The organism is Pontibacter ruber (assembly GCF_023630205.1).
Classification (GTDB): domain Bacteria; phylum Bacteroidota; class Bacteroidia; order Cytophagales; family Hymenobacteraceae; genus Pontibacter; species Pontibacter ruber.
The window spans coordinates 863,571-1,094,256 of sequence record NZ_JALPRR010000001.1 but is presented as its reverse complement, the minus strand read 5'-3'; the positions used below and the strand labels follow the sequence as shown (position 1 = coordinate 1,094,256).

Below are 230,686 nucleotides of genomic sequence, written 5' to 3'. Positions count from 1 at the left end.
GAAGTGAAAGTACAGCTCGGGCAGAAAACAAAAGGCGGCGAAACAGTAATTGCCCAGTTGAAGACAGCACCTCCGACCTTGTTCGGGTAAGCTTTTGAAGACGTTAGATATTAGACTGTAAAAACACAAAAGCCGCTGCAAGTATAACCTGCAGCGGCTTTTTGTTTGTCTGAATCAGGATTTTCAGGATTAAATAAGGATGGACAGGATTCAGGACTACTAATTAATTCTGTCCTGCCGCAAGCTATATCATGCCATGTAGGCTGTATAGTATAGCTTTCCGAAAAATGAGCAACGAAATTAATACCAGCTCTCGACCAGCTTCATCAACTGCTCCAGGTATTTCTGGTCCACTTCGTCAAAATCGTTGAGCTTGTCGCTGTCTACGTCCAGCACCAGCTTTACTTCGCCGTCTTTTATTACCGGCACAACGATCTCTGACTTAGAATCGCTGCTGCAGGCAATATGGCCAGGGAACGCTTCTACGTCGGGTACCAGGATGGTTTCCTGGCGGGTATAACAGGCGCCGCATACACCTTTGTGATAAGGGATGCGTGTGCAGGCTACCGGCCCTTGGAAAGGTCCCAGCACCAGCTGCCCCTCTTTGTTGAAGTATACGCCTACCCAGAAAAAGCCCATGCCCTGACGCAAAGCGGCTACCAGGTTGGATATGTTGGCGATAAGGTCTGTTTCGCCTGTAGTTAACGCCTCGATCTGTGGCAGCAGGCTCTTATATTTTTCCTCTTTGCTGAGGCTCTGGTCTACTAAAAGTGATTCGGCCATGGAATTAATTTTGAATGATTGAATTTTGAATGAGTGATTGAGCGAATGCCTGAATAACTTGGCTACGGACATTCACCTGTTAACTGCTTACTGTTAACTGCCTCCTGTTTTTGTAGTGGAACAACTGGTCGGAGCCTATACTTTGGACCTCCTGAAGCTGCCCGTTCAGCATGGCAGGTGCTTTGATGCCTTCGCCTATACGTTGGCTCATGCTTCTAAATACCATGGCTTCGTCCCATAAACCTTCTTGCAAGAGGCTGTCCAGTAAATAAGTGCCACCCTCTACCATCACCGACAGCACCTTGCGTTGATACAGGTCCTGCATGATCTGAGATAGCAGCGGCTCCTCTTCCTGTAGCTGTACAAAGTATAAGTTCTCGTGCTCCTCCTGCTTTTTATAGTTGTACACCACCGTCGGATGGCTTTTGTCAAACAAATGCAGGTGCCCGGGCAGCTGTAATTGCCTGTCAATAACCAATCGTAGCGGGCTTTTACCGCTCCAGTGGCGCGTGTTCAGGCGGGGGTTATCATGCAGTGCCGTTCGGGTTCCGACAAGTATGGCCTGCTCTTCAGCGCGCCACTTGTGCACCAGCCGCTGCGAAAGTTTGCCGCTGATCTGTACTTGTGCACAGTTCGGTCCTGCTACAAAGCCATCAGCAGTTTCAGCCCATTTCAAAAGTATAAACGGGCGCTTTGTAGTATGAAAAGTAAAAAATCGCTTGTTCAGATCGAGGCCCTCTTCCTCCAGCACACCTACTTCTACCTGTGCTCCAACTTCAAGCAATTTCTTTATACCTCGGCCAGCTACCAGCGGGTTTGGGTCGGTGTTGCAGATCACGACATCGCGTACGCCGCTGCTGATGAGCAGGTCTGCGCAGGGAGGGGTTTTGCCAAAATGCGAACACGGCTCCAGCGTGACGTACACCCGGCTACGAGGCAGCAGGCTTTTGTCTGCTACAGCCGCAATGGCATTTACTTCGGCGTGTGGTCCGCCGTAAGCTTTGTGCCAGCCTTCCCCGATGATCCGGCCCTCATGCACCACCACACAGCCTACCATCGGGTTGGGGGAAGTATAGCCGCTGCCGAGCTTTGCCAGCTCCAGCGCGCGTTGCATGTATAGTTTGTCGGCAGGTGTCATGGTTTCTTTATACTTTTGCAAAGGTACCCAATTTTACTATAACCAAAGCAAACGCCTGTGGCCACCGTTCAGCAAACTTTAAACGACCTGCGCAAAGCGCTCTCAGCCATTTACCCAGAGCCGGAAGCCGATGCCATGGCCCGGCAGGTAGTGGAGCATGTGCTGCAGAAATCGAGAGTGGCGCTAAGCCTGGAGCGGGAAGCCGAGGTAAACGAAGCCAAGCGTGAAGTAATGGCGCGCTTGCTGCAAAGGCTGCTGCAACACGAGCCACTGCAGTATGTACTGGGTGTAGCGCACTTTTATGGCTTAGAACTGCAGGTAGACGAGCGGGTGCTGATACCAAGACCGGAAACCGAAGAACTGGTAGACCTGGTGGTAAAAGATCACCGGGTCCAGCAGCACCTGCATGTGTTGGACATTTGTGCCGGCAGCGGCTGCATACCGCTGGCCTTGGCAGCTAACCTAAACACGAGCAAAGTATACGGGCTGGAATTGTCAGAGGGAGCGTTGGAGGTAGCCCGTGCCAATGCCGCTAAGTATAACCTGCCTGTGGAGTGGCTGCACCAGGATGTTTTCGAGGATATACCAGGTATAGCCCCGCATTCGTTAGATATCATCACGAGCAATCCGCCTTATGTGCTGGAGCAGGAAAAAGAGCAGATGCGTGCCAACGTGCTGCAATACGAGCCGCACCTGGCCCTTTTTGTGCCAGACGAAGATGCTTTGAAGTATTACAAGCGCATTACAGACGTTGCCGCAATACTGCTGAAGAGAGGTGGTAAGTTATACTTTGAGATAAACGAGCAGTATGGCGGCGGCGTAAAAGAGCTTTTACAAAAGGCGGGTTTCTCAAACATTAAAGTAGTGCAGGATTTATTTGGTAAAGACAGGATAGTGCGGGCGCTCTTGTAGAATTATACTTTTCCTGTTTAGGCTATAATCTTGTAACTTTGTGTAGCTAAGCTAATTGGAGCTGTGGGCAGATCAGTGATAAAATGCGTCTGAACAAGCGTGTAATCAGGGTTCAGTCCTGAGCACATCTAAATTGCTTGCCATCTGCGGAGTATGTATTAACCAAAAGGTTTGTCTGCAAGTGCAACGCTATAGAAGAAAACAAATGAAAAAAATTTTAGTGACAGGCGGTGCCGGATACATTGGCTCCCACACCGTAGTAGAACTGGTTGAGGCTGGCTACGAGCCGATTATATTGGATAACTTCTCTAACTCGCAGGAAAGTGCGTTGGAGGGTGTGAAAGCTATACTGGGCAGAGACATTACCTGCTACCGCACCGACTGTACGGATGCAGCAGCCCTGCGAGAGGTTTTTGAGAAAGAAGCAGGTATAGCAGGCGTTATTCATTTTGCGGCCTACAAAGCGGTGGGCGAATCAGTAGCTGAGCCGCTGAAATACTATCATAACAACGTCGGCTCTTTGGTGACCCTGCTGCAGGTAATGGAGGAGTTTCAGGTAGATAAGCTCGTTTTCTCCTCTTCCTGCACCGTGTATGGCATACCGGATCAACTGCCGGTAACAGAACAAACGCCGGTACAAAAAGCCAACTCTCCTTATGGCAACACCAAAAAGATGTGCGAGGAGATTCTGACGGATCTGGCAGACAGCGGCAGCAACATGCACTCCATTGCCCTTCGTTATTTCAACCCGATAGGGGCTCATCCTTCTGCTAAAATAGGCGAGCTTCCACTTGGCGTTCCAAACAACCTGGTGCCTTTCATTACGCAGACAGCCGCCGGTATCCGGGAGCAGCTTACTATTTTCGGCAGCGACTACGATACGCCGGACGGTACTTGTATCCGTGACTATGTGCACGTAGTGGACCTGGCAAAGGCGCACGTGGCGGCCATCAATAGGCTGTTATCCGGCAAGGCAGAGAACATCGAATTCTTTAACGTAGGTACCGGCACGGGCAATACTGTGCTGGAGGCAGTGCAGGCATTTGAGCGTGTAACAGGTGTAAAACTCAACTATAAAATTGGTCCGCGCCGACCCGGCGACGTGCCTAAAATATATGCCGATGTAACCAAGGCAACCGAAGTTCTGGGCTTCAGAACCACCAGCACCCTGGAAGAAGCCATGCAGAGCGCCTGGGACTGGCAATTACATTTACAGGAATCAACTACGAAAGCATAAATGAAAATACTGATTACGGGCGGAGCCGGCTTCATTGGCTCGCATGTGGTAAGGCTGTTTGTTAACAAGTATCCGAACTACCAGATCTATAACCTTGACAAACTGACCTATGCCGGTAACCTGGCGAACCTGACAGATATTAAAGACAAGGAAAACTATACATTCCTTAAAGGCGACATCGTAGACGCCGCTTACCTGGAAGGTATTTTTGCAGAGTACCAGTTTGATGCAGTGATTCACCTGGCTGCCGAGTCGCACGTGGACCGCTCTATTACAGACCCGCTGGCATTTGTGCATACCAACGTCATTGGCACAGTAAACCTGCTGAATGTAGCGCGCCAGCACTGGAAGGAGAACATGGACAAGCACCTGTTCTACCACATTTCTACCGACGAAGTATATGGATCGCTGGGTGAAGACGGATTGTTCACAGAAGAGACGGCTTATGACCCGCGCTCGCCATACTCGGCCTCTAAAGCCAGTTCCGATCACTTTGTGCGCGCCTACTACCATACGTACAGTTTGCCGATCAAGCTTTCCAACTGCTCGAACAACTACGGACCTAACCATTTCCCGGAGAAGCTGATTCCGCTGGCCATCAACAACATCAAGAACGAGCGCCCGGTGCCGGTATATGGCAAAGGCGAAAACGTGCGGGACTGGCTGTATGTGCTGGATCATGCCCGTGCTATTGATGACATCTTCCACAGAGGCAAAGTAGGCGATACCTACAACATTGGCGGCGTGAACGAGTGGCGCAATATCGACCTGATTGAGCTGCTTTGCGATCTGATGGATGAGAAACTGGGACGACCACAGGGGCACTCACGCAAGCTGATCACGTTCGTAAAAGACCGTGCCGGACACGACCTGCGCTACGCGATCGACTCGTCTAAGCTGATGAACGAACTTGGCTGGGAGCCATCCGTAACGTTTGAGGAAGGCCTGAGCAAAACCGTAGACTGGTACCTGGAAAATACAGAGTGGCTGGAGAACGTAACCTCCGGCAACTATACTTCCTACTACGAGCAGCAGTACACAGACCGGTAGGTAATTACGAATTAATAATTACAAATTGTAGGGTTCGATTTTCAGCTCCACGCTCTAAAGGAGAAGCGAAAAACGAATAACGATAAACGAAGAACGAGCTTAATGAAAGGAATCATACTTGCCGGAGGTTCTGGCACCAGACTTCACCCGCTTACGCTGGCTGTTAGCAAACAGCTCATGCCGGTGTACGACAAGCCCATGATCTACTACCCGCTGTCTACGCTCATGCTGGCCGGCATCCGCGACATCCTCATCATCTCCACGCCGCACGACCTGCCGATGTTCGAGCGGTTGCTGGGCGATGGCAGCCAGATTGGTTGTAACTTCAGCTATGCCGTGCAGGAAGTGCCTAACGGCCTTGCTCAGGCATTCGTGATCGGGGAGGAGTTTATTGGCCGCGATAAAGCAGCGCTTATACTTGGTGATAACATTTTCTATGGATCAGGGATGAGCAAATTGCTGCAGGCCAACAATGATCCGGAAGGGGGTGTGGTATATGCGTACCACGTGCAGGATCCGGAGCGCTACGGTGTGGTAGAATTCGATGAGCACAACAACGCTATTTCGATAGAAGAGAAGCCGCAGCAGCCGAAATCGCATTACGCAGTGCCGGGTTTATACTTCTACGATAACGATGTAGTAGACATAGCCAAGAACCTGGAGCCAAGCCCGCGCGGCGAGTATGAGATCACCGACGTGAACAGAGAATACCTGCGCCGGGGCAAGCTAAAAGTAGGTATCCTGAACCGTGGTACAGCCTGGCTGGACACCGGAACCATCCAGTCGCTGATGCAGGCCGCTACTTTTGTGCAGGTGATTGAGGAGCGCCAGGGACTGAAGATCGGAGCCATTGAAGAGGTGGCCTACCGCATGGGCTTTATTAATGCCGAACAGCTGCAGCGTGTGGCAGAACCACTGCGCAAGAGCGGCTACGGCGATTACCTATTAAGGATAATGAAAGAGAATTTCTAGCAAAAAGGCCACCGATCAGGTGGCTTTTTTTATGCTTAGCGGTTTGTAAAGTTTTTAGTATAGCGCTAAGGCTATACTTTAAAAATCTGCTATCTTGTAGTGAGAAAACAGTACTACTGGAAGTATAATACCAAGCCACATCCGCCAAGCATGAAAGAAAGAGCAGTACATACTTTGCTGACCTATAGCATTGCTGCTGTCTGGTTGATAAACGGGCTGCTGTGCAAGGTGCTGAACCTGGTGGAGCGGCATGAGCTTATTGTTGCTAAGGTTATGGGGGACGAATTCTCCAGGCCACTCACATTGCTTATCGGTTTAGCTGAGATAGGCATGGCCTTGTGGGTACTGACAGGTATAAAATCGCGGCTCAACGCTGTAATTCAGATCACGGTAGTGGCAGCTATGAACATCCTCGAATTTGTACTGGCGCCTGACCTGCTGCTTTGGGGGCAGCTAAATGCAGGCTTTGCTTTTGTGTTTATACTTATTGTATACTACAACGAGTTCCACCTGAACAAAGCACTAGCCCAGCAATCGTAGCATGTTATCACTCCTGAAGAACCACCCCTTTGCTGTGGAGGCTTTCTTTGAACAGTCGCTGGTTCTGACTTTTGCGGTGCCTAAGGAGCAACTGCAGAGGCTTATTCCGGAGTGCTTGCAGTTAGATACTTTCGATAGCAAATGGGCCTTTCTGGCAGTTGCAATGGTGCAGACAAAAGGGCTTCGTCCAAAGGGGCTGCCATCGTTTCTCGGCAATAATTTTTTCCTGATAGGCTACCGGGTATTTGTCAGGTACACCAACAATGCAGGTAAAAGGCTGCGTGGGCTATATATCCTGAAATCAGAAACAGACAAAAAGAAGATGGAACTCTTGGGTAACATCTTCACCCATTACAATTACACGACAACAGACATCACACAGTCAGGAGAAAGTATAAAGCTGGTAAAGTCGCTGAAGTCTGGTTTTACTGTAGCGTATGATGACGCAGCTACAGAAGTCTTGTTGCCTGCATCTTCGCCGTTCGCAGACTGGAAAGAAGCCCGGCGCTTTGCCGGTCCTCTGCCTTTCACGTTTACTTACAACGCTACTACAAAAGAAGTATTGATCATAGAAGGCGTAAGGCAAAACTGGGTACCTGCGCCAGTCAACGTGATTGATTACAACTCTTCTTTTCTGAATAAGCTCAACGTGGCACATGCTGCCTTGGCGAGTGCTTTTATCATCAGGAATGTGCCATACTACTGGAAGAAAGGCCGGATTGAGAAATGGGAGCAGTAAGAAAGCCACTCCAGGGAGTAGCCAACATTGTTCGCTTTAACTGGCATTTCTATGTTATTGCCTTTGCCGTTATACTACTTTTAGGTTTTTTTGGCAGCCTGGTTAGCAAGTCTCTACAGCCAATTGTGTACCTGCCTTTGACCCTGGTTTCAGGCTCGATTATCATCTCTCTGCTGGTGTCGCTCTACATCTATGATTTATCCGGATTCTACAATTTAGATTGGGTAGAACAACGGCATACAGATAGGCTGCTCGTAAATATCAATGCCGGTTTTGATGAGACAAGCGCATTGCTAAAGGCTAAATTCAGGAATTCAGAGCTGATTGTTCTGGATTTCTATGATCCTGAGGTGCATACCGAAGTATCCATCAAAAGGGCAAGGAAATCGTATCCTCCCTTCCTCAATACTAAACAGGTAAAAGGAAATGAGCTTCCCTTACCATCAAATTCAGCTGATAAAATTCTAGTGATTTTGTCGGCACACGAGATAAGAGACGACGCAGAGCGAATAAGCTTCTTTAAAGAGCTGGCCAGGGTGCTAAAGCCTGCAGGGCAGGTTTATGTAACAGAGCATCTGCGCGATATACCTAACTTCCTGGCGTACAACATCGGCTTTCTGCATTTCTATTCAAGAAGCACTTGGCTAAATACATTCAGAGCATCAGGGCTGCAGGTTAGTAAAGAAACAAAGTTAACGCCTTTTATATCCACATTTATACTTGATAAGCATGGAAGTGCATCTTAAAATAATCGGGGCTTTGTTGGTTGCACTTGCGCTGGTTCATGTCATCTTCCCAAGGTATTTTAATTGGGCTGAAGAATTAAAGCCTTTGAGCTTAGTTAACCGACAGATGATGACGGTGCACACTTTCTTTATTGCCTTAACTGTGTTCCTGATGGGTATACTTTGCCTGACTTCTTCAGGTGAGCTCATCTACACGGAGCTTGGGAAAAAGGTATCACTGGGCTTGGGCTTGTTCTGGGCAGTAAGGTTATACTTCCAGTTCTTTGGCTATTCAGGAGAACTCTGGAAGGGGAAGCGGTTTGAAACAACAGTGCATGTCTTGTTTTCTTTCCTTTGGTTGTATGTAAGCGCTTCCTTTTTGCTGGTATACCTTGGCTGAGAAAAGAGCTTAGAAACACCTACAACACAAACCCCAGCAGCAGACCGGTAAGTACAAGTATGGGAGGCGGAATACGGGTAAAGAGCAACAGGCAGAACGTTGCCGCGACAATACCAAAGTTCAGCGGGGTGTTTTCGATCGGGTGGTAGAGCAGGATGGCTGCGGCTACTACCATGCCGGAACTTACAGCGCTAATGCCTTCCAGCGAGGCGCGCACCACTCTATACTTTTTCAGCTCATCCCAAAACCGGATCACAAAGAAGATCAGGAAGGTACCGGGCAGGAAAATACCTACCGTAGCTACAAAAGAACCCAGGAACTGACCTCCTATACCATACTCGCGCATGGCCAGGTTACCTACGAAAGAGGCAAACGAAAAAGTTGGTCCTGGCAGTGCCTGTGCAATGGCGTACCCGGAGAGGAATTCCTCACCGGTGAGGTATCCTTTAAAATCGACAAATTCGGTGTAGAGCAGCGGCGTGAGCACTTGCCCACCCCCAAAAACAAGGCTGCCGTTACGGTAAAAGTTCTCAAACAACCTGACCGGGAGCGAGGAGGTGGTGGCGCCAATAACGGCAGCAGCGACCAGCACAGCTACGTAAAGTATAAAATTGGCCCACTGGATTTGAAGTTTCTTGTCCTTTTCCTGCGGGTGCTGCCGGAAACGCAACGCTGTTGTGGCTCCTCCTGCGATCAGCAGCAACGGGTATACCCACGGAGAGTGGAAAAAGTAAGCCAGTATACCTGATATCACCATCAGTATCACAGCCGTTTTTGTATTCACTACCTTCGAACTGATGGCATAAGCTGCATAGGCCACAAAGCCAACCGCCATCGGTTGGATAAAGCGCAGAAACTTAAGCGAAATATTATGCTCCTGCAGGTAAGAAATGGTCAGGGCGGCCAGTGCCATGATGGTAGAGGCGGGTAAGAGCCACACCAGCAGCGTGAGGTAAGCCAAGTTCGGGCCGCCAATGCGGAAGCCGATGGCCGTGATGGTTTGGGTGGACGTAGGGCCAGGCAAGATCTGGCAAAGGGCATTCAGTTCGATCAGCTCCTGCTCGGTAAGGTATTTGCGTTTGTCTACCAGCAGTTTAAACATCAGGGCAATATGTGCCTGCGGCCCCCCAAATGCGGTAAGGGCAAGTACCAGAACGTCTTTCAGGAAGATGTAATAGCGCAGACTCATGCCATGGGTCAAAAAAAGAGAGATAACAAATGCTGTTATCTCTCTTCATTAAGATCAAAGGTATTATGCTTTCTTCAGGCCTAGTTCAACCAGGCGCTCGTTCAGGTACTCGCCTGCAGTTGCATCCGGATAAGCTTTCGGGTTTTGCTCATCAATGCAGCTCTCGAGGCAGGTCAGGTCCATTTCAGAACGTGGGTGCATAAAGAACGGGATAGAGTAGCGGGAAGTGTGCATCAGCTCGCGCGGCGGGTTTACCACTCGGTGGATGGTAGACTTCAGCTTGTTGTTTGTCAGGCGGGCCAGCATATCGCCTACGTTCACTACCACCTGCTCTGGCAACGCAGTGATCGGGATCCATTTGCCATCGCGGCGAAGCACCTGTAGGCCATCGGCGCTGGCACCCATCAGCAGCGTGATCAGGTTGATGTCGCCATGCTCTGCGGCACGAACGGCATCGGCTGGTACGCTATCCGGATCTTCGATAGGGAAGTAGTGGATCGGGCGCAGAATGCTGTTGCCATACTTCACTTTCTCGTCGAAGTAGGTTTCTTCCAAGCCCAGGTGCAATGCAATGGCACGCAGTACCTGCTTGCCGGCAGCTTCCAGCTTACGGTAAGCTTCCAGTGTTACCTGCTCAAGCTCCGGCACCTCTGCAGGCCAGATGTTAGCTGGGTACTCTGCTTTAATCGGGTCGTTGTCCGGGATATCGCCGAGCTCCTGGCCAACGTGGTAGAACTCTTTCAGGTCGCCGGTATTGAAGCCCTTTGCTTTTTCTTTTCCCTTGCCTACGTAACCACGCTGTCCGGCAAGTTCCGGGTTTTCATACTTCTGCTTTACCTCGTCTGGCAAGGCAAAGAATTTTTTAACAGCAGCATACAGTCTTTCCGTCAGCTCATCGCTCAGGCCATGGTTTCGAAGGGCAATAAACCCTATGTTTTGGTATGCCTGGCCCAGTTGCCCCACAAAGCGCGCTCTGCGTGCCTCATCTCCCGATGTAAAATCGGCTAAGTCCAATGAAGGCACTTCATCAAACAAAATTTCACTCATATAGTCTTTTCTGTATACTTTTTTGTGTATATCACGTAGTTCGCAATATACAAAGAAATATTTCTATCTTAGGCAGATTGCTTAACCAAACACCAAATACATGAAAAAAACATACGTCCTTCTGGCAGCGGCTTCGCTGCTGGCCTTTTCTTCCTGCGACACCACCCGCCAAACACAGGAAGCTGACACGCAAGTACCCGCTCAAACAACCAGAAGCACCGGAGGCCCGACTCCAAGTGGCGCTATTATGACCCAAGGTGGTCTCCGCGTATTTGCCTTTGATGACTCTCAGAAGTACCCTGAGTCGCAGCTGCGCCTGACCGTGCCGCCAGCTGGTGGTGTAGTGCAACCAGGTCCTGTGGAGTTCGTGTATGAAGTTTCGAACTTCCAGCTTACACGTATGACGCCGCACTCCAACGCCGAGCACCTGGCAAACTCACAGCAGGGGCAGCATATCCATAACATCGTGGATAACGAGCCTTACACAGCACACTACGAAACCACGTTCACGAAAGACCTGCCTGAAGGCGACCACGTGATCTTATCGTTCTTGTCAAGATCATACCACGAGAGCCTGAAACACAAAGGAGCTTATGACCTGCGCATGGTAACAGCCGGCAAACCGGCAGAGCGTATGCAGTTCGATCTGAAGGCGCCACATATGTTCTACAGCCGCCCTAAAGGAGAGTATGTAGGTAAAGACACCAAGCAGGTAATGCTGGACTTTTACCTGGTAAATACCACGCTTTCACCTTCCGGTAACAGAGTGCGTGCTACCATCAACGGCAACGAGTTTATGCTCGACCGCTGGATGCCATACATCATCGAAGGCTTGCCTATGGGTGAAACAACTATAAAGCTGGAACTGATAGACGGTGCCGGCGACGTAGTGCCTGGCCCCTATAACAGCGTAACCCGCACCATTACCTTGAAAGAAGCTTAATCTGATAAAGTATAAAGTTTAAACAGCCCGCTTCTATCATAAAGGAGCGGGCTGTTTTTTTGATATGTAAAAAGTCCCGACAGGATTATATGTTTAATTAGGTTTTCTATATATTTATTTAAATACTTGTGGCACAAAAGTATAGTACACACCTTCTTACCAATGATAGCTTGATAGGTATACTATACAAAACCATAGCCTGTAAAAATGAGAAAGCACCTCCTCTATGTTGTTTTGGCTTTGTTCTTCTTCTCTTGTGAGAAGGAAGAACAGGTGATAGTACCTGTTCCTGAGTTCACTATTCCGGATGAATTCTATACTACAGAGGAGTATGTTACCATCAAGGAAGTAAGCGAAGCGGATAGGTATCACTGGGATTTCGGCAATGGCACAACCTCTACACAGCGGGAGCCTGATTCGTTTATGTATGCTGAGCCAGGTACTTATACTGTTAAGCTAACAACTTATACAGCAGGCATTGCAAAAACAGTTGAGAAGGAAGTGAAAGTGGCACGGTTGTACGCCTACGAAGTACAGTTGCTGAGCTATATCGAAAACTACGCTTTAGAGGGCGGTGATGTCGCTGCTCCTTCAGAAGGTAATCCGGATGTATACTTACAGGTTTCTACCTATGAAAATAACGAAGAAAAGGTGCTATATAAAAGGGAAGTACAAGCCGCGGTTACAAGACAAGATCTACCTTTAACTTTTGCTGTGGATCGGATTGCGCTTGGTGGTAAAGATTTTGCGCAACATACACCTTTCTTTAAGTTTTTTGATCATAACCAGGACGCAGCGGATAGGCTAATTGCGCATAATTTAGTAGCAGGAGGTAGCAGCCGTTTATACCTGGACAAAGCTAAGAAAGAAGGATACTACTCACAGCAGCGTGGTAATACTGACTGGGGTTCTCATGTTGTTGTAAAGTTCAGAGTGGAGCTTCCATGATTTACTGGAGGTAATATAGTTTCTGTCGAAAAACAAAACGGCCACTTCAAAGTATGAAGTGGCCGTTTTGTATCTGGTTATACTTTAACTGTGAGCTGTTACGCTTTTGGAGTGCTTCCGCTCGACTGCCCTGGAGAGGCGATGGAGTTGCGCATATCCGTATCGGACTGGATGTTCTGCATTTTGTAGTAGTCCATAATGCCCAGGTTGCCACTGCGGAAAGCTGCCGAAATGGCCTGCGGAATCTCAACTTCTGCTGCGATAACGGAGGCACGTGCCTCCTGAGCTTTGGCCTTCATTTCCTGTTCTACGGCCACGGCCATGGCGCGGCGCTCTTCGGCTTTGGCTTCGGCAACTTTCAGGTCGGCATTGGCCTGGTCTATCTGCAGCTTGGCACCGATGTTTTCGCCTACGTCCACGTCCGCAATATCAATTGATAAAATCTCGTAGGCAGTACCCGCATCCAGACCCTTCTGCAGCACAAGTTTGGAGATAATATCAGGGTTCTCCAGCACCACTTTATGAGAAGCAGACGATCCGATGGAAGTAACGATACCTTCGCCGACACGGGCAAGTATGGTTTCCTCGCCGGCACCCCCTACCAGCTGCATGATGTTGGCCCGAACCGTAACACGGGCTTTTGCAATCAGCTGGATGCCATCTTGGGCGACAGCGGCCACATTTGGGGTGTTGATCACCTTTGGGTTAACCGAGGTAGTTACGGCCTCAAACACGTTACGGCCTGCCAGGTCGATGGCGGTTGCCTGCTTAAACGAGAGCGGGATGTTGGCTTTATCTGCCGAGATAAGTGCTTTGATCACATTGGGTACGTTGCCACCTGCCAGGTAGTGTGTTTCCAGGTCGTTGGTGGTAACGTCGATGCCGGCTTTGGTGGCGTTGATCATGGAGTTCACAATAAGGCTCGGCGGCACTTTGCGGATGCGCATAAATACCAGCTCCAGCAGGCCTACCCGTACTCCTGAAAACAAGGCCGTAATCCAGAGGCTGATCGGTACGAAGTATAAAAAGATAAGCAGCAGGATGATGCCGCCCGCAATCAAAAAAAGAACTGAGAGATTTTCCATCTGTAGGGTTTAACTTATTGCTTCTACTATAACTTTGTTAGGGGTGATGCTGATGATGCGCACCGGGGTATTGGCATCCACAAATTCTCCTTTTGTCTGTACTTCGTGGTGTTTCTCCCTGAACATGGCCGTACCCTGCGGACGCAGGGCAGATAGTGTAACACCCATTTCGCCGACCTCCAGGTTCTGCTGGTTTTCCTCGTTCATCCGGCTCTCAATGCGTCCTTTTAGGGCAAAACGAGTCCATACATCGGAACGGAAACTGAGAAAAAATGCGACGAACCCGATCAGCACGGAGGCGGCAAGTATCACATGCCCGGTGTTAGTGCCCAGGGCAGCATAGCCAATCCATACGCCAACGGCTACCAGCACAAAACCAAGTATGCCAATAACAGTGGTGCCCGGCACAAAGATCAGCTCCACAATGATGAGGACCAGACCAATGCCGATCAGCAGAATAACCGTTAACCAATCTAATAGCATATGCGTGCGCTGGTGCTTGTCTAGGTAAATATAGCAATTATGAATTATGAATTATGAATTATGAATTATGAATTATGAATTATGAATTATGAATTATGAATTCCATTTCTTTAAACGATAAAATCAGGAGCAGCGTCCTGCGTCTGAAATCCGGGAGCTAACATCTGGCTGAAACAAAAGCGCCTCCACCGAAACCGGCAGAGGCGCTTGAGGTAATTATGTTACAGTATACTTTCGAAAAACGGATAACGAAAAGCGAAAAATGAACTTAATAAGCCTTCGCAAAGTATACGCGCTGCTTCGATGGTTTTCCGGTCAGCATGTCCACACCTTCTTCTTCCGGGGTGTTAAGGGCGATGCAACGGATCGTAGCTTTGGTCTCTTCCTTGATGCGCTCTTCTGTTTCTGAAGTGCCGTCCCAGTGGGCCAGTACAAAGCCGCCTTTCGTTTCGAGCACCTGCTTGAACTCTTCGTAAGTATCCACTTTGGTGGTGTTCTCTTCCCGGAAGTTCAGGGCCTTGCTGTAGATGTTCTCCTGGATCTCGTCGAGCAGGGCAGGGATGTACGTCGCCAGGCTGTCGAATTGCTGCGAGCCTTTCTCTTTGGTGTCGCGACGGGCTACTTCGGCAGTGCCGTTCTCCAGGTCGCGGGCACCGATGGCAATGCGTACCGGCACACCTTTCAGCTCCCACTCGGCAAACTTAAAGCCAGGGCGCTCGGTATCACGGTCGTCATACTTCACGCTGATACCTTTTGCTTCCAGCTCCTTCTTCAGTTGCAGCACTTTCTCGCTGATCTGCGCCAGTTGCTCGTCGCCTTTGTAGATTGGCACGATCACTACCTGGATAGGCGCCAGTTTTGGAGGAAGTACAAGCCCTTCGTCATCAGAATGCGCCATGATCAGGGCACCCATCAAGCGGGTACTCACACCCCAGGAAGTTCCCCATACATACTCCAGGCCACCTTCTTTTGAGGCAAATTTCACATCAAATGCCTTGGCAAAGTTCTGGCCCAGGAAGTGCGATGTACCTGCCTGCAATGCCTTGCCATCCTGCATCAGTCCTTCGATACAATACGTATCCAGAGCGCCGGCAAAACGCTCGTTTGGCGTTTTTACCCCACGCACTACCGGCAGGGCAATGTACTGCTCGGCAAAGGTGGCGTATACTTCCAGCATTTGTTTTGTTTCGGCGATAGCCTCCTCAGCGGTAGCGTGTGCTGTATGGCCTTCCTGCCACAGGAACTCTGCTGTACGCAGGAACAGGCGCGTACGCATTTCCCAGCGCACTACGTTTGCCCACTGGTTTACAAGTATAGGCAGGTCGCGGTAGCTCTGGATCCAGTTTTTGTAGGTGTTCCAGATCACAGCCTCGGAAGTAGGACGCACGATGAGCTCCTCTTCCAGCTTGGCATTTGGGTCCACGCGCAGCTTGCCGGGCTTGTCCGGGTCTGTCTGTAAGCGGTAGTGGGTTACCACAGCACACTCCTTCGCAAAACCTTCGGCATTCTGCTCTTCGGCTTCGAACAGGCTCTTGGGGATGAACAGAGGGAAATAGGCGTTGGAGTGGCCTGTTGCTTTAAACATATCGTCCAGCACGCGCTGCATCTTCTCCCAGATGGCGTAACCATATGGCTTGATCACCATACAACCACGCACCGCTGAGTTTTCCGCCAAGCCTGCCTTCTTTACCAGCTCGTTGTACCACAAGGAGTAGTCTTCGCTTCTTTTAGGTAGCCCTTTGCTCATCTTTTTCTAAAATCTTTTAATTATATCGTCTTTTGTTAATCTTTTTGGAATAGATTTTGCTTTAGCAATAAAGTATGGAAATCATTCCGGCTCAAAATTACGTTAATAAATTATACTATTGACATGCTTTTGTGCGAATGTGCTTATCTTTGATATAGAAGAAGTTTTACCTTCAGGAGGCCATGAAAAAATTATCTATCTTAACTATAGCCCCGGTGCTCGCTTTGATCGGAGTGAGTTGCAGCGGCCCAACGGCCATGCAGGCTACCGAGTACGACGATTTGTACTACAGCTCCGCAGACAGAGCCAGAGATGCTCAGCAGCAGGAGGCACTGGCCTCGACCCGCTCCTACGAAGTGGCGGCCCCTGCCCGATCTAACGAAACCGCACCACCTGCCCGCGAAGAACAGGTGCTGTCAGAGGGCGAGGTGCTGAACCCGGAATACTCGTCTGAGAGTGCGGTATCGACAGAAAATTACGAAGGAGACGAATATTACGACGGCCGCAGGTATAACCCACGCGATAACTGGTACAGGCCAAACTATTCTTACATTGATCCTGCATGGGCCAATGCGGTGTACGATCCATGGTATCCGGGCTATAGCCGCTATGGTGGCTACGGCCGATATTATGATCCGTTCTATGATCCATTCATGTACGATTCTTATTACAGACCTTACCGCCCTTACTACGGCAGTGCGTTCACCATCAGCATAGGGCTTTCTTATGGCTGGGGTAACTGGTATCCGTACAGACCATATGGCTATGGCTGCTGGAGCTGCCATCCATATTATGGCTATGGTTATGGTTATGGCGGTTATGGTGGCTATTACGGCCACAACTACTGGTACGATCGCCCGGTGGTACATTCAAGAAAAGTGCAGTATGGCCCGCGTGAAGACAGAGCCACAGTGCCGACAACCGGTGTAGTTGGCAGACCGAACCGCAGACAGGACCAGTCGGTGCAGCAACAGCAAGATGCTGTTAATCCGGCAAATACAACAAACAGACCTGCACGCCCTGCCCGTGGCAACACCAGAACCGATATAGTGCCTGGCACCAATACCAGAGAGGCATTGCCTGCAACACCTAACCCGACAGGAAGTCCGAATTACCGCCGCAGCGAGCGAAATATTAACAGGCAACGGGTAAATGAGCAACCTGCTATACAGCAGCAGCAGCAGCCAGTACAGCGCCGTGAGGTGAGGCCGGCACAGCCGCAGGAAAGAGCCCCACGCAGAATGCGTGAAAGTGTGCCTAGTCGCGAGAGCAGCCAGCCAATTCGCCAGCAGCGTAACATTGAGAGCCGCCCAAGCTATGAGCAGCCACGCCGTGAGAGCAGCTCACCAAGCTACGAGCCACGCCGCGAAAGCAGCTCACCGGCTCCAAGCAACAACAGTGGCGGTGGTGGTCGCCCACGAAGAGGACAATAACCTACAAACTCAGCTACAGTAAATGAAGAAATATATCATGTTTTCGGCCAGCTTAGCACTTCTGCTAAGCTGGAGCGGAACCGCTTTTGCCCAAAATGAAACGGATGCTTTGCGCTACAGCCGTTTAGGTGTTTCCGGATCTGCACGTATTCAAGGTATAGGCGGGGCTCAGACGGCTTTAGGTGCCGATATCTCCACTATGATCAGTAACCCGGCCGGCTTAGGCCTGTTCCGCAGATCGGAGGTAAGTTTAAGCCCAGGGTTGCAATTACGATCTACAGATGCTAACACAAACGGTTTCTCCTCGTCAGAAGACCATAATGTTTTTACCATACCCAGTGCAGGCGTTGTGATCAGCAACAGTGGCGACAACGAAGACAAAGACTGGAAAGGCATAAACTTTGGCATCAGCTTAAACAGAATCAACAACTTTAACCAGCAGTTTTCTTACAGCAATACCATTCAGCCGCCCAACACCATTGTCGATTACTTTGCCGTACAGGCTACCGGCCGCACCGAGGCCGATCTGGATGCAGAGTATGGCAATTATACCACACTGGCAGGTTTGGCTTACGGCAACTATCTTATCAACTTCTTCGATGAATACGGGCAGGCAACTTCCTATGCAAACCCTCTTTATAGTGTGGGCGACATAAGCCAGCAGGAAGAGGTACAGCGCAGAGGTTCTCAGAACCAGATAGACATTGGCATTGGTACAAACTATAAAGACAAAGTATACCTGGGTGCCTCTGTTGGCATCATAACCACTGATTTTACGCAGGAGAGTATCTTCCGTGAATCAGGGCACTACATTGATCAGTTCGATGAAAATAACGAGCCTATCCTGGAAGGTGACTATAGCCTGGAACTACGCGATGAGTTTACAACAAGGGGCAATGGTATAAACCTGCGGGTTGGTGTTATTGCACGGCCATCTGATGCTGTAAGGATTGGTGCCAGCATCCAAACCCCTACTGCCTATACCCTGACTGACCAGTACCAGCGCACGCTTTACGCTACCACACTGAACCCGGAGACAGAACAGCCGGAAAACACCAGTGCGTCGGAAATACCAGGAGAGTTTAGCTATAACCTGACTACTCCTTTCAGAGCGAACGGCGGTGTTGCGGTATTTATCGGCAAGTATGGGTTTGTAACAGCGGACATAGAGTACGTGGATTACAGCGACAACAAGTTCAGGGAAGATGATGAGTTTGGCTCTACGAACAGCAGCTACTTTACAACTGTTAACAACAATATCTCCAGTCTGTATAAGTCTGCGGTGAACTATAAAATTGGTGCCGAAGGGCGCTACGAGGTATTCAGGTTCCGGGCCGGCTATGCCATTAACTCCAATCCGTACAAGAACAGCAGCTTCGACGGCAAAGTAAACAGCTTTACCCTCGGTGCCGGCTTCAGGCTGCAGAACTTTTACCTGGACGGAGCCTATGTGCACTCTACAGGCGAAAGCCTGTACTCACCCTATACTTTCTCGGATGGTGGGGAGCCCGTAGTAGGTATAAAAGATAAGCAAAGTACAGTGATGTTTACACTAGGCTATAACTTCTAAAGACCTGAAACATTCCTGTTTTCAGTGCAGCGGCGGCTCCGAAAGGGGCTGCCGCTTATTTTTTTAAATGCTATACTATACATTGTGCAACTGCCCAAGTATGGTTTTAGCTACAAACTATGGCAAAACCACATTATTCTGATAAATTAGCATGCTAAACTATAACAACCATTCTACACATGCATATCAACCTTAAAACAAACCTTTTGGCTGCCTTGCTCCTGTGTTTTGCCTTTGTGGCGCAGGCGCAACAGAAAAAGGAGGTCACCCTGGAGGATATCTACCGCAAGGGCACCTTCGCGGCTAAGTCGGTTTACGGCGTAAACTGGATGAACGACGGCCGCTACTACAGCTCCGAAGTAGCCGACGAGAAAAACGGTGTTACCGATATTGTAAAGTATGATGTTACCACAGGCCAGCCTGTTAACACCATCATCGAAGGCGAAGACCTGAAGCCGGAAGGCAGCACAGCTCCAATAAAGTTTGATGATTATACTTTCAGCTCAGACGAGAAGAAAGTACTTTTTGCTACTGACCGGGAGCAGATCTACCGCCGCTCTTCCAAGGCAGAGTTTTATGTGTATGACATTGCTTCTAAAAAGCTGACCAAACTGAGCAGCGGCGGCAAGCAGATGTACGCTACCTTCTCGCCGGATGCCAAGCGCGTGGCGTTTGCCCGCGAAGGCAACATGTTCTTCACAGACCTGAGCAACATGAAGGAAACGCAGATCACCAACACCGGCAAGTTCAACTCCATCATCAACGGTTATGCCGATTGGGTATATGAGGAGGAGTTCAGCTTTGCACAGGGCTTCCACTGGTCACCGGACGGCTCCAAGATTGCTTTTTATACGTTTGACGAGACAAAGGTACCCGAGTATAACATGCAGATGTGGGGAGAGCTGTATCCGAAGGACTACAAGTTCAAGTACCCGAAACCAGGCGAAGCCAACTCTGTTGTGACCGTATCGGTGTACAACGTGGGCAATGGCCAGACCGTAAAGATGGACACCGGCAACGAAACCGACATCTACATTCCGCGCATCAAATGGACAAGCGACGCAAACCTGCTGTCAATCCAGAAAATGAACCGCCTGCAGAATACCCTTGAGATCCTGCACGCCAACGCTACTACCGGCAAAGCCAACGTGGTGCTGAAAGAAACAGACAAAGCTTACATCGATATTACTGATGACCTGACTTACCTGAAAAATGGCAAGCACTTCATCCATTCTTCTGAAAAAGACGGATACAACCACCTGTACCTGTACAAGATGAATGGCAAACTAGAGCGCCAGATCACCAAAGGCAAGTGGGAGGTGAGCAGCTTTGTAGGCTTTGATGAGAAGAACGACGTGCTCTACTACATGTCAACGGAAGTATCGCCGCTGGACCGCCACCTGTACAGCATCAGCAGCAAAGGCAAAAACAAGAAGCGCCTTACTACAGAAGCCGGTACGCACAACATCAACATGAGCAACGACTTCAAGTACTACCTGGATTATGCTTCTGCAGCCAACACACCTACTACGGTTAGCCTGCACACCGCCAAAGATGGTAAGCTGATCAAGGTGCTGGAAGATAACAAAGCGCTTCGCGACCGACTGGCCCAGTACAATATCGCCAAGCAGGAGTTCTTTACCATGAAAACGTCAGACGGCACGCAGCTGAACGGCTGGATGATCAAGCCAACTGATTTTGACCCGAACAAGAAATACCCGGTGCTGATGTTTGTGTACGGCGGCCCGGGCTCGCAGACTGTTACCAATAGCTGGGGCGGCAGCAACTACCTGTGGTACCAGGTGCTGGCCGACAAAGGCGCCATCGTGGTAAGCGTGGATAACCGTGGTACCGGTGCCCGCGGCGCCGAGTTCAAGAAAGTGACTTACGCAAACCTGGGCAAGTATGAGATTGAAGATCAGATCGAAGCAGCCAAGTGGCTGGGCAACCAAGCATACGTGGACAAGAACCGCATCGGTATCTGGGGCCACAGCTTTGGCGGTTACATGACGCTGCTGGGCCTGACCAAAGGCAACGGTGTGTTCCGTGCCGGTGTGTCGGTAGCGCCTGTTACCAACTGGAGATTCTACGACAGCATCTATACCGAGCGCTACCTGAAAACACCACAGGAGAACGCAACCGGCTACGACGACAACTCTCCGCTGTTCTTTGCCGACAAACTGCAGGGCGAGCTGTTGCTCATCCATGGTACCGGCGACGATAACGTACACTTCCAGAACGCGGTGGAAATGCAGGACGCCCTGATCAGCGCCAACAAGCAGTTCGAAAGCTTCTATTACCCGAACCGTAACCACGGCGTGGGTGGCGGCATTACCAGCCTGCACCGCTTCACGATGATGACCGACTTCCTGGAGCGCAACCTGATCAACCCGGCTACAGAGAAGAACAACCAGTAAGTATAAATTCAATGAAAGTATAAAAGCCCGCCTGCACAAGGCGGGCCTTTTATGTTTGCGGGTTTTATGAAACTATACTTTAAGAAGTATAAAAAGAGGCAGAAAGATAAAACTGTATACAACGTATAAGTATACATTTATACTTGCCTTAAATTATTAACTCATAATGGTTTAACGCAAGTATAACCTGTTTGCAACCCATGCTCTAAAACTATGATAAAGCCATTTCTACTTTTTCTGCTGCTCCTGTTCGGGGGCTTTCAAACCAACAATGCTGCCCGCGATAAGGCTCTTGAAAGTATGGCCAACGCCGAGCGCGCTTTCTCCGCTGCTTCTGTTAAAAATGGAATAAAGGCCGCTTTCCTGGAGAACCTGGCAGATGACGCCATCGTGTTTTTGCCCGGGCCAGTGAACGGGAAAGAAGGGTATGGCAAGCAGCCCGAATCTCCTGCGAAACTGAGTTGGTATCCTGCTTACGCCGATATTTCTGCCTCCCCCGACTGGGGCTATACCACCGGGCCCTACGAGCTCCGACCCAAGCCCGAAGACGAGAAACCAACAGGGGCAGGGTTCTATTTATCGGTGTGGAAAAAGCAGGCAGATGGAAAGTGGAAGGTCGCCGTTGATATGGGAAATTCGTTCTCTCCGGACCTGATAAAAAAAGTAGTATACCAGCCAACCCCACCGGCAAAAGGGAAAGCAGCCAAAGGCACCGAAGCGCAGCTTCTGCAGCAGGATACGGCCACCACGCAGGCCTATCATCCTGAAACCATCGTGTACAGGGCTGGCGTTTACCCGTATCACTTCAAAGAAAAAACCACCAAATCGGAAACCGATGTAACCTATACCACCCTCGGCCACGACATTTCGCCGGCAGCCGACATGGCTTTTACTTATGGCAGCTATACCCGTGGCTCAGGCGAGCAGGCAGAAAGCGGTTACTACCTGAAAGTATGGAAAGTGCTTGAGGGGAAGTGGCAGTTGGCAGCGCACAACCTGGTGCCGGGTAAGAAATAGCACAATCATCTGCCTGTCAGCCTGGCCAGGCAGGCGTACAGGTATTGCTTTTCCTGTTCCTCAACGGGCAGCCTGTCTATGTGGCCGTGGAGCTGAGCTACTGTTACTTCCGGCTTTGATTTTGGGCTAAGTTTATACTTTTGCAGTTCTTCTGCGAGCGCCTGTATCTGTATCGCTATCTCATCGGCCCTGGAGGTAAACTGGTTCAGCAGCCAGAGCAGCCTGTTCAACAGTTCATTCGGATTGTGGTCGGGATAGCGGATGCAGTGGTCTATTTCGCTCCAGCCTTCTTCAAAAAGGGTTTTTACCTGCACCTCAACAAAGTATAAGCGCCGGTTCGGGCTTACTTTTATAATGTAGTGCTGGGCCTGGTAACCCCGCTCATTCACAAAGATCCTGTACTTATCGGAGGCGAACTGTTGAGCATAGGATGTCATTTGGCTCTTGACATAGGCATAAGGCTCCCGTTTCAGTTCCCAGACCTGCTGTATGTACTTCCCGATATCGTGGCAGGCTTGTTTGTAGAGGTGCAGGATGCGCACGCCCACCAGGTCGTTTATAAACTCCAGGTAGTTGCCGGTGGTTACGTGTCGGTTCGGGTACTCTTGCTTCTTCCGGATGATCTTTTTAAGCAGGTGCAGCGGTTCTTTTACCCGGTAGCGCACGGCGTGCACATCTTTTTGCCGCTTCAGAGCGTTGGCTACGAGCAAAGCCACGTCCTCGAGTTCATCGAGCCGGGAAGTATAATCGTTGTAGATTGCTACCAGTTCCTGTGCCTCAATGCCCTGCGCATGCAGGTTCTCCTCGCTTTCCTCAAGTATGGAAAGTATAAAACGTAAGCTGGCTTTATCGGTAAAACTGCTTTTGCTCATTGCGTGAGGGCATTACCAAAGCCCTCCTGACAAAGTATATCCGATTTAACGCGAAATGTTACAGACCATCAATGTATTAAGGCTGCCTTTTACTCCTCTACACCCAACTGTGCATTTATAAGCGGTGTTTTTGGTGCCAGGAAAAAGCCTGTAAGGCTGGCAAACATGATTGGTATAAAATGATGAAAGCCGGTTAAGGTTGACAGAAGTATAATCGTGCTGATCGGAGTGCGCGTAACGCAGGCGTTGATGGCAGCCATACAGCTTACCATGATCAGCGGCAGGTTCTGACCCGGAAACAGGTTGTTTACGATCATACCTACGGTAGCACCCACAAAGAACAGCGGAATGATAAAACCACCTCGCCAGCCTGAGGTAACGGTGAGCGCAATGGCGAAGATTTTGGCTATTAAAAGTATAATCAAAAACTCTACAGTAAAGCTCTCTTCCAGCAGTACATTCAATTGGTCGTGGCTGAAGTAGCGGGAGAGGGGCACAAAGTATGCAATGGTACCGATCAGCAGCCCACCCGCCATCATTTTTACATAGATCGGCACTCCAAACTTCTTGAACACACTACGGCACTGTCGTACCACAAAAATGAACAGCCAGCCTGCTGCCGTACCTGCCAGCGCATACAGCATGGCATAGAAAAAGTCGTTGAGCTCGGGCGTGGAATACACCGGGAAATTCCAGGTTGGGCCGATACCGATGTGCGTGATAAGTATAAAGATAACGTAGCTGGAGCAGCTGGCTACAAAGGCAGGTATAAGCGCCTGGTAATACTCCACTACGTGCTTGTGGTGCAGAATTTCGAGAGCAAACAAGGTGCCGCCCAGCGGTGCCCCAAACAAGGCGGTAAAGGCAGCAGCCATACCGGCTATGGTTAATGAGCGCAGGTCCTCGCCGCGAATCTTTAGCTTCTTGGCGATCCAGGTGCCGGTAGAGCCCACCACCTGCACCAGCGGCGCTTCCGGTCCGGCACTGCCGCCACTGGCAATACACAACCACGACGACAGGATCATGGAGGGGTTGTTCTTCGGCTCCAGGTGCCCGCCCTTAAAGCGGATGTTGTTTACGATCAGATCCATCTCGCCGGGGTCGCCAAGTTTATGGATGATGATACCTGCCAGCAAGCCAGCCGCAGCCATCAAAGGTATAACCCACAGTCCCTGAATAGGTGCCAGGAAATGAAGAAAACCTTCGAGCACCGTCCAGTACAACCCTGCAATAACGCCGCCCACTATGCCAATGGCAACCCACAGCAAAAAGATCTTGCTGAACACAAAGGGGTTAAACTGCAAAGGATAATTTATCTGGTTACGGAGCGTAACAGCCAGTCGTCGTCTCTTAAAGTCCATCGAGCAAAGGTACGGATAAATTGGGGAGGGGGTAAGAGGCTGTGGGAGATTAAGGCGGAAGTACAGGTATGGGAAAAAAGGATCAGGTAAGGAAATATAAAGTATAGTTCCCCTGTCAATCTGGAAGAATCTTGGTGGAGGAGAGGTTAGGCTTTTATGGTTCTCTTATGCAAGTTCGCGACAGCAGGAGCCTTTCATTTTGAAGACCGAGTTATAATTATTTACGAAGGAGAACACATGGGCTTATTTCCAATAATAGATTACAACTCTAGAAATGGTGCCGTTTGTTTTAAAGTTATAGGTGCTTTCTTCGCTATCAGAAGAGCTATAATCTCCTAGAAGTTCATCTTCGTCTGAACTCACATAAAAAAGACAAAGTGATTCATAAAAGTATTCATCTGGAACCTGAAATTCATCTGGCACTAAATATTCCTCATCACTAGGTCCATCATAGCCCATTTGAATATTCTTTCCCTTTATTGCTTCTGCTATTGGAATACCTACTCCCAAACCATCCTTTGTCTTAAACTTAGGAGAGTAAATTTCTATATAGCCAGTAATGTCTTCTTGGGTTTTCCGGCCAAAGTAAAACAGCTTCTCATCCTTTAAAGAAACCAGGAAACCGTTTTCAACTTCTTCAACTTTATACTTTCGCTTAGCCAGTTTCAGAGCATCCTTGATTGGCATTCCTAGTGAGATTTCTCCCGCAGATGTGGCTGTGATTAAATCATCATTTCCTGCTTGTGCTATCGATTGAAGGGAGCACAAGAGAAGTATAATGATGGTTGAAAATAAAGTTTTCACGCGCCTCATACCTACAACTTCACACAAACATTCTGCGGCTCGGTAAAGAAGCGTAGTGCTTCAAAGCCGCCTTCTCGGCCAACGCCGGAGTTTTTCATGCCGCCGAAAGGCGTTCTTAAATCCCGCAGGAGCCAGGTGTTTATCCAAATGATGCCGGAGTGTACCTGGTGCGCCACGCGGTGTGCCCGCTGCAGGTTGTTTGTCCAGATGGTGGCGGAGAGGCCGTAGTCGGTGCAGTTGGCGTATTGGATTACTTCTTCTTCGGTGTCGAAAGGGGTGAGCGTTACTACCGGGCCGAAGATCTCTTCGGTGTTGGTGCGGCAGTTGTAAGGGAGTCCTTCGATGATGGTAGGGGCGATGAACCAACCGTTCTGGCACCGTCCTTCTACCTGCACCTGGTGTCCGCCGGTAAGTATAGTTCCGCCTTCCTGTTTAGCCAGCTCGATGTAAGATAACACTTTTTGCATGTGCTGCTCTGATACCACGGCACCTAGTTTGGTACCTTCCTCCATCGGATCACCTACTGTCATGGCCTGTACCTTCTCTACAAAGGCATTCCGAAATTGCTCGTACAGCGGCCGCTCAATGAAAATGCGGGAGCCGCAAAGGCAGATCTGACCCTGGTTGGCAAAAGAGGAGTGGATGGAAGTATGCAGCGCGTTGTTGAAATCGCAATCGGCGAAGATGATGTTCGGGTTCTTGCCTCCCAATTCCAGCGACAGCTTCTTGAACATAGGTGCTGCCGTGGCCGCAATGGTACGGCCGGTAGTGGTGCCGCCTGTAAAGGAGATAACCGGAACCTTCGGGTGCGCCGTAATAGCCGCACCAACCTTATGCCCGTAACCATGCACGATGTTCAGCACGCCTGCCGGCAATCCGGCCTCTATGCATATCTCCGAAAGCAAGTAAGCTGTCATCGGCGTTACTTCAGACGGTTTGGCTACCACGCAATTGCCGGCGGCAAGGGCAGGAGCGATCTTCCAGGTAAACAGGTATAAAGGCAGGTTCCAGGGCGAGATACAGCCGGCTACGCCATGCGGATGGCGCACAGTATAGTTAATGGCTTCGGTGCCCTCCATGTAATGCGCCTCCGAAGCGAAATGCTGAATAGCTGTGCCATAAAAGCGCATGTTGCTGCTGGCTCTAGGTATATCCACCGACTTCGCCAGTTTCAGCGGCTTGCCGTTGTCTACAGACTCAGCCTCGGCCAAACGGTCCAGGTTCTGGTCGATCAGGTCGGCGATCTTCATCAGGATCTGTCCACGTTTCTCGGCAGGCGTGTTAGACCATGCCGGAAAAGCTTTCAGCGCAGCCTGCACTGCCTGCTCCACATCCTGCTCGTCTGAATTGGGAATCAAAGAGTATACTTCGCCGGTAGCCGGGTTATAGTTGTCGATATACTTTCCTGCTACCGGTGCTGCCAATTGGCCGTTTATGTAGTTCTGAAGCTTCACTGCGTTCGCAATTATGAATTACAAATTAGGAATGGGCGATCAATTATCAATCAACAATCACCAATTAACAATCAACAACTCTACAAACACCCCGTCCTGCCACCATCAACCGGCACGTTGATGCCGTTGATGTATGCTGCGGCTGGTGTAGCTAGAAATGCAGCAGCGGCTGCTACTTCTTCCGGCTCAGCAAAGCGGCGGGCTGGTATTTCGGCCATCATTTCTTCTTCTACTTGGTCTATATTGCTGGCAGTTTTGTTGGCCTTGTTTTCGATGATAGACTCCAGGCGGCCGGTACGGGTAGCGCCGGGCAGCACATTGTTCACAGTTATACCAAACTGTCCCAGCTCATTTGCCATCGTTTTAGCCCAGCTCGCCACCGCGCCACGTATGGTGTTGGATACACCTAACCCGTGCAACGGCTGTTTTACCGAGGTGCTGATGATGTTGATGATGCGGCCATACCCTGCTTCTTTCATGCCCGGTATCACAGCTTTCGCCAGCAAGTGGTTCGCGATCAGGTGCTGGTTAAAGGCATTCTGAAATTCATCAGAAATAGCTTCTGTAATCGATCCGCCGGCCGGGCCACCGGTGTTGTTCACCAGTATGTGTATGGTTGCAGCCTGCTGCACATACGCCTGTATGGTCAGGTTCAGTCCGTACGGGTCTGTGAAGTCTGCAACCACGAAATCATGTTGCTGTTCTTTGCTGCTGTCCAGCTGTTTAAGTACATCCTGTAGTTTAGCTTCGTTTCGGGCTACTAAGGTAACATTAGCCCCAAGTTGTGCCAGCTCCACGGCTATTGCTTTACCAATGCCCTGTGTGCTGCCGCAAACGATGGCGCGTTTATTTGTCAGGTCTAAATTCATAAGATAAATGTACGGAAAAGGCTTTAAACTTGTGCAGAAGTACGAAAGCCAGCCAAACAATAGCTACCAATTTCAGTTGGTTTTGCGTACCTTCAACATATCAACCTAATGCTACAAAACTATGGCCATACAACGACCTTTCAACTTTAAGCAGTGGATAGACGAACACCGCCACCTGCTTAAGCCGCCTGTAGGCAACCAGCAGGTATACAAAGGCAACGACGACTTTATTGTGATGGTGGTGGGCGGCCCCAATGCCCGCAAAGATTACCATTACGACGAGAGCGAGGAGTTCTTCTACCAGGTGGAAGGCGACATTGTGCTGAAGATCATAGAAGATGGCAAACCGGTGGATATTCCGATCCGGGAAGGGGAGATATTCCTGCTGCCTCCACGCGTGCCGCACTCGCCGCAACGCCCTGCCAATACCGTAGGCCTTGTGATAGAACGCTACCGACGTGAAGGAGAGAAGGACGGATTTATGTGGTTCTGCGAGAACTGTGGCAACAAACTGCACGAAGACTATACCGAAGTAACCGACATCGTGAAGCAGCTGCCGGTAATCATGGGCAACTTCTGGGACAACGAAGACCTGCGCACCTGCAAGAAGTGTGGGGAAGTGCTGCAACCTCCGGTAAAGCCTGCCGAAGCAGTTAAATAATCTATGTATCCAGATCTTGTTACCGAGCGGCTTATACTATGCCTGATCAAACCTTCCGATGCAGAATTTATACTTCAGGGATTATCAGATAAGCGGGTAACCGAGTATTATGCCGTACATTTTGATACGCTGGAGGCAGTGCAGGAGCAGATGCAGTTTTACGACAGCCTTATACAAAACAATACAGGCGCCTGGTGGGCATTCTCGTTGAAAGGAAGCAATCAGTTGATCGGGGCCTGTGGCCTGAGCAGCCTGGAGGCAGAACACCAAAAGGCCGAGATCGGCTTCTGGCTGCTGCCTGACTACTGGGGAAAAGGCTATGTTCCGGAAGCTGCAAGGGCTGTTCTGAAGTATAGCTTTGAGCAGCTGGCCCTCAACCGCATCGAAGCCATTGTAGAAGGCGGCAACGATCAATCTGAAAAAGTACTGCAAAAGCTTGGCTTTATTAGGGAGGGCAGGCTGCGCGAACGCGAGATCAAGCATGGCCGGTTTATCGACCTGATCTACTACAGCCTTTTAAAAACAGAGTGGCAAGGGCAAGTATAAGCTTTTGCCAGAAACGTGCGTACAAAGTATAAAATGCTTATATTGTTGGATTGCCTGGTTCTGCCGGGCTTCGTATAGCAGCATTTCCGTCCGTTTAGCAGCATGCAAGAGAATACGTCTACTTCACCTATACTTTCCGATCATGATCTGTTAAAGATCGATATCCACACGCATATATTGCCGGCTACCTGGCCTAATTTGCGTGAGCGCTACGGCTATGGAGGCTTTATCCGGCTGGAGCACCACAAGCCCTGCTGCGCCCGTATGATGATGGACGATAAGTTCTTTCGCGAGATTCAGGACAACTGCTGGGACCCAAAGGTGCGCATGCACGAGTGCAGCCAGCACAAAGTAGGCGTACAGGTGCTGAGCACAGTGCCGGTTATGTTCAATTACTGGGCCAAGCCGCAGGATACCCACGACCTCTCCCGTATGCTGAACAACCACATCGCCAGCGTGGTAGCCGATTACCCGGACCGCTTCATTGGCCTTGGCACCATCCCGATGCAGGATACCGATTTGGCCATAAAAGAGCTGGAACGATGCGTTAAGGAACTGGGCATGCCGGGCGTACAGATCGGCTCGAATGTGAATGACTGTAACCTGGATGAACCAAAGCTTTTCCCGATTTTTGAAGCGGCGCAGGACCTGGGAGCAGCCATCTTTGTGCACCCCTGGGATATGCTGGGTAAGGACCGCATGGGCAAATTCTGGATGCCCTGGCTGGTGGGCATGCCCGCCGAAACAACTGTGGCGATCTGTTCCATGATCTTCGGAGGCGTACTGGAGCGACTGCCGAAACTACGGGTTGCTTTTGCTCACGGTGGCGGTTCATTCCCGGCCACGATCGGGCGTATTGCCCACGGCTTTGAAGTACGGCCTGACCTCTGTGCTATTGATAACAACGTAAACCCACGCGAGTACCTGGGCAAGTTCTACTTCGATTCGCTGGTGCACGACCCGATGGCCCTGGACTACCTGGTGAACCTGGTCGGAGCTAACTGCATTGCCCTCGGCACCGACTATCCTTTCCCACTTGGCGAACTCGAGCCCGGCAAACTTATCGAATCCATGCCTTATGATCTGGCTACCAAAGAACGCATGCTCAGTGGTACTGCCCTGGAATGGCTGAACCTGAAAAAGGAGCAATTTGTGAAAGGGGTTGCGCCTATCAGGGATCAGAAAGCGGGAGTAGCGAAGATAATTACTCACTCTTAATTACGAATGGTAGGAGAGGCGAGGGGCTCTGCTGTTCCTCCTCATGCCGCAAGCTTAGCGCCAGCACAACTAGTGGCTTACATTAAGGCCAGTTTGTAACTGGCGGAATAAGTTGCATTCTCATTCTGGCTCATAAATTATTCCCGCGCCTTAGAATAATATCGAGTCTACAATTCGATCGGGTCGAAAGGCCAGGCTATAGTTCGCGTTATGACAGGCAAACCACCCTTGGCTATGGCTATACTTTGAGGTATAACTTTCATAGAAGAAGTATAAACACACCCCTGCACCCCTCTCGAGAGGGGAACTTCTGCCACTGCTATACTTCAGGTATAAGTTTCTTAGCTGCTGCAGGTATAGCACGGCCAGGTCGCGACCTGGCCCTACAAGGGGTTCCAGTTACATAGCCTCCTACTATCGAATTTGTTCCCAGTCCTTGGGTTGAGCGCCTTTGATTTGTTGCGGTGCTCAGCTTGCTGAGCAGCCCGTAGCGGAGCGAGGAGCAGCTTCAAATCAACAGCGCGATGCCCGAGGACGAGGCCCCGCGGCCCTGAGCGCACCAAAAGTAGCTATAAAAGTATAGGCTTATAAAACTAAGGAATAGAAGTAGCTACGAAGTAAGGGCTTGTTGGCGCAAAGTATAAACCTTAACAATAAGTACAGATAGCTCGCTCTTCTCAAAATTTCACAAGACGCAAGTACTCTTAACCTTCTTAACTCCTTCAGGTAATCCGAAATAACAGCGGAAAGAATTCAATTCCTTATCTTAGCAGGATAAAGAACTTACGCTGTAACAACAGCAACAACCATATTACCCGCACCAAAAATGAACTACCAGAATACCCTTGCCTTTGCGCAGGAACAAGACCAGAATGATCCGCTTAAACATTTTAAAGCCCGCTTTTATGCCCCGCAGGTAAACAAGCGCGACGCTATTTACTTCTGTGGCAACTCGTTGGGGCTGCAGCCAAAGTCAGCACAAGCTTACCTCGACCACGAAATGCAGAACTGGGCCGACCTGGCCGTAGAAGGACATTTTAAAGGCGATACCCCTTGGTTTAACTATCATCGATTATTAACTGCCAGCTCGGCACGTGTAGTGGGCGCTCTGGAAAGCGAAGTAGTAGTGATGAACCAGCTCACTGTGAACCTGCACCTCATGCTCGTTTCTTTTTACAGGCCGGAAGGCAAACGCATCAAAGTGATCATGGAAGGCGGCGCTTTTCCATCTGATCAGTACGCGCTGGAAACACAGGTGAAATTCCATGGCTTTGCCCCAGAAGAAGCTATTGTTGAACTGTTCCCGAGAGAAGGCGAGCACACGCTGCGCACTGAAGACATCCTGCAAAGTATAAAAGACTGCGGCGAAGAGCTGGCGCTGGTACTGATGGGCGGCATCAACTACTATACCGGCCAGGTATACGACATGGAAGCCATCACCAAAGCAGGCCATGAGGCAGGCGCTGTCGTAGGCTTCGACCTGGCGCATGCTGCTGGCAACGTGCCGCTGAAGCTGCACGACTGGAATGTAGACTTTGCCGTTTGGTGTACCTACAAGTACCTGAACTCAGGCCCGGGTGGCACATCGGGTGTGTTTGTGCACGAGCGCCACGCCAACAACCCGGACCTGCCGCGCTTTGCCGGCTGGTGGGGGCACGATGCGGGTGTGCGTTTCCAGATGAAGAAAGGTTTTATACCGATGCCGGGTGCCGAAGGCTGGCAGGTAAGCAATGCCCAGATCCTGCCGATGGCCGTCCACCGCGCTTCGCTGGAGCTGTTTGACGAAGCCGGTATGGACAACCTGCGGGCAAAAAGCGAGAAGCTGACAGGCTACCTGGAGTACCTCATTGACGATGTGCATGTGGGCAAAGACGTGCTGGAGGTGATCACGCCGCGCGATCCGAAAGCCCGTGGCTGCCAGATCTCCATGCTGGTGAAGCAAAATGCACGGGAGTTGTTTAACAAGCTGATGGAAGCCGGCATTATCGTCGACTTCCGGGAGCCGAGCGTCATCCGGGTGGCACCTACGCCGCTCTACAACAGCTTTGAGGAAGTATACCGGTTTTCAGAGATCCTCCACGAGTGCCTGGAGGCAGTGAAAAACTAAAGCAGGAAATGCAGGCGTACTAACCTACGCCTGCATTTTTTACTTACAGGCTAACCGATCAGATGTTTTTAAAGTATGCAAGCGTAAACCCGGAGTTATGGCGTTTACCATCGAGGACATATTGCTTGGTATCTCTATCCTGCTGTTTCTGAGTATTCTTATAAGCAAGAGCTTAGGCCGCTTTGGTATACCTGCGCTGATACTGTTCCTGGGGGTGGGAATGCTGGCTGGCTCAGAGGGGGTAGGAGGCATACACTTTGACGATGCCCGCTCTGCTCAGTCGCTGGGAACTGTGGCGCTTACGATCATCCTGTTCTCCGGTGGCCTGGATACGCGCTGGGAAAGTACAAAGCCCATCCTTTGGCGGGGTGTTGTGCTTGCCACTGCAGGGGTTTTTATTACAGCCATACTGCTGGGGCTTTTTGTTTACTGGGTTACCGATTTCACGATCCTGGAAAGCCTGCTGCTGGGCTCTATTGTGTCGTCTACCGATGCAGCAGCGGTGTTCTCCATACTTCGGTACAAGAACATCGGCCTGAAACACAACCTGCGCCCTACGCTGGAGCTGGAATCCGGCAGTAACGACCCGATGGCGTATTTCCTGACCGTCAGCTTTACTTTCCTGATCACGAATGAAGATGCCTCCATCTGGCAGCTGATCCCGATGTTTTTCATGCAGATGAGCCTTGGTGCTGTAATGGGGATCGCAATGGGGCACCTTATGGCTTGGGTCATCAACAAGATCAAACTGGAGCAGGAAGGCTTGTACCCGGCCCTGACCCTGGCGATGGTCGTGTTCACATACGCCTTTACCAGCGAGATCAATGGCAACGGGTTTCTGGCCGTGTACATTTCTGCTGTGATCCTGGGCAACCGTAACTTTATTCATAAGCGCAGCCTTACCCGGTTTTACGATGGCGTGGCCTGGCTCATGCAGATCCTGATGTTCCTTACGCTGGGCCTGCTGGTGTTCCCGTCGCACATGATACCTGTTATTGGGATAGGCCTGCTTATTTCGTTGTTCCTGATTTTTGTGGCCCGCCCGATCAGTGTTTTCCTGAGCATGGCCTTTTTCAGATCAACCCTGGCAGATAAGCTGTACGTGTCGTGGGTGGGGTTGCGGGGAGCTGTGCCTATTGTTTTTGCTACGTACCCGCTGCTGGCCGGAGTACAAAAGTCAGATATGATCTTCAACATCGTGTTCTTTATCGTGCTCACTTCCGTGATGCTGCAGGGCACTACCCTGGCTCCTGTAGCCAAGTGGTTAAAGCTCAACCAAAGGGAAAGGAGGCTTAAAAAGCATCAGTTCGATCTTGAAATGGAGTACGACCTCAAAAATGAGCTGACCGAGATCATGGTGCCTGAGGGCAGCCCGGCAATAGGTAAATCTCTGGTAGAGCTGCACTTCCCGAAAGGCTCTCTGATCGTGCTCATCAACAGAAAAGGCAAATTCCTGACACCAAACGGGGCAACCGTTCTGGAGCCCCTGGATATACTGTACGTGATGACGGATAACGACCAGGAACTGGCAAAAGTAAACGAGATGCTCGGGTACGAGGTGGCTTGAGGCCTTACGCCGGTTTGCTCCTTCGCACACATTTATGCTAATAGGAAGGCTGCAGTTCGTGCGAAAGTATACTTTTACAGCTCCTGAGTTGCCTGAAACCTATTCCTAATCTCTTTTGCGGCTATTTTTTAAAAGCGTTATTTTTGTTTGTTGAAAAACCTGGGAGACATAAAACTTTACCTCAAATACCCGCTGATGTGGGTTATGCTGCTTTGGGCGCTCACGTTGCCCGGGCACGAGGTAGCAGTTTATAGTTTCATCATGAAAGGCACGGTAGCTAAGGCTGCGTCTGTGCTGAAAAAGGTTAAATACCACACTGCACCGGATGCAGTAGAGCAACAGGCGTTGCAGGTCTTTTTAGATGCCCGGGCAGCGCCCCCCGTAGTGCTTACCCCACAGCATGCCGACAGGTATGTGCTGCCATCATTCCTTTTCAACCCGCCTGCTAACGAAGAGCTGCCCGCCTGTGCTGATAACCCGGCAGGTACCAGGCTTCTGGCGCATACCACTCCGGTTGCTGTACTTCCCAACGCCCCGTAGCGCTGCTTTTACCGGGCAATTGCAGGCTGGCTGAGTTGGCTAAGAGCCGAATTCTGCAGAAGCCTTTGCTGCCCGCCGTTTACACTGATTTTCTTATTTTTTTCGTTGTTGCGCGTAATTGCAGCACAGTATAAACAGCTTGCTCGTTAACACAGGTAGCTTGATTCCTGGCTGGTTAATGAAGTAAATTATACTTGGTGGCTGGGTTATAACGCAACGCAGCCAGATTTATACTTTAATTTCCTGAATAGATATATATGACGCACTTACCGCATTTGGTAATGGACCTCGGGCTCATACTTGGAGCAGCGGGCATTGTTACTCTGATCTTTAAAAAGCTTAAGCAGCCGCTTGTGCTGGGCTACATCATTGCCGGCCTGCTGGTCGGGCCCAACATTTCGCTTTTTCCATCCATTGCAGAAACAGAAAACATCCAGATCTGGGCAGAGATCGGCGTGATTTTCCTGTTGTTCAGCCTGGGCCTGGAGTTCAGTTTCAAGAAACTTGTAAAAGTAGGCGGGCCATCCTCCATCATGGCACTGGTGGAGGTCGTCGTAATGCTGCTGCTTGGCTACCTGGCGGGTAAGCTGCTCGGTTGGTCTACCATGGATAGTATCTTCCTGGGAGGTATACTTTCCATTTCTTCTACCACCATCATCATCCGGGCTTTTGATGAGCTGGGCGTAAAGTCGCAGCGCTTTGCCGGGTTGGTGTTCGGGGTGCTGATCGTGGAAGACCTGGTGGCGATTTTGCTGCTGGTGTTGCTCTCGACACTGGCCGTAAGCCAGCAGTTCGCCGGAGCCGAAATGCTGACGGCTGTACTGAAGCTGGCGTTCTTCCTCGTAGTATGGTTTCTGGCAGGCATATTCCTCATCCCAACGTTCCTGCGCAGGGCCAGCAAACTCATGAACGACGAAACCTTGCTGATCGTGTCCATCGCGCTTTGTTTCCTGATGGTAATTCTGGCGGCACAGGTTGGTTTTTCGCCGGCACTGGGCGCGTTCATCATGGGGTCTATACTTGCTGAAACCACCAAAGCCGAGAAGATCGAGCACCTGGTAGCCTCGGTAAAAGACCTTTTCGGCGCCATCTTCTTTGTATCGGTAGGTATACTGATCGACCCGGAAATGATCGTCAATTATGCCGGACCTATTGCTGTGATAACGCTTGTAACGCTGCTGGGCAAAGCGATAAGTATAACAAGCGGCGGACTTGTTGCAGGGCAGGGGCTGAAGACATCCATACAATCAGGTATGAGCGTTTCCCAGATCGGGGAGTTCTCGTTTATCATTGCCACTCTGGGCGTAACCCTGAACGTGACCAGCGACTTCCTGTATCCGGTGGCCGTGGCGGTATCGGCAATTACAACCTTTACCACACCTTACATGATCCGCCTGGCAGAGCCGCTCCACCGGGTAGTTGAATCCGTGCTGCCAGCCAAATGGAAAGCCTCCCTGAACGAGTACAGCTCAGGGGCCCAGACCATCGGTGCAGCCAGCGACTGGAAGATCCTGCTTCGCTCGTATGCCATCAACCTGGTGGTCTACTCGGTCATTATGATCGCACTTGTGCTGCTGTCGGCCCGTTACCTGCGGCCACTTATTACAGAGCACCTGATCGACGGGGGGATGGGGGATCTCATTACGACAGCTATCACGCTGGTGGCGATGGCGCCTTTCCTGTGGGCCATGGCAGTGTACCACCCCCAGAAAGAGGCACAGGGCCGCATTTGGGCAAACAAAAACTACCGCAGCCTGATTATTGTGATGGAGTTTGCACGTATGGGCATTGCTATACTTTTCGTCGGCTTCCTGCTGCATCAGTTCTTCTCGGTGGTGGTGTCTATTGTGGTTGGCCTGGTTATCCTGGTGCTGCTGGCGATCTTCTCCCATCGCATTCAGAACTTCTACATCCGCATCGAGAACCGGTTTATGGCTAACCTGAATGCACGTGAGATAAGTGCTGCCCAGAAGGCGCATCATACCCTGGCTCCCTGGGATGCCCACCTGACCAGCTTCGAAGTGCCGCCGGCATCTGTAGTGGTGGGGAAGAGTTTGTTTGAGCTGCAGACAAGGGAAAAGTTTGGTATAAACGTGGCCGTGATAGAGCGCGGCGACCGTACCATTATGGCCCCAACCCGAAACGAGAAGATTTATCCGGGCGATAAGATCTACGTTTTTGCTACAGATGAGCAGACAGAAGCCTTCAGGCAGTTTGTGGAATCTGAGATAGCGCCTGCCGCAAATGGAGGGTCCGAAAAAGAAGAAATAAGGCTGCAGCAGCTTGTGGTATCCGCCGACTCGATGCTGCTGCATAAAACCATACGCGAATCCGGTATCCGGGAGAAAACAAAGGGCTTGATCGTAGGCATCGAGAAAAACGAAGAACGAATTCTTAACCCGGATTCTGAGCTGATGTTCGAAGAAGGAGACATCCTCTGGATCGTGGGCAGCCCGTGGCGCATCAAACAGCTGGAAGCAGCCCGGCAGCCTGCGCGCGGATAGAAAGAGCAACTAATAAAGCAACTGAAACAGAAAGGCAGCAGTTGGACCACCGTTCGGCTGCTGCCTTTCTTACTCTATACTTAGTAGAAGTATAAATTAAGATGCCCTGTTTTCAGCCGAACGAACAAGTAATGGCGTAACAAACTTTCTGATGCTCGCAATAGTACTACAAATTAGTGCTACACAACTGTTAAGAAAACAAAGGAGAAGCAGGTAGTACAAACTTTTCTTATATCCACCTGTTGCAGCAGGATAAAACAGCGTCTGCTGCTTAAATTATTGCCCCCTGTATGGATAGTTATGTCATAGTGATTACGCTGATCGGGTTGGCGGCGCTGGCCATGGCCTGGATACCACGCCTGTTGGAAGGCAGCTTTCTGTCTTACCCGATCCTGTTTCTGCTGCTGGGCATGGTACTCTATTCCCTGCCTCTCAACCTGCCCATGCCCGACCCCATGTGGCAGGAAGAGTACGTTGTGCACCTGACAGAGCTTAGCGTGATCATATCGCTAATGGGTACCGGGCTTAAGCTGCGGCGCCCCTTTGGCTGGAAGAACTGGCAGATTCCTTTTCGCCTGGTAAGTATAACCATGTTGCTGTGCATTGGGGCACTGGCTTTTTTAGGCTGGTGGGTACTGGGCCTGGCACCGGCAGCAGCCATTCTGCTAGGGGCAGTGCTGGCGCCTACCGACCCAGTGCTGGCAGAGCAAGTGCAGGTGGGGCCCCCGAACGATAAGGAAGAGGACGATGTACGTTTCTCACTCACAGCAGAGGCAGGATTGAACGATGGCATGGCTTTCCCTTTTACCTGGCTGGCGGTAGTTGTAGCCGTGGCGGCTGGTACCGCAGAACCCTGGTTTGGAGAGTGGCTATACCGCGATCTGCTCTACCGGATAGTGGCAGGTGTTGCAATCGGGTATGTGGTGGGCCGGGGTTTGGCTTACCTGATCTTTGAGCTGCCCGATAAAACAAAGTTTCCCAGAACCCGCGATGGTTTTGTGGCACTCTCGGCTACGCTGGTGTCGTACGGATTGACGGAAATGGCCCATGGCTATGGATTTATAGCGGTGTTTATTACAGCTATTACCATGAGTAGTTATGAGGTGGAAGATGAGTACCACACTGAAATGCACGATTTTGTAAACCAGGTGGAGCGTATTCTGATGGTAACGCTCTTGCTGTTGCTGGGCGGAAGTATAGCCCGCGGGTTGCTGGAGCACCTGACATGGCAGGGAGCATTGGTCGGGCTGGGGTTTCTGTTCATCATCAGGCCGCTGTCTGCGCTCGTAGGAATGATCGGCGTGAAAGTGCCTGCAAGGGAAAAACTGGCAATCAGCTTTTTTGGCATACGGGGCATCGGATCCTTCTTTTACCTTTCCTTTGCGCTGGAGAAAATTGCCTTTGCCGATGCCGACCAGTTATGGGCAATAACAGGCTTTATTGTGATGGTCTCCATCATCCTGCACGGTATTACGGCAGCCCGCATCATGGACCACTTAGACACCTGGAGAAAACGTAAAAGGAAGTCGGCAAAGCACGAGGCTACTCCTGATAAAGTTTGAGATGAACAGAAGTTTGATGCAAAACAAAGGCTTGTCACAGGCATTTGTGCAACTGGATATGCCCGATGCCGAAGTATACTATGCACCTGTGTTTTTTACGAAGCAGGAAAGTGATGTATACTTCGAGCAGCTGCAGCAAAGTATAAACTGGCAGCAGGAAGAGATCCGGATGTTTGGCAAGCAACTGCCCCTGCCGCGCTTAACAGCCTGGTACGGCGACAAAGGGTATACTTACTCTGGTTTGTACAACGCTCCTCAACCTTGGCTGCCCGTTTTGCTGCAGCTGAAAGAGCGGGTAGAGCAGGCATCGGGCCACACCTACAACAGTGTGCTCCTGAACTATTACCGCAGCGGACAGGACAGTATGGGTTGGCACTCCGACGATGAAAAGGAACTGGGCCGTAAGCCAGGTATCGCTTCCCTGAGTTTTGGCGGCGAGCGTACGTTCGCTTTCCGGCACCGCTTCCGGAAGGAGATAAAAGCAGTAAAAATAACACTGCAGCACGGTAGCCTGCTGCTGATGCAGGGGCCTACGCAGCACTTCTGGCAGCATCAGATCCCTAAAACCAGCCGAACTACAGAACCACGCATCAACCTCACGTTCCGGAACGTAGTAGCATAGTGTCTGCAGCCTTCTGTTAGGGGTTGCCATTCCCAATCGTAACACGTTACTTTACGGTAGCTTGAAGCTCTGCCCTGATAAACTATGACCGAGAAAAAGAACATCGCCATAATGGGAGCCGGCCTGGTCGGTTCGTTACTGTCTTTGTACCTGGCCAAGCGCGGCCACAAAGTTGATCTGTACGAACGTCGCCCCGACCTCCGCAAATTAGGTGCTTTTGGTGGCCGCTCTATCAATCTGGCCCTCAGCGACCGGGGCTGGCGTGCGTTGCGCGGCATCGGCATAGAAGAGCAGGTGCGCAAAGTGGCAATCCCGATGTATGGCCGCATGATGCACGATGAGCAGGGCAACCTTACCTACCAGCCCTATGGCAAAGAGGGGCAGGCAATTTATTCGGTATCCAGGGCCGGGCTGAATGTAGCCCTGATGGACATTTCGGAGCCGGACCCCAACATTACCTACCACTTCAACCGCCAGCTGCTGAACCTGGACCTGCACACCAACGAGGCAGAAATGCGCAACACCGAAACAGGCGAGGTAGAAAAGTTGCAGAGCCAGCTGCTGTTTGGGGCAGACGGGGCTTTCTCGATGGTGCGCAACGCCATGCAGAAAACCGACCGCTACAACTACTCGCAGTCTTACCTGGAGTATGGCTATAAAGAGCTGACCATTCCGGCGGCTGAAGGAGGTGGCTGGCTGCTGGAAAAGCATGCGTTGCACATCTGGCCTCGCGGCAACTACATGATGATCGCGCTGCCGAACATCGACGGCAGTTTTACCTGCACACTTTTCTTCCCTTACGAGGGAGCCCTTTCTTTCGAATCGATCAAGACAGATACCGAGCTTCTTAACTTCTTCCTGGAGGCTTTCCCGGATGCAGTGCCGCTCATGCCGGATCTGGCAGAAGATTACTTCTCTAACCCGATCGGCTCGCTGGTAACCGTTAAATGCTTTCCGTGGTCGTACCAGGACAAAGCCTTGCTTATTGGGGATGCCTGCCACGCGGTGGTGCCTTTTTACGGGCAGGGTATGAACGCCGGCTTCGAGGACATTACCGTGCTGGACCAGATGCTGGAGAACTTCGACGGCGACTGGGAGAAATTATTCAAGGCATTTGAGCGTAAACGCAAGCCCGACGCCGACGCCATTGCCGACCTGGCCGTGATGAACTTTATCGAGATGCGCGACAAGGTAGCGGACCCGCGCTTCCTGCTGCGCAAAAAGATCGAAGCCAGGATCAACCAGCAGTACCCCGATAAGTGGATCCCGCTCTACACCATGGTTACCTTCACGGACCTGCCGTATTCCTATGCATTGGAAACAGGCCGGCTGCAGGACGAGATCATGAAGAAGGTGATGAAGCACATCCAGACGGTAGAAGACTTCGATAAGCCGGAAGTACAGCAGCTGTTAGAAGAGCAGATCATCTACAAGGAGAAGCTGAAAAAGCATACGGAAGCGCAGGGACGGGGATAAACAAGTAAAGTTTGTTTCTGCGTCAGGAATCCAGAAATTAAGATCGTACCGATTTCTTGTACCTTTAAATGTGGCATTTCGCTACTGCAATTCCTGTTCGTCTTGCTGGCAGCCCTTTATACTAAACTTTGCTTTTTACAAAGGCAAAAAAGCTTTCAAACGATCAACCGGGTTGGAACAATGAAGTATAGCGGCAGGGTTGTTCGGTTATCCGGGTATACTACAAGCCCTCTAGCTGTAGCCCTGTTTCCGAACAAATCCGCTCAAAAGGAAGTATAGTTAAGTTGGCAGCCCTGCACAACTGCCTGTTTCAATCTATCATTTTCACTTCTAAACGCTAATCCGGAATTTTATGAGCTTCAACTATAAAAAAGTAAAAGGAATAATTGTGCCTGCTCTTATACTGGGGCTGGTAAGCTTTGCCGATACCGCCCTGGCGCAGACAAAGACTCCACAAACGCAGCCACCACAGCAGCAACAGCAGGCTACCACCGACATTTCGGATGCCGATATCAAGCAGTTTGTAGATGCCAGCACGCGCTTGCTTGCCGTGCAGAAGGAAGGCGAGAAAGTGATGCTTACGATCCTGCAGGAGGAAAAACTGGAGGTTGAGAAATTTAACCAGCTGGCGCAGGCGCACCAGCAGCAAAAGCTGAACGAGGCCGGTGCAACACCGGAAGAACTTGCGGCCTTTAACAAAGCGGCCGAACGCATCATAGCCCTGCAGCCGGAAATGGAAAAGAACATGGAGCAGGCGATCCAAAAAGACGGCATGACGGTGGATAAGTATGAGCAGATCATGCTTGCTTACCAGCAAAACCCAACCCTGCAGGCCCGCGTGAAGAAAATGATGGGACAACAGTAACCACAAAGTATAAAAAAGAAGCCCTGCCGGAATTTCCGGCAGGGCTTCTTTTTTATGGTACGGTCAGGAAATTACTGCTGCTGTGGCTGTTCCTGTCTGGGTTGATCCTGCGAGAACTCCACAATACGGAACGACCTGGTCTTGCGGTCCAGATAGCCGTAGTGCAGCTTGTCGCCGTAGCGGTAAACAGTCTTGAACTCCGGCTCCGGCTTTAGTTCTGTCTCGTATTCTTCTATCTTGTCCTGCAGCACTACAACCTCATCAGATTTTACTTTCTCCAGGTTCTCGTTATCCAGCACTGCCCTGAAGTAGGTACTGATGCCAGGCCCTGAAGGCAGGTTGTTTCTTCCCTGCCCGTACGGGTCGTAGAAGTAACGGCTGTAGTACGGCGAGTCGAGGTAGTAGCTCGGGATGTTATAGGCCGGTGTCCAGCGGCCGGGTATCATCATCAAACCACGTGAAGTATAGACATAACGGTCCGGGGTGCGCACCAGACGGCTATAGTCGTTACCGCGATCGTTTACTTTTGGCGGTTGGTAAGAGCCGATTGTCAGTTGCAGCGTGCTGTCGCCAAACGAATCGACGGTGATGGCCGGAATACCGTTTGCCAGGTTCTTCATTACCTTCGAGGTCTTCTCGATGGTGGTGTTATCCGGAGAGAACAACGCTTTGATGCCGCGCTGGTGTACCGGCGTCGACTTGATTGCGATCTCCTGGTCGCCTTTGTAGCTATAGTCCTTGATCGGCTTGAGCGTAGCAAAGTCGTAAGCTACCAGGTTCATCTCATCTTTTGCTAACTGCACCCTAAACAGCATGTTGTTGTGCAGGAATGAGTTGAAATTCGGGTCCTTCTCATTCTCAAAAGCTGGCAGCGTGCGGTACTCGGTCTGGCCGCTGTTCCAGTCCAGCGTCAGGATCTCGGTAGTCGTTTTGTTGCCATTGCCTTTGGTATAGAAATCGTCGAAGATCATGTGTACCTTGTCGCCTCGGGTATAGATCTTGCTGCGGTGATGACCTGCAAACACGGTACGCTCCAGGTCCGGATGCACAAAGATGAGCTCCGCCTCACGGTCGTAGCGGCCACGGGTGCGGGGCATCTTATCTGTGGCAAATGTCTTTTTCTCCATCTGCGCATCGCCCGCGTCGCGGTACAAGTGTATGTTCTGCTTCTTATCTGTGTAGAGCATGTATGCGTGGTCTGCATCAACAAAACCACCGATAAACTGCTCGCCTCTTTCTTTCTTCAGGAGCACGTCCTGCAGGCTTCGGAAAGCACCGGTTCTGCGGTTAATGGCAAATGGGCGCACATAATCGCGGCGGCCGTTTGCGTAGCGGCTGTAAAACATAAACTCGTCATCGGTCACACGGGTACCCAGAATCTGGGGCTGCTCGTTCCAGCGCCACGGAATCTCCTGTGAAGAAACCACCTGGCCGGAAGGAGAGAGAAGGTTAAAGTACAATTTGCCGCTTTGGTAAAAATACACGCAGACATTACCTTCGCCATCGGCCACTGTTACCAGATCTTCGGCTCGGCGCATGGGCAACTCCACGTTGGCAAACTCCTGCTGGGCGCTGGCCACAGTGGCAAACAAGCCCAGAAAGAGAACGGTGAAGAGTATCTTTCGCATGGTATAATTTAGTTAAAATAGTCTAAGCTTTAACTGCAAATTTCCAGCCAAAGTATAAATTGTTGTGGTCAAATAACCGAATTTATAAGTAAAAGTTTTTGAGCCGTTTACATTAGCAGTTTTGCTTTACAGCTTCTCTTTAAGAAAGGAGGCTATCTGTATGGTATTGGTGTTTCGGTTAAGAATAACCATAGTGCATTTGCCCCTTGTAAGTATAGGCAAGCAAGACTACAGCCAGAATGATTTCATCACTGTTTGCTGCTCACGCAGTAGGCCAAAGACAATTGAACTACCTGGTTTTTGGCTCCGATAATGTCTGCAAGACCTACCTGGTGGCGAAGGCTTACCGTCAGCTTGCTTTCATTTCCGTAAGAAAGGCCATACACCAGGCCATAGTCTGCCCCTTCCATGTTAGGGCGGCTGTTGTAGGCTTCGTACTCATACCGCTCTTCCAATAGCAGTCCTGCATAACCACCGCCTTGCAGGCTTACTTCAGGCGCTACAAAGAATTTAGCAGTAATGGGAATGTTAAGGTAGTGCAGCAGCAGGTGGCCACGATCGAGCTCTGCCCCCTGGAACGAATACTGCGCTTCTGCCTGTATACCAAGCCTGTCGCTCTCCATTGTTAAATAGTATAGGCCGGCGTGGGCTCCAAACTGCGGGCATAGCCATGGCTCGCCTTTCGGAGATAACGTCGCGAAGCTAGGGCCAACTTTAATACTGGTGTACTTCTTTTTCGCAGCAAGGGGAGTGTTGATTTGCTCTTGTGCTGTGGCGTAGAGCGTGCAAAGCAGGAGTAATCCTGCTAAGAGCGGGTAAAACTTGTTCATAGTAAAGTATAAAGCAATTGGTGCCTTAAAGATAGGATAACCGGAATATATAATGTTAAAGATCAATAAAAAAGCCCGACCAAAGTATAGCCGGGCTTCTGAAGTATAAAGTATAGCCTTTGTTAAAACTCCGCGTTTTGTGGCGTTCTCGGGAAAGGAATCACGTCGCGGATGTTGCCCATGCCGGTTACGAACTGCACCAGGCGCTCAAAGCCCAGGCCAAAACCAGCATGCGGACAGCCACCGAAACGGCGGGTATCCAGGTACCACCACAGGGCCTCCTCCTCAATGCCTACGCCCTTCATGCGCTCTACCAAAAGGTCAAGGCGCTCTTCACGCTGCGAGCCACCCACGATCTCGCCAATGCCCGGTGCCAGGATGTCCATGGCGGCTACGGTTTTGCCGTCGTCGTTGAGGCGCATGTAAAACGCTTTGATATCCTTCGGGTAATCTGTTACAATCACCGGCTTCTTGAAGTGCTTTTCTACCAGGTAGCGCTCGTGCTCGCTCTGCAGGTCAACGCCCCAGCTAACCTCGTACTGGAATTTTTTCTTCTTGTAAGCCGGTGAGTTCACCAGGATGTCGATGGCCTCGGTATAGGTTACGCGCTCGAAGTCGTTGTTGACTACAAACTCCAGCTTTTCCATCAAAGTCATTTCCTGGCGCTCGTTCTGCGGCCTGGTTTTGTCTTCCTCCACCAGGCGCTGTCCCAGGAACTCGATGTCGTCGCGGTTCTTCTCGATCGCTTCGCGGATGATGTACTTGATGAAATCTTCGGCCAGGTCGGCGTTCATTTTCAGGTCATAGAACGCCATCTCCGGCTCGATCATCCAGAACTCGGCCAGGTGGCGCGTGGTATTGGAGTTCTCGGCACGGAACGTAGGTCCGAAAGTATAAATGTCGCTGAAAGCCATGGCCGCCAGCTCGCCCTCCAGCTGTCCCGATACCGTCAGGTTGGTAGCACGACCGAAGAAGTCCTCCTCATAGTTTACCTGCCCGTCTTCGGTGAGTGGCGGGTTGATCGGGTCCAGCGTGGTTACGCGGAACATCTCGCCGGCGCCTTCTGCGTCCGAAGCGGTGATGATCGGCGTGTGCATGTAGACAAAGCCTTTCTCGTTGAAAAACTTGTGCACGGCAAAAGCCAGCGTGTTACGTACCCTGAAAACAGCTCCGAAGGTGTTGGTGCGGAAGCGCAGGTGGGCGATCTCACGCAGGAACTCCAGCGAGTGTGCCTTCTTCTGCAGCGGGTAAGCTTCCGGGTCGGCTTTGCCGATCACCTCGATGGTATTAGCCACCACTTCGTAGGCCTGGCCTTTGCCCTGGGAGGCAACCAGTTCGCCGGTTACGGCCACGCTTGCGCCGGTGGTGATGTCTTTCAGCGTCTCTTCCGGAAACTTCTCGGCATCGGCTACTACCTGCAGGTTATGGATGGTGGAGCCGTCGTTTACGGCGATAAAATTCACAAACTTGTTACCGCGCTTGGTGCGCACCCAACCCTTCAGCAATACTTCCTTGCCTACTTCGGCGCCTGTCAGCAGTTCTTTTACTTTCGTGCGTTGCATATGTATAACTTGTAGCATACAGGGTCAGAAAACCCGTACAGCTAAATTAAAGATTAAAATTGAAAGGTAGCGTAGCTACTCAAAGTAAACGGAAAACGGAAGGTACCATCGAAGCGTCAAAATGCAGTGATACCCAGACGGGTAACGAGAGCATATGCCATACTTCCGGAGTTTTGCAGCGCCCGTTTCCAGCTTTCCCCAAAAATCCCTCAAAGTAACGATAATTTAACCTTTTTTGTAAATGCTAGTAAAATTATCCTAAATTTGGAGGTGCACTTTTTTGCGCAAAAAACCGTTTTTCCACTATGCAGCGACTCGATTTAAGACAACTTTTATCCCAGAAGCTATCGCCGCAGCAGATACAATTTATCAAGCTGCTGCAGATACCTACTGCCGAGTTGGAGATGCGCATCAAAGAAGAACTGGAAGTAAACCCTGCTCTGGAGGAAGGCCGCGAAGATGCTGATGCCGACCAGTACAGCGACTCGGACGGAGAGGAGTATGATGGCGAGGAGGATTACAGCAAAGACGAGATCAACCTCGACGATTACCTGAACGATGACGAGATCAGCGGCTACAAAATGCAGGGCGACCGCGGCGGCGATGACGACGAAGATCGTGAAATGCCGATAGCTGTTACCTCCACCCTTACCGATTCGCTACTCGACCAGCTCGGTTTCCTGGACCTTGACGACAAACAGTATACCATTGGCATGCAGCTGATCGGCAGCATCGACAGCGATGGCTACATCCGTCGGGAGCTAAGCTCCATTGTTAACGACCTGGCTTTTTCGCAGAACATCGAGACCTCGGAAGAGGAGATTGAGCAGGTGCTGCACATGATCCAGACCTTTGACCCGGCCGGTATTGCAGCCCGCGACCTGCCAGAGTGTTTGCTGCTGCAGCTGCACCGTCGCGAGCAGGATGCTACAACAGTGCTGGCGGAACGTATCATTTCCGAAAGCTTCGACGAGTTTACCAAAAAGCATTACCAGAAGATACAGGCCAAATTCGGAGTTAGCGAAGAGGACCTGAAAAAGGCCGTTGACCTGATCATCAAACTGAACCCGAAACCGGGCGGGGCAGGGGCTGGCATGACACGGGTACAGTACATCATACCGGATTTTATACTTACCAACGAGAATGGTCAGTTGCAGCTGTCCCTCAACTCGCGCAATGCCCCGGACCTGCGCATCAGCCGCTCCTACGCCGACATGTTCGATGCCTACGACAAGTCGGATAAGAAGGACAAGAAGCTGAAGGAGACGGTAACGTTTGTGAAGCAGAAGCTCGACGCGGCCAAGTGGTTTATCGATGCCATACGCCAGCGCCAGAACACGCTGCTGCGCACCATGGAAGCCATAATCAAGTACCAGCACGAGTTCTTCCTGGAAGGTGACGAGAGTAAGCTGCGCCCGATGATCCTGAAGGATATTGCCGAAGAGATCGGCATGGACATCTCAACAGTAAGCCGCGTGGCCAACAGCAAAGCCGTGCAGACCGAGTTTGGTATTTACCCGCTCAAGTACTTTTTCTCGGAAGGTATAGCCACCGACTCCGGCGAAGATGCCAGCAGCCGTGAGGTGAAGCACATTCTCAAAGAGATCATCGACAAGGAGAACAAGCGCAAGCCGCTTTCCGACGAGAAGATAGAGCAGATCCTGAACGAGAAAGGCTATAACATTGCCCGCCGTACGGTTGCCAAGTACCGCGAGCAACTTAACATACCGGTAGCCCGCCTCCGCAAAGAGCTTTAACACTAATTATGAATGCTGAATTACAAATTATGAATTTCAGCAAATAATAGTTTTGTAAAAGTATAGCTGACGTATAAATCCAGAACCCAATTCATCATTCTTAATTCGTAATTCATTAATTATAAAAAGTGAACCGCACGCTTGCCAGGTTGCTTTCGGTCGTATTTCACCCACTGCTTGTACCTACTTACCTTTTTGCTTTTATCTTATATTACCTGCCGGTGCCGGTGCTCACGCTCCCTTTGAGCAGCCGCTGGATGGTGCTGGCCATGATCTTTTTCACCACGGTCATCATTCCGGGTTTGGGAGCTTATGCCCTGGTGCGCACCGGCCACATCGACTCCATGGAGATGGACCGGCGGGAGCAACGCCGCCTGCCTTTGCTTTTTACAGGGCTTTGCTATGGCGTTACCTCTTACCTGTTCTACCGCGAGCCTGTTTTTGATCAGCTCTTTTACGTAGTGATGGGCATTATTGCAACCTCCGTTTTCCTGACATGGGTCATATCGCTGTTCTGGAAAGTGAGTGCACATAGTATGGCCATGGGGGGTAGCCTGGGCCTGCTGCTGTTTCTGAACCGGCTGGTACCGGAGGCAGAGTTGCTATCCCCGATCATTTTTGACGTGCTGATAGCAGGCGCTGTGCTGTCAGCAAGGCTGTCGCTGGACGCGCATACGCCAGCGCAGGTATACACCGGGTTTGGCAGTGGATTTCTGCTTGCTTTTACGGCAGCCCTGTTCCTGTAAGCCGTAAAGGGAGTGCATATCCGTTGCACTTGCAGCCTATAATCTATACCTTTGGTTGCCTTACTAACTAAAACAAACGATGACCTACGAGTGCCTTCTATACCAGGTGCAGGATGGTGTTGCCACCATTACCCTGAACAGACCCGACGTATTTAACGCCTTTAACGACCAGCAGAGCTACGACCTGCAGGATGCCCTGAAGCAGGTTACCCGCGACGACAATGTGCGCGTGGTGGTGCTGACAGGTGCCGGCAAAGCTTTCTGCTCCGGCCAGGATCTGAAAGCGATTGCCAACGCCGACAAGCGCGACCTGTCGGAATCGCTGGAGAAACGCTATAACCCGATTATCCGGGCCATACGCAACCTGCCAAAGCCGATCATCTGCAAACTGAACGGGGTGGCTGCCGGAGCCGGCTGCTCACTGGCTCTTGCCTGTGATCTGGTGGTGGCTTCTACGGCAGCAAGTATGATCGAAGTATTCGTGAACGTAGGGCTGGTGCTCGATTCGGGTTCTTCTTTCTTCCTGCCGCGCGTGGTAGGTTCGCTGAAGGCTTTCGAGTTAAGCACGCTGGGCTCTAAAGTATCAGCCGAGGAGGCCTTGCAATTAGGCATGGTAAACCGCGTGGTGGCACCGGAAGAACTGGACGCAGCCGTAGCCGAACTGGCCGCCCGTTATGCCGCAGCGCCAACCAAAGCCATCGGCCTGATGAAGAAAATGCTGAACAAATCCTTCAGCTCTACCCTGGACGAAATGCTGGACTACGAGGCGTACTGCCAGAAAATAGCCGGGAATTCTGAGGATTACAAGGAGGGTGTTAGCGCCTTCAACGAGAAGCGCAAGCCGCAGTTTAAAGGAGCCTAAGCTTTATATTTAACACATAAAAGTAAAAGCCGGAGCTAAAGTATAGCTCCGGCTTTTACTTTTATACTTGGTTGTATCTAGAAAGCGTAGCCCAGGCTTAGCTTTAGCTGTGGCAGAGGCACTATCGCTGCAGCAGTGTTTTCATCGGAGTGCACAATACGGCCAATTATCTTATCTTCCAGCATATCTCCGGCACCGTCTGCTTTTGCCACTTTGGCACGCACCCCTAAGGATGCCGCCACCTCAAAAGTAAATTGTTTGCCCAGCGGAAACTGTCCTCCTGCCTGGTAGCTCAGGTCCAGGGCGTTTACGTACAGCCGGCCCACATACTTGTAGTTAGGGTCGTTAGGAGGTAGTTCCTCCAGGCCAAATACATTCTTCTCGAATGCCAGGAACCTGTAGCCGAGCATCGGCCCATGGAAAAAGCCAAAAGGTGCGTTTTTCTTTTTGGAAGTATAATGGCGCTGGCTCATGCGCACGCCAATACCTATGGTGCTTTTGTCTTCCGGAAACCAGTCGGAGCTCTTCAGGTAGCTGGTATACACGTAGCTGATCCCGAACTCGTTGCTGATGCGGGGGGTACGCAGTTTCTCGTAAGATAAATAGATTTCACCGATCTGCAGGGGGTGCAGCTTCAGGATCTTGTCGTGCTCGGTGTCTATGTTGTGCATCTCTTTTTCCTCTTCGCGCTCTTCCTGCTGGTCTTGTGCCTGTGCAAAGCTGAGCGGCAGTAGCAGGAGTAACAGGCACAGGCCTTTTGTCCAGTTACCTCTTTTTGTTTTTTTCATAGGGGCTGAGCGTGAATGGTGTTTTAACATTTTTCAGAAGTTTGTTTTGTGTATTCCGGGTGATGTGTAATAAGGAAGTAATGTATAAAAAATACCTTTTATCTGCTTTATAAATCATCAAAAAAAGCAGTATAAATCATGGAAGTGCAACAAACAGAACTCCTTAGCGCCAAGGGCGTATAGAATTGTATATTTACTATTCTTTAAAAAATTAAACAACTATAGAACTATGAAAAGAATTGGATTAACAGGTTTAGTAGCGGGTTGCCTTTTGTTTGGCACGATCGCTTGCGAACAGAAAAAGGAGCCCGTAGAAGAGGCCCAGGAAACTAACGAGGAGATGGCTGAAGGCACAGCCATGGAAGACCAGAAGCAAAACTTATCTGACTTTATGACCAAGGCAGCCAGCGGCGGCATGATGGAAGTAGAGCTTGGTAAAATAGCCCAGAAACAAGGCCAGAGCAAGCAGGTGAAAGACTTTGGAGCCATGATGGTGAAGGACCATACCAAAGCCAACGACGAGCTGAAGGCACTTGCTTCTAAAAAGAACATCATGTTGCCAGACAGTATGGGCCAGGACCACATGGATAAGATGAAAGATGTAAGAGATAAAAAAGGAGCGGAGTTTGACGAGGCTTACATGGACCTGATGGTGAGTGACCACGAAGAAGATGTAAACATGTTTGAGGACGCCTCTAATAACCTGGAGGATGCAGAAGCCAAAGCCTTTGCCTCTAAAACGCTGACTACGTTGCGCATGCACCTGAAGCAAGCCCAGCAGATCGACAGCACCATGCAGAAAAAGCAATAAGTATAGCCTTTGTGCTGCCAATTTAAGTATAAAGCATCTGTGAGTTTATCTTACAGATGCTTTATATCTACAACCATACTACAAACTATGACAAGAACTATACTTTCCGGCATGCTGATGGCGGCTCTTTTCCTGAGCACCGGGTGCACCCCTGATGACAGCGTACACCAGGCAATAGAGCAGAGCAAGGCGCAGTTGCAGGAAACAGGAATGCAGAATGCCGGCGTGCAGAGCATGGAAAATGATATCCGGTTTGCCGCTGAGGCTGCCTCTGCCAGCTTGCTACAGGTGCAGTTAGGGGAGATGGCACTGGAGCGGGCCGTTAGCCCAGAAGTGAAAGCACTGGCACAACGCATCGTTTCGGACCACAAGCGGATTGCAGAAGACCTGAAACAAGTGGCCGACCAACGGAGGATCGTGCTGCCCACCGAGCCCGGACAGGATCATAAGGAGATCATCGACCTGGTTAACTCGCAATCCGGCATCGCGTTTGACCTGGCCTACATGAACCAGATGGTAGACCTGCATAAAGATCTGGTAAAACAGTATGAAAATGCTGCGGAAGAGGGGGCCGATATCAACATCAGGACCTTTGCCTCCAAACAATTGCCGTTGCTGCGACAACACCGGCAAATGGCTGAGAGCATGGAAGAAAAAATCAACAACGTGAGATAGCAAAGTATAAAAAAGCCGCTGCTAAACTATAGCAGCGGCTTTTTTATACTTTGGCTTTTTATTTTCAGACCTCGTTGCTCTCCCGGTAATGGCTGGTTCTTAGCTCCTCTTTCAGGAAGCGGGAAGTATAGCCGATACTTGATACAGCAACTTCTTCCGGCGTACCGGCGGCCACAATCGTACCACCGGCTTCGCCACCTTCCGGACCAATATCAATGATATGATCGGCAATTTTGACCAGGTCGAGGTTGTGCTCGATGATGAGTACCGTGTTGCCTTTGTCGGTAAGCTTATGCAGCACTTCTGAAAGGTGCTCAATATCCTGAAAGTGCAGGCCAGTGGTGGGCTCATCCAGAATGTACAACGTCTGGCCGGTATCTTTCTTCGAAAGCTCGGTTGCGAGTTTCACGCGTTGCGCCTCACCACCCGATAAGGTCGTAGCCTGCTGCCCTAGCGTGATGTAACCCAATCCTACCTCGTTCAGCGTCTGTATTTTGCGCAGGATGCGCGGTTGGCTGTCGAAAAACTCAACGGCCTGCTCCACGGTCATGTCCAGCACATCGGTTATACTTTTGCCTTTGAAGCGTACTTCCAGGGTTTCGCGGTTGTAGCGCTTGCCTTTGCAGACTTCACAGGGCACGTACACATCCGGCAGGAAGTTCATCTCGATGGTTCGCATACCGGCTCCCTCACAAGCCTCACAGCGGCCACCCTTCACGTTAAACGAGAAGCGACCCGGCGTATAGCCTCGTATCTTGGCCTCCGGCAATTGCGCAAACAAACTGCGGATATCGGTAAACACACCAGTATAGGTAGCCGGATTAGAGCGTGGCGTGCGGCCAATCGGCGACTGGTCCACCTCAATTACCTTGTCGATCTTATCCAGTCCTTCAATCGCTTTATAAGGCAGCGGTTCGCGCTTGGCCCGGAAGAAGTGCGTGTTCAAAATCGGGTACAGCGTGTCGTGGATCAGCGAGGACTTGCCGCTACCCGACACACCCGTTACACAGATCATCTTGCCCAGCGGCAGCTCCAGCGTTACGTTCTTCAGGTTATTGCCGGTAGCCCCGATCAGGCGCAGCACTTCGCCATTGCCCGGGCGTTTTACGCGCGGCACTTCAATGCCGCGGCGGTTGCTCAGGAAGTCGGCGGTGGTGGTGCCGGCGTTCATCATCTCTTCCGGGGTGCCGGCCGTTACTACCTGCCCACCGTGTATACCTGCGCCAGGGCCAATGTCCACCACGTAATCCGACTGCAGGATCATATCCTTGTCGTGCTCTACTACAATGATGGAGTTACCCAGGTCGCGGAGGTCCTGCAGGGCTTTGATCAGGCGCTCATTGTCGCGCTGATGCAGGCCGATGCTTGGCTCGTCCATGATGTATAAAACACCTACCAGCTGTGTACCGATCTGCGTAGCCAGGCGTATACGCTGACTCTCGCCACCCGAAAGCGTTTTTACCGGGCGGTGCAGGCTCAGGTAATCCAAGCCTACGTCCAGCAAAAAGCCAATGCGCTTGCGAATCTCTTTCAAGAGTTCTTTGGCGATCACGTTCTGGCGCTCGCTCAGGCGGTTTTCCAATCCATCGAACCAAGCCGCCAGTCGGTTAATATCCAGCACCGAAAGCTCGCCTATATTTTTGTTGTCGATTTTAAAGTGCAGCGACTCCTTCTTTAACCTATAGCCGTTACATTCCGGGCAGGTGGTGGTCTGCGTAAAATCCTCTACCCAGGTGCGGATGTTGTCCGAATCAGATTCCATCTGGTTTTTGAGGAAGTTGATGATGCCCTCGAACTCAACAATAAAGTCGCCCTTTTTGGTGGTTACCTCCAGGTCCTCGTCCATACCATAGAGCAGCACCTTCACCACATCGGCCGGCAGGTCTTTGATAGGGGTGGAAACAGACACCTTGAACTGCTTGAACAGCGCTTCGATCTGCTTGAAGATCCAGATGTCGCGGTACTCACCTAGTGGCGCTATACCTCCGCGGCGTATACTCAGGTCCTTATCCGGTATAACCGATTCTTCTGTGATCTCCTGTATCTCACCCAAGCCATTACACACCGGGCAGGCGCCGTAAGGCGAGTTGAAGGAGAAGGAATTCGGAGCCGGATCGTCGTAGGCAATGCCGGTGGCCGGGTCCATGAGGTGGCGCGAGAAGAAGTGTGTCTTGTCAGCGTCAACGTCAAGTATAAGTACCGTGCCTTTGCCGTGTGTCAATGCGTTCTGAATAGAACCGGACAAACGGAAACGGTCTTCTTCCTTCACCACGATCTTGTCGATCACGATCTCGATGTCGTGGATCTTGTAGCGGTCCACCTGCATTTTTGGTGCGATCTCCACCAGTTCGCCATCCACGCGGGCACGGATGAAGCCCATCTTGCGGATCTGCTGAAAGAGCTCACGGTAATGGCCCTTACGGCCTTTTACCACCGGGGCCAGCACCACAATACGCTTGCCGTCGAAGTGCTCCAGGATGTGGTTTACGATCTGCTCATCGCTCTGGCGCACCATCTTTTCGCCGGTCACGTAGCTGAACGCCTCGGACGTACGCGCCCACAGCAGACGCATAAAGTCGTAGATCTCGGTGATGGTACCTACCGTAGAGCGCGGGTTGCGGCTCGTGGTTTTCTGCTCAATCGAGATCACCGGCGACAGGCCTTCGATCTTGTCTACATCCGGTCGTTCAAGGCCGCCCATAAACGAGCGTGCGTAGGCCGAGAAGGTTTCCATGTAGCGGCGCTGCCCTTCAGCGTAAATAGTATCGAACGCCAGCGACGACTTGCCCGAGCCACTGATGCCGGTAAATACGACCAGTTTGTAGCGTGGCAGCTTGATGGAAATGTTCTTGAGGTTATGTTCGCGGGCACCGTATACTTCGATCTGCTGTGCTTCCCCGTTCTGAGAGAAGGCAGTGTCGGTGCCGGTAGTAGTTTCTTGCGCTTGGTTAAAAGCCATTCAGGAATGCTTTATTTTAAATAGCAAAGGTACAAAATTATCAGTGCTTTGCAGTCGCAGCGCACCAACCCTTCTTAACAGAAAAAGAGGGGAATTGGTTTACCCTAAACAACTTTGTTTAGGGTTGTCAACTGCCATCGGGAAACAGGAAAGCTATGAAACCCATAAATCCAGTAATTTTGTACATGCGATCTCTGGAAATACATCAACGCCCTGTTTTTACCTATCTGCTGTACGGAGGGCTGGCCGTGCTCTGGCTCCTCATGCAGTGCGTGCTTTGGTCTATACACGGTGTAACGGTAGCATTTGACAGCCTTCGTTACATAAAACAGGCTAATCTGCTGGCGGCAGGTGACTTTGCTTCTCTCAAGATCAGCTACATCGTGTATACCGGCCTGCTTTCACTCTCTATCTGGCTGGGCTCGCTGAAGTGGATTGTCCTGTTGCAGATAGCAGTATCGGGGTTAGCTGCGATCGCTATGTGTAAAGCGGCTTACCATCTGTCGCATAGCAGGTTGGTAGCTGCGCTCACTACTTTTATGCTGGTTGCCTGGCCCGATTTTCAGTTCTGGAATCTTTATATCCATACCGAGTCGCTCTTTGTAAGTGTTACCATAATAGTTTTCTGGAGAGTAATATCTGCATCGAAGCAGAAACACTACCTGCAGTTACTGCCACTTTTGCTGGTAGTGCTGTTGCTGAGGCCCAACGGCTTTATGGTTGTTCTGGCTATGTTGGTGTATTTCGGGATTGCCTGGTGCAGAAAGCGACAGTATAGTTTATGGAAAGCCACAACCCTGGTGTTTGTACTGGCTGTTGGAGCAATGGTGTTGGTGTCGCAGCTTTTTTTAAAAGATATTTCCAGTGATTTCGCTTTCACCAATTACCTGATGTCAGGCGGTATCATACAGGGGTATGGGCCTTTGTGGGTAGACAACGAAAGCACCATCCAGTTAAAAGGTTCGCCCCTGGAGCAGGCTGTTGATTTTGTGTTGCAGGAGCCGGGGTATTTTCTGAAGAAGTCCTCCTTAAGGTTGCTTTATTATTGGGCGCAGCTACGGCCTTACTATTCTTTGAAACATAACCTGGCCGTTGCCTTTCTGATGTATCCGGTTTATTTCTTGGGCCTTGTAGCCATAGTGCAGAAGAGGGTACCGGTACCTGTGTTAGGGTTTATACTGGCTTTGGCCTTGCAGTTGTCTGCTATGGTAGTAGTAAGCGCAGTAGATTGGGATAATCGTTTCATTTTGCCTCTGCTACCTTTTCTGTTCTTGTTGGGAGCAACAGGCTTTCATGCCGTGTTGGAAAAATTACTGCCCCGTTCTGAAAGTAAAAAATATTAGTCGATGTTGTCGTAACCAGAGGCCTGCTTTTCGTGCAGTTCAGCGTGTTTGTGGCTGGTATTGGTATATTTCTCCCGTTGTTCTTTAATAAGCTTTTGCTTTAGCAGGTATCTGTAGAAGCTGTAAATAGCAAGAAGAACGCCTGCCGGCATAAGTATAAGCCCGATCATCTCCATGTATATATGCTGGGAAAGCTTAATGGCGGCAAAGCCACCTCCTATAATGGCGATTGCTGTGCGCAGGTAAGCCATCAGGGTGCGCTCGTTGGCGAAGATCGTGCGCTGCATGGCCATCAGATCACGAATCTCTGTGTTCTTTTTTTCCTGCTGCTTCAGTTTCTTCTTGAGTTTTTTTATCTCTTCCTGCTCGGGGTCCAGCATAGTTCTGTTTTTGCTAAAATATACGAACAGGTAAGTGAATAGTAAAGGCAAAGGTCAACTTGCCGGAACAGTGTCAGGTACAGGGGAGTGAGGTAAAAGATTTATTTCCTATTCAGGAGGCCAGACCATCGCTTTTGTGCCCTTCTTCTTTGGCATGAGCGCGTTCGTGTTCGTGGCTGGTGGGGCAGTATTCCTGATGATGGCCTTCGATGAGTTTCTGCTTTTGCCTGTACCTGACAAAGCTGTAGATTACCAATATCACCCCAATAGGTATCAGCGTGATTCCGATAATTTTAAGATACATATCGTTTGAGAATTTAAGCGCGGCAAAGCCTCCGATAGCAATAGTCATGGCTGTGCGCAGGTAGGCCATCAGGGTACGCTCATTGGCAAAAATAGTGCGCTGTGCGGCAAGCTGGTCCCGTACTTCCGCATTCTTTTTCTCCTGTATTTTAAGCTTTTTTTTAAGCTTCTTTATCTTTTCTTTGTCCGGATTGAGCATAAGGCCTCCCTCTACAAAGCTATACGTCCGCCAGGAGTAAGGGTGCAGGTATACGTTGCTTTAAGAACATACTTTCAGCTTGCTGTTAACACAAGATTTGTTGCAACCGGCCGACTACAGGCAAACAGAAATCATGGGTTGGCGGTAGGGTCCTTCTTTTCCTGGGCAGCAATTTCAGCGTGTGCCGTGCTGGTAGGGGTATAAGCACTGGTATGGCTTTCGATCTTCTCTCCCTTTTTGGTATACTTGCGGTAGCCGATAAAACCAACTACCAGGCCAATGGGTATAAACATCGCACCTAATCCCTGATAGAACACATCTTCAAAAAATTTGATAAAAGATAGGCCGGCAAGCACAAGCGCCATGGCGGTGCGGCTGTAGGCCAGGAAGGTGCGCTCGTTAGCAAGTTTGGTGCGTTCCATGGCCAGGCTATCCCGTATCTCTACGTTCTGCTTTTCCTGTACCTTCAGCTCTTTTTTGATCTCTTTTTTTGCTTTCCTGTGCAGTATACCCCGTAAGTTCATACCTGATTATACGTATGGAACCACGAAGGGGATAGCAGTTACTGCACCACCTCCAGCCAGCCTTTGTAGGAGCGGCCTGTTCTGCTATGGTGCAGCCTATAATAGTACATGGTGGCAGCGTGGTCTTTAGGTGCCCAATCGTTTTTATAGTTGGCGGTACGGTACACTTGCTTGCCCCACCGGTCGAAAAGGCTCAGTTCCCAGTCGTCTTCTACCAGGCCATGTATAAAGAACACGTCGTTTTTGCCGTCGCCATTGGGGGTAATGATGTTGGGTATATACAGGCCGCCAATGCAGTCTCTGAACCGGATTCGGATCTCGTCGGTGGCCTCACAATGCTGATTGAAGGCCCGCAGCTTATAGATGCCGGGCTTTGTAACAGCATAGGTGGCGCTGGTGCTGCCGTCCTGCCACTCGTAGCGGATGCCACCGGGCAGTTCCTTTCCGATCACCAAGGTATCGCCATAGCAAAGGAGGGTATCATTACCCAACTCAATAGTTGGCCTGGTAAGGTAAGGCACCCAGATCTCGTCGCGCACGGTGCAGCCCAGCTCATTGGTAACTTCTACCCAATACTTACCGGCCTCTTTTACCAGGAAAGTTGGCGATGTAGAGCCGTCCTGCCAGCGGTACGTAGCGTTCGGGAAAGCGGCATTCAGGGATAGTTCCTGGCCGGTGCAAAGGGTAGTATCGCGGCCCAGGTTAACCACAGGTATAGGCAGGTGATGTATACGGATGGTATCGGTGGCGCTGCAGCCTTTATTGTTGGTAAGGGTTACCCAATACTTGCCGGCGGCAGTTACGGTAAATGTAGGGGCTGTGGAGCCGTTTTGCCATTTGTAGGTTACGCCGGGTTGGGTGGCATTAAGGGTAGTGGTAGTGTTGGCGCATATACTTTGGTCCGGCCCCAGGTTAATGGTAGGCAACGGGTTATACCTGATGTTGATCTCATCGGAAACGGTGCAGCCATCTTTGCTCGTCACCTCCACACGATATGTGTCGGGGCCGCTAACGGTAAAGGTAGGGGAGGTGGAGCCATCCTGCCAACGGTAAGTCGCTCCCTGGTTAAAGGCATTCAATACCAGTTTTTCCCCTTCGCAGAGTTCCCGGTCCGCGCCCAGGTTAACGACAGGCAATGGCAGGTGCGTTACTTTAACTTCGTCGCGGGTGGTGCAGGGGCCCAGGGTAACCTCTACCCAATAAGTGCCGGGTGTGGTGGTAGTTATACTTGCCGAAGTGCTGCCGTTGCTCCAGCGGTATGTGGCACCTTGCAGGGTGGCATCCAGGGTAACCGGCGTTCCCGGGCATACTTTACGTTCCGGCCCTAGTTCGACTACAGGAGGTGCCGTGATAACGATGGTAATGCTATAAGTTTCCTGCTTGTTGTTGATGTGGCGGGTAAAGGTAACGGTATACTCGCCGGGAGCGCTGAAGCTATGTTTAGCGCTTAAGGTGTTGGCCGTATTAGCCGCTCCGGAGGCCGGGTCGCCGAAGTCCCATTGCATCAAAGTGGGTTGCTCGGTAGGAGGAGCGTCAAAGGAAAAGAGACTTTCCGAGCCAAAGCAGTTGATGGTATACTTTACGTTGTAGGAGTAGTTGAAAAAGCTTTGAATAAAGCTGGGCAAGCCCACCTGGCTGGTCCTGCCGCCCAGGTAAACAGCATCATCTACCAACTTGCAGGCGATCCCTTTCTCGTTAGGAGCCTCTACCACGGCCAGGTACCGGCTATCAGGTTTGGCTATGTATAGTTTTCCATCAGGGCCTAGCTGCAGGGTGCTTCCTACATAGCGCGTAGAACCTGTCGGCTTAATGGCGCCTATGGTGGTGCGGGTGTTTTGCATGGCAGCAGCACCGGCTGTCACATCAAACTGCACCAGTTGCCTGCCTGCATCTATCGATACATAAAGTTTGGAATTGTCAGGAGAGAACTCGATGCCATAAGGACTGGGGCCGGTGTTAAGTATAAGCGGATTGCTTACCACACCTGTCGTGCTGTTAAAGTCGAACAGCTCGATTTTATCAGAGTTCCAGCCGCTGATGCCAAGTGATATCGCTAATTTTTTACCGTCCGGAGAGACTTTCATGCACCCGATGGCATTTATACCATTTGGCTCTTTGGCGTGTACGGAGCCAACCTTGCTAATAATAGGAGTTGCATTTACGCCAGTAGAAGTGACCAGATGGGCCATAAAGGCATTGGTGCCATACTCATGTGTCAGCACCCAAATGTCCTTTCCGTTGGCATGGCGCACGGCGGTCAGTTTCTCAGAGGTAGGAGTATAAAGTGCTTTGTTCTTTTCGGTTACCTCGCCTAAGCCGCCTTGTTTTGTAAGATCTATAGTGCTGTAGCGCAACCCGTTCGGACGGCCGTTGCTGTCGGTGGTGAAAATGTAGTAGAGGTGTTTTGTTCCGGGGTGAGGCACAATAATGCAGGCCTGAGAAGAGCTGGGGTGGCCCATCAGCTCTGTTCCGTTGGCCATCAGCTGATGTTTTTTGTTCCAGATGGAGGCGCCGTCTGAGTAAAAGAGCAGCTCTCCGTTTTCGTCAGACATGGTGGCGGTGCCTTCAAAAGCATCCATGGCACTGTTGGTAAGGGCCACCAGCGGAGTGCCGTGGTTAAAATCTAGGCCGGCATTCCCGAAGTACCAGGTATTAGCGTGCTTCTGCGCCAGCAACTGCAACGGCAAGCTGCTGAAAAGCAAAGTATAAAGTATAAAAGCTGCTGCTTTGCAGAGCGTGGCAAACGTGCCCCTGTTGGCCATATTATTTTAAAAGCTACAGTTGTCCAAACTGCTGTAAATATAGCTTTTATAGGATGTTACAAGTATAGTTATGCTTAAATATTTAGTAAGAGGAATATACTGTCGGTCGTTAGGGAGAGGAGCATCAGACTTAAAGTATAGCCACAAAAAGGTTCTGTAAGGGGCCGCTTTGCAAAGTATATTACCTGTAAGTACAAGAAGACAGTCTTTTCAAACCACCTGGTAATTCGACATTAATCAATACATTTTCTTTTATTCAGATATAGGCAGCTAAGCTCAAAAGCTCTATTGCGCGTCTATGAAGGTGTTCATGAACCTGACGTTATAGACCGTATACTTTCCCTTTGCTTTCTGACAGGGCTCTACAAGGTAGAGGTTGTATAGGTCGTTGAACTCCAAATCATACTTCTTCAATAGTTTGACCAGATCCTCAAAGCTGATAAATTCTAGCGTTTTGTAAGCAGCGTCTGAAATAACTTTAGCCGGTTCAGATGTGTTTCCTACATCTACATTCGTGTGCCCTGATAAAGAAAGATAGCCAGCAATATGGCAGTTGCATTTTACTGTAATGGTGTTGAGAGTAAATTTATTTTTAGAGTAAGGAGATGTATGGGTAGCAACAGACTTGCTATAGCGAACAGCAGCACTGTCTAATCGAAAATAAATGTTTTGCCTGGCTTCTTCTTGGGCATTGGCAGTCAATCCAAGAAAAAGCAGGAAGGATAGAAGTATAAGTTTTGTAGCTTTCATGTTTTAGTCACTAAAGAAGTAACATAAAATCAGAACCGAAGAGGGTTCTTTAAGATCAATATCAATAAAAAACCGCCCGGGCCAGAGCCACGGGCGGTTGTGTAAAACGAAGCTTTCTTCGGTTAAAAGTTTGGAGAAAGCAGGTATTTGCTGTAGAAGTCGTCGATGATCTTTACGGCTTCGGTGGCATCGTCTACGATGTGTACCAGGTTCAGGTCTTCCGGGCTGATGTTGTTTTCTTCGTTCAGCATCACGTCTTCCACCCACCTAAACAGGCCTTCCCAATACGAACGGCCTACCAGCACGATAGGGAACGCACCGATCTTTTTCGTCTGGATCAGCGTGATCGCTTCAAACAGTTCGTCCAGCGTACCAAAGCCGCCCGGCAACACCACAAAACCCTGTGCATACTTCACGAACATCACTTTGCGCACAAAGAAATAGTCGAAGTTGATGAGCTTGTCCGAGTCGATGTAAATGTTGTTGAATTGTTCGAACGGCAGCTGGATGTTCAGACCTACGGACTTGCCTCCTTCTGAATGCGCGCCTTTGTTACCGGCCTCCATAATGCCGGGGCCGCCGCCCGTAATCACACCATAGCCATGGCGCACGAGCTTGGCAGAAATTTCTTCGGCCATCAGGTAGTACTTGTGGGTTGGCTTGGTACGGGCAGAGCCGAATACGGATACGCATGGCCCAATCTTGGCCAGTTTCTCAAAACCATCCACAAACTCCGCCATCACTTTGAAAATCTGCCAAGAGTCGGCTATCTTGATCTCGTTCCAGTCTTTGTCTACAAAGGCCTGACGAATGCGAATATCTTCTTCGGAGGCAGGCGGTGCCATCACTTCGCCTGCTTCGCGCAGGTCGGTAATGGATTTAGCCTTGTTATCGTTTACATCAGGCTGCAGAATGGTTTGTCCGCTGCCAGTGTTCAGTGCCTCGTCGTGCAGCTTTGTTTTGCTTGTTTTTCTAAGCTTTGTCATAATCTTTTCTTCATCTTCTTCAGGAGCGTACTCCTGTTGCGCCTTTTTTCCTACAGGCGCACGTCATCACATAAATTTAAATTTCTGCCCAGGATTGGGAGCCGGGCAGGGGAGTATCAAGTATATTTTATTTTTATTTGGAGCGGATAGCAACCACAGGGTCTAAGTTGGAGGCCAGTACGGCCGGGATAATACCGGAGAGCATTCCTATCACGGCGGATACGCCAAGCCCTAAAATTATGTTGCCTACCGACAGTGAAATCTTCATCATCTCCTGCGGAATGAGCGTGAGCAGAAACACCAAGAGTATGCCAATGCCGCCCCCAATTATACTTAAAAACACAGATTCAAACAGAAACTGGAACAGGATAAAATAGTTTTTAGCCCCCAGCGATTTCTGTATGCCGATGATGTTGGTGCGCTCTTTTACCGATACAAACATGATGTTGGCAATGCCGAAGCCACCTACTAATATGGCAAAGCCACCAATTACCCAGCCCGCCAGGCCTACCACCTGGAAAAAGCCTGTCACTGCCTGCGTAGCCATTTCGGGACGGTTGATTGCAAAACTGTCTTCGTCGCGGGGGCGCAGACCACGTATGTTGCGCATCATACCCCGCGTTTCATATTCCAGCTCCTGCAAGCCCGGGTCATCGTCGCGCCCCTTTACGGCAAGCGTAGAGCCAATCCCGTTGGGGCCAGTATCGTACATCTTGCTGAAGGAGCCGTACGGTATGACTCCCATCTGGTCGAAGTTAGGCATGCCAAACATGTTCTCCCCCTGCCGCTCGATCACACCAATGATCTTAAACCGCTGTCCTGCCACTTTCAGCTCCTGCCCCACAGCACCACTAAAAGGAAACAGCGTTTCTGCAATTTCTTTGCCGACCACCATTACGTTGCGGGCTGCTTCTACTTCCTGCGGCACAAAGTAACGGCCATCCTCGATCGGAATCTCGCTAACCTTGTTATACTCGTAGCTCACGCCCATCAGGTTGCCGTTCGAGAAGCTGTTGTTCCGGAACTTATAGGTAACGTTGCCTTTGCTCGCGAAAATAGCCACGCCGGCATCGTTGTTCAGGTTACGGTCCAGCAGCCTGAACTCCCGTACGGTAGGCTCCGGGCGCTGAAAATACTTCCACCACGGGTAGCTGCCACCAAAGCTCCAGGGCCATTTCTGTACGTATAGTACTTTGTCGCCGATGAAGCTCATGCTTTCGCGTACGTTACGCTCGAGCGAGTCTACAAGCGTAAATACCGAAATGATAGCAAAAATGCCGATGGTAACGCCCAGCAACGAAAGGATCGTGCGCAGCAGGTTGGCCCGAAGGGCCTGCCATGCAAATCGAAAGCTTTCGGCTATCAGGCGTATATAAATCATAGTTTAGGGCAGGTGCGAAGTAATTTTCTTAAAAGTAAACATATTTCGGGCAAAACTAAGTAAATTTGCAGCTTGATTTTTTGGAATTTAGTAGACCTCTGCAGGGTATTCTTCTCAGGCACTATTTAATACCGTAATATTAGAAAGTATGAAACTATCAGAGTTTAGATTTGAACTTCCACCAGAATTACTGGCAACTCACCCCGCTGAAAACCGCGACGAAGCACGCATGATGGTGCTCCACCGCAGCACCGGTAAGATCGAGCACCGCATCTTCAAAGACATCCTGGAGTATTTTGATGACGGCGATGTGATGGTAGTGAACGACACCAAGGTGTTCCCGGCCCGCCTGTATGGCAACAAGGAAAAAACCGGCGCCAAGATCGAGGTTTTCCTGCTGCGCGAGCTTAACAAAGACATTCACCTGTGGGATGTGCTGGTAGACCCTGCCCGTAAGATCCGTGTGGGTAACAAGCTATACTTTGGCGAAAGTGACTTGGTAGCAGAAGTTATCGATAACACAACTTCCCGTGGCCGTACCATCAAGTTCCTGTTCGATGGGCCGGACGAGGAGTTCTATAAAACAATCAATGACCTGGGCGAAACGCCGCTTCCGAAGTACATCAAGCGCGAAGCTGAGCCGGAAGACCGTGAGCGTTATCAGACGGTGTATGCCAAGAATATTGGAGCCGTTGCTGCGCCAACAGCCGGCCTGCACTTTACCAAAGAGGTGCTCAAGCGCCTGGAGATCAAAGGAGTAGACGTGGCGCCGATCACGCTGCACGTAGGTTTGGGTACTTTCCGCCCTGTGGATGTGGAAGACCTGACCAAGCACAAGATGGACTCTGAGAACTTTATGGTACCGGTTGATACAACAGAGCTGGTTAACAAGGCCCTGGACAACAAGAAGCGTGTGTGTGCGGTAGGTACCACTACCATGCGTGCGCTGGAGTCGTCGGTGTCGGCTAACAACCGCCTGAAGCCAAACGAAGGCTGGACAGACCGTTTCATCTTCCCTCCGTATGATTTTAAAATTGCCAACAGCCTGATCACCAACTTCCACATGCCGGAATCTACGCTGCTGATGATGACGGCCGCCTTTGGTGGTTATGAACTGGTAATGAAAGCGTACGAGGAAGCTGTGAAAGAAAAATACCGTTTCTTCAGCTACGGCGACGTAATGCTGATTCTGTAAGTATACATCATTGAAAGTATAAAGCCCCGGCACCTTAGCCGGGGCTTTTCTTTTTATATTGTTTTCCCGTTTCCATTGTAATTCCTCAAAACTATGACCGGACCAGATCCTAGCACCGTTTTCCCGCTGCCGCACCACCGGAAGCTGGTGTTCCTGAAGAACATTATCCGGAATCCTAATATCATCGTGGGAGATTATACTTACTACGACGATCTGGAGGACCCTTACAACTTCGAAAAGAATGTACTCTACCACTTCGATTTTATAGGCGACAAGCTGCTGATCGGGAAGTTTTGTGCCATTGCCTCAGGCGTGAAGTTCATCATGAACGGGGGCAATCATGAAACAAAGCCAGTTTCAGGTTATCCGTTTCAGATATTCGGGCATGGCTGGGAGCGTATTGCTGAAACGGTTGCTTACCCGATGAAAGGCGACACCGTGGTAGAAAATGATGTATGGATCGGCACAGAAGCGGTGATCATTCCCGGCGTGCGAATAGGCAACGGAGCCATAGTAGCTACAAAAGCTGTTGTGACCAAAGATGTGCCGGACTATGCTGTTGTAGCGGGCAACCCGGCTACGGTGGTAAAAATGCGCTTCCCGGAAGCCGAAATTCAGCAGCTGCTAAGTATAGCCTGGTGGAACTGGGAGGTGGATAAAATCACCCGCAACCTGCACCTGATCCATTCCACCGATGTAGAAGCCTTGGGGAACTGTAAGTGATCTTGTCACTTTCTAACTTTCTAACTTTTTAACTTTCTACCTTTGCCCCATGGCACAACTCCCGGAATATGCAATTATAGTAGCTGGCGGCTCGGGCAGCCGTATGCAGCGCGACATCCCGAAGCAGTTTATCGAAGTGGCAGGCAAACCCGTGCTGATGCACACCATCGAGCGGTTCTACAAGTATAACCCGGAGATTAGATTGATCGTTGTGCTGCCGAAGGAGCAGCTGGATGTATGGCGGGAGCTGTGCCAGAAGTATAAATTCAGCATTTTCCACATGACGGTGCCGGGAGGTGCTACCCGCTTTGGCTCTGTTAAGAACGGTCTTGACGCGGTGACAGGCGATGGACTGGTTGCCGTACACGACGGCGTGCGCCCGTTTGTGGATTTAACAACTATAAAAGCTGCCTTCGAGGCCGCGGCTACGTATGGCAGCGCTGTGGTAGCCGTGTCGCCGAAAGACTCTATCCGGGAGCTTACCGCAGAGGGAAGCCGGGCAGTGCCACGCACAAAGTATAAACTGGTGCAAACGCCACAGGTGTTTCAGGCAGGTATACTTCGCAAAGCATACGAGCAGCCGGAGCAGGAGCATTTTACCGACGATGCCTCGGTCGTGGAAAGTATAGGGGAGACCATCATGCTGGTAGAAGGCAGTTATCGTAACATCAAAATCACCACGCCCGAAGACCTTATACTTGCCGAAGCTTTTGCTAGAGAAGAACTATAAACGTGGTCGGCCGGCTTCCAGAAAGTCCTGGTTCTGCTGTACTGTTTCCGGTGTGATGCGCTCTAGCACCGGGCTTGGTTTAGAAAGGTTAAGGATGTAGCCTTGCATTGGCAGCAGGTTATGGAGGTCGTGTGTTATGCAGAGCACTGTTTTGCCTTGCTGCAGCACCCAGTCCTGCAACAAGCTAAATACCTGCTTTTTGTAGTATACATCCAGTTGCTGGGTAGGCTCGTCGAGTAAGCAGATACCTGCGTCCTGCAGCATGAGCTGCGCCAGCCATACCATCTGCTGCTCACCCCCCGATAGCGTTGTAAAATCCTGGTCAAGCAGGTGAGCGAGGTGAAGCTGCTTCATGATGGTGGCGGCCTGTTCGTAGTCCTGCGCCCCGTAATTTTCGAAGAAGCGTTTTTTGCGGAACAGCCCCATTACCACCAGGTCGTGTACTTTAATGGGGAAAGAAACAATGTTCTTTTGCGGGAGGTAAGAAAGTATGCCCTGTGCGGCCGGGTTGGGGATGGAGTGAAGGTCCTGCTGTAACACCCGTATAGCGCCCTGGTAGGGCACCTGCTGTTGAAAAGCTTTGAAAAGGGTGGTTTTGCCGGCACCGTTATGCCCGATAATGGCTATAAAACCGGGGGCTGGTATACAAAAAGAAAGGTTGCGAATCAGAACACGCTGTTCATAACCCGCAACCAGTTTATCTACTTCAACGATCAAGCTTTGCTTAATTATGAATTATAAATTATGAGTTATGAATTAAGAACGCCTTTTCAGGCCATTCATAATTCATAATTCTAAATTCATAATTGATATTAGTACTCGTCTTCGTTGAACATGAAGTCTTCTTTCGTAGGATAATCCGGCCAGATCTCTTCGATGTTTTCGTAAGGCTGTCCGTCATCCTCCAGTGCCTGCAGGTTTTCTACTACCTCCATAGGTGCTCCTGAACGGATAGAGTAATCAATCAGCTCGTCTTTTGTAGCTGGCCAGGGTGCGTCTTCCAGATATGAGGCTAATTCGAGTGTCCAATACATAGTATGTTTCTCCTTAACTTATTGGCTTAAAAAAAATAGTTTGCAAAAGTATGAATAAAAAAACGAACAAAAATTTTTTGGAATAATAAATTGCTTTTTTGTCTGTTTTTAACAACACAACGCAAATAATCAACAAATGTTCACCAAGTTGCCAATTATTTTAGCGGGGTTGTAACCTGCCATAACAAAGGCTGCAGGTGGTTCGGGTAAATATAAAACGCGCCCGCTGCATAAGCAACAGGCGCGTCTCATATTTATATATTATTTTCTAAATATTTTTATTTACTAATTGTAGTAAGCTGTTCTTTAAAGATCTCAATCAGCTCCTGTTTGGTATTGATCTTTCTGTTAAAGTTGCGGATCTTACCCTGCAGCATGCTACGGAACGTTTCATTGCCAGGCGCATCGCTCAGCTTGCCCAGGTTAGATTCCAGTACTTCCAACTCCTGCTTATCAGACTTGATAAATTCCTTTAGGGCATTGATACGGGCATGTATGCCGTCGGTGTCGCTTGGCTTGTCTGTGCTGGCCTGCTGGCGCTTACGGATGTAATGCTCCAAGCTGCTCATTTCAAACACTTTATCGCAGGCTTTAATAAAGCGCTCCCACACAGCGTCCGAAACATCCGGGCGCACCGGGCCTACTTTCTTCCACTCAGCCTGTAATTCCTTGGCGCGTTTTACCGCATCGCCCAGATTGTGGCGGTCCAGTAGCTGCGAGGCTTCGTCTACCAGTTCCTGCTTCTTGGCCAGGTTTACTTCGTAGTACTTTTCCTTCGATTCTGTTTTCTCGTTGGTGATCTTCACCTTCAGTCGGTCGAAGAAGTGGTTGTGGGCCTTGCGGAAATCGGTCCAGAGCTGGTTGGTAACCTTGCGTGGCAGGTTGCCGCCTACTTCTTTCCACTGGTTCTGCAGCTGTTTTAGTTTGGCGGTGGTGCCTTCCCAGTCTTCAGAGTTCTGCAGTGCTACCGACTGTGCGATCAGGTCTTTATACTTGTCGTAGAAGCGGTTTGTCATTTGCTTCTTATCGGCGAAGAAGGCTTTCTTACGTTCGAAGAATCTTTCAAGGGCTGCTTTAAAGCGCTCTTCGATCTCCTCTGTCAGTTCCTTTTCAACCGGGCCTGTCTTGATCCAGGTGGCGCGCAGCTCTTTCATCTTGTCAGAAGTTTCCTTCCACTCGATGCTTTCCTCCAGCGTCTCCGCCTCCTGTATCAGGCCTATTTTGATCGAGAGGTTCTTCTCCCGGTTCTGCTTTATGGTTTCGTTGATGTTTTCTTCAGCCGTGCTCAGCGTATAGAAGATTTCTTCAAAGTTGCCGAGGGCATCGTAGTTGCCTACCTGCTCTTTCATGTGGAGCACCTTCATCAGAAAGGAGCCTTTGTTTTCTGAGGTTGCGATACGCTCCAGGAGGTTGTTTACCTTCTCGCGGAACATTTCGAAACGCTTGGCAAAGTATAGCAGCGAGTCATCTTCAGATTCTTTCACCTCTCCTACCTGCCGTGCCGGGTAGGTCATAAACTCTTTCAGCCACACCTGCTGGTCCTGAATAAAGCCATATTTCTTGGCTTCTTCCAATAGATTGTTGTTTTCCATTTAAGGGTCGGGTTTTACTTCGGAACAAAGGAAAAAAGGCGCCAAACATTCAGACTAACCATAGCATACGCAAGATAATCAGCTGCGTTTGCCAACTCTCACATCTGAACCTGTAATTGGCGCAGGTAGTAGGTAGTGGCATTCACATCAGCATACAAGGTGCTCAGGCAAGTCAGGACATACTTCTCCCATACTGTTTTTTTACAAGTTTAATGATTCCAATCAATTTTGAGAAGCGTAAATGCATGAATTTTTGCGATATTTGTAATTGTGAGCCAGATAAAAGGGCTAAAATGTAAACGCGACCGCAGGCAGCAGGCCTGTTTAGGCAACCTTACTCAGGGAAGTGCAAGCGAATAACTGATTAATATACTATGAGCAACGAAACCATTATTTTTTCAATGGCCGGGGTAAGCAAGATTTACCCGCCTCAGAAACAAGTGCTTAAAAATATTTACCTGTCGTTTTTCTACGGCGCGAAAATTGGCGTGCTTGGCCTTAACGGTTCCGGTAAGTCTAGCTTGCTGAAGATCATTGCAGGCGTTGACAAGCAGATCCAGGGCGAAGTAGTTTGGTCGCCGGGATACTCTGTGGGATACCTGGAGCAGGAGCCGCAGCTGGACCCAACCAAAACGGTGCGTGAGGTGGTGGAAGAAGGCGTGGCTGAAGTGGTGGCCCTGTTAAAAGAGTTTGACGAGATCAACATGAAGTTCGGCGAGGAAATGACGGACGATGAGATGAACAAGCTTATCGAGCGCCAGGGTACCGTGCAGGAAAAACTGGATCACCATAATGCCTGGGAGCTGGACAACCGCCTGGAGCGCGCCATGGATGCGCTGCGCACACCGCCGGAAGATGCCCTTATCGGAAACCTATCGGGTGGAGAGAAGCGCCGCGTGGCCCTTTGCCGTCTTTTGCTTCAGGAGCCGGATGTGCTCTTGCTGGACGAGCCTACCAACCACCTGGATGCTGAGTCGGTGGATTGGCTGGAACAGCACCTGCAACAGTATAAAGGTACCGTTATTGCCGTTACCCACGACCGTTACTTCCTCGACAACGTGGCAGGCTGGATTCTGGAGCTGGACCGCGGCGAAGGTATTCCGTGGAAAGGAAACTACAGCAGCTGGCTGGAGCAGAAAGCCAATCGCCTGGCTAAAGAAGAGAAAACCGAGAGCAAGCGCCAGAAAACGCTGCAGCGTGAGTTGGAGTGGGTACGAATGGCTCCTAAAGCTCGCCATGCCAAATCCAAGGCGCGTATCAGCCAGTATGATAAACTTGCCGGCGAAGATGCGAAGCAGAAAGAAGAAAAACTGGAGCTTTTCATTCCGGATGGTCCGCGCCTAGGTGCTCAGGTAGTGGAGGCGCACCATGTAAGCAAAGCCTTTGGCGACAAGCTGCTGTTCGAAGACCTGAACTTTGCATTGCCGCAGGGTGGCATTGTGGGTATCATCGGTCCGAACGGTGCCGGTAAAACGACCTTGTTCAAGCTCATCACAGGCCAGGAGAAGCCCGATGCCGGTGATTTCACGGTTGGTTCTACAGTACAGATCTCGTATGTAGACCAGGAGCACGCAAACCTGGACCCGAACAAGTCGGTTTTTGAAGTGATCTCCGGTGGTACCGAGCACATGATGATGGCCGGCCGCCAGGTTAACTCCCGTGCTTATGTAAGCAAGTTCAACTTCTCGGGTGGTGACCAGGAGAAGAAAGTAGACAAGCTGTCGGGTGGTGAGCGCAACCGCGTGCACCTGGCCATGACACTGAAAGAAGGCGGTAACCTGCTTTTACTCGATGAGCCTACTAACGACCTGGACGTGAACGCGATCCGGGCGCTGGAAGATGCGCTGGAGAACTTTGCCGGTTGTGCCGTGATCATTTCGCACGACCGTTGGTTCCTGGACCGTATCTGTACGCACATCCTGGCTTTTGAAGGCGACTCGCAGGTATACTGGTTCGAGGGTAACTACACCGATTACGAAGAGAACAAAAAGAAGCGCATGGGCGACATAGAGCCGAAGCGTATCCGTTACAAGAAGCTGGTTTAGTATAAAAGATGCGTCAGAAATGATGTATTGATTTCTGGCTCTGAAGTATAGCAAAGGCCGCTGCAGTTACTGCAGCGGCCTTTTTGTTACTGTTTGATTCTGCTGATGTTAGCTTTCTTTTTGTGCGAGAGAATAAACCATATGGAAATGTATGATGACCTCATCCTCTACTGCCATCCTGAAGATAGAAGGCCGCTTTACTTTGTATGCTTCCAAACTGATTGGGAAGGAGCCCTCTACGATCATGTTATTGTTTTTGGACTGTTGCGTCGCCCTAAAGGTAACCTCCTGCACAACACCGTGAAAGCTTAATTGCCCGGAAACAGTAATATGCGCGCTATTGCCTGTTATCCTGGCACTGGTAAATTTCACTTCAGGGTATGTGGCGGCTTCTGTTACCTTCAGCATATCCTTGTCTCGTGTTTTATTACCGCTGTCGAAGGATTTAACAGGAGCGGTAACCTGTACAGAAGTGATGACTCTTCGGTCATTGTCGAAGTTGACCTCACTTGTTATTTGCCGGCTTACTCCTCTTACGGTGTGGAAAGGATGCTTTAGAACATAGGTAATGGTACTCTGCGCCTGATTGCTGCTCAAAACGGCCTGATGCTGTGCTCCAGCCAGCGTTGGAACAAACAGTAAAGAGCTGATGGTCCAAAGAACAGTCCAGATAAGTTGCGGCCTCATACTACTGTATACTCCACATAGCTGAGGTCGTTCTTCTGAAGCTATAAAAAGTATGATTTGCTGTTTTTTTCCTGCTAAGCGCTGATGACTATGTATTTGCGTAAGATTTTATAAAAAATTTTTTCAATCGTAAGAATTTGCACTCTTTTTATTAATAATAGTCAAAGTAAGTTGCTGGGTGATAAACGGTTGTATTTTTTCTTTTAACGCCAACAGGTTAAAGTTATAACTTTTATATATTTTATTAAATATGTATATAAATACTTGTATATCAAGTATAACTAATATTTATTTGTCGCGTATTAGCTAATACTAAAGTATAATTCACCTGTTATACTAGTGCAAATTAAACCTAAACTATTGTTCAACCTAAAAACCCTAAAGCCAAAAAAAATCATGAAAAATTTTACTCTAAATGACAAATTTGCTTACGTAGTTGTTGTAGCCTATTTCGTAACTGGAAGTGTGATCAGCAGTTTCCTCGTATAGCACTTCGTCATTTATATAAAGGGCTGTCTCCGGGAGGGGAGCAGCCCTTTTTTTATGTGTAATTTTTTCATGCCTGCCTGTAAATGACCTGCCTTATGTGATTGTAAAAGCTGTTACAGGCAGGCGCTTTATACTTTAAAAAGAAAGCAGTCGGCAGAACAAGTCGCAGGGGCTTGTAAATTGTACTATTTAGTTTGCTATCAACCTATTATTGTGGTGTTCGTAAATTCTAACATCAAGACAGCCAGAGGGTTAAAGTAGTTGTTTTACGTTAAAGGTTGTTAGTTATGAAAAAACTTTACCACAATGATGAGGTTATTGCTTATTGGCTCATCGCCGGTTATTTTGCGATCGCAGTTACCGTAGCCGCAATAGTTTCTTAAACTAAACTCTACCCGCGCTAAAGGCAAAAAAGCCCGCTGTTGTTCAACAGCGGGCTTTTTTATAAAGTATAGCTGGCATGCTCCTAGAGCGACGCGGTAGTTGTGTTTACTTTACTGAATTCCAGTTCATCGAAGTGGAAGTCCGGGTTGTTGGCATCAAGGCGCATCTCTGCAATTTTACCGTCTTCGCCTACGAGGAAGCGTACTTTGGTTGGTGTGAGCAAAGCATACTTATTCTTCCACTCCAGATCGAAAATGTCGTGCTGCCAGTGCTTGAGCGTGCCGCCCAGCAGCGGCGCAGGACCCATTTGTAACACCAGTTTTCCGTCTTTTACCGTAATGGTGGCTTCGCCGTAAAGCGGGCTGTTGTAGGTGCCGGCATAGGCCTGCAGGTCCATGGTTGGCTTGGTTTTGCGTACTTTCTCTTTCGGGGCTTTGGCCTGTGCTTCTTCTTTTGCTTTTTTGGCCTTGGCCATGTTGTCGAGGTAGAACTGGCTCCAGTCGCGGCCTTGCTGCACCTGCATGAACTGGTCTAGGGTATAATTAGCCAGCGGCGTCATGATGCTGCTCATGCTGTTGGTCAGTATCACCACGCCCAGTTTTTCTTCCGGCACCAGCACGGTGCGGCTGTTCATGCCTTCGTGGCCACCGCCATGCGATACTACCTTGCGGCCTTCATAATCGTTCAACATCCAGCCTAAGCCTGCCGCAGAGAAGTGTGTAGAGGGTATGTTTGTCTCGGCCTGCTTTGACACGGGCAGCGCGTTGTGGGCGGTCCACATCTGGCGGCTGGCATCCTCGCTGAAAAGGCGCTTGCCTTTATAGCTACCGCGGTTCAGTTGCAGGCGCATCCATTGAGCATGCTGGTTTACACTGGTAAAAATACCGGCAGCCGGGTTCCAGTTATCCCAGGGGTTAAGAGCAGTAGCGTAAGGTTTGCCGTTCTCATCGTTGCCGTGCGGCGACGCAATGTTGCTCTGGCCGGCCAGCTCGTTTACAGAAGTATAAGAGCGCGACATGCCCAGCGGCGTAAAGAACCGCTCTTTGATAAAGGCTTCCCAGGTTTTGCCGGATACGGCTTCTACCACCTCGCCGGCAGCAATAAACATCAGGTTCGAGTAGCCGTATCCATCTCGGAAGCCATATTCCGGTTTCAGGTGGCGTGCCCGCTCCAGCACTTCGCGGCGGCTGTACCTGGTGTTGTACCAGAGCAGGTCGCCGCTGTAGGTTTTGAACCCAACTCTGTGGCAGAGCAGGTCTTCGATGGTCAGGTTTTCGGTAACGTAGGGGTTGTAAAGCTGCAGGTAAGGCAGGTATTTCTTTACCGGGTCGCTCCACTTGATCTTGCCCTCGTCTACCAGTATGCCCAGGGCGGCGGCAGTATAGGCTTTTGTGTTAGAGGCAATACCAAAAACGGTGTTGGCGTCTACCTTTCCTCCGGTTTTGTTGTTGAGCACGCCGTAGCCTTTTGCAAAGATCACGGAATCGTTTTTTACAATGGCAATGGCCATACCGGGTACATCCCAGGCTTTTAGTGCCTTTTCGTAGTAGGCGTCGAGGCGGGCTAAGTCAACGTTGGTTTTAGCTTGCTGCGCCCAGGCCTGCTGCTGCACCAGAACGGCAAGCACCAGCAAAGCCAACGCACGAAACGAGCGAAGGATATGAGAATGCATCATGAAGTTTAGTGTTTTGTAGAGCAGCAATATAGATATTTTTATGATGAGAGGGAATAACTCCAATGCCTATTTACTGGAGCGGGGCAAACAGCACCGTAAAAGTATAGCAGAGTTTTGTACCTTGCTTTACCTATAACCACACCGCTTATGCGAGAGCAAACAGTAGATCCGGGATTAGGAGAAAAATATACTGGCAGAACCAAAAGGCTGATAAACAAAGACGGTACGTTTAACATCACCAAACGTGGCGGGCACTTCAGCATACACGACACTTTCCAGTTTCTGGCCGGCATGAAAACCTGGAAGCTGATGCTCACGCTTATCGTGCTTTACCTCCTCCTGAACGTAGTGTTTGCCTTGCTATACCTGTGGAGCGGCATCGAGAACCTGCACCGCACTGATCCGGAGTTGTCGCCTTTTCTGAATGCTTTTTTCTTTAGTGTGCAGACGTTTACAACGGTAGGTTATGGAGTACTGGCCCCGCAGGGGCATGTTACAAACCTGCTCGCAACACTGGAGTCGATGCTGGGCTGGATCGGATTTGCCATCATGACGGGATTGATCTACAGGCGTTTTTCGCAGCCGAGAGCCCGCATCCTGTACAGCAATACCGCAATCATTACGCCCTACGGCGAGGGCATGAGCCTGCAGTTCCGGGTTGCCAACATGCGCAGCAATGTGCTGATGGAAATGAAGGCAAAGGTACTGTTGATGCTGCATGAGCCTGAGACGTTTAATCGCCGGTACTTTGAGCTGAAGCTGGAGCGCTCTTCGGTTCAGTTTTTTCCGCTGAACTGGACCATCGTGCACCCCATAGAAGAGAGCAGCCCGCTGCACCAGGTTACGCAGGAAGAATTTGTGCAAAAAGAAGGGGAGATCCTGATCCTGATCAGCGGGTACGACGATACCTTCGGACAACAGATCCACTCCCGGTTTTCCTACCGCTTTCATGAGATCGAATGGGGTGTGCGCTTCCAGATGGCATACGAGGTAAACGAACAGGGTGAAACCATCCTGAACCTGCATCGCCTGCACAGCACCGAGCCTGTTATACCTGCTACCTGATACTGTTTATACGTTGATAAAATACCTGCAACATCCGGAGCTTGACAAGACACAGTGGGACCAGCTGATAGAGCAGTCGCCGCAACGGCAGGTATATGCCCTGTCGTGGTACCTGGATGTGGTGTCGCCGGGTTGGGAGGCTGTGGTGGAACTGGACGCACAGGGCAGGTATAAAACCGTATTGCCCGTGCCGTGTCGCAGCCGCTACGGCATCCGGTTTGTGCAACAGCCGCTCTATTGCCAGCAACTCGGTGTTTATGCTTTAAAAGCAAGTATAGACGATAACGTTTACCAGCAAATGCTGCGCGAAGTATACCATCGTTTCCGGTACGTTATCTCGATGCAGTTCAATACCGCCAATATACTTCCTGAAAGTATGGCACTGCCCGGGGTAGGGGTAAGCCAATCGCAAACCTTATACCTGAACCTTGCCACAGGCTACGAGACCCTTTACCAGCGCTACACCCGCGACCGCAAAATGAACCTGAAGCGCGCGCAACGGGCACAGCTAACAATTGCAGAGAGTGAGGATATCGAGCCATTAATTTCTTTTTTTAAAGCGGAAACGCAGGAGCGGATCTATGGCGGAGTAGATGAATCGGCATACGAGCTGCTGCGGCAACTCTACCAGGCGCTGCGCCAGCGGGGAGTGGCCAGGCTGCTCTATACAGAAGACGAAAGTGGGCGAAAGAATGCCGGCTGCTTGTTTATACTTTGGGGAGGCCGTATCGTGTACATCTTCAATGCCTCGGCAAAGTATGGCCGCAAGCTCAACGGCCGCACGCTGATCCTGGACCATATCATCCGGGAGTATGCCGGGCAAGCGTATGTGCTGGATTTCGAGAGCCCCGACACCGACGAGCCGGATATCTTCCATTTTTACCAAAGCTTTGGCTCCGTGCCGGCACCTATTCCGGTAGTAAAGTATAACAGGTTGCCAAAGGCAGTGAAGTTGTTTAAAAATGCACGCATGCGGTTGATCCGGAGACTCAGAGGTCTGCCAGAGTAGCAAGTATACTTTCGTAATTGCCGGACATAAGTAACTCCAGTACTTATCTTCCTGCAGGCGATCTGCTTTCCCCCTCTTCTCGCAGCGGGTGGGCACCTTTCTCATACTCTTTCTCTTCCATCTTCAGGCGCTCCTGCTCTTCTTTGGATATCTCCCTGGCCAGTGCTTGCAGGTCAGGTTGCCCGGCATCTACCCAGGCCGTGTACCAGTAGCCTGCTACGGTCTGTACTGCCAGGCGCATTTGCCGCTCCACCTGCCCGTTAAGCCGGTCGTGGTACGCCTCTGAAAACTCCCTGGAGTATACTTTGGTGGTCAGGTTGTTGCGCACCTCAAAGCCATACTTCTTTTCTTCGGCATAGGCTTGTGTCAGTTCCCGCTCAAAACGCAGCACCGAGTCCAGGGCCAGGTGTGCGCTTGCTACCAGGTCCCAGGCCTTTAGCTGTGGCTGCTCGATGTAGGCTGCCTGACCCACAAAAAAGTCGTAATTGTCGGAGAGCAGCTCCGGTAGCCGCGACTCCCAGAAACCGTGAATGCCATGCTGCCCTGTTAACTGGCCGTTGTAGTTATGCGTGGTATGCAGCGGCACGCAGGCATCGGCTACATAATGTCCCATGTCGGCAGAGAGGCGCAGGATGCGGTCCAAGTTGCGCTCCTTAAAAGCCTGCGTGAGCTGGTACTTCATCAGGTTGATGTGCCAAGGTACAATGCCATAGGCCATCAGGGTATCTTCGGTATACTTTTCGACGGCCTGCTGCCAGAAGCGGGGCAGCTTGTGCAGAGCACTGTCGCCGTACATGTCGAGGTCGATGTAATGGCGGGGAGCTTCGCCTTTTACAGCATAGCGGCGCTTGTCGGGGTTCACGGCATTTTCGGTGATGTAGCGGATGTGCTTTTTGTAGAAGCCCACCATCTCGGGAGGCAGCGAGAATACGGCTAGCCGGTTGATGCGCTGGTGCGCAAAAAAGCCCCAGCTATAGCCTTGCAGAGGCAGCAGGAGTGTGAGCAGCAGAAGTATAGCTTTCAGTTTTGTAGCCATAATGCCTCATACGAAGACAGCCTGTTTTGGTAAAGCCCTGACAGCTGTCAGGCGGCAGGAAGTATAAGTGGGTTTAGCTGGATTTGTAGCGATCTTCCGGTTTCACCGTAGGAATAAAAGAAACCAGCTATACTTGATGAAAGCCAGATTACTAAAGCGAGTTCGACAGGTATACTCTGACGTGATAAACAGCATTGCTTTTTATCCGGCCATCATCGCCCTCTGCTTTCTGGTGCTGTCTTACGTCTTGCTTTACATCGATTTTTCGCCGCTGGGTAAGGCTATCAAAAGCCGCCTGGACTTTATCAGCCTGCGGGATGCCAGTACGGCCCGTACCATTGCTGCTACCATCGCGGCCGGTATTCTGTCACTTACCGTTTTCAGTTTTTCGATGGTGATGATCCTGCTGAACCAGGCGGCTTCCAACATGAGCAACCGCGTGCTCGACAGCATGATCGGGAATCGTTTCCAGCAGTGGGTGCTGGGTTTTTATATCGGTACTATTGTGTACGCGCTGTTCCTCCTCAGCACCATCCGCGACATTGATACAGGTATAATGGTGCCGGCGCTCAGCGTATACCTGCTCATTCTGCTTACCATCCTGGATATTTTTCTGTTTATCTATTTCCTGCATTATGTCACGCAGTCGGTAAAGTATGAGACCATCATCAGGCGCATTTACCAGAAAACAAAGTATGAGCTCGGGCGGCAGTGTCAGGAGAAGGGAAGTGTGTTGGTGGCGCCCGGTCCATCGGGTAAGGTTTATACTGTAAAAGCAACTGAATCTGGTTATTTTCAGGGGTTCAGTAAGCAGGGGGTGGTACAGTTGTGCAAAGACCGGAACTGGTTATTGCGCTTTAGCCACGCTACGGGCACTTTTGTGCTGCAAGGGACTTCTGTGGCAGAAATAGAGACATTAAAAGGCCTGACCGACGAGCAGCAGGAGCAACTGCATGCGCTGATCGATTTCCATGATGGTGAGCCGATCGAGAAGAGTTCTTTTTATGGTTTTAAGCAGCTGACAGAGGTGGCGCTAAAGGCGCTGAGCCCTGGTATAAACGATCCGGGTACAGCGGTGCTTAGCCTGCATGCCTTAGCCGAGTTGCTGTCGTATCGGCTCAGCCATTTTCCTGTAGTTTCGTTTCAAGACAGCGAAGGTGTAGTGCGGGTGATCACACGCGAGCATTCATTCCAGGATATTTTTGAACAGACAATGTTGCCCATCTGGGACTATGGCCACGACGACCGTACATTAAGGGTGGCACTGCAGCAGGTATTGCAACAGTTGCAGCGCCAGAGCATCTCTCCAAAAGACACAGCCACTATCCGGCAGATGCTGCAGAAAGTAGATACAGCCATTGCTGATAATGTACCCTAAGCGGCTTTAGGTGTAGCCTATACTTGTGCTGCAGCCGCCCCTGAATTTACTACCTATGGACAAACTATTCTTTGACAGTTGGGAAAGTATTCTCCGGACGCTCATTATAGGCGTACTGGCTTACCTGGTGCTCGTGATCCAGTTACGGGTTTCAGGCAAGAGAACACTTTCCAAAATGAACTCCTTTGACTTTATCATCACGGTAGCCTTTGGCTCCACGCTGGCAACTATTCTGCTGAACAAAGATGTCGCACTCCTGGATGGGATAGTGGCCTTTGGTCTGCTGATCTTACTGCAGTTTGTGATCACCTGGGGCTCTGTGCGGTCTAAAAAGCTAAACCGCATGGTAAAAGCTACGCCTGTGCTGCTTTTCTACCAGGGCACTTTTTTGTGGGAGACTATGAAAGCCGAGCGCATAACAAAAGAGCCGAGCGCATAACAAAAGAAGAGATACTGGCCGCTATGCGCAACCAAGGCATAAGCTCGGTAGAAGATGTAGGTGCCGTTATCCTGGAGACCGAAGGCAGCATCAGCGTAATCCGTGACCTGCAAAGCAAAGAAAGCTCGGTGCTGCAAAATGTGGATAAGCCGGAGAGGTGAAGCAGATAAAGGGGATGGATCTTTGCAGGAGCCCTGTTTCCAGCAGAAGTATGGTCCTTGATTTTGTAGCCATACTTGCCGTGTACGAAGAATAGGAAATATTGTATATTAGGACGTAGTTATTTGGCTTATCTGTCGTTTTTGACAGATAAGCCAAATAGACTTCCGTTTAGCAACTAGTTGTGGTAAATAAAAGTTATGATGAGAAGTTTTTATTTCCTATGCTTTATCTGGGTTTTCCTTGGCTGCAACTCAGTAGGAGAAGAAACGCCTGATGAAGAGTGGGAGGAGAAAACTGAGCTGTACAGGCGGCACACTGCAAATGAGGAATATAATAAAGCACTGCCCATTGCAATAGAGCTGGTTCAGATTGCAGAGAAAAAATTTCCTCAAAGCTTTAGTCTTGCTGACGCTTATAATAGGCTTGGGCTTGTCTATTTAAACACAAAGCAATACAGAGAGGCAGAGAGTTACCTAAAGAAGTCATTAGCTTTAGCTAAAAAGCTAAATTCACCAAGTGCCGCCATTCATCAGAACCTTGCTCTTGTCTATCAGGAAACAAACAGGGAAAGTTTAGCCCTCGATTCCATAAAAGAGGCTCTAAGGAGCTATACAGCAGAACCAGAAGTAGACAGTAGTTCTATGTATCAGGCAAAAGTAATCCTTGTAGAACTGCTAACCACGCAGCAAGATTACGAGCAGGCAACAGAGCAGTTAAAAGAGATTGCGGAGTATGGCTTATCCTCTGGCGATTCTTCCTTAATCATGACAGCAACATCTGCCTATGTGTGGCTAAACCTACACCTCGGTCAGTATGAAACAGCTATTCAGGGTGCAGAAAAGCTGTTAAGCTATTATAAGCGAAACAATGACAAGCAAAGGTATACAAACGCTCTTAGTTCTATAGGAGGGGCTTACTTTGGAAAGCAAGATTATGAAAAGGCAATAGAATATTTCAAGAAGTCCGCAGAGTATAAGCTGACCTACTTCAATGATTCTGCATACATAGCAGTACAACTTAAAAATATAGCATTGGCGCATGAAAAGAATAACGATTCAACAACTGCTCAATACTACTATAAACTGTACAACAGATTGAGAAGATAACTTACCACAACCACACCTTTACCGTAGCTACGCCACGGCAAAGCCAAATACGTTGGACAAAATATATAATATGAAATCTCTCTTACTGTTCTTGTCAGTAACTTTACTTTTCCAAGGCTTTAGCACTCAAAAGCTGGAGTCATCATTCAACAGCCTAAAAAGTGCTGATACTAAAGAAAACCAGGTTCTTTACTTCAACCTATTTCCAAGCGACTTTGGGACGTTCAAAAGGACATTTGATTATGTAGGTGATAAACCAGGGCCGCTGTATGAAAAATCGCCTGACTATATTTCTAGATTTTACGCACTTGACAAAATATCAAAGAAAGAGATACTCAAGAAGGCAATAAACATAGGCATAAACGGAGAATGGGAAGCCGACGCAGTTAGTCAACTTCAGCACAACTTGGAGCCTCTTGTTTTGGAGAACGTGGACTTGACTTACCAAATTTTAAAGGTAAGGCAACCAAAGGAGATAGAATCATTTTTCTATTTCCTATTCAGCGGGCCACATCCACAACATTCTATTCCGACTCAGCTGCATAAGTTAAAAGGACTAGACAAGAGCTTTTACAACCATATTTTAAGTGGCCATGAAAAAGCATTGAAGGATAGTGAACATTAAAAATGCTTTGCCGAACATTTTATAAACATCATGCTACGGCCAACGGCCTTGCACGCTGTTAATACGGGTCCGTTATACCTACAACCAACACCTATGTGGCACATCACCAAAATCGCTCTCCTCCTATGCCTGTTATCATGCAAGGCATATGCACAGCAGCGTTGCGATATAAGGAACCTGGCCTTTGAAGGTGCCGGAATTCGGGGGATTGCCTATGCTGGTGTTCTGGATGAGCTAGAGAAACACAAGGTACTAGCGAACATACAAAAGGTAGGGGGTACCTCTGCCGGGGCAATCACGGCCATGATGGTGTCGCTGGGGTATACTTCCGAAGAGATAGGCAATCTGATCTCCTCCACACAGTTCAGGAAGTTTAACGACGGCCGCTTTATGTTTGTGGGTGGCTTTGCGCGGATGAACAAGTACTTCGGCTGGTACCGCGGAGACCGGTTCACGGACTGGACAGCCAAGATCATTGCAGAGAAAACAGGCAACCCCGACATCACCTTTCAGGAGCTCAGCGCCAGCGGGTACAAAGACCTGTACATTACGGCGACATCTTTAAATCAACAGAAGCTGGTAGTCTTCTCAAAAGAGACGTACCCACACATGAAAGTAAAGGATGCTGTCAGGGCTTCCATCTCCATCCCTTTATACTTCAGGGCTGTGCTGATAGACAGTGCCGGTACGGTTTACAAAAAGCCGGACAAAAGCAAAAACCTCGATGTAGTAGTGGATGGAGGTATCATCGGAAACTTCCCGATCATGATGTTTGATAGCATTGCAATAGATGCAGCTAACAAGACGCACAGGGTGCCGAATCCCCAGACCATAGGCGTGAGAATAGATTCGGATCTGCAGATCCGGAACGATGCCTCTTCCAGAGAGTTGGTGCCGCTGGAGATACATAATTTTCGTGATTACATGTCGGCACTATACGTGATTGTAATCGAAAACCTGAACCGCAATGAACTGACCGATGCAGATTGGGCAAGAACGATCTCTGTTTCTTCGGTAGGAATCACTCCCAGGGTACGGAAGATGTCGAAGGAGGAAAAGGAGAACTTAATGCAGAGCGGCAGGGAATACACGGCAAAGTTCCTCTCTGCAAGCTGTAGTGAGCCTGGCTTCAACAAATAACGCAAGCTCTCTTTTAGCCCTCTTATCCCGCAAGGTATAATAGAGGGATATTTCCAGTTTCTCAGTAGCCTGTCTCAAAGTTGCTCCATACTTTACTTCAACTTCCTTACTGTGCGAGAGCTGCATTACATTTCGCGTATGATTTTCAGTAACAGCGTATTAAAATGAACCAAATCAACTTGTATTGTCGTAACTTATTCTAAGTTAGATGCAATTATTTGTTACTTAACCAAAGTATGAAACGCATTCTATCTAGAACCGAAAAGCAAAGAAAATATGAGAAAGCTTCTACTTCCTATCATTGCAATGATGTTTCTGCTGGCTTGCAATAGTCCCGAAAAAACATCAGATCAAACTTCAACAGGTAATCAGGCGCCTGACACCCAGGCGGCAGTGGACACGGCAAAGGCCAGGCAGGATCTGAACGCATTGGCTGACGAACTGCATAGCTTATTCAAGAAGAAGGACATTGCCTTTGTCGACAAGCATATGGCTAAGGATGGCATTTACCTGGGTACTGACCCGAATGAAATATTAACGTTTGACGAGTTAAGAGATTACGAGCAAAAGCTGTTCAACGATTCTGCTACAACTATTCCGGATTATAAAATTTCAAAACGGGAGATAATGATCAACGGACCATCCGCCATAATTATTGATCAATACCTTTTCCCTGATCTTAGCGAGAAGATGATGCTCCGGAACATCAGCCACGCACGGCATGAGAACGGCAAGTGGGTGATCGACATGTTCTCCTGGAATTTCATTCCAAAAAACGATGACATCGAGAAAATAAACAAGGCACTGTAGCTATACATTTGGTAAAACTGCCGCTCTTATTTTGTCGCAAATGCCCCCAAGGTTGTCGCCTTCTACACCCCCTAAATTCATGGGTATCTGGTAATTTGCAGTAACCAAATAACCATACACGCATGAAAGCAAAACAAAAGATCACAACAAACCTCTGGTTTAACAGGCAAGCCGAGGAAGCGGTAGCATTTTATACTTCCATCTTCAAAGATTCGGAAGTTTTACGCAGGACCCGCTATACCAAAGAAGGACAGGAGTTCCATAAGATGCCGGAAGGCGCCGTCATGACCATCGAATTCCGGATAGAAGGGCAGAAGTTCGTGGCGCTGAATGGAGGGCCGGAGTTCAGGTTTACAGAGGCGGTTTCGTTTATTATCGATTGCGACAGCCAGGAAGAAATAGATTACTACTGGGAAAAGCTTTCGGCCGGCGGCGATGAAGAAGCGCAGCAGTGCGGTTGGCTGAAGGACAGGTTCGGCGTATCGTGGCAGGTGGTTCCTTCGGCCCTGACCGATATGCTACAGAGCGATGATACAGCAAAGGCGCAGCGGGTGCTTAAAGCACTGTTTCAGATGAAAAAGATCGATATCAAAACCCTGCAGCAGGCATACGAAGGAGTTGCGCTGCATCAGGTATAAATTGACCAATCACTTTTGAAAGGGCTCCAAAGAAAAAGCCGCCTGCTATACGTACAGCAGGCGGCTTTTATACTTTAGGAGGCGATACTTAGCGTTTCTTGGCCAGTAACGGGAAGCGCATTTTATAGTCTGCGTCTACCTCGCCTTTCGAGATCTTGGTAAGCTTGTTCTTGATCAGGCGCTTTTTCAGTCCGGACAGGTGGTCGGTGAACAGGATGCCTTCAATGTGGTCGTACTCGTGCTGGATCACACGGGCCGTCATGCCGTCGTAGGTATCAGTGTGCTCGTTCCAGTCTTCGTCGAAGTAGCGGATCACGATGCGCTCCGGGCGGTATACTACTTCGCGCACGCCCGGTATGCTCAGGCAGCCTTCTTCAAAGCCCCACTCATCGCCGTCTTCTTCGATTATCTCCGGGTTAATGAAGGCTTTCTTCACGCCTTTGCCCTCGTCCTCGTCGTCCATCATCGGCTCTGAATCGATCACGAACAGGCGGATGCTCTTGCTGATCTGCGGAGCGGCCAGCCCTACGCCGTGCGCGTGGTACATGGTCGTGAACATGTCTTCAATAAGCTCTTTCAGCTCCGGAAAATCCTTCGGGATATCCTGTGCCGGCTCCTTCAGAACCGGATCTCCGTAGGCAGTAATTGGATAAATCATATGCTTCTGCTTTCTAAATACGATTGTAAAATAATGGCCGCACTTACGCGGTCTACGGTGCCTTTGTCCTGGCGGTCTTTCTTTTTAAGTCCGCCGGCCAGCATGGCCTGTTGCGCCATTTTGGAGGTAAAGCGCTCGTCTACGGTGTGCACCGGCATATCCGGAAATTCCTTTTGCAGCTTACGCACAAACCCGATTACGTGTGGCGTGGCGTCGGATGCCTCCCCTGAAAGCCTGCGTGGCATGCCCACTACAAAAGCGTCTACCGGCTCGCGCTGCACATAACTTTTCAGGAAAGACAACACATCTTTGGCATGAACGGTTTCCAGCGGATTGGCAATCATCTGCAGCGTATCCGTTGCGGCAATACCTACCCGTTTGTTCCCGTAATCGATTGCAATAATTCTTCCCATTGGCCTGATGCTTGCCTGTGTTCCCTGTAAAAGAAACAGGCATTTAATACTACTGCAAAGGTAGCGGATTTATTTAAATTAAGCTGACTGCAACAGAGCCTGCTGAGGGTGTATAGCATTTAATTTAGATTATACTTGGCAATAGAACGAATAGAGCCTGCCTGCCTGTTTAGTAAGTGAGTATGGAGCCCCGCAGAAAGCCTCTCACAGGTGCAGGCAACGTATAAAAAGTATAAATTTTTGAGAAGAGGTTATACGAAACAAGCCACTTCCCTTTATCTTTAACCGTATTTATAAAGTGATGAGCGAAGAAGTAAACCACACACCACAAGGGGAAGAGAATAAGCCCCAGGACCAGAAACAGGGAAATTCGCTGTTTCAGGTAAGGCTGCCGCTGTTTATTGCCATGGCACTGACCGTAGGCGTACTGATCGGGGCCAATACATTTTCGCCATCCACCACCAACCCGCAAAGCACCGCCAAAGGTTATCTTAAGTTCCGCGACATCCTCAGCTACATCGACCGCGACTACGTGGATACAGTTAACATAGAAGAGCTATCGGACTACGCCATCACCAAAATGCTCGAGAAGCTGGACCCGCATACTTCTTACATTCCGGCCGATGAACTGGCCATGGCCCGCTCGTACCTCGAAGGCGATTTTGAAGGCATTGGGGTGGAGTTCAATATTTTTAACGATACGATCTATGTGATCACGCCGCTGAGCGGAGGTCCTTCGGAGGCAGCAGGCATACAGGCAGGCGATAAAATACTGAAGGTAGACGGCGAAAATGTTGCCGGTATCAAGATCACGAACGAAGGCGTGTTCAAGCGCCTTCGTGGCCCCAAAGGCACCAAAGTTAACCTGACCATTCAGCGCACAGGCACTAAAAAGCCGCTCAACTTTGCCATTCAGCGCAGCAAGATCCCAACTGTGTCCGTGGATGTGCATTACATGGTCAACCACAACACCGGTTACATCAAAGTGAGCCGTTTTGCGGCCGATACCTTCGAAGAGTTTCACCAGGCGCTGATGGACCTGAAGAAGAAAGGCATGCACCAGCTGATACTGGATCTGCGCGGCAACCCCGGCGGTTACATGGACCACGCCACCCGCATGGCCGATGAATTTATAGCCGGCGATAAGCTTATTGTGTACACCGACGGCAAAGGCAACAAGTATGATTCCAAAACATTTGCCCGCACCCGTGGCGAGTTCGAGAATGGATCGGTGATCGTGCTGGTGGACGAGGGCAGTGCGTCAGCCTCCGAGATTGTGGCAGGCGCCCTGCAGGACAACGACCGTGCCCTGATCGTGGGCCGCCGCTCTTTTGGAAAAGGGCTGGTGCAAATGCCTATTCCGCTGAACGATGGCTCTGAGCTGCGTCTTACCATCTCCCGCTACTATACCCCAAGCGGCCGCTCCATCCAGAAGCCCTACGTAGCCGGTACCGAAGAATACCAGCAGGACATGCTCAAACGGCTCGAGCGGGGCGAGTACTTCCACCCGGACAGCAGCTTGTTTGTAGACTCGCTGAAGTATAAAACCAGCCGTGGCCGCATCGTATATGGCGGTGGCGGCATCATGCCCGATGTGTTCGTAGCCCGCGATACCACTGAGCTTTCCGAATACCTGAGCCAGCTCTACAGCAAGAACGTAATCCGGGAGTACGCCCTGAACTACTACCGCGACCACCGCAAGGAACTGGAAAAAATGTCGTTTGAGCGCTACAACAAGTCTTTCGACGTGACAGACAAGATGCTGAAAGACGTGGTGAAGCTGGCAACAGCAGCAGGCGTAACGCACAACGAAGAGCAGTTCCAGCGTTCCCGCAATCTGCTTCGCAATAACCTGAAAGCCTTTATCGCCCGCAGTGCGTACGGCAACAATGGTTTCTTCCCGGTGCTGCACGAGTCAGACGAGGAGTTCCAGGCAGCCCTGAAGCAGTTTAACAAAGCGCAGAAGCTGGCAAAAGGCGGGGTGTAAGCAAGTATCTTATTTTCTTGTAACTTTATACTGCTCTGTTCGGGGCAGTATCTAACATAAGTATAAGTATAAACTTCAGGAAATGGCATATTACCATAGATTAGGCAATATCCCCCAGAAAAGGCACACGCAGTACAGGCAACCGGACGGCAGCCTGTATGCAGAGCAGCTGGTTGGTACCCTTGGTTTTAGCGGCGTATCGTCGTTGCTGTATCACATCAATCCGCCAACGCGCATCAGCCGCATCGGGGAGCCTGTGCCCTATGCACCCAAAATTGCAGAAGGCGTAAAGCTGGCACCGCACCACCTGCGCACGCTGGATGTGAAAACTTCCGGTACCGATTACCTGAACGCCCGCAAAACGATGATGCTCAACAGCGATGTGACCATCAGCATCTGCAACCCATCTGAGCACCAGATGAATTACTACTACAAAAATGCGCAGGCAGATGAGGTGGTGTTTGTGCACGAAGGCAGCGGGGTGCTGCTGTCGCAGATGGGCCGCCTGGAGTTCCGCGAAGGCGATTACATCGTGATTCCGCGCACCATCATCCACCAGTTTAAATTTAACGACGGCCCGGTCCGTTTGCTGATCACCGAATCGTTCAGCCCGATCGAGACGCCGCGCCGCTACCGCAACCACTTCGGCCAGCTGCTGGAGCATGCGCCGTTCTGCGAGCGCGACATCCGTGCGCCACACGAGCTGATTGAGTACCAGGAAGGCGGCGAGCACCTGGTGCAGATCAAAAAAGACGGCATGCTGCACCAGTATTATTACCAGTTCAGCCCGTTTGATGTGGTAGGCTGGGATGGCTACTTTTATCCGTACGCCTTTTCTATCTATGATTTTGAGCCGATAACAGGCCGCATCCACCAGCCACCTCCGGTGCACCAGACCTTCGAAGGGCATAACTTCGTGATCTGCTCGTTTGTGCCGCGCCTGTTCGATTACCACCCGCTGGCTATTCCGGCACCGTACAACCACTCCAACGTAGATTCGGATGAGGTGCTCTACTATGTAGCCGGTGATTTTATGTCGCGCAAAGGCGTGGACCGCGCTTCCTTTACCGTTCACCCGGGCGGCATTCCGCACGGGCCGCACCCGGGTACCGTGGAGGCAAGTATAGGCAAGGCCGAAACGCACGAGTATGCCGTGATGATCGACACCTTTAAGCCGCTGTACCTGACAGAAGACGCGCTGGGGTATATGGACAAGAATTACCCGATGAGCTGGAACGAGAACAAGCCGGACACCCCGCGCTCGGCAGATATGTTTGATTAAGCAGCCTTATTATCATACCTTTGCAGCTCAAAATGCTGACTGGCAAGGAGGGACCCACAGGTTTCCCTCCTTGTTTAGTTTTAAGAACATCCTTTATACTATACCCTTATTTATGAAAAGTATACTTTTTTCATTGCTGGCCCTGGTGGCTTTCGTTAGCATCTCCTGCGAAAAGATCGACGACCTGCTCACGTTCTACATCGACGAGGAGGAAATGATCAAGATAGATTCTGCCTTTCCGGTAGGTATGTTAGTTCCCCTGACACCGGTAAATGTCACGACCAATTCGGAGGAGACGTTCAAAAACAACAAGACCCGTGCGGAACTGGTAAAAGATGTCAGCCTCAACAAGCTCACGCTCACCATCACCGACCCTGCCGGCGAGAACTTTAATTTTCTGCGTAAGGTCGAGATCTACCTGAGCAACGATAAAGGCGAGGAAACCAGAATCGCGTACCTCGACGAAATACCACAGAACGTGAACACCATCACCCTCAAGTCAACAAACGCAAAGCTGGACAACTACATCAAAGGCGAGAGCTACTCAGTCAGAACAAAAGCCACCATTGGCAAACCGCTTTCCAACGATATATCAATTAAGGCGGCCATGCGTTTTAAAGTAACAGCGGACCCTATTTAATATATGGATACTTTACCGATGAGAGTTTCAGACAAGAACAAGCTGGAGAAGATCATTATAGTTGGTGACCGCGTGCTGATCAAGCCTAAATCATCGCGGGAGCAGACCAAGAGCGGCCTTTACCTGCCACCGGGCGTGCAGGAAAAAGAAAAAGTACAGGAAGGCTACATTATGAAAGTGGGCCCCGGTTACCCGATTCCTGCCGACTATGGCTTTGACGAAGAGCCGTGGGAGCAGGGCGAGGAAGAGGCCGTGCGCTACATTCCGCTTCAGGCAAAAGAAGGCGACCTGGCCATTTACCTGCAGCGCGACGCCATCGAGATCAATTACCTTGGCGAAAAATACTTCATTGTGCCGCAATCGGCAGTGCTGATGCTGGTGCGAGAGGAAGACCTTTAAAATTTATCTGATTTCGAGTTAAACTTGTGTTAAAAAGCCTCCTGCCATAGTTTATGCGGGAGGCTTTTTCTATTTTTGCAGCTGGTAAGGTTGCGATTTTTAAAGCTTCCGGGAAGTGTCTGTCACCTGCTGAAAATTTTTTGTTATACCCAAGCAACCATACTATTGCCTTCACCATCTTTCAACTACAAGCTGCAGCTGCTACTATTCCCATTACCGCTACCAAACTATGAAGAAATCATTACTTACCTCCGTTTACATGTTTTTGTGCCTGCTGTGTTGTTGCTCTTTTGTCAGCAGCAGCGTTCGTGCACAGTCGCAGCCACAACAAAAAGCGCCGGCTGCCCCAAAGCAGTTGGAAGCGCTGCGCATTACTGAACCGCCTAAAGTAGATGGTGTACTGGATGAGGCGATCTGGCAACAGGCGCAGGTGGCTACCAACTTCATTCAGAACAGGCCCAATCCGGGCCCCCCCGAAGTGCACCCAACAGAGGTTCGCATCCTATACGATGATGAAGCCATTTATGTAGGCGCCGTGATGCACGATGTGTCGCAGGATAGTATTTTCAGGCAGTTAGGGCAGCGCGACGATTTAGGTAATACCGATTTCTTCGGTGTTTTCCTGGATACCTACAACGACCAGCTGAATGGTTTCGGTTTTTTTACGACGCCTGCGGGTGTGCAGCTCGATGCGCGTTATTCATCTAACGGAGAAGACTGGAGCTGGAATGCCGTCTGGGAAAGCAACGCCACTATCCAGGGCACCAACTGGGTCGCCGAGTTCAGGATACCGTATTCAGCCATCCGCTTCAGCAGCAAGCCGGAGCAGTTGTGGGGCCTTAACTTTATGCGCAACCGCCAGTCTACCAAGCAAGGCTATTTCTGGAACCACGTTGATCCGGCCAAAGACGGTTTCGCCAACCAGTGGGGCAAGCTCAAAGGACTGAAGAACATAGAAGCTCCTTTGCGTTTGTCTTTCACGCCGTACATCTCGGCCTATGCTGAAAGTATACCCCAGATAAGCGAGAGCAGTGATAATGTTAACTACAGAAGCGACTACAACTTTGGTGGCGGCATGGATGTGAAGTATGGCATTAACGACGCCTTTACGCTGGACATGACGCTGATCCCGGACTTCAGCCAGGTGCAGTCTGATAACCAGGTGCTTAATTTGTCGCCGTTTGAAGTGCAGTACAACGAGAACCGGCCATTTTTTATGGAAGGTACCGAGCTGTTTAACAAAGGAGATTTCTTATACTCCCGCCGGATAGGAGGCCGGCCTGTAAACATGCTCACCGGCGATGACGAAGAGAAGCTTGGCATCAGGATCATCGATAACCCCATAGAAACCAAAATGCTGAACGGTACCAAAGTATCGGGGCGTACTGACTCAGGTCTGGGTGTTGGTGTGTTCAATGCGGTAGTGGGCCGCCAGTATGCAACCGTGGAAGACACTTTGGGCAACAGGTTCAAAATGCAGACGCAGCCACTCACCAACTATAACATCACCGTCTTTGATCAGTCGCTGAAGAACAACTCGTACATTACCTTGCTAAACAACAACGTAATGCGGCAGGGAAGCACCTACGATGCAAACCTCACAGCCATGTTGTTCAGGTTGGTAGATAAAACAAATACCTACGCCATAGAGGGCAAGGCAGCTTTAAGCCAGAAGTACGTAGCCGACAGCGCAGACCTTGGCCATACTTACCGTATCGGCCTTAGCAAAATGAGCGGGAACTTCCAGGTTTATGCTTCGCACACGCTTATCTCCGACACGTATGATCCGAACGACCTGGGCATTAACTTCGTTGATAACTCCATGGAGGAGAACCTGCAGTTCAACTACAACTTCTACCAGCCTTTCTGGAAGTTCCTGAACATGTATACCAGCCTGGGAGCTGTTTATGCCCGCCGTTATAAGCCTGATACCTTTCAGAACTTTGTGGTTTATGGACAGGTGAACGCTACAACCAAGAATTTCCTGAGCTTAGGGCTGAACTTCAATCTGGAGCCGGTTACAACGTATGATTTTTTTGAACCCCGCGTAGATGGATGGTACTATACTTTCCCGACGAACTATAGCGCCGGCGGCTATATCTCCTCTGATTACCGAAAAAAGTTTGCTCTTGACCTGAGAGGCAGTTACCGCTGGTTTGATGAGAACAGCCGTTCTAACTACAGTTATACTATTGCTCCGCGTTATCGGGTAAACGACAAGCTCATGTTTGTCTATAACTTTACCCGCGACCTGCGCCTGGATGATATGGGCTTTGCCAACCAGTTTAAGTTTGACGAGAATGGAGACAAAAAGGAGGAGCAGCTGGTTATATTTGGCCTGCGCGATGTAAACGCAACCTCTAGTTCGCTTACGTCAAGCTATAGTTTTAACAACCGGATGAGCTTGTCGCTGCGCGCGCGTCACTACTGGTCTAAGGCAGAGTATAACCAGTACTACCGCCTGGCTACCGATGGCCACCTGAGCCCGGATTCTTACCCGAACGGCTACAATGGAAAGTATAAAGACAAAAACCACAACATCAACTTCAATGTCTTTAACATTGATATGGTGTACTCGTGGTGGTTTGCGCCGGGCAGCGAGATCAGCATTGTCTGGAAGAACGCCATTCATGAAAGCAAAGATGTCGTGGTGCCGCGTTATCTGGATAACTTCTCCAACACCATTTCTTCGCCACAGAACAACAGCATTTCGGTAAAGCTGCTTTACTATATTGATTACCTGACGCTGAAGAAGCGATTTACAAAAGCTTAACTGACAAATCATTCAACCAAAAAGCCGGAGCAAGTATAGCTCCGGCTTTTGTGTTTATACTTGCCAAGTATAAGCTACAGCGGCTGCGTCAGGTCGAAGTCTGCCCGGAAACGGAGCTGGTTGTCGCGCTTAAGTATATAGCTGAAGGTTTTGCCATCGGGGCTGAAGGCGAGCGTCCACTCGTTGGTGGCAGCCATGGCAATGAGGGCGGCTGTTTCTGCATCTGCCGGAAAGCGCTGCTCCAGCTTATTGTCGGTTGCCAGTGCGGTGCCGCCATAGTTGGTTATTTTATCGGGGGTGCCGTCTTCATGCCGGTGGTCGTGTTTGAGCTGCAGGCCATCCTTTGTCTTCCGGATAACCCAGGTGCGGGATTTATCTTCTCCCACTGCAAACGGTATGCGGATGGTAGAGTCGGAGCAGGCCTGCACATGCATAACAAGCATTTTGCCGGCAAAGGGATTGGTGTCGTCGGTTGGGTAAACGGCTTTGCCGCTGAAGCTTTTGCCGCACAAGGCGTTCAGACTTAGGTAAAACGATTGCTGAGGCTTGCTGAGCGTATATTGCTGCTGGCTTGCCTGTGGCGTTCTGCTGCAGGAGGCAAGGCAGTATAACAGCCCGAATAATAACAGGAAGTTTCTCATGGAGTAAGTTATACTGCTGAAGATAGGCAGCTCAACCTGGATAAACAAAACAGGCCAGTCGGCGCTAAACTCTACCCGCAAAGCAAAGGCAACTGGAGCATGTTCTTATACCACTCTACAGTTACAGGAGTAGCCCTGTTTAAAGCTACCCAAGTAATTGTGTGTCTTTGCTATAATCAAGTATGGATGATCAGTCAGTTAACAGGAACTTGTGTTTTTTAAACCGGCTCTTGCCAGACAAGCTGATAAAGTAGATGCCCTTCGGTAAGTTCATGGTCTGTATAGACGTGGAGCCGGTAAATTTCGAAGTATAAAGTACGTTGCCCATGATGTCTGAAACAAAGATTTCGATTATACCCGGGGTGTTGGTACTGACGGTGATAGCCGCTCCTTTTTTCACCAGCGTAGGGTATACTTTAAGCAAGCCGGTTAGACTATCTTCTCCACCGGAAGTGGCTAGTGTTGTATTTACATTGAACACATCTGTCAGGCAACCGGCATCATCTGTTACCTGATATACAGTTGTACTGGACGGGCTTACGGTAATGCTGCGCGTCGTTTCACCGGTCGACCACCTGTAGGTACCTACCCAGGAGGCCGTAAGCTCTACGGTACCACCAGGTGCAGTTGTCAGATTGGTCGTGCGGTTTACATCCTGCATAATGGTAAACCTGTCGAACACGGTGCCATTCTGACGAATCATTTTGCCATCCAGCCGGTTGTCTTCCACCTCTAAGTATAGCATGCCTCCATCATTTACCGCAAAAGGCAAGGCATTGTGCGGATACCCTGACTGTACGGTGCCAATCGCGCCGGATGATCCTGCTACCACATACACGGTTCCGTGGTTCTTTGCTCCGGATGTAGTTACGTATGGGCAGGAGTTTGCACTGCCGTCATATTTGGCGCTGGAATTGCTTTTGGTGTGGGTCGCAATATTGAAAGAGGCTTCGTTGCCATAGTAGCCGTTTAACAGGTAGGAACGTTCATAGTTGTGGCTGTGGCCGGATACCACCAGATCCACTCCGTACCGATCCAGAATAGGAGCGAGGTTCTGTCGGATTTTTACCAACTCGCTTTCTGTATCTGAATTATGGGTACCCATGGTGTAAGGCGGACGATGAAAGTATGCAATTACCCATTTCTTGTTAGTTGCCTCTAAATCTTGCTTTAGCCATTTTGCCTGCACGCCCGTGGTATCATAAAGCCTGGTATTATCCGATAGCGCTACACCATAAGCGTCCAGGCTTATAAAGTGGATGTTCCCCCAATCAAAGGAATAATATGCTTCCGTACCGGAGGCGACGCCTCCGGATTCGCCTGCAGTAGGCATTGTAAAGATACCGAAATAGGGTGCCGTCGTACCTGATGATGGACTCCCCTGGTACTCGTGATTGCCTGGTGCAGGAAATGCGATGTGATTTTTTAAAAGGCTCTGGCCATAAAAATTGAAGTACTTTTTCTGATAATCATCATCCGTACCATTGGGTTCGGCTAAATCACCGGTTAAGAGTAGAAGTTCTGCTGGGTTACTTCCGGTATAATTCAGGTAAGCATTCAGTGTATTCGTTTGGATCGCAATGTCCTCCGGGTCAGTTCCGGTATCTCCAAAGAAAGCGACTTTAACCTTGGAGGTAGAGTTACCGGCAGGGGCTGTTTTAAAATAATTACTGCTGCCACTTTGTAACACCTGGGAGGAACTGCCAAACTGGTAATAGTATTTTGTGTTCGCTGCTAAGCCTGTAATTCTCACTTCATGCTCGGTCGTAACCGCTGGATTTGTAGCCGATAAAGTATAAGTACCTAAGGTAGTTCCTGCTTCTATTTTCGAATCAGTGGGTATATCGGTTCTCCAGCGCAGCGTTACTGCAGACTGGCTTCCCATCTGTAAATAAGGGCCACGTGTCAGCAGGGCTGCACTGGAACCGGTTTTACCCACCAATTCCAAGTCAAAAGCTATGTCGGAACTGGAAACGCTATACTGGTGAATCTCTACAGCCACTACGTTTGTGCCGCTGGTAAATGCAGTGACAGGTATAGTAAACGGAATAGGAGTCGCTCCGTCATCACCGCCGGAAGAGCCCGAAGCTAAGGTTCTGTAAGTGATGGTGCCGGTAGGCATATTGTTGCGGTATACTTCTGTGCCGTTTACATATACCACCACCCCATCATCTCGCTTTACGTTACCGGCATAAGAAGTAAAGATTGAAGCGTCAGCTATCGTGATGGCTTTTCTGAAGTAGGTGGTGATGTATTTATTGCTGGCATTTGGGCCATAGCTTACAACAGTTGTAGCATCCGGTATGCCATAACCAAGCTTTCCGTTGCCAGTTTTCCAGCCCGCATCATCAAAAGTAGTGGAACGCCAAGCTGTGCCCTGGTCGGTACCATTGTCCAAGTATTTCCAGGAGGACTGGTATGGGATTACGGTAACGGTAGAAGGAGTTCCCTGCTGTATAGTATAGCTCTGTCCACTGGTGTATCCTGTCTGTATGGCGTTACCTACCACATCGGCAATGCCGGTGCCGCTGCTCTTCAGGTCAAGGCGCAGGGTGCCGGTGCCTGTGATGGAGCCAACGGTTATATCGTACGACGTGCCGGTGGTACCTACAGCTGTTGCGCCAGTCACGGTTCCCTTCACGGTGCCTGAGATGGTAGTAGCCGTAAAGTCTGCCGCATCCACGCCTGTTACCTTTTCTGAGAAGGTAGCCCTGTAGATCACGGTGGTGGCCGTTGTGATTTCAGTTGTAGGGCTCTGCCGGTTGATGCTGCTAACGGTCGGAGGGGTTTGATCCAGCTGTGTGAAAGTGGCAGTGATGCTCTTGTTGCTGGTCATGGTCACAGACAGCGGGTTCGTGTTACCCGATGCATCTCCACTCCAACTAGAAAAGGTGTAGCCGGAAGCTGGCGTTGCTGTCAGTGTGACGGTGCTGCCGGATAGATACGTACTCTGATCAGGGCTCTTTGTAACCGTGCCGCTACCTGCTGTGTATATCTGAAGACTGTAGTTCACTGGCGCCGCGGTAATAGTCACATTTATAGCTGAAGATGTAGTTGCAGCTCCTGCTGCGTCTGTTGCTTTGGCGGTAAGGCTATAGGAGCCAGTACTTGTCGGAGCCCAGGAAACACTGTAAAGACTGGTGTTATCTTTGCCCAGGCTAACGCTATTGGCAAAGAACTCCACCTCTGTTAAAGCACCCTCAGGATCACTGGCCGTAGCTGTGATGTTGATGGTTTGGCTCAGAGTAAAGCTGGATCCGTTAGATGGGCTGCTTATACTTACAACTGGCGGTTTGTTGACTGGCGCAGTATTACCCACCAGTTCCAGATCAAAAGCTATATCGGAGCTGGAAACGTTATACTGGTGAATCTCTACAGCCACTACGTTTGTGCCGCTGGTAAATGCAGTGGCAGGAATGGTAAACGGGATAGGAGTTGCGCCGTCGTCACCGCCGGAAGAGCCCGAGGCTAAAGTTCTGTAAGTGATGGTGCCGGTAGGCATGTTGTTGCGGTATACTTCCGTGCCATTAACGTACACCACCACCCCGTCGTCTCTCTTCACACCAGCGGTAAAAGAAGAATAAGCCGATACGTCAGCAATTGTTATACTTTTCCTGAAGTAGGTGGTAATGTATTTCTTCTTAGCATTAGGTCCATAACTGACGATGGTGTTTACCCCACTCAGGCCGTAGCCGAAAAGTCCGTTGCCTGTCTTCCAGCTCGCATCATTAAACGTAGTGGCTCGCCAGGCCGTCCCCTGGTTGGAGCCGTTATCAAGGTATTTCCAGCTCGAGCCAAAAGGTACAAGCGTGGTTTGGGCACTGACCTGCCAGGCCAACAGCAATAAAAAAGGAAAAAGGAAAGTAGTTTTCGGCAAATTGAGGAAGCGTAAATTGCTCATTGTTGCAAAAAGGAATAGAGCACGGGCTAAAGAAAAGCAAAAGGCAGCAACGGGATCGCTGGAACGCGAACTTCTCACGCTAGAACGCTGATCTTATAGATGAGCAGTTACAGGTGAGCGACCAGAACATACTTTTTTTACGGCTGGGTTTATACCTACGTATTAAATTTTTGTACTGTATTGAGTGGTTTTTTGGTAGCTAAAGGATTTGTTTGTGTGAAGATATTGTGGTTGCTAGTCAATACTTCAGAAGGTGGGCGTTCGGGGAAGGGAAGAAGTTGCTGTTTAATGGTTTTGCAACTGCTTTAAGCTTGCGAAATAAAACCTTGTATTCTCGGAAAAAGGGACTAAAAATAGTTTTTTTGGAAAAATAGTATCAGAAATCTGAAGCCAAGTTTTCCTTATTGTACCACTTAGGGTAACTCTGAAAGTTGTATAATCAAAGAGCCCCGGTTGTTGCCGGGGCTCTTTAGGTTAGGTCTTAGTGTTGAAGTACCAGTTTTCGGGTGTGCAGCTCATCGCCGTGCCACAGCCGCAGGATGTATACGCCGGAAGCGTAAGAGGACAAGTCAATTTCCCCATCAAAGTTGCCGTTGTACTGCTCTATTTCATCTTTCAGGATCAGGTTGCCCAGCATATCAGTTACTTCAAAACTGAGTTTTTCCTGCCTGCTCGCTTCCAGCCTTACCCGGAACAAGCCACCACTTGGGTTTGGCGATACCAACTCCCCGTCGTAAGCAGGGTAGAAGAAGTTATACGTGTTCGACATGTCAGAAATACAGCCGTCTTTCAGTACCAACACGCTGTAGTTGCCCGCTTCGGCAGGGGTAAAGGTTTTACCGGTGGCGCCGTTAATCGGTCTGCCATTCAGGTACCACTGATTACCATCCGCTGCCGAAGAAACCAGGTCTTTGCCTACGCGCGATACAGCGGGCGTAGCGATTGGCGTGCCGCTTTGCACCTGCACGGCCACACGCTCGCTCTTGCAACCTAGGGCGCGCAGCTTCATGTCGTAGAAGTAATAGTAGTAGTCTTCAGGACCTACGCCGTTTGATGCGGTGGCAGTGTTGCCGGTAATGGCAAATACATTCGGTATCTCAAAAGGGTATCCTTTCACTCCTTCGTTGTTCCGGAAGATGGTGGCGCTGTCAGCATAGGAGATGGCAATGTTATAGTCGCCTGCCTCCGGAAGCTCCAGCCCCAGGTAGTATACCTGGCCCTGATCGTTCGGGTCGTTTGGCTGCACGCCCGGTGCAGGAGTTGTACGGGTAGCCGTTACGTTCAGTGTTCTGGAAGAAACAGGTGCGCCCTCCGAACTATAAACCGTGAACGTGATCTTGCCTTTGTGGCCAATGTACAGGCGGGCACTCTCGATCAGCATAGGTGCTTTGGCGGTAACAGTTACATCCGGTGTAAACTGGTTGTAGCCACCACCGCTTGCAAACGACTTGCTGCTCGGGCCGACGGTGCCTGTAAAGTCGTTGAGGCCAGCGTAGAGTGTTGTGCCCGCATTTTTGATCGGGGCTACGGTCTGGTTGCCGGCAGCCACCGGTGTCGAGGCGTCAGCAGAGGTATACCAGAAAATGCTGCCTTCGCCGCTGCCCGTCAGGGTATAGTTAGAGCCGGTGCCGCAGCGGAACGCAGCAGCCTGTGGTGCGGCTACGTTGCCGCTGATGGTAAGCGTACGGCTTACACGGTTGTTGCTCTCCACGGCATCATTTTGTAACCCTGATATGGCAATTACTTCGTAAATGGCGCCAGCTTCTGTGGCAAAGCTACCATCCAGCAGCAGGTCGCCTTCAGTAAACGGAGCGAGTTTGCCGGTATACGTACCGCTTAGCTGGGCTATTTCTGTACCGTTTCGGCGCACGCTGATGGTAACAGGGAACAGTGTCTGTGTAGATGAGCCATAGTTGCGGAGTCTTACCATTAAGCTTTGAGCCGGTGTAGCGCAAAGCGAGCCACCTAGTGGCGTTACACTGATAATACCAACATCTTTCTGTGGCTTGTTGATCTGGATCAGGTGCTCCTGCGTTTCGCCTCGGGTATAAGTACCGCAGGCGCTGATGTTGGTAGCACTGCTGGTTTCCTGCAGCACAATACGCAGGCGCACTTTTGTGCCAACCGCCAGAGAGGCTGGGGCAGTAATGGTACCGGTAAAAGTACCCGTGCCGTTCAGGGTTATACTTTCTCCAGCATCGGCAAAATCGCCGTCGCGGTTCCAATCGGCAAATGCTTTGGCTGCTTTGACAGAATTAGCGCCGCACGTGCCTGTCTCCAGCGTAAGGGTTTGCGATTGACCTGGCTCAAAGATGACCGGGGTGCCGGTTAGGTCGCGCAGGGTGGTGCAATCTTCTGCCTGAAGCGCTGGCGCATAGGAGCCTAATGTTATACTTGTAATGCGGGCACCTTCGTCGGAAGTGGCGGAGCTGGTGCAGTAAGCTTTCCCGCCCGCTCCGCTTACCAGCAGTGAGTAAGCCTGCGGACCTTTGCTAAGCGTACCCTTGTGGCCAACCGTGATCCGGTAGGTTTCGCCGGGTACCGCATTGGGTATGGTGATCTGTTCTACGTTGTCCAGGCGGTTATCGCCCCGGGTGGCAGCAGCGTTCGGGCTTGCCGGGTTAAGAACCCAGGGCATGTGCGTGGCAAAGCGGTTTGTAATGCGCAGGTCCAGGTCATTTACCAGGCGCGGGGTACGGTTGTTAAGGGCGTCTTTGTCTAAAGGCAAAGCCGCAGCCTCCGGATCAGTCCAGGAGATGGTAACTACCAGCGGGCCTGCTCCTGAAGCAACTACATCCAGCGTATAATTCTGCCCCTGTGCCAGTGCATTCTCCTGCATCAGGTGCGTTTTATCAGTATTGGAGATCACCCGTGCAGCTTTCTCGGCATTCAGCAGACCCCAGCCATAGATGTAGTCAGGGCCGGGAGCTGTGCCGGCCTCGTCGGCGGTATGGATGGCGAGCCCTTTAAGCGTTGCAGCGCGCATCAGGTTTCCGTTGTTCAGGTTGGCATAGTGCTCCTGCAGCAAAAGCAGTGTGCCGGAAACGTTTGGTGCAGCCATGGAGGTGCCGTTCAGCGTCTTGTAGGCGCGGTCGCTGTCGCTTGTGGAGGAGAGCACCGATACGCCATTACCCACTACGTCCGGCTTGATACGGCCATCATCAGTTGGCCCAAAGCTGCTGAAGATGGAAATAGCCACATCAGACGGTTGGTTGTAACCTCCCTCGATGGGCATCACACCGCCTACCGTCAAAATATTCTTGGCCGTGCCGTAGGTAGAGATCACATCGTACGCTTCGTTGCTGCTGATTTTGGATGGGCGGGCGTTTACCAGCTCAAAGCTGCCGTTCTTGTTACGTTTGTAGTATGGCTCGCCTACCTTCGGACCGGTCTCCGCGCGGTTGTTGCCCGCCGATTTCACGATCAGGTAGTAAGGCGCGTTATAAGCGATCTTGTCCCAGGTAGAGGCGGTGCCGTCATAATAGCCAAACTTGTAGTCTTCTGAGTCGCTGATCTCGCTATCACCCCACCACTCCCAGTACGGGTCTTCCTTGGTGCCTTTGCGGTCGGAGTTGTAGCGCCACCCGGCAATAGAACCATACGAGTGGTTGGATATGATCAGGTTCTGAGCAGCGGCAGCCATTTCGGAGCCATCGTTGTTGAAGTCGTAGGCCATCAGCTTTTTGGTGCCGAAGGCCATGCCTTTTGCGAGGGCATTTACGCCGCTGGCTATCATGGTGCCGGCTACGTGGGTGGCATGCTCGTTCACTTTAGAGGCATTGTCTTTCAGCTCCACGCGGCCCCTAAGCTCCTGGTGCGTTTCCCGGATGCGCCCGCCGTCCCAGATACCCATCTTCTCGGCAACTGAACTGCCGGAGCCACTCAGGTTCAGGCCCAGCGAGCCCCCCGCCCAGAGCTGGTCGGTTTTGGTGGTTGCAGCCGCGCGTGTGTTGTTATAGGTAATGTAGTAGATCGGTAAGCCTTTGGCGTCGAGTCCCTGCAGCGAGATGTGTGTGCCATCCTTGTAAGTTTTCTCTACAACCCAGTTATACTTTTTCGCTAAAGCAAGCGCCTGTGCCCGGTTGGCCTTATAGTCTTTCTCTGCTGCTGCGGAAATGCGCTCCAGCGCCACTGTATTGGTACGGATAGGGGTAGTGCCGCGCTGCGCGTAGCCCGTTGTAGTCGCTGCCATCGCAAAAGCAGCCAACCAAAGGCTTAATCCTCTCATAATATTTGCAAAAGGGTAGATGTATACTTAATAAAGTTAACTAAAAGTGTACTAATGGCAAAGTGGTTTCTGCTGACCTGCGGTAATTAAAAGTTTGAGCTCTTATTCAAGAGGATGACTTATGTTGCCGTTAAGCAGGGCAAGAGAAACGAAAACAAAAAAGCGCATCAGTTCGTGCTGATGCGCTTTCGAAATTTAACAATTGGTTTTGCTATTTCCTTAGGTACTGGGCAAATTCTTTAGCGAAGTAGGAAAGGATGATGTCGGCACCGGCACGTTTTATACTTGTCAGTGTTTCTAGCATGATTTTCTCACCGTCTATCCAGCCTTTTTGAGCAGCGGCTTTCACCATGGCGTACTCTCCGCTTACGTTATAGGCTGCAATTGGCAGGTGCGAGTTCTCGCGCAGTAGTTTGATCACGTCCAGGTACGATAGGGCAGGTTTCACCATCAGGTAATCGGCGCCTTCCAAGGTGTCCAGTTCGGCCTCAATCAAAGCTTCGCGGCTGTTGGCATAGTTCATCTGGTAGGTCTTTTTGTCACCGGCTTTCGGAGCAGAATCCAATGCGTCGCGGAACGGGCCGTAGAACGCGCTGGCATACTTGGCCGTGTACGACATGATGGCCACCTTATGGAAGCCGTTCTCATCCAATACCTTGCGAATATGGCCCACACGGCCGTCCATCATATCAGACGGAGCAACAATGTCAGCTCCGGCTTGTGCCTGCGTCAGGGCCATTTTGCCTAATACCTCCAAGGTCTCATCGTTGATGATCTCACCGTTGATCACAATACCATCGTGGCCATCGGAGCTGTACGGGTCCATGGCTACATCGGTAACCAGGGCTACATCCGGGAAGTTGCGCTTGATCTCGCGGATAAGCGTTGGGAACAGGCCTTCCGGGTTGTGGCTCTCGGTGGCATACTTGTCTTTCAGGCGCTCATTTATACTTGGGAAAGGAGCAAAGGCTTTCACGCCCGACTCCACGCAGGCTGCTACTTCTTCTAGAGCAGTATCGATGGAAAAACGGTTGATGCCCGGCATAGAGCTTACCTCTACACGTTGGTTCTGACCTTCAATAATGAAAAGCGGGTAAATAAAATCGTGGGTGCTCAGGCTTGTTTCCTGCACCATATTTCGGATCGCCTCAGTCTGGCGATTGCGTCTTGGTCTTCTGATCATAAGTATAAATCTTGTTACAGAAATTGTTCAAAATCAAGTTGCTGCAAAGGTACGGTGAAAGGGTGGGAAATAGGAATTAGTTTTAGGTTTTATTCTTCGATAAGCATTGGTTTGATTGATGTTTGCCATTGCTGGAGTTTATACTTGTGGCTGGCAAGCCTTTGCTTCGTAGCTTCTTGTTTTCCTCAGTCTTACTTGCCTATAGTTTCATAGCTACTTTTGGTGCGCTCACGGCCGCGGGGCCTCGTCCTCGGGTTAAGCGCTGGGAGCTTTTCCTTTGCTCCTGCGTCGCAATGCCTTGCAGGCACCGGAAAAACTCGCATAGGCGCCCAACACAAGGACTGGAAACGACACTGCTTAGCTTCTGGCTATGCAACTGGCACCAGTGTAGGGACAGGTCGCGACTTGTCCGCGCTTTACCAGCAGCTATGAAACTTATACTTGACGTATCTCAGTGGCAGAGATTCCCCTCTTGAGAGAGGCAGGGGTGTGTTTATTCTTCTGCCATGAAGCTTATACTTCGAAGTATAGCAAAAGCAAGTTGTTGGTGAGAACACACAATAGCGGCAAACGGGAACGCTTAAACTGACAGCATTGGGGCAGGGGGAAAGCTAACTCACTATCTAAAGTATAAAGTATAGCTTTTCCAATTACAGCATCCAGGTTATAAAACAAAAAAGGGTGAAGCTACTGCCTCACCCTTTTCCTGAAGTATAGCTTATACTTTCTTAAAAGTTCAGAATCACGTTTTCGATAATATCGCAGCACTCGTGCAGCTGTTCTTCGGTGATAACCAACGGCGGAGCGAAGCGGATAATGTCGCCGTGGGTTGGCTTGGCCAGCAGACCGGTTTCCATGAGCCTCACGCACACGTCCCAGGCAGTACGTCCGTCCGGGGTCGGGTTGATGACAATGGCATTCAGCAAGCCTCTGCCCCGAACCAGCGTTACCAGTTCCGGACGCTTGGCCTTCAGGCGCTCCATGCGCTCCCGGAAAACCTCGCCCAGCACGCGGGCGTTCTCCGTCAGGTTCTCTTCCCGGATCACCTCCAGGGCTGCAATGGCTACAGCGGCTGCCATCGGGTTGCCGCCAAACGTAGAGCCGTGCTCACCGGGCTTTATGCACAGCATGATGTCGTCGTTGGCCAGCACACAGGAAACCGGCAGTACACCGCCCGAAAGTGCCTTGCCAAGTATAAGGATGTCGGCTTTTACATCATCATAATACGAAGCCAGCAGCTTGCCGGTACGACCAATACCCGTCTGGATCTCATCGGCCATCAGCAGCACATTGTACTCTTTGCAAAGCGCGTGTGCCCTGGACAGGTATCCCTGGTCTGGGACCATTACGCCCGCCTCGCCCTGAATTGGCTCTACCAGGAAACCGCATACGTTCGGGTTCTCCTTCAGGGCCTGCTCCAGCGCGTTTATATCATTATAAGGAATGACCTTGTAGCCCGGCATGTAAGGGCCAAAGCCTTTGGTAGAATCCGGGTCGGTGGAGAAGGAGATGATGCCGGTGGTGCGGCCATGGAAGTTGTGCTCCACTACTATGATCTCAGCATTATGTGGCGCGATGCCTTTCTTTGTGTAGCCCCACTTGCGCGCCAGTTTGATCGCTGTTTCTACGGCCTCAGCGCCGGAGTTCATGAACAGAGACTTATCGTAGCCGAAGAGCTCGCAAATATACTTCTCTGCAATGCCCAGTTTGTCGTTGTAAAAAGCGCGGGAGGTAAGGGTCAGTTGCTGTGCCTGCTCTATCAGTGCTTCAATAATGCGCGGGTGGCAATGGCCCTGGTTCACGGCGCTGTAAGCCGACAGGAAATCGAAATAATGTTTGCCTTCTACATCCCACAGGTGCACGCCCTCGCCGCGGGTAAGCACTACCGGTAGCGGATGATAGTTGTGGGCGCCATACTGATGCTCGGTGTCGATTGCCTGCTGGCTGGAGGTAATGGATAGCATGCTCATAGTTTTATACGTTAAGCTGTTTCTGATTTAAGGCGAGAGCAGGACAGAAGTGGCCCGTGGCTCTGGCTATATTTTTACAGGAAAAACGGTTTATTGTTGTAAAAATAACGAAATCAGCCTGACTTAAAAATCTGCCGCTTGTTTAAGGGTTGCCTGCTCGTGCTTACGCCCGTCCGGCTCCTGCCTGGTGGCACCGAGCTATAATGGCTGTAAACCCCTGCGGGTCATATGTGGCATACGTGTCGGTCATGATGCCTAGCTCATTGTTTGCTGTGCGGAAACCGTATACTTCCCGCTGCCCTTCCAGTGTGGGTGCCTGCACGGTGTGTTGCTCCAGCAGCGTGAGCTGACCGGGAGAGATGGTTGTATCGAGCTCAGGGCAAAAAATGCGCTGGTGCTGGATCGTAAACGTGTTGACAAAGCCACGGTAGCGCATGGAGCTGATGGCTTCTCTGAAGGTTTGATAGACGGGCATAGGCGCTTCTTGTTTTAGGTGACAGAAATGGGTACAACCTGCCAGAAGTACACAGGGAATTAAATAAAATAATAACGAGGCAGGCGAAAGGTACAGAGCAAGGAGGCGTTCGATTTTTGGTAGAAGGCACTTATTTTCCGTTATTTGTACTTTAAAACATAGTATACGCATTGAGCCGACAGATAAAAGAAGGCGAAGATTATTACCTGAACGAGCAGGGGCTGATGGTTTTTACGGCAAAGTACCACCTGAAAAGGGGCTACTGCTGCCAGAACGGTTGCCGCCATTGCCCTTACGGCTTCAGGAAAAAGCAAAAGGAATATCAGGGCGGGGAAGAGCGCAACCAGTAGTTTAAAACAGCCTGCAGCGGCTATGCAGCGCGTTTTTCTAAAAATATTCTCTATAACTTTGACTTTCTGTATCTTTTTGCAGAGATTTGCACCCCATTGAAATAATTTAGAAGAAAATACAAGATGGCACGAGTTTGCGATTTAACAGGAAAAAGACCACGCGTAGGTAACAACGTATCTCACGCTAACAATAAGACGAAGCGTAAGTTCTATCCAAACCTTCAGAAGAAGCGTTTTTACATCCCGGAGGAAGATGCTTGGGTAACACTTAAAGTTTCTACTTCAGCTATCAGAACTATCAGCAAGAACGGTATTTCTGCAGTGTTGAAGAAAGCAGTAGAGCAAGGCTACATCCTGTACTAATGGCCGCCTTCCGGCTGTGCGTACTGCTGGTATGGGCCACGCTTGTGATAGCCCCTGCCCAGGCTCGCACCAACCCGGACAAGCCATCTGATACTTTAGATAAAAAATTTCATCAGCAACGGAGAGAGCAGCTGCGCAAGCAGTTACCGCCTCGCTCCGTTGCTGCTTTTTTTGCTAACCCTGTACGGAACCGGGCCAATGATGTGGATTATTATTTCCACCAGGACCCGAACTTCTACTATCTGACCGGCTACAAAGAGCCGAACGCCGTGCTGCTGCTCTTTTCAGAACCGCAGCAAATTGGCGGCAAGCAAACCAGCGAGGTGTTGTTCGTTCAGCCGAACGATCCGAAACACGAGCTCTGGAACGGCAAACGCCTCGGAGTAGAAGGCGCCGCCAAAGCGCTGGATATAGTTACACTGCCCAACACTGGTTTTGCCTCTTTCCCGATCGATACGGCCAAGCTACAGTTTATCTTCATAAACGAGCTTCCGCACGATGTGCGTGACGACGCCTCTGACCAGGCGGACCTGTACAGTTTGCTGCAGCAGTTTAAGACCAAAGTCGGATTGGCTGATTCGTTCAATGCTACGCGCGGTATGCTGCATGCGGTAACCCGGGCACAGGGCATGGCGCAGCCTAAAGAAGTAAAGGCCTACCTGCAGGATGCACTGCAGCAGGAGCCTGCGTTGCGCAACGACAAGTATTTAAAAGCATACCTGGAGGCGACAGACGCACGTTCCCGAACCAAAGCCGTGGCTGCCATTCCGCTTCCTAAAATAGATACCTACTCGCTGGGAACGCTGCTGGGCGAAATGCGGGAAGAGAAAACAGAAGAAGAACTGGCGCTGCTGCGAAAGGCTGTAACGATATCTGCGCAAGGGCAGATCGAAGTGATGAAAGTCATGCATCCGGGCATGTCCGAGATGGAAGTGCAGGGTGTGCATGAGTTTGTGCACAAGAAGTATGGCGCGCAGCATGTCGGGTATCCATCTATAGTTGGGGCCGGTAACAACGGTTGTGTGCTGCATTACATCGACAGTTCTAAACCTAAGCTCGGAAATGAGCTGGTGCTGATGGATGTAGGGGCTGAGTACGGAGGCTATACGGCAGACGTAACACGCACCATACCGGCCAACGGAAAATTCACCCCGGAGCAGAAAGCTATTTACGAGCTTGTACTAAAGGCCCAGGAAGCAGGCTTTAAGCAGTGCAGGGTGGGTAATTCTTTCCAGGCGCCCGGCAAAGCGGCACAGGAGGTAATAGCAGAAGGCTTGCAAAAGCTTGGGATCATTAAAGACAAAGCATCAGTGCGCCAATACTTTCCGCACGGTACGTCGCACTACCTCGGGTTGGATGTGCACGATGCAGGAACCTACGGCGCTTTCCGGCCTAATACGGTGATAACCGTGGAGCCGGGGATTTACATACCGGAGGGCAGCCCTTGTGATAAGAAATGGTGGGGTATAGGCGTTCGTATCGAGGATGATATCCTGATCACGGAGAAGGGTTGGGAAAACCTATCGAATCTGGCACCACGCACGGTTACCGAAATTGAGAAGGTAATGGCACAGCCAAGCGCACTGGAAGATTTCACGCTGCCGAAACTGGATTAAGCATTTTGCTGTTCAGTAAAAAACGCTCTCACGGGCCTGAAAAAGTACTTCGCAAGAAAATTTATACTTTGTTTGTAATTAGAGATTTAAGCAATTATATTTGCAGTCCTAAATAAAAAATTACTGTTGAGATGGCTAAAAAAGCAAAAGGTAATAGAATCCAGGTAATTATGGAGTGCACAGAGCATAAGAACTCTGGCATGCCTGGTACTTCAAGGTACATCACTACCAAAAACAGAAAGAACACTCCTGAGCGTATCGAGCTTAAGAAGTATAACCCTGTGTTGAAAAAAGTTACTGTACATAAAGAAATTAAATAACCATGGCTAAGAAGGTAGTTGCGACCCTTAAGACCTCTACAGGTAAAGATTGGGCAAAAGTGATCAAAGCCGTTAAGTCTCCAAAAACTGGTGCTTACAGCTTTAAAGAAGAAATGGTGCCTGTTGACAAAGTACAGGAAGTACTTGCTAGAAAATAATACAGCCTACTCTACTTTTTATAGATAGATTACACGAAGAAGTCCCATTTGCTGGGACTTTTTTAGTATATTACCGTATCACCGCCATAGCTTTCACCCTACATAATTCTTGCAATGGGCATTTTTGACTTTTTCAGTAAAGAAAAGAAACAGGAATCGCTGGATAAGGGGCTGGAGAAAACAAAAACCAGCTTTTTTGGCCAGCTGAACAAGGCCGTTATGGGTAAATCCACGGTAGATGTGGAGGTGCTCGACGAACTGGAAGAAATCCTGGTGCATGCAGATGTGGGGGTGGAAACAACCGTAAAGATCATCGACCGCATCGAAAAGCGTGTGGCCCGCGACAAGTATGTGAATACGTCGGAGCTGGACCGCATTCTGCGTGAGGAAATTGCGGCTTTGCTGGAAGAGAACCGTGCCGGAGACGGCGCCAACTTCGACCTGCCGGCCAATACAAAGCCTTACGTGATCATGGTGGTTGGTGTGAACGGCGTTGGCAAAACCACTACCATTGGTAAACTGGCTGCTCAGTTCCACAAGGCCGGAAAGAAAGTAGTACTGGGTGCTGCCGATACCTTCCGTGCGGCTGCTGTGGATCAGCTCATCATCTGGGGCGACCGCGTAGGCGTGCCGGTGATCTCGCATGGCATGAACACGGACCCTGCCTCGGTAGCGTATGACGCTGTGAAGAAAGGTGTAGAGATGGACGCCGATGTGGTGATTATTGATACTGCCGGCCGACTGCATAACAAGGTGGGTCTGATGAACGAGCTGGCTAAGATTAAACGTGTGATGGAGAAAGTGATTCCGGTTGCTCCGCATGAGGTACTGCTGGTACTGGACGGTAGCACCGGACAGAATGCTCTTATCCAGGCACGTGAGTTTACCAAGGCTACCGATGTTACGGCGCTTGCTATTACCAAATTGGACGGCACGGCCAAAGGTGGTGTGGTGATCGGTATTTCTGACGAATTCAAAATTCCGGTGAAGTATATCGGCGTAGGCGAGAAAATTGAAGACCTGCAGCTGTTCGATAAGCAGCAGTTTGTAGAGTCGTTCTTCTCGCGTAAATAAGTTCTTTTACCCTGCTTTTATGGAAAAGCTGCTGTTCATTAGCCTGTCGCTGCTTCTGACGTTTTGCAACGGTACAAGTAAGTCGCCGCAGCAAAGTATGGAGTCGCCACAGGAGCAGGACCTGAAGGCGCAAGGCACTCAGCAAATGAAAGTAAAGCAGGGAATACAGGGGCGTGTACTATGGGAGTCCGGCAACCGGATGCCCTCGCCAGATGCGCCACAAACCAGTGGAAAACGTGGTGTAGCGCGCACCCTCTACATCTACGAACTAACCAACGGCACACAAGCCACTACACAAGAAGGTGTTTTTCACACCAACATTCAAACTAAATTAGTCACTCAGGTTGTTACAGATGCTAACGGTAACTTTGCAGTTAGCCTGAAGCCCGGCAAGTATAGCCTTTTCACGAAAGAAGAGAAGGGGCTGTATGCGAACCTCTTCGACGGAGAAAACAACGTTTTTCCGGTGGAGGTGAAGGAAGGGCAGGTGACAACGGTGGAGTTTCTGATCAACTACAACGCAAGTTATTAATACGTGAAGGTAAGAACATTAAAGAAGGACAAGGTAAACGTAATCACGCTGGGCTGCTCTAAAAACCTGGTGGATTCCGAAGTGCTGATGGGCCAATTGCGTGCCAACGAATTTGATGTGGCACACGAGTCTGATAAAGACGATTCCAACATCATCATCATTAATACCTGCGGCTTTATCGACAATGCCAAGCAGGAGTCGATTGATACCATACTTCGCTATGCCGAAGCAAAAGAGGCCGGCAGCATCGATAAATTATATGTGACAGGTTGCCTTTCGCAGCGCTACAAAGATTCACTGGAGGTAGAGATACCGCAAGTAGACGCTTACTTTGGTACACTGGAAATGCCGCAGCTCCTCAAAAAGCTGGAAGCGGATTACAAGCACGAGCTGATCGGCGAGCGCCTGATCACGACGCCTTCGCATTTTGCCTACTTTAAAATTGCAGAAGGCTGTAACCGCCCTTGCTCTTTCTGTGCTATTCCACTCATGCGCGGCAAGCACGTGGATCGTCCAATCGAGGACCTGGTGAAGGAAGCAAAGCGCCTGGCAAGTATGGGTACAAAAGAGCTTATCCTTATTGCACAGGATCTTACTTATTATGGCTTGCAGCACTACGGCGAGCGTAAGCTGGCTGATCTTTTAAGAAACCTTTCGGATGTAAATGGCATCGAATGGATTCGCATGCAGTATGCGTACCCGTCGCAGTTCCCGATGGAGGTGTTTGACGTGATGAATGAGCGCGAGAACATCTGCAAGTACCTGGACATGCCGTTGCAGCACGTTTCCGATAACATGCTCAAGACCATGCGCCGCGGCATCAGCAAGCGCCGTACCATTGAACTGGTAGATCAGATCCGTCAGCGCGTGCCGGACATAGCTTTGCGTACTACGCTGATTGCCGGTCACCCGGGCGAAACAGATCAGGATTTCCAGGAGCTGTACGATTGGGTAGAAGAGACCCGCTTCGACCGCTTGGGTATCTTCACCTACTCGCACGAAGAAAATACGCACGCCTTCACTCTGGAGGATAACGTGCCGGATGAAGTGAAGCAGGAGCGTGCTGATGCTATCATGGAGCTTCAGCAGGGTATCTCAGTGGAGCTGAACGAGGAGAAAGTTGGCAAGACGTATAAAGTGCTTTTTGATCGCAAAGAAAGCGGCTACTTTGTGGGCCGTACCCAGTACGACTCACCGGAGGTAGACAACGAAGTGCTAGTGTCAGCCGACAACCAGTACGTACGTCTCGGTGATTTTGCTAATGTAAAGATCACAGACTCGTCTGACTTCGACCTGTATGGGGAAGTGGTTGTTTAAGACATTAGATTATACAGATAAGCCCTGCAAGTATAACTTGCAGGGCTTTTGTTTTACCTCCCCCTAGCCCCCTCCTAAAAACAGGAGGGGGTATTTTTGTGTGTTTGGAACAGGTTGATAGCGGAGTAATGTTAGCCGGCAAAGTATAAATGCATGAGGAGAGATCAGCTACACAGTCTACCAGCTTTGAGGCAGGAACGCTCAATTTTGAGAAAGAACATGACTCCTGCTGAGGAAGAGTTATGGAGATTGCTGCGCAAGCACAAGCTAGGAGGTCGTAAATTCAGGAGGCAGCACAGTATTGGCAACTATATTGTTGACTTCTATTGCGCCTCTGAAAAGCTCGTGTTGGAGGTAGATGGCTCAGTGCATGATACTGCAGAAGCCATAGCAAATGATGAAGTGCGCGACGAAACGCTGGAGCACATGGGCTACAAAGTTCTCCGTGTCAGAAACAGCGAGGTTTTTGAACAACCGGAACTGGTGCTACTAAGTATAGCAGCCTTATTCAATAATAGCTGAATAACCTCCTCCTGTTTTTAGGAGGGGGTTAGGAGGAGGTCATTTCAGCACATATTTGCTCAGCACCAGGTAGGCATCGTTGATGTTGTTGCCTCTCCCGAAATGCTGTTTTATCGTTGGCTCAGACTCGCCGGTCAGCCATATCTTGAGCTCGGCGTCCAGGTCCAGCATGCCGGCGCTTTCTTTGGAAAACATTTTGATGCTGGAGTATGGAATGCTCTGGTAATCGGTTTTAGAGCCGGTAATGCCCTGCTTGTTTACAAGTATGAGCCGCTTGTTCGTGAACACGAGCATATCGCGTATCAGTCGGAAGGCTTTTTCCAGCCGCTCGTCTCCGAGCAGGATCGGTTGAAATTCGCTTGCAATTTTTTCCAGGGACACCTCCGAAGCGTGCCCCATAATGCCATTTAGTATTCCCATAGTTTTCTGTTAGTTCAAGAGTTTGCCGGTACGAGCATAAACGTAAGAAACAGATAGAAGTAACTTAAGTATAAACATATTCGGCAGCTTTAACACTCACCTCAGGTAAACTTACCAGCCGCTGTGAGCGTGGCCTAGCTTGCTGCTTATCCTTTGTCTGCTGCTTTCTATCGGATCATCTGCAAATCAAAAAATAAAACCCGTACTTTGTGGCGTGGCCGGCAAAGTATAAGGCGGCTGCAACTCAAATCACGAAAAGCTGTTTAAAAGGCTAACGTACATCTTCAAACGCACTGCAGATGGAAGTAACAACCATGAAGATCACCAAGATGGATTACGCCGCCACCGGCGCCTTCTCCCAGACTATAACCGACTACCTTTGTTGCAGCGAAAAGCTTCGACCGTTCTATAACCACTTCCCGACTGTAGAGGCGTTCGAGGCCCAGCTGAAAGAGAAAAGCTTCAGCCAGGAACAACGCCAGACACTGCACAAAGCACTACAGGAGCAATATACTTCTCTGACCGGCATTAACCCGAAAGTGCAGCACAACCTGGACCTGCTGCTACAGCCAAATACCTATACTATCACGACTGGCCACCAGCTTAACATCTTCACCGGCCCGCTATACTTTGTGTATAAGATCATCACCGCTATCAACACCTGCAAGCAACTGCAGGAGCGATACCCGAATTACAATTTTGTGCCGGTATACTGGATGGCAACCGAAGACCACGATTTTGCCGAGATCAACCACTTCAACCTGTTCGGGAAAAAGTATACCTGGGAGACAAAGCAAACCGGTGCCGTAGGCCGCTTTTCTACAACTGGCCTGGAGCGTGTTTTGGAGGAGATGCCCGAGCAATACCCGGTTTTTGCAGAAGCCTACCGCAACAGCAAAACCTTAGCCGATGCCACCCACGCCATTACGCACGCACTGTTTGGCGAGTTTGGTCTGGTAAGTATAGACGGCGACCACGAGGAACTGAAAAAGGCGCTGACACCTGTTGTACAAAAAGAGCTGACCGAGCACCTGTCGCACAAGCTGGTATCGGAGACAAGTGCGCAGCTGGAGGAACTGGGTTATAAGCCGCAGGTATATTCGCGCGAGATAAACCTGTTTTACCTGAACGATGGCGTGCGCGAGCGCATTGTAGAGGAAGACGACAGGTTTAAAGTGCTGAATACAGACATCAGCTTTAGCAAAGAAGAAGTGCTGCAACTGGCTAAGGAGCATCCGGAGCAATTTAGCCCGAATGTTATACTTCGCCCGCTGTACGAAGAGCTTATACTTCCGAACCTGGCTTACATTGGCGGCGGGGCAGAAGTTGTGTACTGGTTCCAGCTAAAGGAATTGTTTGAAGCATATCAGGTGGCGTTTCCGGTGCTGATGCTGCGCAACTCGGCGCTGTACATTACCCGTGGCAACGCCAGCCGCATGCACAAACTGGGCCTAAAGCCGGAAGAGCTGTTCCAGCCTTACCTTGACCTGAAAAAGTACCTCTCTGGCCAACTACATGAAGAAGAAATAAGCCTGGAGGCTCAGCGTCAGAGTATAGCCGCTGCTTTTGCTGAGGTTGAAAAGCTGGCTGAAAGTATAGATCCGACACTGGTAAAAGCCGTAGGTGCCGAGTCGCAGAAGGCGGTAAATGCCCTGCAGATGCTGGAGAAAAAAATATCCAAAGCACGCGACAACAAGCACGAGCAAACGTTTAAACAACTGGAAAACCTGAAGGAAAAGCTGTTCCCGGGAAGCAGCCTGCAGGAGCGGCAGGACAACCTGCTTACCTATAAGTCCAACAACCCAGATTTTATACCTGCGCTGGTTGAGGCCTTTGATCCGTTTGACCTGAAATTTACCATACTGGAAGAAGAATAATGCGAAAGGCGGAACTACGGAAAACGATGCTGCAGCGGCGGCGGGCGCTGTCTCCTGAAGAAGTGCAGCAGCGAAGCGAGCACATTGCAGAACTGTTTTTCGACTATTTTCCGCTTAAGCCTGGGCAGACGGTGCATGTGTTCCTGCCCATTGTAAAGAACAACGAGGTAAACACCTGGCCCATTATCGAGCGGATCCGGCTGGAGCACCCCGAAGTACGAGTGGCAGTGCCTGTAACAGATGCAGCGCAGAACGTGCTCACGCACCACCACCTGACCGACGAGGCCGTACTGATTGAAAACCCCTGGGGAATACCGGAACCGCAGGACGCCCATGTTATACTTGCTCCGGAGGTAGATATTGTACTGATTCCGTTGCTTGCTTTCGATAAGAGCGGTCACCGTGTCGGCTATGGCAAAGGCTTCTACGACCGCTTCCTTGCAGACTGCCGCCCGGATGTGCTGAAGATCGGTTTATCGCTGGAGCCACCCGTGGAAAGTATAGCCGATCCCAATCCGTTTGATGTGCCGCTGGATGCCGTGGTAATGCCAGAAGAAGTGTGGCGAAGAAATGACAACGTATAGGTAGAGCTAATCCTTCTTCCTGTCGTCCTTGTTCTTTTTATCCTGCTTATCTTTTTTGTCCTCTTCCTTTTCCTTTTCCTTATTGCCACCGCCTGCTTCATTCTCTATCCCTTTGTTAAAGGCCTTGATAAATGCATGGCGTAGTATGTGCAGGAACGTTTTCCAGGAGTTTGTTTTGGGATCGTTTATACTTCCGGTTATAGGTACCTGGGTCGCAATTTGGTCTCTTTTTTGGTTTTCTGCTGCCTCTGCAACCAAGCCAATTACTGCTTCTTTTGCGGCATGCAGGATGCCGTCTTCTTTCTTATCCTTTTCCCAGTCAAGAATCTTTAGTTCTTCAAAGAATGGTTTCATGTAGCCGTCCAGTTGGCCATCCGTTACTTTAACTTCGCTGTACATGTCCAGGCGGCCTCTTTCCACGTCAAACTTGCCATAGGCTTTGATAATATCATTCAGGCTCGTCAGGTTTACCTGTGTCAGCTGCATTTTTATGTCCATGTCGGGGATCTTCTTCAGAAAGTTGCCTTTCATATCTGCCTTTAACTTTCCGCCACCTACCGATCTGCCTGTAATTGTTACAGGGGAAGGGAGCGCCTGCCTCTCATTCTCAACATTAGCAAGGTTCAGGGCTAACAGATGCATGTCTTCTATATGCAGGTTAACATCCGGTTTGGCGCCGAAGTCGAGGTAGGCCAGGTAGCCATTGTTTACCACAAAACGGTTGATGGTGATGGGCATCAGGTCCTTTAGTACTCTGGTCCAGTCTTCCTGGGAAGTTTGTTGGATGGCCTCTTTTGTAGCAGGGGCTGCCACAATATTCATTCGCGGAGCTTCCATTTCTACTTCCCCTACCAGTTTGCCTTTGAAAAGCGATTTCCATTCAACAGAAAGGTCGGTGCGGGGAATCTTCAGGAAAGGATAGGTAGGGTTTCCTTTTTCTTCTATCAGCACCAACCCTTTGATGGTATAAGCTCCCCTGTAAAGGTGAATGTCTATATCATCTACGTGGCCATTGTAGCCTGGCAGCTCGTTCAGCGTCTTGTTAACGTAGCGCTTCACAATATACGGTAGTGCTATCCTGAACCCTATGAGCAGGATAACAAGAACCGCTGCTATGATATAAGCTTTTCTGCGAAACATAGACCGCTGAGCGAGGTAAGTTCAGGAAAGTATGACCCAAGTCTGTTTTTCGATATCTAATAGAAACCTGAGCATTGCTGCTATTACTAATAAAACGAAGCCACAGGGCATGAAGTTAGCGGCTTGGCTGAGGAGCTTATACCTGCGTACAGGCACAAAAAAATAGCCCCTCCGGCACAGGCTGGAGGGGCTATTTTTATACTTTTAGTAAAAGTTTATTTCTTTTTCTTACCTGCGTTCAGGCTTTTCAGATGTTGTACCGGACCGAACTCGGCCTGCTCTACGGTTTTGTTCAGCACGTAAATCCTTCTCAGCTGCACTTCTACAGGGGCCATAGTTTTAGTGAAATCAGAAGAGATCACCTTGGTGTAGAATTCTCTTGCTGCGGCGGCAGCGCCCTTGTCAAACTTGTGTCTTGAAAGGTTTTTGTTTACCGGCATTCCCGGGATGATCTGGTAATTGGTGCAAACCACTTCGTACGATGGCAGGAAGGGTGTGATAACTTTTTTAAGTATGCGTTTCATTTATCTAGTAATTGTATCCAGTATTCAGTGCAAACTCAAAATAGCTACTTTATACTATATATAGCAAATCCTATTTATAAAATTTTTAAGTGTGAGGCATGAGCTTGCTGCTTCGGAGTTGGCCTTAATACACGGTAACAGGCATTGGTCCAGCAGCCGGCAGGCTGTGTAGCAAAATCAGGAAAGAATACTGAAGTATAAAAGTATAGAAGAGCTAAAAGAAGCTATACCACAGGTTTTACCCCTCTGGTCATTTCGCGCTTGCCCGGAGGGCCTGGCAGCGCTTCCACTTCGAAACCGGCAGCTTTGAGGCTGCGCTTGAAGCTGCCTTTGGCGCAGTACGTCACCAGCACACCACCCGGGCGCACTGCCTTGTACAGCTTGGCAAACACTTCATCGGCCCATAGTTCGGGCTGCTTTTCCGGAGCAAAAGCATCAAAGTATACAATGTCGTAGTAGGAGTGCGGCGGCACGAATTCCTCCAGCGTTTCATGTATTTTCTGCAGCGTAAAGTATGGAATGATGTTAACCGGTTCGTTCCAGGGTGCTTTGTGCAGCTGGTGGAAGTAATCCAACAGTTCAGGGTTAAGGATGAATTTTTCGAAATGCAGCTGCTCCACCACGTCCTGCGTCAGCGGGTATTTCTCCAGCGAGTCGTATTGTATGAAGGCTTTCTGGGCCAGGGCGAACGGAAAAGTAAGTATGGCATTAAGGCCGGTGCCGAAACCAACTTCCAGTATCTTGATGTCCTTTTTTGAGCTCAGCACATGTTCCAGCCCGTGTTTTACGAACACATGCTGCGACTCCTGCAGAGCCCCATGCACCGAGTGGTAGTGCTCGTTCAGTTCGGGCACATACAAGGTGTTGGAACCGTCTTTCGTTTGCCTGATTTCGAGATGCATCTTTTTTACTGTTACTTTACAAATGTACGCATAGCAAACGGCTGCCTGCAATACAAATCCTTCAGATTTTAGAATAATAAGGCAATTTAAGCCGAAAATCGACGCAACAGGAGCCTCATAGTAGCAATTGAGAGAACTAAGTCAGAGAAGATGGCAAGAATAAAAGTAGAGATACCCACGCACACAGTTTTTGAAGCACGCATTCCGGTACGCATCACCGACCTGAACTATGGCAACCACCTGGGCAACGATGCGTTGCTCTCCATCCTGCACGAAGCACGCATGCAGTTGCTGGGCCACTTTGGCTGGAGCGAGTTAAGTATAGGTGGCGCAGGTATGATCATGGCCGATGTGGCAATCGAATACAAAGGCGAAGGCTTTTACGGCGATACCTTAAGTATAAAACTGGCTTTTAACGATATCAGCAAGTATGGCTTCGATATTACGTACCACGTGCTCAACCAGCATGGCAAAGAAGTTGCCCGTGCAAAGACCGGGATGCTGTGCTTCAACTACCAGGAGCGAAAACTAATGGCGCTTCCCAACGAAGTAAAGGCTAAAATTGAAACTAAAGCCTGAGTATTTTTGTAATTTTGCAGTATGACTTTGATTGCAGATATACCTATACTTAATAAGAAAGACATCCGTAAGCTGACGCTGGACGATCTGAAAGCCTGGCTGGTGGAGCAGGGTGAGAAGCCTTTCCGTGCCAAGCAAATCTACGAGTGGCTCTGGAAGCACTCTATCCAGTCGTTTGCGGAGATGAACAACGTGAGCCTTGCCTTGCGCGAGAAGCTGGAACAGCACTTCGCTATCAATGCGGTGCAGGTGGCTACAGAGCAGCTGAGCAAGGATGGCACCATCAAGTCTGCTTTCAGGCTCTTTGACAGCAACATTGTAGAAGGTGTGCTGATACCGCATGACGAGCGCAAAACGGCCTGCGTGAGCAGCCAGGTGGGTTGCTCGCTTACCTGTAAGTTCTGCGCGACCGGCTACATGGACCGCGTGCGCAATCTCGATGCCGCCGAGATCTACGACCAGGTGGTGCGCATTAACGAGCAAAGCATGAAACAGTACGGTGAGCCGCTTACCAACATTGTGTACATGGGCATGGGCGAGCCGATGCTCAACTATGCCAACGTGATGAAGAGCATTGAGCGCATCACCGCGCACGATGGCCTTGGTATGGCTGCCCGCCGCATTACGGTGAGTACAGCCGGCATTGCCAAAATGATCAAGAAGATGGCCGATGACGGCGTGAAAGCGAACCTGGCCTTGTCGCTGCATGCGGCAAACGACGAGAAGCGCAACCAGATCATGCCCATCAATGAGACCAACTCGCTGGAGGCCCTGAAGGATGCCCTGAAACACTACCACCAGGTAACAGGCCGCAAGGTAACCTACGAGTACATCGTGTTCCAGAACTTCAACGATACGCTGCAGGATGCCGAAGAGCTGCTACAGTTCTCAAAGATCATCCCTTGCAAGATCAACCTGATCGAGTATAACCCGATTGCAGACGCCGATTTCGTGAACACCAACGAAGAGCGCTGGCAGGATTTTATCTACTACCTGGCCGATCGTGGGGTGCAGGTAAACGTGCGCCGCAGCCGTGGCAAAGACATTGACGCCGCCTGCGGGCAGCTGGCCGTAAAAGAGAAGCAGGCTGTTTAGTTTTTGGCGTTTTGTTTCTCATGTTTCGAATTGCACGATCTAAAAGTATAAACCCCGGGTGACAGAACATCCGGGGTTCTTTTTTATAGCTGCCTTTGAGAAGCGAATTATAAATCCATAGTTAAGGTACCCTCAGGTTACAGATGCGAAGGAGCAAAGACGTGCTGATTATCGTTAACCAGCTACGGTTTTCGATTATTTCGAAACACTAAACACGAAGAACAAAACACGGTTTACGGATTCTTGTTGAAGCGGCCTTCAGACGGTGGTCTTCCGCTGGATTTATCCACCGGGTCGCTGGTTATTTCCTGCTCCCGCACAAACACGGCATGCTCTTTAGGCCGGATGCGCTGCCCTATTTTAGACGCATACTGTTGTGTAAACTCGGCTCCGTAAAACACGATAAGGGAAGAATAGTAGATCCAGACAAGTATAACAATGATAGAGCCGGCCGCGCCGTAAGCAGAACCTGGGTCGCTGGTGCCAATGTACCAGCTTATCAGGAATTTGCCGATGGTAAAAAGCATGGCTGTCACAAAAGCGCCTACCCAGGTGTCTTTCCAGCGGATGGTAGCATCGGGCAGGTACTTGTATATGAGTGCGAACAGGGCGGTGATAATGCCAACCGATATCACAAAGTCCATCAGCTTGATGAAGAAGACCCCAATGCCAGGTATGAGCTGAGACAGGAAATCACTGAGGATTGAAATAATAGCACTGATCAGCAGCGATACCAGCATCAGCAATGCAATACTCAGCACAATACCGAAAGAGAACACCCGTACTTTCAGCATCTGCATGATGCCGCTGGTTGGCTTTACTTTCAGGTTCCAGACCGTATTAAGCGACTCCTGCAGCGTGGCAAAGAACGTTGTGGCGGCAAAAAGCAAGGTGCCGATACCTATCCAGAGCGCAACGCCACCCGATCCGCTTACCTGTGCATTTTTCAAAACATCCTCGATGCCTTGCGCTGCGCCGGGGCCAATCGCTTTCGATATCTGATTCGATAACTCTCCGGACACAGCTTTCTCTCCGAAGAAAGCTCCGGCTACCTGGATTATGATGATCAGGAGGGGAGGTATGGAAAAGATAGCGTTAAACGCAAGCGCACCTGCCAAGCGGAAGGAGTTGTTGTCCATAAACTCTGATACAGTAGTTTTGAACAATGGAAGAACGTTCTTTACAGTTAAATCAGCCATAGGCAATTTTACTTGTTATGTTTCGTTACCGGGTGTAACACTGATACGGCAGCAGGTAAGTTAGGTTGATTTTGTACTTAAGACAGAAGTAGCAGCAGCAGTATGTGCCGGAATTGCGTATATTTATACCTCTCTGAAAAACAAGAACCTATGCACCTGAAAAGACTTTTGCAGCCACTCGGTTGGCTTTGCCTGTTGCCGCTACTCTTTAACATTCTTGCCTCGGAACCAGCCCATGCGCAGGCAGCTACTACAGATGCCAAAGCCAAAGCCATTGCCCAGAAAGTGCTCCGCAACATGGGCGGGCAGAAAGGCTGGGACAACACCCGTTTCCTGGCCTGGACTTTCAACGGGCAGTACCAGGTATGGGACAAGCATCAGAATAAATTTCGTTGGGAGAAAGACAGCCTGGTAGCCATCATCGATACGCAGACCAAAGAAGGGAAAGTATACGCCGATGGAAAAGAGCTTACAGGCCAGGAGGAAGTTCAAAAGTTAAAAGAGCGGGCATACGCCCTCTGGATCAACAACTCGTACTGGCTTGTGATGCCTTTTAAACTGCAGGACCCGGGCGTGCAACTGAAGTATGTAGGAGAAGAAAAAACAATGGATGGTGCCGTGGCTGACGTGCTGCAAATGACCTTCGAGAACGTAGGCCTGACGCCGCAGAACAAGTACAAACTATGGGTGGATAAAAAGCAGGGGCTGATAACGCAATGGGCTTTTTACCGCAACTTCAACGACGCCGAGCCTTCCTTTACCCGCCGATGGACCGACTATAAAACCTATGGAAGTATAAAGCTGGCTGGCAACCGCAGCAACGACAAAGGCGAGTTTCTCATCACCGATATCGCAGCCCCCGCGCAGGTGCCTGCTGCTGTGTTCAACAGCCCAAAGCCGATTCAGAAGCTTTGATTTGGGACACAGGACATAAGACTTTCTTCATTGTACCTCAAAACGTAATGAACGTGTGATAAAAAAGGGGCTGCTATACTTTAGCAGCCCCTTTTTTATCTTTTGTCCCTAATTATGTCTCATCTCAGAACTTGTCTATAGTTGCCGTCAGGTTGCCGGTGGCATTTACTACCGCCTTTATGCCGCCGGTTGTCAGGTAGATATTTTCTGGGAGAATCTCTTTGATTGTGCCACGCAGCAGTACGGATTCGTGCATGCGGTCCGGCTGGTTGAGTGTGCTTTGCAGCATTTTCCGGGCGTCTGATAGTTGTGCCTCTACCGGTATGCTCACCTGCTTCTGGATCATCTCCTTGAACTTGTCTTTGGCAAGCCAGCTGGCTGTGGTCAGCAACTTGTCTTTTGTATCCAGGTCGTAGTCTACGTTGCGCAGCTTGATGGAAGTGGTCTGGGCATCGTAGTATGGGGTTCCCCTCAGGTATACTTTGCCTACCAGCTTCTTGGTAAACAATCCGGCCTTGGTTTTTCCGTCTACGTCCAGCATGAGCACCAGTTGCTCGCCGCTTGGCGATATCGCTGCGTCTTTAACATTCAGCTGGCTTTTGCCATTGTCGAAGGTATACGTTTGGTTCGCTACCTGCGCTTTCATCAACTGGCTGGCGTGCTCGTAAGGAACATTTGCAGTCAGACCGATCTGGAAGTTGTCGGAAAGGCGGCTGTCCAGCACCAGCTTGGGCAGGTTGCGAAGCGGCTGTGGCTGTGGTTTGCCGTTCGTGCTGACGCTGATGTAAGAGGTAATGCCGATGCGGGTGCTCAGGTTTCCATTTTGTGCATAGATCGGGGCAATACGTACCTCCTGCGGCACAATGCTGAGCCAGGCATTCAGCCCATCATCGACTTTTATCGGTTCCTGTACCAGTTTCCAGGCATCGGCCACGTACTTGCGCATGTCCAGGCGGCTCTGCAGCTCCTTGTCCAACTGCCTGGCCAGGGTGCTCATCTGCTGCCGCATGGCAGGCTCCACAAAACGCGCTAGTCCGATCTTCAGCGGGCCAAGCTCTATGACAGGTTTGGTGTTGCCCCACTCAAAGTCGCCGCTCGTAATGGTGTTGATCTTGTAATCTTCCGACAGGCCAAAGCGGCTCTCGGTCTTCAGCACCATATCAAAGTTGGTATCTTCGGTTTTGTCGATGGCCGGGCAGAGCTTGCACGGGTCCCACTTCCAGCGGCCTTTGGCATACACCTGCAGTGGTATGCTGAAGTATATTTTATCCCGTTCCGCTCGTATGCTCAGGCGCCCTTTCTTGGACACGGTTACGGCCACGTTATCGCCTTCCAGATTATCGTCTTTGTACAGGATACCGTTTACCTCCTGGTTCAGCTTTTCTTCAAGGACAGCAATGGGGATAGAAACCGGGATGGAAACAGAAGAAAGCTTCGGTTGATAAGCAGGCAGCGCAGCGGCTGTGGTAGCCGGTGCCGTAGCATTCAGTTTGGCAGTGCTGGAGCAGCCCTGCCAGGTACAGGCACCAAGCAGGAAGGCAATGTAAACAATAGCAGATATGGTTTTTCTGGTCACGTTTCGGGCAGTTGATAAAAGCGGCACAAGTTACGGCTTTTCAACATCAGCTGCTGCAGAAGCGTTCTGTTTAAGTATAAACTATACCCGAAATAATTAAAGGAGCTTGTTTAACATGCTGCGAAGTGCCTCTTCGGTAGAGATGATGCCGCAATCAAGCAGGGTACTGTCTTTGTAGATGGCAAAAAAAGGAGTGCCCGTCATTTTCACTTCTTTCTGCGAAACGGGGTTTTCTTTGGCGTTCATCCGGACAAAGGTAATATCCCTGTAAGCGGGTTCTGTGGCTATCTGGGTGAATTTCGGGGATAAGGCTTTGCAGACAGGGCAAGCCTCGTCGGTAAATTTTACAATTACCCTGTGCCTTTCAAAGATAAGCTGTCTTAGGTGGTGATCGTTGGATTCAAGTATGGTCATTGGTTTCTATCAAATATAATTGCAGGTGCTGGTTAAAGTATAAAGAGTGCCTGCCTGCTGCATTGTAGACGTAGAATCCGGAATATAGGTTAATACACACGCGCTAATAAATGGGCGCTAAGAGCAAAGTATAATGCATTATAGAGAAGTCACTTTCGGAGTAACCAGGTTTTACATTTTACTTTGGTCTGGTAAAGCGCTTGGGCCAGCTCATCATCGTTCTTAAAGTATAGCTGCTGCAGCGTTCTGTATTCTACCTGTACTTCCAGTTTGTCCGGGGTAAAAGGCCAGGGTAGGATTTGCAGTGTCTCATCTGCCAACTTTTTTATAAAGTATACTTCACCGTCAGGGCCGGCCGTAATCTCCAGCGCTCGTTCATCGGCGGGTAATTCGTTTTTGCAAAGTATAAGCGAGAGGCGGTCGCACCACTGCAGCACTGCGTATGCTTTTTCTGCTTCCTCCTTTTTGATTTTCAGCTCCCGGCGGTAGTTCTTTTGCAGTTCCTGTTGTTCATCCAGAAAGAGGTCCTTGTCTTTGCTATTGCCGCGCTCGCTCTCGTAGAGGTAACTCATGTGCATGGAAGTAAGCAGCGCTGCCCATCGGCTCTGGAAACGAACTGCGCGCATTAAATCTTTTGCCTGATCTATGGTAACGGGCAGCAGCGTGAAGTCGGCAGGCGCACCCGCCTTGGTTAGTCCGTCCTTTCCCTGCCACTGTTTTTGGCGGTCGTCGTGGTTGGCAATGGCAATGATGGTTTCGACCCAGTAGCGGGATTGCAGCTCCGGTTTGAGGTGGTAAGCCAGTTGAGCCGCCAGCACCCCATGCGCCTGCTGGTATATTACTTCCCAACCTTCAGGTATAGCATTAACGATCATGATGTTTGAGTTATACTTTGCTCCAGTATAAACTGCTTTTGCAGGGCAAGGGTTAGAAACAAAAAAAGCTCCGTGCTAATGTTTAGCAACGGAGCCGTTAGAAGTTGTTGTTGCGCTGTTAGAAAACGAAGCCTAAGCGAAGACCACCATTGGTAAATGTATTAAAGTTTATGCTGTTTCTTCCTTCAATGGTACGATCTTCCAAAAAGTCTTCCTTAAAATCTACTTTTACATCCTGGTAGTTTCTATAAGAAATACCTGCACCAAACTCAAAACCTACATAAAAGTTCTTCAGAAGATAAAGGTCTATCCCCGCAATTGCATTCAGACCAACACCAACGTTAGCTCTATTCGACCCTCCTTCGCCAAATGCTCCCTTTATAGATTTAGTCTCATCCTCGTATTTACTGTAAGTATAAGATAAGGGAAGTTCTGCGCCCATATAAGGAGACAAGCGCTTGGTGCCAGCAAAATGACGCTCAATACCTGGAGTAACTCCTATGGTACCATAAACAGCAGTTACTTTATCAGCGGGATGATCATTGTTAAAATTAGCACTTAAACCTAACCGTACTGCTTTAGTATCAGTTGTAAACTTACGAAAGGCCAGTTGGCCACCTTTTAGAAAAGTGCCATAAGAAAAGTTAAAACCTACCTCGGCTGTTCTATCACCTGCAACAGGTTTCAAACTAACTGTGGAGGTGGAGAGGGTATCTTGCGCCTGAGCTGAGAAGGTGGCTATGAAGGCAAGTGCTACTGTGAGTAGTGTGTTTTTCATACAAATTTGTTTAAGGTTGGATAAAATGAATGATGATCACACTAGAGCAATAATTATTCCAAATATAGTATTAAGTTAATATTTTTTTGTTTAGGTGAATTAAAAGGTTGGTAAAATAAAAAAGGGTGAGGCCACTGGCCTCACCCTTCCATACTTATACTTTATACTTACTGCCTACGCCAGCGTCTGCTCTTCCTTCATTTTCTTCAGGTTCAGGAGCATGTCCTCAGTCATGGCATCCAGGTTGTAAGCTGGTTTCCAGCCCCAGTCCAGCTGGGCAGCGCTGTCGTCTATGCTTTGCGGCCAGGAGTCAGCGATCTGCTGGCGTGAGTCCGGCTTGTAGGTGATCTCAAAATCAGGGATGTGTTTCCGGATGGAGGCGGCGATCTCTTTTGGCGAGAAGCTCATGGCGCTCAGGTTGTACGAGCTACGTACTTTTACCTGCTCTGCCGGCGCATGCATCAGGTCCAGGGTAGCTTTTAGGGCATCCGGCATGTACATCATCGGCAGGTAGGTGTCCTCGCTCAGGAAGCATTCGAACTTCTCGCTCTCCAAGGCTTTGTGGTAGATATCTACAGCATAATCAGTAGTGCCGCCGCCAGGCAAAGCTTTGTAGCCGATCAGGCCAGGGTAACGGAGGCTGCGCACATCCAGGCCATACTTCTCGAAGTAGTACTCGCACCAGCGTTCACCAGCCTGCTTGCTGATGCCGTACACCGTGTTCGGGTCCATGATGGTGTGCTGCGGCGTGTTCTGGCGTGGCGTGTTCGGGCCGAAAACGGCAATAGAGCTTGGCCAGTATACTTTCTCTACTTTCTGCTCCAGGGCCAGGTCCAGCACGTTAAACAGGCCGTCCATGTTCAGGCGCCAGGCAAACTTCGGGTTCTTCTCACCAGTGGCCGACAACACGGCAGCCAGGTGGTATATCTGCTTAAATTTATACTTAGAAGCTAATTCTGCCAGTACCTTCGTATCCAGCACATCCACTTTCTCAAAAGGGCCTGAATCGCGCAGATCTGCCTGCTTAGGGGCCGAGATATCGGCGGCTACTACATTCGATCCGCCATACATGTTGCGAAGCTCAAGGGTGAGTTCTGAGCCAAGCTGTCCGCAGGCACCAATTACCAATACCGTGTCACTTGTGTTTGCCATAGTTAAAGAAATCTAATCCTCACAAAGTAACCGATTTCAGTGCAATAGTGAAAGTATAATTGAGAAGAAACATGATGGGAGCAGAAACAGGTTGGAAAGGTGCAAAAGAGAAAACGCCTGCCACACAGCAAGCGTCCTCATCCACTAATCTAATCTAACCTTTATCACCTTGCGTGCAAAGGTAGGGCAGCAGTTTGGGCCGGAGAAGAGGCAAAAGCAGATTTAACCATTTGATAATGCAGGCAGGAGCAGACAGAAAGCAGACCACACGCTGTTTCAGGCGCCCGAATTTTCTATCTTTGTAAAGTATAGCGTTTGTATCTGGCTTAGCGATGGCCTGAAATAGGCGCCAGGCCCGTACATTTGCGAAGAAAAAGAAAGCAGGCACAGCGCAACTGAAGCATGACGTTTGAAGAGTACCTGGTAAAGAAACGGATAAGCAAGGCTGCTTTTAAGGCAGAAGACCCGGCTCGCTACAAAGCCTGGGAGCAGATGTATGCGCAGATGCACCCCAACAGCTTTTATATGGCCGTGAAGATGCTCATCAACGATGTGCGGATCCGCTACCACCTGCGCGAAGAAGACGTGCCGAAGCTGGTAACCACAGCCGCTCCACGACCAGCCGTAGCCAGACGTGCCGCGCCGCCTGCGGCCCCTCCTGCAGAAGCGGGCTCTGCTGCAGTGCCTGCACCCGGTGTTCCACAGGAAACATCTGAGCAAAAGCCAGTTGTGCCTGCCGCAGCACCAAAGCCAAGACCAGTGATTGCACGCCCCGCTGCCCTGCAAAAACCAACAGCGGAAGGCGAAGCACCTGCCGGCGAAAAACCAGCAGAAGAGGCTGTTGCTCGTCCGCGTCCGGTTATCAAACGACCTGTTATACCCAAGCCTGCCGCTGCGCCATCAGCTGATACGGCTGCGCCAGCGCCGCAGGAGCCTGCTGCAGAAGCAGGAGCAGAGGCAGCTAAACCTGCTGCCCGCCCGAGGCCGGTAATTAAACGCCCGGCTGCACTGCAAAAACCAGCAGGAGAGGACGCAGCGGAAAAAACGGAAACACCCGCAGCCGCAGAAACACCTGAGGTACCGAAGGCACCGCGACCTAGACCAGTGATCAAGCGCCCAACAGCCTTGCAGAAACCGCCACAGGAGCCGGAGCCTGCTGCCCCTGCAGCACCGTCAGAAGAAACAGTGCCAACACCGGCTGCTGAAGAGGCGCCTAAACCACCACGTCCGCGTCCGGTTATCAAGCGACCAACTGCGCTTACCAATCCGGCAGAGCAGGAGGAGGTAAAGCTAGCAGAGGAAGTGCCGCCGCAATCGGCACCGGAAGCAACTGCCGCGCAGGAAGAAAAGCCGAAGCCGCCAAGGCCTCGGCCTGTTATCAAACGTCCTGCACCACCTGCTGCAGCACAAACACCGGTACCGGAAGTAGAACCGGAAACAGAGAAGCCACTGCAAACAGAAGCACCAGCACCGGAAGAACAGCCAAAGCCGCCGCGTCCGCGCCCGATCATGCGCCGACCGACCAAACCGGATGAAACAGGCGACGCAACCGGCGTTTAAGTATAAATTTATACTTTAGAGAACCGAAAACGAGTAACGAATAACGATAGACGAAATAACTCATGTACGAAACCTTAAAACCTGATTTAGAAAAACAGCTTGCTGAGATACAGGAAGCTGGCTTGTATAAAAAAGAGCGTATCATCACCACGCCGCAGGGTGCCGACATTGATACCACACAGCAGGCACACGTGCTTAACTTCTGCGCCAACAACTACCTGGGCCTTTCTTCGCACCCGAAGGTGATCGAGGCAGCCAAGCATGCTATTGACACGCACGGCTACGGCATGAGCTCCGTACGCTTTATCTGTGGTACACAGGACATCCACAAAGAACTGGAACGTAAGCTGTCGGAGTTCTTAGGAACAGAAGATACTATACTTTACGCTGCTGCTTTCGACGCCAACGGTGGTGTATTCGAGCCTTTGTTCGATGCCGATTCAGCGATCATCTCCGATGCCCTGAACCATGCTTCCATCATTGACGGTATCCGCCTGTGCAAAGCGCAGCGTTTCCGTTACGAGCATAACAACATGGCAGACCTGGAGGCAAAGCTACAGGAGGCGGTAAACGCCAACACCAAGCACCGCATCATTGTAACAGACGGCGCTTTCTCGATGGACGGCACCGTGGCGCAGCTGGATAAGATCGTGGAGCTGGCTGACAAATACAGAGCACTGATTTTAGTGGATGATTCGCACTCAACCGGCTTTATGGGCAAGACAGGTCGCGGCACGCACGAATACCACAACGTGATGGATAAAATAGACATCATTACCGGTACGCTGGGCAAAGCCCTGGGCGGTGCCATGGGTGGTTTCACGTCAGGCAAGAAAGAGATCATCGACATGCTGCGCCAGCGCTCGCGTCCGTACCTGTTCTCTAACTCGCTGGCGCCATCTATTGTAGGTGCTTCTATTGCCGTGCTTGATATGCTGCGCTCCACCACCGAGCTGCGCGACAAGTTGGAGTGGAACACCAAGTACTTCCGTGAGCAGATCACTGCAGCTGGTTTCGACATCAAGCCAGGCGACCACCCGATTGTGCCGGTAATGCTGTACGATGCGCCGCTGGCGCAGGAGTTTGCTGCCCGCATGCTGGACAGAGGCATCTACGTGATCGGTTTCTACTACCCGGTAGTGCCTAAAGGTCAGGCGCGTATCCGTGTGCAGTTGTCTGCCGTGCACGACAGGGTGCATATCGACAAGTGTATTGCTGCTTTTACCGAAGTAGGCAAAGAGCTGGGTGTAATTCAGTAAGGTTATACTTTGCAACGTATAGAAAAGCCACTCCCGGTTGGGGGTGGCTTTATTTTTATGTACCTTAGTATAACAAAAACGAGCAGAAGTATGAACAACATAAAGATAAAGCCGGGGCAGGTGTTGCTGGGTACGGTGCTGTCCTGGTTCGTGATATCGTTTCTGGCGTACACTACTGCTGATATGCGGGGCGAGGCTAACATCATTTATACTTTGATGCAGATCGCGTTTTACTTCTCGTTGCTGTTGTCGGTAGAAGCGTACCTGAGCATGCTGCTGAGTTGGGAGTGGTTCCGGTTTAATATCGGCACCATTCTGTTGCTCTGTGCGCCCGCCTTGCTGTACCTTGCCTGGTTCCTGAGCAACGTGCTGTTCGGATAAACTATTCGCTTATTTCATACATAGCCTGCTGCATCCATGGATTATCCTGTCTCCTTCAACTTTATTTTTATACTTGTTGCCGTCTACTATACTGGCGTTATCCTGACCATTGCCCATCTTATTTTTAAAACAGATTATGTGCTTACCGAGCGGCTGTTGTGGATGGTGGTGCTGTGGGTTGTACCTGTGGTGGGGCTTTTGGCTTACTGGGTATACTGGAACAGAAGGAAGAAAGTATAAAGTATAGCTGCAGTATTGAACAATGTTCGGATTACTGCAATAAAAAAAGCCTCCGCTTGTGCGAAGGCTCTTTTTGCCCCTTTATGTATAAGTTGATGGTTTACTTGCCGGCTGAGGCATCCTTGCCAGCCTCGTCCAAAAGAAGCGTGCCGCTCTGGCCGGCTGCATTCGTCAGGCTGATCTCGTATAGAGCCTTCGCTTTTGCTCCCTTCTCCGGCTTCACTTTATAGATATCACCTACAGTCCAGTCTTTATATGTTTCGTGCGACAGCACGGCTTTTACCGGCTCCGGAAGCTGCTCCTGCGTTACTTTCTCTTTGTTGGTGTCCTGCTGCGTTTGCTCGGTTGCCTGTGTTGCTGTCTGAGCATTGGCGTTGATGGACGTTACCCCTAGTAATGCGATAGCTGCCGCTATAAATGTTGCCTTTTTCATGGTTGTGGTTTTTGTGATTGAGAATGTTTACAGCTAACCATTAAAGCAGAACCATGCCAGAAAGCAGTTTAAAGTGTAAGTTCCTTATAGGCAAGCGTTTAAGTAAACAGGAGGGATTTGAGAAAGTGGGGAATAAGTGTGGGAAGTGTAGCCTGTATTCTACACATTGTAGTATAATCTCCCGGAAGCATTGTAGCTATAGTTCTACCGTGACCGGCAAGTATAAAAGACTGCTAAAACGAAAGTGCTGCAACGGAAATGATTTTCTGCTACAGCACCCAGGTGATATTATTTTCAGGTGGTATAAACCTTACGCCGCGGTCACCGATTTTTCGGCAGGTGCAGCTGTGGCCTTCTGGTCGGTATCGAACAGGAATTGGTTTAGCTTAACGCGCAGGTCGGCAGAGGAGAGGTTGCGGAATACTTCGCCGTTGCGTACCAGGGCAATCTGGCCGGTCTCTTCCGACACGACCAGCACCACGCTGTCTGTTACTTCAGACAAGCCAATAGCAGCACGGTGGCGCAGACCCATAGAGGCAGGTATGTCGGTGTTCTCGGTAACCGGCAAAATACAGCGGGCTGCCTTGATACGGTTACCCGAAATGATCACGGCACCATCGTGCAGCGGGCTGGTCTTGTTGAAGATCGACATGAGCAATCGCTTTGAGATCACCGCGTCGATCAAATCGCCCGACTCGGCATAATACTTCAGTTCGGAACTTTTAGCAAATACAATAAGAGCCCCGGTGTTCTTGCCGGCCAACGATTTGGCAGCTTCAATAAAAGGGGTGAGGCTGAGTTTTTCGGTTTGTTCACGGCGCCACGGAAAGCCCCAGAACCGGTCGTGGTTGAGGGCCGTGGTTTTACCAATGAGCAGCAGGAAACGCCGGATCTCGGGCTGAAACACAATGATAGCTGCCAAAACACCCACACCCATGAACTGGCCAAGTATGATGCTGAGCAGTTCCATGCCCGCCGCCCTTACCACCAGGTATAAAAGATAAATTGAGAGCAGACCCAGGAAGATCTTCAGCGCCACGCTACCAGTAAGCAGCTTGTACAGTTGGTACAGCAGCACAGTAACGAGCAGAATATCGATAATGTCGAGCAGCTCAATCTCCAGAAAACCCAGTGTAAATAAAAGAGTCAAAGCGTTGTTTTCGTGTATAGTTGTACGGTCTGTTTAGTTTCTTTTACGTCGTGCACCCGCAAAATGGCGGCACCCTTCATCAAGGCAATAGTATTAAGCGCAATGGTGCCGGCCAATGCTTCCGACTGGTTAATGCCCAGGTACTTATAAGTCATGGATTTGCGCGAAACTCCTACTAGTAAAGGCAATTCAAGTATACGAAGTTCCTCCAGCCGGTTCAGTAACTGAAAGTTCTGGTCAATTGTCTTGGCAAATCCAAAGCCGGGATCGAGGATAATATCCTTCACGCCGAGCTGTGTAAGTATGGCTACCTGCTTCTGCAGTTCGTCGAGCACATCCAGCACCACATCCTCGTAATCAGTCAGGGTGTTCATGGTTTGCGGCGTGCCGCGCATGTGCATCAGGATGTAAGGCACCTGCAAGCGGGCTACCATTTCATACATGGCCTCGTCGAGGTTGCCTGCCGAAATATCGTTGATGATGGAAGCGCCAGCGTTAATAGCTGCCTCTGCTACCTTTGCCCGGAACGTATCGACTGAAAGTATTGCCTCCGGAAAAGCCTGCATGATGGCCTCTACAGCCGGCACTACGCGGTCCAGTTCTTCCTGCTCCGATACCTCCGCTGCGCCCGGACGGGTAGAGTAACCGCCGATGTCCAGGATGTCGGCGCCTTCGGCCAGCATGGCTTCGGCTTTTTGCACGGCTTCGCTCACAGAGCTCAGGCGGCTGCCTGCATAAAAAGAATCGGGGGTAACATTGAGGATGCCCATCACCTGCGGCGTGTCGAGCTGCAGGATTTTTCCGCGGCAGTTAAGTGTGCTTTTTTTTCGAAAAAGCTTATCTTTCGATTCCAATGTTGGCATTTCCGTCAATTGATTCTAAAATTAAAGTTAAAAAGTTGATTAGTCAAACACTCCAGGAATATAATCAGGTAGTAACGCGCTGCAAAGATACCTTCGTCAAAAAAACCATCGACTACGGCACCGCCTGGCGTGTGCTGCGGCTGCCTTCCATTACTGATCAGATCTTTATCAAGGCCCAGCGCATCCGTTCCATACAGGAGAAGGGCGTGCAGTTGGTGGAAGATGATATCCGCGACGAGTTTGTAGGCATTATCAACTACTGCGTGATCGCGCTGATGCAGATGAACCTGCAGGACAACCAGGAACTGACGCTGTCGGCAGAAGAGGTGGAGCGCATGTACAGCGAGCAAATCGAGGAGAATATTAAACTGCTGAACGCCAAAAACCACGACTACGGCGAGGCCTGGCGCGACATGCGCGTGAGCTCCATCACTGACATTATCCTGATGAAGCTCTACCGCACCAAGCAGATCGAAGACAACCAGGGCCAGACGCTGATCTCGGAAGGCGTAGAAGCCAACTACCGCGACATGATCAACTACGCCGTGTTCGCGCTGATCAAACTGGGCTTTGCGGGATAACCTTCCCCTGACCCCTCCTAAAAACAGGAGGGGAGAAAATCCCCTCTTGAGAGGGGTAGGGGTGTGTTGGATGCACAACTATAAACTTTCTAAATCTTTAACTCTCTAACTTTCTAACTCAGAAGGTATGAAATACATAAGTAAGTTTTTCTGGCTCTTTGTAGGGGTGCTCTTCATCTTCTCGGGCCTGATCAAGATCAACGACCCGGTAGGCACGGCCATCAAACTGGAAGAATACTTCGAGGTATTTTCGGAAGACATTTCGCCGCTGTTTTTGTCGCTGAAACCGGCGGCGCTGTTCCTGTCCGTTTTCCTGAGCGCGGCCGAAATCGTGCTGGGTGTGGCGCTGCTGATCCGTTGGAAACTAAAAGAAGTGCTGTGGTTGCTATTGGCCATGATCGTCTTCTTCACCTTCCTGACGTTCTACTCAGCCTACTTCAACAAGGTAACCGACTGCGGCTGCTTCGGCGATGCCATTAAGCTGACGCCTTGGGAGTCGTTCACGAAAGACGTGGTGCTGCTGGTGATGATCGTGGTGCTGCTGTTCACGCGCCGCTACCTGCAGCCGCTGACCAGTGCCACCGTGGGGGCTACTGTAACAGCACTCGTAGCTATACTTTCGGTGGGCATTGGCTGGTACGCCTACGAGCACCTGCCCTACATCGACTTCCGCGCTTACAAGATTGGCAACAACATCCCGACGCTGATGAAGCCATCGGCCCCACTGAAGTATAAATACATCATGGTGAAGAACGGCGAAGAGCAGGAGTTTGAAGAATATCCAACGGACCAGAGCTATACTTTCAAGGAGATGGTAGCGATCAATCCAGAAGATGGCCCGAAGATCACGGACTTTAATGTATGGAACGACCAGGGTGACTTTACACAGGAGGTGCTGTCAGGCAACAAGCTGATCATTGTGGTACACAATACCACCAAAGCTAACCGCGATAATTTTGACAAGATCAACCAACTAGTGAAAGCTGCAGGGCAGCAGGGCATAGCACCTGTAGTTTTGACTTCAGCCAGCAGCCAGGAGTTCGAGGAATTTCGTCATGAGGTAAACCTGGCAGCCCCATACTTCTTCGGCGACGGCACGGTACTTAAAACCATGATCCGATCCAACCCGGGCCTCATGCTGCTGCAAAACGGCACCGTGAAAGGCATGTGGCACCACAACGATACGCCGGGGATGGAAGAGGTGAAGGGGTTGCTGTAACACTAATCCTAGCGATATAATCATGCAATCAATTCAGCCAGGAGATATAATTTCTTACAATGAGATGTGCCTTTCAGAGGGCTATTCTCTGCAGCGCGGAATGAACTTCCAAGTAAACGGTAAGACAAGTGTTATATTGATGTCTTTGCGTAAAGGAGCACCTTATGCTGATAGATTGGAAGATGATGGTCAAGTACTAATTTACGAGGGGCATGACGTTCCGAGAAATGAAGCGGCTTACCCTAAGTTGGTCGACCAGTTGATGATTACTCCTAAAGGTGCTTTAACTCAAAATGGGAAATTCTTTCAGGCTGCCCATAATTTTAAAAATAGTGATTCAGAACCTGAACTAATAAAGGTGTATGAAAAGATTAAAGATGGAATTTGGGTGTACAATGGTGTTTTTGAACTCATTGATGCTTGGCAAGAAGAGTCAGAGAATAGAAGCGTTTTCAAATTTAAGTTAAGAATATCAGATAAAACCATCTCGGAGAAAGCTGAGAGAGCAGATGAGCTTAAAGATCTAAATCATAATAGAATGATACCTACTTCTGTTAAATTGGAAGTATGGAAACGTGATAAAGGTAAGTGTGTTGAGTGCGGGAGCAGTGACAATCTTCATTTTGATCATATTTTACCATTCTCAAAGGGTGGCACATCCCTTAAAATAGATAATATCCAGCTGCTCTGTGCTAGGCACAATCTGCAGAAAAGCGACAAAATAGTTTAACACAACAAATGAAATTCCTTGGATTTATACTTAGCCGGCTCGGGCATGGATTGCTGATATTGATGGGAGTGCTGGTGGCAGTGTTTTTCCTGTTCAACGTGCTGCCCGGCGATCCGGTGGCGTTGCTGGCGGGCCAGCGCTCGGACCTGAGCACCCGCGAAGCCATTACGAAAGACCTGGGCCTGGACAAGCCGTTACCAACACAGCTGCTTTACTACATGAACGATGTATCGCCGCTGTCGGTGCACGAGGATACGGAAGCTAACCAGCAGAAGTATGAGTACAGCAAACTTGTTGACTTAGGGGAGGATGCCTTGGTGTGGAAGACGCCCTACCTGCGCCGCTCGTTCCAGACCAATAAAAATGTAACCGACATCCTGCTCGACCACTTTCCGGGTACGCTTTGGCTGGCCTTGGCTGCTATGCTCATTGCTACTGTGTTCGGCATACTATTCGGAGTACTGGCATCGCTGCGCCCGCATAGCACCTTAGATCATACATTGGTTACTTCATCGGTGCTTGGCATTTCGGTGCCCTCGTTTGTGGCGGCCATACTTATAGCCATCACCTTTGGCTTTTACTGGAGCAGCTGGACCGGCCTCAGCCTGACAGGGCAGCTCTACGAGATCGATCCGTTTGAAGGTAAAAAGCTTATGCTGCGCAACCTGCTGTTGCCTGCTATTGCGCTGGGTATCCGTCCGCTGGCCGTGATCGTGCAGCTTACCCGCAGTTCCATGCTCGATGTGATGTCGCAGGACTACATTCGCACTGCCCGCGCCAAAGGCCTGGACCGTTACCATGTGATTGTGGGACATGCCCTGAAAAATGCGCTTAACCCAGTGGTTACGGCAGCCTCGGGCTGGATGGCTTCGCTTATGGCGGGTGCCTTTTTCATCGAGTATATCTTCAATTGGAAAGGGCTGGGAGCAGTTACCATTCAGGCAGTGCAAAACCTTGACTTCCCGCTGGTAATGGGAGCCACCCTGTTTGTTGCATTCCTGTTCGTACTTATCAACATCTTTGTAGACCTGCTCTACGCCGCCCTTGACCCACGCGTAAAAGTGGAATAAGCCTTGAAGTAATTATGAATGATGAATGCTGAATTATGAATGAGGTTTATAGTTCAGCATTCATCGTTTTAAAGGCATCTCTTAATACCTTTGCCCTTGTTAGTGTCCTCTAAGTGTTCGTCGCGATTTGGCCCTTGTTGGTGTCTTCACCAACAAGTTATACTTCACCGGCCGTCGTGCTTGCTGGTGAAAACACGCAGCGATCGCTTCTGTAGTCATTCATAATTCATAATTTCTAATTCATAATTCCACAAGCTATGCGCATTTTCCTGGTTGGCATGATGGGCTCCGGTAAAACCACTTTAGGGCGGCAACTGGCAACTCAGTTAGGTTATACTTTCGTGGATCTGGACGAGTACATCGAGCGGCGGGAAGGCAAAAGTATAGCGCAGCTGTTTGAGCAGGAAGGGCAGGAGCAATTCCGGTTAAAAGAACGACAGGCACTGGAGGCGGTGGTGCAGGAATACGACCAGGCAGTGATCGCTACGGGTGGAGGGGCGCCTTGCTTCCTCGATAACATGCAGTTTATTAACCGGAGCGGGAAAAGTTTTTTCCTGGATGTGCCCGTTGAGGAGCTTGTAAATCGGCTTTTAAACTCTGATTTGTCGGTGCGTCCGCTGCTTGCCGGTAAGTCTACAGAAGAGCTTAACCACTTCATGACCAAAACATTGAGTGAACGACTATGGTTTTATAGGCAGGCGCATTATACTTTATCGGGAAATATTCAGACCTCAGAGGCTTTATTGACGTTAATAAACTATATATAGTCTATCCCGTTTATGCCCTAGCAAAGCAGATACTCCGTGCTTTATTTTTTAAGTAATATTGCAGCCGAATACATATAGCATAAATAAGATATGAAACCGAACCACAAAGGACGCGCACAGATATTCCGGAATCCGGTTCTGGAAAGACTGACAAGAACGCACATTGCCCTTCCTATTTCTATTTTCATCGTTATCGCTATCGGGCTAATTTATTACGGCATCACGCACAGCTTTATCAACGTGCTGGAGGCCATTGGCTTCTTTCTGCTGGGCTGGCTGATCTTCTCGCTGATCGAGTACCTGGCACACCGCTTCGTGTTCCACATGGATACCGATACGCCTGCCAAGGCTAAAATACAGTACACGTTCCATGGCAACCACCACGAGTACCCGAAAGACAAAGAGCGACTTGCCATGCCGCCTATCGTGAGCTTACTGATTGCTTCGTTCTTTTTCTTTGTATTCAAGCTGATCTTTGGGCAGTTTGTATTTGGTGTTGTTGCAGGCTTGCTGTTTGGCTACGCCATGTACCTGTTTGTGCACTACGCCGTGCATGCGTATGCGCCACCTAAAAACTTTTTGAAAGAGCTTTGGATTCACCACAGTATCCACCATTACAAAGACCCCAATGTGGCTTATGGCGTGTCGTCGCCGCTGTGGGATTATATCCTGGGTACCATGCCGAAGCGAAACAAATAGTTGTAGAAATATAAAAGGGAGCTATCAGGCTCCCTTTCTTTTTGCTGTCTGCATAAACTAAAAAGGAGCCTGTTTGGGCTCCTTTTTAGTTTATCTTCTGAGTTTGCGGAAAAGCCAACCCACCAGCAGTACTATGAGCACGATTATGATAAGCGCCGTCCACATGCCGGCTTCGAAGATGTCGCCTATAAATTCGCAACTGCTAAGCGTCACGGCCAGCAGCACAAATAATATGGAGAAGTATGTTCTGATATTTTTCATAGTTGTAAGGTTATCGGTTCAAGCATCAGATCGGGTAGCTTAAGTATAAAGTTGTTACAATCATCCGCTTATATGGCAATATTACCATGTATAAGAAGATACTGCATTTAGAATGAAAAGGTTAAGAAGGAGGCATGAGAGGAAGTATAGCTCTAGTTGGTTCTGCCTGACTGCAGCACCTCCAGATCAGGAGGAACGTTGGGCCGATTGCTGTCTCTTGCTTTACCCCGTTAAACGAGTAGCAGCAGAAGCTTGCTTTAAGTATAACCAGTAAATGACTGCAGCATTGCATAGTATTTCCTACCTTTAGTGCATATACTTTTTTAGTGCATAAATGGAAATTGTTGTTCTGTTTCTCTTAACCATGCTGAATGGCTTTTTTGCCCTCTCGGAGCTGTCTATTATTTCTGTTAACAAGAACAGGATGGCGCAGAGAGCCAAGCAGGGAAACAAAAGAGCACAAACGGTACAGGGGCTGCTCGAAGAGCCGGAGGACTTTCTTTCTGCCATACAGGTGGGCATCACCCTGATCGGGATCATATCAGGCGCTTATGGTGGGGCTGCACTTTCCGATGACTTCAACGTATGGCTTTCAGGGATAAATTTTCTGGCGCCTTACGCTAATACACTCTCCATCATCATTGTAATCGGCCTGATCACCTACTTTTCCATAGTGATAGGGGAGCTTATACCCAAAACAATTGCCCTTGGTAATGCCGATGCCATTGCCCTGGCCGTAGCCCCTGTCATTAAGGTATTTACCACGCTTACCATGCCTTTGGTGAAGTTGCTTTCCGGTTCTACCAACTTTGTGATCAAGGTAGTAGGTATAAAGGAGCCAACGGAGGAGAAGATGTCGGAGGAAGAGCTGCGCCAGATCATTAAAACAGCCGGCAAGCAGGGCATACTGGCAAAGGAAGAGATACAGTTGCACCAGAATATTTTTACTTACTCCGAGCAACGGGCCAAAAATCTGCGCACGCACCGCAAAGAGGTAGAGTTCATCGACATCAACCAGCCTTTGGAAACGATAAAAGAAATCGTTCATAACAGTGCCCACTCCAAGTTTCCTGTTGCAGATGGCAATTTCGACAACATCATCGGCATCCTGACTGCCAAGAATTTTTATGAGAACCTGCCCTTTAGCGATCCTGAGCAGCTTCGGGCCATACTTTATCAACCGATCTATATTCCGGAAGCCATGCCGGCCAGTGCGGTACTTAATGTATTCAAAAAACAAAAGCATTATCTCGGTATTGTGATCGATGAATATGGCACCATCGAAGGCATCATTACGCTGCACGACATTCTGGAGGCCATTGTAGGCGACCTGCCTGACCTGGACGAGACAGACGAACCTGAAATAGTAAGAAGGGATGATGGCTCTTACCTGATCAGCGGCTCTATCGAGGTGCGTGACTTAAACCGGGAATTGCGGCAGGATTTTATCCGCCGGGACCCCGACAATTACGCCACCCTGTCAGGCTTTATTACTTATACTTTGGGCAGATTCCCGACCACAGGCGAGAAATTTCAGTACCACGGATTTGAAGTAGAGGTAGTCGACATGGACGGGGGGCGCATAGACAAGGTGCTGCTGACGCAAATAGAAACCCCGACTGAGTAAGCCCGAAACTGTAGCGTAAGTTAAACTGATATGTTCTGATCCTTCAGGAGCCTCTGAAAAGAGTTTCTGGAGGATTTTTTTATAATGTCTAACGAATGAGGGATAAATTGTTAGCTAACGGAATAGGGCAAAAACAAAAAAGCCACTCATTTCTGAGTGGCTTTTGCTCTCCCTCCTGGGCTCGAACCAGGGACCCTCTGATTAACAGTCAGATGCTCTAACCGACTGAGCTAAGGAAGAGTGTTTTGGTTATTCGCTGGCAGTGCGCCGTTGAATTATGATGCAATATTACAGCAGCTTTCGGGATTATGCAAGTGTAGGCTCAAAAAAATCTTTAGAAATAATTTAAGTTTCTGTAAATCAATCTGAAAAAATTAATTGGTGATATACAGTATAGAGCCGTCCAGCGAGGTTCGGTATTGTTTTAATCCATAAACTGCCGGTCCGCTCATCACGCCACCCTGAAAATTGAACTGCGAGCCGCAGCATTTGTCAACGATAAACAGGTTAGACTGGTCAACTTCAACCGCGCAATCGGGGTTGTAGGGGCAGGCCCGCTCAAAAGCTAAGTATAAATTGGCATGCTGGCGTACCACAATGATGCCTTTGTAGCCCTGCGTTAAGTATGCGTAGCCGCCGTCCTGGCGCAGCTTCGGGTACTGCAGGCTGGTAACGTTGATCTGTTCGCTTACCGGCACATTGGGTATGCCCGGGCCTTCATCGCTGTCGCTGCAGGCAACAGCAAAGACGAGCAGCAACAGGAGCGGCAGCAGCCTACTCATAAGTATAAAAGCCTTTGCCGGACTTGCGCCCGTGGTGGCCGGCGTCCACTTTCTGCTGTTGTATGCGGCTTGGTCTGAATTTCGGATCATAATGGAAAGCCTCGAACATAGAGCTGGTTACCGAGTAATTTGTATCAACACCGATCAGGTCCATCAGCTCGAAAGGGCCCATCTTAAAACCGCTGGCCTGCATGAGCTTGTCTATGGTCTGCACATCGGCAACACCTTCCTCAAGCAGCTTAAGCCCTTCCACGTAAAAGTGGCGTGCTACCCGGTTAACGATGAAGCCTGGAGAATCTTGCGCCATCACCGGCTTTTTGTCCAGCTTCAGGGCCAGCTGGCGGATGGTTTCAGCTACTTCCGGCGATGTAGCGGCACCGGAAATCACTTCTACCAGCTTCATGATGTGAGCCGGATTGAAAAAGTGCATGCCCACCACACGCTCCGGGTTCGGAATACCGGCTGCTATGCGCGTAATCGGAATGGAGGAGGTGTTGGAAGCAAAGATCGTGTCGGGTGAGTTTACCGCATCCAGATCCTTGAAAATGCTCTGTTTTACCTCCAGGCGCTCTACCACCGCCTCGATGATCACATCGCAGCTGAGGGTAAGGGTATCACCCGTGAAGGAGAGGTTAGCAAGCGTCGCCTGTTTATCAGCATCGGTCAGTTTGCCGCGCTCCACACCTTTGCTCAGGTTGCTGGCGGTAGTAGCCTCGGCTTTTTGCAGTATCTGTGCATTAATATCGAACAGGATCGTTTTATAACCCGCCTGTGCACAGATCTGCGCAATGCCCTGCCCCATGGTGCCGGCACCTACTATCCCTATCGTCTTGATATCCTCGAACCTCATAGTTTTAATGTTGCTTCTAAAAAGAAGAGTGAATGTTTTGCTATACTTGTACGGCTAAACATTCACTCATTCAATTATTCAGTCATTCAAAATTTCTAAATAACTCCTTTAAACTGTCGCAGGAAGCGCACGTCGTTCTCGGTGAACAGGCGCAGGTCCCGGATCTGGTATTTTAGCATCGTGATGCGCTCTATACCCATGCCGAAAGCAAAGCCGGAGTATACTTCCGGATCGATGCCGCAGTTGCTGAGCACGTTCGGGTCTACCATGCCGGCACCGCCGATTTCTACCCAACCCGACTGCTTACAAATGTTACAGCCTTCGCCTTTGCAGATAAAGCAGGAGATATCGATCTCGGCGCTTGGCTCTGTGAACGGGAAGAATGACGGACGGAAACGGATACGTGTATCCTGCCCGAACATTTCCTTAGCAAAGTAATAGAGCGTTTCCTTCAGGTCTTTGAAGCTGACGCCTTTGTTTACGTACAGGCCTTCTACCTGGTGGAACATCATGTGCGCACGGGCAGAAATGGCCTCGTTGCGGTACACGCGGCCCGGCATGATGCTGCGCAGCGGCGGCTTCTGGTTTTCCATCAGGCGCACCTGCACGTTGGAAGTATGGGTACGCAGCAACTTATCGCGGTCTTCGCTCAGGAAGAACGTGTCCTGCATTTCGCGGGCAGGGTGGTTCTCCGGGAAGTTTAGGGCAGTGAAGTTGTGCCAGTCGTCTTCAATTTCCGGGCCATCGGCCACGTTAAACCCGATTCGCTCGAAAATGCGCACGATCTCGCTGCGCACCAGCGACAGCGGGTGACGCGTACCCAGCGTATTCGGTACCGGAGGCAAGGTAAAATCAAAGGCAGCTTCTGTAGCAGTACCTGCAGTGGTGCTGGACAGTTGTTCCTGGGCCTGGTCAAAGCGGGCCTGCGCCAGGTTCTTGAGTTGGTTCAGCTCCTGGCCTACCTGGCGGCGCTGCTCCGGTGCAACCTGCTTTAAATCATCAAAAAGCGAAGCAATTGCCCCTTTACGGCCAATGTAGGCAATACGGAACTGCTCCAACTCGGCAGCGTTTCCGATCTGCGCTGCCTCTATCTCTTGTGCTACTCTTTGTATTTTCTCAACCATAGTATGCAAAGATAATAATTTGCGAAATCTTAGCGGTTGTTTTGATTTCATTAATCAGGCATGCTGAGTATCAGGAGACATTCAATACAGTAGTAGCTTAAACAGAAAATGGTAGCGTGTGAGGTGCGTTTATAACTGCTTGTTCTAACTTATAGGATGTGTTTCGCTGTTTACAGTATGCTTACCTGAAACAAATGAAATTTCCACGGCCCAAGATCTACATATAGTCCTGTATCGCGCATTTCGCTTCCGCTTCGGTCGTAGGATTCACCTGAGAGCGCATCCTTGAGACGCCACTGCTGATCTCTCAGCTCATCCCACGGCACATGAACCAGTGCCTGGGCGGCGTCCTGCCCGAAATTGATAATGATGAGATAGCGCTCGTCACCTTTGACCCAGCACCAGGCCAGCACATGGAGGTAGCTCTGGTTATCGGGCCAGCCGCTCCGCTCACAAAGCCGCCATTCCCCATTTCGGAACACGTCATGGTTCACTCCCTGGAGCAGGTGCTCGTAGAAAGCAACCAGTTCCTGGTCTACAGGTTCTTGCGGGCGGCGGGAGAGAAATACTGGCAATCTTATCTTCCGGCCTTCAAATTGCCCTTCGTGGATCAGTTTCGCGCCAGGCAGGGTTAGAATTACGGCAGCTGCAGCGCGCCCTTTTCCATTCTCAAAGGTTTTGGCAGCCCTTGGCTCGTCATGGTTCTCTATAAAACGCACACTTTTCTCCTGGTAAGTATAGTCAGCCAGCAGGTGTTGGCGTACACTTTCGGCATCCTGGTGCTCCATCCTGTCATAGAGTTTCTTGTCGTAGCAGAAATCAAAGCCCAGTTGTTGCAGTTGCCACTCCAGGTCCCAGTAAGCTTCGGCTATAAATTTGAATTCAGGCCATGTAGCTTTAATGGCATGTATGATCGTTGCCCAGTACTCATCCGCGGGCTTTTCGCCTGCCCGACTTCCCCAGGTACGCTCAAAAATGTGGTTGAGCATGAGCATCGACATGTCGCAGCGGATACCGTCACATTGTTCGGCAACCTCCAGCAGCGTGTTTATCACAGCTTGCCGGAGCCCTTGGTTAAACGCGTTGAGCTGAATTACATCAGGCCAAGCCGGGAAGAAAGGATCGCGGCCGCAGGCGAATACAATGCCAGCCTTCTCCATGAAGGAGGCCGGGTCTTTTTCCATATCGTCTGCGTTGCCCTGCACGAAGTATTCGGGGTGCTCGGTAACCCAGGGATGGTCCGGCGCCACATGGTTGGGGACAAAGTCAAGTATAAGCCGCAACCCGCGGGAGCGTAGCATTTCACGCGCGGCTGAGAGCCCTTGCGGGCCGCCAAGGTTTTCGGCAACTACGTACCGACGCACGCAGTAAGGGGAGCCAACATTGTCTTCTGCAGTAAAGTCTGGCAACGCTCGTTTGAAATCTTCGAGCAGTCCCTTGTTCTGCATAGAAATCTCAATTCCTGCCGGGCTACGTTCCCACACGCCCATTAGCCATACAGCGTCAAAACCCAGGGACGCTATCTTGTCCCATTCCTCCTCAGGTACTGTGGCCAGGTCGATGCTCTGGCCGTACTTCAGGCTCAGCTCTCTTAGCCACACCCACGTGTTGATTTCGTATATGACCGGATGTTTGGGCCAGCGCTTTACTGCTTCTGTTTTACCTTGCATCGTCTCACTGGCAGGGCCGCCCTGTCCGGGTTCGATGTCAATGCTATTGTATGATTCCTTTAGTGCCATGAGGTTATGTGTTTTGATTGATGATTTTGATTTTCAGGTATAGTTCAGGTATTGGGATGGGTAAGGGGCGGCGATGGCTTTTGATGTGCAAGCCATTTCAGGTAAAGGATCGTGGTCAGGATGCTGAGTAATAAGTATAAAACGACGGCAGCAGGTACCATATCGTGTACCTGAAGGTTGGCGCTGGCAATGGCAATGGCAATCCCTGGGTGGCGGGAGGAGGTGGCGACAGCAAGTATACCCCGATCTTGTTCGGCAGGTCCCCCCAGTAAGTGCCCCACTATGCTGCCAACCACGATAAATGCGAGAAAGGCCAGTGCGGTGCCGTTGCCAATCAGTTGCCATATGGATGGAAACATTACCACGACTAAAGGCAAAAGTGCCAGTAAAAGCAGCACCATCCCTGTTTTTTTAACAGGTTCTGCTATTCTACCTGCAAAGGAAGGAGCAAAGTGCCTGATGCTTATGCCAATAAACATGGGGAAGACCACGGTAATAAGTATGGAAATAATGATGCTCCGCAGCGAGGTATGAAGGGGCCTGTTTACCACAGCTTCTAACAAGGCCAGTGAGAAGGGAATCAGCAGAAATGAAAACAAGGAAGCCGCAACCAGCAACCCTATGATGTACTCCTCGTGTTCACTGGCCTTGGAAATAGTACCAGGGAAAAGCGGCGGCACCGGAGAAATGGCCAGGGCAAAGAGCGTAACTCTTATCAGGGGCTCAAAATGAAACAATGACACAAGCATGATCACGAACAGCGGCATGAGCACGTTCATGGCCAGCAGCGTACGGAAAAGCTTTCGGGGGTGACGGAACAGGTAGAAGGCTTCCGCAACAGTAGCTTTCAAGCCATAGCCCAGCACCAAAAGCAATACACTTACCACCAGCACCAGTATGATAATTTCTTTGATAGTCATGTGAGGAAGTCAGAATATAAAGTTTAAAGCAGTACGCTACATCATGTGTTTCACCGGCTCAGGTGGAGGCGTTATACTTAGTTTTCAGGGTATATCTTCCTGCATCATTTCATACAGATTTTCTAACGGTAACTGACTCACCCGGAAGAGACTATAACCGGTAGTGTCCATATTGGCGATCATCACGATTACCATAGCAAAAGCAGCAGCCAGTAATGGTATATCAAAAGATCCACGGATTTTAGTCGTTCCAGCCTGGTACCCTATAGCGAACATACTTAATGTAAAAAGCAAATAGAGCGAAGCCCACAGAACTCCCGGAATTTGGAAAACAAGCGCAACCGTTTCTCTTTCACCGGAAACATCGATCACATCGTTCACGGAGCTAATAACTAATGCCCTGATTTGGGGGTCTATCTGTACCTGGGCCAGCGACGTTACCTGGTTCCAGAGCAAGAGGTGTATGGTTCCTAACCTGTGCAGTACTTTGTCAGCGTCGGATGGCTTTGTTAATTGCAGCAGCAGGCTTACGTATTCCCGGTAGAGTTTGCGGACCTCCTGCTTCTGAGGCTCGGGTATAAAACTGGTGCGGAGGTAACTGGTTCCGATGGCATTTGCCTGCCGTATGACCAGTTCTTTCCGGTCTGCAAATCTTGATGAGGTAATGGAGAAGGTAAAACCCAGTATAAAAGCCAAAAGTGCCAGCATGGCACCTACTTCAGTGCTGATAACACTATCCGGCGTTTCTGAACCCTTTTTCTTTTTTAACCGTGCAAGCCAGGAACCTACCTCGGCAGCTAATACCCCAAGTATAACAGTCAGGCTGAACAGGGCCCACCCTGGAATAGAAGTAACTAGTGAAGCTATGTCCATCTTGCCTGATGAATTAAGAAGATCTTACCAGCTAAGGGTACACTTTATAGTTTTACCGGCATTTATTTATCCTGAACTGCTATACTACATTGGTCTATAGCTGGTACATTAGAAGTTATCTCACTCTTTATACGGTTTATTTTATATCTTTATTGGGTAAAGTATAAATCTTATCTTGTTGATTTACAATTGTTTTAACCAAGTAGAATAAGCAGCAGAACGCTTGTAGAAATTGGCGAATTTATACTTTGTAAGAGGAGGAGCGAGGGGCAATCGTCTGTGCTATCTGTAGCGGCAGAGTTGATCCTGATCTAGGGTATATCCTTTTCCATCATTTCCTTAATGCTCAGGAGAGGTTCGTAGCTGATCTGGAAGCTTTGCCATCCAATGGAATCCATAGCGGCAATAAGGGTAACAACCATGCTAAAAGAAACGGCCAGCAAAGGCATCTGTATAATATGGCTCATGCCTGTTATTCCGTTCTGATAACCATAGGAAAACATGGCCGTTGCGGTAAGCAGCAGGAGTGCAACCCAGATGGCATCCGGGATTCGGAAGGTCAGGCCAACTGTCTTTTTTGAACTATAAGTATTTAAAAGGTCATTGACGGAAGTGGTAAAAATTGACCTCATCTCGGAGTCCATTTCTTCCTTTATTAACGAAGCAGTTTGCTGCCATATCAGTAAGTTGATCTCTTCAATTTTGGCTAATGTCTTCTCTAAATCAGCTACCGACTGAGTTACCAGCAGAACATTGATATACTCACGGCAATAACTCCGGATTTCAAGCTTCTGTTTTTCCGGAATCAGACTGGTGCGCAGGTAGCAGGTACCGATGGCGTTGACATGAGCCAGCACCAGCGTCTTTCGTTCAGAATAGCGCTCTGCTGTCAGGGAGAAAGTAAAGCCCAGCATAAAAGCCAGCAAGCCAAGCGTAGCAGCTACAGCGGTACTTATAGGTGCTTCATTTTCTACGATGCCACTTTTAAGTCTGTATTGCGCAATAAGAGAACCGGCTTCGGCAGTCACTATACAAAGTACCATTATAAGCAAGAACAAAGCCCAGGAGGGTATGGAGCTAAAAAATTGCCCTATTCTGTTTTCTCCTTTTTTAGAGCTGCGGAAAAGGTTCTTTGTTCTGCCTGGGTTCATGTTCAGGGACTGTTAAAAACAAGTATAAAGTCAGCTAACAAAGCAGGACGTAACTTTCTAAGACCGATAGTTATACTTTAGATGCATATCGTTTTGCCTCGCTTGATCCTTTATATTCCCTTTACGTTTTTGCTTACTTATTAAGTAAAGTTTAACCAGATTGCAGCCTGTTTCTGACACCTCCCGCTATACTTATACTATTAGTATTTTTAATGTGCAAGCGGATTTTCCTCTCCGGAGCAGGGTCGTTAAGCTTACCTGGAAACCTGCTCCTTTGAGGGGCTATGAGTGTGTTCAGGCTGCAGGTAAAGTGTGATATAGATCCATGTGTATCAGTCATATCATGACTTAATAAAGGTCTTTATCCATCAGCTTCTTTACCTCAAGCAGTGGCAACTGCGTTACTTTAAAGCGACGTTGCACCCCGGATGAGTTAAGGTCTGCTATAAGTACGATAACCAAACTAAATGCAATGGGGAGTAAAGGTAATTCAAATATTTTGCGGTAATCTGTGATACCGGTCTGGTAACCGAAAGCAAACATACCCAGGGCTGAAAGAAGTAAGAGTGAACTCCAGATTGGATCCGGTATTCGAAACCTCAGCGCTATTATTTCTCTTTCCAGGGAAATGTTTATTATCTCTACCACAGAACCAACAAACAGCGATCGGAGCTCCGAATCCAGATTTTCCGCTGCCAGCGTTGTTGTTTGCCGCCAGATAGAAGCGTGTAACTCCTCTAATTTCTCCAACAGCGGTTCCAGTTCTGTTGAAGATGGGATAATCAGTAGTGTATCTATATACTCCTTTAAAACTCTTTTGGTCTCTGACTTTTGCTTTTCAGGAAGCATATCGGTATACAGATAGCAGGTTTTAATAGCTTTTGCCTGCTGTATGACCAGTGTAGTTCTGCTTGAGAAGCGGGTCCATGTCAGGGAGAAAGTAAAGCCCAGCATAAATGCCAGCAGCCCAAGAATAGATCCAACAGCAGTATTCAGGTACTGTTCCGGTTCCCCTCTCCCGGACAAATACCTTAAATGCCCGATCCAGGCTCCAAGGTTGTCAATAACTACACAAGCCAACACAATAATCAAAAACAAAGCCCATGCTGGTATAGAACCAAAGAATTTTCCGATTCCCTGTCCTTCATTTTCCGGCTTAGGGTTGTTATCGGTTCTTGAGCTTATACTAGCCATTTTAGCGTTATCGAGAGGTATGGGCTATTTTTTAGATCCGGTACTTGCATGCATTTTTTCCCAGTTTCTTACTTTTTGCCGGGCTTCGTTAAATATCCTTTCATAGTTTCCTTTACGCAGCTTCTGGCTCACTTCCGGACTCAGGTTTTTCCAAAGTGCATCGTACTTAGCATACACGGCATAATACATTTCCGGACTCGTAGGTGCTACCACGTCGGTGCCGAACAGGAAGCGGTCAGGATAGCGGCTTATAATGGTTACTGTATTAGTTAATGACTGCGGCGTGTATGACAGGTACTTGGCCACTTCGTCCCAGGAAATATCAAAATGCACATGCCTGAGGCCCGAGTCTTTCAATATGCCTTCCACGATCTGCAGGTAACTCTGGTTGCGCTCACCGATCGGCTCCGAAGCAGAGGGCTGTACCGGGTGCACTACCCTGCCTAAGCCTATATGTGCCCAGATAATGGTCGTTTTCGGGTGCCGTTTAAACAGCTCTTTGATCTGATCAAGGTATACTGGTTCCGTGCCTGCTTTGGCAAAGGGCATATCCATGTCATTATGGATGAGCACCACCAAACCTACTTCTCCTGCAAACTGCAGCAGGCTATCAAGCGCCGGGTTGGCAAGACTGGCTGCCTCGCCGGCAACTTTTGCCGACACAAACTCTTTGTGTATGCTGAATTCTCCAATGCCGGAAAACACACCGGGGAAGGTTTGCAGGACTCTTTTTACATGCTCCTTTGCATACATATCAGCAGGGTTAAACCCTGTAATCATGGGGTCGAACCGTTGCTTTTCTGTTTCGGAAAGCGAATTATACGCTGAGGCTATATAGGCATCGGTAAAGGAGTAATAGTATAGCGGAGCATCACTCTGCAAATAATAAGTGGGGGCAAAACTTCCCGAGTTATGGTAAGCCCACATTTGCTGCAAGGGTATGCCAAACAGCGTAGACCTACCAACCCGGTTGCCCATTATTTCTAAATACTTGTGAATATCTGTGCCTTCCTGAATGTAGTTGGTCAGATGAAAATGAGAATCATAAAAGCTATCGTCAGGTGGCTGGGTTTGTTTGTTTTTCTTCTGGGCTTCAGCAGTGCTGGCAATGAAAGCAATTAACCCTAGTATAAGTATAACTGCCTTTACGCTGATGTTAATGCGAGTACCAGGGAGAAGGTGTATCATAAGTAGCTATGCCATTTTAGAGTAATGTTTCCCTCATACTTCAAAGTAAAATATCTGTGCCTAGTGCTAATGTGAAGCCAGTCTGTCCGGGAACGTAATAACCGAACTGTGATCCGGCAGGCGATTTCTCAACCCGTAGTGCGTGCAGGTTTACGCGCCAGTATCGGGTACCTGAAGGATAGTAGTTCAACCCGCCCACAACTTCCCACGGGTCTCTATCAAATTCATCAATCACCATGGAGTACGCACCATACATGTGCAGTTTCTTTTTTAAGATGGGGTAAGAAGCCTGCACATAAAATCCGTTATCCCTGATATTGCTGATAGGCAACGGACCATTAGAATTGAAATCCCAGAGCTTTCGGAAAAAGAATTCGGTCTGCAGATGAAGGCCTTTATACTTCCAGCCGGCATCAACAGAAAAAATTTCATAGTTTGCCCGTTGCACCGTGACGCCGTCAGCTAAAGCCCCGGTTTCAAATAAATAAGATCCATCGGAAATGCGGATCTGGGTACTTGCAGGCGATGGATTTGAGATATCGTTTGACCGGTCTTCGCGGGCATGCACGAATGAGGCTCCTATGCGGGTAGCGCCTTTCTCGTGCTGTTCAAAATCGCCGAAGCCACCCCTGGGGCCAAACTCCCCGGTAGTAGGCATCCACCAGACGCTGGCACTTTTAGTAAGATGCCGGGTAAGCTGGTTGGCGGTTATACCTAGTTGGCTCATGTTATTACCCATAAAAAGCCAGTAGTGTAACCGGGGCAGTACTTCGCCATTCAACCAGATACCCGATGTGAAGCCAGGCCGCAAGGCTTCTTCGGCCATGATCCTGTCAGATGACATAAAGAATGGCCACGGCCCCTGCATGGATCGCACACCGAGGTTGGGGCCGATACCCGCGCCTAATGTAGCTGCCCGGTGAAAGCGGTACTGAAAGTTACCAAATAAGAGCGTTTGGTCTGTTGTAGGCAAGGACCACAGACTGATGACATACCTGAATTTGGGAGTATAAAAGAAGCCGGATGCCCATACAAACGTACGATGCCATTGGAAATCCTGACGGGTATCCACCGGCTTTACTCTGCCCAGGTGGTCCACATACTTTCTGTCCGAATCCTGCTGGTTTACATAACGGAACAGACCATAAATGCTCAGGTTCAGACTTCCCCATTTACTTTTGTAAATATCGAATCCCCGGCCCGGCGTAAATTCCCCGGCAGTTGTATTAGGGTATCTTTCCAACTCCAGTTTCAGTGTATCATAGGCATCCACCTTTATATCATCCTGTGCCTGGAGTTGGGTGGACGAAAAAAGTGCCAGTACGATCAGCAGTAGGACCGCACCGGCCTTCTTCAACCAACCATGAGGTGTAACTTTTTCTATTCTAAAGTTTCCCCACACCTTAGCCTGTAGCAAGGAGCTTTCATTTAGAACTGTTTTCATACATTCATCTTTTAGCTGCACCAGCAGTGTTAGGCTGTATGAGGTATGGGTTCAGGTTAAGCTTACTTACTATGTCAGCTATTGCACGCTGGGCACGGATGCTGTTTCCGGCTTCATCCAGCCTTGGCGAAAATGCAGCAATACCATACTGACCGGGTACAATGGCCATTATGCCGCCACCAACACCACTCTTAGCTGGCAAACCCACGTTATAGAACCAGATGCCGGAGTCGTCGTAAAGGCCGCAGGTGGCCATAACCGGCAGCACATGTGCCACTGTTTGAGGCGAAACCACTTTTTTCTTGGTAACCGGGTTGGTGCCGCCGTTGGCTAAGGTAGCCGCAATCATGGCCAGGTCTTTGGTATTTATGTTAATGGCACATTGCTTTGTATACAGGTCCACGGATTTTTGCGGATCAAAATACATGCGCTCAAAAGAGTTCATAAGCGAGGCCAGCGCCTGGTTGTGTTGGTTTGTGGCGGCCTCACTTTTATAAACAGGCTCGTTTACTTCCAGTTGTCGGCCGGCAAAGTCGTTGTGTGTCTGGATAATGTTCTTCCATTTTTCTTCGTACGTATTGCCCTTCAGCATACTTGTTGTTGCAATGGCTCCGGCATTTACGAGCGGGTTAAGCTCTTTGCCTTTGTTCTGCTCTACAGCCAAGGCCGAATTAAATCGCTGGCCTGTTGGGTCCACCCCGATTTTATCCTGAACTGCCTGGGCTCCTGATTCTTCGATGGCGCGCGCAAGTGTGAGTACTTTGGATATGGATTGAATGGAATAAAGCGCATCCACATCGCCCTGGCTGTACACCTGTCCGTCAGGACCAATGATTACGATTGCAAACTGATCGGATGGTACTTTGGCCAGTTCCGGGATATAATCGGCATTTTTTCCTTCTTTAAGATCTTTATACTTGTTATAAGTTTCTTTCAGTACGGACTCAATTTGCCCTTTTTGCGGGGTAGTAGTTGCTGCTCTTTTCTTTACTGTCTGTGCAAACGTACTAGTATTGGTAGAGAAGAGAAATGCAGCAGAAACAAGGAGAGTGATAATTTTTTTATTTAAAACTTGATTTTTCATGGCTTGATTATTAGAAGGTGAATTCTGAATTTACTTACCAAGTTGCTTTGTACACTTTAGTACTTTCTGACTTTGCACTTTTACTGGCCCTCGTCTGTAGCTTCACGGTAAAACTTCTGATTAAAGTTATACTTGAAGGAAAACTGTAGCCTGTAATCCGATACACTCCAGCCGTCACTGAAATTCTCACGATCTCCCCACTGGAATTCGACGCCCATCATGGCATTGGTAGTTGGATAATAAAGGAGGTTGGTTAGTGCATACTGGCCTTTTTTAAAATCTTCAGGGTTCTGGGCATCAGAGTTGTCAATGTCTACCAATGAATAGCCGATGGTACTGCTGAATTTGTCGCTCCAGTAATGGTCGTAAAAAGCGACGATACCTAATATAGGGAGTGCGACTCCTTCTATCGGTTTAACCGGATCTCCAGGACGGTTTTGAACGCCTACATCCACAGGGGCGTCGTTCATATAGTTCTGGATGCCTTCGCCGTACACCACCTGCAGTTTAAGCATGTTTTTTTCTGCGAATTTGATACCGGAACTCAGGTTTAAGCCCCATCCAATGTCGTCGCCGGTTAGGTCAAACTGCGTGTTGCCGACATCTTTCCAGGCCAGGCGTTTTATTATACCTGCCAGTTCTACATAACCCCATGATTGTCCGTACCTGTACTCAGCTGTGAAGTCCGGTAAAGTAAACTGCGGTTTTACGCCCTCCAGCTCAATCCTGTCTTCGTATACACCCTGATCGGCGCTGGCACCAGGGCGCTCCAACGCAAAAGTCAGGCGGGTGTCGCCCTGTATAGGCATGTACCGTATCTGCACATTTCTGAAAAAGACCATCCCGTTAGGCCCCCAGTATTCCACTGAGTTCGGAAAAACGTCGATGTCCATAAAAGGGCTCCAGTATTGGCCGACACCAAATTTACCTAACTCTCCATAGGCATGGCGCAGGCGTAACGTGGTTTGCCCGGCATCTACACCGGTTCCGAAAAGTTCAAACTCAAATATGGTTTTAAGCTCTCCGAGGCTAGTAGGCAGATAGCCTTTTACGCCAAAACGGGTCTGCCTGACACTGAAGTAGGTTTCGCCATCGCCACCAAACTGGTTCTTGAAGGCGGGTAATTTTGTAGGCCGCAACACGTCGAACCAATTAGGATCTACCTGTTTAAAATCGTAGCCGGCATCGGTCATTACAAAGCCATAAATTTCCAGGCTAACCGGCCTTTCTTCCATTTGTGGTTCGGCTTGCTGAGCTATGGCTACTGAAGCAAATAAATATGGTATAACAAAAGCCAGGGTAATTAATTTTTTCATAGCTAATAGGGGTTGGTTCAATCTAATCTGAAGATCTGAGGAGGACAGCTGTCACTATTCAGCTGGTTATAACACTGTTCGGAGTCGTTGGGAACAGACGTTTTAAAAGGCGATCGTTACCGCACCTGAGGCACGTGGGTTTATTGAAAACCCAGTGTTAGTGGTAGTATAAATTTATGCTTAGAGTGATTAGGGTAGAGTGTAAGGTGTTGTTTGTGAATGTGTTGCAAAATAAACTACTATTTATACGTGCATCTGCAATTAAAATACTTCAGTTAAATAAAGTATAAATTACATTCGCTTCCGTAAAAATGCCATTCACCCAATAAGACAATTGCCATAACAACTTTACATTAAAAAAGAACCCTGTTGTTATTGGTTTAATCGTAAATACTCTTGATTCCACCTATAGTGGCAAATGCAGCGATAGGTAAAGATGCTCTAGCGCTTACTTAAGTTAATACAGAGTGTATTAAGTATGGATTGCGGGTGGCACATAGAAGTATAGTTTACAGATGTGCTTGATATGTATTGTAGTTAGAAGAAAGCCTTTCAGGCTAATGTACTCAACCCATAGAAAACAGAGCCAACCAAACCAGTCTTAACCAAACCTAATCTCAGGCATTTAGCTAAGAGTTTACTACTAAAAAGGCCATTGACCTGGGCCGGTCTCCGGATAAAATCTGCAGCAAATGCTGGCTCTTTTTCAACAAATCCTTTTCGTGATGGCATACAAAATTCCAGTACTCATACTAACTGTTCTCATCAGTACTTTCTCCTGGGCAGAAACTACGTGGCCTAAAGAAATTGCCCTTAGCTCGGGTGGCAAAGTAGTTATTTACCAACCGCAACCAGACGATCTTACCGGAAATAAGATAACAGGGAGAGCTGCCGTATCCGTTAGCCCAACGGCAAAAGAAGAGCCCATCTTCGGGGCCATTTTTTATGAAGCAACCATCAGTACGGATAAAGATACCCGCATGGCAACCCTGGAAGCTTTGAAGATAACTCAGGCTAAATTTCCGGGTGTTGAAGACCAGGCAAAGATTGATAAACTCTCTAAACTGATCGAAACCGAGGCAATGAAGTGGAAACTGGAAACCACGCTGGATGAACTGGTCGCCACCATAAAAAAAGTAAATATCGCCTCGGGTACAGATTTCAATAACAAGCCACCTAAAATACTGTACCGTGATAAGCCCAGTACCCTGGTGATACTGGACGGGGAACCAATAATCCAGAAAGATAAAGAACTGGATGCCGACCGGGTTGTAAATTCCCCTTTTTTAATATTTAAGGAAGGCAATCAGTGGAATTTGTATGTAGGTGGTTTCTGGTATAAATCAGCTTCTGTAAAAAGTGGCTGGAAACAGAATACAAAGCTATCGGACAAAGTAAAATCCATAGATGCGCAGATCAAAAAGCAGGAGCAGGAGGAATTCCAGGGCAGTGAACCAGTCAAGCCGGAGGTAACTGAAATTATTGTCAGCACGGAACCGGCCGAGCTGCTGCAAACCACGGGAGAGCCGGTATATAAAAATGTTATGGGAACCAACCTCCTGTACTTAGATAATACACCCAACCTGGTTTTTAAGGCTATAGATAACCAGAAAACATATGTATTACTCGCTGGCAGGTGGTATGCATCGTCCTCTTTAAAAGGGCCATGGGAATATGTACCTTCTGATAAACTACCCCCGGACTTTGCAAAAATACCGGAAGGATCTGACAGAGATCAGGTACTGGCAAGTGTAGCAGGCACCGAGGCTGCAGAAGAAGCCAAAATAGATGCCGTTATTCCGCAAACGGCTAAGGTAGACCGCAAAACAGCCACCACCAAGGTGGAGTATGATGGTTCTCCTAAGTTCAAAAAAATTGAAGGCACCTCGTTGAAACTGGCCGAGAACTCCAGTATTACCGTGATGCAAGATGCTTCCGGGAAGTATTTCGCGGTAGATGAAGGTGTGTGGTTTACAGCGGCTAGTCCGAACGGACCATGGGCTGTTGCTACCGAACGGCCAAAAGATGTGGACAATATTCCGGCCAGCAGCGAAGCTTACAACACCAAGTATGTATACATCTATGAGACCACACCTGAATATGTAGTTGTAGGGTATACGCCGGGCTATGTGGGCAGTTATGTATATGGCCCCACCGTGGTTTATGGAACAGGGTATAATTATGCGCCCTGGTATGGTAGTGTATACTATCCGGCGCCTGTTACCTGGGGCATGGGGTACGCCTATAATCCCTACAGTGGCTGGTATGTGGGTTCAGCCTTGCTAGGCGTGGGTGTAGGTCTTGCTATTGGCGCAGCATATCATGGTTGGTTTTGTGGCGGAAGTTATCCCGGATATGGTTGGGGCCATGTTTCACATTATGGTGACGTTGATATAGATATTAACAGAGGGGACAGAACTGTAAACCGGGGGGATCGGAACGTGAATAGGGGCGACAGAACCCAAATTAATGGTGGCCGCAATAATGTTTATAAAGACAGACCGGGAGTTGCTACCAGAGAAGATGTCAGAGGTGGAGACAGGGCAAGTAACAGACCTTCTGCTGCTGACAGAGGGGCAGTAACTGATAGAAGAGCTGGTGCCGACAGACCTACTACAACTGACAGAAGAGCTGGGGCCGACAGGGGTGTAGCAGCCGACAGGGGAGGGCTCGACAGCAGGCCAGCTACAAGACCTGCTAATGCAGGTAATAACGTGTATGCCGACAGAAGCGGTAATGTACTTCAGAGAGATAACCAGGGCAACTGGAACCAGCGGAATAACAGCAGCAGAAGCTGGCAATCTGCTTCTAATTTCGATAGAGGAAGTATGAACCGCGAAAGCCAAATGCGTGACAGGAGCTCTAGCCGTAACTATAATGCCTCAAGGTCGATGGGCAGCAGAGGGTCTATGCCACGGGGAGGCGGTGGTAGAAGAAGATGATGACCGCCCAAAGGTAAACAGACTGTTGTTTTTAGAGGTCATTTTATTTTCCGCTTGCTATCGTGGAACGAATTTAGAAGCCGTTATAACAGAAATCTGCTACAACGGCTTCCTATTCATTATTGCCTTGCCATTACAACCCGCAGTTCAGCTTCTTTGTCTTCAATCAGATCACCGGAAACATCTATCGTAACGGTTAGGATTTTGCCTGTAAACCCGAAAGGCGGCTGGTAACGCTCCGTAACAGGGGACCCAGGGTCACGGCCTACAGTTAAGCCTTCTCCCATAGCAATGTTTAGGGGTAAAGTTGCCGGGTATTCAGTATCACCCACTAATTTGTCATTAATGTAAAGTTGTGCTTTGCCTGGAGCGCCTTTGCCATTCTTTACATCAGGTTTTCCAGTATTTTCAAACTCAAAGCGTAATTCACACTGTCCTTCAGGCACCTCCTCTGTAGACTCCACGAAGTATTCGGCGGCACGGGCGTAATTATGGACGTGGCATAGTTTTTTGTTTTTAATGAAAAGTGAATAACCGCCCGTGTTGCCGCCATGGCTCAATAGCACACCTTCGGCACCACCCTCCGGAATCTCTACTTTTGCGGTAATACTGTGTGGTCGGTTAAGCACATTAACAGCTACGTTAGGCGGAATCACTTGCGTATCCGGGTAATACACGTATGTTTCCCGGTTCTCGGTCAGTTGTGGGCGTTCTTCGGCAAAGCGCAATGTGCCCCGGCTGTCTATCGGCAACACGTTATACTTCCCTGCTTCGGCATACCATAAGGCGATCATTTCAATCAGTTTGCCCCGGTTGCTTTCGGCTATGTTATTCGTTTCGGTGGGGTCGTCGGCCAGGTTGTAGAGTTCCCAGTGTTTGGCATCCAATTCCCGCAGTTTTTCTTCAGTGAGGTCCAGCATGCCGAAAAATGCGCCTGCTTCCGTAAACGATGGGCCTGGGAAAGGGCAAACGGCACGCCAGCCATCGTGGTAAATGGATCTATGAGCAAACATCTCGAAGTATTGCGTCTTGTGCAGGTTTTCGGCGTCGCTATCGTCAAAACTGCTGGCTAAGCTTATACCTTCTATCGGTGATTGCGTTAAGCCGCGAACGGAATCCGGAGACGTTATACCAAGCACGTCAAGCACTGTGGGTACCATGTCGATGGCGTGGGCATATTGTGTCCTTATCTCGCCTTTTGCTTTTATACCCTTCGGATAATGGACAACAAAGGCATCAGAAACGCCCCCGCGGTAGGTTTCGCGTTTCCAGCGCCGGAAGGGTGTGTTGCCGGCAAAGGTCCATCCCCAAGGGTAGTGGTTAAAGTATTTCGGACTTCCAATTTCGTCTATTGCGGCCAGGTTCTGCTGCAGGTCATCAGGCATATTATTGAAGAATTTGTTCTCGTTAACAGAGCCGGTTGGCCCGCCTTCAGAGCTGGCGCCATTGTCGGAAATGAGCATAATCAGCGTATTGTCCAGTTCGCCTATCTGCTCCAGGAAATTGATCAGACGGCCAATGTGGTGGTCGGTATGCTCCAGGAAGCCGGCGAATACCTCCATCATGCGGGCATAGAGTTTCCGCTCATCTTCTCCAAGTGAATCCCATGCCTGCACGTCAGGGTCGCGTGGCGAAAGCACCGCATTTTCAGGAACGACGCCCAGCTCCTTTTGCCTGGCAAAAACCTTTTCCCGGTAAGCGTCCCAACCATCGTCGAACTGACCTTTGTACTTATCAGCCCACTCTTTAGGCACATGGTGCGGCGCATGCATAGCCCCAGTACAGAAATAAGTGAAAAACGGCTTCTCTGGCGCGAGTTGCTTGGAGTCGGCAATAAAGGCAATGGTTTTGTCTACCAGGTCTTCGGTTAAATGATACCCTTCCTCAGGGGTTTTAGGAGGCTCCACCTGGTGATTGTCATAAACAAGATCCGGGTAATACTGATGGGTATCTCCGCCCAGAAAGCCGTAGTAACGCTCGAACCCCCTGCCCAGCGGCCACCTCTCGTAGGGGCCGGCTGCACTGATCTGCTCTGTAGGTGTTAAGTGCCATTTACCTACGGCATAGGTATTATACCCGTGCTGCAACAGGATCTCAGACAAAAAACCGTTTTGAAAGGGTATGTTCCCATTATACCCGGGAAAGCCGGTAGAACCCTCGGTAATGCAGGCCATGGCATTGGAATGATGGTTTCTACCTGTCAAAATGCAGGAACGGGTTGGTGAGCAGAGCGCCGTGGTGTGCATGTTGGTATAGAGCAAGCCATTCTGCGCCAGGCGGTCTATATTCGGGGTATTAATGGGGGAACCGTAGCAACCCAACTGGCCGTAGCCGGTGTCGTCGAGCACAATGAACAACACATTGGGTGTTCCTTTTCTGGCCCGTAATGGCGACGGCCATGCCTGTGAAGATTCCTGTATGGTCCGGGCCATGACACCTGGAAATGTAGTGCCGGGTTTATACTCTTTTAAAGCCATAGTTTTAGAAATTTTAAGTGTATCAATAAATAAGGATTCTTATAGGGAGGGCTTGGCCAGTCTGGGGCAGGCTTTTCACATCTGAACCATAACAGGTATGGGATCGTGATCAGGGCGGCGATCAATAGGTATAGAATGACTGCTGCAGGCACCAGGTCGTGCTGCGGCAGGTTGGCGCTGGCAAGTGTCATGACTATACCCGGGTGGCGGGTAGGGTAACTTTCAGGCCATACGCCAGCACTGAGAGTTGCACACTCAAGATATAGACCAGTAGGATGATTTCTTGTGCGGCTATACTAAAGCGTTAAAAATTAAATCCGAGGCGGATAACCGGGCCGGTGGTATTTACATCATAAAGAAACCGGTCCTCACCGCTACCTTTTTCATAATCTATACTAATGATACGGTACCCAAGCGACATATGGAACAGCTCTGAAAACCTGTATCCGGCGTAAGCCTGTGCCTGCCATGCTAGGTCTGCTCCTACGCCAAAGCCTCCTATATCGGCCCGCAGCTGAAGCAGCAGATTGTCTGTAGGAGATGCGCTAAAGCGAGAAATAAGAATAGGGTCTATCCAGCCCTCTGCCCGTTCTTTGCTTCGTTCTTCAGGGCCATCTCTGGTGTTTAAGGTTAGGTCAACCCAAGCTTTTATATTGTTGTAGCGGCCACCTATACCTATATCCATGAAGGGGAGAATTCTTCTGAGTGCACTGACTTCCCAGCCAAATTGTTTTGCCGACAGCTCGCCCCTTTCTATTAAAGCACCTGTCCTGGTGTCTTTTTCCAGGTTCATGTAGAGGATATCGGAGGAGAGCGTCCAGCCATATCTGGTGGCCTCAGCGTACAGCATAGCGCCAATTTTCAGGTTACTGAAAATATCCTTCGCAGAGGCATCCACCTCCACATCCGGAAGATTGCTTATGCCTGTGGTTCCATTCATAGACGGGAACATGAGGTAAGGCTCCACCAAAAAGCTCCAGGATTTTTCAGTGCCTCCCGTCTGTTGAGACTTTGCATAAAATGGTGTACAAACCAGCATAAAGCCGACACAGTATTTGAGCCATATTTTGGTAGATTTCATCGCTTTTAAAGTAGAAGTTTAGGGGGCAGGGTATATTATTTGCAGAAATCGAACACATATTCTTGACTTTTTAGAATCGGAAGAAAGGTTTTCTGAAAGTAGAATGGGGCAGGGATTGCAGGCCAAATCGAACAGTCATAACCTTGGAGGGTAGCTTATCCAGTTAGTTGCTTTAGCCTGTTAATTGACTAATCATTGTAATTATTACTATAACACCTAACAGCAATAACAAGAGGGCTACAATTAGAGTCATGGAAAAAGGAAATTTATCGTGCTCGATAATTAAACCCATCTCGTCGAGACGTTGCCGTTCTCTCCGGACCTGCAGCATGAAAAACGAATGGTAAATTATACCTAACAACAACATGAAAATACCCAAACCTACCATTGCTAAGCCTACTTTCCTGGCTCCCATGGTAGGGTCTATCTTTATCCCTTCTATCTCTCTTAGTGAGCGAAAAAATTGGAAAATGGTGAACCCAAAACCAATCAGCGATAAGGCGGTGCGGATAACACTCATCAGCGTACGGTCAGCAGAGAGGCGTGTGCGCTGAAAGGACAGTGAGGTATTGTGTTTGGAAAGTAGCAATGAAATATCTTTAGCATTTTTGCTGTTTTCAGTGCTTTCCTTCATTTTTTGTTCTTCACTCATAAAGTCAGTCATTTTGCTAAGAACATTTAAACCAATCATATTGGAGAAGTTTGTTTTAGCTCTGCTTCACAGTCATCTTCTTATCGCCCTCTCTGAAGTAATCTGCTCTTCATTAGAATTTAAAAGCTGTTTCCGGCCTGTTGTCTAATTCCATATTGGTTATCAGCATAACAGTAGATGTTTCCATTTTTTCAGAAACGTTGGTGTCTAAGCTAATAATTAAGTATTATAAGATATGTATATAAGTAATTGACAGCCAGTATTATGTATGATCTATTTTAGTAGTATACGTATACATCTTTATAAATAATACAATTAAAAAACTGGAAATTTAAATATGGCGAAGTTGTTCTCTCCTCCGCCAGATAGATTAGGTGTTATACTTATTTAAGATATAATGTTAATTGTAGTGATATGATTAATCTTGCCTGATATGATGAAAACACCGGTAACCAGTTCTGTATTAAGAGACAGTGAAAAAGAGACCCAAAGCATTTCTGCAACGGATCCGGTGGGTATGATCTGGATTCCGGGTGGTACCTTCAGGATGGGTTCTGAGAAACATTATCCTGCAGAAGCGCCGGTTCATACTGTTAAAGTGGATGGTTTTTGGATGGATTGCAACCCGGTTACCAATTCTGAATTCCAGCGATTTGTGAATGAAACCGATTACGTTACCTATGCTGAGCGCCCGCTGAATCCGGAAAACTATCCGGGTGCGCTGCCGGAGATGTTGGTGCCAGGTTCGTTGGTTTTTCAGAAGGCCAAACAGCGCGTCGATTTAAGGAATATCGCGAACTGGTGGAATTATGTTCCCTATGCCAACTGGAGGCAGCCGCACGGCCCGGGGAGCAGTATAGCAGGAAAAGAGAATTACCCGGTGACGCAGGTAGCCTGGGAAGACGTGGAAGCCTATGCTAAATGGGCAGGAAAAGAGATCCCGACGGAAGCGGAATGGGAATTTGCTGCACGTGGTGGATTGGAAGAAAAGGAATTTGCCTGGGGTGATGAAGAAATGCCTGAAGGAAAGCTGATGGCAAATTACTGGCAAGGAGAATTTCCGTGGCAAAACTTACTGCAGGACGGTTACGAAGGTCTTTCACCTGTTGGGGCATTCCAGGCCAATGGCTGTGGCCTTTTTGATATGACTGGTAATGTTTGGGAATGGACGGCTGACTGGTATTACGACAGGCACCCTGAGGATGCTAAAAAAGCTTGCTGTATACCACAAAATCCAAGGGGTGGCTTCAAAGAAGCTAGTTATGACCACCGTCAGCCAACTATCAGAATACCGCGGAAGGTTTTGAAAGGCGGCTCATACCTGTGCGCCATTAACTACTGTTACCGCTACAGGCCGGCAGCCCGGATTCCGCAGATGATAGATACATCTTCCTGCCATCTGGGTTTTCGTTGTATCAAACGCAATCGGAATCAAGCTGTGTGAAGTGTTGAAAGTAGATTATTTCGAGAGGTTTATGATTCTCCGCCCATTTTATATAGTCAACATTATTCAGAAGAAAAGGATTGATCCGAACAGATGGTAACTGCCCTGGATTACCAATAAGAAAGAGTGAAAAGTTTAAATAAGCACTATGAATTCTGTACTAACCATCGAACAAAGCCGCCTTGAGGAAGAACGCACTGGAAAGAAAGCGTGGAAAAAGTGGGGACCATACCTTACAGAGAGGCAATGGGGAACTGTGCGCGAAGATTACAGTACCGGAGGTGATGCCTGGAATTACTTTACCCACGACCAGGCCCGCTCACGCACTTACCGTTGGGGCGAAGAAGGTTTGGGCGGAATTTCAGACGATAGGCAGCACCTATGTTTTGCCCTGGCACTCTGGAACGGGAAAGATCCCATACTAAAGGAACGACTCTTTGGCTTAACCAACAGCGAGGGCAACCACGGGGAAGATGTGAAGGAATATTATTTCTACCTCGACTCTACGCCTACCCATTCTTACATGAAATATCTCTACAAGTATCCACAAGCGGCTTTTCCCTATGCCGATCTGGTAGATACAAACCGGCGCCGCTCACGCAATGAATATGAGTATGAGCTGCTCGACACGGGTGTATTCAATGACAACCGGTATTTCGATGTATTTGTAGAGTATGCAAAGGGTGGTCCGGAAGACATACTGGTGCGCATAACGGCAGAAAACAGAGGACCGGATGAGGCTGAACTACACCTGCTCCCAACCCTGTGGTTCCGCAACGACTGGGCATCCTGGATCGTGATTCCTTCTTCCAAACCAAACCTAAGGCAGGTAGAGGGCCAGGAAGGAATCGCTACGGTTTCAGCAACTCAAGAGCGTATCGGCGACTATACTTTTGCCTGTGAAGGTAATGTATCACTGCTCTTTACCGACAACGAAACCAACCGGCAGAAACTGGGGCTGGAAGGGGAAAACGAAAGCCGTTACCTCAAAGATGGCATCAATGATTATGTAGTAAACGGGCAACAGGATGCGGTAAACCCTGAAATGAACGGCACCAAGATGGCAGCCCATTATCATCAAAAGATTGGGCCGGGCCAGGCTGCTACCATTAGGCTGCGCCTGAGTGCACAGCCTGCAGCCAATGAAAACGGGAAAGCAACCCATGCAGTTTTCGGTGAAGAGTTTGACAGAATCTTTTCGGAACGATTACAGGAAGCCGACGAATTTTACCGATCCGTAACACCTCCTTCCGTTTCTGAGGATACAGCAGCCGTGATGCGGCAGGCGTTGGCGGGCATGCTATGGAGCAAGCAATACTATTACTTTGACGGCCAGCAGTGGCTCAAAGAACACAAGGCACATCCGCTATACTTCGGTAGCCGGCCATTCCGCAACTCGGAGTGGTTTCATATGCTGAACGAGGATATCATCTCCATGCCGGATAAATGGGAGTATCCCTGGTATGCTGCCTGGGACCTGGCCTTCCATACGCTTCCGCTCTCCATTGTGGATCCGGATTTTGCCAAGCAGCAGATGAAGCTGATGCTTCGGGGTGTTTACCTGCACCCCAGCGGCCAGTTACCGGCCTATGAGTGGAACTTCAGCGATGTGAACCCGCCGGTGCATGCCTGGGCAACCTTATTCCTGCACCGCACCGAGCAGGCAATGTGCGGTGAAGTGGATATGGAGTTCCTGAAACTGGCCTTCAACAAACTGGTGCTGAATTTTACCTGGTGGGTAAACCGAAAAGATCGTTTCGGGAAGAACGTGTTTGAAGGTGGCTTCCTGGGGCTGGATAACATTGGTGTTTTTGACCGCAGTGCGCCGCTTCCTACCGGTGGCTACCTGGAGCAGGCAGACGGGACAGCCTGGATGGCCCTCTTTACCCAAAACATGGCTGAGCTTGCCGTGGAGCTGGCTGCAGAGGATATTATTTATGAAGACATGGTGCTGAAGTTTGTAGAGCACTTTTACTTTATTGCAGCAGCTATGAATCGTCCAAGTCAGGACAGCATGTGGGATGAAGAAGACGGTTTTTATTACGACCTGTTACGATTACCTGACGGCAGTGCCCAAAGGCTCAAGGTGCGCTCCATAGTAGGGCTCCTGCCACTTTGTGCCACAACCCTTACAGAGCAGTGGCAGCGTGATCGCATACCCCGGGTAATGGCGCATCTGGAGGAGCGTCTTATTCATATGCCGGAACTACTGGAGGGTATACATCCTATAGGGCCAGGTCATTATGGCGTGGATGGTCGTGGTATCATGGCCTTGGTAAACCCTGATAGGCTTCGCAGGATCCTATCAAAAATGCTGGACGAAAACGAGTTCCTGAGCCCGTACGGTATCCGCTCCCTTTCCAAGTATCACCAGGAGCACCCGTTCATCTTTAATGTGGAGGGGCAGGAGTTCAGGGTTGATTACCTGCCGGCAGAATCTAACACAGGTATGTTCGGCGGCAACTCCAACTGGCGTGGCCCGGTTTGGATGCCGGTAAACGCGCTCATCATCCGTGCACTTCTGCAGTTTTACCTCTACTACGGCGACAACTTCAAAATTGAGTGCCCTACCGGTTCCGGCAACCTGATGAATTTGTTCGAGGTGAGTAAGGAGATCGGTAACAGGCTCACCCGTATTTTTACCCGTGATAAAAATGGCCAGCGGCCGGTATATGGCGGCACAGATAAATTTCAGAACGACCCGTACTGGCGCGAATATATTCTCTTTTATGAGTACTTCCATGGCGATAACGGGGCCGGACTGGGAGCCAGCCACCAGACCGGCTGGACAGGGCTCGTGGCTAAAATCATACAACTGTTTGGCTCCATGGATGAAAAGCAGATACTGGAGGCGGGAAAGCGTGGCGCTTTCATTCATCGGGAGGAAAAAGCCAGCGAGGTAACCGGTTAAGTAAACGATCAATGGAAAATTACACTGACCATGCTGTACTTCGGTTTAGCTTTATAAGGCTACCGCCAGAAGTATGCTCAATATCATTCATGGGCCGGTTTCATGTATACTTTGCAAGTCAGAGGGGCTAAAATGAAAATCCTATTGTTGCTGATGCCATGCTGTTTTTTATATGTAAATGCCTATTGCCAGGAACTGGAAGCCAGATCATATGCCAATTTGCCTAAAAACATGAATGCAGTAGCTGTAGGTTATGCAATATCAACAGGCAGTGTTGTAGTTGATGCCGCGCTGCCTGTTGAAGACATAGAAGTAACGGCACACAGTATCGCGGCTCGGTATGTCCGTACATTTGGAGTGGCCCAAAAACTGGCACGTATAAATGTGGTAGTACCTTATGTAACTATGGAAGGGCAGGCAAAAGTTATAGGTCAGGATACCAGTACTACACGCACCGGTTTTGGGGATGCACGTGTACAGGTCGGAATAAACCTGATTGGCTCACCGGCTTTAGATAGAAAAGAATTCAATAAATACAGCCAGAAAACAATTGTCGGCATCAGCCTGATCACTTCCATGCCAACGGGGCTTTATTATAAAGATAAAAGAGTAAACCTTGGTAACAACAGGTGGGGGTTTAAGCCTGAAATTGGTGCTTCTAAAAAGTTTAAACGCATTTATGCCGACGGGTATGTTGGCATGTGGTTTTATGCAAAAAACAAAGACTACCTGGTAAGCAAAGTGAAAAAGCAGGAACCACTTTTAAGTACGCAGCTGCACCTCAGTTACTATTTCAAAAACCAGATGATGGTAGGGCTTAACGGCAACTGGTTCAGCGGCGGGAAAACATTTATCAATGATGTGGCACTTATTGGTCCGTTCGAACACATGAGAGCCGGTGCTACCTGGGCAGTGCCATTATCCGGGAAGCATTTGTTTAAACTCCAGTTTCATACCAGCGTTTACACTAATACCGGGTTGAATTTTGATAGCCTCGCTTTTGGTTATCAGTATGTTTTCTTCTGATCTGCTCTCCTTCAACTTGATGCGCCAGGCACCCTTCTCTTTCCAGTGACTTTGTTTTAATGCTAATAACAATATTATCCATTTAAACTGTACAGCTATGAGAAGTATTTACATAACAATTTTCACAATTGTATTTATGGTGGCCTGTGGACCTTCCACCCAGATAGTTAAGTCCTGGAAAGATCCTGGGGCAAGCTTTACGCAGGGGCCACAGAATAAGACCTTGGTGATTGCCATGGTGAAAGATGAAACATCGCGACGTGTGGTGGAAGACCAGATTATCAAGCGGATGGCTGGTCAGGCAGTAGCTTCTTACACGCTTCTTACCCCGGAACTTATGAAGGGAGCTGAGGAATCAACATTGCATGATATATTGACACAAGGGCAGTTTACGCACGTGTTGATGACCCGGTTAGTGGATGTGGATGAAGAAACACATTATGTACCAGGTACTACTACCGGCTATTATGGTGGCTGGGGCAGGTATTATGGTTATGGGGCAGGATTTTATACTTCGCCAGGCTACTACGAAACAGATAAAAATTACATGGTAGAAACTACCGTGTACACGGTAAACCCGGATAAGCTGGTCTGGGCAGGCACTACCAAGTCGGTTAATCCTACAAAGTTAGAAGATACCATAAACGAAATTGCGGATGCTGTTACTACCAAAATGAGAGAAGATGGCTTTATAACCGGTACTGCTCAACAGTAATTTACAAGGTTTATACTTTATAGTCTAATTAGATTATACATCACAAATTTGCCGGATCAGCTGTTTTCCGGCTTCTACTTCCTGGCAGTGGCAGGCGTTATGTACGTTTATCCAAGGCAGTATGGTCTTTTCAGATCATCGTTCTATGTGTAGTTATTGCTCGTTTTAATTTATAGGAAATGAAGACACATAATTTCATCAGTAAATGCTCTTTCTTGATCCTTCCGGTTTTCTTCCTGGCGGTTTTTGCAAGCCAATTAGCAGCGCAAAGTATATCGAGAAGCATGAATTTGTATGTATACCCGGCAAAGGGGCAAAGTAGCGACCAGCAACAGAAAGATGAAGCAGCGTGCTATGAGTGGGCAAAACAACAAACAGGCCTCGACCCGGCCAACATGCCCAAAGTACAGGGGCCTGCACCTACAGAGACAAGCTCAACCGGTGAGGCGTTAAAAGGCGGAGCTGCTGGTGCAGCGGCAGGAGCAGCCATTGGAGCAATTGTAGGTGGCGGTGCTGGTGAGGGTGCACTAATTGGTGGACTTACAGGAGTTGTAGCAGGCAGGCGTAAAGGTAAAAAGCAAGAGAAGGCAGAGCAAGAGCAGATACAGGCAGGTGTTAGTGCCCAGGAGCAGGAAAACTGGAGCCGCTATATCAGAGCCTTCTCCGGATGTATAGAAGGAAAAGGATACACCATTAAATAAAGTTGTACTGTTGGGTATATCCGGACAAGTAAACCAGGCAGTTTAATGTATACCACACCTACCTGCTCTCAGACTAACGGCGGGACAAGTATAGCCGGCAATGCCTGCACTGCGCCGAATACATTATGTAGGAGTATGGCAGCTATCCCAAATGACTTTAACTTTCAAACTAAACATCAAAGTATAGAAATCATGAAACGTCTGATCCTTTTGTTGGTAGTAAGTACAAGCTTGTTTGCCTGTACATCATCCACTGACAATGATAAAAGTGAGAATATAGAATTAGTAAAAAATTATATTAAATCTGTGGAGAACCTGGATTATGAAGCCATGAGCAACTATCTGGGGGATAATTACATCGGCATGGGACCATCTTACGGAGACTCGATCAGAAAAGAACAGGCGGTTCAGAACTGGAAAGCCAACGCCACAAATCTATATGAGAAAATCCAATATAACCGGTCCAGATTTGCAAGTGTAACGATTCCGGAAGGAGACAACAAAGGGAATTGGGTAGCCAACTGGGCAGAACTGGAAATCAGATTCAAAGACGGCAAAGGCCCTGTAACAATTTGGGCAAACACGAATTACCAGGTAGAGAATGGCAAAATTGTAAAGAGCATTACTTTTTATAATGAAGCGGATGCGCTCCGGCAGTTAGGCTACACGTTTACGCCTCCTGCAGGAGCTCAATCCGGAGCTCAATAGTATGCTGTGAAATTCGCACTGATTCAGGTATACTTCGCTTACAGCGTATACTGTTATTAGGCATCCTAGTGTTCGCCTGATAATTACATTAATAGTGGACTCTTATAGATGGCCTGAAGTATACTCATGAGCATAGATACCATTATAGCTTAACGCCGAGGACTGCCCCTATCCAGGGTTCGTTCTGGTAAAGCCATTGCTTTGCGTACTTATCCGTGAGCAGGTCGAAGCCCAACGCTATACCTGTATTGAACCTCCCCAAACCTAAAACCAAAGATCCTCCATAGTACACAACAAGGCCGTCGTAGTCGTGTGGCAGCGCGTTCTGAATAAAGGCATTCCGGACCAAAACGGTACCGGCTCCTAAAAACAGGCTTCCCCCGTAACCACTGTGGAACCGGTCGCGCTTTTGCACCCCTGGAGCCAAAGTCACTTTTTTATAGGTATACCGGTCGCTCCGAAAACCTGCGGCAAGCGCTGCATTGAAGGTAGTGTTGAGTTGATGCGGTTCATCCCCCTTCGCCGGTCGAAATTTAAAGGGCACTGTGATCACGTTCAACCCGAAGGCCTTGTTTACAAAAGCACTTTTAATGTTGGCGTCTAAATACTTAGCGGCTGGAATAAGTGTGCGCCCGTTATCCAGGAGTAGGAAAGCAGTATCGTTATAGTTGAAAACAGTTGCTTCTCTTACTTTTCCTCCTTCCTTGATTTTATACTTTCCATCCGGCAGGTAACGGGGAGATGTGGTAGCTAACGGGGGACGGCAGGAAGCCAGCGATAGCAGGATACTTATAATTACCGGTAGCCATTTTAATCCAGTCCTCGGGTACGCTATCCGGAAAGCAGTTGTTCCACTGGTGGGCTGTTGGCGCATTTTCTCTATTGATTACGTAAATCTTTTCACCTGTTTGTCGCTTTGGGCGGTCACTCTAAGGGCTGGCTTTTAAGCTATAGGATATTCAATACAACAAATGCAGCGTTTATACTTACACTATTTCGCGCTTAAAACAGCTGTAGTCTGCTTCTATTGACAGGAATAAATAGTTTGTGTGCATGATTTTCATATTTAAGTTACTTTAATGTTCTATGGCGAGATTTATCGCCATAGAACAAATTTTAAACTTGAATTGAGTGTCCAGGGTGGGAGACGGAAGAGCGTCTTGGTAAGAAGCGTATTATAACCAAAATAGGGGGCAGCGTTAATGCTGAAGTTGTGGCTCGGCCTTAACAGGCATTTTAATAGTTTCTTCCGCTTGTTCAGCCGGACAGATGTAGTTGTAGACTATGCCGGCAAGAACTGCTCCCACAATGGGGGCTACCCAAAATAGCCACAACTGTTCGATGGCCCAACCACCGGCAAAAATAGCCTGGCTGGTGCTTCGGGCGGGATTCACAGATGTATTGGTAACCGGAATGCTGACCAAATGCACCAGTGTTAAACCAAGGCCAACAGCAATACCGGCCAGCCCGGCGGGCGCTTTAGGGTAGGTAGACCCCAGGATAATAAATAAAAACATGAAAGTCAGGACCACCTCCGTTACCAGGGCCGCTACTAAGCTGTAGCCGCCGGGAGAGTGTTCTCCGTAGCCGTTTGCCGCAAAGCCACCTGTTTCAAATTCAGGCTTCCCGGTAGCGATCAGGTAGAGGATGCCGGCACCGACAATGGCACCTGTTACCTGGGCGATGATGTAGGGCAGAAGCTCTTTTTTATCGAAGCGCCCGCCAACCCACAGCCCAATCGAAACGGCCGGGTTCAGGTGGCAGCCGGAGATGTGGCCTATTGCGTAAGCCATGGTGAGCACCGATAAGCCAAAAGCCAGCGATACGCCTACAAAACCGATTCCTAATTCGGGATAGGCAGCTGCCAGCACCGCACTTCCACAACCTCCCAATACCAGCCAGGAGGTTCCAAAAAATTCTGCTATCAGCTTTTTCATAATTTTTATAAGTTAAACTTGTTCTAGAATGAGTAAGAATAGAATGAGTACGAACAGTGATTGAGGAGGAGGTTTAGAAGTTACGCTGTTTTAATAGCCTTTCTCAGATTTGCTTTCCGCCAGGTTTATACCTGCTAATTGTGTGATGGCAGCATGGACCAATAACAGAAGCCACTACCATGCATTCTTATCAGGAGCAGCAATGCTGGCACTTACCCGGTAATTTTTAACAATAGCACTGCAATTATTCCGGGTACTTTGAGGGACCTTATTTGTATAATGTTTACAAATTCATTTAAAAGTCGCCAGGGTAAAGACTAGTGTCAGCTACTTAAATGAACCTGATCAGCTGGAAATTTTGATTGCTGTAGATAGACAAAGGGTGAAGGATGCTGATCAGCATAAATAGTTGGGTCGTAGTATACTATGCAAATGTGCCAATGAAACAACCGTTAAGCCAAAAGCTAACGATTCCCTTAATGTGTAATCCCAGAAACAAAATAGACAACTTTAAAGCAACATACTTATCCTAAGTATCTGTCTATAGAATACTTAATAGTTATTAACTATCTCTGTAATAACTATGACACAATAGATGAACAAGTCTATAGATAAATAGAATTAATTCATGTATCTATAATCTTAAACGAGTATTTGCTGATTGATATAGTGAATTTTTAACCTTTTTTATTTATATGCCTTTATCTTTCAAGTAGTTAAAGTCTTATTGTGCAGTATATATAATAGAAAATAATGCTGTAATAGTAGCTATCATTGTGAGCTATATCCTTATAGGAGGAAAAACAACTTAGTACTTAGGAATCATCTTAGCCGTTACTTCTGCCACCAAACTTTTGCAGGTATGTAGTGGTGCAGTATTACTGACTCTCCTATTCTTGGTGTGGTAATGGGCACCTTTAAACGATCAGCTTCTTTGGTTGCCCGTTCTATAGGGTCAGTCCAGGCATACGTGGTTAGGTCGAAGGCGCCCCAGTGGATGGGCATGAGCAGCTTGCCCTTCAGGTCGAGGTGGGCCTGCACGGTTTGCTCAGGCATCATGTGGATGTCGGGCCAAAGCTCGTTGTACTGGCCGCACTCCATCAGGGTAATAGCAAAGGGGCCATACTTGTTGCCAATCTCTTTAAAGCCGGAGAAGTACCCCGAGTCGCCGCTGAAAAAGATCCTGTCTTTGCGGCCCATAATCACCCAGGAGCTCCAGAGGGTTTGCATACTGATGCCAACGCCGCGGCCGGAGAAATGCCGCGATGGCGTGGCAGCAAATGTTAATCCTTTAAAAGAAGCTTCCTGCCACCAGTCCAGTTCAGTTATCTTTTCGGCCGGCACGCCCCAACGCTCCAGGTGAGCTCCAACCCCGAGGGGTACAAAAAAGTGCCTGGTCTTCTCATTCAGTTTCTTGATGGAGCCATAGTCGAGATGGTCATAATGGTCGTGGGATATCAGAATGGCATCAATCGGGGGCAATTCTTCTGCCGTAATGGCCAATGCGGAGAAACGCTTGGGACCAACAAAGCTGACAGGGGAGGCAAAGCCGTTCAGCATGGGGTCCAGTAGCAGGCGCTTGCCATCTATCTGAACCAGTAACGCGGAGTGCCCGAGCCAGGAAATAACAGTAGCCGTATCCTGGTCTGCGTCATACTGCCGGAGGTCAAGTTTCAGCACCGGAATTTCCCAGTTGGGCTCCTGGTTGTCGTTGTCACCGAAAAACTTACCGGCAAGCTTAACCGAAATTACCTTAGCATAGCCTAAAAAGTCGAGGCCTGTTTTGGTTGGCACCAGGTTCCGGAACTGACCATACTGGTAGTTGGGGGAGTTCTGTATGGCCTTTAGTCGAGCCCCCTTCGGTTCGGCACCTACCTGGGGAGCAAGGTTCAGCAGGGAACACCCTGCCAGCGTAACCTGAAGTATTAGTAAGCCAAGTACATGCAGGCAGATGCCGGTCCTTCTCTTCATCAGGTATAAAAGTATACTTCGTAATTACGCCAGAAAAGAGGCAGCGTTCTGAACCTGTGCTGTGACCTCATTTGGCTTATCCTGAAAAAGTTGTGTAAACTAAATGCATGGGCAAGTCTGTATTTTATGCTTTTTACTGCAGCCGGCTATAGTAGATGCTTCGCCTTTTGGTCCTGCTACCAGCGGCTATATATACTGACATTTATATATGAAGACCAAGACCCCATTCAATGACGTGAGCAGTACGGGTATGTGCCAGAAGCGTGACGCCTGCAGAAGCGTTCTGGCAAAGCTTGTACTGAAAGCCATAGCGCTGGTAATAGTCGGGATACAGATCATAGGGCTGATAGATGTAACGGCCTAACTGAAAAACAAACGAGAGCCTGTCCAGGTGAAGCTCGTGCCCAACAGTTACGCCTGCCAACCGCTGATCCGACAATTCAGAAGGCACAGGTAGCCCCCGATTTATATACTCTTCTGGAAGTGCCGAGTCACGAAAACCATCCGCACCGACTAATAATGTATTCGTTTGCGTCAGCCTTTTGCTGGCATATACCGAAAGCGTATACATCGGGTGTTTCTCATCAATCCGAAGTACTTCCTTCACGCCGGCAGCCAATCTCAGGTTAAAATGAAGACGCTTGTCTATAGAAGAGGCCAGGGTATCCTGAACATCCAGCAACCTGACCTCTCCTGGCTGGTACCGCACCCCCACCCCTACCAAAGGGAAGTTCATTCCGTTGTTCGGCTTGTTTAAGGCTCCGTTGGAAAAATGCCGGAAAGCCAGGTTCAGGTTCATATATACATGTTCCTTCACCGGGAACTCATAGCGTACAGTCCCAAGAAGCACAAAGGCGAATTTACTTCCGATTGCATAGTTTTGTTCGTTGCTGCCGGGGGTATAATGGCGGGTAGAGTATACCAGGCCGGTTCCGAGGTTAAAGCGCAGGCTACTTTTTCTGAACTGCCAAAGCGAGTTATCCAGGTAAGTTGTCAGCGAAACTGCCTCGCCCAGTTCGTCCGGAACACCGTAGTTATAATAGGATAAGGCAAAGCCTACATGGGGATAATTATAGAGCCGCTCCCACGTATGCTTCCCGATGGTGTGTTTGTTGGCATACACTTCAAACCCATAGGGATGCGTAAAGTTAAGCGCTGACATCCCGGTTTTGTAACGAAACAAAGCCCCATAGTATGCATTGGTCCCAACTGACCAAGGTGCTTTGGTGGTGGCAAGTGGTTCAGAGGGCTGGGCCAGTATAGCAGAGCAGCAGCAAAGGGTAAATAACAGGCAAATTGCCAAAAGTTGTAAAGGTCGCGTCATTGGCAAGAAAATTAATTATTAAAAATGATAATACACCGCTGCCCACTGGCGTGCGGCTTTAAATTAGCTGTTATTTTAATTTTGTCCTCCTCAAATCAATGTACGGCTTTGCATTATCCGGGCTGCCAGCATGCTGCTTTGTTACACATACCTAAACACCTTCTGTAATAGCTGAACTAACCGCTTTTTATAGTATGTATTAAAATTTTATACGAGCCGGGTTTTTGTAAAAAGGGTGAAGGAGAAGAACTACTGGCAGGCGAAGGATGAGAGAAAACACTGATGACTATTTTCATCCATACTTATCCAAACAGCTCATGCCTTTCCTGTCGTCCGTACTTGGACAGCGGCAAATAAAAGGTAAGTTTGCTTTACCGACACCAACCCGTCGTTTACCGACTTCTTGCCCAAGTCAGCCTAATAGCCGTTGTGAGGGCTGCCTGGTTATTATACTTTTGGTGCAGACAATAACTCTAAACCGAATAAAACATGAAAAATAGAGACTTTAACTCATCCGGCAGGCAGTCAGGCAAAGTAGCCGGAGGCCTGGTGCTGGTGGTGATCGGCGTATTGCTGCTGGCCGCTAAAATGAATGCATTCTTTTTACCTTCCTGGGTGTTTACCTGGCAGATGTTTTTGATCGTGCTGGGTCTGTTCCTGGGCTTTCGTCATTCGTTCCAGAAGCCGGGCTGGCTGGTGCTGGTAGTCATAGGCAGCGTTTTTCTGCTGGACGAATACTTCTTCTTCGACTTCAGCCTGAGACGCTTTTTCTGGCCTATTCTCATTATCGGTCTTGGTCTGTGGCTGATGCTGCGCCCTAAAAGACGCCATCCCTGGGAAAACCAGGTGGGAGCAGGGCCTGCACCAACACAAACAGCAAACGAGGCAACAGGATATTACACGGACCCCGCTACAGGTGCTTACCCCGGCCAAACTGACTATACGAACTATACCGGCGCTTATACTTCAGATGCTTATGCCGGTGCTCCGGAGCAGGCTGCTTCCGTGGAAGATTACGTGGACAGCACCGCTATTTTTGGAGGCGTTAAGAAAAACATCATCACTAAAAACTTCAAAGGCGGCGATGTGGTGAGCGTGTTTGGCGGCACAGAGCTGAACCTGATGCAGGCCGATATGCAACATCCTGTTGTGCTGGAGTCAACGCAGATATTCGGGGGCACTACCCTGATCGTGCCGCCGCACTGGCAGATAAAGTCGGAGATGGTAGCTATTCTGGGAGGTATAGACGATAAGCGCCCAGCCTTGCCACATGGCTACGACCCGAACAAAGTACTGATCCTGAAAGGTACGACGCTGTTTGGTGGCCTGAACATCAAGAGCTATTAAAGTAAGGCCACTCGTTGTTCGATACCTGATTCCCTAGCGGTAGAGACGCAACGTATTGCGTCTCTGCTTTCTAACTCTCTAACTCCTAAACTTTCTAACTTCCAGCCATGTCTCCTCACCGTCTGATCCTGATCTACCTGGGCTGGGCACTGCTGTGGGCGGTGGTGCAAGCACTTGTACTGTGGCCTGTTGGCTTCGGATCAACTATAACCATAACAGATGCGTTGCTCACCAATCTGCTGCTGGCTATGGGGGGCTATGCCATGGGCACAGGCTTGCGCTTTTACCAGCCAAGTATAAGGCAAGGTACTTTCCTGCTGGGATGGAGCCTGGGGATGGCTGGTATAAGTATAGCGCTCTTTTACTGGGGCATTGGAAAAGTGTTCAGAGGAGAGACCAGTTACCTGGCTTTTGTAGATCATACGTTGGCTGTGCGCATGGCGTTTGCCTGGCTGATGATCCTGCTGATGCTGCTGCTGACCTGGCTGTGGTTTTATACCCGTGAGTTGCAGGAAGCCGAGGACCGGAAGGCTGCTACCGAGAAGATAGCCCGGGAGGCCGAGCTCTTTAACCTGCGCCAGCAACTGCAGCCGCATTTTCTCTTCAACAGCCTCAACTCCATTAGTGCGCTGGTGGTAGCCAGGCCGGAGCAGGCCCGCAGCATGGTGCAGCAGCTTTCCGATTTCCTGCGCGGAACCCTGCGGCAGGACAACCAGCAACAGGTGCCGCTGGCCGATGAACTGAAGCAACTGCAGCTATACCTGGATATTGAGAAAGTGCGTTTCGGGCACCGCCTGAGCGTAAAAATAGATGCACGGGAAGAAAGCCTGCCGATGCACCTGCCCGCCCTGCTGCTGCAACCGGTCGTGGAAAATGCCATCAAATTCGGGCTGTATGATACAGTAGGCGAAACAGAAATAAGTATAAAAGCAGCTGCCGAAGGTCAGAACCTGGTTATCACCACGCAAAACCCTTACGACCCGGCCACACAGCAGCCTCGCAAAGGCACCGGCTTCGGCCTGGACTCGGTGCGCCGCCGGCTATACTTGCTTTATGCCCGCCAGGACCTGCTTAGCACCAGCCAGCAGGACAGTACCTTTACCACTACCATCAAAATACCGCAACAACTATAACTATGAGAAAATGTCTGATTATAGATGATGAGCCATTGGCGCGAAGTATAGTAGCCGAGTACCTGCACAACTACCCGGAGCTGGAGGTCGTGCAGGAGTGCGGCGACGGCTTTGAAGGGGTAAAAGCCATCATGCAGCACCAGCCCGACCTTATTTTCCTGGACATCCAGATGCCTAAGATCAACGGTTTTGAGATGCTGGAGCTCGTAGAACAGCCCCCGAGCGTCATTTTTACGACAGCCTACGACGAGTACGCCATCAAAGCCTTTGAAGCCAATGCCGTAGATTACCTGCTCAAGCCCTTCAGCAAAGAGCGGTTCGATGCAGCTCTGAAAAAGTGGCTCCACAATCAGGCCATACTTCCGGCAAGTCCTGCCGCGCCGCCGCTAACCGAAATAGCAGGCAAACACCCCGAAGAGCGCCACCGCATCGTGGTAAAAGCGGGCAATAACATCCGCATCATTCCGGTAAGTGAGGTGCTGTACCTGGAAGCCTACGATGATTATGTGAAGATCCATACCAAAGACGGCGTCTTCCTGAAAAAGAAAACCATGAGCTACTACGAAAAGGCATTGGCTCCGGAGCAGTTCGTTCGGGTGCATCGTTCCTTTATACTTTCCCTGCCGCAGCTCACCCGCATAGAACCCTTCGATAAAGACAGCCATGTGGCCCTGCTCCGAAGCGGCGAGCGCATTCCCCTCAGCAAGGGTGGCTACACCAAATTACGCGCCGTGCTGGGAATATAGGTCCTGTGCTATAGTGCTATGCTTAGGCTTGATTTCTGGTTGAGCGTCAAAATCTTAGGTTCTGGAGCAGAAAATCCCCTGTTCGTCAAAATGTGCTTTATTGGTTAAAGAATAGTACAGACCTTTGCCTGGTAGACATGTTATTTAACCTGAATTAATACATAAACTTTCTATGTAGAAGGAGGTTATTTAGCAGTATGGAAACTTTGGTTATTAAAAACGTTTCCATAGTTTTGAGGCGGAATGAGAGCAATGGAAACAAAAGAAAACTTAGATATCAAAGACAGGATTTCGGAGACGGCCTTCGGCCTCTTCTGCCTGAAAGGGGTAAAGAGCATCTCGATGGACGATATCGCGCAGCATTTGTCCATGTCGAAGAAAACCATCTACAAATGGTACAGCAACAAAGATGAGATCATTTATGCCTCTACAAAAAACTACCTGCACGTGGTGGAGCGCGAGAGCGAATGTTTTGCCGGGGATGCTAAAAATGCGGTGGAGGAGCTTTTCAGTATCATGGGCATGACCCGCAAGATTATGAGCAGCATTCACCCGGCTGTTTTCCACGACCTGCAGAAATACCATGCCAGCAGCTGGAAATTATGGCAGGACCACAAGAACAAGTTCATGCTAGGTAAGATAAAGCAGAACCTGCTCCGCGGTATAGAAGAAGGCCTCTTCCGGAAAGATCTTGATGTGGAGGTGATTTCCAAACTTCGTCTGGCTCAGATAGAGATCATCTTTGACAACCGCATCTTTCCGCCGCATGAGTTTAATCTGGAACAGGTACAACTGGCTGCCTTGGAGCACTTCATGTTGGGTATCGCCACGCTCAAGGGCCACAAGCTGATCAACGAGTACAAGCACATAACCGAAGAAGAATAGAACCACCACCTACTACCAAACTAAAATTATGAAAAAGAAAATCAGCCTTATCATTGCCTTTACTGCTCTGCTGGGCACGCTTGGGGTGAGGGCGCAGGATGCGCAGTCCTTTAGCCTTCAGCAAAGTATAGACTATGCCCTGCAAAACCGTGTAAACTTAAAAGCGGCCCGCAACCAGCAGGAAATTGATAAGGCAAAAGTAGGCGAGATACGTGCTATGGGCCTGCCCCAGATAGATGTCTCAGCCGAGGTAGGCAATAACTTTATCCGGCAGAAAACACTTTTTGACCCCAATACATTTGGAGGAGCGCCTGCACTGGAACCCTTTGTTATTACGCCGGAGCAGATAAAATCCGGGGAGCCGATCACATTAACGCCTGTTTATTCACAACCCGGGCCCCGCACCGAAGGCTTGATAGCCGTTTCTTTTGTACAGCCTTATGCCGGTGGTCTTACCCTGTCAGGTAGCCAACTCTTATTCGACGGCTCTTACCTGATCGGGTTAAAGGCAGCCAAAACATACACAGAGCTCTCCAGAAAAAGCACCACGCAGAGCGAAATTGAAGTGGCAGAGCTGGTAAGCAAAGCCTACTACAGTGTACTGGTAAGCCGCGAGCGCATTGAACTGCTCAACCAGAATCTTGCCCGCCTGGACACGCTGCTGAAACAAACGCAGGTGATGTTTGAGAACGGTGTGGCCGAAAAGCTGGACGTCGATCGCCTGCGTGTATCGATGAATAACCTGGCAGTGCAGAAGCAACGAACCGAACGCCTCTTGGAGCTAAGTATAAATCAGCTCAAGTTCCAGATGGGCATGGACCACAAAGAACAACTGGTGCTTACAGATAAGCTCAGCGAGGTAGAGGTAGACCTGAGCAAAGTCAGCACCGACAGTTTTAATTACAAAAGCCGCATCGAATATTCTATTCTGGAAACGCAGCGTGACTTGGCTATGCTGAACTTGCGCAACGTACGCTCCGGTTACCTGCCAAAACTATACCTGAACGCCCGCTATGGCTACAACGGTGTAGGCTCCAGCTTATCGGATGTGCTGAGCGTGCGGGCCGGGTACGACAACGTTGTCGACAGAAACTACTTCGACTATGGCTATGTGGGCGTGCAGCTGCAGGTGCCGGTTTTTGACGGCCTGCGCAAGCATTATCAGATACAGCAATCCAAACTTACCCTCGAAAACACCCGGCTGGGCTTTCAGCAACTGGAGCAAAGTATAGACCTGCAACTTGACCAGGCCTCTGCGGAGCTGAACAATTCGCTGGCGGTGCTGAAGTCGGAGCGCGAGAACATGGAGCTGGCAGAGGAGATTGCGCGTGTAGCCAAAATCAAATTTCAGGAGGGGGTAGGCTCTAACCTGGAAGTGGTGAACGCAGAAACAGACCTGCGCGAGGCGCAGACCAACTACTACGCCGCCATGTATGACGCCCTCATCTCCAAAGTAAACCTTGACAAAGCCACCGGCACCCTGTTAACAAAATAAAACGACCGAAAAAGAATGCTTAATCGACCAACAACTATGAGAAGATTACTCGGAATTACATCTTTTGCTCTGCTAGTAGGCCTGGCAGCATGCGGCCCCAACAACGACAAAGAGGCGCAGCTGGCAGACCTTAAAAAGCAGCAGCAGGAGATTCAGGATAAAATTACAGCACTGGAGCAGGAGCTGAAAGCCGAGGGCAAAGGGGCAGCCCCGGAGAAAAAGACAGTGCCTGTATCGGTTGCTACCGTGCAGCAGGATACGTTCCGGCATTACTTGGAGGTGCAGGGCAAGGTAGATTTTGACCAGAACGTGCTGGTAAGTGCCAAAGTACCGGGTGTGCTGACAAGCATGCGCGTACAGCCCGGCGACCGGGTGGCAAAAGGCCAGACCATGGCAACGATCGACGCGCAGGTGCTGGGTCAGAACATTGCAGAAGTAAAAACCCGCCTGGACCTGGCCCGCATTGCTTTCGAAAAACAGAAGAACCTCTGGGACCAGAAGATCGGCACGGAAATGCAGTACCTGACGGCCAAAAACAACAAGGAGGCCCTGGAGCGCAGCCTGGCCACTATGCAGCAGCAGCGCGACCAGTACAACATCAAAGCGCCGGTAAGCGGGGTAGTGGATGAAGTGATCCCGAATGCAGGAGAGGCCGTGGCTCCGGGTATCGGCATTATCCGGGTGGTAAACACGACGGGCGGTAAAATTGTGGCTGAGGTTTCAGAGGCATACCTGGCCAAGATCAACAAAGGAGACCAGGCGCTGGTGCGCTTCCCGGACCTGAACAAGGAAATAACTGCTACCGTGGATGTGGTAAGCCAGCACATCGACCCGACCAACCGCACTTTTACCATCGAGTTACGCCCTAAAAGTATAAACAAAGACCTTACGCTCCGCCCTAACTTGGTTGCTGTGGTGCGCATCCAGGACTACAAAAACGAAGGCTCCATTGTGGTACCGGTAAACCTGGTGCAGAAAGATGAGAAATCGCAGTACGTGTACGTGGCCCAGAAGAAAGGTGAGCGGTACGTGGCCACCCGGAAAGAAGTGACCACAGGTATGGCTTACCAGGGAGAAGTGGAAGTGCTGAAGGGGCTCTCTGCCAACGACCAGGTCATTACGGTAGGCTACCAGAGCTTAAACGAAGGTCAGCCAGTTGTCTTTAACCAGGTAAGCGGCCTTCAGGAGTAACACTTAAAGTATAAAACTATGAGAGACTTCAAGCCAACCAGTTGGTCCATCGATAATAGAACCAGTATCTATATCGTGACCATCATTATTACGCTGGCAGGTATATTTTCATACTTCAATCTGCAGAAAGAAAACTTTCCTGACATTGTCATACCCACGGTGTTTGTGAGCACCATTTACCCGGGCACTTCTCCCTCTGATATGGAGAACCTCGTTACGCGCCCGATCGAAAAGCAGCTGAAAGCCATCTCCGGGGTGAAAGAGATCTCCTCTAATTCCATCCAGGACTTCTCGATGATTGTAGTGGAGTTCAACACGGATGTGGATGTAACAGCGGCCAAACAACTGGTGAAAGACGGTGTGGACAAAGCCCGCACGGACCTGCCCACCGACCTGGACCGCGACCCGGATGTGCAGGAAGTTAACTTCTCGGAGTTCCCGATCATGTATGTGCACGTATCGGGTAATTACAGCCTGGACCGCCTGAAGAAGTATGCCGAAGACATACAGGACCGCATAGAAGCGCAGCCGGAAATTACCCGTGTGGATATGGTAGGTGCCCTGGACAAAGAAGTGCAGGTAAACGTGGACATGTACAAGATGCAGGCAGCCCAGGTTACTTTCAGCGATCTGGAGCGTGCCATCGCAACAGAAAACCTGACCATTTCGGGCGGCAACGTGACAGTGGGCGAGATGAAGCGCTCCGTACGCGTGGTGGGCCAGTATGTTGATCCGGAAAAGATCGGAGACATCGTGGTTAAATCGCTGCCGGGCGCTAATATCCAGCTGAAGGAGATCGCCGAAGTAAAAGAAGGCTTTGAGGAGCAGGAGAGTTACGCCCGCCTCGACAACGCACCGGTAATTTCCCTGAACGTGATCAAGCGCAGTGGCGAAAACCTGATCGAGGCTTCGGATAAGATACATGAAGCGCTGGAGGATATGCAGGGCGCTGTGTTGCCCGATGACCTGAAGATTACCGTAACCGGTGACCAGTCTGTGCAGACGCGCCATACGCTCAACGACCTGATCAACACCATCATTATCGGTTTTGTGCTGGTTACCCTGGTGCTGATGTTCTTTATGGGGGCTACCAATGCGGCCTTTGTTGGGTTGTCAGTGCCTATCTCCATGTTTGTGGCCTTTATCCTGTTCCAGATGACGGGCTACTCCCTGAACATGATCGTGCTCTTTGCCTTTCTGCTGGCCCTGGGTATTGTGGTGGACGATGCCATTGTGGTGATCGAGAACACCCACCGTATTTTCCACCAGTCTAACCTGGGCATCGTAAAGTCTGCCAAAGCTGCGGCAGGCGAGGTGTTTGTGCCAGTGCTGGCAGGTACGCTTACGACCATAGCCCCCTTCTTTCCTTTGCTTTTCTGGCCGGGTATAGTAGGTGAGTTTATGTTCTTCCTGCCCATTACGCTCATTGTAACACTCTTGTCCTCGTTGATGGTGGCCTTTATCATCAACCCGGTGTTTGCCGTGTCCTTTATGAAGAAGGGGCATACAAGAAATATATCGCCGAAGGCACGCAGAACTTTCTGGCTGCTGACCGGAGCAGGCTTTGCAGTGACTGTGGTAGCGTACCTGGCAGGTTGGAATGGTACGGCTAATCTGATCATGCTGGTACTGATACTGGTGCTGCTGAACAAGTATGTGTTTACGAACATCATTGATAAGTTCCAGAACAAAACGCTGCCACGCTTCATGGGATGGTATGAGCGGCTGCTGCGCTGGATGCTGGTAGGTAAACGCCCGGTGCTGGTATTTGCAAGTGTGTTCGGGCTCCTGATTTTTTCAATTTTTTTAACCGTCCTTCGCTCTCCTAAAGTTGTGTTCTTCCCGGAGTCTGATCCCAACTTCATTTATACTTACATCAACATGCCCATCGGTGCGGATCAGGCTGTAACTGACTCGGTTACAAAGGTGGTGGAGAAGCGCATCTACAAGGTGATCGGGGAGAAAAACCCGGACATAGAGTCGGTGATTTCGAACGTAGCCATCGGTGCCGGAGACGAAAACGACCGGAGCGCCACCGCACAATCTCATAAAGGGAAGGTTACCGTTGCCTTTGTTGAGTATCAATACAGAATTGGCGAAAAAACAAGCCGCGAGTACCTGAACGAAATACGGGAGGCGGTGAAGGGTATACCCGGTGTGGACATCACCGTGGACCAGGAGCAGAACGGCCCGCCGGTAGGCAAGCCGATCAGCATCGAGATAGCCGGGGAGGATTTTGAAGGCCTGATTGCCCTGTCGAAACAGGTGGAGCAGTACCTGGACCAGCAGCAGATCGGCGGTATCGAAGAACTCCGATCTGACTTGGAAGACAGCAAGCCGGAAATCCTCATCAACATCGACCGGGAGCGGGCAAACCGCGAGGGCATCAGCACCGGTCAGATCGGATCCGAGATCCGTACGGCCATCTTCGGGAAAGAGGCATCGAAGTTTAAGCTGGATGAGGAAGAGTATCCGATCCAGGTGCGCTATGCCGAGCCATACCGCGACAACATTGATGCCTTACTGGGCATGCGCATCACGTACCGCGATATGAACTCAGGGCAGGTGCGGCAGATCCCATTATCGTCGGTGGCAACGATAGAGTACGGCACCAGCTACGGCGGCGTGAAGCGCAAGGACCTGAAGCGCATGGTAACGTTGGAGTCGAACGTGCTGGGGGGCTATAATGCCAACGAGGTAGTGCAGAACATTGAGCAGGCAATGAAGAACTTTGAAACACCGGAAGGCTACGAAGTGAAAATGGGTGGTCAGCAGGAAGAGCAGCAGGAAACATCCGAATTCTTGATGATCGCGCTGGTGGCGGCCTTCTTTATCATCTTCCTGATCCTGGTAACACAGTTTAACTCGGTATCCAAACCGTTTATCATTCTCTCGGAGGTGCTCTTCAGCATCATCGGGGTGTTGCTGGGCTTTTCCATCTTTGGCATGGATGTTTCTATTGTGATGACAGGCGTGGGCATTGTAGCGCTGGCCGGTATCGTGGTGAAGAATGGCATTCTAATTGTGGAGTTCACGGACCTGCTGCTGGCAGAAGGAAAAGAGCTGAAAGAGGCGATCGTGGAGGCCGGCAAAACGCGCCTGAACCCGGTGCTGCTGACGGCGGCATCTACCATACTAGGTTTGATCCCATTAGCGTTAGGTATAAACCTTAACTTCTATACTTTGTTTACGGAGTTTAAGCCTAACTTTTTCATGGGAGGCAACAGTGCAGCCTTTTGGGGCCCGCTGGCCTGGACGATTATTTTCGGCCTGGGTTTTGCTACCGTTGTTACGCTGCTGATCGTGCCGGTAATGTACCTGCTGAACGAAAGGCTGCGCTACAAACTGCTGGGCAGCAGAAAACCAGCCGGTGCTGCGAAAGTCATAGAGCAGCACGAGCTTGAAGTAAATGAAAGAATCAGAGAATACACTTTATAAATATGCTTACAACTGACAAAGCTATTGAGCGCGAGGTTATCCGTATCATTAGCAAAACCAAGGAGATAAGACCTGCACGCCTGCAACCTACTGCACGCCTGTCACAGGATTTTGGCTTCGATACAGTAGATGTGGTGGACATCATCCTGGAGCTGGAGAAGAACTTTCAGATCACCATTCCGGATGAAGTGCCGATCAATACGGTAGGCGACTTTGTAGATTATGTATCATCGCATGCACTACGGGAGGCCAGCTAAGTTTTGAAGCTGAAAGTATAAAACAGAAAAGGCGGAGACTCATCTCCGCCTTTTCTGTTTTCGGCGCGGGGCGATAGCTGATGGGATCAGTTGGCCTCCGCCACAAAGTATAATTTTAGTAGTAGTGTTTCGATAGCAAAACAGGTTAATAGATGGAAATACGATAAGCTTTTAGTTTCTTGTCCAGTGTTCTGGAGTTGCCGCAAACTTTATCGAGCAGTGCCCAGAAACCCGGACCGTGGTTCTTCTCAACCGTATGGGCCAGCTCATGCAGGATCACGTAGTCGCAGAGAGCCTCCGGCAGGCGCATCAGGTGCAGGTTAAGGTTGATGTTGTTGGTGTGCGAACAGCTGCCCCACCGCGATTTGGCATTTTTGATGAATACATTCTGAAAATCAAAGCCAAATTTGTCGGCAAAGTACGCCACACGCTTCGGCAGGTACTCTTTCGCCTCTTTGCGGTACGCCTCCTCAATGGATTTGCGGATGAACTTCTGCACATCATTGTCCTTTGCATCCTTAAAGGCCGGGTAAAACACGTTGATGTAGCCGTCTTCTATCACGCAGCGCATGGTATACTGGGCGTGTGTCAGCAAGCGCAATGCATGCGAACGCGTCCGGAAGTCGGTATCGTGGTCATACACGGTTACCTTTTCCTCGTGCTGCTTCATGCGCGCCTGGTTCTCCTTTATCCAGTCGGCTTTTGTGTAGATCAGCTGCTCAGCTTTCTCAAAGCTGATACTGGGAGGCACAGCTACCCGAACGCCCTTCAGCGGTCTTACACTGATGGTAACGCGCTTGGCTTTCTCGCTCCGTTCGATCAAAACCTTTCCGATTCCGTCGATGTGGAGATTAACGGATGTTAGTCGTAGAAATGATGAATACACTTTGGCTAGAAGTTAAAAATACAAAATCATCGAGCCAAATATAGAGAATATTTTTCGTACAAAACTACTGTTGCTAAAGGTTTTATCATGAATTATTTAAATTTATGTATTTAAATTGTTCTATATTTCAGGCCTGAGAAGGGTAAATTTGAGCTTTAGAAGCTGGAAGAAGGCCGGCTGATGTTCTGTAAAAAGTGAAATAGTTGAAAGCAAAACAGGCTGCCACGGGCAGCCTGTTTCTAAAGTATAAAGTACGTTAACCTAGCGGATGTTACCGCCCGTTGGCATGTCGTCGTGCGGGTTTTTATGCACCCGGCTGCTGTCGGTGGTAGAGCCGCGCAAGGTTGGTTCCTTGCTGCTGGTGGCAGAGCCTTCGCCTTCTGTGGTATGCCCCTGCGATGTATGCCCATGTGGCTTGTGGCCTTCCGGGGTTTCGTTCTGCATGGTGTCCCCTTTTTTGCCTTTGGTAGTATCAGGCTTTTTCGGATCTTTTTCTTCTGCTTTCATACGTGCTCCTGCGTTTAGTTAAATGTTCTCACCCTGGCCCAGGTGCACCGAGCCTTCCGGCTGGTTGCTATACTTGGGCGTTCCAAAGGAGCTATCAGCATGATGAAGCGGATCTACGTGCGGGGTTGCCCGCTCCTGCGCCATTTTAGTTTGTTCCCACTCTTTGAACCTGTCCAGCTCCGACTTGATGCTGGTCATAAACCAGGCCAGCAGGCTGGCGTCGTCCAGCAGACCTATTACCGGAATAATATCCGGAATCAGGTCGATGGGAGTAAGGAAGTAAATGATAACGGCAATGCCTCCTACTATCGTTGTGTTGGGTATGCCTTTATACTCTCCTGACATTGCCGCCTTGATCATGCGCGACAGCAGTTGCAGGTTTTCCCATGCCTCGCCGGCCAGTGTGCCCAGGTTCTTTTTGGCAGTGGCTTTTTTGAAGGCGTCGTTCAGAAGCACAGTTACCTGCTTTGGGTGTTTCAGGTACTTCTCCGCTTTTTCAAGTATCTTCTTAAACAGCGGGCTCTGTGCTACATTTTTCCCTTCAGGTTGCTGATTCTCCATAATAGTGTACGTGCTTGTGCTTGTTCTGTTTGTAGGTTGTATAGCCGGATAAGGGGTTCAGGCATCCCTTTACGCAGCGAAATCGGGTGCAAGTTGGTTAACTCACAGCAACCTTCCTATACTTTGCAGGAGTAAAATTGTTGTACCCGGCAGCAAATAAAAAGGCCCTGCCACCATGGTGCAAGGCCTTCTTGTAAAGTATGAATTTTGTTCCGGAGTATACTTAGTCGATACGGCCGGCGGCGTAGTAGTAATTGCGGTAGTAGGGTTCTTTCAGGGAGCTGACCATTACACCGCCATTGGTGGCCGAGTGCACAAATTTATTGTCTTTCAGGTAGATGCCTACGTGGAAGATAGGTTGCTTGGGACTGCGGCGGAAGAACACCAGGTCACCGGTCTGAATGCTGTCTTTTTTGATGCGCTTCACGTCGCCGAACATGGAGCGGGAACTGCGGCTCAGGTCGATGCCGTATACTTCGCGGAAAACGCTGGTAACAAAGCCGGAGCAATCGGTGCCTCTTTTAGAGCTGCTGCCGTAGCGGTAAGGAGTGCCAATCCAGTCGGTTACCGTTTCGATAAGTTCTTTGTCTTCGTTGTAGTCGAAGCGCAGGCCAAGCGTCTGGGAGTAGTATTCGTAAAAGAGGGTGTCTTTGTAGGTTGCGGGTGCTTTCAGCTTCATGGCTTTGGCCATGTCTTCGCCGGAGTTGATGGCGTAAGGGCTGATGGCTGTTGTAGTTGCCGGCTCAGCATCTGCCGGGGTTACTTCGTAGAAGTAGGAGAGAAGGAGCGACGAGACGGCAAGTACGCTCAGTATTATTGCTTTTATCATAGGGTTTAGCTTGTTACAGTCCCGGCACAGCGGGAAAACAGTTTCACCTTTTTGCTGGCCAACAGGAGCTCAGATTTGTACTAAATAAGCCTGTTTGCACCGTGTTTTAATGTTGCCGAACAGCAACAGGGGGTAAAAATAAGTACAAATATTTAATGTGCAAATTTTTAGCTGCTCTCTCTTGGCACACAATCCGAACGCTTCTGCCCTTAATTTAGTATGGTTGGGCATGCATTGTGCTGGTAAGCGGAGGATATAAATTAGTAAGAGTCCAATTACAGAAGTATAAAAAGATGGATTTTAAAATTGTAGAGCGTTCTTTTTTTGCCCGTATTGCCCGCATGGTACTGAAGAGTGGCAACGTGGCCATGGTGCTTGGAAAGCAGATCCATTTAAGTGGTGTGGACCGGGAAACATTTCTGCGGGACGAAGGCTGGGTAGCGCATGAGCTGTGCCACATCAGGCAATTTCAGGAGCATGGCTATGTACGCTTTTTATGGCTATACCTGCGGGAGTCGATGCGTGTGGGATACTACAACAACAAGTATGAAGTGGAGGCACGCGAGGCAGGAAAGAAGCATGTGCGGCACCTGGCGGAGGCAAAAAAAGCAGCCGGCAGTGTAAACCCCTCAGGTTTGCCACTGCCGGCCGATTCTAAGAAGAAAGTATAAGTATAATCTGTTCGCTAGTGTGCCTAACTACTGTGGACATTAAGCTTCTTTCCATTTGATGGTACAGCCAATGGCCTTGGTGTTGGGCTGCTTTACCTGATCACCGGCGATCATATCGTTTAACGCGGCCTCTGCATAGCGTTTCTGCACCTGCTTCGGATCGCGGGAGTTGTCGTCGATGGTGCCGATGTAGGCAACTTTGTACATGCCGTTCTCACCCTTCTTCAAAATATACAGATGCGGGGTGCGTGTGGCGCCGTAAGCTTTTGTTATTTCCTGTGTTTCGTCGTGCAGGTACGGGAACGGAAAGCCTTTTTCTTTTGCCCGCTGCTGCATGTTTGCATACGAATCTTCCGGAGAGACAGCGGCATCGTTCGGGTTGATGGCAATGACCGGGTAGCCTTTTGGCGCATACTTGTTGTGCAGCGCAATGAGGCGGTCTTCGTACGCTACAGAGTATGGGCAGGAGTTGCAGGTAAAGGTAACGATAAAGCCCTGGGCGTTTTCATAATCGCTCAGCGATACCATCTTGCCATCTACGTTCTTCAACTCAAAATCGCGGGCCGTGTCGCCTACCTGGTAGCCGGTGTTTCCGGCAGGTGTGGCTGCCATCAGGAAGCCTGCCAGCAGCAGGCAAACCATGTAGATCAGAGGTAATTTAATCTTTTTCATAGTACAAGGTTATGGTTTATACTTTACAATCAGTTTCTGCAGTTCTTCCTCCGAGAGCTCACGCTCTACAAACTCATACTGTTTGCGCTTGTTGTTGAAAAGCATGGTAGCCGGTATTGCCCCCGACCATTTCGGCTCCAGCCGGTCTATCCAGCTGTTGGGGTCCGTTTCGTCGAGCAGCAGCAACCGCGACTGCAGCGCCCGCTTCTGCACAAACGGGTGCACGCGCTTTTCCAGGTCCTGCGGGGCATCCATACTTACCAGCACCACCTGCACCGGCTGGCCCTGGTACTGCTTGTTTACCGCCTCAAAGTAGGGCAGCTCCTTGATACAGGGCTTGCACCAGGTCGCCCAGAAATTGACTACATACAGCGTATCGTGCGGCTGCTGTCGCAGTTTCTCCAGTTCTGCGAATTTCACCACTTTCACTTCCTGTGCGGATGCTGTAGAAAAGGCAGCTATTACAAGTGCAAGTATAGCAAACAGTAAAGTAAGGCGTTGAGTCATAATAAGGTAACGGATTGTGGTGGTGTGGTATTGTGAGTAGGTAAAGATAGGAATTTGCCGAGAATCTGCCCAGCTGCTGACTCATGCATTTGGTGCATCAGCTAAGAGGTAAGTACCGCTAACCATTCTCCCCGCTGCGCGTTAGTTTAAGGCAACCGTATGTAGAACTCAAAACAAATAAACTATGGCTGACAAACTGCAAGGAAAGAAGATCGCGATACTAGTAGAAGAAGGATTTGAGCAGGTAGAACTGACTGATCCGAGAAAGGCGCTGGAAGAGCAGGGAGCCGAAACGCACCTTATCTCGCCAAACAAGAAGAACGAGATCAAAGGCTGGAACCATACCGAGTGGGGCGAGACCTTTAAAGTAGACAAGCACCTGGCCGACGTGAATGCCGATAACTACGACGGGCTTTTGTTGCCGGGTGGCGTAATGAACCCCGATAACCTGCGCGCCAACAAAGATGCCGTGGCCTTTGTAAACAAGTTCCTGGAAGCAGGCAAGCCGGTCGCTTCCATCTGCCACGGCCCCTGGACGCTGATAGAGACCGGTAAAGTGAAAGGCCGCCGAATGACCAGCTACCACACGCTGAAAACAGACCTGAAAAATGCTGGCGCCGACTGGGTAGACGAAGAAGTAGTAGTAGACAACGGGCTGGTAACAAGCCGGAACCCAGGCGATCTGCCTGCTTTCAATCGTAAAATGATTGAGGAATTTGCCGAAGGCCGTCACGACCGCTAAGCAACCCAGGCATAAAAACAGCCGCCTCAACTGTAAAAGCTGGGGCGGCTGTTTTCTTTTATCAGCGGATCAGTTGGAAGAGTTGTTCGGATGGCAGCTCCAGCAGCGTAGCAAGCGTCACGTCCAGTATCAGCAGAAACACGCCCTGCATTACAATGGATCGGCCCCAACCCTGGAGCTGCTCAATTTTAGGTGAGTTACGGGAGCGCTCCACCAGGTAGGAACCCAACATAATGAAGGCAGCATCAAGACCGATGGCCAGGTAGAGTATCTTTTTATAAGAAGCATGCATGCGTACGCTCTCCGCCAATGTTCGTATCGTTACATCCTCCGACATCAGAAAGTACAGCGAAGCACCCGCAATGCACAGGTTCACGATGTTCCAGTAAATGTTCATCTGGTGAAAGAAGCGCTTGCTACGAGAGGTCTTGGTTAGCTTAAAGCTGCCTACTACAATGTTAAGAATAGCCCATAAGCCCAGCACCAGCATGCCTATTCGAAGCGTCTCTGCCTGCCGCAGGTTAAAAGTCAGAAGGGCATTACCCTGTGCGCTGGCGGCAAAGCCGGAAAGCAGCAAGGGTAGCAGGCAAAGGTATTTTCTCATGATTTTGTACTTAAATGGTTTGTGTAGGAACGTACAGCGGGTGAGTTTAGCATAAAACTGTACTAATTTGTTACCACGGGTGAGGAGGTATGGCAGCTGGTTTTGAAGTATGTGTCTGTAGTTTAGAGCGTTGCGGTTTAATGGTCATCCCTAAACCTATGTTTACAATTGGATGAATTATTTTGTTGCCCCGTCATGTGTCAGAGCCTTAGGTGAGATCCCTTTTGTACGCCTATTAAAGATGATCTTTACGATTAGCCCATAGTCTGTTCTGATCACACAGGCCGGAAAGGGAAGGTTTCGGACTTTTATCAGCAGCTCAACCTACAAAGCGGCACTGCTTTCCAGGTACAATGCTTCGGTTTTGTACGATTATCCTTCTTTATAAAAGCGCTGCAAAGTATAAACTGGAGCTTTAGACTTTGTACCAATGCAAAAGGAGCCTCATGGGCTCCTTTTGCATTGGTGGTGGAAGTTGGTTTAGAAGCCGACGCTCAGGTATACCTGGAACACGCCGTGCTTGATGTCCTGGTTTATTTTCTGCTCCAGTGTATCTTGGTTCCGCAGGTCGGCAAGGCCCAGGTTGTAGCGTGCACCCAGCCGGAAACGGCTGATTCGCGCCTCTCCGCCGGCTGCTATCCCGTAGTCAAATGTATTGAATGGCTCCAGGTCAATCTCCTTGTCTTCTTCTTTTGCTGATATCATTACACTTGCCTGCGGCCCGAAGTGCACGCTTACGTTTTGCGTGATGTTGAAGACAGCTAAAAGCGGCACCTCCAGGTAGTCGAAGCGGAAAGTGGAGTCGCTGCGCTCGTAACCTTTGCGTGAATACAGTACCTCCGGCTGTAGCGAGAAAAAGTTGTTAAAGGCGAATTGTGCGAAGGCACCGGCATGGAAGCTCGTAATGCCGCTGATGCTGCCCAGCAAGTTTTTATCGCTGCCGGACATGCTGGCGAAGTTTGCTCCACCTTTAAAGCCAAAACCATCGTTGGTGGCGTCGCTTCCGTTTAGAAGGTTATGGTTTACCGGCTGGGCATTGGGCCCCTCAAGTTGTGCAAAGCTCGCAGTGGATACTGCCAGCAGGAATACAAGTATAAATAATCTTTTCATGATGGTTTAGTTGGTTGGTCAGGGTATGATGCTCCCTGTTCAGGATCTGAATTATTGTATTGTAGTAAATATGAGAGTGTATAGCGGATTCTATATAGGAAGGTTACAATGTTCCGGCAGCAATTGTGCCTTATCCGAAAGAAATGCCTGGCAGAAAGGAGTTGAGTCTCCCAAATTGCTTAAAACTGGTGTAAAAACGGCTATATTACTGTATTTATACTTTATTAATCTGTTATAGGATAATGACAGGTGAATTAGACACTATTAACAGCAAATTCACAAGCGGACGTGGATAAACTGTCGTAATCAACAAAGTTATCCACAGTTTTCCACAAGTATAACCATCAAAACGGATCGATTTAAGGGCTTGGTCCTGTATTTATTCACTTTTGTGAATATTTCAATTAGCCTTTTGTGTCTTTCCTGAATTGCACTCTTTTAGTTGTGCTTTGGTGTACGTGTTTGCTGCGGCAGAAAAGCATAAACTATGGCGGCCGTTTAATTGTTAGCTTTGTGCTATGTTGAAAATTGCCTGGACCGAAGTTTTCGCCCACTCCCTGCCCGAAGGTCACCGCTTCCCGATGGCCAAGTATGACCTGTTGCCCGAACAACTGCTTTACGAAGGCACCATCACCACAGATAACCTGTTTGCGCCGGAGCCGCTCTCCGAGCAATTCATACTTGATACCCACGACGCCACCTACTGGAAACGGCTGAGCAACCTGCAGCTCACGTCCTCCGAGATCAGGAAAACCGGTTTCCCACATTCCGAGCAGCTCATCAACCGCGAGGTCGTGATCATGAACGGCACCTTGCAGGCCTCGTTGTTTGCGCTGGAGTATGGCATCGGGATGAACATTGCCGGAGGCACCCACCACGCCTTTACCGACAGGGGCGAGGGCTTTTGCCTGCTCAACGACATTGCCATTGCCGCCAATTTCCTGCTCAAGTATAAAGATGTAAAAAAGATACTGGTCGTAGACCTGGATGTGCACCAGGGAAACGGCACGGCGCAGATATTTCAGGAAGAGCCGCGGGTGTTTACCTTCAGTATGCACTGCGGGCACAACTATCCGTTCCATAAAGAGAAATCAGACTTAGACATACCGCTGGCCGAAGGCACCGACGACAAAACTTACCTGAAACTGCTATCTGATACCTTGCCGCGCCTGCTTCAGGAGCAAGAGCCGGAGTTCGTGTTTTTTCAGTCGGGGGTGGATGTGCTGGCTACCGACAAGCTCGGGAAACTGGGCATGAGCATTGAAGGCTGCAAGGAGCGCGACCGGCTTGTGCTGGAGCTGTGCTCCCGGAATAACCTGCCGGTTACGGTAAGTATGGGCGGCGGCTATTCCCAGCAGATCGCGCACATCGTAGAGGCGCACGCCAACACCTTCCGCCTGGCGCAGCACATCTTCTTTTAACGCATAAACCTAGTGCCGCATCTTCAGCTTGTCGCCCCGATCTCCCGGCTTTCTGCCCGGAAACACCAACTTGAGCAGGATGTAGATGACCGGCGCAAGGGCCAGCATCAGGATCAGGAAAATAACCACCTTGACCACTTTGAAAAAGACGGCAATGGCGACGGCAGAAAGTATAAGCGAGATGACGAAAAAGATCCAGAAATTAAGCGTGCTTTTACTCATGAGGTAAGGGGTTCTGGTAAGTATAATTTATACCCTTCCTAAGGTATAAATGTTCGGAAACAGAGCTATACTTTGCTTAGCAGCAATTGCCACCGGAAGGCCCACATCCACCGCAGTTTATACCTACTGATCTGCGCCTGATTTACCAGCTTTTGTAATTCATGACGTTTAAACGCACGCCATACCGACAGCGGCGCATCATTCCTGACCAGGCTTGATCCGGAGAAAAGGGCGGTGATGTACTTGATGGAATAGTAGGCAAACCAATGCCGGTGCAAATCATTTACGATTACCGCAAGGTTGGCTTGCGCGTAAAGCTGGCGGAACATTTGCACCAGTTGTGCATCCGTGAAATGATGGCAGAAAAGACTGCAGACCACGACATCATACTGCTCCTGCCGGAACTCCTCTGAAAAAACATCGTGCTGCTCTATAGCAATCTCAGGAAAAGCGTGGCAGCGCTGACGCGCATACTGCACCATAAAATCGTTGGCGTCGATGCCTGTCAGGGATAAAGGTACTCCTTTGCGGGTTGCCCATTGCGCAATCTTCCGCAGCATGTCGCCGCCGCCGCAGCCGATGTCGGCAATGCGCAACGGCTGGGAGAAAGTATGACCTGAAGTGGTAAGCTGGTCCAACGCATCGAGCACCACGTTGTGCCCGCCCAGCCAATGGTTGATTACTTCCAGCTCTTCCAGGTTTTTGCGCAGCTCCTCGCCCGACAAGGAGAGGTCGTCCATCAACTCAGGTTCGTTAGACCGCTGCTTCAGCATAGTGTACTTTCAGTAACATGGATTCGAGGGTAAGGCCGGGACCAAAGGCAAAGCTCAGCACCGGTTCGTTCTGCTCGGCTCTCGTCAGCGATTCCATCAGGGCTTTCAGCACAAACAGCACCGTAGCCGACGACATGTTGCCAAACTCCTGCAGCACCTGGTAGGCAAAACGGTTATCGTTGCGTGTCATGCCCAGTTCCTGCTCGATCACTTCCAGGATGCGGCGCCCTCCCGGGTGTATGGCGTACAGCTTTATTTCCGAAATGGTGGTTTTGAGCCCCTGCAGCAGCCGGTCGGTTAGTTGCCGGATACCCGATTTGATCAGGTCCGGTACGTAGGAAGACAGCGTCATTTCGAAGCCGGTGTCGCCGATGTGCCAGGCCATTTCGCGCTTGCCGGCCGGTGCCAAATCGCAGTGAAACGATTGCAGCTCCAGGCTCACTTCCTGGCAGGGCTGCCCCTGCATGAGTACGGCTGCTGCGCCATCCCCAAACAGTGCGTTTGACACCAGGTGGTCCGGCTCGGCATGCTTCTGAAAATGAATGGTGCAGATCTCAGTGCACACTAGCATTACCTTCGCCTTAGTATCTGCCTTGCAGATGGCATCGGCTAGTTTGATGGCATTGAAGGCAGCGTAGCAGCCCATAAAGTTTACAGCGGTGCGCTGCACATTCGACGCCAGGCCCAGGCGTTCCACCAGCTCAATGTCCAGACCGGGGGCATACATGCCGGTGCAGCTTACTGTTATCAGGTGGGTCAGATCCTGCAGGGCTACGCCGGAAGTATGGCTCAGGCAGTTGCGTACCGCATTTTCCGACAGCTCTACTGCGTGTTGTTTGTACAGCTCCATGCGCTGCTGCACGGTAGGGAAAGGCTCCAGGTCGGGGGTGTTGGGGTAAAAAGTGAAGGCACCGTTCGGGCGGGTGTAATCTTCCAGCACACTGTAGCGCTGCCCGATGCCCGACACGCGGTAAAGCGCTTTCAGCTTACGTGCCTGCTGCTCATCGAACTGCAAAGCTGCTGCCATAAAATCGGCCACCTGCATTTGTGGTATCTTGTGTGGCGGGTTGGCAGTGCCGATGGCGCATATGTAGCTCTTCATGTTCTTTTCTCGTTGGCGTGTTTCAGGGAAAGCGGAAAACCAGCTTGCCAGTAGCTTAGGCCAGGGCAGTAGCAGTGGGTGAAGTGCGCGAAACGTATAGCGGCATGTTGGTAAGCCAAAACACGAAACACGACAAATGAAACACGCCCTTAACTACGCAGGCAGCAGCAGATAAGATATAAACCACGCTATACTAAAAAGGTTGCCCGTGTGTCTGGCGCATGAGCAGTTGCACAGCAGCCGGAACGTGCCTGAGCACCCCAACTGCCATTTCGGAAAGCACAGGGCTGCCAAAAAGATGCTGCACCGTGCGGCCTAGCGTCAGCCGTTGCTCAAACTGCTTTTTCCAGGCATGGGTATAGTTTTGCTCCAGCAGCTGGCGGTTACGCCCGTTTTCAAAGTAATGCAGCACGTGCTCTGTTGCAATTTTACCGGCGTGTATGGCCATTGCCATGCCGTTGCCGCAGAGGGGCGTGATCATGCCGGCCGCATCGCCGCACATGAGCATATGGTTCTCCACGCAGTTTTTGGTAGCAAAGGAAATTTCATTGATCACCTCCGGTTGCTCATACAGAAACTCGGCTTCTTCAAAGATTTGCCTTAGAAATGGATTTTGATAAAGTATGGCCCGCTCCATAGCCGGGATAGAAGTATGCTGGCGAAGGTTCTGGCGGGTGGTGAGATAACAAAAACAATAGCGGTCGTTTTCCACGGCTGATATGCCGGCGTACCCATCCCGGAAATTGTGCAGGGCAATGGTATCTTTCCGGAAATCATACTTCAGGTGATACTTCACACCCAGGTAAGGGGAGCGGGACGTGAAGAAGGGGCGTTGTAACTGGCGGTCGAGGTTGGAGCGCTTGCCATAGGCGCCCAGTACTACAGCGGCCCTTATGTCGCTGCCATCAGACAAGGTGACAGTAAAAAGATCATCCTCAAAAGAAATTTTTTGCACCGCTGTGTTTAGCTTGAACGTAGTACCGCGTGCCTGGGCAAGCTGGAAAAGAAAGTGATCCAGCGTATAGCGGCTGATGCCAAAACCGCCTAAATCCAATTTGGCCTCCAGCGTTGCGCCTTTGGGGGATGAAAGCATAAAGCGATTGATGCGGGCCGGTTGGAGCACCGATACATCCGCACCCAGACCCTGAAGAAAGGGCAGCACCTCATTGGAAACATACTCTCCGCACACCCTGTGTAAGGGGTACGACTTTTTCTCGACCACCACTACCGACAGGCCCTTATTTGCCAGGCCAATCGCGCTGACCAGGCCGGCCAGTCCTCCTCCGATTATTACTACATCCTGCAACTTTGTATTTAAATTATATTTATTGGTATAGTGCAAGTCCCGGTTTAGAAATATTTTGTGAATATCACTGATTTATACTGTATAATGCTTGAACAAATTTAAGTGCTAGCCGTTCTACTAATGGAACGACTTTTGTAAGATAAAGTGTAAGCGTAACTAACTGCATATGAAGCAATTTATACTTTCTTTGATTACCTGTTTGTCAGTGCTCGTGGTGCAGGCACAGGCCCGGGGGCCTGTTGTTGGCCAGGTGGAACAAGCCGAAAAGGCAAAGCCCCAGACCGAAGGACAGGATGATCAGGAAATTTCTATTTACCCAAACCCCAGCAACGGGGTCTTTACCATATCACTTTCTAAGCTCGAGGCAAAAACCGCAGACCTGCGCATCCTGAACGTAATTGGTAACGAGATATACCACGAAACGTTAACCAATACAGATGCCCATTTCTCTACAACCGTAGATCTGAACAAGCTTGCGGTGGCCAAAGGCCTGTACTATGTGAAGCTGGAAACAGATAACTTTAGTGCTGTGAAGCGTGTTGTTATAAAATAAAAATCAGGCTTAAGTAAGCAAATGCGGCAGTTCCTTTCGGGGCTGCCGCATTTGCTGTTTAAACATGGCTGCGTGTCGTGCAACACAAGTTTATGCATATCTTTGCCGCAGAAACAAACCACGTTTATCAAGTATGATCACCCTCCGGCCACTTCGCCTCTTGCTTGGGCTAATGCTGCTACTCAGTGCCTGCCACAAGCCTGCAGCTACCTCCGAAACTGAGTCTCCGCTTACCACCATCGCCTTTGGCTCCTGCAACCGTCAGGATCTGCCGCAGCCGCTGTGGGACGACATCCTCAACAACAAACCGCAGCTGTGGGTGTGGCTGGGCGATAATATCTATGGCGACTCTGATGACATGAACGTGCTGCAGAAGAAGTATGCTGTGGTGCAGCAGCAGCCGGAATACCAGAAACTAGTGGCTACAGCCAAAGTAGTAGGCACCTGGGATGACCATGATTATGGCAGGAACGATGCCGGCAAAGAGTACAGAATGAAGCAGAAGAGTGCCGATCTGTTCTGGAATTTTGTAGGCGAACCGGCAAACAGTCCCCGCCGTAAGCAGCAAGGCGTTTACAGCGCCCATACCTACGGGCCGAAAGACAGGCAGGTAAAAGTGATCATGCTCGACAGCCGGTTTAACCGTGACTCGCTGCTGCGCATTAATAAAATATACCAGGTAAACCAGACAGGCGATGTGCTGGGCGAGGAGCAGTGGAAATGGCTGGAAAACGAACTGCGCAACAGCACGGCAAAAGTGCACATCATCGGCAACGGCATACAGGTGCTGCCCGAAGAACATGCTTTTGAGAAATGGGCCAACTTCCCGGCTGCCCGCAAGCGCCTGCTCAACCTGATCGCCTCTACCAAAGCACAGGGCGTTATCCTGCTCAGCGGCGACCGCCACATTGCCGAGATATCTAGAACAAACTACCCCGGCATCAGCTATCCGTTATACGAGGTTACCAGCAGCGGCCTTACCCATACCTGGACCGGAACCTTTGTGGAGGAGCCAAACCGCTACCGTGTTGGCCCTATGATAGCTAAATTAAATTTTGGTGTGCTGCACTTCGACTGGAGCGGGCCACAGGTAAAAGTGGATATGCAGGTGAAGGGCGATGGCAACGAAACGTACCTGCGCGAGCAAATTCAGTTTTAATCATACCTATTTATACCTAAAAAGACGGCTCAGACGGGCCGTCTTTTTATTTTAATATTTATGAATGATGGCTTAAACCTTAGGCAGTGGTGGAAGTCAAACAGGTAGAATATGCAGCAACAGCTTGCCGGAAACTGCTACAGGCAAAACTTCTGGCAAGTAAAGTTTAAGGTGTGTTTTCATAGTTTGTGATTTGAGAAGCCCGCGGCCCTTGTGTTGGTGGGCTTTTCTGTTTACAGCACCCGTGCAGAAAGTATAGCAGGCTGGCCGGAACGGCAGCTCTGAAAAAGATAGAGTAAGAGTAGATGCTGGTTGGTGGAAGCCGGGAGTTTATTCCGGAAGTATGGCTTTTGAAACAAAGCCGGTAACGGAAGCAGAATCTTTCTGCATTCTTGCCTTTATAAACAGGGCGTTCGTTGTATCGAGTACGTGGATAAGCTGCGAGGTGTCGAAGCTGGCTATTTTTTGAGATTTAAAATCAGGGCTTCTGTAAAAATCGCCGCTCACCAATGATTTTGTAGTGGAGAGAACATCCGAAGGAAGCGGAGCTGCTATACCTGTTTCGCTGGCGACAGTAGCTTCAGACATATCGCTTTCAATGATGCGTTTGTCTTTCTGGCATCCTGTAACGGAGACAAGTATAAGAAGAAGAAATAGAGTTCGCTTCATAAATAAAATTCCCACCCGCAGCTCAAAGGCTGGTACAAGTTAAGCAAAGGTATCCAATTTTATTCAGAATTCGGGTACGATATTCTGCGTTAACAATAAAATAAACCAATATTTGGCTCCGGTACGCACTTTGTTATGTATCGGGCTTTGTAGAGCTAAAAAATAAAATCCCGCTCCTGAGGCAGAGAGCGGGATTTTTATACTTGTGGCCTCGCCCAGAATCGAACTGGGATCAAAAGTTTAGGAAACTCCTATTCTATCCATTGAACTACGAGGCCGGATACTTGCCTGAAATCAGGGCGAATTTAAAGTAAATCCGGCCGTTATACAAGCAATCTGTCAGAATACCGCTGTCTATGCCGGGTACAGCAGCGCTTACATTTTCTTAGTAAGAAACCGTGGCAATCACGAATGCGATTACGGTAAGTACCAGCCCCACCATAAAGATCGAGTAAGAAACACGCAGCAGCTTATACTTGCGGTCCAGCACCTCACCCAGGTAATAAATGTCTGTGATCATGTTGTTGTAAAGCGATTTCTTGTCGCGCATGATCTCGGTCATGCCCCGCTGGAAATCATCAAGCGGTATGCGGGTAAAGTTACCGAAGAAAAGCAGGTTCAGTTTACGGTCTACGAGCTGGTTCTTCTTCTTTTTGGGCGACAGGCTGGTAACTTCCGGCTGCGCCGATATAATGGCAAAAATAACCGACCCCAGCGTGGTAAGCAGCAAAGTGCCGATCGGGATAATGAGCGTACGATGCTGAGCAAACTCAGTACCGATTACAGAAGATTTGGCGCTGAGATACGTGATGATGACCGACATAATGATGGCGTTGAGGCTGATCATCATGTTGGCTTTGTTGTCTGCGATCGCGCTTAGGTTCAGGTGCGTGCGGTAGGTATTGCGGAACATTGTTTCGATACCGCGTTTGGGCTGAGCGAGTGTTTCGCGCTGCTCCTTGCCTTTTTTCTTTTGCTTCTTTTTCTCCTTGCTCAGGCGGTTGTGCTGTTCCTGTATGTTTAGGCCAAGCTGCTCGGCATACTTGTGTTGTGCCTGGCTGGTATAAAAGGAGGTCGAAAGTAAGAAGTCGAGCTGAAACTGCGCCCATTCATGGTCGGTAAAGAACCTGTCCTGGAAGATCTCCCATTCCACGCGCAGCAGCTCGGCGGTCGAAAAGAAAGTAGGCTTGCCGATGTTTGACATGTCAGCATCTACCAGTATTTCCTGCAGCAGGGTTTCTGGCTGGGTGTTATGTTTGGTGGCCCTGATGCAATCGTTGACAAGCCGGATGCGCTCCTCCGGGTAGTTGTGTGCTGCCAGCCATTCGGTTGCGATCAGTACGCTTTCCTCTTCGTGGCCGTCGTAGGTGTTGGTATACCCTGTATCATGAAACCAGGCTGCCAGCGCCAGGTCCTGCAGTTCGGCTTCTTTTAACCGGTGCATCCGGCCCAGTTCCTGTGCCTCGCTGGCCGTCTCGAAAGTATGTTTGTAGTTATGGTAAACCAGTTTCTTGGAAAGCTTTTCTTTGAAAAGCTTGAATACATATTCACTGGCTTGCCGGATGATGTCTTGATCTTCCATGTTAGTTTAGCTTCTGCTCCCGGTTTTGTTGAAGAAACGCTGCACTTGTTTAAGCACCGGCAGCAGGTATAAAGGTATGCTTGAAGTATACAGTCACTTGCGGTTACGGCAAAACGGTTTTTTTGTTAATAAGGCTGTTTTCAGGCCGTCTTTCTCACCTTTTGCCAACCTTGCCCGGGCGCGCCTTTACAGAACAACTAAAAATTGTTTCTTCTCGTTTAGAAACCCAATCCTGCCGCCCTGCGGCGCATCTTTAGTTATATAAGATGAGACCGTGGATAAACACCTACAACGCTCTTTATGCAATACACGGGCGCATTGCTTTTGCGCAACAACATCACATCCTATTCTACAACTGCCATACTTATGCGGCCCTGCCCGCCTGAGGTGGCAGAGCGTCTTACTTTATTACCCTTATGAGAAAAACCTACAATAAGAAGCACTTTTTCCTGAGCCCCTTATTGCTGGCGCTTTGTGGCCTGCTGCTGCATGCCTGTACTGCCGGCAAACCCTACTATGGCAGTCAATCCCTGGATTGGGAGCAGCAAACCCCGAACCCCAATAACAAGCTGCTGTATACTGTATTCCTGATCGGGGACGTAGGGGCACCCGACCTGAAGCAGCAGGAGCCCTCGCTAAAACTGATGCGCTCGCACATGATGGAAGCCGGCGAAAGCAGTGCTACTGTTTTCCTGGGCGACAACGTGTATTACAACGGCCTGCCAGAACCCGACAAGTATGACCGCGACGTTTCGGAAAAGCGCCTGAATGAACAGCTCGACATCATGAAAGGATACCCCGGAGAGAAGTATATGATACCGGGTAACCACGACTGGAACCACAGCGGCCGCGGTGGTCTGCAGGCAGTGATGCGGGAACAGAATTACGTGAACGAGTACCTGACCGAAGAAGGCATTGTGACCGGTGGCGATTTTTACGTGCCCGGCAACGGCTGCCCTGGTCCGTACGAAGTCATGATCAGTGACGACCTGGTGCTGATTGCCATCGACTCGGAGTGGTGGCTGCACCCTTGGGACCGCCCTTACGGAAACAACAGCGCCTGTGGAGCCGCCGACGAAGCCGACTTCCTGATACAGCTCGAAGACCTGGTTGAAAAGCACAGCGGCAGGGACATCCTCATGGTGGCCCACCACCCGCTTAAAAGCCGGGGCGTACACGGTGGCTTTTTCACACTCAAAGACCACATCTTCCCGATGACCCTGCTCCGCGAATGGATCTATCTGCCACTCCCTATTATCGGGTCTATTTACCCTTTTGCCAGGAAGTATGGCGGCATTTTGCAGGATATTCCGCACCCGCGCTACCAGGCCTACATCCAGGGGCTGTACAACATCTTCGAAAAGTATGACAACATTATCTATGCTGCCGGCCACGAGCACGCGCTGGAGTACTTTAAGTATAAAAATGCAGGCCTGATCGTAAGCGGTTCCGGATGCAAAATACAGGACATCAGAGGTGGCGGCGATGCCCATTATGCCCATATGATAAAAGGGTTCTCCAAGGTGTTATACTATGAGAATGGCGAAGTATGGACTGAGTTCTGGGTGCCGGAAGGAGATGGCTCAACGGGTAAAATGACGTTCCGGACGCCGGTATATGCTAAAAAACCGCGCAAGGACCGGCCGCTGGCACAAGACAAAACCAATTATGCCGACAGCACCATCACGCTGGCCGCCAATACCGATTACCTGAGCGGCAGCTTCCGGCGCAAGCTTTTAGGCGACCATTACCGCAAAGAGTGGGCAACCCCGGTAAATGTGCCCGTACTCGACATGAAAAACGAACTGGGTGGGTTAACGCCTTACCAGAAAGGAGGTGGCAAACAGACCGCCTCGCTGAAGGTCCGTACCCCGGAAGCGCGCGAGTATACCCTTCGCAGCGTAAACAAAGACCCGACACTGGCACTGCCCCGATACTTACGCGAAACAGCGGCCCGTGCGTTGCTGCAGGACCAGATCTCGGCGCAGCACCCGTACGCAGCCCTGGCAGTGCCAAAGCTGGCCGATGCCGCCAAAGTATTTCATACCAACCCGCAATTGGTTTACATCCCCAATACGCCATACCTGCGCCAGTACATCGATGAGTTTGGCAACCGGCTGGCTTTTCTGGAAGAGGACCCCGACGAGAACCACGAAGACGTAGCGAGCCTGGGCTTTGCTGAAAACCTTGTTGGTACCGATAAGGTGCTGCGTGAGCTGGAGGAAGACAACGATACCCGTGTAAACGAGCAAGCCTATGCCCGCGCCCGCCTGTTTGATATGCTGATCGGCGACTGGGACCGACACGAGGGGCAGTGGCGCTGGAAAGAAGACAAGGGCGAGAAAAATAAGCTGTATACACCGGTTCCGGAAGACCGTGACATGGCCTTCTTTAAAGCGGATGGTATACTTCCCTGGCTGGCTACCCGCAAGTGGGGGGTGCGCAACATCCAGAACTTCGGTTACGACTACGACGATATTGTAGGCCTTAACCTGAGTGCTCTGAGTGCCGACCGTACCTTTACTTCAAGCGTCACCCGCCAGGACTGGATCCGGATAGCCGAAGACATCAAGGCCAACATGAGTGATGCCATCATCGAAGAGGCAGTGCAGCAGTGGCCGGAAGATATCCGTGCCCTCTCCGGGCCTGAGATCGTAGCCAAGCTTAAATCACGACGCGATAAGCTGCCGCAAGCCGCCGAGCAGTTCTATGAGCATATCTCGAAAATGGTAGATGTGGCAGGCAGTGACAAGTACGAGCGCTTTGTGGTAGAGCGCCTGAACGATGACCAGACAAGGTTAACGGTTTACAAGACTAAAAAAGAAGGCGATATACGCGACACCCTTTACCAGCGTACCTTCTTTACCGTCGAAACCAAAGAACTGCGCCTCTATGGGCTGGGTGGCCAGGATGCCTTTGAAGTAACCGGCGATGTGGACAAAGGCATACTGGTACGCATCATAGGGGGCAACAACGATGACCGCATCACAGATAACTCAAGTGTGTCGGGCCTGAAGCGGCATACCATTGTGTATGATACCAAAGAGGGCAACACCTTTACATTCGGTGGCGAAACCAAAGTAAAGACATCTGACCATCCGGACATAAACTTTTACGACCGTAACAACTACAAGCTGCCGTATGTGGGGCCCCGCCTATCAGCAGAGTATAACGTGGACGACGGTTTGTTCCTGGGTACCGGTGTGCTCCTGCGTACGCAGAAGTTCCGGAAAACACCTTATGCCTCGGAGCATTTGCTGGAAGCAAACTATGCTTTTCTTACCAACTCGTTCAACGTAAACTATACCGGTGATGTGAAGCAGGTAATTAGGGGCTGGAGCCTGGGGCTGAATGCCTTGGTGCAGGGGCCAAAGTATCAGCGCAACTACTATGGCCTGGGCAACAATACGACCCAGTCGCCGGATACCGATGATAGCTTCTACCGGGTACGCTACGAGCGTGTTGGTGCCAGTACCACGCTCAACAACGATATCTCAAGCTTCTTGACTATCGGTATTGGGCCTACTTACGACCGCTTTAATGTTACAAATTCGGGCAAGGAAACCTTCCTGCTGAGCGAAGCACGGGCTGGACGGCTGGAGCCGGGTACGTATGACCTGGAAGAAGATGAGTTTACAACCCAGCACTATGCCGGTATCACGGCCTTTACCACCATGGATGTGATCGGGGGAACCAACGACGTAAACCCGTACATCGGCATGCGCTGGTACAACCGTGTCAGCTTTAACCGCCAGCTGAATGCCGAGAAACTGCGCTACACCAACATAAGCTCAGAGTTCCGGTTCTACCTGACGCCAAACTTCCCGTTCCAGCTTACGTGGGCAGGTCGTTTGGGGGCTTCACACAACTGGGGCGACTTCCGTTTTTACCAGGCCAATACCCTGGGAGGCATGGACAACCTGCGCGGGTACCGAAGAACCCGTTTTGCTGGCCGTAGCGCGTTGTATGGCAATGCCGAGGCACGCCTCCAGCTCTTCGACTTTAACCTGTACCTGACACCGGGCAAGCTGGGCGTGCTGGGGCTAATTGACGCAGGCCGTGTGTACCAGGAAGGTGACGGAAAACAGGCCTTTTTCAGAAGCCTGCACACCGGCATTGGCGGTGGCCTGTGGGCAGACATCATGCAGAAAAATGTGATCTCGGTTACCTATGCCATAGGCGAGGACGAAGAACTGGTGACACTGGATTTTGGCTTCTTTTTTTAAAAACCGTATAACTATACTAAGTGCAGGAGCAGAAAAAACAAGCTCCTGCACTTAACTTTTTCTGATACTATTTACTCCATAAACTATGAAAAAACTATTTACCAGTACATTACTGATTTCTTTGCTGTTGATTGCCTGGCAGGCCACTGCCCAAATGACGGAGTCCGGGCAGGAAGATACCGTTACATATGCCGGCCCGGGCGTAGAGGGGCAACCAAGGCCCCGTGGAATAGTTCTGAAGTATGAGCGCCTCCCCGGCTTCGATATAGATTCCGAGTCTGATGACCCAAGATTAGGAAATGGGGAAGGACGTATCAGGCGCCACAACAAGTTCTCTGTTTCAGCAGGAGCCCCGCTGATAAACAGGCCGCAGACAAAGCTAATCATCGGTTTCAACTACGAATTGGAGGAGTTTAACTTCGAGAATCTCAGCGAAAACTCCTATAGTCTGTACCAATACTTAGAGGACAAGAACCTGAAAAGTATAGGCCTGCAGCTGGCGTACCAGCACTCTATAGACAGTCGCAAATTTTATTTGATACGGGCAAAAGGCGAGCTCAACGGAGATTATACCCGCGACAACATCAATATCTCAGATTACTTTAAAGGAACGGTAGACCTGGCATATGGCTGGTCTTTATCTCCTTATTATTCTATTGGCGTGGGCGTAGAGTACGGTTGGATTTTTGGCAGGCAGCGTATTTACCCTGGTATACTCTACAACCGCACCTTTAACGAGAGGTGGGGAGTAGAAGCTATTTTCCCCGCTGCTGTCAGGGTACGCCGTAATGTTGACGAGAAAACCTATTTGTATGCCGGATACCGCTTAGAAGGGGCTAGCTACGATATTTTTGCAGACAAAACAGAATTGCAGCAGTTCGGAGAGATTGAGCTGCGGCGAACAGATATAAAGGCGCTGCTGCGCATGGAGCGCGAAATCTATGACTTTGTTTGGTTTGCCGTGGAGGGTGGTTTCCGGCAGTACTACCGGAACCGCGTTTTTGAAGATCCAGGCGATAAAGATGAACTGATAGACAATGATCTTGCCGGCGCGGGCTACATTGGTGTAGAGTTATACCTGGTGGCACCACGCAAATGGATGGAAAAAGGCCAGGTCAGAAAGAGACCTTTTTAGTAAACAGCAGCGCAGGATACTGTTTTATTTAGCCGGAAAGTATAAATCAACCAAAGTATAAAGGCCAGCTCTTGTAGCTGGCCTTTATACTTTAATCGCGCTCCGGTTTCATGCCTTTGGGCACCAGGCTGCGGAGATACTCGTAGGTGTCGTACTGCGCGCGCACATGCGGTTGCGACGAAGGCTTGTAGTAACTGTTGTCGATGTTACGGGCCTTAGTATCGTCGGCCAACTGTATGTCGATGATCTTGCGGATCTGCTCCACCAGGTCTAGCTGCAACAGCGGAAAGGCTACTTCCACCCGGCGGTTCAGGTTGCGCGTCATCCAGTCGGCAGAGGCCACGTAATACTTCTCCTCGCCGTTGTTGTGGAAGATGTATACCCGGGCATGCTCCAGGTAGCGGTCCACGATGCTGCGCACGGTAATGTTCTCGCTCAGGCCTTCCACACCAGGTATGAGGCAGCAAATACCCCGTACCAGCAATTGTATCTTCACGCCTGCCTGGCTGGCGTCGTACAGTTTCTTGATCATACGCTCGTCCTGCAGCGCATTCAGCTTCAGGATCATGGACGCAGGAAGTCCTTTTTTCGCGTTCTTGATCTCCCGGTTTACCAGCTCCATGAAACGCTCCCGCATAGAGATCGGGGCTACCAGCAAGTGCTTGAATTTTTTATCCGGATGCTGATCGATGAAGAAGTTGAACACCTGCTCCACATCTTTGGTCAGGCGCGGATCGGCAGTGAACAGGGCATGGTCGCAGTAAATCTTCGACGTATCCTCGTTGTAGTTGCCTGTGCTCAGGTAAGCATAGTTAACCAGTTTGCCTCCTTCGTTGCGCGTGATCAGCCCCAATTTTGAGTGTACTTTCAGATCCGGTACACCGAAGATCACGTTGGCGCCTGCCTTTTGCAGCTTGCCGGCCCAGAAGATGTTCGACTCCTCGTCGAAACGGGCTTTCAGTTCTACCACCACGGTTACCAGCTTTCCGTTCTTGGCCGCCTTTGCCAGCGCTTTGGCAATTTCCGAATCTTCTGCCACACGGTACAGGGTGGCGCTCATGGCCGTAACCGCAGGGTCTTTGGCTGCCTCGTTAAACAGCTTTATCACATAATCAAACGACTGGTACGGGTAGTGCACCAGGTAATCCTGCTTCTGCATGGCTTTGATTATACTTCGTTCCCGCTCCAGTAGCGGGTGCACCAGCGTGGGCTGCGGCGTATACTTCAGGTCGGGCAGGTTAAAATCCGGGAACTGGAAAAAATCACGGAAGTTATGGTACTTGCTGCCCTCCACCAGTTCCTCTTCTGTTATACCGGTGTGCATCATCATCGCATCCAGTAAAGATTGTGGCGCTTCGGGGTCGTAGAGCAGGCGCGCCGGGTAGCCGGTTTCGCGCTTTTTCAGACTCTTCTTGATCTTGGCCATCAGGTTGCCCGATACTTCTTCCTCTATGTCCAGCTCCGCATCCCGCGATACTTTCACGGCGTGCGCCTCGTAGTGGCTATACTTTGGAAACAGCTCCGGCAAACAGAAGCGGATGATGTCGTCTATAAACATCACGTACCGCTGCCCGTCTACGGTGGGCAATTTCACAAAACGGCTGCCGTGCTTCTTCGTGGGGATCTCTATCATCGAGAATTGCTCATCCCTGGCCTCCGCTTCTTTCGGTTCGGACAGGCGCACGCCCAGGTACACGGTCTGGTCTTTCAGGAAGAGGTGCGTTTCGGTATCGTCAAGTATAATAGGCAGCAGCAGCGGCTGTAGTTTCTCCTGGAAGTAGTCCCGCACGAATGTTTCCTGCTCCGGGTTCAGGTCATGCTCGGTAAGCAGGTGGATGTTCTCTTTGCGCAGGTCTTTCAGAATGCCCTCCCGGAACACTTCGCCGAATTCCTGCTGTTGCCGCCTTACTTCCTGAATAACCTGTTCAAAGGTGTCCGATGGATCTTCGGCCAGTTTCTGGCGGGTCTTTTTCTTGAGCTTGATCAGGCGCTTGAGGGTGGCCACGCGCACCTTGAAATATTCGTCGAGGTTGGAAGAGAAAATGGCCAGGAATTTTATCCGCTCGAGCAGGGGCACGCTCTCGTCTTTGGCTTCCTGCAATACCCGGTAGTTGAAGGCAAGCCAGCTCAGCTCCCGGTCTATAAGAGGAGGATTCTTTTTGTGTTTGGTTTCTGATACTTTATCTGATGCCATGGTATACAAGGGTGCCTGCTATGGGGCTTTGGGGGTAAGACTTAATGATGCTTTTGCTCAGGATCGTGCGGTAGCCGGGAAGTATAAATGCCTGGGGGTACAAGCGGGCAATGCCCTTAAGCATAGTTTCCCGGGAAATCAAAAAATAAAAACTCTGCATTGTCGCGGCTGATCTTAGGCCAGCTGTCGCAATCGAAGCGGAGCCCTACCACGCCGGCAGTAGGTATACTGGAGATCGTCTGGGGCGAGAGCATGTTGGCAAACTCGGTAATGGCTTCGTTATGGCCGATGATTATCAGCTCATCAACTTCATCAGGAGCCTCCTGTACGATCTCCATAAGCTCCTGCTTATCGGCACCGTACACACGGTCGTCTACCACGATTTCGTCTGGCTCGTAGCCGATCTCTTTTCCTATAAGCGTTGCTGTGGTAATCGCCCTTACCGCTGGGCTGGATATAATTAGGCCGGGCTTAATTTCGCGGGAGGCCAGTTCCTGCCCGATCAAGGGCGCATCGGCACGGCCGCGTTTGTTCAGAGGGCGGTCATGGTCGCTGAGCTCCTCAAATTTCCAGCTGGATTTGGCATGTCTCAGGATGTATAGTGTCTTCATACGGGTTAGCATCACAACCACTTAAACCGTAACCGGTCGTGTATCGTGGTTTTGTGTCTTTACTGAAAGCACTATAAAATGGTTGTGTCAGAGCCCTGGGGCAACGGGTAATATATTGCCGGAAAGTATGGTATGGCTGATTCGGCGCTGGAGAAGGGCTCTGGTGAAGTATAAAACACAGCTGCATGCGGTTAATTTATACTTGCTGTTACGAACGGGGCAAATAAAAAAGGGAGCTACGTATAGCAGTAGCTCCCTTTTTTATACAGTAGTTATACGTTAAATATTGTTCGGATAGCGCTCGTAATGGATTTCCGCAACCCGTCGCTGCAGCTCCTCGCGTAGTTCCTCGATGTTGAGCTTGTCCTTGGCCGAGATGAACAGGGCAGGGGCGTGCTCTTTGGCCATGTACGTTTCCTTCAGGTCGTCGAGCGACGGGCGCACGTCGGCTCCCTCGTGCTGCAACTCCAGTTCGCGCTGTGCCAGGTACTGGTCTATTTTGTTAAATACCAGCAGCACCGGTTTTTCGGCAGCATTGATATCGATCAGGGTATTGTTCACTACGTCGATGTGCTCTTCGAAAGAGGGATGGGAGATATCTACCACATGCACCAGCAGGTCGGCTTCACGTATCTCGTCCAGCGTGGACTTGAACGACTCGATCAGCTTGGTAGGCAGCTTACGGATAAACCCTACCGTATCGGATAGCAGGAACGGAATGTTGTTGAGCACCACTTTACGTACAGTAGCGTCTACGGTGGCAAACAGCTTGTTTTCGGCAAACACATCCGATTTGGAGAGCAGGTTCATGAGCGTGGATTTGCCCACGTTGGTATACCCAACCAGCGCCACGCGCACAATGCCCGCCCTGGATTTGCGTTGCTCAAAATTCTGCTTCTCAAATTTCTCCAGGCGGTCCCGCAGCAGCGATATCTTGTCGCGCACAATACGGCGGTCCGTCTCGATTTCCGTTTCACCGGGACCTTTCATGCCGATACCACCTTTCTGCTTGGATAAGTGGGTCCAGAGGTTGGTAAGGCGCGGCAGTAAGTACTGGTACTGGGCCATCTCGACCTGTGCGTGCGCCTGTGCTGTTTTGGCGCGTAGGGCGAAGATGTCAAGTATAAGCAAGCTGCGGTCTACGATCTTTACCTGCAGCTCGCGTTCGATGTTGCGCACCTGCGAAGGGCTCAGGTCATCGTCAAAGATCACCATGTCCACATTATGCTCCAGCACAAAAGCTTTGATCTCGTCCAGTTTGCCGCTGCCTACATAAGTACGGGAGTCTGGTTTGTCGAGCTTCTGAACAAAGCGGTTTATGGATTTGGCTCCGGCGGTTTCTGTTAAAAAAGCAAGCTCGTCGAGGTACTCGGCGGTTTGCTCATCTGACTGCCTGTAGCCAGGTACCGCAACCAATACGGCGGTTTCCTGTGGTTTGGCAGTTTCGTAAAATTGCTTTTTACCCATTTATTATTTTTTAAGCGTCATGGTATAGGCTGCGACCTGTTCTATTTCCTGCTCGCTGAGTTGCTGGCCAAAACCCGGCATCATGCCGCGGCCTTTATGGATTACGTCTTTGCGCTGGTTCAGGCTTAGCGTACTTGCTGCCAGGTTTGCGGCGCCACCGAGGCCTTTTTCCCCGTTTGCGCCATGGCAGGTAGCGCATACTTGTACGTAGATCGACTTGCCGTTGGTTAAACTACTTTCGTTTAGCGAAGAGAGGATTTCTCCTTTTGCCTCCTCGGGTTTAGGTTGAGCCGGGCTCGTGGCGTCAGAGCTGATGGCAGCTGGTGCGTCGGCTTTCTGCATGGTCAGGCTGTTGGTTTCGGCCACCCCGTAAACATACAGGAATAGGAAGAGGGCCAGTACTGCCAATGGCTTGTTTTCGCGTTTTAAGCCAATAATGCCCAGCGGAATAGCAGCCAGCACCAGTACAATTTTCACGATCAGCCAGGAGGGCAGGCCACCGGTATAGTTCAGCACCAGCCAGCCGCCTGTTATCAGGATCAGGACACCAAGGATAACGTCAGCCACTTTGGTCTTGGTTCTGACCTTTGCCAGGGCATCGCGCTTGTTCAGGAGCAGCAACACTACTTTAACGGTAAACAGCAGCAGGAAAAGAACAAGAACCAGTACGTGTGCGTGCAGCAATGCTGTAATCGGCATGTAGTTTAGGTATTTGTAAATGATCTGCAGGATACAGGAACAGGCGCAATTTAGCTTAAATTTTGAGATAGCAGCACGAAAATGGCTAACTTACGTGTTTTTACAACCAGAAGCACTGTATCTTTGTCGCCCGGTCAGGGCTTCCCAGCTTATATGCGTATTGCCATCGTAATCAACACTTCCTGGAATATCTACAACTTCCGCATGAGCCTGCTGCAGGCTTTGCTGGCAGAGGGGCATGAGGTAGTGGCAATTGCACCTGAGGACTCTTACTCCCATAAGCTGGTAGAAGCCGGGTGCCGCTTTGTACCGGTGCGGATGGCAAAAGGCACCAACCCGTTTGAAGATGCGCTTCTGACCTGGCGGCTGTTTTATACTTACCGGCAGGTAAGGCCGGATGTGGTGTTGCATTATACCATAAAGCCAAACATTTACGGCTCTCTGGCAGCACACCTGGCGGGCATTCCTTCCATTAACAATGTGTCGGGTCTGGGTACGGTCTTCATTACCAAGGACTATATCTCCAACATTGCCCTGAAACTTTACCGGGCTGCTTTCCGGTATCCGGCTAAGGTATTTTTCCAGAACCAGGATGACCGGAAGCTCTTTTTAAAGCACGGGCTGGTGAAGGCGGCAATCACGGAAGTGCTGCCGGGCTCAGGTATAGATGTGCAGAAGTTTGTGCCTAATGCCACGTTTCAGCGGCACCAGCCTTTCACATTCCTGATGATCGCGCGGGTGCTGTATGACAAGGGCGTAAAAGAATACGTAGAGGCCAGCTGGATGGTAAAGGCCCGTTTTCCGGAAGTACGATGTCAGTTGCTGGGGCGTGTAGACGAGCGCAGCCGGTCTGGCATAAAGCAGCAGCAACTGGAAGAATGGATCGCCACGGGCGCCATCGAGTACCTGGGCAAGACAGACGATGTTACAACCGTTATAGTGCAGGCAGACTGTGTGGTGCTGCCCTCGTACCGCGAAGGAACGCCGCGCACCTTGCTGGAGGCAGCCGCTATGGGCAAACCGCTGATCGCTTCCAACGTGCCGGGTTGCCGGGAGGTAGTTGAGCAAGGCGTTAATGGTTACCTTTGCCGCGTGCGCCACGCCGCCGACCTGGCTGATAAAATGATGCAGCTCCTGCAATTGGAGGATGGGCAGCTGCAGCAGATGGGCCAGGCCAGCCGCAGGATAGCAGAAGAAAAGTTCGACGACCGGTTGGTGATCGCGCGCTACCTGCAGGCAATTAAAGAAGTTACAAAAGACAAAGGATAAGATATAAATGGAGTACAAGACCTACCACATCGAAGGCCTGATAGAATTTTTCCCGCGCGTGTTCCAAGACGACCGGGGCTTTTTCCTGGAAACGTACAGCGAGAAATGGTTTGAGCCCTTTGGCATACATCCTACTTTTGTGCAGGATAACCAGTCGGTATCAAAAAAGGGCGTATTGCGCGGGCTGCATTTCCAAAAGCCGCCGTATGCGCAAGGCAAGCTGGTGCGGGTTACAAAAGGCAGAGCCTTGGATGTGGCTGTAGATTTAAGAGCTGGTTCTCCTACCTACGGACAGCACGTTGCCTGTATGCTGGACGCTGACCAACAGAACATCTTTTACATACCGGAAGGCTTTGCGCATGGCTTTGTAGCGCTGGAAGAAGACACTACCTTCCTTTACAAGTGCACCAACTTCTATCATCAGCCATCGGAAGGCGGCATACTATGGAACGACCCGGCTCTAGGTATAGATTGGGGCGTTACAGACCCGCTGGTATCGCCGAAAGATGAGGTGCTGCCGCTGCTAAAGAATTTTGTTTCGCCGTTTTAATAAAGACGAAGTATTTCAGACACAAGACGCAAGACTTTTAAAGTATAGCTATCAAACACAGAGGCCGGAGAAGATATCTTTTCCGGCCTCTGTGTTTTTTATTAAAAAAGGCAAAAATGCTTTTACTACACTAGCCCCGGAGACAATCCCCTCATCTCCAAATTTTCAAAACTCCAAATTTACAACACCTCTACCAACGTTTCCAGGCCCATGCCGCGGGAGCCTTTTACCAGCACATAGCTTTCCGATACCGGGTGCTCCTGCAGCCACTGCGTCAGCTCAGGTTTGGTTTCAAAGTATAAAAAATTGGAATTCACTTCAGCGGCATATTGCATGTCTTTGCCGCAGAGCAATACCGTATCGAAGGGTTGTGTGGCAACGGTCTCGCCCAGCAGTTTATGTTCAGCCGCACTCTCGCTGCCCATCTCAAACATATCGCCAAGTATAACCACTTTACGTGGTGCTTTCATGCTGCCGAAGTTGCGCACGGCTGCCGCCATGGAGGTCGGGTTGGCATTGTAGGCATCCAGGATGATGGTGTTGCTGTCTTTCTGCAGTACCTGCGAGCGGTTGTTCACCGGGCTGTAGTTGGCGATGGCTTGGTTGGCTTTTTCCAAAGGCACCCCAAAGAACTTGCCGATGCAGGCAGCAGCAGCCATGTTCTCGTAGTTGTAGCTGCCCATCAGTTGCGTGTGCACCAAGTTGCCTTCTTCGTCACGGTACACTACGTAGGGCGAGGCTTCCAGCAGCTCGCTGTGGTAGTAATCGCCGGGGGCAGGGTAGGTTACTTTGTTTTCGATGCGGCGGCTCATGCGCATGAGGTGGTCGTTGCCGGTGTTCACAAACACGGTGCCGCCGTGCTCCAGCAGGTGCACATACAATTCGCTTTTGCCACGGGCCACACCCTCCAGGCTGCCAAAGCCTTCCAGGTGCGCTTTGCCAATGTTGGTGATCATGCCGTGCGTGGGCATGGCAATACTTGAAAGCAGTTCGATCTCCCCGATGTGGTTGGCGCCCATCTCGATAATGGCCATTTCGTGCTCCGGCTTGATGCGCAGCAAGGTAAGCGGCACCCCGATGTGGTTGTTCAGGTTGCCTTGGGTATACAGCGTGTTGAATTTCTGGCTCAGCACCGCATAGATCAGCTCTTTGGTGGTAGTTTTGCCGTTGCTGCCCGTAATGCCGATCACGGGTATGCTGAGCTGGCGACGGTGATGGCGGGCCAGGTCTTGCAGCGCCTGCAGCGTGTCTTCCACCACAAAGCAGTTGTCAGAGGCCATACTTGGGTCATCTACCACGGCATACTTAGCGCCCTGCGCCAGGGCCTGCTGGGCAAATTTGGCTCCCTTAAAATTCGGGCCGTTCAGCGCAAAGAACAGGCTTTGGTCCTGCGAGGCGCGCGAGTCGGTGCTGACGTGGCGGCACTCCTGGTATTTTTGGTATAGAAACTCAATGCTATTCTGCATAGAATGCTTAAATTTATCTGGTTGTAAAAGTATGGCGGGCATCAAGTATAGCGCCTGCCACGACTGGCAATATACACCCAAAACGGCAAAAGCGATAGCCCAAAGCAAGCTCAACCGGAATTTATAGTTCACTCTGATCAGGATCATATAACGCACTTCTACCGCCAGCCTCTATGAAAACGCTCCTTACCCTGTTGCTTCTCCTTGGCACTGCCTGTGTCAGCCTGGCGCAAAACCCGCTGCAGTATCGCCTGCGCCCCGATGTGCCGGTGAGCCAGAACGGCAGGGAATTGCCTGCCCCCTGGAATGGCGGCCTTAATACTCCCCAGTTTTCTACCATTGACCTGAACAAGGATGGCAGGGAAGACCTGTTCATTTTCGACCGTATGCTACGTAAGGTGTTCACCTACCTGGCGGTGCAGGAGCAGGGCAACTGGCGTTACAAGTATAGCCCGGAGTACGAGGTGCTTTTCCCGGAAGAGCTGGAGCACTGGGTGCTGCTGCGCGACTACAACTGCGATGGTCTGAAAGACATCTTTACCAGTACCTCGCTGGGCATACGGGTGTACCGGCAGGAAGCGACAACCGGAGCCCCGACCTTTGTGCTGGCTGAAGATTACCTGAAGTATAACAGCAAGAGCAACTCGGGCATCAACATGCAGATGAACACCGCCGACATGCCCGCAATTGTGGATATGGACGGCGACGGCGACCTGGACATCCTGCTGACAGAATTTTCGGCGGGGCAGACGCTGGAGTATTTCAAAAATATGCAGGTAGAGCAGGGGCAGGCCTGTGGCACGTTGCAGTTTACGATAGAGACCAACTGGTGGGGGCAAATTACCGAATGCCACGGCTGCAACAACTTCGGTTTTGGCGTGCAGTGCCGGGTGGCCGCTCCCCTGCACTCCGGCCACGATGGCTCGGCGCTGCTGGCCCTGGACCTCGATGCCGATGGCGACCGCGACCTGCTGATGGGCAACGTAGCCTGCGATAACCTCATCAAGATGGAAAATGTGGGCACGTCAACTACGGCACTGATGCAGGGGATGGATACTGCTTATCCGGCAAACACGCAGGCTGCAAAGTTTAACCTGTTCCCGGCTGCTTTCTACGAAGACGTCACTTTTGATGGCATACCCGACCTGCTGGTAGCGCCGGGCAGCAACGAAAACGAAGGGAACCTGGAAGTGCAACGCTCGGTGTGGCTCTATCGCAACAAAGGCCAGCACAACCAACCCGATTTTGAGTTTGTGCAGGATAACTTTCTGCAGGAGCAGATGATCGACCTGGGAGAGGGTGCTTACCCGGCCTTTGCCGATGTAGACGGCGACGGAAAGCAGGACATGCTGGTGGGTAACAACGCTTCCCTGCGCAATGGCAAGTATGTTTCCTCGCTGAGCTTCTACAAGAATACTGGCACTACTGCGACCCCTGCCTATACGCTGGTAACAGACGATTACCTGGAACTGGCAGCGCAGGAACTGTGGGGCATCAAACCTGCCTTTGCCGATCTGAATGGGGATAAAGTTCCGGACCTGGTGCTTACCTACAGGCACCAGGAGCGCAACACCACCCGCGTAGCCTACATTCCTAATACCGCCTCAGCCGGACAGACCTACCAGTTCAGTGCCGCCAGCCTTGCCACCATCCAAACCCTTATCGATGGCGACTCCCCGACTTTTTATGACATTAATGGTGATGGGAAACCAGACATGCTGATAGGTAAAGCTAACGGAGGACTGGACTACTACCGCAACACGGGTACGGCCACGCTATCCGCCTTTACGTTGGAAAAGGAAAGTTTAGGCGGTATTGGCTTCAACGTGCAGCGCCGAAACCTTTCCGTAGCCATAGCAGATGTAAATGCGGATCAGAAACCAGACCTGCTCACTGTAGACGACAGCGGCGCCCTGCGTCTGTACCTGGATTTTCTGCCCAACCTGAACGGCACCTTAACAGGGCAGTCGGAACTGCTGCAAAATACGCTGACGAATAAAAAACACACAACGCGCCTGGGCAAAAACCTGAGTATAGCCGTGGCTGGTAACGGCATGCTGGCTGTTGGTAGTTTGGGCGGCGGCTTATACTTGCTGGAACAAGCCAGTGGTCCTGCCGCCAGCCCGGAGAATCAGAAAGTAAATCTGGCGCTGAAAGTGTATCCAAACCCGCTGGCGCGCGGCGAAAAGGCGATACTGCAAGTAGAGGCTGCCGAGGCGGTAGCGGTAGAACTACATGATATGATCGGGCGCAAAGTATACGCTGCGGGTGCAAAGTATAACCAATTCCATACGCTGAGTTTGCCGGAGTTGAAAGCAGGCATTTACATGCTGCGCGCTACCCGCCGAGACGGTGGTTACCAGGTGAAACGGGTGGTGATCCAGTAATGAAATCGTTCCTGCTGATCAATCTTGCTGCCGAACCGGCTTACGAGCAGCCGTTGCTCAGGTGGGTGCGGCAGAGCTTTCCGGAGGTGGCCACTTTCGATGTGGATGTACACTCCTCGGAAGAGTTGCAGCACTATGCGGTTCGCTTTCTGCGCGAAGCTTCGGAGGTAGTTATCTGCATAAAAGCAGGAGAGGGGCCGTTGCTCCAGCTTATGCCGCTGTTAGAAGAACTGCTGCAGGGTGGTGCTGATAAGTCCATACTTTTGTTAGGGCAACACTCCCGCCTTGAACGTATGTTGGCAGCAAGACCAGCTGTGAAGTATAAAGTGGTGAAGGGTGAGCAGGGGTTTAAGGAAGAAGTACGTCTTTTCTTTGCCAGATAGACTTCAATTTGTCATTTCGAGTGCACCGAGAAATCTTATACCTATAGCTGAGGTTAATACTTTGTGCCAGCAAGCCTTTGCTTCGTAGCTACTACTCTTCCTCAGTTTTACTTACTTATAGCTTCATAGTTGGTTTTGGTACGCTCCAGGCCGCGAAGCCTCGTCCTCGGGCATCGCGCTGATGATTTGAAGCTGCCATCGCTGCGCTGCAGGCTGCCCTTGCGGGCACCGCAACAAATCAAAGGCGCTCAACCCAAGGACTGGAAACGATACTGCTTCGTAAGCGGCTAAGCAAGTGGCTACATTGTAGGGACAGGTCGCGACCTGTCCGCGCTATACTTGCAGCTATGCAACTTATACTTCAACTATAGCGACTACTGATTCCCCGCCTTAGAGAAGGAGGGGTTAGGGGTGGTTGGACAACAGCACCTATGAAAGTATAATCTCAAGTATAGCTACAACAGAAGTTCCCCTCTTGAGAGGGGTAAGGGGTGTGTTTACAGTTTGCTTGTACCAGATCTCTCCCGCTGGTCGAGATGACAGCAAGAGGTGTTAAGCTTTTTCCTGTCCCTGCCGGGCCAGTTGAGTCAGAGACTCTGGCACCACTGGTTAGTCACGAACCTGGAGATTCACGCCAGAATGTTTGGAATGAAGGGACAAGTAAAATCCTGTTCATCCTACCACATCCTGAAAATCCTGATTCAGACAAGCTTCACCCCAGCCTAAATTCATCCGCATCCAAATGCGCCGGAAAAATCTCGCGGAAGTCAATTAACTCCTGCTTGCTGAGCGTTAAAGTATGAATACCTTCGGCCTCAGTGGTCTCTAATAATTTATGGCCTTTGGGGTGGATGATGGCAGAATCGCCGGAGTAGGGATGATTGTTGCCGTCGGTGCCGATACGGTTCACGCCTGCCACATAAGCAATATTCTCGATGGCACGGGCTTGCAGCAAGGTGCTCCACGCAAGGCTGCGTACTTTCGGCCAGTTAGCCACATACAACAGCAGGTCATACCTGTTGCCCGTATTGCGGCTCCACACCGGGAATCGCAGGTCGTAGCACACCAGCGGGCGAATGCGCCAGCCTTTCAGTTCTACGACCAACTGGTCTGTCCCTGAAGTATAGGTTTCATGCTCCCTAGCCATCCGGAACAGGTGGCGCTTGTCATACTTTTCATAAGAGCCATCTGGACGCACCCAGAACAGGCGGTTGTAGTACTTGCCGTTTTCCTGCACCATCACACTGCCCGTAACAACCGCATGGTGCCGCGCGGCTTCCTGTTGCATCCAGGCAAGCGACGGTCCCCCTGCTTCCTCGGCCAGTTCCGGCGCATTCATGCTGAAGCCGGTGGTAAACATCTCTGGCAGCACGATCAGGTCCGTCTTAGGAGCGGCATTGGCCAGCTTCTCCGAAAACATCTTTCGGTTAGCCTCGGCATCCTGCCAGTGCAGGGCCGTTTGAACAATGGTTACGCGCAGGTCCATACTTTCTAATAATTATGAATTACGAATTATGAATTATAAATGAGCTAGGGGCGAAGCCAACAATTATACAATGTAGCAATTTAACCTTCCAGCTATTCAGCAATCAACAATTTACAATTTCACCAACCGCTCGGCTGCTTTTTGCAGCGTTTCATCGCCTTTCGCGAAGCAGAAGCGCAGGTACTTGTGGTCGGTTTTGTCGTGGTAGAAAGCCGATACCGGGATGGCGGCTACGCCAATTTCTTTGGTCAGGCGCTTAGCAAAATCCAGGTCATGCTCATCTGAAATGGCGTCATACTTCAGCAACTGGAAGTATGTGCCCGCTGAAGGAATGATCTCGAATCGGGACGACTGCAGCAGCTCGCAGAAGGTGTCGCGCTTGGCCTGGTAAAACGCCGGCAGCGAGCGGTAGTGTGCCTCGTTCTCAATAAAATCAGCAATGGCCAGCTGCAACGGCGTAACCGAACAGAAAGTGATGAACTGGTGCATCTTGCGCAACTCAACAGTAAGTACCGGCGGAGCCACCACATAACCGATCTTCCAGCCGGTGGTGTGGTAGGTTTTGCCGAAGGAGGAAATCACAAAGCTGCGCTCCCGCAGCGAAGGCAGCTGCAGTGCGCTTACGTGCTCCTGCCCGTCAAACACCATGTGCTCGTATACTTCGTCGCTGATCACCAGGATGTCGGTGCCATCGGTCAGATTGGCCAGCGTTTCCATGTCCTGGCGCGACATCACGGCACCCGTTGGGTTGTGTGGCGTGTTGATGATGATCAGTTTGGTGCGGGAAGATATGCGCCTTTTTACCAGCTCCCAATCCACATGAAAGCCCGGAACCGCCAGCGGCACATACACCGGCACGCCGCCGCTCAGCCGGATGGCCGGCGCATAGCTGTCGTAGCAAGGCTCCAGGATCACTACTTCGTCGCCGGGCTTTACCACCGCTGTAATGGCTGCAAACAAGGCTTCCGTAGCGCCCGATGTTACCGTTATCTCTGTTTCCGGATTAGGCAGGTAACCGTACATTTTCTCTGTTTTCTCGCTGATGCGCTGGCGCAGTTTGGGCACGCCAGGCATAGGGGCATACTGATTAAAGCCTTCGTGCATATACCTGGTTACAAGCTGCATGAGCGGCTCCGGGCAGTTAAAGTCCGGGAAGCCCTGCGAGAGGTTAATGGCCTGCTGCTCGTTGGCCAAAGCCGACATCACCGAGAAAATGCTGGTGCCTACGTCCGGTAGTTTGCTGGTTGGGAAGTTGATCATCGGGGTGGATTGCTTAGAAGTATGGTAAATCGCAAACGCGTAATTTATACGTTAGGTTGATGAAAGAGTGTGCTGACGAGTTGCTGCAAAGCCGGCACGGCATCGGCCTCGAACCACGGGTTGCGCCGCAGCCAGAACTGGTTGCGCGGTGAAGGGTGCGGCAGGGGCATGTAGCGCGGCAGGTAGTCCGGCCAGGCGGCTACGGTCTCGGTTAGCGTGCCTTTGGCAGCGCTTCCCAAAAAATGATCCTGCGCATACTTACCTACCAGCAGCGTGAGCTCGATGTTGGGCAGCAACGCCAGCAGTTGCTGGTGCCAGTGCTGCGCGCATTCGGGCCGTGGTGGCAGGTCGCCGCTTTTGCCTTTGCCCGGGTAGCAAAATCCCATTGGGATAATGGCCACCTGGGTCTCGTCATAAAACAGCTCCTCGCTCATGTTCAGCCACTGGCGCAGGCGTTTGCCGCTCTGGTCGTCCCAGGGTTTGCCGCTGGCATGCACTTTGGTGCCCGGCGCCTGGCCCACGATCAGCAGCCTGGCAGAGGTGGCTGCACGCAAAACAGGCCTGGGGCCGAGCGGCAGATGCTCCTCGCACAAGCGGCAGGCGCGAACCTGTTGCAGCAAACTTTCCAGTGGCTCCATAGTTAGAAATGATGTCAGGCAAAGGTACAAAGTATAAACCAAGTATAAAGAGCTGCGGAAGGCACATTCGTCTTGCCCGGTTTTAACTTCCTGCTCGGGTTGTAGTATAAACCAGGAACACGAGTACTTCATGAAACAACTTATACTTCTTTTTATACTTTCAGGCTGGTTGCTGCCGTGGTCCATACAGGCGCAGGAGCAGGAACCTGTTTATCAAAATACGTTTACGGCTAAGTTCTTCGGGCTGTCGGTGCACCTGAAAGAGAGTCCTTACCCCGAGATCTTCCCGAACCGGCTGGACGATAAAGGCATACTGGCTTTTAATTATGGGGCTATCGTTGGCTACGATCGTTTTTTTAAACGCGATGTGATGAGCATCCGGGTAGAGCAGGGGCTGTATGCCGATTGTTCTGCTTCGCTGGCAGGCTTCACACACCTGGGCTGGCGCGGACTTATTCTCCGCAGGAACAGGCATTCCCTGAACGGGGGCATTGGCCCTACCTTGGTGTACCGCCGCGACTGGAACCGGTTGGAGGGCTACGAAGATGACGGCTACTTTAACCAGAGCGGCAAGTGGCAGTATAAATTCTATTGGTACGCCGGCGAGCTGGAGTATAATTACCAGCTATCAGGGCAGAATGACCTCTCGGTTAACCTGATACCAGGCATACCGGAACTGGTGTCGTTTGGCGTGGGCTGGCGACGGCGCTTTTGAAGTATATCAAGTATAAAGGCCGGTAGTTATTGCCGGCCTTTATACTTGATGGCTATACGTTAGCCTCTGAATCTCTCCCGATCTTCTTCATAATAGTCGTCGTGCTGGTGTTGCTGCCCCTGGCTATAAGGCCTGTAGTAGGGTTGGCTCCACCGGTCTGCGGCCTGCTGGTTCTGCGGTCCATAATCCTGGTGGTGCCAGTACGGGTTTTCCAGTCGCCTGTCCTGCTGGTGCTCTCTTCTGTCCTGGAACAGGCGGTGCCTTTGTTGCTCAGACGAATGCCATGCCTGCTGTTGCTCCGGGCCGTAGTTATAGTGTTGGTTGCGTTCGTAGTAGCCACGGTTATGCTCCCGGGGCTGCTCAAAAAACGGTCGTGGTTCCTGCCAGCGCTCACTGAAATCCCTGTATCCTTCCTGCTCTCCCTGGCTAGGTTGCCAGCCTCTGTGCTGCTCACGGTCACGGTGGTGCTGGCGCTGTTCCGGGTTATACTCTCTATCTCTATGATACATAAGCTTGTTTTTTATAGTGGAGGAATAAGAACGTGCCCTGCTTGGAGGGTATTTGGGTTTACGGGCTGGTATGCAGGAGGTTGGTCTTTCGGGGAGGTGGCGGGTATAAAGAAACAAGGCCAGCTTTGGGGCCGGCCTTGTTGTTAACTAAAACTAATCTACTACCAAATCTACCTAATCTGTAGTTTATACGGCCTTGCCTGCTGTTGCGTTAGCCGCGATGGGTTAAATATTGGAATTTATTTTTTGCCGGAGTCTGTTTCATCCGCCCAGCGCGGGCCACCTTCGTAACCGCTGTTGAAATTACGGTCGCGGTATGGCTCGGATCCGTAGCGCTGGCGGTCGCTCATGGGGTGTTGCTGGATGTACTGGTCACGGTTTCGTCTGTCTCTTTCCTGCCATTCCGGATCATCGGAGTGCATGATGTCGTCCCAGGTATGACGGAGGCGCTGGAAAAAGGTGCGGTCGCTGGTTGGCTGCGTGTGGCGTGGCTCATCCGGAGAGTAGCGGCCTTCGCGGTACCAGTTATGCGAGCCGCTGCCATAACGATAGTCGGTTTCTTTGTAGCGGCTGCGGGTATCAGGGCCTTCGCGCCACAGGCTGTCCTGCGAGGTTGGCGGCTCGTTGTAGTTGCCGGGCTGCTGGCCGCTGGCTATGCTGCCCTGCCCCTGGTACCCTTGAGGGCCATACGGACGGTTGCCGTGGTTCAGGTATTCGTACTCGTTGCGGTAAGGGCTGTCGGAGCGGCTGCCGTAGTGACTGCCCGGATGAGTACCTTCGCCTACGCGGTAAGTGGAGTGGCTGCTGCCGCCACGATGGTGTTCCGGCTGGTGAACTGGCCGGTCCTGTGCGCCGCGCGGGCTGGGGCCGGTATGGAAGTAGTTGCCCTCATCCCACTTACGCTGCTCTTCGCCTCTGCGGGCATAACGCTCCTGGTGATGTGGCTGTTGCTGCTTGTCGCGCTCGTATAACTCACGTCCTGTCTGCTGGTTCATTTTACCCAAGTCTGTAGCACTTGTATCTCGGTTATTGCGGTTATCTCGGTCTGTCATGTTGTTATACTTTTTAGTTGTAAACTTAAAATCCTGTGTCATACACCAATGGCTGTAATTTCTACGCTATTCCGATGGCTATAGTTGGTTGCAGTGCTACAGTAATGACAGCTATAAACTACAGAAGGCACCCTCTTGAGGGTGCCTTCTGCCTTTGATCGTATCTGTTTATACGTTAAAAGTACTCCTGCAAAATCTCGCGTACGTCGGCTTCTGCCAGGGGCTTGGAGTAATGCCTGCGCACATCCGGAAACTGCTTTAGTTTTTCCAGGTCATAGAAGCTGGCCGACGAGGTAAGCATCAGCATAACGATCCTGTCTTTCTGAGCTCCCTCCAGTTTTTCGTATTCTTCCAGGAACTCAAATCCGTCCATCACCGACATTTTGATATCTACAAAAATAAGGTCAGGTGTTGGGTAGCCTTCCTGGCCCTGGAACGACTTTGTCAGATAATCCAGGGCTTCTTCTCCGTTGGTTACTACCCGGATATCGTCGGCAATTTCCATGCGGGTCAGCAGCCGGTGGTTCAGGTAATTGGTGGTCTCGTCGTCGTCGATTAGTAGTATGGTCTTTAACGGCTTCATAGTTTTTGCGAGTGTATCGGCTACGCTTTCTTTTGTTTAAAGTATAGGTAAAACGTGGTTCCTTCGTTTAACGTGCTCTCGATGTTAATATATCCTCCGTTGTTGGTCAGAAGACGGTTTACAATGTACAGGCCCAACCCAGAACCATGAACATGATTATGGAAACGTTTAAACATCTGGAACAGTTTGCTTTGATGTTTGTTCATGTCGATTCCCATGCCATTGTCCTGCACTTTCAGTTCGATGTAATCGCCTTTGTGCCTGGTGCTTAAGTGTACCATGGGTTGCCTGTCGTGTGCACGGTATTTGATGGCATTAGTAATAAGGTTGTAAAATATACTCTTCAGGTTTGCCTTGATAAAAGCTATACCTGGTGCAGCACTGAAGTCGGTAATGATGGTGGCTCTCGTGTCTCTCAGCAGGTCCTGTATACTTACCTGCACGTCTTCCACCAACTGTTCAAGTTGTACCTGCTCCCGTTCCCGCTCGTCGATACGCTGTACTTTTACCACCTCTGCCAGGTCGTGTATGGTGCTGTGGATCTGTTGCAGCGATTTGTTGAACATGTCGATCATGCGGGGTGCATCGGGGTCATTGAAAGATGCATTTTGTGTCAGCTCCTCAAAGATGCCTGCCATGTTGATGATCGGTAGCTTCAGGTCGTGCGATGCAGTATATACAAAGCTGTCCAGGTCCTGGTTGATGCGCTCCAGTTCCAGGTTTTTTTCGAGCAGCTCCTCTTCGGCTCTTTTGTGGTCTTCTATGTCGGTGCAGGTGCCAAACCACTTCAGGATGTTGCCATCGTTGTCGCGCATGGGCATGGCCTGGCCTAAGAACCAGCGGTAGGTGCCGTCGCGCCCGTTCCGGAAACGGTATTCGATCTCGTAAAACTCCCCGGTGCGGAGCGAGTGCTGCCATCTGTCCCAGGCCCGTTGCTGATCCTCGGGGTGCAGCACGTCGTTCCAGATAAAGCCCATACTCTCTTCCAGCGTTAGTCCGGTATAGTCTCTCCAGCGCTGGTTAAAGTATTCGTGGTAGCCGCTGGCATCGGTGATCCACACCAGCTGTACGATGGAGTCTCCCAGGAAGCGGAAGCGTCTGGTGGTTTCTTCCAGCTGCTGCATCAGTTGTTTCTGATCGTGGATGTCGGTGGCCGTGCCAAACCATTTCACGATCTCCTTACCCTCATTGCGCATGGGCAGTGCCCGAAGCAGGAACCAGCGGTAGGTCTTGGCCTCCATATCCTGAAAGCGAACCTCAAACTCGAGCGGATCGCCTGTCGCTACACAATGCATCCAGGTGCCCATCAGGTTTTGCAGCTCGTCAGGGTGTATGGCGGGCGCCCAGCCAAAGCCAAGCGATTCTTCCGACATTTTGGTATACTCGTACCATCGGTGGTTGGTGTAGTCGATGTGCCCGTCCGGGTTAGCACTCCATACCATCTGCGGGATAGATTCGGAAAGAAACAGGAACTTTCTGGAGCTCTCTTCCAACTGTTGCTGCAACGTTTTCTGATCGTGTATGTCGGTGTGGGAGCCTGCCCACATCGTAATATTGCCTTCCTCATCACGGATAGGTACGGCACGGGCCAGGAACCAGCGGTAGGTGCCGGTCTTGGCAGATTTCCAGCGGTTCTCGCCTGCATAAGGCTCTCCGTTCAGCAGGGCCTCTTTCCACAGCCGTAAGGTCTCGTCTGCGTCATCCGGGTGAATGATGTTAGACCAGCCCCACGCTTTTAGTTCATCAAAGTTTGCGCCGGTGTAATCAAACCAGCTTTGGCTGTAGTAATCTACGGCACCGTTAGGGGTAGCGGTCCAGGCCATCAGCGGGAGCGACTCCAGTATGCGACGGGCAAAGGCAGTGCTTTCCTGTTGCTGCTGTTCCAGTCGTTTTGCCTCTGTTATGTCTAACATAGCCCCGATCATGCGTACGGGTGCTCCTTCGGGGTTATGTATAACATACCCTCTGTCGAGGATGATCTTGTAAGAGCCGTTGGCACAGCGAAAGCGGTATTCCGATTCCCAGTTGGTTTCCCCGCTGTCGATCACGTGGTGAATAGATTCCTTTACCCGCAACAAATCGTCCGGGTGGATGTAGTTGGTCCAGGAAACGATGGTAGGTTCTATTGCCTCGGCCTTGTAGCCATAAAGTGTCTGCATGCCTTCGTTCCACCACAACGAGTCGTCGAGCAGGTTCCAGTCCCAGATCACATCATTGGTAGCTTTGGCTATCAACTCGAAGCGGGAGTTGCTTTCCTTTAGTTTACGTTCCTGTTCCAGCTGCTTGCTCAGGTCTACCATGGTGCCCAGCATGTGCACCGGCCTGCCTTCCAGATCGTACAGGATATAGCCATGGTCAAGCACGGTGGTATAACTGTTGTCGGCTTTGCGGTAGCGGTATTGGCCGGTCCAGGTTTTGCCTTTGGCTGCAACTACACGATCTATACTTTTGCGTGCCTGCTGCAGGTCATCGGGGTGCACCAACTCTGACCATCTTCCCGGCACTGTTTCCAGTGCGTCATCATCATAACCGAAAATGTCTTTGTAGGAGGCGCTCCAGGTCATTTTGTTGTTCGGGATATCGCACTCCCACACAGCACCTCCGGCGGCCTCGGCCATCAGCAGCAGGTTGTGTTGCCTGGAGGCGATCTCTTTCTCAACCTGAACCTGCTCGGTTACATTCCGGACCTCGTGTATGATATAGGCCACAGTGCCGTCTTCGGCAAGTACGGGCGTGTTGCACGGCGCCCAATACCGCCTTTCGAAGGTATGACCGGAGCTTCCCGGCGAAGGAACATCGTAACGCGTGGTGGGCATAAAGTGTGACTGCCGGTGCTCGAGTACGTAGTTCAGGGAGCTCTTCAGGCTTGCCACCGATTTACTCTCCGCATCATGCGGGTTGTCAGGAAATACATCGAACACATACTTCCCCAGGATCTCTTCCCGGGCGGTAAGCGTGGCTGCCAGGTAGCTGTCGCTGACGGCGATGATGGTAAGCTCAGGTGATAAGATCAGGTAAAGGCCGGGTAGGGCCTGAAATATATTCTTGAAATCAAGTATAGTTTGTGATGCAGATAAGTTCATCCTTGGCTAAAGTAAGCTACAGGCTATGTTAGTCTCCTTTCAGGAGTAAGATAGTACGTAAGTTCTGAAAAAAAGCAGGCTTCCGGTGCAGCAATTATAGGTTATCTTTGTCTTACACCAAATCTTTTTCCATAAGTGCCTGAACCAGTGACTCTGCCTCCCGTTTTGCCTGCACCAGTTCAGTCACTTCGATGGCAGAAATCAGCACGCCTTCGGTATTTCCGTTGTTATCCAGCAAAGGCTGGCACTTGAAATGAAAGTATGCCTCCTGGCTCAGGCCACTCTGGTTACGGTCAATCAGGGCTTTAAGGCCATTGATCCGCACTACGTTGCCTTGTTGGTATACCTGGTCAAGTAACTCCCGGAGGCCCTGCTCCTGGAGTTCGGGCCATACTTCCAGTGCGGACTTGCCCAGGTACTGGCGGCTGCCGAACAACTGGTAAATGCCCGGGGTTACATACTTGCAGATGTGGTCAGGACCCTGCAGGAGGCAGATATGGGCAGGAGAGTGGTGCAGGATGTTTTCCAGGTGCTGGTCTTTCATTCTCAGTTTCTCCAAAGACTGTCGCTGGTCCTCCACATCGGTAAACGTGCCGATCCATAACTTCACGTTGCCCTGCTCGTCATACATCGGTACGCCCCGTTCCATAAACAGCCGGTAAGTGCCGTCGTAGTGGTTGCGGATGCGGTATTCTGTTTCAAAAGGCGTTTTGGAGGCGACGGCGTTGTTCCAGGCAGTCAGGACGTAAATGGCGTCTTCGGGGTGCAGGTAGTTTGCCCAGCCTTCGGTCTGATCTTCGGGCATGCCGGTATAGCTGTGCCAATGGTTGTTGAAGAACAGTACTTTGCCGTTCGGCTCTGCTGCCCAGGCCATGTGAGGCAGTGTTTCGAGTAAGTGCCGGAAACGGTTCTGGTTTTCTTTCAGGTCGTCTTCCGGTTGCTTGCTTTTGCTCATGTCGATGATTGAGCCTGTTGTGCGTATGGGGTTGCCATCGCTGCCGTAAACCGTGTAGCCCTGGTCCAGCACGTAAGCATAAGTGCCATCGGCCCGCATGAAGCGGTACTCGCCTGTCCAGATCTTGCAGCCGGCATCATTTGCCTGTTTTATACTTTCCTGCACTTTAAGAAAATCATCGGGGTGTACACGGGAGTCCCAGGACTCTCCTCCCGGGCCCATCTCTTCCGGCTCGTACCCGAATACTTCCTGCAGGCTGTTGCCCCAGTACATCCGGTTGTTGAGGATATCATACTCCCAGGATACAGCCTTTACCGCGCTGTTTAACATAGAAAGGCGCTCCTGCCGCCGATGGTCTTCCTGGTTTGCGATTACGTTCTGTGTTATATCGCGTGCCTCGTGCAGGATGTAGAGGAGCTTGCCTGCTTCATCCATCACCGGCGTGTTGGACGGTTGCCAGTAACGCTCTTCAAAGCCGCCGCCAAGGCTGGCCGGGCGGGGCAGGTCGTAGCGCAACACAGGCATGTGATGGGGCTGCAGGTGCTCCACCGCATACTCCAGCGAGAGTTTAAAATTCTGCGCCGAATCCAGGTCGGGAGTAGACGGATTGTTTGGGAACACTTCGAAAAAATACTTCCCTACGATGCTGTCGCGCCTGGCAAAGGTGGTGCGCAGGTAAGCGTCCGTCGCATCAACAATGATCAGATCAGGCGTCATGACCAGGTAAAGTCCTGGCAGGGCATGAAATAAAGGGCCTAAAAGTTGGGTATGAGTACTATTTTCAGGTTGCACGAAGTATTCTGTATCAGGTGTTGCTCCATCAGTGGAAGAGGCTAAATATAGGGGATTGCCCGCTAGCAAGCAAAATAATCTCCTGATGTTACAATTATTGCAGCTGCTTATTCTTACAAGTATAACTGCTCCCTGGGCCCCCTTATCGGCAGGGTGCTCTCAGGCGCGTATGAGGTGTAAGGATAGAAGCCAAATGTGCTACAGACAGTAAACTACAGCAGCGGAGGAGAGGGCTGGTTTATACTTAGAATTCTCTTGCTACTAAATGCTCCAGGGCTTGCATCTGTTCGTTGATGTCGATCGTGGTGCCTACCCAGAATTGTATCTTGCCGTTTTCATCACGAATAGACACTGCCTGCCCCAGAAACCATCTGTAAGAGTTATCCGATTGCCGCCTGATACGGCACTCTACCTGGTAGTACCCGCTTTGCAGTGCCGCAGACCAGGTGGTGATAACATGGGCAGAATCTTCGGGGTGCACATAGTTTAGCCAGCCTTCCGTCTGCCCTTCGGGCATGCCGGTATACTTGTACCAGATCTTGTTGTAGAACAACACTTTGCCGTTGGCGTCTGCCGTCCAGGCCATGTATGGCAGTGCCTCGATGAGGTGCTGAAAACGGGCGTTGCTCTCTTTTAGCGCCAGTTCTGCCTGCTTGCTGGCCGACAGGTCTATCAGCGAGCCTTTGATGCAGAAAGGCCGGTTCTGCTCGTCGTACAGGATGTAGCCTGTGTCCAGGAAATAGGCGTAGTCCCCGGAAGCTTTCCGGAACCGGTATTCGGCTGACCAGTTCCGAAGCCCTTTTGTTCGTGCCTGTTCCAGGCTATCCAGAACAGCCCGCAAGTCGTCGGGGTGTATGCGTAGTGTCCAGCCTTCTATACCGTTGCCCATCTCTTCCGGCGTATACCCAAGTACCTGTGCTAAACCATACCCCCAGTGTATCGAATCTGTTAGCAAATCATATTCCCAGTTTACGGCGTGAACAGCGTTGGCCAGAATGGAGAGGTGCTCATGGTTGCCAAGCTTCTCCTTTTTCAGTGCCTCTTGTTCTGTTACGTCGCATATTTCATGCAAAATATAACTTACGTTGTTGTCTGCATCCAGTATAGGAGAGTTGCAGGCGGTCCAGTAGCGTTTCACGAATGTTGCATCGGTATCTGTATGGTCTCTTATGTCATAGCGCAGAACAGGTATGGTGTGTGGGGCCTTGTGCTCCAGCACATATTGCAACGACTGCTTTAGCTCCTCTGCCGGCTTAAAATCCGGAAGGTCCGGGTTGTTGGGGAAAACAGTAAAAAAATACTGGCCCACTATATTTTCGCGGGGCGTTAATGCAGCCTGGGCGTAGTCGTTTGTAACATCCACGATCAGAAACTCCGGGGTCATGAGCAAGTACAACCCCGGCAGTGCGTGGAAAAACTGATCAAAACTTGGGGGCGGTATGAGTTGCTTATTCGGCATACATGATTGGAATAAAACCATATGTAATTAAACGAAAATAACAGGGGCAGCAGGTGCAGCAGGAGCCGCCTATTTTCCAAGAATTTTTACAGACTGCCATAAAAAGAAACACAGGATACAAAAATGATTGTATCCTGTGCTCAAGGTATAAAATAGTATGCTCTGCTAACAGTCCGAACCTGCTGCTTCAGCTCAGGCAGATGTAACCTCGGCTACGCCAAATCCTTCAAACACTTCGCGGGCATCAGCTATACTCTGGATGTCCTCCACGATCACGATGAGCTTGTCTTTGGCTTCTTTCAGGCGTGAACGGCGTGAATGCTGTTGCACATACTTTAATATATGGCCAAAAGTATCTGACTGGAAATACTTGTCGTTGTTCTCGCTTGGCAGGTAACCTTTCATTACTTCTTTCTTGATCGTCAGTTTTTCGAAGCCAAGCTGCTGTGCCTGCCATCTTAGCTTCACGATCTCGATCAGTTTCTGCACCTCTTCCGGAAGCGGACCAAAGCGGTCGATTATACTTGCACGAAGTTTCTCCAGCTCCTCCAGATCTTTGGTGCTGTCGAGCTTGCTGTAGAGGTTGAGTCGCTCTGAAATGTTGCCGACATAGGTATCCGGTATGAGCACCTCCATGTCAGTCTCGATATTACAGTCGCGCACCGGTTCCACAAACTCGGCCAGGTTATCTTTCAGGAACAGGTCACGGAACTCGGTTTCCTTCAGCTCCTTGATAGCATCGTCGAGTACCTGGTGGTACATCTCAAAACCAAGGTCGTTGATAAAGCCGCTTTGCTCGCCGCCCAGCAGGTTACCGGCACCCCGTATGTCCAGGTCGCGCATGGCAATTTTAAAGCCTTCGCCCAGGTCGGAGAACTCTTCGAGCACGCTCAGGCGCTTGCGGGCATCGGTTGGCAGACCGGCTACCGGTGGGGTGAGCAGGTAACAGAAAGCCTTCTTGTTGGAGCGGCCCACGCGGCCCCGCATCTGGTGCAGGTCCGACAGACCGAACATATGTGCCCGGTTAATGATGATGGTGTTGGCATTCGGGATGTCCAGGCCCGACTCGATGATGTTGGTTGACACGAGCACGTCGTACTCGCCTTCCACAAATTTCATCATGCGCTTTTCCAACTGCTCGCCGTCCATCTGACCGTGGGCGTAAGTTACCCGTGCGTCTGGTACGAGTCGCAGGATCATATCGGCCATCTCTTCGATATCCTTGATGCGGTTGTGCACGAAGAATACCTGCCCGCCGCGCTTCAGCTCGTACATCACCGCGTCTCGAATGAGCAGCTCGTCGTACACGTGCAGCTCGGTTTTTACCGGCTGGCGGTTTGGTGGCGGCGTAGCGATTACACTCAGGTCGCGGGCACCCATCAGCGAAAAGTGCAGCGTACGCGGAATAGGTGTGGCGGTCAGTGTCAGGGTATCCACGTTCACGCGCATTTCCTTCAGCTTTTCCTTCGTCTTCACGCCGAACTTCTGCTCCTCGTCCACAATCATCAGGCCCAGGTCCTTAAACTGCACGTCCTTGCTTACAATGCGGTGTGTGCCGATGAGAATGTCCACTTTGCCTTCGGCTACACGCTTAAGCGTATTCTTGATATCCTTGGCCGTCTTAAAGCGGTTGATGTAATCCACTGTTACCGGGAACTGCTCCAGTCGGTCGCGGAAGGTTTTGAAGTGCTGCATGGCCAATACTGTGGTTGGCACCAGCACCGCCACCTGCTTGCCGTCGCAGGCCGCTTTGAAAGCGGCACGTATGGCTACTTCGGTCTTACCAAAGCCCACGTCGCCGCACACGAGGCGGTCCATCGGGTGCGGCTGCTCCATGTCGGCCTTCACGTCTTCGGTAGACTTTGCCTGGTCCGGTGTGTCTTCGTAAATGAACGACGATTCCAACTCGGCCTGCAGGAAGCCGTCTTTGCTGTAGGCATAGCCCGGCGCAGCCTTTCGCTTGGCGTATAGTTGGATGAGCTCGGCAGCGATATCCTTTACCTTGCTCTTTACTTTCTTTTTCTTGTTCTCCCACTCCGGCGAACCCAGCTTGCTCATGGTCGGCGGTCCGCCTTCCTTGCCGCTATACTTCGAGATCTTATGCAGCGAGTGGATAGAGACATACAGCAGATCGTCGTCGCGGTATACCAGCCGGATGGCTTCCTGCAGGCGTCCACCCACTTCTACTTTCTCCAATCCGGCAAAGCGGCCAACGCCATAGTCCATGTGGGTGATGTAGTCGCCGGGCTGCAGCGTGCGCAGCTCCTTCAGCGTCATGGCCTTGTTCTTGGAGCGGCCTTCTTTGGCTTTGTGCTGGTAGAAACGGTCGAAGAGCTGGTGATCGGTATAACAGGTGATTTTAAGCTGATCATCTATAAAACCTTCGCGCAGCGACACCGGCAGGTGCTGGAAACGCACGTCATGGTCCAGCTCGTCGAAGATGGTGGTCAGGCGGCTGATCTGGCGCGGCGATTCGGTAGCAATGATGTTGACAAAACCTTTGCCCTGTTGTTCGTGCAGGTCTTTTACCAGCCGGTTAAAATCTTTGTTAAACGACGGCTGCGGTTTGGATTGCAGTTGCAGTACTTCGGCCTCTTTGTAATTAAAGCGTTTGCCAAATTCTACAATACTGAACTTCTCGAGCAGCTTCTTGAACTGCTTCGGCGTCTGGAACAGTTGCTCCGGATCGGACACGATCTGGGTGCCGCCGCTACCCGCCATCAGCTTCTCAAAAGCATGCGAAGCCTTGTCGAAATATTCATCGATCACATCCACCGTCTGGCGCACATCCTTGAACCAGATGGTCGTGTTCTTCGGCAGAAAGTCAAGGAATGCCTCGCGTTTTTCCTGCAGCAGTTTGGTCTGCACGTTGGGTATGATCGAGATCGCCTTCTTCGTCTCCACCGACAGCTGCGTGTCGGGGTCGAAGGTTCTTATACTTTCTATTTCATCTCCGAAAAGCTCGATGCGGTAAGGCAGGTCGTTAGCGTACGAGAACACGTCGACAATGCCGCCACGCACGGCATATTGGCCCGCTTCGTACACAAACTCCGTCCGCTCAAAGCCATACTCGGTCAGCATTTCGCTCAGGAAATTGGTGTCGAGTTTTTCGCCTACCTTGGCACCCAGCGTGTTTTCCACCAGCGACTTTTTGTTGATCACCTTCTCGGTCAGCGCCTCGGGGTAGGTCACGATCAGCTCACCTTTGTCGGATTTGCTGTTGAGGCGGTTGAGCACCTCGGCCCGCATAAGAATGTTGGCGTTTTCGGTATCGTCGAAACTATAAGGACGCTTGTAGGAAGTCGGGAAAAGCATGACTTCCTTCTCCTCGCCCAGCAGGTTTTTAAGATCGGTATAAAAATAAGCCGCCTCCTCTTTGTCGTGCAAAACGAAGAGTTGGTGCTGCGGATTCAAGGTATAAACTGCCGAGGCCAGCACGGCGTCTAAACTGCCTGTCATGCCTTTTAGCTGTAGGCGGTAGGGCGTATCTGCTTTAAGCCGTTCGGCGATGGTTTGCACCATGCCGTCGAGGCGGTACAGTTCTAAAAAATCAGTTACTTTCATTCAGGTATATCACGAAACAACAAAGGCAGAACACAGGACTTTTGTCAAGTCGCGTTCTGCTGTTTTCTTCTTTACAAAGATACTACAAGTTAATGTTTTATCAGAACTGTGTGGGAGGAGAGAAGGTTGCGGTCGTGAATAGAATATGTTGAATAAGGTAAGCTTGTAGGGAAGAGAGTTTAGTGTCGGCGCAATTTCAGTATACTTTGTAAGTAGATTAACCCAATACTTCCTGTAGGGACAGGTCATAACCTGTTCGAATCGTGCACAGGCAATCGTTCCCGAAAAATTTATCTGAACTAGGGTATGCAGGATTATTAGATTGACAGGATTTGATATTGGCGCTCTATCCATTGTTGTTTCATCGTTCAGCCTATCGCGCGGACAGGTCGCGACCTGTCCCTACAGGGTGATTTTGTATCTAATACAAATATATTCTGGTGCCGTATACTTCTCTCATGAAATGGCCGGATCGGAAGCTGAACAGGTTAAATGGCTTTGACTACAGCCGGGATGCGTTATACTTTGTGACATCCTGTGTGCAGGATAAAGCCTGTGTTTTTGGGGAAGTGGTGAACGAAGAAATACAGTTGAATAAGTATGGCTGCATTGCAGAGCAGCAATGGAACTGGCTTGAAAAGCAATATCCCTATGTGGTGCTTCATGCTTTTGTGGTAATGCCGAACCACGTGCATGGCATTATCGAAATTGTCCGCGAACTTGTAGGGACAGGTCGCGACCTGTCCGCGCGACGGCCGGATGATGAAACGAATACTGCTGCGTTCACCATTCAAAAAATTAAATCGCTGTCCGAATTAATAGGCGTTTATAAGACTACTACTTCTAAGCTTATTCGCGCCGCAGGACTTACAGACTTCGCTTGGCAGCGCTCTTTCCACGATCATATCATCCGAAGCGATAAAGCTTATTTTAGGATCAAAGATTACATTTTGAGCAATCCTGAAAAGTGGCCGGAAGATGTGTTTTACCAGCAAGTATAAATCAGATCAATTTATACTTCTCCTCTCATTTATATTAAGAAATCTGCATATTTGCTGCACATAATCAATACTTCTACATCTACCACTACACAAAATGAAACTATCCCTTGCTATCAATTGCTGTGCTATACTTGCAGCAGCGCTATTAGTTACTGGCTGCAATACAGCTGAAACTGCTGTAAAAGAAGAAGCTAAAGCAGATTTTACACAGGTGCTTCCGACGCTTAAAGCCATTACTGCTGACTGGAACAAAGGCGACCTGGACAATTTTATTACTGTTTATGACAGCACAGCTACTTTCATGCTACCGAAAGGTCCGGTAGGGGTGAACGAAATGAAAGGCTACTATCAGGAAGCATTTACAGAAACCGGGACGCCTAGTTCAACTTTAAGCTTCGATAGCCTGGAGATGAAGCCGCTGGGCAACAGCCATGCTTTGGTAACAGGTCGTTATACTTTAACAGCTCAGGATTCCTCAAAGCAAAGCGGCCGCTATACCTTGGTATTTGAGCACTCTGATAAGGGCTGGAAAATACTTCACGATCATTCTAACTAAATGTATAAACCTGCACCCTTTCCTGTTAAAAGACAAAGGGTGCAGGTTGTTTATACTTCCTATGCCGCAAGTTTAGCTTTAGCGCAACTTGTGGCTTTTCATTGAGCCAGTTTGTAACTGGCGATATACTCATTTTATACTTTCGCCAGTTATAAACTGGCTGCCATGCTATACCACCAGTTACCGCTGCGCTCAAACTGGCGGTAGACTTAACTTTACCTACTTCAAAATCACCTTTATCATTTGCGGATCATCCTGCAGGGTGCGGACATTTTGCTTTAGCTGCTCCAACTCACGGTTCAGGTCTTCTTTGGCTGATTTAAATTTCTGGTCCATTTGCTTGGGTGAGCCGCAGAAGCGGGTGTAAAAGCCGGCATCGGGACCAGTAGCCAAATTATGAAACTCTGCCTTTAGCTCATCCAACTGGTCGGTCAAGATCTT

The 230,686-nt window shown here is 50.0% G+C and carries 207 protein-coding genes and 2 tRNA genes (2 of these 209 only partly in view); 105 read left to right on the top strand and 104 right to left on the bottom strand.

The window, feature by feature from the left end:
• On the top strand, positions 1 to 90 hold the 3' end of the coding sequence (locus tag MJ611_RS04865; RefSeq protein ID WP_250428385.1) for a phosphatidylserine decarboxylase family protein. It extends 594 nt beyond the left edge of the window; the window shows 90 of its 684 coding nt (coding positions 595–684); the start codon falls outside the window, past its left edge; it ends in the stop codon at positions 88 to 90.
• A 210-nt stretch (positions 91 to 300) separates the two neighbouring features.
• Here the strand turns inward: MJ611_RS04865 and MJ611_RS04860 are convergent, their stop codons facing one another.
• Positions 301 to 783, bottom strand: coding sequence for a GAF domain-containing protein (locus MJ611_RS04860; protein WP_250428384.1), 483 nt, complete (start codon positions 781 to 783; stop codon positions 301 to 303).
• A gap of 79 nt (positions 784 to 862) precedes the next feature.
• Complete coding sequence (ribD, locus tag MJ611_RS04855; protein WP_250428776.1) at positions 863 to 1,921, bottom strand: bifunctional diaminohydroxyphosphoribosylaminopyrimidine deaminase/5-amino-6-(5-phosphoribosylamino)uracil reductase RibD; 1,059 nt, start codon at positions 1,919 to 1,921, stop codon at positions 863 to 865.
• 57 nt (positions 1,922 to 1,978) lie between these two features.
• Between ribD and prmC the strand changes: the two genes are divergently transcribed.
• From prmC to MJ611_RS04815, 8 genes are all read left to right on the top strand, one after another.
• On the top strand, positions 1,979 to 2,833 hold the full coding sequence (gene prmC / locus MJ611_RS04850; protein ID WP_250428383.1) for a peptide chain release factor N(5)-glutamine methyltransferase: 855 nt from the start codon (positions 1,979 to 1,981) through the stop codon (positions 2,831 to 2,833).
• Between the two features lie 205 nt (positions 2,834 to 3,038).
• On the top strand, positions 3,039 to 4,070 hold the full coding sequence (gene galE / locus MJ611_RS04845) for a UDP-glucose 4-epimerase GalE (RefSeq protein WP_250428382.1): 1,032 nt from the start codon (positions 3,039 to 3,041) through the stop codon (positions 4,068 to 4,070).
• Positions 4,071 to 5,120 carry a dTDP-glucose 4,6-dehydratase gene (gene rfbB, locus MJ611_RS04840; RefSeq protein WP_250428381.1) on the top strand — a complete coding sequence of 350 codons (1,050 nt, stop codon included), beginning with the start codon at positions 4,071 to 4,073 and terminating at the stop codon, positions 5,118 to 5,120.
• Between the two features lie 102 nt (positions 5,121 to 5,222).
• Positions 5,223 to 6,092 carry a glucose-1-phosphate thymidylyltransferase RfbA gene (rfbA, locus tag MJ611_RS04835; protein ID WP_250428380.1) on the top strand — a complete coding sequence of 290 codons (870 nt, stop codon included), beginning with the start codon at positions 5,223 to 5,225 and terminating at the stop codon, positions 6,090 to 6,092.
• A gap of 150 nt (positions 6,093 to 6,242) precedes the next feature.
• Positions 6,243 to 6,632: a DoxX-like family protein gene (locus MJ611_RS04830; RefSeq protein ID WP_250428379.1), complete on the top strand. Its 390-nt coding sequence runs from the start codon at positions 6,243 to 6,245 to the stop codon at positions 6,630 to 6,632.
• A 1-nt stretch (position 6,633) separates the two neighbouring features.
• Positions 6,634 to 7,371, top strand: coding sequence for a DUF2071 domain-containing protein (locus MJ611_RS04825; protein WP_250428378.1), 738 nt, complete (start codon positions 6,634 to 6,636; stop codon positions 7,369 to 7,371).
• On the top strand, positions 7,359 to 8,117 hold the full coding sequence (locus tag MJ611_RS04820; RefSeq protein WP_250428377.1) for a class I SAM-dependent methyltransferase: 759 nt from the start codon (positions 7,359 to 7,361) through the stop codon (positions 8,115 to 8,117). The genes MJ611_RS04825 and MJ611_RS04820 overlap by 13 nt, the downstream gene beginning before the upstream one ends.
• An 85-nt stretch (positions 8,118 to 8,202) precedes the next feature.
• Positions 8,203 to 8,496, top strand: coding sequence for a hypothetical protein (locus tag MJ611_RS04815; protein ID WP_250428376.1), 294 nt, complete (start codon positions 8,203 to 8,205; stop codon positions 8,494 to 8,496).
• 19 nt (positions 8,497 to 8,515) lie between these two features.
• Here the strand turns inward: MJ611_RS04815 and chrA are convergent, their stop codons facing one another.
• Both chrA and MJ611_RS04805 read right to left on the bottom strand, forming a co-directional pair.
• Positions 8,516 to 9,685: a chromate efflux transporter gene (gene chrA, locus MJ611_RS04810; RefSeq protein WP_250428375.1), complete on the bottom strand. Its 1,170-nt coding sequence runs from the start codon at positions 9,683 to 9,685 to the stop codon at positions 8,516 to 8,518.
• A gap of 63 nt (positions 9,686 to 9,748) precedes the next feature.
• The gene (locus MJ611_RS04805; RefSeq protein WP_250428374.1) at positions 9,749 to 10,732 is read right to left on the bottom strand and encodes an isopenicillin N synthase family dioxygenase; all 984 of its coding nucleotides are present in this window, start codon (positions 10,730 to 10,732) and stop codon (positions 9,749 to 9,751) included.
• A 100-nt stretch (positions 10,733 to 10,832) separates the two neighbouring features.
• On the opposite strand from MJ611_RS04805, the gene MJ611_RS04800 reads away from it, so the two are divergent.
• Positions 10,833 to 11,675, top strand: a complete 843-nt coding sequence (locus MJ611_RS04800; RefSeq protein ID WP_250428373.1) for a hypothetical protein — start codon at positions 10,833 to 10,835, stop codon at positions 11,673 to 11,675.
• A 207-nt stretch (positions 11,676 to 11,882) separates the two neighbouring features.
• A complete protein-coding gene (locus MJ611_RS04795; RefSeq protein ID WP_250428372.1) occupies positions 11,883 to 12,623 on the top strand; it encodes a PKD domain-containing protein in 741 nt (246 codons plus the stop codon).
• 98 nt (positions 12,624 to 12,721) lie between these two features.
• Here the strand turns inward: MJ611_RS04795 and floA are convergent, their stop codons facing one another.
• The 3 genes from floA to proS all read right to left on the bottom strand — a co-directional run bounded on the left by floA (position 12,722) and on the right by proS (position 15,938).
• A complete protein-coding gene (gene floA / locus MJ611_RS04790) occupies positions 12,722 to 13,708 on the bottom strand; it encodes a flotillin-like protein FloA (protein ID WP_250428371.1) in 987 nt (328 codons plus the stop codon).
• A gap of 9 nt (positions 13,709 to 13,717) precedes the next feature.
• The gene (locus MJ611_RS04785) at positions 13,718 to 14,191 is read right to left on the bottom strand and encodes an NfeD family protein (protein ID WP_250428370.1); all 474 of its coding nucleotides are present in this window, start codon (positions 14,189 to 14,191) and stop codon (positions 13,718 to 13,720) included.
• A 268-nt stretch (positions 14,192 to 14,459) separates the two neighbouring features.
• Positions 14,460 to 15,938: a proline--tRNA ligase gene (gene proS, locus MJ611_RS04780; RefSeq protein WP_250428369.1), complete on the bottom strand. Its 1,479-nt coding sequence runs from the start codon at positions 15,936 to 15,938 to the stop codon at positions 14,460 to 14,462.
• Between the two features lie 182 nt (positions 15,939 to 16,120).
• Here proS and MJ611_RS20615 point away from each other — a divergent pair, with 182 nt between their 5' ends.
• From MJ611_RS20615 to MJ611_RS04760, 4 genes are all read left to right on the top strand, one after another.
• Positions 16,121 to 17,371 (top strand): hypothetical protein, encoded by a 1,251-nt coding sequence (locus MJ611_RS20615; protein ID WP_317233133.1) that lies wholly within the window; start codon positions 16,121 to 16,123, stop codon positions 17,369 to 17,371.
• A gap of 22 nt (positions 17,372 to 17,393) precedes the next feature.
• On the top strand, positions 17,394 to 18,941 hold the full coding sequence (locus MJ611_RS04770; RefSeq protein WP_250428368.1) for an OmpP1/FadL family transporter: 1,548 nt from the start codon (positions 17,394 to 17,396) through the stop codon (positions 18,939 to 18,941).
• Between the two features lie 179 nt (positions 18,942 to 19,120).
• Positions 19,121 to 21,358, top strand: a complete 2,238-nt coding sequence (locus tag MJ611_RS04765) for a S9 family peptidase (RefSeq protein ID WP_250428367.1) — start codon at positions 19,121 to 19,123, stop codon at positions 21,356 to 21,358.
• A gap of 213 nt (positions 21,359 to 21,571) precedes the next feature.
• The gene (locus tag MJ611_RS04760; protein WP_250428366.1) at positions 21,572 to 22,375 is read left to right on the top strand and encodes a YybH family protein; all 804 of its coding nucleotides are present in this window, start codon (positions 21,572 to 21,574) and stop codon (positions 22,373 to 22,375) included.
• A gap of 5 nt (positions 22,376 to 22,380) precedes the next feature.
• Here MJ611_RS04760 and MJ611_RS04755 read toward each other — a convergent pair whose 3' ends face one another.
• The 5 genes from MJ611_RS04755 to MJ611_RS04735 all read right to left on the bottom strand — a co-directional run bounded on the left by MJ611_RS04755 (position 22,381) and on the right by MJ611_RS04735 (position 27,735).
• Positions 22,381 to 23,247, bottom strand: a complete 867-nt coding sequence (locus MJ611_RS04755; protein ID WP_250428365.1) for a RelA/SpoT domain-containing protein — start codon at positions 23,245 to 23,247, stop codon at positions 22,381 to 22,383.
• 89 nt (positions 23,248 to 23,336) lie between these two features.
• Positions 23,337 to 24,608 (bottom strand): chloride channel protein, encoded by a 1,272-nt coding sequence (locus tag MJ611_RS04750; protein ID WP_250428364.1) that lies wholly within the window; start codon positions 24,606 to 24,608, stop codon positions 23,337 to 23,339.
• Positions 24,609 to 24,851: 243 nt separating this feature from the next.
• The gene (locus tag MJ611_RS04745) at positions 24,852 to 25,412 is read right to left on the bottom strand and encodes a hypothetical protein (protein WP_250428363.1); all 561 of its coding nucleotides are present in this window, start codon (positions 25,410 to 25,412) and stop codon (positions 24,852 to 24,854) included.
• 11 nt (positions 25,413 to 25,423) lie between these two features.
• Positions 25,424 to 26,866, bottom strand: coding sequence for an aldehyde dehydrogenase (locus tag MJ611_RS04740; RefSeq protein ID WP_250428362.1), 1,443 nt, complete (start codon positions 26,864 to 26,866; stop codon positions 25,424 to 25,426).
• An 80-nt stretch (positions 26,867 to 26,946) separates the two neighbouring features.
• Positions 26,947 to 27,735: an SDR family oxidoreductase gene (locus MJ611_RS04735; protein ID WP_250428361.1), complete on the bottom strand. Its 789-nt coding sequence runs from the start codon at positions 27,733 to 27,735 to the stop codon at positions 26,947 to 26,949.
• A gap of 121 nt (positions 27,736 to 27,856) precedes the next feature.
• On the opposite strand from MJ611_RS04735, the gene MJ611_RS04730 reads away from it, so the two are divergent.
• The 11 genes from MJ611_RS04730 (at position 27,857) to MJ611_RS04680 (ending at position 41,403) form a co-directional block, all read left to right on the top strand.
• Positions 27,857 to 28,396, top strand: a complete 540-nt coding sequence (locus tag MJ611_RS04730) for a 3-hydroxyanthranilate 3,4-dioxygenase (protein WP_250428360.1) — start codon at positions 27,857 to 27,859, stop codon at positions 28,394 to 28,396.
• A 3-nt stretch (positions 28,397 to 28,399) separates the two neighbouring features.
• Positions 28,400 to 28,942, top strand: coding sequence for a GNAT family N-acetyltransferase (locus MJ611_RS04725; protein ID WP_250428359.1), 543 nt, complete (start codon positions 28,400 to 28,402; stop codon positions 28,940 to 28,942).
• Positions 28,943 to 29,044: 102 nt separating this feature from the next.
• Positions 29,045 to 30,160: an amidohydrolase family protein gene (locus MJ611_RS04720; protein WP_250428358.1), complete on the top strand. Its 1,116-nt coding sequence runs from the start codon at positions 29,045 to 29,047 to the stop codon at positions 30,158 to 30,160.
• Positions 30,161 to 30,986: 826 nt separating this feature from the next.
• A complete protein-coding gene (gene kynU, locus MJ611_RS04715) occupies positions 30,987 to 32,267 on the top strand; it encodes a kynureninase (protein WP_250428357.1) in 1,281 nt (426 codons plus the stop codon).
• A 97-nt stretch (positions 32,268 to 32,364) separates the two neighbouring features.
• On the top strand, positions 32,365 to 33,834 hold the full coding sequence (locus tag MJ611_RS04710; protein ID WP_250428356.1) for a potassium/proton antiporter: 1,470 nt from the start codon (positions 32,365 to 32,367) through the stop codon (positions 33,832 to 33,834).
• Positions 33,835 to 33,984: 150 nt separating this feature from the next.
• On the top strand, positions 33,985 to 34,374 hold the full coding sequence (locus MJ611_RS04705; protein WP_250428355.1) for a hypothetical protein: 390 nt from the start codon (positions 33,985 to 33,987) through the stop codon (positions 34,372 to 34,374).
• Positions 34,375 to 34,631: 257 nt separating this feature from the next.
• Positions 34,632 to 36,878 carry a cation:proton antiporter domain-containing protein gene (locus tag MJ611_RS04700; protein WP_250428354.1) on the top strand — a complete coding sequence of 749 codons (2,247 nt, stop codon included), beginning with the start codon at positions 34,632 to 34,634 and terminating at the stop codon, positions 36,876 to 36,878.
• A gap of 290 nt (positions 36,879 to 37,168) precedes the next feature.
• Positions 37,169 to 38,440, top strand: a complete 1,272-nt coding sequence (locus MJ611_RS04695) for a cation:proton antiporter (protein WP_250428353.1) — start codon at positions 37,169 to 37,171, stop codon at positions 38,438 to 38,440.
• A gap of 1 nt (position 38,441) precedes the next feature.
• Entirely contained in the window at positions 38,442 to 39,062 is a 621-nt protein-coding gene (locus MJ611_RS04690) for an alpha-ketoglutarate-dependent dioxygenase AlkB family protein (RefSeq protein WP_250428352.1), read from the top strand.
• A gap of 84 nt (positions 39,063 to 39,146) precedes the next feature.
• The gene (locus tag MJ611_RS04685) at positions 39,147 to 40,538 is read left to right on the top strand and encodes an FAD-dependent oxidoreductase (protein WP_250428351.1); all 1,392 of its coding nucleotides are present in this window, start codon (positions 39,147 to 39,149) and stop codon (positions 40,536 to 40,538) included.
• Between the two features lie 352 nt (positions 40,539 to 40,890).
• Entirely contained in the window at positions 40,891 to 41,403 is a 513-nt protein-coding gene (locus MJ611_RS04680) for a DUF4168 domain-containing protein (RefSeq protein ID WP_250428350.1), read from the top strand.
• A gap of 71 nt (positions 41,404 to 41,474) precedes the next feature.
• On the opposite strand, the gene MJ611_RS04675 is transcribed toward MJ611_RS04680, so the two are convergent.
• From MJ611_RS04675 to asnS, 3 genes are all read right to left on the bottom strand, one after another.
• Positions 41,475 to 43,031, bottom strand: coding sequence for a hypothetical protein (locus tag MJ611_RS04675; protein ID WP_250428349.1), 1,557 nt, complete (start codon positions 43,029 to 43,031; stop codon positions 41,475 to 41,477).
• A gap of 248 nt (positions 43,032 to 43,279) precedes the next feature.
• The gene (locus tag MJ611_RS04670; protein WP_250428348.1) at positions 43,280 to 43,861 is read right to left on the bottom strand and encodes a porin family protein; all 582 of its coding nucleotides are present in this window, start codon (positions 43,859 to 43,861) and stop codon (positions 43,280 to 43,282) included.
• Between the two features lie 122 nt (positions 43,862 to 43,983).
• Positions 43,984 to 45,423, bottom strand: a complete 1,440-nt coding sequence (asnS, locus tag MJ611_RS04665) for an asparagine--tRNA ligase (RefSeq protein ID WP_250428347.1) — start codon at positions 45,421 to 45,423, stop codon at positions 43,984 to 43,986.
• Between the two features lie 305 nt (positions 45,424 to 45,728).
• Here asnS and rpoN point away from each other — a divergent pair, with 305 nt between their 5' ends.
• From rpoN to MJ611_RS04650, 3 genes are all read left to right on the top strand, one after another.
• Positions 45,729 to 47,180 (top strand): RNA polymerase factor sigma-54, encoded by a 1,452-nt coding sequence (gene rpoN / locus MJ611_RS04660; RefSeq protein WP_250428346.1) that lies wholly within the window; start codon positions 45,729 to 45,731, stop codon positions 47,178 to 47,180.
• Between the two features lie 128 nt (positions 47,181 to 47,308).
• Positions 47,309 to 47,926: a hypothetical protein gene (locus MJ611_RS04655; protein WP_250428345.1), complete on the top strand. Its 618-nt coding sequence runs from the start codon at positions 47,309 to 47,311 to the stop codon at positions 47,924 to 47,926.
• Positions 47,927 to 48,005: 79 nt separating this feature from the next.
• Positions 48,006 to 48,788 (top strand): enoyl-CoA hydratase-related protein, encoded by a 783-nt coding sequence (locus MJ611_RS04650; RefSeq protein ID WP_250428344.1) that lies wholly within the window; start codon positions 48,006 to 48,008, stop codon positions 48,786 to 48,788.
• Positions 48,789 to 48,865: 77 nt separating this feature from the next.
• Here the strand turns inward: MJ611_RS04650 and MJ611_RS04645 are convergent, their stop codons facing one another.
• A complete protein-coding gene (locus MJ611_RS04645) occupies positions 48,866 to 49,576 on the bottom strand; it encodes an ABC transporter ATP-binding protein (protein WP_250428343.1) in 711 nt (236 codons plus the stop codon).
• Between the two features lie 229 nt (positions 49,577 to 49,805).
• Here MJ611_RS04645 and MJ611_RS04640 point away from each other — a divergent pair, with 229 nt between their 5' ends.
• Together MJ611_RS04640 and MJ611_RS04635 are read left to right on the top strand one after the other, a co-directional pair.
• Positions 49,806 to 50,387, top strand: a complete 582-nt coding sequence (locus MJ611_RS04640; protein ID WP_250428342.1) for a DUF4142 domain-containing protein — start codon at positions 49,806 to 49,808, stop codon at positions 50,385 to 50,387.
• An 87-nt stretch (positions 50,388 to 50,474) separates the two neighbouring features.
• Positions 50,475 to 51,062, top strand: a complete 588-nt coding sequence (locus MJ611_RS04635) for a DUF4142 domain-containing protein (protein ID WP_250428341.1) — start codon at positions 50,475 to 50,477, stop codon at positions 51,060 to 51,062.
• A 64-nt stretch (positions 51,063 to 51,126) separates the two neighbouring features.
• Here the strand turns inward: MJ611_RS04635 and uvrA are convergent, their stop codons facing one another.
• Positions 51,127 to 54,021: an excinuclease ABC subunit UvrA gene (gene uvrA / locus MJ611_RS04630; protein WP_250428340.1), complete on the bottom strand. Its 2,895-nt coding sequence runs from the start codon at positions 54,019 to 54,021 to the stop codon at positions 51,127 to 51,129.
• A gap of 155 nt (positions 54,022 to 54,176) precedes the next feature.
• On the opposite strand from uvrA, the gene MJ611_RS04625 reads away from it, so the two are divergent.
• Positions 54,177 to 55,364 carry a hypothetical protein gene (locus MJ611_RS04625; RefSeq protein WP_250428339.1) on the top strand — a complete coding sequence of 396 codons (1,188 nt, stop codon included), beginning with the start codon at positions 54,177 to 54,179 and terminating at the stop codon, positions 55,362 to 55,364.
• On the opposite strand, the gene MJ611_RS04620 is transcribed toward MJ611_RS04625, so the two are convergent.
• From MJ611_RS04620 to MJ611_RS04590, 7 genes are all read right to left on the bottom strand, one after another.
• Positions 55,361 to 55,744 (bottom strand): YidH family protein, encoded by a 384-nt coding sequence (locus tag MJ611_RS04620; protein WP_250428338.1) that lies wholly within the window; start codon positions 55,742 to 55,744, stop codon positions 55,361 to 55,363. The genes MJ611_RS04625 and MJ611_RS04620 overlap by 4 nt on opposite strands.
• A 112-nt stretch (positions 55,745 to 55,856) precedes the next feature.
• Entirely contained in the window at positions 55,857 to 56,246 is a 390-nt protein-coding gene (locus MJ611_RS04615) for a YidH family protein (RefSeq protein WP_250428337.1), read from the bottom strand.
• Positions 56,247 to 56,377: 131 nt separating this feature from the next.
• Positions 56,378 to 56,770: a DUF202 domain-containing protein gene (locus MJ611_RS04610; protein WP_250428336.1), complete on the bottom strand. Its 393-nt coding sequence runs from the start codon at positions 56,768 to 56,770 to the stop codon at positions 56,378 to 56,380.
• 38 nt (positions 56,771 to 56,808) lie between these two features.
• On the bottom strand, positions 56,809 to 59,532 hold the full coding sequence (locus MJ611_RS04605) for a T9SS type B sorting domain-containing protein (RefSeq protein WP_250428335.1): 2,724 nt from the start codon (positions 59,530 to 59,532) through the stop codon (positions 56,809 to 56,811).
• Positions 59,533 to 59,817: 285 nt separating this feature from the next.
• Complete coding sequence (locus MJ611_RS04600) at positions 59,818 to 60,282, bottom strand: hypothetical protein (RefSeq protein ID WP_250428334.1); 465 nt, start codon at positions 60,280 to 60,282, stop codon at positions 59,818 to 59,820.
• Positions 60,283 to 60,404: 122 nt separating this feature from the next.
• The gene (locus MJ611_RS04595) at positions 60,405 to 61,127 is read right to left on the bottom strand and encodes an LOG family protein (protein ID WP_377496561.1); all 723 of its coding nucleotides are present in this window, start codon (positions 61,125 to 61,127) and stop codon (positions 60,405 to 60,407) included.
• Positions 61,128 to 61,401: 274 nt separating this feature from the next.
• The gene (locus MJ611_RS04590) at positions 61,402 to 62,649 is read right to left on the bottom strand and encodes an ABC transporter permease (RefSeq protein WP_250428332.1); all 1,248 of its coding nucleotides are present in this window, start codon (positions 62,647 to 62,649) and stop codon (positions 61,402 to 61,404) included.
• 148 nt (positions 62,650 to 62,797) lie between these two features.
• Here MJ611_RS04590 and queA point away from each other — a divergent pair, with 148 nt between their 5' ends.
• From queA to MJ611_RS04575, 3 genes are all read left to right on the top strand, one after another.
• Positions 62,798 to 63,844: a tRNA preQ1(34) S-adenosylmethionine ribosyltransferase-isomerase QueA gene (gene queA / locus MJ611_RS04585; RefSeq protein ID WP_250428331.1), complete on the top strand. Its 1,047-nt coding sequence runs from the start codon at positions 62,798 to 62,800 to the stop codon at positions 63,842 to 63,844.
• Positions 63,845 to 63,937: 93 nt separating this feature from the next.
• A complete protein-coding gene (locus tag MJ611_RS04580; RefSeq protein WP_250428330.1) occupies positions 63,938 to 64,567 on the top strand; it encodes a CatB-related O-acetyltransferase in 630 nt (209 codons plus the stop codon).
• A 49-nt stretch (positions 64,568 to 64,616) separates the two neighbouring features.
• Positions 64,617 to 65,297 carry a 2-C-methyl-D-erythritol 4-phosphate cytidylyltransferase gene (locus tag MJ611_RS04575; protein ID WP_250428329.1) on the top strand — a complete coding sequence of 227 codons (681 nt, stop codon included), beginning with the start codon at positions 64,617 to 64,619 and terminating at the stop codon, positions 65,295 to 65,297.
• On the opposite strand, the gene MJ611_RS04570 is transcribed toward MJ611_RS04575, so the two are convergent.
• The 3 genes from MJ611_RS04570 to MJ611_RS04560 all read right to left on the bottom strand — a co-directional run bounded on the left by MJ611_RS04570 (position 65,292) and on the right by MJ611_RS04560 (position 67,923).
• A complete protein-coding gene (locus MJ611_RS04570; protein WP_250428328.1) occupies positions 65,292 to 66,014 on the bottom strand; it encodes an ABC transporter ATP-binding protein in 723 nt (240 codons plus the stop codon). The genes MJ611_RS04575 and MJ611_RS04570 overlap by 6 nt on opposite strands.
• A gap of 95 nt (positions 66,015 to 66,109) precedes the next feature.
• Positions 66,110 to 66,331: a DUF2795 domain-containing protein gene (locus tag MJ611_RS04565; RefSeq protein ID WP_007652164.1), complete on the bottom strand. Its 222-nt coding sequence runs from the start codon at positions 66,329 to 66,331 to the stop codon at positions 66,110 to 66,112.
• A gap of 278 nt (positions 66,332 to 66,609) precedes the next feature.
• Positions 66,610 to 67,923 carry a DUF349 domain-containing protein gene (locus MJ611_RS04560; RefSeq protein WP_250428327.1) on the bottom strand — a complete coding sequence of 438 codons (1,314 nt, stop codon included), beginning with the start codon at positions 67,921 to 67,923 and terminating at the stop codon, positions 66,610 to 66,612.
• A gap of 374 nt (positions 67,924 to 68,297) precedes the next feature.
• On the opposite strand from MJ611_RS04560, the gene ettA reads away from it, so the two are divergent.
• Positions 68,298 to 69,968: an energy-dependent translational throttle protein EttA gene (gene ettA, locus MJ611_RS04555; RefSeq protein ID WP_250428326.1), complete on the top strand. Its 1,671-nt coding sequence runs from the start codon at positions 68,298 to 68,300 to the stop codon at positions 69,966 to 69,968.
• A gap of 108 nt (positions 69,969 to 70,076) precedes the next feature.
• Here ettA and MJ611_RS04550 read toward each other — a convergent pair whose 3' ends face one another.
• On the bottom strand, positions 70,077 to 70,655 hold the full coding sequence (locus MJ611_RS04550; RefSeq protein WP_250428325.1) for a YceI family protein: 579 nt from the start codon (positions 70,653 to 70,655) through the stop codon (positions 70,077 to 70,079).
• A gap of 955 nt (positions 70,656 to 71,610) precedes the next feature.
• Positions 71,611 to 73,203 carry a serine hydrolase gene (locus MJ611_RS04545; protein WP_250428324.1) on the bottom strand — a complete coding sequence of 531 codons (1,593 nt, stop codon included), beginning with the start codon at positions 73,201 to 73,203 and terminating at the stop codon, positions 71,611 to 71,613.
• A gap of 147 nt (positions 73,204 to 73,350) precedes the next feature.
• On the opposite strand from MJ611_RS04545, the gene MJ611_RS04540 reads away from it, so the two are divergent.
• Together MJ611_RS04540 and MJ611_RS04535 are read left to right on the top strand one after the other, a co-directional pair.
• Positions 73,351 to 74,268, top strand: a complete 918-nt coding sequence (locus tag MJ611_RS04540) for an ion channel (RefSeq protein WP_250428323.1) — start codon at positions 73,351 to 73,353, stop codon at positions 74,266 to 74,268.
• 13 nt (positions 74,269 to 74,281) lie between these two features.
• Positions 74,282 to 75,277 (top strand): GNAT family N-acetyltransferase, encoded by a 996-nt coding sequence (locus MJ611_RS04535; protein ID WP_250428322.1) that lies wholly within the window; start codon positions 74,282 to 74,284, stop codon positions 75,275 to 75,277.
• A 43-nt stretch (positions 75,278 to 75,320) separates the two neighbouring features.
• Here MJ611_RS04535 and MJ611_RS04530 read toward each other — a convergent pair whose 3' ends face one another.
• The gene (locus MJ611_RS04530) at positions 75,321 to 76,313 is read right to left on the bottom strand and encodes a zinc dependent phospholipase C family protein (protein WP_250428321.1); all 993 of its coding nucleotides are present in this window, start codon (positions 76,311 to 76,313) and stop codon (positions 75,321 to 75,323) included.
• A 136-nt stretch (positions 76,314 to 76,449) separates the two neighbouring features.
• Between MJ611_RS04530 and MJ611_RS04525 the strand changes: the two genes are divergently transcribed.
• The 8 genes from MJ611_RS04525 to MJ611_RS04490 all read left to right on the top strand — a co-directional run bounded on the left by MJ611_RS04525 (position 76,450) and on the right by MJ611_RS04490 (position 82,611).
• Entirely contained in the window at positions 76,450 to 77,691 is a 1,242-nt protein-coding gene (locus MJ611_RS04525; RefSeq protein ID WP_250428320.1) for a DUF2254 domain-containing protein, read from the top strand.
• A gap of 55 nt (positions 77,692 to 77,746) precedes the next feature.
• Positions 77,747 to 78,130, top strand: coding sequence for a DUF421 domain-containing protein (locus MJ611_RS04520; protein ID WP_250428319.1), 384 nt, complete (start codon positions 77,747 to 77,749; stop codon positions 78,128 to 78,130).
• Between the two features lie 23 nt (positions 78,131 to 78,153).
• Positions 78,154 to 78,291 carry a DUF421 domain-containing protein gene (locus tag MJ611_RS04515; RefSeq protein WP_250428318.1) on the top strand — a complete coding sequence of 46 codons (138 nt, stop codon included), beginning with the start codon at positions 78,154 to 78,156 and terminating at the stop codon, positions 78,289 to 78,291.
• A 198-nt stretch (positions 78,292 to 78,489) separates the two neighbouring features.
• Positions 78,490 to 79,398: a tetratricopeptide repeat protein gene (locus MJ611_RS04510; RefSeq protein WP_250428317.1), complete on the top strand. Its 909-nt coding sequence runs from the start codon at positions 78,490 to 78,492 to the stop codon at positions 79,396 to 79,398.
• Between the two features lie 70 nt (positions 79,399 to 79,468).
• Positions 79,469 to 80,023 (top strand): hypothetical protein, encoded by a 555-nt coding sequence (locus MJ611_RS04505; RefSeq protein WP_250428316.1) that lies wholly within the window; start codon positions 79,469 to 79,471, stop codon positions 80,021 to 80,023.
• 93 nt (positions 80,024 to 80,116) lie between these two features.
• Positions 80,117 to 81,163: a patatin-like phospholipase family protein gene (locus tag MJ611_RS04500; RefSeq protein ID WP_250428315.1), complete on the top strand. Its 1,047-nt coding sequence runs from the start codon at positions 80,117 to 80,119 to the stop codon at positions 81,161 to 81,163.
• Between the two features lie 276 nt (positions 81,164 to 81,439).
• Complete coding sequence (locus MJ611_RS04495) at positions 81,440 to 81,973, top strand: nuclear transport factor 2 family protein (RefSeq protein ID WP_250428314.1); 534 nt, start codon at positions 81,440 to 81,442, stop codon at positions 81,971 to 81,973.
• A gap of 122 nt (positions 81,974 to 82,095) precedes the next feature.
• Positions 82,096 to 82,611: a VOC family protein gene (locus MJ611_RS04490; protein ID WP_250428313.1), complete on the top strand. Its 516-nt coding sequence runs from the start codon at positions 82,096 to 82,098 to the stop codon at positions 82,609 to 82,611.
• A gap of 88 nt (positions 82,612 to 82,699) precedes the next feature.
• Here the strand turns inward: MJ611_RS04490 and def are convergent, their stop codons facing one another.
• Both def and ruvX read right to left on the bottom strand, forming a co-directional pair.
• The gene (def, locus tag MJ611_RS04485) at positions 82,700 to 83,269 is read right to left on the bottom strand and encodes a peptide deformylase (RefSeq protein ID WP_250428312.1); all 570 of its coding nucleotides are present in this window, start codon (positions 83,267 to 83,269) and stop codon (positions 82,700 to 82,702) included.
• On the bottom strand, positions 83,266 to 83,682 hold the full coding sequence (ruvX, locus tag MJ611_RS04480; RefSeq protein WP_250428311.1) for a Holliday junction resolvase RuvX: 417 nt from the start codon (positions 83,680 to 83,682) through the stop codon (positions 83,266 to 83,268). Before ruvX ends, def begins: the two co-directional genes overlap by 4 nt.
• 301 nt (positions 83,683 to 83,983) lie before the next feature.
• Here ruvX and MJ611_RS04475 point away from each other — a divergent pair, with 301 nt between their 5' ends.
• From MJ611_RS04475 to MJ611_RS04455, 5 genes are all read left to right on the top strand, one after another.
• Positions 83,984 to 85,669, top strand: coding sequence for a S41 family peptidase (locus MJ611_RS04475; protein ID WP_250428310.1), 1,686 nt, complete (start codon positions 83,984 to 83,986; stop codon positions 85,667 to 85,669).
• Between the two features lie 82 nt (positions 85,670 to 85,751).
• On the top strand, positions 85,752 to 86,951 hold the full coding sequence (locus MJ611_RS04470; RefSeq protein WP_250428309.1) for a homogentisate 1,2-dioxygenase: 1,200 nt from the start codon (positions 85,752 to 85,754) through the stop codon (positions 86,949 to 86,951).
• Positions 86,952 to 87,063: 112 nt separating this feature from the next.
• Positions 87,064 to 87,591: a hypothetical protein gene (locus MJ611_RS04465; protein WP_250428308.1), complete on the top strand. Its 528-nt coding sequence runs from the start codon at positions 87,064 to 87,066 to the stop codon at positions 87,589 to 87,591.
• An 18-nt stretch (positions 87,592 to 87,609) separates the two neighbouring features.
• Positions 87,610 to 87,990 carry a co-chaperone GroES gene (locus MJ611_RS04460; protein WP_250428307.1) on the top strand — a complete coding sequence of 127 codons (381 nt, stop codon included), beginning with the start codon at positions 87,610 to 87,612 and terminating at the stop codon, positions 87,988 to 87,990.
• Positions 87,991 to 88,219: 229 nt separating this feature from the next.
• Positions 88,220 to 90,763, top strand: a complete 2,544-nt coding sequence (locus MJ611_RS04455; protein WP_250428306.1) for a DUF5916 domain-containing protein — start codon at positions 88,220 to 88,222, stop codon at positions 90,761 to 90,763.
• A gap of 74 nt (positions 90,764 to 90,837) precedes the next feature.
• Here the strand turns inward: MJ611_RS04455 and MJ611_RS04450 are convergent, their stop codons facing one another.
• The 6 genes from MJ611_RS04450 to MJ611_RS04425 all read right to left on the bottom strand — a co-directional run bounded on the left by MJ611_RS04450 (position 90,838) and on the right by MJ611_RS04425 (position 103,161).
• Complete coding sequence (locus MJ611_RS04450; RefSeq protein ID WP_250428305.1) at positions 90,838 to 91,404, bottom strand: hypothetical protein; 567 nt, start codon at positions 91,402 to 91,404, stop codon at positions 90,838 to 90,840.
• A 190-nt stretch (positions 91,405 to 91,594) separates the two neighbouring features.
• Positions 91,595 to 95,305 (bottom strand): Ig-like domain-containing protein, encoded by a 3,711-nt coding sequence (locus MJ611_RS04445; protein ID WP_250428304.1) that lies wholly within the window; start codon positions 95,303 to 95,305, stop codon positions 91,595 to 91,597.
• A 481-nt stretch (positions 95,306 to 95,786) separates the two neighbouring features.
• Entirely contained in the window at positions 95,787 to 99,533 is a 3,747-nt protein-coding gene (locus MJ611_RS04440; RefSeq protein WP_250428303.1) for a S8 family serine peptidase, read from the bottom strand.
• Positions 99,534 to 99,744: 211 nt separating this feature from the next.
• Positions 99,745 to 100,716 (bottom strand): porphobilinogen synthase, encoded by a 972-nt coding sequence (gene hemB / locus MJ611_RS04435; protein ID WP_250428302.1) that lies wholly within the window; start codon positions 100,714 to 100,716, stop codon positions 99,745 to 99,747.
• 728 nt (positions 100,717 to 101,444) lie between these two features.
• Entirely contained in the window at positions 101,445 to 102,686 is a 1,242-nt protein-coding gene (gene rocD / locus MJ611_RS04430) for an ornithine--oxo-acid transaminase (protein ID WP_317233132.1), read from the bottom strand.
• 163 nt (positions 102,687 to 102,849) lie between these two features.
• Complete coding sequence (locus tag MJ611_RS04425) at positions 102,850 to 103,161, bottom strand: hypothetical protein (RefSeq protein WP_250428301.1); 312 nt, start codon at positions 103,159 to 103,161, stop codon at positions 102,850 to 102,852.
• A gap of 158 nt (positions 103,162 to 103,319) precedes the next feature.
• Between MJ611_RS04425 and MJ611_RS04420 the strand changes: the two genes are divergently transcribed.
• From MJ611_RS04420 to MJ611_RS04380, 9 genes are all read left to right on the top strand, one after another.
• Complete coding sequence (locus MJ611_RS04420; protein ID WP_250428772.1) at positions 103,320 to 103,511, top strand: DUF5522 domain-containing protein; 192 nt, start codon at positions 103,320 to 103,322, stop codon at positions 103,509 to 103,511.
• A 123-nt stretch (positions 103,512 to 103,634) separates the two neighbouring features.
• Positions 103,635 to 103,874, top strand: coding sequence for a 50S ribosomal protein L28 (gene rpmB / locus MJ611_RS04415; RefSeq protein ID WP_250428300.1), 240 nt, complete (start codon positions 103,635 to 103,637; stop codon positions 103,872 to 103,874).
• Entirely contained in the window at positions 103,874 to 105,490 is a 1,617-nt protein-coding gene (locus MJ611_RS04410) for an aminopeptidase P family protein (RefSeq protein WP_250428299.1), read from the top strand. Before rpmB ends, MJ611_RS04410 begins: the two co-directional genes overlap by 1 nt.
• A 131-nt stretch (positions 105,491 to 105,621) precedes the next feature.
• The gene (gene rpmG, locus MJ611_RS04405; protein ID WP_250428298.1) at positions 105,622 to 105,810 is read left to right on the top strand and encodes a 50S ribosomal protein L33; all 189 of its coding nucleotides are present in this window, start codon (positions 105,622 to 105,624) and stop codon (positions 105,808 to 105,810) included.
• 2 nt (positions 105,811 to 105,812) lie between these two features.
• Positions 105,813 to 105,968, top strand: a complete 156-nt coding sequence (locus tag MJ611_RS04400; protein ID WP_250428297.1) for a DUF4295 domain-containing protein — start codon at positions 105,813 to 105,815, stop codon at positions 105,966 to 105,968.
• Positions 105,969 to 106,082: 114 nt separating this feature from the next.
• On the top strand, positions 106,083 to 107,042 hold the full coding sequence (gene ftsY, locus MJ611_RS04395) for a signal recognition particle-docking protein FtsY (protein WP_250428296.1): 960 nt from the start codon (positions 106,083 to 106,085) through the stop codon (positions 107,040 to 107,042).
• Positions 107,043 to 107,061: 19 nt separating this feature from the next.
• Positions 107,062 to 107,574: a carboxypeptidase-like regulatory domain-containing protein gene (locus MJ611_RS04390; protein ID WP_250428295.1), complete on the top strand. Its 513-nt coding sequence runs from the start codon at positions 107,062 to 107,064 to the stop codon at positions 107,572 to 107,574.
• 3 nt (positions 107,575 to 107,577) lie between these two features.
• Positions 107,578 to 108,891, top strand: a complete 1,314-nt coding sequence (rimO, locus tag MJ611_RS04385) for a 30S ribosomal protein S12 methylthiotransferase RimO (protein ID WP_250428294.1) — start codon at positions 107,578 to 107,580, stop codon at positions 108,889 to 108,891.
• 207 nt (positions 108,892 to 109,098) lie between these two features.
• Positions 109,099 to 109,413 (top strand): endonuclease domain-containing protein, encoded by a 315-nt coding sequence (locus MJ611_RS04380; RefSeq protein WP_250428293.1) that lies wholly within the window; start codon positions 109,099 to 109,101, stop codon positions 109,411 to 109,413.
• Positions 109,414 to 109,452: 39 nt separating this feature from the next.
• Here MJ611_RS04380 and MJ611_RS04375 read toward each other — a convergent pair whose 3' ends face one another.
• Entirely contained in the window at positions 109,453 to 109,833 is a 381-nt protein-coding gene (locus MJ611_RS04375; RefSeq protein WP_250428292.1) for a PH domain-containing protein, read from the bottom strand.
• A gap of 299 nt (positions 109,834 to 110,132) precedes the next feature.
• Between MJ611_RS04375 and bshC the strand changes: the two genes are divergently transcribed.
• Positions 110,133 to 111,710 (top strand): bacillithiol biosynthesis cysteine-adding enzyme BshC, encoded by a 1,578-nt coding sequence (gene bshC / locus MJ611_RS04370; protein ID WP_250428291.1) that lies wholly within the window; start codon positions 110,133 to 110,135, stop codon positions 111,708 to 111,710.
• Positions 111,710 to 112,294, top strand: a complete 585-nt coding sequence (locus MJ611_RS04365) for a 5-formyltetrahydrofolate cyclo-ligase (RefSeq protein ID WP_250428290.1) — start codon at positions 111,710 to 111,712, stop codon at positions 112,292 to 112,294. The genes bshC and MJ611_RS04365 overlap by 1 nt, the downstream gene beginning before the upstream one ends.
• A 6-nt stretch (positions 112,295 to 112,300) precedes the next feature.
• On the opposite strand, the gene MJ611_RS04360 is transcribed toward MJ611_RS04365, so the two are convergent.
• The 3 genes from MJ611_RS04360 to mnmD all read right to left on the bottom strand — a co-directional run bounded on the left by MJ611_RS04360 (position 112,301) and on the right by mnmD (position 114,860).
• Positions 112,301 to 113,434: a DUF748 domain-containing protein gene (locus MJ611_RS04360; protein WP_377496122.1), complete on the bottom strand. Its 1,134-nt coding sequence runs from the start codon at positions 113,432 to 113,434 to the stop codon at positions 112,301 to 112,303.
• A gap of 215 nt (positions 113,435 to 113,649) precedes the next feature.
• Positions 113,650 to 113,958, bottom strand: a complete 309-nt coding sequence (locus MJ611_RS04355) for a hypothetical protein (protein ID WP_250428288.1) — start codon at positions 113,956 to 113,958, stop codon at positions 113,650 to 113,652.
• A gap of 224 nt (positions 113,959 to 114,182) precedes the next feature.
• Positions 114,183 to 114,860, bottom strand: a complete 678-nt coding sequence (mnmD, locus tag MJ611_RS04350) for a tRNA (5-methylaminomethyl-2-thiouridine)(34)-methyltransferase MnmD (RefSeq protein WP_250428287.1) — start codon at positions 114,858 to 114,860, stop codon at positions 114,183 to 114,185.
• Positions 114,861 to 115,010: 150 nt separating this feature from the next.
• On the opposite strand from mnmD, the gene MJ611_RS04345 reads away from it, so the two are divergent.
• The gene (locus MJ611_RS04345; RefSeq protein ID WP_250428286.1) at positions 115,011 to 115,439 is read left to right on the top strand and encodes an acyl-CoA thioesterase; all 429 of its coding nucleotides are present in this window, start codon (positions 115,011 to 115,013) and stop codon (positions 115,437 to 115,439) included.
• Positions 115,440 to 115,460: 21 nt separating this feature from the next.
• Entirely contained in the window at positions 115,461 to 116,534 is a 1,074-nt protein-coding gene (gene rlmN / locus MJ611_RS04340) for a 23S rRNA (adenine(2503)-C(2))-methyltransferase RlmN (RefSeq protein ID WP_250428285.1), read from the top strand.
• Positions 116,535 to 116,767: 233 nt separating this feature from the next.
• Here rlmN and MJ611_RS04335 read toward each other — a convergent pair whose 3' ends face one another.
• Positions 116,768 to 117,733: a YihY/virulence factor BrkB family protein gene (locus tag MJ611_RS04335; RefSeq protein ID WP_250428284.1), complete on the bottom strand. Its 966-nt coding sequence runs from the start codon at positions 117,731 to 117,733 to the stop codon at positions 116,768 to 116,770.
• Between the two features lie 150 nt (positions 117,734 to 117,883).
• On the opposite strand from MJ611_RS04335, the gene MJ611_RS04330 reads away from it, so the two are divergent.
• A complete protein-coding gene (locus MJ611_RS04330) occupies positions 117,884 to 118,648 on the top strand; it encodes a DUF6503 family protein (RefSeq protein WP_250428283.1) in 765 nt (254 codons plus the stop codon).
• A 124-nt stretch (positions 118,649 to 118,772) separates the two neighbouring features.
• Here the strand turns inward: MJ611_RS04330 and MJ611_RS04325 are convergent, their stop codons facing one another.
• The 5 genes from MJ611_RS04325 to MJ611_RS04305 all read right to left on the bottom strand — a co-directional run bounded on the left by MJ611_RS04325 (position 118,773) and on the right by MJ611_RS04305 (position 123,443).
• Positions 118,773 to 120,224 carry a DUF4403 family protein gene (locus MJ611_RS04325; protein ID WP_250428282.1) on the bottom strand — a complete coding sequence of 484 codons (1,452 nt, stop codon included), beginning with the start codon at positions 120,222 to 120,224 and terminating at the stop codon, positions 118,773 to 118,775.
• A 96-nt stretch (positions 120,225 to 120,320) separates the two neighbouring features.
• Entirely contained in the window at positions 120,321 to 120,638 is a 318-nt protein-coding gene (locus tag MJ611_RS04320; protein WP_250428281.1) for a thioredoxin family protein, read from the bottom strand.
• 149 nt (positions 120,639 to 120,787) lie between these two features.
• Entirely contained in the window at positions 120,788 to 121,513 is a 726-nt protein-coding gene (locus tag MJ611_RS04315) for a DUF3891 family protein (protein ID WP_250428280.1), read from the bottom strand.
• Between the two features lie 118 nt (positions 121,514 to 121,631).
• Positions 121,632 to 122,291, bottom strand: coding sequence for a BT1926 family outer membrane beta-barrel protein (locus MJ611_RS04310; RefSeq protein WP_250428279.1), 660 nt, complete (start codon positions 122,289 to 122,291; stop codon positions 121,632 to 121,634).
• A gap of 174 nt (positions 122,292 to 122,465) precedes the next feature.
• Positions 122,466 to 123,443, bottom strand: coding sequence for an NAD-dependent epimerase/dehydratase family protein (locus MJ611_RS04305; protein ID WP_250428278.1), 978 nt, complete (start codon positions 123,441 to 123,443; stop codon positions 122,466 to 122,468).
• A 402-nt stretch (positions 123,444 to 123,845) separates the two neighbouring features.
• On the opposite strand from MJ611_RS04305, the gene MJ611_RS04300 reads away from it, so the two are divergent.
• The 4 genes from MJ611_RS04300 (at position 123,846) to MJ611_RS04285 (ending at position 126,883) form a co-directional block, all read left to right on the top strand.
• A complete protein-coding gene (locus tag MJ611_RS04300) occupies positions 123,846 to 125,003 on the top strand; it encodes a hypothetical protein (protein ID WP_250428277.1) in 1,158 nt (385 codons plus the stop codon).
• Positions 125,004 to 125,065: 62 nt separating this feature from the next.
• A complete protein-coding gene (gene kbl / locus MJ611_RS04295) occupies positions 125,066 to 126,262 on the top strand; it encodes a glycine C-acetyltransferase (RefSeq protein ID WP_250428276.1) in 1,197 nt (398 codons plus the stop codon).
• 90 nt (positions 126,263 to 126,352) lie between these two features.
• Positions 126,353 to 126,643, top strand: coding sequence for a hypothetical protein (locus tag MJ611_RS04290; RefSeq protein ID WP_250428275.1), 291 nt, complete (start codon positions 126,353 to 126,355; stop codon positions 126,641 to 126,643).
• A 36-nt stretch (positions 126,644 to 126,679) separates the two neighbouring features.
• Positions 126,680 to 126,883, top strand: coding sequence for a PLDc N-terminal domain-containing protein (locus MJ611_RS04285; RefSeq protein ID WP_250428274.1), 204 nt, complete (start codon positions 126,680 to 126,682; stop codon positions 126,881 to 126,883).
• A gap of 100 nt (positions 126,884 to 126,983) precedes the next feature.
• Here the strand turns inward: MJ611_RS04285 and MJ611_RS04280 are convergent, their stop codons facing one another.
• From MJ611_RS04280 to folP, 3 genes are all read right to left on the bottom strand, one after another.
• The gene (locus MJ611_RS04280) at positions 126,984 to 127,316 is read right to left on the bottom strand and encodes a hypothetical protein (protein ID WP_250428273.1); all 333 of its coding nucleotides are present in this window, start codon (positions 127,314 to 127,316) and stop codon (positions 126,984 to 126,986) included.
• Positions 127,317 to 127,626: 310 nt separating this feature from the next.
• Positions 127,627 to 128,466 carry a diadenylate cyclase CdaA gene (gene cdaA / locus MJ611_RS04275; RefSeq protein WP_250428272.1) on the bottom strand — a complete coding sequence of 280 codons (840 nt, stop codon included), beginning with the start codon at positions 128,464 to 128,466 and terminating at the stop codon, positions 127,627 to 127,629.
• Positions 128,463 to 129,320 carry a dihydropteroate synthase gene (folP, locus tag MJ611_RS04270; RefSeq protein ID WP_250428771.1) on the bottom strand — a complete coding sequence of 286 codons (858 nt, stop codon included), beginning with the start codon at positions 129,318 to 129,320 and terminating at the stop codon, positions 128,463 to 128,465. Before folP ends, cdaA begins: the two co-directional genes overlap by 4 nt.
• Positions 129,321 to 129,364: 44 nt before the next feature.
• Here folP and MJ611_RS04265 point away from each other — a divergent pair, with 44 nt between their 5' ends.
• The 6 genes from MJ611_RS04265 (at position 129,365) to MJ611_RS04240 (ending at position 134,395) form a co-directional block, all read left to right on the top strand.
• A complete protein-coding gene (locus MJ611_RS04265) occupies positions 129,365 to 129,910 on the top strand; it encodes a DUF1599 domain-containing protein (protein WP_250428271.1) in 546 nt (181 codons plus the stop codon).
• Between the two features lie 127 nt (positions 129,911 to 130,037).
• A complete protein-coding gene (locus MJ611_RS04260) occupies positions 130,038 to 131,129 on the top strand; it encodes a BT_3928 family protein (RefSeq protein ID WP_250428270.1) in 1,092 nt (363 codons plus the stop codon).
• Between the two features lie 22 nt (positions 131,130 to 131,151).
• On the top strand, positions 131,152 to 131,859 hold the full coding sequence (locus MJ611_RS04255) for an HNH endonuclease (RefSeq protein WP_250428269.1): 708 nt from the start codon (positions 131,152 to 131,154) through the stop codon (positions 131,857 to 131,859).
• A gap of 8 nt (positions 131,860 to 131,867) precedes the next feature.
• Complete coding sequence (locus MJ611_RS04250; RefSeq protein WP_250428268.1) at positions 131,868 to 132,929, top strand: ABC transporter permease; 1,062 nt, start codon at positions 131,868 to 131,870, stop codon at positions 132,927 to 132,929.
• Positions 132,930 to 133,186: 257 nt separating this feature from the next.
• Positions 133,187 to 133,696 carry a shikimate kinase gene (locus MJ611_RS04245; protein WP_250428267.1) on the top strand — a complete coding sequence of 170 codons (510 nt, stop codon included), beginning with the start codon at positions 133,187 to 133,189 and terminating at the stop codon, positions 133,694 to 133,696.
• 90 nt (positions 133,697 to 133,786) lie between these two features.
• The gene (locus tag MJ611_RS04240; protein WP_250428266.1) at positions 133,787 to 134,395 is read left to right on the top strand and encodes a sterol desaturase family protein; all 609 of its coding nucleotides are present in this window, start codon (positions 133,787 to 133,789) and stop codon (positions 134,393 to 134,395) included.
• Between the two features lie 90 nt (positions 134,396 to 134,485).
• On the opposite strand, the gene MJ611_RS04235 is transcribed toward MJ611_RS04240, so the two are convergent.
• Positions 134,486 to 134,656: a hypothetical protein gene (locus MJ611_RS04235; protein ID WP_250428264.1), complete on the bottom strand. Its 171-nt coding sequence runs from the start codon at positions 134,654 to 134,656 to the stop codon at positions 134,486 to 134,488.
• Positions 134,657 to 134,990: 334 nt separating this feature from the next.
• On the opposite strand from MJ611_RS04235, the gene MJ611_RS04230 reads away from it, so the two are divergent.
• Positions 134,991 to 136,283, top strand: a complete 1,293-nt coding sequence (locus MJ611_RS04230) for a hemolysin family protein (protein ID WP_250428262.1) — start codon at positions 134,991 to 134,993, stop codon at positions 136,281 to 136,283.
• Between the two features lie 166 nt (positions 136,284 to 136,449).
• On the opposite strand, the gene MJ611_RS04225 is transcribed toward MJ611_RS04230, so the two are convergent.
• The 13 genes from MJ611_RS04225 to MJ611_RS04165 all read right to left on the bottom strand — a co-directional run bounded on the left by MJ611_RS04225 (position 136,450) and on the right by MJ611_RS04165 (position 149,948).
• Positions 136,450 to 136,523: transfer RNA gene (locus tag MJ611_RS04225), tRNA-Asn, on the bottom strand.
• A 134-nt stretch (positions 136,524 to 136,657) separates the two neighbouring features.
• Positions 136,658 to 137,065: a hypothetical protein gene (locus tag MJ611_RS04220; RefSeq protein WP_250428260.1), complete on the bottom strand. Its 408-nt coding sequence runs from the start codon at positions 137,063 to 137,065 to the stop codon at positions 136,658 to 136,660.
• On the bottom strand, positions 137,058 to 137,915 hold the full coding sequence (locus MJ611_RS04215) for a 3-hydroxyacyl-CoA dehydrogenase NAD-binding domain-containing protein (RefSeq protein WP_250428258.1): 858 nt from the start codon (positions 137,913 to 137,915) through the stop codon (positions 137,058 to 137,060). Before MJ611_RS04215 ends, MJ611_RS04220 begins: the two co-directional genes overlap by 8 nt.
• Positions 137,916 to 138,010: 95 nt before the next feature.
• On the bottom strand, positions 138,011 to 139,039 hold the full coding sequence (pheS, locus tag MJ611_RS04210; RefSeq protein WP_250428256.1) for a phenylalanine--tRNA ligase subunit alpha: 1,029 nt from the start codon (positions 139,037 to 139,039) through the stop codon (positions 138,011 to 138,013).
• Positions 139,040 to 139,209: 170 nt separating this feature from the next.
• Positions 139,210 to 140,778, bottom strand: a complete 1,569-nt coding sequence (locus MJ611_RS04205) for an alpha-amylase family glycosyl hydrolase (protein WP_250428255.1) — start codon at positions 140,776 to 140,778, stop codon at positions 139,210 to 139,212.
• Between the two features lie 44 nt (positions 140,779 to 140,822).
• Positions 140,823 to 141,698, bottom strand: a complete 876-nt coding sequence (locus MJ611_RS04200) for a hypothetical protein (protein WP_250428253.1) — start codon at positions 141,696 to 141,698, stop codon at positions 140,823 to 140,825.
• Positions 141,699 to 141,782: 84 nt separating this feature from the next.
• On the bottom strand, positions 141,783 to 142,571 hold the full coding sequence (locus MJ611_RS04195; RefSeq protein WP_250428251.1) for a bestrophin-like domain: 789 nt from the start codon (positions 142,569 to 142,571) through the stop codon (positions 141,783 to 141,785).
• 311 nt (positions 142,572 to 142,882) lie between these two features.
• Entirely contained in the window at positions 142,883 to 143,614 is a 732-nt protein-coding gene (locus MJ611_RS04190; protein WP_250428249.1) for a bestrophin-like domain, read from the bottom strand.
• A 456-nt stretch (positions 143,615 to 144,070) separates the two neighbouring features.
• On the bottom strand, positions 144,071 to 144,916 hold the full coding sequence (locus MJ611_RS20710) for a bestrophin-like domain (RefSeq protein WP_449580843.1): 846 nt from the start codon (positions 144,914 to 144,916) through the stop codon (positions 144,071 to 144,073).
• 24 nt (positions 144,917 to 144,940) lie between these two features.
• On the bottom strand, positions 144,941 to 146,104 hold the full coding sequence (locus MJ611_RS04180; RefSeq protein ID WP_250428245.1) for an amidohydrolase family protein: 1,164 nt from the start codon (positions 146,102 to 146,104) through the stop codon (positions 144,941 to 144,943).
• A gap of 40 nt (positions 146,105 to 146,144) precedes the next feature.
• Complete coding sequence (locus tag MJ611_RS04175) at positions 146,145 to 147,548, bottom strand: OprO/OprP family phosphate-selective porin (protein WP_250428243.1); 1,404 nt, start codon at positions 147,546 to 147,548, stop codon at positions 146,145 to 146,147.
• A gap of 4 nt (positions 147,549 to 147,552) precedes the next feature.
• Positions 147,553 to 148,632 (bottom strand): glutaminase A, encoded by a 1,080-nt coding sequence (glsA, locus tag MJ611_RS04170; RefSeq protein ID WP_250428241.1) that lies wholly within the window; start codon positions 148,630 to 148,632, stop codon positions 147,553 to 147,555.
• A gap of 80 nt (positions 148,633 to 148,712) precedes the next feature.
• Positions 148,713 to 149,948, bottom strand: coding sequence for a DcaP family trimeric outer membrane transporter (locus MJ611_RS04165; RefSeq protein WP_250428240.1), 1,236 nt, complete (start codon positions 149,946 to 149,948; stop codon positions 148,713 to 148,715).
• Positions 149,949 to 150,673: 725 nt separating this feature from the next.
• Between MJ611_RS04165 and MJ611_RS04160 the strand changes: the two genes are divergently transcribed.
• Complete coding sequence (locus tag MJ611_RS04160) at positions 150,674 to 152,890, top strand: hypothetical protein (RefSeq protein WP_250428238.1); 2,217 nt, start codon at positions 150,674 to 150,676, stop codon at positions 152,888 to 152,890.
• 119 nt (positions 152,891 to 153,009) lie between these two features.
• Here the strand turns inward: MJ611_RS04160 and MJ611_RS04155 are convergent, their stop codons facing one another.
• The 3 genes from MJ611_RS04155 to MJ611_RS04145 all read right to left on the bottom strand — a co-directional run bounded on the left by MJ611_RS04155 (position 153,010) and on the right by MJ611_RS04145 (position 157,139).
• Positions 153,010 to 155,367, bottom strand: a complete 2,358-nt coding sequence (locus MJ611_RS04155) for an arylsulfatase (RefSeq protein ID WP_250428236.1) — start codon at positions 155,365 to 155,367, stop codon at positions 153,010 to 153,012.
• Positions 155,368 to 155,671: 304 nt separating this feature from the next.
• The gene (locus MJ611_RS04150) at positions 155,672 to 156,406 is read right to left on the bottom strand and encodes a hypothetical protein (protein WP_250428234.1); all 735 of its coding nucleotides are present in this window, start codon (positions 156,404 to 156,406) and stop codon (positions 155,672 to 155,674) included.
• 214 nt (positions 156,407 to 156,620) lie between these two features.
• Complete coding sequence (locus tag MJ611_RS04145; RefSeq protein ID WP_250428232.1) at positions 156,621 to 157,139, bottom strand: YidH family protein; 519 nt, start codon at positions 157,137 to 157,139, stop codon at positions 156,621 to 156,623.
• A gap of 394 nt (positions 157,140 to 157,533) precedes the next feature.
• Here MJ611_RS04145 and MJ611_RS04140 point away from each other — a divergent pair, with 394 nt between their 5' ends.
• The 6 genes from MJ611_RS04140 (at position 157,534) to MJ611_RS04115 (ending at position 164,605) form a co-directional block, all read left to right on the top strand.
• Positions 157,534 to 158,544 carry a formylglycine-generating enzyme family protein gene (locus MJ611_RS04140; protein ID WP_250428230.1) on the top strand — a complete coding sequence of 337 codons (1,011 nt, stop codon included), beginning with the start codon at positions 157,534 to 157,536 and terminating at the stop codon, positions 158,542 to 158,544.
• A gap of 148 nt (positions 158,545 to 158,692) precedes the next feature.
• Entirely contained in the window at positions 158,693 to 161,455 is a 2,763-nt protein-coding gene (locus tag MJ611_RS04135; RefSeq protein ID WP_250428228.1) for an MGH1-like glycoside hydrolase domain-containing protein, read from the top strand.
• A gap of 231 nt (positions 161,456 to 161,686) precedes the next feature.
• Positions 161,687 to 162,481, top strand: coding sequence for a transporter (locus MJ611_RS04130; protein WP_250428227.1), 795 nt, complete (start codon positions 161,687 to 161,689; stop codon positions 162,479 to 162,481).
• A gap of 97 nt (positions 162,482 to 162,578) precedes the next feature.
• Entirely contained in the window at positions 162,579 to 163,196 is a 618-nt protein-coding gene (locus MJ611_RS04125; RefSeq protein WP_250428225.1) for a hypothetical protein, read from the top strand.
• A gap of 284 nt (positions 163,197 to 163,480) precedes the next feature.
• On the top strand, positions 163,481 to 163,897 hold the full coding sequence (locus MJ611_RS04120; protein WP_250428223.1) for a glycine zipper domain-containing protein: 417 nt from the start codon (positions 163,481 to 163,483) through the stop codon (positions 163,895 to 163,897).
• A 330-nt stretch (positions 163,898 to 164,227) separates the two neighbouring features.
• On the top strand, positions 164,228 to 164,605 hold the full coding sequence (locus MJ611_RS04115; RefSeq protein WP_250428221.1) for a nuclear transport factor 2-like protein: 378 nt from the start codon (positions 164,228 to 164,230) through the stop codon (positions 164,603 to 164,605).
• Between the two features lie 142 nt (positions 164,606 to 164,747).
• On the opposite strand, the gene MJ611_RS04110 is transcribed toward MJ611_RS04115, so the two are convergent.
• From MJ611_RS04110 to MJ611_RS04095, 4 genes are all read right to left on the bottom strand, one after another.
• Positions 164,748 to 165,479 (bottom strand): hypothetical protein, encoded by a 732-nt coding sequence (locus tag MJ611_RS04110; RefSeq protein WP_250428220.1) that lies wholly within the window; start codon positions 165,477 to 165,479, stop codon positions 164,748 to 164,750.
• Positions 165,480 to 165,804: 325 nt separating this feature from the next.
• On the bottom strand, positions 165,805 to 166,542 hold the full coding sequence (gene aqpZ, locus MJ611_RS04105) for an aquaporin Z (RefSeq protein WP_250428218.1): 738 nt from the start codon (positions 166,540 to 166,542) through the stop codon (positions 165,805 to 165,807).
• Positions 166,543 to 167,376: 834 nt separating this feature from the next.
• Positions 167,377 to 168,513: an MBL fold metallo-hydrolase gene (locus tag MJ611_RS04100; protein WP_250428216.1), complete on the bottom strand. Its 1,137-nt coding sequence runs from the start codon at positions 168,511 to 168,513 to the stop codon at positions 167,377 to 167,379.
• Between the two features lie 202 nt (positions 168,514 to 168,715).
• On the bottom strand, positions 168,716 to 169,675 hold the full coding sequence (locus MJ611_RS04095; protein WP_250428214.1) for an acyloxyacyl hydrolase: 960 nt from the start codon (positions 169,673 to 169,675) through the stop codon (positions 168,716 to 168,718).
• A gap of 651 nt (positions 169,676 to 170,326) precedes the next feature.
• Between MJ611_RS04095 and MJ611_RS04090 the strand changes: the two genes are divergently transcribed.
• The 8 genes from MJ611_RS04090 to MJ611_RS04055 all read left to right on the top strand — a co-directional run bounded on the left by MJ611_RS04090 (position 170,327) and on the right by MJ611_RS04055 (position 180,329).
• A complete protein-coding gene (locus MJ611_RS04090) occupies positions 170,327 to 171,184 on the top strand; it encodes a LiaF transmembrane domain-containing protein (RefSeq protein WP_250428212.1) in 858 nt (285 codons plus the stop codon).
• Between the two features lie 107 nt (positions 171,185 to 171,291).
• Positions 171,292 to 172,317, top strand: a complete 1,026-nt coding sequence (locus tag MJ611_RS20610) for a sensor histidine kinase (protein ID WP_317233131.1) — start codon at positions 171,292 to 171,294, stop codon at positions 172,315 to 172,317.
• A gap of 2 nt (positions 172,318 to 172,319) precedes the next feature.
• Positions 172,320 to 173,063: a LytR/AlgR family response regulator transcription factor gene (locus MJ611_RS04080; protein ID WP_250428211.1), complete on the top strand. Its 744-nt coding sequence runs from the start codon at positions 172,320 to 172,322 to the stop codon at positions 173,061 to 173,063.
• Positions 173,064 to 173,315: 252 nt separating this feature from the next.
• Positions 173,316 to 173,948 carry a TetR/AcrR family transcriptional regulator gene (locus MJ611_RS04075; RefSeq protein ID WP_250428209.1) on the top strand — a complete coding sequence of 211 codons (633 nt, stop codon included), beginning with the start codon at positions 173,316 to 173,318 and terminating at the stop codon, positions 173,946 to 173,948.
• Positions 173,949 to 173,976: 28 nt separating this feature from the next.
• Entirely contained in the window at positions 173,977 to 175,443 is a 1,467-nt protein-coding gene (locus tag MJ611_RS04070) for a TolC family protein (protein WP_250428207.1), read from the top strand.
• 36 nt (positions 175,444 to 175,479) lie between these two features.
• The gene (locus tag MJ611_RS04065) at positions 175,480 to 176,634 is read left to right on the top strand and encodes an efflux RND transporter periplasmic adaptor subunit (RefSeq protein ID WP_250428205.1); all 1,155 of its coding nucleotides are present in this window, start codon (positions 175,480 to 175,482) and stop codon (positions 176,632 to 176,634) included.
• Positions 176,635 to 176,652: 18 nt separating this feature from the next.
• Positions 176,653 to 180,072 carry an efflux RND transporter permease subunit gene (locus MJ611_RS04060; RefSeq protein WP_250428203.1) on the top strand — a complete coding sequence of 1,140 codons (3,420 nt, stop codon included), beginning with the start codon at positions 176,653 to 176,655 and terminating at the stop codon, positions 180,070 to 180,072.
• 2 nt (positions 180,073 to 180,074) lie between these two features.
• Positions 180,075 to 180,329 (top strand): acyl carrier protein, encoded by a 255-nt coding sequence (locus MJ611_RS04055; protein WP_250428201.1) that lies wholly within the window; start codon positions 180,075 to 180,077, stop codon positions 180,327 to 180,329.
• A 145-nt stretch (positions 180,330 to 180,474) separates the two neighbouring features.
• Here the strand turns inward: MJ611_RS04055 and MJ611_RS04050 are convergent, their stop codons facing one another.
• The 4 genes from MJ611_RS04050 to MJ611_RS04035 all read right to left on the bottom strand — a co-directional run bounded on the left by MJ611_RS04050 (position 180,475) and on the right by MJ611_RS04035 (position 183,112).
• A complete protein-coding gene (locus tag MJ611_RS04050) occupies positions 180,475 to 181,215 on the bottom strand; it encodes a M48 family metallopeptidase (protein WP_250428199.1) in 741 nt (246 codons plus the stop codon).
• A gap of 261 nt (positions 181,216 to 181,476) precedes the next feature.
• Positions 181,477 to 181,722: a hypothetical protein gene (locus MJ611_RS04045; RefSeq protein ID WP_250428198.1), complete on the bottom strand. Its 246-nt coding sequence runs from the start codon at positions 181,720 to 181,722 to the stop codon at positions 181,477 to 181,479.
• Between the two features lie 18 nt (positions 181,723 to 181,740).
• On the bottom strand, positions 181,741 to 182,283 hold the full coding sequence (locus tag MJ611_RS04040; RefSeq protein ID WP_250428196.1) for a YkvA family protein: 543 nt from the start codon (positions 182,281 to 182,283) through the stop codon (positions 181,741 to 181,743).
• 223 nt (positions 182,284 to 182,506) lie between these two features.
• Positions 182,507 to 183,112 (bottom strand): C40 family peptidase, encoded by a 606-nt coding sequence (locus MJ611_RS04035; protein WP_250428195.1) that lies wholly within the window; start codon positions 183,110 to 183,112, stop codon positions 182,507 to 182,509.
• Between the two features lie 293 nt (positions 183,113 to 183,405).
• Between MJ611_RS04035 and MJ611_RS04030 the strand changes: the two genes are divergently transcribed.
• Positions 183,406 to 183,783, top strand: a complete 378-nt coding sequence (locus MJ611_RS04030; protein ID WP_250428193.1) for a hypothetical protein — start codon at positions 183,406 to 183,408, stop codon at positions 183,781 to 183,783.
• A 39-nt stretch (positions 183,784 to 183,822) separates the two neighbouring features.
• Here MJ611_RS04030 and MJ611_RS04025 read toward each other — a convergent pair whose 3' ends face one another.
• Together MJ611_RS04025 and MJ611_RS04020 are read right to left on the bottom strand one after the other, a co-directional pair.
• Positions 183,823 to 184,455, bottom strand: coding sequence for a thioredoxin family protein (locus tag MJ611_RS04025; RefSeq protein WP_250428191.1), 633 nt, complete (start codon positions 184,453 to 184,455; stop codon positions 183,823 to 183,825).
• A 9-nt stretch (positions 184,456 to 184,464) separates the two neighbouring features.
• Complete coding sequence (locus MJ611_RS04020; protein ID WP_250428189.1) at positions 184,465 to 184,962, bottom strand: TlpA family protein disulfide reductase; 498 nt, start codon at positions 184,960 to 184,962, stop codon at positions 184,465 to 184,467.
• Positions 184,963 to 185,146: 184 nt separating this feature from the next.
• Here MJ611_RS04020 and MJ611_RS04015 point away from each other — a divergent pair, with 184 nt between their 5' ends.
• A complete protein-coding gene (locus MJ611_RS04015; RefSeq protein WP_250428187.1) occupies positions 185,147 to 185,704 on the top strand; it encodes a type 1 glutamine amidotransferase domain-containing protein in 558 nt (185 codons plus the stop codon).
• Between the two features lie 61 nt (positions 185,705 to 185,765).
• Here MJ611_RS04015 and MJ611_RS04010 read toward each other — a convergent pair whose 3' ends face one another.
• Both MJ611_RS04010 and MJ611_RS04005 read right to left on the bottom strand, forming a co-directional pair.
• Positions 185,766 to 186,308, bottom strand: coding sequence for a DUF6992 family protein (locus tag MJ611_RS04010; protein WP_250428185.1), 543 nt, complete (start codon positions 186,306 to 186,308; stop codon positions 185,766 to 185,768).
• A 480-nt stretch (positions 186,309 to 186,788) separates the two neighbouring features.
• On the bottom strand, positions 186,789 to 187,418 hold the full coding sequence (locus tag MJ611_RS04005; protein ID WP_250428184.1) for a porin family protein: 630 nt from the start codon (positions 187,416 to 187,418) through the stop codon (positions 186,789 to 186,791).
• 518 nt (positions 187,419 to 187,936) lie between these two features.
• Between MJ611_RS04005 and MJ611_RS04000 the strand changes: the two genes are divergently transcribed.
• Entirely contained in the window at positions 187,937 to 188,839 is a 903-nt protein-coding gene (locus MJ611_RS04000) for a histone deacetylase family protein (protein ID WP_250428183.1), read from the top strand.
• Between the two features lie 9 nt (positions 188,840 to 188,848).
• Here MJ611_RS04000 and MJ611_RS03995 read toward each other — a convergent pair whose 3' ends face one another.
• From MJ611_RS03995 to MJ611_RS03980, 4 genes are all read right to left on the bottom strand, one after another.
• Positions 188,849 to 189,061 carry a hypothetical protein gene (locus MJ611_RS03995; protein ID WP_250428181.1) on the bottom strand — a complete coding sequence of 71 codons (213 nt, stop codon included), beginning with the start codon at positions 189,059 to 189,061 and terminating at the stop codon, positions 188,849 to 188,851.
• Positions 189,062 to 189,126: 65 nt separating this feature from the next.
• On the bottom strand, positions 189,127 to 189,834 hold the full coding sequence (locus tag MJ611_RS03990; protein ID WP_250428179.1) for a methyltransferase domain-containing protein: 708 nt from the start codon (positions 189,832 to 189,834) through the stop codon (positions 189,127 to 189,129).
• A complete protein-coding gene (locus MJ611_RS03985) occupies positions 189,815 to 190,936 on the bottom strand; it encodes a type III polyketide synthase (protein ID WP_250428178.1) in 1,122 nt (373 codons plus the stop codon). The genes MJ611_RS03990 and MJ611_RS03985 overlap by 20 nt, the downstream gene beginning before the upstream one ends.
• Before the next feature lie 193 nt (positions 190,937 to 191,129).
• Positions 191,130 to 192,296: an NAD(P)/FAD-dependent oxidoreductase gene (locus MJ611_RS03980; RefSeq protein ID WP_377496555.1), complete on the bottom strand. Its 1,167-nt coding sequence runs from the start codon at positions 192,294 to 192,296 to the stop codon at positions 191,130 to 191,132.
• A gap of 112 nt (positions 192,297 to 192,408) precedes the next feature.
• Here MJ611_RS03980 and MJ611_RS03975 point away from each other — a divergent pair, with 112 nt between their 5' ends.
• Together MJ611_RS03975 and MJ611_RS03970 are read left to right on the top strand one after the other, a co-directional pair.
• Positions 192,409 to 192,795: a T9SS type A sorting domain-containing protein gene (locus tag MJ611_RS03975; RefSeq protein WP_250428174.1), complete on the top strand. Its 387-nt coding sequence runs from the start codon at positions 192,409 to 192,411 to the stop codon at positions 192,793 to 192,795.
• Between the two features lie 133 nt (positions 192,796 to 192,928).
• On the top strand, positions 192,929 to 193,954 hold the full coding sequence (locus MJ611_RS03970; RefSeq protein WP_250428173.1) for an alkaline phosphatase D family protein: 1,026 nt from the start codon (positions 192,929 to 192,931) through the stop codon (positions 193,952 to 193,954).
• A 330-nt stretch (positions 193,955 to 194,284) separates the two neighbouring features.
• Here MJ611_RS03970 and MJ611_RS03965 read toward each other — a convergent pair whose 3' ends face one another.
• The 3 genes from MJ611_RS03965 to MJ611_RS03955 all read right to left on the bottom strand — a co-directional run bounded on the left by MJ611_RS03965 (position 194,285) and on the right by MJ611_RS03955 (position 196,205).
• Positions 194,285 to 194,623, bottom strand: coding sequence for a lipoprotein (locus MJ611_RS03965; RefSeq protein WP_250428171.1), 339 nt, complete (start codon positions 194,621 to 194,623; stop codon positions 194,285 to 194,287).
• A 206-nt stretch (positions 194,624 to 194,829) separates the two neighbouring features.
• Positions 194,830 to 194,901 (bottom strand) — tRNA-Arg (locus MJ611_RS03960).
• A gap of 107 nt (positions 194,902 to 195,008) precedes the next feature.
• Positions 195,009 to 196,205: a Pycsar system effector family protein gene (locus MJ611_RS03955; RefSeq protein ID WP_250428169.1), complete on the bottom strand. Its 1,197-nt coding sequence runs from the start codon at positions 196,203 to 196,205 to the stop codon at positions 195,009 to 195,011.
• Positions 196,206 to 196,621: 416 nt separating this feature from the next.
• Here MJ611_RS03955 and MJ611_RS03950 point away from each other — a divergent pair, with 416 nt between their 5' ends.
• Positions 196,622 to 200,431: a BamA/TamA family outer membrane protein gene (locus tag MJ611_RS03950; protein WP_250428167.1), complete on the top strand. Its 3,810-nt coding sequence runs from the start codon at positions 196,622 to 196,624 to the stop codon at positions 200,429 to 200,431.
• Between the two features lie 85 nt (positions 200,432 to 200,516).
• Complete coding sequence (locus MJ611_RS03945) at positions 200,517 to 201,566, top strand: DUF6268 family outer membrane beta-barrel protein (protein ID WP_250428166.1); 1,050 nt, start codon at positions 200,517 to 200,519, stop codon at positions 201,564 to 201,566.
• Between the two features lie 91 nt (positions 201,567 to 201,657).
• Here MJ611_RS03945 and ppk1 read toward each other — a convergent pair whose 3' ends face one another.
• The 5 genes from ppk1 to MJ611_RS03920 all read right to left on the bottom strand — a co-directional run bounded on the left by ppk1 (position 201,658) and on the right by MJ611_RS03920 (position 206,537).
• Complete coding sequence (gene ppk1 / locus MJ611_RS03940) at positions 201,658 to 203,760, bottom strand: polyphosphate kinase 1 (protein WP_250428164.1); 2,103 nt, start codon at positions 203,758 to 203,760, stop codon at positions 201,658 to 201,660.
• A complete protein-coding gene (locus MJ611_RS03935) occupies positions 203,747 to 203,884 on the bottom strand; it encodes a DUF2974 domain-containing protein (RefSeq protein ID WP_250428162.1) in 138 nt (45 codons plus the stop codon). Before MJ611_RS03935 ends, ppk1 begins: the two co-directional genes overlap by 14 nt.
• Positions 203,877 to 204,371, bottom strand: coding sequence for a SixA phosphatase family protein (locus MJ611_RS03930; protein ID WP_250428160.1), 495 nt, complete (start codon positions 204,369 to 204,371; stop codon positions 203,877 to 203,879). The genes MJ611_RS03935 and MJ611_RS03930 overlap by 8 nt, the downstream gene beginning before the upstream one ends.
• Positions 204,372 to 204,650: 279 nt before the next feature.
• On the bottom strand, positions 204,651 to 205,838 hold the full coding sequence (gene hflX, locus MJ611_RS03925) for a GTPase HflX (protein ID WP_250428158.1): 1,188 nt from the start codon (positions 205,836 to 205,838) through the stop codon (positions 204,651 to 204,653).
• A gap of 3 nt (positions 205,839 to 205,841) precedes the next feature.
• Positions 205,842 to 206,537 carry a SirB2 family protein gene (locus MJ611_RS03920; protein WP_250428156.1) on the bottom strand — a complete coding sequence of 232 codons (696 nt, stop codon included), beginning with the start codon at positions 206,535 to 206,537 and terminating at the stop codon, positions 205,842 to 205,844.
• A gap of 81 nt (positions 206,538 to 206,618) precedes the next feature.
• Between MJ611_RS03920 and MJ611_RS03915 the strand changes: the two genes are divergently transcribed.
• Both MJ611_RS03915 and rfbC read left to right on the top strand, forming a co-directional pair.
• Positions 206,619 to 207,806 carry a glycosyltransferase family 4 protein gene (locus MJ611_RS03915; protein ID WP_250428154.1) on the top strand — a complete coding sequence of 396 codons (1,188 nt, stop codon included), beginning with the start codon at positions 206,619 to 206,621 and terminating at the stop codon, positions 207,804 to 207,806.
• 7 nt (positions 207,807 to 207,813) lie between these two features.
• Positions 207,814 to 208,356 (top strand): dTDP-4-dehydrorhamnose 3,5-epimerase, encoded by a 543-nt coding sequence (gene rfbC / locus MJ611_RS03910; RefSeq protein ID WP_250428153.1) that lies wholly within the window; start codon positions 207,814 to 207,816, stop codon positions 208,354 to 208,356.
• A gap of 179 nt (positions 208,357 to 208,535) precedes the next feature.
• Here rfbC and MJ611_RS03905 read toward each other — a convergent pair whose 3' ends face one another.
• Complete coding sequence (locus MJ611_RS03905; RefSeq protein WP_250428768.1) at positions 208,536 to 209,822, bottom strand: UDP-N-acetylmuramoyl-tripeptide--D-alanyl-D-alanine ligase; 1,287 nt, start codon at positions 209,820 to 209,822, stop codon at positions 208,536 to 208,538.
• Positions 209,823 to 209,995: 173 nt separating this feature from the next.
• Here MJ611_RS03905 and MJ611_RS03900 point away from each other — a divergent pair, with 173 nt between their 5' ends.
• Both MJ611_RS03900 and MJ611_RS03895 read left to right on the top strand, forming a co-directional pair.
• A complete protein-coding gene (locus MJ611_RS03900; protein ID WP_250428151.1) occupies positions 209,996 to 212,209 on the top strand; it encodes a T9SS type A sorting domain-containing protein in 2,214 nt (737 codons plus the stop codon).
• Complete coding sequence (locus MJ611_RS03895) at positions 212,209 to 212,592, top strand: hypothetical protein (protein WP_250428149.1); 384 nt, start codon at positions 212,209 to 212,211, stop codon at positions 212,590 to 212,592. Before MJ611_RS03900 ends, MJ611_RS03895 begins: the two co-directional genes overlap by 1 nt.
• Positions 212,593 to 213,304: 712 nt before the next feature.
• Here the strand turns inward: MJ611_RS03895 and MJ611_RS03890 are convergent.
• The 3 genes from MJ611_RS03890 to MJ611_RS03880 form a co-directional block, all read right to left on the bottom strand.
• Entirely contained in the window at positions 213,305 to 214,078 is a 774-nt protein-coding gene (locus tag MJ611_RS03890) for an amidohydrolase (RefSeq protein WP_250428147.1), read from the bottom strand.
• A 111-nt stretch (positions 214,079 to 214,189) separates the two neighbouring features.
• A complete protein-coding gene (locus MJ611_RS03885) occupies positions 214,190 to 215,338 on the bottom strand; it encodes a pyridoxal phosphate-dependent aminotransferase (RefSeq protein ID WP_250428145.1) in 1,149 nt (382 codons plus the stop codon).
• Positions 215,339 to 215,382: 44 nt separating this feature from the next.
• Positions 215,383 to 215,976: a uracil-DNA glycosylase family protein gene (locus MJ611_RS03880; RefSeq protein WP_250428144.1), complete on the bottom strand. Its 594-nt coding sequence runs from the start codon at positions 215,974 to 215,976 to the stop codon at positions 215,383 to 215,385.
• 130 nt (positions 215,977 to 216,106) lie between these two features.
• On the opposite strand from MJ611_RS03880, the gene MJ611_RS03875 reads away from it, so the two are divergent.
• A complete protein-coding gene (locus MJ611_RS03875; protein ID WP_250428142.1) occupies positions 216,107 to 216,691 on the top strand; it encodes a hypothetical protein in 585 nt (194 codons plus the stop codon).
• 59 nt (positions 216,692 to 216,750) lie between these two features.
• Here the strand turns inward: MJ611_RS03875 and MJ611_RS03870 are convergent, their stop codons facing one another.
• The 7 genes from MJ611_RS03870 to mfd all read right to left on the bottom strand — a co-directional run bounded on the left by MJ611_RS03870 (position 216,751) and on the right by mfd (position 228,688).
• Complete coding sequence (locus tag MJ611_RS03870; RefSeq protein WP_250428141.1) at positions 216,751 to 217,200, bottom strand: hypothetical protein; 450 nt, start codon at positions 217,198 to 217,200, stop codon at positions 216,751 to 216,753.
• Between the two features lie 239 nt (positions 217,201 to 217,439).
• Complete coding sequence (locus tag MJ611_RS03865; protein WP_250428139.1) at positions 217,440 to 218,294, bottom strand: hypothetical protein; 855 nt, start codon at positions 218,292 to 218,294, stop codon at positions 217,440 to 217,442.
• 133 nt (positions 218,295 to 218,427) lie between these two features.
• Positions 218,428 to 218,835, bottom strand: a complete 408-nt coding sequence (locus MJ611_RS03860) for a response regulator (protein ID WP_250428138.1) — start codon at positions 218,833 to 218,835, stop codon at positions 218,428 to 218,430.
• A gap of 20 nt (positions 218,836 to 218,855) precedes the next feature.
• Complete coding sequence (locus tag MJ611_RS03855; protein ID WP_250428136.1) at positions 218,856 to 221,918, bottom strand: PAS domain-containing sensor histidine kinase; 3,063 nt, start codon at positions 221,916 to 221,918, stop codon at positions 218,856 to 218,858.
• Between the two features lie 112 nt (positions 221,919 to 222,030).
• Positions 222,031 to 223,665 carry a PAS domain-containing protein gene (locus MJ611_RS03850; protein ID WP_317233130.1) on the bottom strand — a complete coding sequence of 545 codons (1,635 nt, stop codon included), beginning with the start codon at positions 223,663 to 223,665 and terminating at the stop codon, positions 222,031 to 222,033.
• A gap of 244 nt (positions 223,666 to 223,909) precedes the next feature.
• Positions 223,910 to 225,124: a PAS domain-containing protein gene (locus MJ611_RS03845; protein WP_250428132.1), complete on the bottom strand. Its 1,215-nt coding sequence runs from the start codon at positions 225,122 to 225,124 to the stop codon at positions 223,910 to 223,912.
• 192 nt (positions 225,125 to 225,316) lie between these two features.
• The gene (gene mfd, locus MJ611_RS03840) at positions 225,317 to 228,688 is read right to left on the bottom strand and encodes a transcription-repair coupling factor (RefSeq protein WP_250428130.1); all 3,372 of its coding nucleotides are present in this window, start codon (positions 228,686 to 228,688) and stop codon (positions 225,317 to 225,319) included.
• A gap of 458 nt (positions 228,689 to 229,146) precedes the next feature.
• Between mfd and MJ611_RS03835 the strand changes: the two genes are divergently transcribed.
• Positions 229,147 to 229,689 carry a transposase gene (locus tag MJ611_RS03835; RefSeq protein ID WP_250428128.1) on the top strand — a complete coding sequence of 181 codons (543 nt, stop codon included), beginning with the start codon at positions 229,147 to 229,149 and terminating at the stop codon, positions 229,687 to 229,689.
• A gap of 94 nt (positions 229,690 to 229,783) precedes the next feature.
• Positions 229,784 to 230,245 (top strand): YybH family protein, encoded by a 462-nt coding sequence (locus tag MJ611_RS03830; protein ID WP_250428127.1) that lies wholly within the window; start codon positions 229,784 to 229,786, stop codon positions 230,243 to 230,245.
• Positions 230,246 to 230,464: 219 nt separating this feature from the next.
• On the opposite strand, the gene MJ611_RS03825 is transcribed toward MJ611_RS03830, so the two are convergent.
• On the bottom strand, positions 230,465 to 230,686 hold the final stretch of the coding sequence (locus tag MJ611_RS03825; protein ID WP_250428125.1) for a J domain-containing protein. 840 nt of this gene lie beyond the right edge of the window; 222 of the gene's 1,062 nt are visible here — the last part of the coding sequence; the start codon falls outside the window, past its right edge; the stop codon is at positions 230,465 to 230,467.

What these genes read in the sequence shown, in the direction of transcription:
- MJ611_RS04310 (WP_250428279.1), bottom strand. Translation starts at nt 122,291, where the DNA reads ATGAAAAACACACTACTCACAGTAGCACTTGCCTTCATAGCCACCTTC.
- MJ611_RS04320 (WP_250428281.1), bottom strand. Translation starts at nt 120,638, where the DNA reads ATGACCATACTTGAATCCAACGATCACCACCTAAGACAGCTTATCTTT.
- MJ611_RS03845 (WP_250428132.1), bottom strand. Translation starts at nt 225,124, where the DNA reads ATGCCGAATAAGCAACTCATACCGCCCCCAAGTTTTGATCAGTTTTTC.
- galE (WP_250428382.1), top strand. Translation starts at nt 3,039, where the DNA reads ATGAAAAAAATTTTAGTGACAGGCGGTGCCGGATACATTGGCTCCCAC.
- MJ611_RS04520 (WP_250428319.1), top strand. Translation starts at nt 77,747, where the DNA reads ATGGACAAACTATTCTTTGACAGTTGGGAAAGTATTCTCCGGACGCTC.
- MJ611_RS04685 (WP_250428351.1), top strand. Translation starts at nt 39,147, where the DNA reads ATGACCGAGAAAAAGAACATCGCCATAATGGGAGCCGGCCTGGTCGGT.
- MJ611_RS04025 (WP_250428191.1), bottom strand. Translation starts at nt 184,455, where the DNA reads ATGAAAAAGATTAAATTACCTCTGATCTACATGGTTTGCCTGCTGCTG.
- MJ611_RS04680 (WP_250428350.1), top strand. Translation starts at nt 40,891, where the DNA reads ATGAGCTTCAACTATAAAAAAGTAAAAGGAATAATTGTGCCTGCTCTT.
- MJ611_RS04130 (WP_250428227.1), top strand. Translation starts at nt 161,687, where the DNA reads ATGAATGCAGTAGCTGTAGGTTATGCAATATCAACAGGCAGTGTTGTA.
- hemB (WP_250428302.1), bottom strand. Translation starts at nt 100,716, where the DNA reads ATGATCAGAAGACCAAGACGCAATCGCCAGACTGAGGCGATCCGAAAT.
- MJ611_RS04530 (WP_250428321.1), bottom strand. Translation starts at nt 76,313, where the DNA reads ATGGCTACAAAACTGAAAGCTATACTTCTGCTGCTCACACTCCTGCTG.
- MJ611_RS04095 (WP_250428214.1), bottom strand. Translation starts at nt 169,675, where the DNA reads ATGTCAGCGCTTAACTTTACGCATCCCTATGGGTTTGAAGTGTATGCC.
- MJ611_RS04470 (WP_250428309.1), top strand. Translation starts at nt 85,752, where the DNA reads ATGGCATATTACCATAGATTAGGCAATATCCCCCAGAAAAGGCACACG.
- ruvX (WP_250428311.1), bottom strand. Translation starts at nt 83,682, where the DNA reads ATGGGAAGAATTATTGCAATCGATTACGGGAACAAACGGGTAGGTATT.
- MJ611_RS04300 (WP_250428277.1), top strand. Translation starts at nt 123,846, where the DNA reads ATGACGTTTGAAGAGTACCTGGTAAAGAAACGGATAAGCAAGGCTGCT.
- glsA (WP_250428241.1), bottom strand. Translation starts at nt 148,632, where the DNA reads ATGAAAAATCAAGTTTTAAATAAAAAAATTATCACTCTCCTTGTTTCT.
- MJ611_RS20615 (WP_317233133.1), top strand. Translation starts at nt 16,121, where the DNA reads ATGAAAAAATTATCTATCTTAACTATAGCCCCGGTGCTCGCTTTGATC.
- MJ611_RS04205 (WP_250428255.1), bottom strand. Translation starts at nt 140,778, where the DNA reads ATGGCACTAAAGGAATCATACAATAGCATTGACATCGAACCCGGACAG.
- MJ611_RS04450 (WP_250428305.1), bottom strand. Translation starts at nt 91,404, where the DNA reads ATGAGAAACTTCCTGTTATTATTCGGGCTGTTATACTGCCTTGCCTCC.
- queA (WP_250428331.1), top strand. Translation starts at nt 62,798, where the DNA reads ATGAAACTATCAGAGTTTAGATTTGAACTTCCACCAGAATTACTGGCA.
- MJ611_RS04315 (WP_250428280.1), bottom strand. Translation starts at nt 121,513, where the DNA reads ATGATCGTTAATGCTATACCTGAAGGTTGGGAAGTAATATACCAGCAG.
- MJ611_RS04220 (WP_250428260.1), bottom strand. Translation starts at nt 137,065, where the DNA reads ATGAGTAGGCTGCTGCCGCTCCTGTTGCTGCTCGTCTTTGCTGTTGCC.
- MJ611_RS03885 (WP_250428145.1), bottom strand. Translation starts at nt 215,338, where the DNA reads ATGATCAACTTCCCAACCAGCAAACTACCGGACGTAGGCACCAGCATT.
- MJ611_RS04410 (WP_250428299.1), top strand. Translation starts at nt 103,874, where the DNA reads ATGGCCGCCTTCCGGCTGTGCGTACTGCTGGTATGGGCCACGCTTGTG.
- MJ611_RS04595 (WP_377496561.1), bottom strand. Translation starts at nt 61,127, where the DNA reads ATGGCACCGCCTGCCTCCGAAGAAGATATTCGCATTCGTCAGGCCTTT.
- MJ611_RS04030 (WP_250428193.1), top strand. Translation starts at nt 183,406, where the DNA reads ATGGATTTTAAAATTGTAGAGCGTTCTTTTTTTGCCCGTATTGCCCGC.
- MJ611_RS03830 (WP_250428127.1), top strand. Translation starts at nt 229,784, where the DNA reads ATGAAACTATCCCTTGCTATCAATTGCTGTGCTATACTTGCAGCAGCG.
- MJ611_RS04770 (WP_250428368.1), top strand. Translation starts at nt 17,394, where the DNA reads ATGAAGAAATATATCATGTTTTCGGCCAGCTTAGCACTTCTGCTAAGC.
- ftsY (WP_250428296.1), top strand. Translation starts at nt 106,083, where the DNA reads ATGGGCATTTTTGACTTTTTCAGTAAAGAAAAGAAACAGGAATCGCTG.
- MJ611_RS04045 (WP_250428198.1), bottom strand. Translation starts at nt 181,722, where the DNA reads ATGAAAGCAGAAGAAAAAGATCCGAAAAAGCCTGATACTACCAAAGGC.
- MJ611_RS04070 (WP_250428207.1), top strand. Translation starts at nt 173,977, where the DNA reads ATGAAAAAGAAAATCAGCCTTATCATTGCCTTTACTGCTCTGCTGGGC.
- MJ611_RS04110 (WP_250428220.1), bottom strand. Translation starts at nt 165,479, where the DNA reads ATGCGCCAACAGCCCACCAGTGGAACAACTGCTTTCCGGATAGCGTAC.
- MJ611_RS04820 (WP_250428377.1), top strand. Translation starts at nt 7,359, where the DNA reads ATGGGAGCAGTAAGAAAGCCACTCCAGGGAGTAGCCAACATTGTTCGC.
- MJ611_RS04375 (WP_250428292.1), bottom strand. Translation starts at nt 109,833, where the DNA reads ATGGGAATACTAAATGGCATTATGGGGCACGCTTCGGAGGTGTCCCTG.
- MJ611_RS04015 (WP_250428187.1), top strand. Translation starts at nt 185,147, where the DNA reads ATGGCTGACAAACTGCAAGGAAAGAAGATCGCGATACTAGTAGAAGAA.
- MJ611_RS04695 (WP_250428353.1), top strand. Translation starts at nt 37,169, where the DNA reads ATGGATAGTTATGTCATAGTGATTACGCTGATCGGGTTGGCGGCGCTG.
- MJ611_RS03855 (WP_250428136.1), bottom strand. Translation starts at nt 221,918, where the DNA reads ATGAACTTATCTGCATCACAAACTATACTTGATTTCAAGAATATATTT.
- MJ611_RS04140 (WP_250428230.1), top strand. Translation starts at nt 157,534, where the DNA reads ATGATGAAAACACCGGTAACCAGTTCTGTATTAAGAGACAGTGAAAAA.
- MJ611_RS04040 (WP_250428196.1), bottom strand. Translation starts at nt 182,283, where the DNA reads ATGGAGAATCAGCAACCTGAAGGGAAAAATGTAGCACAGAGCCCGCTG.
- MJ611_RS20610 (WP_317233131.1), top strand. Translation starts at nt 171,292, where the DNA reads ATGTCTCCTCACCGTCTGATCCTGATCTACCTGGGCTGGGCACTGCTG.
- MJ611_RS04200 (WP_250428253.1), bottom strand. Translation starts at nt 141,698, where the DNA reads ATGACTATCAAAGAAATTATCATACTGGTGCTGGTGGTAAGTGTATTG.
- ribD (WP_250428776.1), bottom strand. Translation starts at nt 1,921, where the DNA reads ATGACACCTGCCGACAAACTATACATGCAACGCGCGCTGGAGCTGGCA.
- MJ611_RS04590 (WP_250428332.1), bottom strand. Translation starts at nt 62,649, where the DNA reads ATGATTTATATACGCCTGATAGCCGAAAGCTTTCGATTTGCATGGCAG.
- MJ611_RS04575 (WP_250428329.1), top strand. Translation starts at nt 64,617, where the DNA reads ATGGCACAACTCCCGGAATATGCAATTATAGTAGCTGGCGGCTCGGGC.
- proS (WP_250428369.1), bottom strand. Translation starts at nt 15,938, where the DNA reads ATGAGCAAAGGGCTACCTAAAAGAAGCGAAGACTACTCCTTGTGGTAC.
- MJ611_RS04150 (WP_250428234.1), bottom strand. Translation starts at nt 156,406, where the DNA reads ATGCTGGTTTGTACACCATTTTATGCAAAGTCTCAACAGACGGGAGGC.
- MJ611_RS04260 (WP_250428270.1), top strand. Translation starts at nt 130,038, where the DNA reads ATGAAATACATAAGTAAGTTTTTCTGGCTCTTTGTAGGGGTGCTCTTC.
- MJ611_RS04115 (WP_250428221.1), top strand. Translation starts at nt 164,228, where the DNA reads ATGAGCAACTATCTGGGGGATAATTACATCGGCATGGGACCATCTTAC.
- MJ611_RS04645 (WP_250428343.1), bottom strand. Translation starts at nt 49,576, where the DNA reads ATGAAAAAAACAAAAAGAGGTAACTGGACAAAAGGCCTGTGCCTGTTA.
- MJ611_RS03950 (WP_250428167.1), top strand. Translation starts at nt 196,622, where the DNA reads ATGAGAAAAACCTACAATAAGAAGCACTTTTTCCTGAGCCCCTTATTG.
- MJ611_RS04600 (WP_250428334.1), bottom strand. Translation starts at nt 60,282, where the DNA reads ATGAAAGCTACAAAACTTATACTTCTATCCTTCCTGCTTTTTCTTGGA.
- MJ611_RS04760 (WP_250428366.1), top strand. Translation starts at nt 21,572, where the DNA reads ATGATAAAGCCATTTCTACTTTTTCTGCTGCTCCTGTTCGGGGGCTTT.
- MJ611_RS03880 (WP_250428144.1), bottom strand. Translation starts at nt 215,976, where the DNA reads ATGGAGCCACTGGAAAGTTTGCTGCAACAGGTTCGCGCCTGCCGCTTG.
- MJ611_RS04785 (WP_250428370.1), bottom strand. Translation starts at nt 14,191, where the DNA reads ATGCTATTAGATTGGTTAACGGTTATTCTGCTGATCGGCATTGGTCTG.
- MJ611_RS04640 (WP_250428342.1), top strand. Translation starts at nt 49,806, where the DNA reads ATGAAAAGAATTGGATTAACAGGTTTAGTAGCGGGTTGCCTTTTGTTT.
- MJ611_RS04240 (WP_250428266.1), top strand. Translation starts at nt 133,787, where the DNA reads ATGAAACCGAACCACAAAGGACGCGCACAGATATTCCGGAATCCGGTT.
- MJ611_RS04195 (WP_250428251.1), bottom strand. Translation starts at nt 142,571, where the DNA reads ATGGACATAGCTTCACTAGTTACTTCTATTCCAGGGTGGGCCCTGTTC.
- MJ611_RS04165 (WP_250428240.1), bottom strand. Translation starts at nt 149,948, where the DNA reads ATGAAAAAATTAATTACCCTGGCTTTTGTTATACCATATTTATTTGCT.
- asnS (WP_250428347.1), bottom strand. Translation starts at nt 45,423, where the DNA reads ATGCAACGCACGAAAGTAAAAGAACTGCTGACAGGCGCCGAAGTAGGC.
- MJ611_RS04750 (WP_250428364.1), bottom strand. Translation starts at nt 24,608, where the DNA reads ATGGACTTTAAGAGACGACGACTGGCTGTTACGCTCCGTAACCAGATA.
- aqpZ (WP_250428218.1), bottom strand. Translation starts at nt 166,542, where the DNA reads ATGAAAAAGCTGATAGCAGAATTTTTTGGAACCTCCTGGCTGGTATTG.
- MJ611_RS04620 (WP_250428338.1), bottom strand. Translation starts at nt 55,744, where the DNA reads ATGCTGGACCCCGAGCAGGAAGAGATAAAAAAACTCAAGAAGAAACTG.
- MJ611_RS20710 (WP_449580843.1), bottom strand. Translation starts at nt 144,916, where the DNA reads ATGGCTAGTATAAGCTCAAGAACCGATAACAACCCTAAGCCGGAAAAT.
- MJ611_RS03835 (WP_250428128.1), top strand. Translation starts at nt 229,147, where the DNA reads ATGAAATGGCCGGATCGGAAGCTGAACAGGTTAAATGGCTTTGACTAC.
- MJ611_RS03945 (WP_250428166.1), top strand. Translation starts at nt 200,517, where the DNA reads ATGAAAAAACTATTTACCAGTACATTACTGATTTCTTTGCTGTTGATT.
- MJ611_RS03975 (WP_250428174.1), top strand. Translation starts at nt 192,409, where the DNA reads ATGAAGCAATTTATACTTTCTTTGATTACCTGTTTGTCAGTGCTCGTG.
- MJ611_RS04490 (WP_250428313.1), top strand. Translation starts at nt 82,096, where the DNA reads ATGAAAGCAAAACAAAAGATCACAACAAACCTCTGGTTTAACAGGCAA.
- MJ611_RS03870 (WP_250428141.1), bottom strand. Translation starts at nt 217,200, where the DNA reads ATGTATCATAGAGATAGAGAGTATAACCCGGAACAGCGCCAGCACCAC.
- MJ611_RS04365 (WP_250428290.1), top strand. Translation starts at nt 111,710, where the DNA reads ATGCGAAAGGCGGAACTACGGAAAACGATGCTGCAGCGGCGGCGGGCG.
- rfbB (WP_250428381.1), top strand. Translation starts at nt 4,071, where the DNA reads ATGAAAATACTGATTACGGGCGGAGCCGGCTTCATTGGCTCGCATGTG.
- MJ611_RS04190 (WP_250428249.1), bottom strand. Translation starts at nt 143,614, where the DNA reads ATGGTACTTTGTATAGTGACTGCCGAAGCCGGTTCTCTTATTGCGCAA.
- MJ611_RS03905 (WP_250428768.1), bottom strand. Translation starts at nt 209,822, where the DNA reads ATGCAGAATAGCATTGAGTTTCTATACCAAAAATACCAGGAGTGCCGC.
- MJ611_RS03920 (WP_250428156.1), bottom strand. Translation starts at nt 206,537, where the DNA reads ATGCCGATTACAGCATTGCTGCACGCACACGTACTGGTTCTTGTTCTT.
- MJ611_RS04060 (WP_250428203.1), top strand. Translation starts at nt 176,653, where the DNA reads ATGAGAGACTTCAAGCCAACCAGTTGGTCCATCGATAATAGAACCAGT.
- MJ611_RS04255 (WP_250428269.1), top strand. Translation starts at nt 131,152, where the DNA reads ATGCAATCAATTCAGCCAGGAGATATAATTTCTTACAATGAGATGTGC.
- rfbC (WP_250428153.1), top strand. Translation starts at nt 207,814, where the DNA reads ATGGAGTACAAGACCTACCACATCGAAGGCCTGATAGAATTTTTCCCG.
- MJ611_RS03900 (WP_250428151.1), top strand. Translation starts at nt 209,996, where the DNA reads ATGAAAACGCTCCTTACCCTGTTGCTTCTCCTTGGCACTGCCTGTGTC.
- MJ611_RS04180 (WP_250428245.1), bottom strand. Translation starts at nt 146,104, where the DNA reads ATGATACACCTTCTCCCTGGTACTCGCATTAACATCAGCGTAAAGGCA.
- MJ611_RS04160 (WP_250428238.1), top strand. Translation starts at nt 150,674, where the DNA reads ATGGCATACAAAATTCCAGTACTCATACTAACTGTTCTCATCAGTACT.
- MJ611_RS04690 (WP_250428352.1), top strand. Translation starts at nt 38,442, where the DNA reads ATGAACAGAAGTTTGATGCAAAACAAAGGCTTGTCACAGGCATTTGTG.
- MJ611_RS04730 (WP_250428360.1), top strand. Translation starts at nt 27,857, where the DNA reads ATGGCCATACAACGACCTTTCAACTTTAAGCAGTGGATAGACGAACAC.
- MJ611_RS04235 (WP_250428264.1), bottom strand. Translation starts at nt 134,656, where the DNA reads ATGAAAAATATCAGAACATACTTCTCCATATTATTTGTGCTGCTGGCC.
- MJ611_RS04710 (WP_250428356.1), top strand. Translation starts at nt 32,365, where the DNA reads ATGGCGTTTACCATCGAGGACATATTGCTTGGTATCTCTATCCTGCTG.
- rocD (WP_317233132.1), bottom strand. Translation starts at nt 102,686, where the DNA reads ATGAGCATGCTATCCATTACCTCCAGCCAGCAGGCAATCGACACCGAG.
- MJ611_RS04400 (WP_250428297.1), top strand. Translation starts at nt 105,813, where the DNA reads ATGGCTAAGAAGGTAGTTGCGACCCTTAAGACCTCTACAGGTAAAGAT.
- MJ611_RS04580 (WP_250428330.1), top strand. Translation starts at nt 63,938, where the DNA reads ATGACCGGACCAGATCCTAGCACCGTTTTCCCGCTGCCGCACCACCGG.
- MJ611_RS04335 (WP_250428284.1), bottom strand. Translation starts at nt 117,733, where the DNA reads ATGGCTGATTTAACTGTAAAGAACGTTCTTCCATTGTTCAAAACTACT.
- MJ611_RS03970 (WP_250428173.1), top strand. Translation starts at nt 192,929, where the DNA reads ATGATCACCCTCCGGCCACTTCGCCTCTTGCTTGGGCTAATGCTGCTA.
- MJ611_RS04540 (WP_250428323.1), top strand. Translation starts at nt 73,351, where the DNA reads ATGCGAGAGCAAACAGTAGATCCGGGATTAGGAGAAAAATATACTGGC.
- MJ611_RS04245 (WP_250428267.1), top strand. Translation starts at nt 133,187, where the DNA reads ATGCGCATTTTCCTGGTTGGCATGATGGGCTCCGGTAAAACCACTTTA.
- MJ611_RS03965 (WP_250428171.1), bottom strand. Translation starts at nt 194,623, where the DNA reads ATGAAGCGAACTCTATTTCTTCTTCTTATACTTGTCTCCGTTACAGGA.
- MJ611_RS04720 (WP_250428358.1), top strand. Translation starts at nt 29,045, where the DNA reads ATGCAAGAGAATACGTCTACTTCACCTATACTTTCCGATCATGATCTG.
- rpoN (WP_250428346.1), top strand. Translation starts at nt 45,729, where the DNA reads ATGCAGCGACTCGATTTAAGACAACTTTTATCCCAGAAGCTATCGCCG.
- MJ611_RS04510 (WP_250428317.1), top strand. Translation starts at nt 78,490, where the DNA reads ATGATGAGAAGTTTTTATTTCCTATGCTTTATCTGGGTTTTCCTTGGC.
- MJ611_RS04725 (WP_250428359.1), top strand. Translation starts at nt 28,400, where the DNA reads ATGTATCCAGATCTTGTTACCGAGCGGCTTATACTATGCCTGATCAAA.
- uvrA (WP_250428340.1), bottom strand. Translation starts at nt 54,021, where the DNA reads ATGGCTTTTAACCAAGCGCAAGAAACTACTACCGGCACCGACACTGCC.
- MJ611_RS04525 (WP_250428320.1), top strand. Translation starts at nt 76,450, where the DNA reads ATGAAAGCCAGATTACTAAAGCGAGTTCGACAGGTATACTCTGACGTG.
- MJ611_RS03995 (WP_250428181.1), bottom strand. Translation starts at nt 189,061, where the DNA reads ATGAGTAAAAGCACGCTTAATTTCTGGATCTTTTTCGTCATCTCGCTT.
- MJ611_RS04215 (WP_250428258.1), bottom strand. Translation starts at nt 137,915, where the DNA reads ATGAGGTTCGAGGATATCAAGACGATAGGGATAGTAGGTGCCGGCACC.
- MJ611_RS04005 (WP_250428184.1), bottom strand. Translation starts at nt 187,418, where the DNA reads ATGAAAAGATTATTTATACTTGTATTCCTGCTGGCAGTATCCACTGCG.
- MJ611_RS04505 (WP_250428316.1), top strand. Translation starts at nt 79,469, where the DNA reads ATGAAATCTCTCTTACTGTTCTTGTCAGTAACTTTACTTTTCCAAGGC.
- MJ611_RS04155 (WP_250428236.1), bottom strand. Translation starts at nt 155,367, where the DNA reads ATGGCTTTAAAAGAGTATAAACCCGGCACTACATTTCCAGGTGTCATG.
- MJ611_RS03915 (WP_250428154.1), top strand. Translation starts at nt 206,619, where the DNA reads ATGGCTAACTTACGTGTTTTTACAACCAGAAGCACTGTATCTTTGTCG.
- MJ611_RS04500 (WP_250428315.1), top strand. Translation starts at nt 80,117, where the DNA reads ATGTGGCACATCACCAAAATCGCTCTCCTCCTATGCCTGTTATCATGC.
- MJ611_RS04145 (WP_250428232.1), bottom strand. Translation starts at nt 157,139, where the DNA reads ATGATTGGTTTAAATGTTCTTAGCAAAATGACTGACTTTATGAGTGAA.
- MJ611_RS04475 (WP_250428310.1), top strand. Translation starts at nt 83,984, where the DNA reads ATGAGCGAAGAAGTAAACCACACACCACAAGGGGAAGAGAATAAGCCC.
- mfd (WP_250428130.1), bottom strand. Translation starts at nt 228,688, where the DNA reads ATGAAAGTAACTGATTTTTTAGAACTGTACCGCCTCGACGGCATGGTG.
- MJ611_RS04565 (WP_007652164.1), bottom strand. Translation starts at nt 66,331, where the DNA reads ATGTATTGGACACTCGAATTAGCCTCATATCTGGAAGACGCACCCTGG.
- MJ611_RS04830 (WP_250428379.1), top strand. Translation starts at nt 6,243, where the DNA reads ATGAAAGAAAGAGCAGTACATACTTTGCTGACCTATAGCATTGCTGCT.
- MJ611_RS04125 (WP_250428225.1), top strand. Translation starts at nt 162,579, where the DNA reads ATGAGAAGTATTTACATAACAATTTTCACAATTGTATTTATGGTGGCC.
- mnmD (WP_250428287.1), bottom strand. Translation starts at nt 114,860, where the DNA reads ATGCATCTCGAAATCAGGCAAACGAAAGACGGTTCCAACACCTTGTAT.
- MJ611_RS04425 (WP_250428301.1), bottom strand. Translation starts at nt 103,161, where the DNA reads ATGCCCGTCTATCAAACCTTCAGAGAAGCCATCAGCTCCATGCGCTAC.
- MJ611_RS04305 (WP_250428278.1), bottom strand. Translation starts at nt 123,443, where the DNA reads ATGGCAAACACAAGTGACACGGTATTGGTAATTGGTGCCTGCGGACAG.
- MJ611_RS04735 (WP_250428361.1), bottom strand. Translation starts at nt 27,735, where the DNA reads ATGAATTTAGACCTGACAAATAAACGCGCCATCGTTTGCGGCAGCACA.
- MJ611_RS03875 (WP_250428142.1), top strand. Translation starts at nt 216,107, where the DNA reads ATGAAACAACTTATACTTCTTTTTATACTTTCAGGCTGGTTGCTGCCG.
- floA (WP_250428371.1), bottom strand. Translation starts at nt 13,708, where the DNA reads ATGGAAAATCTCTCAGTTCTTTTTTTGATTGCGGGCGGCATCATCCTG.
- MJ611_RS04330 (WP_250428283.1), top strand. Translation starts at nt 117,884, where the DNA reads ATGCACCTGAAAAGACTTTTGCAGCCACTCGGTTGGCTTTGCCTGTTG.
- MJ611_RS04285 (WP_250428274.1), top strand. Translation starts at nt 126,680, where the DNA reads ATGGATTATCCTGTCTCCTTCAACTTTATTTTTATACTTGTTGCCGTC.
- MJ611_RS04360 (WP_377496122.1), bottom strand. Translation starts at nt 113,434, where the DNA reads ATGTTTCGCAGAAAAGCTTATATCATAGCAGCGGTTCTTGTTATCCTG.
- MJ611_RS04230 (WP_250428262.1), top strand. Translation starts at nt 134,991, where the DNA reads ATGGAAATTGTTGTTCTGTTTCTCTTAACCATGCTGAATGGCTTTTTT.
- MJ611_RS04550 (WP_250428325.1), bottom strand. Translation starts at nt 70,655, where the DNA reads ATGAGGCCGCAACTTATCTGGACTGTTCTTTGGACCATCAGCTCTTTA.
- MJ611_RS04860 (WP_250428384.1), bottom strand. Translation starts at nt 783, where the DNA reads ATGGCCGAATCACTTTTAGTAGACCAGAGCCTCAGCAAAGAGGAAAAA.
- MJ611_RS04560 (WP_250428327.1), bottom strand. Translation starts at nt 67,923, where the DNA reads ATGGAAAACAACAATCTATTGGAAGAAGCCAAGAAATATGGCTTTATT.
- MJ611_RS04805 (WP_250428374.1), bottom strand. Translation starts at nt 10,732, where the DNA reads ATGAGTGAAATTTTGTTTGATGAAGTGCCTTCATTGGACTTAGCCGAT.
- chrA (WP_250428375.1), bottom strand. Translation starts at nt 9,685, where the DNA reads ATGAGTCTGCGCTATTACATCTTCCTGAAAGACGTTCTGGTACTTGCC.
- def (WP_250428312.1), bottom strand. Translation starts at nt 83,269, where the DNA reads ATGATTTATCCAATTACTGCCTACGGAGATCCGGTTCTGAAGGAGCCG.
- MJ611_RS04055 (WP_250428201.1), top strand. Translation starts at nt 180,075, where the DNA reads ATGCTTACAACTGACAAAGCTATTGAGCGCGAGGTTATCCGTATCATT.
- MJ611_RS03990 (WP_250428179.1), bottom strand. Translation starts at nt 189,834, where the DNA reads ATGCTGAAGCAGCGGTCTAACGAACCTGAGTTGATGGACGACCTCTCC.
- MJ611_RS04075 (WP_250428209.1), top strand. Translation starts at nt 173,316, where the DNA reads ATGGAAACAAAAGAAAACTTAGATATCAAAGACAGGATTTCGGAGACG.
- MJ611_RS04670 (WP_250428348.1), bottom strand. Translation starts at nt 43,861, where the DNA reads ATGAACAAGTTTTACCCGCTCTTAGCAGGATTACTCCTGCTTTGCACG.
- hflX (WP_250428158.1), bottom strand. Translation starts at nt 205,838, where the DNA reads ATGGGTAAAAAGCAATTTTACGAAACTGCCAAACCACAGGAAACCGCC.
- MJ611_RS03860 (WP_250428138.1), bottom strand. Translation starts at nt 218,835, where the DNA reads ATGAAGCCGTTAAAGACCATACTACTAATCGACGACGACGAGACCACC.
- MJ611_RS04465 (WP_250428308.1), top strand. Translation starts at nt 87,064, where the DNA reads ATGAAAAGTATACTTTTTTCATTGCTGGCCCTGGTGGCTTTCGTTAGC.
- MJ611_RS03985 (WP_250428178.1), bottom strand. Translation starts at nt 190,936, where the DNA reads ATGAAGAGCTACATATGCGCCATCGGCACTGCCAACCCGCCACACAAG.
- MJ611_RS04355 (WP_250428288.1), bottom strand. Translation starts at nt 113,958, where the DNA reads ATGAAACGCATACTTAAAAAAGTTATCACACCCTTCCTGCCATCGTAC.
- MJ611_RS04280 (WP_250428273.1), bottom strand. Translation starts at nt 127,316, where the DNA reads ATGAAAAAGGCAACATTTATAGCGGCAGCTATCGCATTACTAGGGGTA.
- MJ611_RS04445 (WP_250428304.1), bottom strand. Translation starts at nt 95,305, where the DNA reads ATGAGCAATTTACGCTTCCTCAATTTGCCGAAAACTACTTTCCTTTTT.
- MJ611_RS04065 (WP_250428205.1), top strand. Translation starts at nt 175,480, where the DNA reads ATGAGAAGATTACTCGGAATTACATCTTTTGCTCTGCTAGTAGGCCTG.
- MJ611_RS04515 (WP_250428318.1), top strand. Translation starts at nt 78,154, where the DNA reads ATGCGCAACCAAGGCATAAGCTCGGTAGAAGATGTAGGTGCCGTTATC.
- MJ611_RS04605 (WP_250428335.1), bottom strand. Translation starts at nt 59,532, where the DNA reads ATGGCCAACAGGGGCACGTTTGCCACGCTCTGCAAAGCAGCAGCTTTT.
- MJ611_RS04390 (WP_250428295.1), top strand. Translation starts at nt 107,062, where the DNA reads ATGGAAAAGCTGCTGTTCATTAGCCTGTCGCTGCTTCTGACGTTTTGC.
- MJ611_RS04755 (WP_250428365.1), bottom strand. Translation starts at nt 23,247, where the DNA reads ATGAGCAAAAGCAGTTTTACCGATAAAGCCAGCTTACGTTTTATACTT.
- MJ611_RS03890 (WP_250428147.1), bottom strand. Translation starts at nt 214,078, where the DNA reads ATGGACCTGCGCGTAACCATTGTTCAAACGGCCCTGCACTGGCAGGAT.
- MJ611_RS04795 (WP_250428372.1), top strand. Translation starts at nt 11,883, where the DNA reads ATGAGAAAGCACCTCCTCTATGTTGTTTTGGCTTTGTTCTTCTTCTCT.
- MJ611_RS04020 (WP_250428189.1), bottom strand. Translation starts at nt 184,962, where the DNA reads ATGACTCAACGCCTTACTTTACTGTTTGCTATACTTGCACTTGTAATA.
- MJ611_RS03935 (WP_250428162.1), bottom strand. Translation starts at nt 203,884, where the DNA reads ATGCTTAAGGGCATTGCCCGCTTGTACCCCCAGGCATTTATACTTCCC.
- MJ611_RS04800 (WP_250428373.1), top strand. Translation starts at nt 10,833, where the DNA reads ATGAAAAAAACATACGTCCTTCTGGCAGCGGCTTCGCTGCTGGCCTTT.
- rfbA (WP_250428380.1), top strand. Translation starts at nt 5,223, where the DNA reads ATGAAAGGAATCATACTTGCCGGAGGTTCTGGCACCAGACTTCACCCG.
- MJ611_RS04635 (WP_250428341.1), top strand. Translation starts at nt 50,475, where the DNA reads ATGACAAGAACTATACTTTCCGGCATGCTGATGGCGGCTCTTTTCCTG.
- MJ611_RS04290 (WP_250428275.1), top strand. Translation starts at nt 126,353, where the DNA reads ATGAACAACATAAAGATAAAGCCGGGGCAGGTGTTGCTGGGTACGGTG.
- MJ611_RS03895 (WP_250428149.1), top strand. Translation starts at nt 212,209, where the DNA reads ATGAAATCGTTCCTGCTGATCAATCTTGCTGCCGAACCGGCTTACGAG.
- rlmN (WP_250428285.1), top strand. Translation starts at nt 115,461, where the DNA reads ATGACTTTGATTGCAGATATACCTATACTTAATAAGAAAGACATCCGT.
- MJ611_RS03930 (WP_250428160.1), bottom strand. Translation starts at nt 204,371, where the DNA reads ATGAAGACACTATACATCCTGAGACATGCCAAATCCAGCTGGAAATTT.
- rpmG (WP_250428298.1), top strand. Translation starts at nt 105,622, where the DNA reads ATGGCTAAAAAAGCAAAAGGTAATAGAATCCAGGTAATTATGGAGTGC.
- MJ611_RS04090 (WP_250428212.1), top strand. Translation starts at nt 170,327, where the DNA reads ATGAAAAATAGAGACTTTAACTCATCCGGCAGGCAGTCAGGCAAAGTA.
- MJ611_RS04440 (WP_250428303.1), bottom strand. Translation starts at nt 99,533, where the DNA reads ATGAGAGGATTAAGCCTTTGGTTGGCTGCTTTTGCGATGGCAGCGACT.
- MJ611_RS04010 (WP_250428185.1), bottom strand. Translation starts at nt 186,308, where the DNA reads ATGAGAAAATACCTTTGCCTGCTACCCTTGCTGCTTTCCGGCTTTGCC.
- ettA (WP_250428326.1), top strand. Translation starts at nt 68,298, where the DNA reads ATGAGCAACGAAACCATTATTTTTTCAATGGCCGGGGTAAGCAAGATT.
- MJ611_RS04455 (WP_250428306.1), top strand. Translation starts at nt 88,220, where the DNA reads ATGAAGAAATCATTACTTACCTCCGTTTACATGTTTTTGTGCCTGCTG.
- pheS (WP_250428256.1), bottom strand. Translation starts at nt 139,039, where the DNA reads ATGGTTGAGAAAATACAAAGAGTAGCACAAGAGATAGAGGCAGCGCAG.
- MJ611_RS04675 (WP_250428349.1), bottom strand. Translation starts at nt 43,031, where the DNA reads ATGCGAAAGATACTCTTCACCGTTCTCTTTCTGGGCTTGTTTGCCACT.
- rpmB (WP_250428300.1), top strand. Translation starts at nt 103,635, where the DNA reads ATGGCACGAGTTTGCGATTTAACAGGAAAAAGACCACGCGTAGGTAAC.
- MJ611_RS04135 (WP_250428228.1), top strand. Translation starts at nt 158,693, where the DNA reads ATGAATTCTGTACTAACCATCGAACAAAGCCGCCTTGAGGAAGAACGC.
- MJ611_RS04080 (WP_250428211.1), top strand. Translation starts at nt 172,320, where the DNA reads ATGAGAAAATGTCTGATTATAGATGATGAGCCATTGGCGCGAAGTATA.
- MJ611_RS04175 (WP_250428243.1), bottom strand. Translation starts at nt 147,548, where the DNA reads ATGAAAACAGTTCTAAATGAAAGCTCCTTGCTACAGGCTAAGGTGTGG.
- MJ611_RS04765 (WP_250428367.1), top strand. Translation starts at nt 19,121, where the DNA reads ATGCATATCAACCTTAAAACAAACCTTTTGGCTGCCTTGCTCCTGTGT.
- MJ611_RS03955 (WP_250428169.1), bottom strand. Translation starts at nt 196,205, where the DNA reads ATGGAAGATCAAGACATCATCCGGCAAGCCAGTGAATATGTATTCAAG.
- MJ611_RS04610 (WP_250428336.1), bottom strand. Translation starts at nt 56,770, where the DNA reads ATGAACTTACGGGGTATACTGCACAGGAAAGCAAAAAAAGAGATCAAA.
- MJ611_RS03865 (WP_250428139.1), bottom strand. Translation starts at nt 218,294, where the DNA reads ATGACACAGGATTTTAAGTTTACAACTAAAAAGTATAACAACATGACA.
- MJ611_RS04120 (WP_250428223.1), top strand. Translation starts at nt 163,481, where the DNA reads ATGAATTTGTATGTATACCCGGCAAAGGGGCAAAGTAGCGACCAGCAA.
- ppk1 (WP_250428164.1), bottom strand. Translation starts at nt 203,760, where the DNA reads ATGGCATCAGATAAAGTATCAGAAACCAAACACAAAAAGAATCCTCCT.
- MJ611_RS04495 (WP_250428314.1), top strand. Translation starts at nt 81,440, where the DNA reads ATGAGAAAGCTTCTACTTCCTATCATTGCAATGATGTTTCTGCTGGCT.
- MJ611_RS04825 (WP_250428378.1), top strand. Translation starts at nt 6,634, where the DNA reads ATGTTATCACTCCTGAAGAACCACCCCTTTGCTGTGGAGGCTTTCTTT.
- MJ611_RS04035 (WP_250428195.1), bottom strand. Translation starts at nt 183,112, where the DNA reads ATGATAAAAGCAATAATACTGAGCGTACTTGCCGTCTCGTCGCTCCTT.
- MJ611_RS04100 (WP_250428216.1), bottom strand. Translation starts at nt 168,513, where the DNA reads ATGAAGAGAAGGACCGGCATCTGCCTGCATGTACTTGGCTTACTAATA.
- MJ611_RS04000 (WP_250428183.1), top strand. Translation starts at nt 187,937, where the DNA reads ATGTTGAAAATTGCCTGGACCGAAGTTTTCGCCCACTCCCTGCCCGAA.
- bshC (WP_250428291.1), top strand. Translation starts at nt 110,133, where the DNA reads ATGGAAGTAACAACCATGAAGATCACCAAGATGGATTACGCCGCCACC.
- kynU (WP_250428357.1), top strand. Translation starts at nt 30,987, where the DNA reads ATGAACTACCAGAATACCCTTGCCTTTGCGCAGGAACAAGACCAGAAT.
- MJ611_RS04545 (WP_250428324.1), bottom strand. Translation starts at nt 73,203, where the DNA reads ATGATGCATTCTCATATCCTTCGCTCGTTTCGTGCGTTGGCTTTGCTG.
- MJ611_RS04460 (WP_250428307.1), top strand. Translation starts at nt 87,610, where the DNA reads ATGAGAGTTTCAGACAAGAACAAGCTGGAGAAGATCATTATAGTTGGT.
- MJ611_RS04345 (WP_250428286.1), top strand. Translation starts at nt 115,011, where the DNA reads ATGGCAAGAATAAAAGTAGAGATACCCACGCACACAGTTTTTGAAGCA.
- MJ611_RS04615 (WP_250428337.1), bottom strand. Translation starts at nt 56,246, where the DNA reads ATGCTCAATCCGGACAAAGAAAAGATAAAGAAGCTTAAAAAAAAGCTT.
- MJ611_RS04700 (WP_250428354.1), top strand. Translation starts at nt 34,632, where the DNA reads ATGACGCACTTACCGCATTTGGTAATGGACCTCGGGCTCATACTTGGA.
- MJ611_RS04650 (WP_250428344.1), top strand. Translation starts at nt 48,006, where the DNA reads ATGACCTACGAGTGCCTTCTATACCAGGTGCAGGATGGTGTTGCCACC.
- kbl (WP_250428276.1), top strand. Translation starts at nt 125,066, where the DNA reads ATGTACGAAACCTTAAAACCTGATTTAGAAAAACAGCTTGCTGAGATA.
- MJ611_RS04625 (WP_250428339.1), top strand. Translation starts at nt 54,177, where the DNA reads ATGAAACCCATAAATCCAGTAATTTTGTACATGCGATCTCTGGAAATA.
- MJ611_RS04250 (WP_250428268.1), top strand. Translation starts at nt 131,868, where the DNA reads ATGAAATTCCTTGGATTTATACTTAGCCGGCTCGGGCATGGATTGCTG.